We start from the raw sequence: 230,686 nt of genomic DNA on the forward strand, positions 1-230,686 counted from the left end.
CAGTGTGGAGGATTACTGGGCAGACTCGTCAGTTCTCCACAAACTGTGGAAAACTATGTGGAAGTCATACACAGGTGTGGACCGTGCCAAGAACAAACGACGAAAACGGAGGAAGATTGACGGTGTCGAATTCCAAGAATGAGCTCATCAGCCAATGGCGGACGGTGGTCTCGACCCTGGATCAGGACCCCAGTCTGACCGCCCACCAAAGGGGCTTCCTCTCTCTTGCATTGCCCAAGGCTCTCGTCGACAATGCACTGGTCCTTCTGGCCGTCCGTGACGAACACACGCGCAGAACCATTGAGACTCGCCTCCTCGGTCCTCTGACCAGAGAGTTCTCCCATGTTCTCGGCTTTGAGGTGACTTTCGGGTTCGTCGTCGACCCGGAACTCGATGTACCGATCCGGTTCGAAGATCTCATCGGAGAACCCACACCGGGATCACCGATCGAGATCGATCCGGAGACATCCACCTCGGCGATGGAATCCACGGGATCTCCTCACTATGCGCCGACGCAGGCCCCGGCGCCCGAGCCTCAGATCCCTTCTCCCTATAACCGCGCACCTCACCCGCAGCCGCAGTCACCCAGGTACGAAGACGCCGGGCCGGCGCCCAGCAATGGGGCACCTGTGGAAAGAACGACGCGAGAGATGAAGATCGCCGAGGCGACCGCCGCCCAGTCGACTCCGCCGGTCGAGGTTCCCGGAGTCGCCCAGCTCAACCCGAAGTACACCTTCGACACCTTCGTCATCGGCGCATCCAACCGCTTCGCGCATGCCGCTGCCTTCGCTGTGGCCGAGGCACCGGCCAAGGCCTACAACCCACTATTCATCTACGGCGATTCGGGCTTGGGAAAAACGCACCTCCTGCACGCGATCGGCTACTACGCAACACAGCTGTTCCCCGAGATCCGCGTGAAATACGTCTCGAGCGAAGAATTCGTCAACGACTTCATCAACACCATCGGTTCGTCGAAGACTTCGAACTCGCTGCGTCCCGCGTTCCAGCGTCGCTACCGCGAGGTCGACATTCTGATGATCGATGACATCCAGTTTCTGCAGGGCAAGGATGCAACGGTCGAAGAGTTCTTCCACACATTCAATGCGCTGCACAATGAGGTCAAACAGGTAGTCATCACCTCGGACCAGCCGCCGAAGATGCTCAAGGGATTCGAGGAGCGGCTGCGCTCACGCTTCGAATGGGGTCTCCTCACCGACGTGCAGCCTCCGGACATGGAGACGCGCTTCGCCATTCTGCGTCGCAAGGCCGCCGGCGAGCAGCTCGACGTTCCCAACGACGTCTTGGAATACATCGCTTCACGGATCTCGTCGAACATCCGGGAGCTCGAGGGCGCACTCATCCGCGTGACTGCCTTCGCCAATCTCAATGACCAGCAGGTCGATGTCAGCCTGGCCGAGACGGTGCTCAAGGACTTCATCACCCAGGATGACACCCCGGCCATCACCGCCGCCGACATCATGGGACAGACTGCTGCCTACTTCAGCCTCACCCTCGACGACCTCTGCGGCACCTCCCGGTCACGAACACTGACCACTGCCCGACAGATCGCCATGTACCTGTGCCGTGAACTCACGGAGCTGTCGCTGCCCAAGATCGGTCAGGCCTTCGGCGGCCGCGACCACACCACCGTGATGCATGCGAACAAGAAGATTCGAACTCAGATGGCCGAACGACGAGCGGTCTACACTCAGGTCACCGAGTTAACAAACCGCATTAAACAGCAACATCGCCTATAGATCGCGGTATACACATCTGTGGATAACCATGGGGACAAACGACGTATCCTGGGGATAGAATGGTGGATAACTTCACGAAGTGAGTGGACGGATGTGAACTACATGGATGTGCTTACCCAAGCGCCCACCGAAGCATGCGTGAGCGTACACAGGGGATCCACACCCTCGGAGATCGCTCAGCCCTTGATTACTAGGGCGTAACTGCCAGTTATCCACAAACTCCACAGGTGCTAATACTTCTACTCATTGAATGGAAGTAATAAGAGGGTGACCGCCACCGACTGCATCGGCTTGGTTGGGGAGCTCTCGAATGAGAGCTCGGAACCGATTCTCAGCACTGCCAGTTATTCGAACACACTGTCACAGTCGATTCTCGAATACGAGATCACCTGCTTCCCGGTCGCCTCGGTGTCTGTGGTCGTTCATGATGTTGGCTGCCCAATGCCGGGACGCTGATATTTCCGATAGGCTGTGTAAAGTTTTCCGAGCAACGTCAAGCCAGTGTCTTGAGTACGTCGGGTGGCCACCCCGAAGGAGTAAAGTGAACGCCGAAGCATCTCCCCTGAAGTTCAAAGTCAACCGCGATGTCCTTGCCGATGCGGTGACTTGGGCTACCAAGACCCTCCCCAGTCGTCCCTCCGCACCAGTTCTCACCGGCATCCTCATCACCGCCGAGGCTGGTGGAACAGTCCGTCTCTCGGTCTTCGACTACGAAGTCTCATCCCGAGTGGAGATCGCGGCCGACGTGGTCACAGCCGGTACGGTCCTCGTCTCCGGTCGACTCCTCGCAGACATCTCCAAAGCCCTTCCCAACCAGGAAGTCACCCTGGAGCAGATCGATTCGAAGGTTGACGTCACCTGCAGCTCGTCTCGCTTCTCGCTGATGACGATGCCGGTCGGCGAATACCCCTCGCTGCCGCAGGTCCCCGATGCTTCGGGAACGGTCTCTGCCGGGGAATTCCAGAACGCCGTCTCGCAGGTCACGATCGCAACATCGAAAGATGACACTCTGCCGATCCTGACCAGTGTTCGCGTTGAGATCGAGGGCGAGAAGGTCACACTCCTGGCCACCGACCGCTACCGACTCGCTGTTCGTGAGTTCACCTGGAATCCTGGCCGCCCAGATGTCTCCGCCGTTGCTCTTCTGCGTGGACGGACACTGTCCGATGTGTCGAAGTCCCTGGGCGGAGATGTCACGATCGGCCTGAGCAACGATGCGGGCAAGGATCTCATCTCCTTCACCTCGGCGGGCCGAGTCACAACCTCGCTGCTCGTCGAAGGCGAATATCCCAAAGTACGGTCGCTGTTCCCTGACTCTGTGCCGATCCACGCGATCGTCGAGACTGGCGTTCTGCGTGAGGCAGTTCGTCGTGTCTCCCTCGTTGCCGAGAGAAATACTCCGCTGCGCTTCGAGGTCAGCGACGGAATGCTCACACTCCACGCCGGTACCGGTGACGATGCCCAGGCATCGGAAGCCCTCGAAGCGGTGCTGCAGGGTGACCCGATCACCGTGGGCTTCAACCCGCACTACATCGCCGAGGGACTGGCCGCGATCGAGAGCCCGTACGTGAACTTTTCGTTCACTCAGCCGATGAAACCTGTCATCATCTCGGGACAGAGAGATCTGGAGTCGTCGGCCGACGAATCGTATCGATACTTGCTCATGCCAACTCGTATCTGAATGTGGATATCCCGACTTTCGCTGCGTAACTACCGGTCCTATCCGGAACTCGATCTCGAGTTCGAGCCCGGGGTCACCACTTTCGTGGCCGACAACGGTACGGGCAAGACCAATATCGTCGAAGCTATCGGGTATCTGGCCCATCTGCGTTCTCATCGAGTTGCCTTCGATGCACCTTTGGTCAACGAGTATGCGCAGACGGCAACCGTGTCTGCTCTCGTCAACCGTGATCAGCGTCATGCGACCGTAGAAGTCTCGATACAGTCGAAGGGCGCCAACCGGGCACGAGTCAACCGATCTCCAGTGAAGATGAAGGAGATCCTGGGACTCGTGTCCTGTGTGGTCTTCGCGCCGGAGGATCTCAGCCTGGTGCGTGGCGAACCAGCTGAACGACGTTCGTGGATGGATACCCTGGTCGTCTCGCGCAACCCTCGTTACTCCTCGGTGATCACAGACTTCGAACGCGCCCTCAAACAGCGCAATGCCCTGCTCAAACGTCTGCGTGAGGATCGTGACCCCGGGCTCGAAGCGACTTTGGACATCTGGAACATGGCCTATGCCGACTCTGCCTCGGAACTGGTCTACGGCAGGCAGCGGATCCTCGCCGACATCGTCGAGCCTCTGCAGAGGAACTTTGCGTATATCGCCGCCGATGCTCGTCTGGAACGTCAGGGAATCCAAGCTCGCTATGATTCGCGCATCGACTATTCGCAAGCCGAGTCGGCCGCCGAATGCCGCGAGCTGCTGTTGGCCGCCCTCGAACGTCGGCGCACCACGGAGATCGAACGCGGTCTGACCCTGCACGGTCCCGGCCGTGACGATCTGGCGCTGACGATCGGAGACCACCCGGCTAAGGGCTACGCCTCTCATGGAGAAACCTGGTCCCTGGCCTTGGCCATGCAGCTGGCTGGATGGGATCTGCTCAGCTCTGATGCCGGATCCGCTGCCGAACAGCCGGTCCTCGTCCTCGACGATGTCTTCGCTGAACTCGACACCGGGCGCCGCAATCGACTTGCATCGCGCATCACCGAGGCTGAGCAGGTCTTCATCACCGCGGCCGTGGACGGAGATCTGCCCGAAGGGCTGGAAGGCCGCAGGATCGGGCAGGATCGTCTGGTGTCATGAGCGGCATCGAGAAGGACACCTCAACTCCGGTGGCGTCGCTTGAGGCTCTCGACCGGGTTCGACGGATGGAGGCGACCGAGGCGAAGTTCGTGCGCAGCCGACGCCGCTCGCGTCTGCGCGGTGAAGCCGTCTACAGCGGGGCAGGCAAGGACAAACGAGATCCAGCAGCGATCTCATCGGCCCTGGGGAAGCTGATATCCGCCCGAGGCTGGTCTTCGTCGATCGACATCGGCAAGGTGCTGGGCCGGTGGCCGGACCTGGTGGGTGAGCAGGTGGCGATGCACTGCAAACCCGTCGACTTCTCCCCTCCTCTGCTGATCATCGCCGCGGACTCAACGACCTGGGCGACTCAGCTGCGAGTGCTCAAACCGACGATTTTGAGGGCGCTCGAGGCAGGCCTCGGCTCGCAGACGATCACAGAGATCGAGATCCGCGGACCACGAGGGCGCAGCTTCAAGAAGGGACGGCGCAGCGTATCCGGCCGGGGACCTCGGGACACCTTCGGCTGAGGATTTTCTGAGCTTGCACAGCGGCAGATCCGTAAAACCATAGAGAGCCTTAAACGGCGATAGCCGGTCCCGTTCGTGCCCGGGGGTACATCCGAGGCTTAGAAAATCCGGAAATGCACCTTAAAGGGCCGCTTACGGGCATTTCCGGTCGTGGCGCGGTAGAATAGGAAGCTGATAGCGCCCACCCTTACAAGGAGTCATATGACGACCGAGGATCTGCCCCATTACGATGCCGGGGATATTACGGTACTCGAGGGTCTCGAAGCAGTTCGCAAACGACCTGGCATGTATATCGGTTCGACCTCGGAACGCGGTCTCCACCACCTGGTACAGGAAATCGTCGACAACTCCGTCGATGAGGCGATGGCCGGATACTGCTCCCACATCGAGGTGACGATCCTCGCCGACGGCGGCGTGAGAGTCGTCGATGACGGGCGCGGAATGCCGGTGGCGATGCACCCCACCGAGGGCAAGCCCACCGTCGAAGTGATCCTGACGATTCTGCACGCCGGCGGTAAGTTCGGCGGAGGCGGCTACGCAGTGGCCGGCGGTCTCCACGGTGTGGGTTCGACAGTGGTCAATGCGCTCTCCGAGCGTCTTGAGGTCGAGGTTCGCCGTGACGGCTACTTCTGGAACATGAACTTCGAGAAGGGTGTTCCCACAGGTGAGCTCACCCGTGGCGCTGAAACCTCCGAGACCGGAACGATGGTGACCTTCTGGCCGGACTCGACGATCTTCGAGACCACCGACTTCTCGTACGAGTACCTGCGCGCCCGTTTCCAGCAGATGGCGTTCCTCAACAAGGGCATGAAGATCAGCCTCACGGACGAACGCCACGTCCAGGTGGATGACGACAATGTTCAGATCGACGAAGACGAAGAGAACGACGCCAAACCGCGTGAGGCCACCTACCACTACGAACACGGTCTGCTCGACTACGTGCAGTACCTGAATTCGACGAAGAAGGCCGATCTCGTCCACCCTGACGTCATCGTCTTCGAAGCCGAGGAAGCCGAAGAGACGCTGTCGCTCGAAATCGCCATGCAGTGGACGACTTCCTACAGTGAGTCGGTCCACACCTATGCCAACGTCATCAACACCCATGAGGGAGGCACCCACGAAGAGGGCTTCCGCACTGCGCTGACGTCGCTGATCAATAACTACGCTCGTGAACAGAAGCTCCTGCGGGAGAAGGATGCGAACCTCACCGGTGATGACATCCGTGAAGGACTGACCGCAGTTATCTCGGTCAAACTCGGCGATCCCCAGTTCGAAGGTCAGACTAAGACGAAGCTGGGCAACTCCGAGGTCAAGGGCTTCGTCCAGCGCGTTGTCCGCGATGAACTCGGACACTGGATGGAGTCCAACCCGGCTCAGGCCAAGGACGTCGTCCGCAAGGGACTCCAGGCATCCCAGGCCAGGTTGGCGGCCCGCAAGGCCCGCGAAGCCACGAGGCGTAAGGGACTGCTCGAGTCCTCGGGTATGCCCGGTAAGCTCAAGGACTGCCAGTCCAAGGACCCGACGATCTCCGAAGTCTTCATCGTCGAGGGTGACTCGGCAGGCGGTTCCGCGACTCAGGGCCGCAACCCGAACACTCAGGCGATCCTGCCGCTGCGCGGCAAGATCCTCAATGTGGAGAAGGCGCGACTCGACCGGGCACTGGGCAACAATGAAGTCCAGGCCATGATCACCGCCTTCGGTACCGGTATCGGTGAAGAATTCGACATCGAGAAGCTGCGTTACCACAAGATCGTTCTCATGGCGGACGCCGACGTCGACGGTCAGCACATCACGACGCTGCTGCTGACCCTGATCTTCCGCTACATGAAGCCGCTCATCGAACATGGTTACGTGTATCTGGCCACTCCTCCGCTGTATCGGATCAAATGGTCGAATGCTCCTCACGAGTTCGCCTACACCGAGAAGGAGAGCGACGGTCTGCTGGAAGCTGGCCGTGCGGCGGGCAAACGCCTGCCCAAGGACATGGCGATTCAGCGCTACAAGGGTCTGGGCGAGATGAACTACTCGGAACTGTGGGAGACCACGATGGATCCCGACCACCGGCTGCTCAAGCAGGTGTCGCTCGACGACGGGATCGTCGCGGATGAGATCTTCACGGTCCTCATGGGTGACGACGTGGATTCGCGTCGACGTTTCATCCAGGAGAACGCGAAAGACGTTCGCTTCCTCGATATCTGATTCTCACCGTCGGTTCCCGGCCTGTACCGGGAGCGGACGGTCACACAGACTTTCATGAACTCAAGCACCGCCCTCATGCGCGGGTTAAGACACAAGGGAAGAGCCCACATTGGCTGACGAAAACGATATCGGAACCGACATCAACCGTGTCGAACAGGTTGATCTCAATCTCGAGATGCAGAGGTCGTACCTCGATTATGCGATGAGCGTGATCGTCGGTCGTGCTCTGCCCGACGTCCGTGACGGACTCAAACCCGTTCACCGGCGCGTGCTGTACGCGATGTTCGACGGCGGTTACCGTCCGGACCGCAACTTCTCCAAGTGCTCACGCGTTGTCGGCGACGTCATGGGCCAGTACCACCCGCACGGTGACTCGGCGATCTACGACGCCATGGTCCGCCTCGTCCAGCCGTGGACCATGCGCTACCCATTGGTTGCAGGACAGGGAAACTTCGGGTCACCGGGTGACGATGGTGCGGCTGCGCCACGTTATACCGAGTGCAAAATGGCTCCCCTGGCCCTCGAGATGGTCAGGGACATCGAAGAGGGCACCGTCGATTTCCAGGACAACTACGACGGTCGCAACCAGGAACCAGTGGTTCTGCCGTCACGGTTCCCGAACCTGCTGGTCAACGGTTCGTCCGGCATCGCCGTGGGTATGGCGACCAACATTCCACCGCACAACCTCCGCGAGGTTGCTGCTGGAGCGCAGTGGCTGCTGTCGCATCCCGAGGCCAGCAAGGAAGAGGCTCTCGAAGCGCTGCTCGGCATCGTCAAGGGCCCGGACTTCCCGATGGGTGCAACCATCCTGGGTCGCAAGGGCATCGAAGACACCTATCGCACCGGTCGCGGGTCGATCACACAACGCGCCGTCGTCGAGGTCGAAGAGATCCAGGGACGCACCTGCCTGGTCGTGACTCAGCTGCCCTACATGGTCAACCCCGACACCCTGGCCGCGAAGATCGCCTCCTATGTCAAGGATGGAAAGGTCGCAGGCATCGCGGATCTCCGCGACGAGTCCTCGGGACGAACCGGACAGCGTCTGGTCATCGTGCTCAAACGCGATGCGGTAGCCAAGGTCGTCCTCAACAACCTCTACAAGCACACCTCGCTGCAGGAGAACTTCTCCGCGAACATGCTGGCGATCGTCGACAGCGTCCCGCGCACCCTCAGCTTGGACTCCTTCCTGCGTCTGTGGGTCAAGCACCAGGTCGAAGTCATCGTGCGTCGCACCGAGTTCCGTCTGCGCAAGGCCGAGGAGCGCGCTCACATCCTGCGCGGCTACCTCAAGGCACTCGACGCCCTCGACGAGGTCATCGCACTGATCCGTCGCTCGCCGTCTTCCGATGAGGCTCGGACTGGGCTGATGGACCTCCTCAAGGTCGACGAAGTTCAGGCCAATGCGATTCTTGACCTGCAGCTGCGCCGTCTGGCCGCCCTGGAACGTCTGAAGATCCAGGAAGAGGCCGAGAAGATCGAGCAGCAGATCGCCGAGTACAAATACATCCTTGCGACTCCCGCCCGGCAGCGCGAGATCGTGTCGGAAGAACTCGAAGAGATCGTTGATCGCTACGGCGACGATCGTCGGACCAAGATCCTGGCCGGATTCGACGGCGATGTATCGATGGAAGACCTGATTCCGGAAGAAGAGGTCGTCGTCACCATCACCCGCGGCGGCTATGCCAAGCGCACCCAGAATCACCTGTATCGCGCTCAGCACCGTGGCGGCAAGGGCATCAAGGGCGCAAACCTGCGCGGCGACGATGTCGTCGAGCAGTTCTTCGTCACCTCCACACACAACTGGCTGCTGTTCTTCACCAACACCGGTCGCGTGTACCGTGCAAAGGCCTATGAGCTGCCCGAGGGTTCACGGGATGCCAAGGGTCAGCACGTGGCGAACCTGCTTGCCCTGCAGCCGGGCGAGACGATCGCCAAGGTACTCTCAATCCGCGACTACGAGGAAGCAGAGTTCCTCATCCTGGCCACGCAGTCCGGTGTCGTGAAGAAGACTCGTCTGAGCGAGTACGACTCGAATCGCACGGGCGGGGTCATTGCGATCAACCTCCGTGAGTACAAGGGTCAGCCGGATGAACTGGTCTCGGCGCGGATCGTGAGCTCCGAAGACCACCTCCTCATGATCTCCCGCAAGGGAATGTCGATCCGGTTCGCAGCCGACGACGATTCGATTCGTCCCCTGGGCCGCGTCACCGGCGGTGTGACCGGAATGAAGTTCAAGGGTGACGACGAGCTGCTGACCATGGATGTCATCCAGCCCGACACATACGTCTTCGTCGTGACTGAGGGCGGCTACGCGAAGCGGACCCCGGTCGACGAATACCGCCTGCAGGGTCGTGGCGGCCTGGGAATCCGGGTTGCCAAGATCACGGAACAGCGCGGAGACTTGGTGGGAGGACTCATCGTCGACGAGGGAGAAGAAGTCCTCGTCGTCATGGAGCGCGGTAAGATCGTACGGTCGAATATCGATGAAGTTCCGGCAAAGGGACGCAACACCATGGGTGTGGTGTTCGCGAAACCGGGCAAGAATGACCGTATTATCGCAGTAACGCGTGGACCCGAGACTGTGGTCGAAGAGCTAGACGAAGAAGCTGACGAACCAGAGGGCGAGGACGTGGAGCCTCAGACCGGCAGCGAGGATGTGGAAGAGTGAGCGACAACAAACAGCCAGGCTCAGGCAAGATCATACGCACGTCCAGTGGATCCACCCGCTTGACAGCAGGATCGGCGAAGAACGAAGACAAGGCTGGTGCTGCCGGCTCGGGCAATTCCGCCGGCTCCGGCAATTCGGGCAAGACACCCGATACGACCCGGGTGGTGACCCCTCCGGCTCCCAAAGCCTCACCGAAGCCCAACAGAGCCCCTTCAGCCGGGCAGTCCTCGCCCGGACAGACCTCGGGCGGACCTGGTGGGTCGTCCTCGGCAGGGACCGCCACTGGCGGATCGGCACCTTCCAGCCAAGCTACAGGCTCACAGAAGCAGTCCTCGGGTGGCGGACAGTCCACCTCGGCGATGGGAGCCGCAGCCAACACCATTCGCGCCAGCTCCGGCAGCGTGAAAATGGGTGTCAAGAACATGGTCGACAGCGGCAAGGGCAACAAAAAGAAGAAGGGCCCGCGAACGGTCCGTCTCACCGTCTCGGCTGTCGACCCGTGGTCGGTCATGAAGATGTCGTTCCTCATGTCCGTGGCCATCGGCATCGCCACCATCGTGGCCTTCGTCGTACTCTGGATCGTCCTCCAAGCCACCGGCGTCATGAGCGGTTTGGAAACGACGATCGCCGAGGTTGCCGGCGCAGAGTCGGCAGAGAAGATCGTCGGGATCTTCGGCTTCGGCCGAGTCGTGGCGGCCGGCTTCATCATCGCGGTCATCAACATCGTCCTCATGACAGCCCTGTCCACCTTGGCTGCGTTCATCTACAACATCGGCTCCCTCATCGCTGGTGGATTCCACCTGACGCTGACTGACGACTGACTCGTGCTGACCAACGCCTGAGACCTGTGACCGCCTGTTTCGGCGCTCACGAGCTTCTCATCGGTTTCGCTGCCTGACCGGCGGCTCGGATGCCCTCCACAGGAATTCCGGGTCGCCGGCAGACGTTTGGGAGCCCGTTCGGTGCGTATGATGAGGGCATGTGAGGCGAGTCACTGTCAGCCGATTTGTGTTGGAATGACCCGTTGGGTATCGTTTTACTTCGGGTTCACCCCCTGAAAAGGGCCTATAGCTCAGGCGGTTAGAGCGCTTCGCTGATAACGAAGAGGTCCCTGGTTCAAGTCCAGGTAGGCCCACATCCTTTCGAGGAGGATCATGAAGAAATGGATTCTCAGTGGTCTCACACTTGTGGGACTCGGAGTTTTCTTCCGGTGGCGGCACGGTAATCAGAGTGCCCAGGCCGAATGGTCCGAACACACCGACTCGGTGTGAAGGTGAATCCCTTCTGGGGGTATGGCGCAATTGGTAGCGCACCTGCTTTGCAAGCAGGGGGTTAGGGGTTCGAGTCCCCTTACCTCCACCAGATGATGAAGGCTCCGAACCGATATGGTTCGGAGCCTTCATAGTTTCTCCCGGATGAGAGTGGCATCTTTGGGGTGTGTGGTCACAGTGGAGACGGATGCCATTTCCATTCCGTTCTGCGGCCGGCCCCGCCTGATTCGATCCGTCCGTTCGCCCAGAGCAGCGACAGCCAAGGATCGGTGCCGAGCTCGACTTCAGGGAACAGACGCCGCAGCACTGTGGCGGCAATTGTCGCATCCGGCCGAAAACCCACCCCCAGACCATCAGTCGCGTCCCAGGTCTTCGGACCAGGGCAGAGTTGGTGGAGCCCGCCCGAACCCCGACCTCGAAGGCGGCGTCGTCACCGCGACCTGACCACAGATCCAGCGCGTACCACAACGGACCCGTTGCCGAGTGAGCCACGACCTCCGAGACACTGATGCTCATCTGAGGCGCTGTGACAGACCAGTCACGGGAGATCTGCGCCGTCAGTGCAGTCGCGCATATGGACCCGGCGTGAAATACGTCCGAACAATTCATGGTCGAATGCTGTTCCTCGCCGGCAACCCAGATATGCGTCGCTCTCAGCGTCGTAAGCAGGGAGGGTCCGGTCGCCGTTTCAGTTCTGCAGACGGGCAACGAGGACCACAAGAGAGTTGAATCACGATACCGTCAGATTGAGGTTTTCCCCACCGACAATTCCACGCCGACGGAATAAGCTGAAGTGTATTCTCGTTGACCCCTTTGTCTGCACGCACAGTTGGCTGCTGTGAGCAGTTTCCCGCCCAGTCCGGGCGATGACAGACCTTTTCGATCGGAGCACCTCTTTGTCCAGCGACACCTCCCACTCACGTGCGAACGACTCACAGGCTGACTCGATCGATCCCGCCGGAATGCGGGTGATCTGGCTGCTCCTGGTGGCCGCCTTCGTCGCGATCCTCAACGAAACGACGATGGCCATTGCAATCCCAGAACTCAACGCTTCGCTGGGGATTCCTCCAGAGCTCGGCCAGTGGCTGACCAGTGCATTCATGCTCACCATGGCCGTCGTCATCCCGACGACCGGATTCCTCCTGCAGCGTTTCAGCACCCGCCAGATCTTCCTGGCGGCGATGATCCTGTTCTCCGCAGGCACCCTGATCTGCCTCGTGGCTCCCGGATTCGCCGTCCTGCTCGTCGGACGCGTCGTCCAGGCGGCCGGCACCGGCATCATGATGCCCCTGCTGATGACGACGATGATGAATGTCGTCCCTGCCCACTCGCGCGGTCGCATGATGGGTCGAGTCGGCCTCGTCATCTCCCTCGCACCGGCAATCGGTCCGACGATGTCGGGCATCGTGCTCGACTCCCTCGGGTGGCGCTGGCTCTTCGCCATCGTCCTGCCGATCGCCCTGATTGCACTCGGCCTCGGCGCGAAGTGGATGACCAACCTCGGTGAGAGCACCCACGCACCGATCGACTACGTCTCCATCGTGCTCTCCGTCTTCGCCTTCGGCGGCATCGTCTTCGGCCTCAGTCAGTTCGGCGGAGGACATGGCGGCGACGCCGGAGGAAGCTCCTCAACCGGCTTCGCATGGACTGCGATCGCCGCCGGACTGGTCTTCCTCGCCCTCTTCGCCTGGCGACAGCTGGTGCTGCAGAAGGAGGATCGGGCACTGCTCGACCTGCGAGTCTTCTCCGCGAAGAACTACGTCATCGCCGTCATCATCATGGCCGTCGTCTCACTGGCCATGTTCGGCACCTTCTCCCTGCTCCCGCTGTACCTGCAGAACGTCGCCGGACTCAACGCCACCCAGTCGGGTCTCGTCCTGCTGCCGGGATCCATCCTCATGGGCGTCCTTGCTCCCGTCATGGGCCGCATCTACGACGCACGAGGACCCAAGACTCTCCTGGTCCCAGGGTCGATCATGATCGCCGCGTCGATGTTCTCCTACTCCATGGTCGGCATCGGCACACCCACGTGGGTGCTCGTCGTCATCCAGACCGTCATGTCGCTGGGACTGGCCGCGTCGTTCACACCTCTGTTCTCAGCCTCGCTGGGTTCGTTGGAGCGCAAGCTGTACTCGCATGGTTCCGCGGCCCTCAACACCATGCAGCAGGTAGCCGGAGCGGCCGGAACAGCGCTGCTCATCTCCATCTACTCCTCTGCCCTGCATTCGGGTGAGGCGGCAGGCCGTTCCGTGGCGGAGTCCGGTCAGCCTGGAGCACACAACGCGTTCCTCCTGGCAGCAATCATCGCTCTCGTGCCCGTGGTGCTCTCGTTCTTCATCAAGAAGCCCGAAGACCAGGAAGATGCCCCCGCCGAGGTGGTCGACCTGGCCCCGAAGTCACCCGCCGAGTGATCTGAGGGACAGTGGGCCCCGGGTGTGCACCGTGAACTGGTGCACCCCGGGGCTTTCTGCAACTCTGGACCTCGAGTACATCGGGTCTTGGGATGGCTCAGGGTCTTGATGACTCAGCCCGTGACCGTGCTGTGGCGAACCGGTTTCAGACCGAGTGTCCGGTCGGTGCCGTCAGCGTCCCCGAGATGCCGTCATCTGCATCGTCGGAGTTCCCCTGCGTCTGCGAAGCGCGCCGCAGTTCTCCACCGCGTGCCAAGGCGCCGATGAGGAAGACGATGAGGCCGGCGACGGTGACCAGGGAACCGGCCCACAGCGGAGACGAGTAGCCGAGGCCGGCGGCGATGGTGAGCCCGCCGATCCACGCGCCGAAGGCATTGCCCACGTTGAACGCTGCGATGTTCGCTCCTGAGCCCAAGGTCGGGGTGGCCTGAGAATGGCGCATGATGCGCATCTGCATCGCGGGCACCGTGGCGAACCCGAACCCGCCCATGAAGATCAGAGCGATGATCGTGGCGACCTTGCTGTCGGCGAGCTGCGAGAACACCGCGAGGATGATCACGAGCCCGCTGAGCAGAACGAGCAGTGTCCGCCCGAGGTTCCTGTCAGCAGCTTTGCCGCCGAGGATGTTGCCGATGAAGAGTCCGACTCCGAACAGGACCAGCAGCCATGGCACGGTGGAACTGGCGAACCCGGTCACCCCGGTGAGAGTGAATGCCATGTAGCTGAAGGCGCCGAACATGCCGCCATAGCCGAGGATTGTGATGAGTATCGAAGCCCAGACCTGTCCGGATGTGAAGATGCGGAACTCGCTGAGGATGTTTCCGGTCGACTTCGCCTGTGCAGCTGCGGCTGGGATGAGGGCAACGATCCCGATGAGGGCGATGACGCCGATGATGCTGATGGCCCAGAAGGTCGAGCGCCATCCCGCGGCCTGGCCGAGGAACGTTCCCAGGGGAACGCCGAGGACGTTGGCCGTGGTGAGGCCCGCGAACATCATCGAGATGGCCGCCGCCTGACGGTTGGGCGCGACAAGTCCGGCCGCGACGACAGAGCCGATGCCGAAGAAGGCACCGTGACAGAGTGCAGCGATGATCCGCCCGAGCATCATGAGTTCGTAGCTGGGTGCGAGGGCGGAGAGCGCATTGCCGATGATGAAGAGGACCATGAGTCCGATGAGGGCGGTCTTGCGGTTGACCCGGGTCAGCGCCACCGTGATGAGGATGGCACCGACGGCGACAGCGAGGGCATATCCCGAGATCAGATAGCCGGCGACGGTCTCGGTGACGCCGAAGTCAGCTGCAACTTCGGGCAGCAGGCCCATGATGACGAACTCTGTGAGTCCGATTCCGAACCCGCCGATGGCGAGAGCGAGAAGTGCGAGTGGCATGGTGTGTATCTCCTTTTGCGTCAGGACGGCGGACCACCTCGGCGCGTGTGCAATAGAAGGCGTATGCAGTAGTTGCAAACGCAACGATATAAATACTTGCACACGCGGTCTATCGGCGCAAGTGGTGTATTCTGTGATGAAGACGATTGTGAGGGAGAGACACATGGGCATCAGGGATGACGCAGTCGAGATCCGGTCTCGTGGCTGGCGCACTCTTGCGGCTCTGCACGCATTGATCGAGACTGAATTGGAGCGTTCACTCCAGCGCGAGCATCAGCTTTCGGTCGTTGAATTCACCGTCCTGGATGCACTCAGCCGGCAAGACGGCTGGCACATGCGCATGCGGCAGCTGGCCCGAGCAGCCGCACTGTCGAGCAGTGCCACGACGCGTCTTGTCACCCGTCTGGAGGACCGCGGACTGCTGACGAGGATCCTCTGCGATGACGACCGTCGGGGCATCTACACTGAACTCACCGATGCTGGATGGAAGCTGTTCGAAGCTGCCCGACCAACACATGATCAAGTCCTGGAAGCTGCGCTTTCCGAGGCCGGCGAAGTCCCGGAACTCGGGCCCCTGGTCAACGCTCTGCATTCCGAGGTGGTCCAGGCTTAGGTTTCGCGTGTGGATCCTGGGGTCGACGCGACACGGCGCTGTAGTCAGGGTGGGCGTGCGGGAGTAATGTGTCTGCCACAGTTCGGACTGAGGAAGGACTCATGGACACTCAGATCCTCCCCGCCACAGCAGAGCGCTTCGCTGACGTCGAGACGATGCTCGGGCCCAAGCGCGGCCCCGATGCCATCGCCTGCTGGTGTCTGACTTATCGGCTCGGCAGCAGAGCATCAGGCAAGCTCGATGCCGCCGCGAGGAAGGCTGCCGTTCACGATCTGTGCTCCCATTCGCCGTCACCGGGGATTCTTGCCTATCTCGAGGATGAGGTCGTCGGCTGGTCTTCGGTGGCTCCCCGCTCACAGGTTGCGGAACTGGCCGATGCTGCGACGTATCCGAGAGTCGATGATGTCGAACCGTGGTCGATCTTCTGTCTGCGCACCCGCGGAGGGAAGCGACGGCAAGGAATCGGGCAGCAGGTTCTGCGGGGAGCCATCGATTTCGCTTGGGACAACGGCGCCGAGGTGATCGAGGCATATCCCTTGGATACGACGGAGAAGACAGCGCCGATCTTCACCTACCCCGGGCTGCGTTCGATGTTCGAGAAGGAGGGTTTCACGAAGGTCGCGGACACCGAGTCCGTGATCGGCGGTGCCAGGCGTGTGGTGATGCGCTTGGAGTCCGCGTGAGCAGCGGATCCCTCACTCACCCCTGCGATTGCGCAGTCAGTGTATGAGCGGGTAATATCGGCCTGTACTCCGGGGGTATGGCGCAATTGGTAGCGCACCTGCTTTGCAAGCAGGGGGTTAGGGGTTCGAGTCCCCTTACCTCCACTCGAGAAGCTATTGAGACAGCACTCGTAAAAGAAGATCCCGCCGACAGCGATATGGACGCTGTCGGCGGGATCTTTGTTTCTCTATGCGTGTCTCAGGTTCAGGCGTGAACGCGGATGAGGTGTTCGTTGGTGAACGCCTGGAAGGCCCACTGGGCGTTCTCGCGGCCGTAGCCCGAGCGGTTGATGCCGCCGAACGGGTACTCCGGTCCCGACTCCATGTGTCCGTTGATGAGAGTCATTCCGGCGTTGATCTTGGCACCGAATTCCTCTCCCTTTTCGAGGTCATCGGTCCACACCGAGCTCATGAGACCGTATTCGGTGTCATTGGCCAGACGCAGAGCATCCTCTTCGTCCTTGGCCCGGTAGATCATGACTGCGGGTCCGAAGAGCTCATTGCAGCCGAGGTCCGACTTCGGGTCGATGTCGGAGATCACTGCAGGCGACATGAACCAACCCGGACGGTCGAGCTTCTTGCCGCCGGTGTGCAGAGTGGCACCATCGGAGACAGCCTTGTCGATCATGGCGACGACCTCATCGAGTGCGCCCTCGGAGGAGACCGGTCCCATGCCGACATCCGGGTCGTCGAAGGTCGAGACCTTCGTCGCCTCGGCGGCCTTGACGGCCTCGGCGAGGAACTCGTCGTAGAGATCATCGACGACGATCATGCGCTTCGGCGAGGTGCAGACCTGACCGGCGTTCGCCAGGCGCAGTCCGACGAGCTTCTGGGCCAGTGCCGGCACGTCCTTCGAGTCGAGGACGACGGCGGGGTCATTGCCGCCGAGTTCGAGGACGGCACGCTTGTAGTACTTGGCGGCGATTGAGGCCACGGAGGCACCGGCACCCTCGGACCCGGTGAGCGAGAAGCCCTTGACGCGGAAGTCCTTGAGGACCTCCTCGGCGTGGGAGCTGTCGAGGTAGATGTTCTGGTACACGCCCTTGGGCAGACCCGCCTCGGTGAGGAGATCTTCGAAGTACTGTGAGGACTTCGGGCAGATGGAGGCCTGCTTCATGATGATCGAGTTGCCGACCATGAGGTTGGGCAGCACGAAGCGAGCGATCTGGTTGTAGGGGAAGTTCCAGGGCATGATGCCCAGCAGCACGCCCAGCGGCTGGTGGCGCACGTAGCTGCTGGCCGCACCTGCGGCAGCCAGATGTGTGGGAGCCAGGTGGGTGGCGGCGTTGTCGGCCATCCAGCGGGCTGTGCGGGCGACCTTGTCGACCTCGCCGAGTCCCTGCTTCTTGATCTTGCCCATCTCACGGCCGATGATGTCGGTCATCTCGTCGGCATTGGCATCGACGAGGTCGGCGAACTTCCGCAGGATCGTCGCGCGCTCATGCAGCGGAGTCTCTTTCCACGACAGGTGGGCTTCGTGGGCGCGATCGATGTAACCGGGAATCTCTTCCTTGGGAACGGAGGCGAACTCCTCCTCGATCTCACCGGTATTGGCATTTGTCACTGCGAACTTGCTCATGAACGTCCTCTCGAGCATAGGAAACGGCGATACAGGGTCAACAAGAAGAATGACGTGCGCATTCCGCTGGGGCAAGTCGGTCTCACGCCTTGCCCACCGCTGATCCGAATCTCGGGCCTCAGTTCTCGGCGCGAGATGCGGAACTGGGGGCCGCCTCGGCGATGATGGTGGTCCGGGAAGAGGATTGCCTGCTGCGTTTCACGGCAAACGACAGCCCGGCAGCGACGAGGCACATGGCGGCACCGCCCCACCAGGCGTAGGTGTACTCACCGAAGGTGTCGCGGATGAGTCCGGCGCCCAAGGCCGCAGCTGCGGCACCGAGCTGATGTGCGGCGAAGACCCAGCCGAAGACGATCGTCCCCTGCTCGCCGAAGACCTCACGACACAGCGCCGAGGTGGGCGGAACCGTCGCCACCCAGTCGAGCCCGTAGATGACGATGAAGACCACCATCGACGGGTGCACGACATCGGAGAGCAGCCAGGGCAGGAGCAGAAGGCCGACGCCTCTGAACGTGTAGTAGGCCAGGAGGAGGATGCGGGGGTCGAACTTGTCGGTGAGCCAGCCGGAGAATACGGTGCCGAGGATGTCGAAGACGCCGACGACGGCGAGCAGGCCCGCAGCTGTTGTCGACGGCATTCCGTGGTCATGGGCAGACGGAATGAAGTGGATGCCGATGAGCCCGTTGGTCGTTGCCCCGCAGATGGCGAAGGCGATGGCCAGAGCCCAGAATGACCGGTGGCGTGCTGCGAAGAACAACCCGTGGATGGCACGTCGGGTGGCACCGCCGGTGAGCCGGTCGGCCGCAGCACGAGTCTCGAATGAGGACTCGGCGTCGGCCCCGTAGGGCAGCACTCCCCGATCCTCTGGGTAGTCGCGGATGACGAACCAGACGACCGGAACTGCCACGAGAGCCGCGGCGGCGATGAGCAGCGAAGCCGGTCGCCACCCGGTGGACTCGGCGATTGCGGCCACCGGAGGTAGGAAGATGAGCTGCCCGGTGGCCGACCCGGCCGTGAGCATCCCCATGACCAATCCGCGCCGGTGCACGAACCAACGATTGGCAATGGTTGCGGCGAAGACGAGGGCCATCGAACCGGTGCCGAGGCCGATGAGCAGACCCCAGAAGACGAGAAGCTGCCAGGACGCGGTCATGATCACGCTGCCGCCGGCGCCGGCGGCGACGAGAACAAGTGCCGCGGCCACGACATGGCGGATGCCGAAGCGGTCCATCAGTGCGGCTGCGAAGGGGGCGGTGAGACCGTAGAGCACGAGATTGATGCTCACTGCCAGCGACATCACGCTCGTCGACCACCCGAAGTCCTCGTGCAGCGGCACCATGAGCGCCCCCGGAGCCGCCCGGAATCCCGCCGCGGCGAGCAGGGCGAGGAAGGCGACGGCCGCCACCCACCAGGCCGGGTGAATGCGGCGGCGCTTGGAAACCTGTGGTCCGGTGGTGCCTCGAGGAGTGGTCGACATCGATCCCTCACACTTTCTTGAAAGAAGTTATGCTTGAAGAAGTATAGACAGACTTCGCTGAAGAAAGGAAAGGGCTCATGCCGTTGAGATCAGACTGGTCCGAGGCGCTGTGCCCCATCGGGAGATCGCTTGATGTGCTCGGCGACCCCTGGGTGCTGCTCATCGTTCGTGACGTCCTCCATGGACGCGGTCGCTTTGAGGCGCTGCGTGAGGGACTGCAGATCTCAGAAGCGGTGCTCAGCAGGCGTCTGCATGCGATGGTCGAGGCCGGTCTGCTCGAGCGGGTCGACTACCAGGACGGTGCACGCACCCGCCAGAAATACGCTGCCACCGAAGCCGCGGCCGATCTCCTGCCGATCCTCCAGCAGCTTGCGCTCTGGGGAGAGAAGCACACAGCGATGCCCGCTGCAGGCGGACATATGGCGATGATCCACGAAGTCTGCGGTGAGGAGACCACACACGGTGAAGTGTGCAGCTCGTGTGGTCAGACGCTCGTGGCCGAAGCGATGACCTGGGTGAAGCCGTGGAAGAACGTTCGCGTCACCCTCGGACCGGCGGGTTCGCTGGTTTAGACTGCGAAGATGCCCGTTCAACGAAGACTGAGCTATTTCGTGGCCTCCTCCCTCGACGGCTTCATCGCAGGACCCGATGGGAGCGATCCGAGTTCCTGGTGGCCCATGACCGATGACTACCTCGACTTCATCCGCACCGAATACCCCGAGACTCTGCCCGGTCCCGCCCGTCAGGCTTTGGGCGTCACCGACCCCGGTCATCACTTCGACACCGTGGTCGAGGGGCGTCGTTCCTTCGAAATCGGCCTGGCCGCTGGATTGCCGGATGCCTACCCTCATCTGCGCCACCTCGTGTTCTCATCGACCTTGGAGTCTCCCTCCGATTCAGACGTCGAAATCGTCAGCGGCGATCCGATCGAGCGGATCAGGCAGCTCAAGGACGAACCGGGCAAGGGCATCTGGCTTGTCGGTGGAGGCAGACTTGCTGCGAGCCTGCGATCGGAGATCGACGAAATGATCATCAAACTCGGGCCCGTGACCCTGGGCTCGGGAATTCCACTCTGGGGTCATGATGCGGGATTCAACCAAGAGGTCTGGTCTCGGACCGAGGCCACAAGCTACCCCGGTGGAATGACCCTGCTGCGCTTCGAACGCAACCTCAACGACTGAGAACGTCTGAGAGACGGTCGTCGGCTGAGCTGACTTAAGATCCGTCCGGGGCGATGTGCACCGTGAATGGTCGCGTAGCTGAGTCATAGGCAGCCGTCGTTCCGGTGGCTCCCATGCCGCTGGCTCGGGCCGGCTCATAGGTCCGCACGCCGCTACCGCCCTGCCACTGATTGACCCAAACGACACCGGCGGGGATGCTGGCAGCCAGATCGATGTGATCGGCATTGCGCGAGTACACCGTGGCAGCCAGTCCGAATGATGACTCTGACGCCCGTTCGAGCCCCTGAGCGAATGACGACACGACCGAGACCGGAGCGATAGGACCAAAGGTCTCCTCAGTCATGACCGACATCGAAGAGTCGACATCGGTGATGACAGTTGCTGGATAGAAGAACCCGTGACCATCGGGGACTTCACCTCCTGTTTGCACCGTGGCACCTTTCGCTACGGCATCGCTGACCTGGTGACCGACGATGTGCCGCTGTCTCTCGTCGACCAGGGGTCCCATCATCACATCCGGCTGCAGGCCATCGCCGAAGGCGTACGCTTCGGCAGCCTTGACCAGCTCGACGACGAATTCCTCAGAAATGGCCTGATGCACGAAGATGCGTTCCATTGATGTGCAGATCTGCCCCGTATTGACGAACGAGCCGAAGGCCACCGCCTCAGCGGTCGCCCGAACATCGACGTCTTCGTCGACGATGACCGGATCCTTTCCGCCAAGTTCGAGAACTGCACGGTGCAGTGCCTCTCCTGATGCGGCACCGACCTTCCGCCCGGCGGACACGGAACCGGTGAAGTGAACCAGGTCGATGTCATCGTGACCGACCAAGGGTTCACCGGCGTGGACGTCGCCGAGCACGAGGTTTAGGACGCCGTCGGGGAGGTCGAGCAGCTCGAACAGTCGCACTGTCGACAGCGGTGAGCGTTCGGAGGGCTTGATCACTACGGTGTTTCCGGCCGCAAGCAGGGGGCCGAGAGCACCTAAAACCATCGTGACGGGGAAGTTCCATGGTGTCACGACGGCGGCCACGCCCACCGGCTGGCGGATGATTCGAGTGCGACCTCCGTCGGGATCGTCGGCAGAGGTTTCGAATGCGTATGTCAGCGCTTCCCGTGCGGAGGCCTTCAGCCCTCCAACTCCGGCCGCGATGAAGTTGCGGCCGATGCCCACGGGTTTGCCCATCTCGCGGCATTCGAGTTCGGCCAGTTCGTCGTTGTGTTCCTCGATCCGATCCGCCCAGCGGATGATCCGGGCCACGCGGTCCTCGACCGTCAGTGCCCTCCACGCGGATTGGGCTGTCCGCGCCGAGATGACTGCCAGGTCGACGTCGGCTTCCGCCCCTTGCGGGAACTCGGCGACTGGCTCCTCGGTCGATGGATTTATCACCGTCAATCGGTTCGGGTCCTGGGAGTCGGTCCAGGTGCCGTCGATGTAGTTCTGCAGTGTCTTCACAATTGTCGCGTCTCCTCTGAAGATGGGAAATGGTCGGTGGCTGTGCCGGAGTCGGCCTGTGCCCTGGTCAGTTGATGCGGTCGGCCATCAGCTCGCCGACCATGATCGATGCCAGGTTCGTGTTGGCGCGGGGCACCGATGGGAAGATCGATGCGTCGACGATGTAGAGGTTCTCGGTCCCGTGCACTCGGCAGTCGGAATCGACGACGGTGGTTGGATCATCGGCTCGTCCCATACGGCAGGTGCTTGTTCCGTGCTGAGCATCGGCGACAGTAGCCAACAGGTGGGCATCCAGGGCGTCATCGTCATCCAAAACAGCGAAGAGCTCCTGATTGCAGTCCTTCACGGATCCGCCGAGGATGGCCTGCGTCGCGTCCTGGTCGAGCAGTTTCACTGCGGCTCGGATGCCGGCACGCAGCCGGGCACGGTCGCCAATCTCGGAGAGCATCCGTTCTGCGACTGCAGGTTGCGCGTGGGGGTCAGTCGAGGTCAGAGTGACCGTGCCGCGGGAGTCAGCCTGGTTGAGCCAGACCCCGAAGGCGCCGTATTCGGCACCTGTGTTCGCCGTCGCCATGGAGATCACGCTCTGGTTCATCGAGACGAACATCAGATCGTTGTATCTAACTATCTCGGTTCCCTCTTCGGGGCCGCTGGACCAGCGCACGCACACATTCGTGTGGCGATCGTCCGGTGACGAGATGCCCGAGGAGTCATTGAGCGGAAGGGTGATAGACGCCATCGCATGGTCCTGCAGACCCTGTCCCACAGGAAGGTCGGCGAGGACGTCGATGCCCAGAGACTCGAGCTGGTGGTGTGGGCCAATGCCAGATCGTAGGAGGATCGTCGGTGAGTGGATAACCCCGGCGCTGAGGACGACGGTGTCCGCGTACCGGGACTCGGAGTTCGTGCCGGTGAGTAGGCTGACACCGACCGCGCGTGAGTCCTGGAAGAGGACACGGTCGACGGTCGCTTCACCGAGGATTGTGAGAGTCGGCAGCCCTCGTGCGCCTTCGAGGTAGGCATCGTTGACGCTGACTCGGCGCGATTCATGAGAGTTGATGGGGTAGGGAGAGACTCCTGTCGCCTGCGGTGCGTTGACATCGGCGGCCCAGGGGTGGCCGGCGGCCAACGCTGAGTCGGCCAGTGCCGTGTCCACTGCGCCCCACCTGTTGCGCGGCGCGCGGTAGATGGGAGTGGGCCCGGAGTCGCCGTGAAATTCGGCGGCGCCGAAGTCTTCGTCGTTCTCGAGTTTTGAGAAGTAGGGCAGGACCTCCGCACCCGACCAGCCTTCGCACCCGGATGTCGACCATTCGTCGAAATCCTCCAGTGGCGGTCGGATCGCAATCTGCCCGTTGACCGATGAGCTTCCTCCTACGCCCTTTCCTCTCCAGTAGATTGCTTCGGGCTGAGTATCGGTGCGAGTTGCGTTGAGATCGGTCCACATCATTCCTGCTGTGGCGTCGGGCTCCATGATTGCGACTGCAGGGTTCGGTGATCTCCACGCTTCGTGCATCTCTGCTGAACGATAGTCACGCCCGGCTTCGATGAGGAGGACACGCTTGCCCTTCTCCGCCGATCGAACCGCGAATGCCGCCCCGGCGGAGCCGGCACCGATGACGATGATGTCCCAGTTGTCTTCTTTCACGTCACATCTTCCTTGAGAACGGGTAGCTTGGGAGTGGGTGGCGGACTATTCCGCTCTTCCAATACAATGACGTAGGTCACAACATTCAGTCAATAGTGAATGTTCATTGGAAAATGAATTGTTATGAAGGAGTTCGACGTGGCGGCGCTCGCAGACACAGACGATCGGGAAGCGAAGGCGTCGCTGATCGAGAGTTTCAGTCGTCGGATCGGCGAGGCCATGAACTGGCCCCCGATGGCAGGTCGTGCAGCGGGAGTTCTCATGCTCAGCGACTCACCGCTGAGTACGGCCCAGCTTCAAGATGCCCTCGATGCGAGCAAAGGCTCTGTCTCAGAGACCACGAGGCTGCTCATCGACAACGGCGTGATCGAACGGTTCAAGGAACCGGGACAGCGGCAATTCGTCTATCGCTGGAGGTCAGACGCGTGGATCGGGTGTCTTGGCCATCAGTATCGAGCAACGACTCAACTGCTCGATTTCGCAGAGTCGGTGCAGGATCAAGGTAGAACATTGCCATCTGTCCAGCGTCGGCGAGTCGAACAGATGGAAGAGTACTACCGCTTCATGACCAATCGGCTTCAGGAGCTGCTCAGGGAATACTCCGAATCGGCGACGTCAGGCGACAGCGTCTGAGGCCTCTTCGGGCGTTGCGACGCCGATACGAGTACTCCAGACCCGTTCGACCCGGATCGCAACTGCGACGACGACCAGGGAAGCTAGTGCGAGGACGATGGCAACAACGACCGGTGCCGTAAATCCCCAGCCCAAAGCGATGACCGCCGCACCCAACGCCGGTCCGATGGCATTGCCGACGTTGAACGCCGAGGTGTTCACGCTGGCTGCCAGGGTCGGTGCCTGGGTGGCGATCTGGAAGACGCGGGCATTGAGCGCCCCGGCGATGGAGAAGCCGCTGGCGCCGACGAGGACGATCATCACGATCGCCGCCCAGCCGTTTCCGGCCACGAGCCACAAGGCGAACAGGCTGATCGCCAGGGCAATGAGGCTGCCGACGATATTGCCGAAGATATTGCGATCGGCGAATCGCCCGCCCACGACGACGCCGATGAATGCGCCGATGCCGAAGGCGGCAAGGACTCCGGGCACAAGGTCGTGGGAGATCCCCGCCACCTGAGTGAGCAGGGGCGAGAAGTAGGAGAAGGCCGCAAAGACAGAAGCCTGGAAGAGTGCGGTGGTGGCCAGGGCCAACCAGATTCGTGGGCCTTTGAATGCTTGGATCTCGGCCTTGAAGAGAGTGGGCAGATGCTGACTCGACCCGCTGTTCTCGCCGGACGCGCTGCGAACAGTGAGCGCAATGAGGACGGCGGCGAGAGCCGTGACGATCGCGACGGCCCAAAATGTCGCTCGCCAACCGAACTGGGTGCCCACCCACGTGCCCACGGGCACACCGATAAGGTTTGCAACGGTCAGGCCACCGACGAGGCTGGCCAGGGCACGACCATGCACCTCGGCGGGGGCGATGCGGGTCGTGTGGACGGCGGCGACGGCCCAGAACCCGCCGCAGGCGATGGCCGCCAGGACACGGGTGACCATGAGGATCGAATAGTTCGGCGACAGAGCGGCCACAATGTGCAGTGCGGAGAAGGCCACGATCGAGATGATCATCGTCGCCTTCCGTGGCAGCTTGAGGGTCAGCAGCGCCATCGCCGGTGCCCCGACGATCATTCCCACGGCGAACCCGGTGATGAGCAGACCAGCCTGGGGGATGCTGACCTGCAGGTCAGCGCTGATGGGTTCGAGGATCCCGGCGATCATGAACTCGCTGGTGCCCAGGCAGAAGATCACCGCTGCCAGGAGGTAGACCTGGGCCGGGACACGGACTCTCGCGTGAGTCGAAGTCGTCACTGGGGGCTGCTTTCGGTTGAGACGGGAAGTCCGGGTGAGCGGGTGTCTGTGTGGGCCGCCGTGTGGTCGTGAAGTGCCGCAAGCCCCGCAGGAGTGCACAGCCCTTCGATGAACGCGGTCGCCTGCGCTTGGACGTTGTCGGCGGGCATAACCCGAGCGGCGACTCTCAATCCCGCGAGCACACTGTGGATGAGCTCCGCATGCACCCCTGCATCGAGATCGGAGCGAAGATGGCCCTCGACCTGGCCGCGTTCTAAGACGATGCTATAGGTCTCCAACCAGGCCTGACGATCGGGATCGAGGATCGTGCACACCGCGTCGACCTCACGTCCGAGTTCGGCCGCGGTATTGGCAGACAGGCACCCGATGCGCTGATCGTCCTCACACTGCTTGGCCAGTTCTCCGCCGAGGCGGTGCATGATGAGTGCTGGTGCCGGTGCTGTCCCTGTCTCCAGTTCCTCCCGGAGCGGGATTCCGGACGCGGTGTATTCGCGCAGTGCGCGCAGGAAGAGTGCATCGAGGCTGTCGAAGGTGTTGTAGAAGCTGGAGCGGCCGATGTTCGCGCGTTCGCACACGAGGCCGACGTCGGTGCCGGTGTAGCCATGCTCGCTGAAGACGGCGATCGCGGCGTTGATCACCGTCTGCTCGTCGAAGCTCTTCTTCCTGCCCATGGAACGAGAGTAGGTTATTTTGGACACTTCTGTCCAATACCGGCTGAGGACTGATCAGATCTTGGGTGGCGCCAGATCGTAGCTCGCGCCAAGTCATGGATCGTGGGGTGAGAGGACGCAGAACTCGTTGCCCTCCGGGTCGGCGAGGACCACCCAGGGCTCCTCACCGGTCTGGCCGACGTCGACGCGGACGGCGCCGAGACGCAGCAGTCGCTCCACCTCGGCGTCGCGATCCTGGGGTCGGAAGTCGAAGTGGAGCCGGTTCTTCACGGACTTCGTCTCATCGTCGCGTCCGAAGAGGATGCCCGGAAGTCTGTCCTTAGTCTCGCGGATCTCGAATTCGTCCGGATCATTGCCCACGACGACCCAATCGAGGGCGTCGGCCCACCACCGGCCGAGGACCTGCGGGTCGTGGGCATCAACGACGGTCTGCTCCCATTCCAGTGCCATGAGTCAACGATAGTTTTCGCGCGAGCACTTGTGAACAGGGCCGAGGTGCTCAGGGCTTCACGCGCTGACATCGTGGAGATGATGCCTGAGTTCGTGCAGTCCGTACCGGGTCAGTGAGGTGACCGTGAATTCGCGACCGTCGGCGCGGTAGCCGACCCGATCCCACTGGTCCCCGGAGACCTGAGACAGGTCGGCAGCGTAGGCCAGGGCTGCCGCTCGCAGGTCCGCGGCCACCTCGGCGGGGTCCTGGTTCCGGTAGTCGGATTCGATGGCGACAGCATCACCGTCGAAGTTCGGCAGGGTCGGTGACTCCTGCGTGACGATCAGGTGCGTGCGCTCGCGGAACAGGTCGAGGATGTCACGCACATGAGCGGCGTATTCGACGTCGGACCAGCGATCCGCTTGAGTACGCTCGCGCGCATTCGGCCTGGTCAGCACCTCGTCCCACGCCTTCGCCGAGGCTGTCGCGAAGTCAGGGACGCTCGTGACGTCCTCGTTTCCGGTGAACCCGCATTCGCGGCATCCGGCCTCGATCACATCTGCCCAATCGCGTGTGTCCGGTTTGATCTCGTTCATGGTCCGCCCTTGACCCCTCAGTTCGACTTCTTGCCGTCGAGCACGTGCTTGAGCACCGTCGCGTCACTGATGTCGTCGCGCTTCGAGGCCGTGATGAGGGTCAGTTTGCCCTTCTTCGCGTACTCCTTGAGCTGCTTGAACGCTTCGGCATGGTCATCGTCCTTGAGCTCATCACGGTAGCGCCGCGAGAACTCCTCGAACTTATCGGGGTCGTGGGAGTACCACTTGCGCAGGTCGCTGGAGGGGGCGAGCTCCTTGAGCCAGTCGTCGAGCTCGGCCTTGTCCTTGCTCACCCCGCGCGGCCACATCCGATCGACGAGGATCCGAGTGCCGTTGTTCTGAGCCGGGTCGTCATAGGCCCGCCGAACCTGAACCTGATGCTTCTGCGTCATGCTCGACCTCCATGCTGTCGTCCTGACCCCAGTGTAGGACAGACGAAGCGGGTGGCAAGGGGGACCGTTCGCGGTTGTCGAAAACGGCTGTTTCCCGTTGTCAGAGGGGGCGTATACTGACCAGCCAAGCACCATTGCGATGATGCTGTGCACCTCGATGATCATTCGTGCGAACGAGGAGATGATGGCGTGACGGTACAGAACGTGGCACTTCCGAACGGGAGGACTCCGCAGCACGTCCTGGGTCCGCCTGCCCCCTCGGCGATCTTCCTCGTCGTCACCGTCCACCCGGGTGCAGAAGGAGAGGTCAAGAACTTCCTCGGCGATGTCAGCGGACTCGTGCGCACCGTTGGATTCCGCTCCCGCGAAGACCACCTGAGCTGTGTCACGGGCATCGGCGCCTCACTGTGGGACCGCATGTACTCGATACCGCGACCCGCTCAGCTGCACCCCTTCATCGAACAGCGCGGCGACACCCACACAGCCCCCTCGACCCCAGGCGACATCCTCTTCCACATCCGCGCGCGACGCATCGACCTGTGCTTCGAACTCGCTCGGCTCATCATCGGAGAGCTCGGCTCGTCTGTCGATGTCGTCGACGAGGTGCACGGATTCCGCTACTTCGATGAACGCGACATCTTGGGCTTCGTCGACGGGACCGAGAATCCCGAAGATCAGGAGGCCATCGACTCGGCCTACGTCGGTCCCGAAGACCCCGATTGTGAGGGCGGCAGCTACGTCATCGTGCAGAAGTACACGCACGACATGAAGGAGTGGGAGTCGCTGGGCGTCGAGGCCCAGGAGGCGGCATTCGGGCGCCACAAGCTCTCCGACATGGAGTTCGACGACGATGACAAGGCCGCGAACTCCCATCTCATCCTCAACACCATCGAGGATGAGGACGGGACCGAACACAAGATCGTGCGCGACAACATGGTCTTCGGGTCCGTCGAGTCAGGCGAATACGGAACGTACTTCATCGGCTACGCCGGCGATCCTTCGGTGACCGAGCAGATGCTGGAGAATATGTTCATCGGAGACCCTCCCGGGACCTATGACCGCATCCTCGACTTCTCGACCGCGGAGACCGGCAATCTGTTCTACGTCCCGACTCAGGACTTCCTCGAGGATCCGGGCGATGACGAGGATGCAGCCGCGGACGAGGATGCAGCTGCTGAGACCGATGACACGGGTGGTCCCGCCGACGATTCGGCGAGGAATTCCACCGAACCCGCAGATCAGACAGCCGTGGATGCCGCTCGGGATACGTCCGACGGCAGCCTCGGAATAGGAAGTCTCAAAAGGAGTAGACAGTGAACAATCTCTATCGCGACCTCGCCCCAGTCACGGACTCCGCCTGGGCCGAGATCGAAGAGGAAGCCCGCCGTACCTTCAAGCGCAATATCGCCGGCCGCCGTATCGTCGACGTCGAGGGCCCCACCGGCTTCGAGACCTCGTCCGTAGGCACCGGCCACATCCGCACACTCGGGAGCACCGGCCACGGCATCTCGATCAAGCAGCGCATCTCGCAGGAATTCATCGAGCTGCGAGTGCCGTTCACAGTCACCCGGCAGGCCATCGACGATGTCGAACGCGGGTCCGGCGATTCGGATTGGCAACCCGTCAAAGATGCCGCCACCACGATCGCGATGGCTGAGGACAGTGCAATCCTCCACGGCCTCGACTCGGCCGGCATCGGCGGAATCATGCCCGGCAGCTCGAATACCCCGGTGGCGATCCCCGATGCCGTCGAGGACTTCGCCGACTCCCTGGCCCAAGCGCTCGGCGGTCTGCGCAAGGCCGGCGTCGACGGCCCCTACAGCCTGCTGCTGTCCTCCGAGGAGTATACGAAGGTCTCGGAATCGACCGACCACGGCTACCCGGTCCGCGATCACTTCTCCCGCCTGCTCGGCGACGGAGAGATCATCTGGGCCCCGGCGCTCGAAGGGGCGCTCCTTGTCTCGGTGCGTGGCGGAGACTACGAGCTGCACCTCGGCCAGGACCTCTCGATCGGTTATCACAGCCATGACGGCGACAGCGTCGAGCTCTACCTTCAGGAGACCTTCGGATTCCTTGCTCTGACGGACGAATCCAGTGTTCCCCTGCATCGCTGACCAGACTCTCATCGGCGATAGGGACGGTCGATGAGCAGTGCCCCGAGTGATGCCTCGAATGGTGGCCCGCGTGTGAACAGGCTCGTGCCCGCACCGCAGCAGACGGTGACTCTTCCTGAGGCCTTTGCCTTCCCCGAGGGTGTCGAGCGGTGGGTGCGGGCCGTGTTCGTGGCGTCGGTCGATGGCGCTGCGACCATCGCCGGTCGCGCCGGTGGATTGGGCAACGACACGGACAAGGGACTATTCGCGCTCAACCGGGCCTTGGCCGACGTCATCCTCGTGGGCGCGGGTACGGCTCGAGTCGAGGGCTACGGCTCGGCCGAAGATGATCGGCAGTGGCGTCACCTGCGTCAGGGGCGAACCCCGACTGCGCCCATGGCCGTGGTCTCACACAGTCTGGACTTCGACTTCTCGTCCCCACTGTTCACCGAGGCCCCGGACGCGGCCCGAACCATCGTCATCACGTGTGCCGATGCACCCGCGCAGGCCCGTGCGCAGGCGGCTGAGGTCGCCGAGGTGGTCGTGGCCGGGCGCTCAATGGTGGACCTGAGCGTGGCGATCGCTGAGCTTGCTTCCCGTGGTCTGTCCCGCATCGTCTGCGAAGGCGGACCTCGCCTGTTCACCGATCTGCTGAGGACCGGGGACGTCGACGAACTCAGCCTGACGAGGAGCCCCATGCTGGTGGCAGGGAATGGGACCAGCATTCTCCGCGGTACGCAGTTCGACCCGCCGGCCGAACTCTCCTTGGCGTCCCTGTACGGCACCGACGACGGCTATCTTTACCTGCTCTATCACCGCGAAGGCTGATTCGCCGCGCTCACCCGACTGCCGACTTATCCACTCGCTTCCGCGCGCTCTCGCTGAGGTTGTTCATCACAACCGTGCGGACCTGCTGGGCGATGTACTCCTCGAGACTGACCTCCCGCTGCTGGAAGTACCAATGCTTGAGTGCCCACATGTGCGCCATCGTCATGAGGTCGTGGCCGAGGGTATTCGCATCGACGTTATGGAGATCGCCCTGTGCCCCCGCCTCGGCGACGACATCGATGAGCGGCTGCAGGGTTGCGAGCTCCTGAGTCTGGATAGACTCGAGGCCGTCACGCGAGAGTGACCGTGAGACCTGGTAGGTCAGCACGACCGCCTGCCGATGCTCGTCGACGACCTGGCAGAACTCCGTGAAGGCCGCGATGATGCGGTCGACGGGGTCGTCGGTCTTCTCAATGGCCGCCGGCACGCGGATGCGGAAGTCCTCGAGCACCCGCGTGATCGCGGCGAGGACGATCTGCTCCTTGTCCGAGAAGTACTTGTAGAGCAGACCGACGCTGACCCCGGTCGACTTCGCGATCGCCTGCATGGACACGGAGTGCGCGCCCTTCTTCTGCATCAGGCCGATCGCGGCGTCGACGATCTGCCGTTCACGGAACTCGGCTCGAGCACCGCGAACGATGGCATTGAGATCTTCGGTCTCACTTGTCATGCTTCACGACCACTTCCTCGCGCAGTTTGAACTTCTGAATCTTACCGCTCGGTGTGCGCGGGAACTCGTCGAGGATCTGGAGAACCTCGGGCCAGTAGTGCTTCGTGACCCCCTTCGAGGCGAAGAATTCACGCAGATCGTCCATTGTGAAGGTCTCTCCTTCGCGCAGGGAGACCACGGCGCAGGCGATCTCCTGCAGGCGCGGATGAGGAACGGCGACGAGAGCGACCTGGGTGATCGCCGGGTGCTCGTAGAGGATGTTTTCGACGTAGGCGACGGGAATATTCTCCCCACCACGGATGATGATGTCTTTGGAGCGTCCGCCGATCTTGATGAAGCCCTCGGCGTCCATCTCGGCGATATCGCCGGTGTCCAGCCAATCCCCGTCGAAGGCGTCTTCGGTGAGCTTCGGCTCCAAGAGGTAACCGACGAACAGGAATGGGCCTTTGACCTGGACCTTTCCTTCACTTCCTGCAGGTACCGGCTCGCCGAGAGGATCGACGACCCGCAGCTGCATGTCGCCGAGGGCACGTCCGTCCGTGCTGGCGACCTTCTCCTCGGAATCACCGGGAGCGGTCATGGTGACGAGACCGCACTCGGTCTGACCCCAGCCGCCGAAGACGTTGAGCTCGGGCAGCAGCTCCTTCGACTCGCGGATCATGACACGGGGGATCGGTGCACCCATGCAGCAGAAATGCCGGAGGCTGGATAGGTCATGGCTCGTCGTCTTCGCCACCTCGATGAGGTCGTGGAGGAACGGTGTGGCGCCCGAGGTGTGTTCGACCTTGTATTCGTCGATGAGACGGGCGAACTCCTCACCGTTCCAGACATCTTGGAAGACCCCGGTTCCGCCGATGAGCAGGGGCAGGCACACTCCGTACATGAACCCGGTGAGATGGCCGAACGTCGAGGCCATGTGGATGACCGATCCTGCTCCGAGTCCCAGGTGGTCCGGCCAGGGCAGGGCAGCCGCCAGCACGGAGTTGTGGGTGTGCATGACGCCCTTCGGGTCGCCCGTCGTTCCCGAAGTGAAGAGGATGAGACCGACGTCGTTGGGGTCGGGTCGACGCGCTTCCCAGTCGACGTCGGCAGCGGGGGCGCTGTCGCCGCGGCCGAGGAAGTCCGTCCACTCTTCGAATCCCTCACGTGGGGTGAAGTCGGATTCCCCGGGCGTGTTGAGCACGACCGTGTGGCGCAGATCCGGCAGCTGCGTCCGCAGGCGGTCGACCATCTCCGTGTAGTCGAACTTCCGAAACGTGTGCGGGACGAAGAGCACGGACACTCCCGATTTCTTCGCCATGTAGCCGATTTCGCGGTCACGGTAGATCGGGATGAGGCCGTTGCTCACGGCCCCTGCCCGGATCGCGCCGAGGTGGATGACCAGCCACTCGTACCAATTGGGCAGTTGGATGCCGACGACGTCGCCGGGCTCCACTCCGAGGTCGACCAGGGCGCGGGCGCACCGCTGAGAGTCCTCGGCCAGCTGCCGATAGGTGTGGGACCCGTAGGGGTCGCGTGAGGCGATCGCATCGGGAGTCTCCGCTGTCCAATGATCGAGGTGGTCGAGCAGTGTTCTGTTCTTCCACGCACCGGTCGAGGTGTGGTCCGCGATGAGGGACTCGGTGAGGATCGTGTCGAATCGAGTGGGCATGTCAGGGCTCCTTTGCGCTGTGTGCGTGCCATTGATTGCTGATCGTGCGGGTGGACTGTTCGGTTGATCGGGGTGGGGACTGAACGGGGTGGGTGGGTCAGGCCATGGTGAGCCCACCGGAGACGGACAGGGTCTGACCGGTGACGTAGGCCGATTCGGGCTGGGCGAAGAAGGCGACCGCGTTGGCCAGATCGTCGGGGTGGGCGAGGCGACGCATCGGAATCGCCTTCTCCAGCGCGGTGCGCAGCTTCGGGTTGTCAGCCGAGATCTCCGCGAACAGCGGGGTGTCGGCAGGGCCGGGGCACACGCAGTTTGCGGTGATGTTGTGTCGGGCGACCTCTCGGGCGAAGGTCTTCGTGAACGAGATGATGCCGCCCTTGGCCGCGGAGTACACGGCTTCACCGCTGGAACCGACGCGACCGGCGTCGGAGCCGATGCTGATGATTGCACCGGATTCAGCGGCGATCATGTGCGCGGCGACCGACTGGGTGCAGTTGAGGGTCCCGATCAAGTTGATCGCGATGACGCGGTCCCAGGTGTCGGCAGTCGATTCCATGAAGGGTTCGACCTTGTCCCAGCCGGCGTTGTTGACGAGGACGTCGATGCGCCCGAATTCTTCGATGGTCCGCGCGGTCATGGCATCGACCTTGGCCCGGTCGGTGACATCGACGGCGATGCCGATCGATCCGTTGCCCAGCGCCGAGGCGGTCTCCTGGGACTTCTTCTCGTCGAGATCGGCCACGACCACGGTGGCGCCCTCGGAGGCCAGTCGGGTCGCGATGCCCTTGCCGATCCCTGAGGCGGCGCCGGTGACGATGATGATGCGGTTGTCGAGTGCAGACATGGTGTGTGATCCCTTCGGAAGGTGTCTTGGTCGGATGAGTGGCTGTGTGTTTCAGGGGGCGTAGGCGCGTCCGGCCGATTCCCGGGCGATGACGAGCTTCATGATCTGCGCGGTTCCGTCCCCGATCTGCATCCCGAGGACGTCACGGAGGCGCTTCTCCACGTCCCGATCCTGTTTGTAGCCGTTCTGGCCGTGCAGAAGGAGGCATTGGTGGATGGCGTGGTAGGCCTCGAGCGGGGCCCACCATTTGCACATCGCCGCCTGCGAAGTATGAGGGAGACCCTCGTCGCCGAGCCACAGCGTATTCAGACACAGCAGCCTTGCGGCAGCCATCTTTGTCTCCGCCTCGGCGAGTGGGAACGATACTCCTTGGAACTTCGACAGCGGCTGGTCGAAAGCCTCGCGTTCCCGCACGTATCCCCACGTGTCTTCGATCGCTCGGGTGGCGCTGCCTGTGCACTGGAGTCCGATGAGGGCACGGGAGAAGTCGAATCCCTGCATGACCTGGGAGAATGCTGCTCCTTCGGCGCCGAGGAGGTGATCGCCCGGGACCCTGACATCGGTGAAGTCGACGGAACCGCGAGCCACCGCGTCCTGCCCCATATCGGTGATCGCAGCGCGGGTCACTCCGAGGGCATCGAGGTCGACGAGGAAGGCGGAGATGCCTTTGCCTCGCTTCGCATCAGGATCGGTGCGTGCGAAGATGACCGTGGCCGTCGAGGTCATGGCCAGTGACATGGACTTTGTGCCGTTGATGATCCAATCGGCGCCATCGCGCGTGGCGGTGGTCTGGGGGTTGCCTGCATCGGAGCCGGCGTCGGGTTCGGAGAGCCCGATTGCCACTGTCTCGGCACCCGAGGTGATGAGCCGGCAATAGTGCTCGGCCACCTCGGCGCTGGCGTTGCGGGCGATGACCTGACCCATCAGCGAGCCCACCACCTGCAGATATGCCACGTTGAGATCGCCCCGAGCGATCGCCTCGGTGACCAGTCCTGCGCTCACCTTCGTTTGGCCCTGCCCGCCGAGGTGGGTCGAGAGTTCGGGTGCGATGAGCCCGGCGCGACCCATCTCCTGGGTCAGCTCGGCTCCGATCTGCCCGACGGCCTCCCGGTCACGCGCCTCGGAGATGAGGCGATCCTCGAACGTCGCTGCCGTGTCGAGCAGTCCCTGTGTCTCTGGGGTGATTGCGAAGTCCACTGTGATCCTCTGTTCTGGTGGGCTGGTTCAGTACGCGTTGTCGAAGCTGCTGAAATCCGGATCGCGCTTCTCGGCGAAGGCGGCCGCGCCCTCATGCGATTCCGGTGAGTGCGCGTAGAGGTCGAGCGCGCTCATGGCCAGGTTGGTGAACCCGGTCTGCATCTCGCTGTCGGCATTGAACGACTGCTTGAGGAAGCGCAGCGCTGTGGGTGCCTTGAGTCCCAGCGCTCGGGCCCGTTCCTTGGCCCGTGGCATGAGTTCCTCGGCCTCGACGACTTCATTGGCCAATCCCCAGCTCTCGGCCTTCTGGGCGTCGATGAGCTCGCAGAAGTACCACATCTCGCGAGCCCGCTTCTCGCCGACGACCCGGGCAAGGAAGGCCGTCCCGTATCCGGCGTCGAAGGATCCGACCTTCGGCCCGGCCTGCCCGAAGCGAGCATGCGTGGCCGCGATCGTGATGTCGCAGAGGGTGTTGAGGACGTTGCCTCCACCGATGGCGACACCGTTGACGGCGGCGATGATGGGCTTCGGCACCGATCGCATGGTCTTGTGCAGTTCGGAGATGCGGAACATGCCATATCGGCTGGGACCGTAGTCTCCGGTCTTCGCCTTCTGCTTGACGTCGCCACCGGCGCAGAACGCCTTCTGTCCCGAACCGGTGAGGATGATCGAGCGGACGCGATTGTCACCCCAGGCCAGAGTCAGTGCCTCGATGAGTTCGTCGACGGTCTGCGAGCGGAAGGAATTGAACGAGCCGGGACGGTCGATGGTGATGACCGCAAAGGACTCCTCGACCTCATAGAGAATGTCGTCGAACTCCTGCGCAGCGGTCGCAGATTCGTGTGTATCTGGCATCTTTGCCTCCTCGATCGGCTTCTCTCTAGGGCGAAAGCTCTTCGCTCAAAGGAAAATGAATCAATGTTCACCACTAGTGAACATCAATTCATTCACGGGGTCAAGACCTTAGACGACCGGAAGTTTCGCGCGTAGACGGTGAGAGGCGGCAGGAAAGTTCCGGGCATTCACGGCAAGGGGCGGCCTCAGATGTGGGAATGAGATGGTCTCAGGTGTAAGAATGTGAGCACAGACCCGAGTCCGGCGCCCCGGCGGCAGGTTCAGGGTCCACCGAGTCACCACCGAAGAGGTGGTGGTGCCCATGCACTCCCGACAGGACGATGATGACCCACGCAGTGCACACCAGTCCGCAGCCCGCCGCGGGCGCGGAGATCGGCTCGCTCATAGGCGGAGCCTTCGGGCTCGTCTTCCTCATCGTCAACAGCACAGACTTCTCAACCCTGGGCCGGACGCTGGTGCTCATCGTGGGCATAGCCGCCTTCGCCGCCATCGCGTTTCTCGCGCTTCGCGGGTTAGGGCGGATGAAGCGTGCTCAGGTTCGTACTGCAGACTCGCAGGTGCACGCGGCTGGCACCGTCGGGCGCAGCTACTGGATCATTGTCGCCATCGAGGCGGTCGCGCTCTTCGGAGGCATTCGCCTGCTCAGCGGGATGGGTCATCCCGAACTCGGTGTGGCCTGGGTGTCATTCGTCGTCGGAACGCACTTCTTCGCCCTCGGCTCTGTCTTCAAGCTCGGTCGCTTCCACATTCTCGCCACGGTCGTCACGCTGTGCGGCATCGCCGGCTTCATCGCCTTCTTCGCCGGTGCCCCCGACTTCATCCCCGTCTTAGGCGGAATCATCCCCGGTTTCGTGCTCCTCGCCTTCGGCCTGTGGGCGCTCGTGCCGCTCGAAGGCCGCTGAGGAACTTTTGGTGTGCTCTCGGACCTGAGAAGCACACCAAAAGTTTCTCAATACGCCGGTCCCAAGTTCGAACTCGGCTGGTTAGGTGTCCCGATGGCTGAGACCTCCCGAAGGCTGAGGCCCCGGGACTGTCGTCCGCGGGAGCCGTCGCTCCGAGCGCTTACTCCGACGGAGCTCCCGGAGCCTGGGCCTTCGGCGGCGCCTGCACCCGCGGGGCCGGGAATTCCGGAGGCGTGGCCGCAGGGGTCTTCTCCAGACCGGACAGGACCTCGGCGATGGCCCGATCTAGCTGCAGATCGTCTTCGCTGAACAGCTGCGAGGGATCATGTTCAACCTCGATATCAGGCTCGACACCGTAGTTCTCCACACCCCAGCCCTTGCCTTCAAGCCAGAAGGCGTAGCGCGGCTGGGTCACACCGGTGCCGTCGACCAGGTCGTAGCGGCCGTCGATGCCGACGACTCCGCCCCAGGTGCGTACGCCGATGACGGGGCCCAAGCCCTTTGCCTGAGCACGGGCATTGATGATGTCACCGTCGGAGCCCGAGAACTCGTTCGCGACGAAGGCCACCGGTCCACGGCGTGCGTCTTCGGGGTCGGCGATCATGGCATCGTAGTTGCGCACGGCGTTCCAGGCGATGACGCGATCGGCGAAGCGTTCGGCCACCAGGGCACTGGTATGACCGCCGCGGTTGAACCGGACATCGACGATGACGCCGTCGGCCGACATCGCCTGTCTGAGGTCGCGATGCAGCTGTGCCCAACCGTTGGGCATCATATCCGGGACGTGCACATAGCCGACGCGTCCCTCGGTCTTCGCCCTCACATACTCTCGCCTCGAGCGCACCCAGTCCTGGTACCGCAGCTTCTCCTCGCTGGTCAGCGGAACGATTGCCACCACACGGTCCTTGCGGCCGCGGCGCAGGGTGAGCTCGACGATCCTGTTGCCGGCCCCCTGCAGGTGAGCTGCGGGACCGCGCACCTCATCGACTCGTTGACCATCGACAGCCAGGATGATGTCGCCCTCCTGAGCTCCGACACCCGCCTGGCGCAATGGTGACCTGGCCGCGGGTTCACTGCTCTCACCAGGCAGAATCCGTGCGATCTGCCATCCGCTCGGTGTCCGTTCCAGGTCGGCTCCGAGGAAGCCGAGCCGTTTCGAGGGGTTGCCCAAGGCAGTCGAGGGAGTGACATAGGCATGAGAGGTGTTGAGTTCCCCGACCGTCTCCCACAGCACGTCGACGAGATCGTCATGGGTCAGTGCCTTCGCGGCGACTCGGCGCCACCGCAGGGTGACTCCCTCCCAGTTCACGCCGTTCATGTCTGCACGCCAATAGTGATCGCGCATGATGCGTGAGTTCTCTTCGAACATCTGCAGCCACTCGGCCCGGAGGTCTAGTTCGAAGCGCAGCCGGGAGAGATCCACCGAGACGCACTCATCGTCGTCGTCTTCGACCTTGCGGTTGCTCGGGCGTACGGTCACATCGCCGTCATCGTAGACAACCATGAGCTTGCCGTCCCCGCTCACCCAATAGGCATCCGCCTTATCGACGATGGTGACGAGTTTGCGTTTGGCGAAGTCGAAGTACTGGATCGACTCTGTCGGAGGGGCATCAAGGTCGGTGCCGAGCACACCGTCCTCCGATTCCCCGGCACGGATCCACAGAACACCGCCGACAGCGGACTCAAGCTTGCGGAAGACACCGGCAGAGACGGGGAACGCGAGGATCCGCTCTTCGGCTCCCTCGACATCCAGCTCGACGGTAGTGACCTTGGACTTCTCCGCCTTGGTCTTCTCTGCCTTTGAAGCCTCATCTGTCAGTTCGCTGATCGCCCAACCACTCGAGGTCGGTCCGAACGGAGCCGGCTCAGTGGCGCTCAAGGGCAACAGCCACGGCCTGGTCACACCGTTGAATGACAGATCGAAGGAGTGCTGATTGTAGGCAGGATCAAAGGTCCGGTCAGACAGAAACACAATGTACTTGCCGTCGGAGGAAAATGTGGGGGAGTAGTCGTTGTACTTCCCACTGGTCAGCTCCAGCGCCTCACGGTCTGATTTGGTGTCGACGAGCATGAGCTGCGCGAGCTGCTCCTCACCCTGAGTGGGCTGTGACCAGATGAGGTAGCGCCCGTCGGGCGAGAACTCAGGCGACCTGGCCTCACCGAAGCCCGAATGCCCCACCAATCGGGTCCTGCCGTTTCCGACCTCGACAAGTCGGACGCTTCCGTCGTGGGAGATCGTGGCCAAGGTCTTTCCGGACGGATCCGAGGTCATGTGCAGAACCCGTCCGAGAGCGCCCGCCCCGATCCGCCGTTCCGACGCCGTCGCCGAGGTGGCACGCACTTCGATGGCATCCTCACCTTCGACATCGGTGATGTAGGCCGCCTGCCCGGTCTGTCCCAGCACCACCGGGAGACGTGTGCGGATCGACGAGTCCGCGCACAATGCTCGTGCGGGACCTTCACGATGAGCCAACCAGAAGGTCTTTCCCCGCCATTCGATGAGGGAGGCGTTGCCCTCCTGATCTGGGGCGATAGCGCCGATCCTGGACTTCGAGTCGAGGTTGAGCGGCTGCACCTGGGTGCCGGGAAGCTGGACTGCCAGGGTCCGGATGCCGGCATCGAGGCTGTCGAGGATGCGGATCTCGCCGCGGCTGTGCCACACGATGCGCGTCCCGTCGGTCGTGGCATTGCGCACGTACCCTTCGGCCTCCGTCTGGAATGTCAGCTGTCGAGGCTCACCCGGACCTCCACCGCTGCGTGTGGCCAGACCGTCCCAGATCCAGAGGTTGGCCTGTTCATGGGCATGGTGGGGGAAGCTTGCGGCCCTGTCAGAGGTGATGACCAGGGAGTCGCCCACCCACAGCGGGTCGGTCAGCGACGCCTCTTCTTCGCGCAGCAGCCGCTGCCACTGGACTCCGCTGCCTGTGGCGTCTGCGCTGCGATCAAGCCAGAGTCGGGGCGCGGTTCCTCCTCGGTAGCGCTTCCAGTGCGCGGGTTCACGGCTGTAGGGAGTGGCCAGTGCCGTCACCGATGAGTGATGGCGGGCCATTCCCGAGGCACGACCCCAGGACAGGCGTTCGACGCTGCCGTCGATTCCCACAGACCTCACGACGTGATTGCGTGACTCGAACTCGCCGGCATTGGAACCGATGAGGACGTGCTCATCGTCGGCCCAGCCGAGCATCGTCATCGCCGTCGACCCTTGCCAGGTGAGCCGGTGCAGAGAACCGGAGGCCACCTCGGCGAGCATGAGCTCTGGGTGGCCGTCGCGGTGTGAGACATAGGCGATTCGGGACCCATCAGGGGAGAACCTGGGGCTGCGTGCGGGTGCATGATCCGAGGTCAGGCGCCAAGCACGACCTCCCTCGGCGGCGACGAGCCACACGTCATCGTCGGCGACGAAGGTGATGAGATCACCGTGGATGTGCGGATACCGGAGATAAGTGTTGGAATTCACGTGACCCACATTACAAGCATGCACGGACGCGGTGCCGTGAAGGACGAGGATGCCCAGCCAATTTGCACGCTCTGCGAGATCTCATCGGCGCAGGCGCCTGAGCTTGGTGCGGCGAGGTGACGCGGCCCATGCGGCGCGGTCGGCCCCTGACCAATAGAATGGTGTCATGCCATCTCTGACTTCGCTTCTCAACGATCGTTTCGCACTCGCCCTCGAACAGTCCTTCGGCGAGGACTTCAAGCGACGCGACCCCGTGATCCGGAGCAGCCAGTTCGCCGATTTTCAGGCGAATGTGGCGCTGCCCCTGGCCAAGGAGCTGAAGTCCAAGCCGCGTGACATCGCAAACACGATCGTGAGCAACCTGGACCTCGTCGACATCTGCGAGACCCCGGAGATCTCGGGCCCCGGCTTTATCAACCTCACCTTCACCTCCGACTTCCTGGCCTCGACCCTCAACCAGGGCACCGCCGCCGAGGCTGTTGCGCAGTCGCCTGCGACATCCGAGGGTGCGGCAACCGAGGGTACGACCGCTGCCGGTCAGCGCATCGTCATCGACTACTCGGCGCCCAACGTCGCCAAGGAGATGCACGTCGGTCACCTGCGGACCACCGTCGTCGGCGATGCGCTCGCCCGCACGCACGAATTCCTCGGCAACACCGTCGTGCGCCAGAACCACATCGGCGACTGGGGCACTCCGTTCGGCATGCTCATCGAACACCTCCTCGACGTCGGCATCGAATCCGAGACGGCCCAGGACATCTCGGCCAACCCGAATGCCTTCTACCAGGCAGCGCGCGCGAAGTTCGACAGCGACGAGGCCTTCGCCACCCGCGCTCGGGCCCGCGTGGTCGAACTGCAGGGCGGTGACCAGCAGACCCTTGAGCTGTGGGAGCGGCTCGTCGGTTTCTCCAAGACCTACTTCAACCACATCTACTCCCTCCTCGACGTCACCCTGACTGATGACGACCTCGCAGGTGAGAGCATCTACAACGATGATCTCGCCGCGGTCTGCCAGGAACTCGAGGACGCGGGTCTGGCGCGCATCAGCGACGGTGCCCTGTGCGTCTTCCCCGAAGGCTTCACCGGTCGTGAGGGCGAACCGCTGCCACTCATCATCCGCAAATCCGACGGCGGCTACGGCTACGCCACGACGGACCTCGCAGCTGTTCGCCACCGCGTGCGCAACCTCAACGCCGACCGTGTCCTCTACGTCGTCGGCACCCCGCAGGCCATGCACTTCGAGATGGTCTTCTCCATCGCTCGGGCCGCCGGTTGGCTGCCTGAGGGCGTCGAATTCGAGCACGTGAAGATCGGAAATGTCCTCGGCGATGACGGCAAGATCCTGCGTACGCGCAGCGGAGCCCCGGTGCGTCTGGCTGAGCTCCTCGACGAGGCTGTCACCCGTGCGAAGGCCACACTCCAGGAGTCGAACGTCGAGTTCGGTGCTGCAGAGGAGGCCCTCGTGGCTAAGACCGTGGGCATCGGAGCCGTGAAGTACGCCGACCTCTCCGTCGCCCACGACACCAGCTACACCTTCGACCTTGACCGTATGCTCGCCCCCATCGGCAACACCGCCCCCTATCTGCAGTACGCCGGTGCACGGATCCGTTCGATCCTGCGTAAGGCGGACGGGGATGCGTTCACGGCCGCGCCGATCCACCTCGGCGAGGCTGCCGAACGTGACCTGGGCCTGGCGCTCCTCGGGTTCTCCGATGTCGTCGCCGAGGTGGTTGCCGGGTCCGCGCCGCACCGAATGTGCACGTACCTCTTCGACCTCGCCCAGTCCTTCACGTCGTTCTACGAGCAGTGCCCGGTTCTCATCGCAGAAACCGCCGAGGTGCGCGATTCTCGGCTGCGCCTGAGCCAGACCGTCCTCGAGGTGCTCGAAGCCGGACTCGGAGTACTGGGCATCCGCGTACCCGAGCGCATGTGAACCAGTCGGACCCCTCCGTCGCCCGGCGGATGCTGCCGTGGATGGTCGTGGGCATCGTCGTCCTGGCGATCAACCTGCGGGCACCGATCATCGCACCGACGGCCGTCCTCGGCGACATCCAGGACGACACGGGTCTGAGCGCGGCCGGGGTGGGCCTCCTCACGGGCCTGCCGGTGCTGCTGTTCGCCCTCGTCACGCCTGTGGCGGGCAAAGCCATCGGCCGGTTCGGCGCCGAGGCGGCCGTGCTGTCCTGCCTCACCGGTGTGCTGCTGGGAACGGTGCTGCGCTCGCTCGGGCCGCCCTGGCTCGTGCTCGTGGGCACCGGAATCATCGGCTTCGCCATCACTCTGGGCAATATCGCGGTCCCGGTGATCATCCGGCGCGAGGTCCCCTGGAGCCAGGTGTCGATGGTGACCGGCCTGTATTCGGCCACGATGAATGTCGGGTCCATGATCACCCTCCTCGGCACAGGTCCCTTGGCTGCGGCCGTCGGATGGCGGTGGGCCGTGGCTATCTGGGGTGGCATGGCCGTGCTCGGACTCGTCTACTGGCTGTTTGCGATCCGGCTGCGGATCCGACGCAATGCGATCGTCGCAGCCGCGGCCGAGACGCCGCCGATGCCCGCACCCACACAGGAACGTCGCCCGTGGCGTGAGGCACCGCCCGAATTCCGCGCCATCATCGCACTGCTCGTGGTCACCTTCAGCGGACAGTCGATCGCCTACTACACGACCACGACGTGGCTGCCGTCGATCCTGGCAGACACCGGAGGACTGAGCGCGACAGCCTCGGGCGGCACTGCCTCGCTGTTCCAGATCGCGGCCATCCTCGGCGCATTCGGAGTGCCGCTGCTGGCGGCCCGCACCAAACCGTGGGTGCCGGTGGCGATCATCGCCGCACTGTGGCTCTCGCTGCCTGTCGGACTGCTGCTGGCTCCCAGCTCGTTCGTACTGTGGTCGATCACCGGTGGAATCGCCCAGGGCGGCGGATTCACCGCGATCTTCTCCATCATCGCCCGCACCGCAGGGAGTGACCGGGAGACAGCTTCGGCCTCGGCCCGGGTGCAGGGAGGCGGCTACCTTGCAGCCACCCTGGCTCCGCCGTTCGCGGGCTGGTTGGGCAATGTCACCGACGGGTGGACGGCCCCGATCCTGCTCATCCTCGCCGCGACTCTGGCGTTCACGATCACCGGTCTGCTGGCGGTTCGGATCTCCGGGCGTTTCCGGGGTGGTGGACCGGCCACGAGGCGTGAGGTTCTGGATGAATGACGAACGGCCCCCGTCGCTGAGGTTCGCTCACTTCAATCAGTGAGCACCTCGACGACGGGGGCCGTTCGATCTGTCTGCCCCGGTCAGCTGACCGGCGGGTCAGAACAGATCAGTGCTTGGCGTTCTTGTCCTCGGCCGTTTCGGCGGCCGAGTTCGAACCCTCTGCAGGCTTGACGACGCTGGCCGGCGTTGCCTGAGTTCCCTTGGCTTCGGTTGCAGGCTTTGGGGTCGGTGCTGTCGTGGTGGCCGCCTCGGCGGTCTTCGACTCTGGCACTGCCGTCTGCGAGACCTCGGGTGCTGTTCCCTGGCGTGAAGCCGGGGTCGAGCCCACCGGACGGGCATCCTGCGGACGGTTGTTGGGCAGCGGTGTCGACCATGGGTCCTCGACCGGCTGCGCCTTCTTCCACACGTAGTAGCCGATTCCGGCTGCCGAACCGATGACCAGGGTCCACACGACGGCGGCCTTGCCACCACCAGACTTGCGAGTGGTGTCCTTCTGAATCCGCTTGCCGGCATTCGTCAGGGCCTTGCGGGCCTTCTTCACGGCCTTCTTGTCACCGGTCAGGCGCACAGCGAGATCGTCGACAAGCTGAGGGGTTTCGACGGCGGCCAGTGAGTTGGCGGCATTGGACGCGAACTTGCCGGCACGTTCTGTGGCCTCGGGGCGGTAGGCGTCGAGCTTGTCTGCCCAGGCGTGAACCTGCTCATTCGCCTTGTCAGCGAATGCTTCGACCTGTGGGCGAGCCTTGACGGCAAGACCTTCGGCCCGATCGGCAAGTGCTTCAACCTGAGGGCGTGCCTTCTCTGCAAGGGCTTCGACCTGAGGGCGTGCCTTGTCAGCGGCTTCACGGAGCTTCGGACTTGCGGCCCCGCTGGCATCGGCCAGGACTCGGAGTGACGTCTTCTTCGCGGAATCGAGCTTCGAAGTGAACGGATCTCGAGCTGACTTCTTCGACATGAACATTCCCAATCCTCTTTGTCGGGGTCAATTGATCAGTCTCAGTCTACGGCCTAGGCGCAAGCCGCTGGTCACCAGGTCGTCATGAAATTGTCTGCAGAAACGCTGACAGAGTCCACAATCCGAGCCACGGGAATCTGCATTAGCAGTGAGGGCGTGGAAGAATGGAGCTATGACTACAGCTTCTACGCATACAGCAGTCCTGCACACCAACCACGGTGACATCACCATCGGCCTCTTCGGCAATCACGCGCCGAAGACTGTTGCCAACTTCGTGGAACTGGCCAAAGGTGAGCGTGAGTTCACCGATCCCGCCACCGGCGAACCCACCAAGCGTCCCTTCTACGATGGTCTCAACTTCCACCGCATCATCGCGGACTTCATGATCCAGGGCGGCTGCCCGCTGGGCACCGGTACCGGCGGACCCGGCTACACCTTCGACGACGAGATCCACCCGGAGCTCCAGTTCGACCGCAAGTACCTGTTGGCTATGGCCAACGCCGGCAAGCAGATGGGACGCGGCACCAACGGTTCGCAGTTCTTCATCACCACCGCCGAGACCCCATGGCTCAACGGCAAGCACACCATCTTCGGCGTGGTGGCCGACGAAGCCTCACAGAAGGTTGTCGACGAGATCAACAGCGTTCGCACCGCAGCTATGGACAAGCCAGTGGAACCAGTCGTTCTCGAATCGGTCGAGATCAGCGCCTGAGACCGCTTCATCGGTGAGCAGCAGACTTCCAGTGCGGATTACTGAGACTCACTGAACTGAGTACCATGGTGTGATGGACACACCGCAGGAGGGCTCGGCCCGGGAGACCGGCCGAGCCCCTTCTGTGTCTCCACCCCTCGTTACGAGCATCATCATGGTCCTCACCACCGTGGTCTTCCTGGCTCAGCTGCTGCCCAGCCTGGACCTGGTCCATCGACTCAGCTTCGTTCCTGCACTCGTGCTCGAACAGCCCTGGCGGGTTCTGAGCGTGGCGCTGGTGCACGAGCAGCCGTCACCGTTCCATCTCCTGGCCAACATGATCGGCCTGTTCTTCTTCGGATCCTTTATCGAGCGTGCCTTGGGCCGCTGGCGATTCCTCGCCATCTATCTGCTCGGCACGGTGGGCGGTTCAGTCATGGTCCTCGTCCTCGCCAAGCCGTTCACGGTGGATTGGGTGACGAACAACATCGGCGCCTCCGGTGCGGTCTTCGCCATCGTCGGCGTCCTGCTGGTGCCGACGCAGAAGCTGGATCGCAACATCGCCGGAGTCGTGCTGTTCGTGGCTCTCAACTTCGGATACGGATTCCTCGTCGCAGGAGTGTCCTGGCAGGCCCACCTCGGCGGGCTCATAGCGGGCTTCGTGCTCGGGTGCGGTGCTCTTCTCGTACCGAGGAAGCAGTCGACGCTGGTGTTTGTGCTGACAGCCCTCGGTCTGCTGCTGGCCATGCTTGTCGCCGGGGCCTGGAGGATCAACGACGCTTGGCAGATTGCCGCGATGTGATGGACTCCGAGCGACGCTGTATTCAGGGTGTCGACCACGGGTGATAGGTGGTTCTCAGGCTTATATCAGACTTCCGTGGAAAATTGGCACCCGCGGGCCTCGAATTTACTTGTCCACAACCTTTATCCACATGGTGGATAACTTACATAGGTGTATTTCGCCTGGTCACAGGCCCAAAATAAGTTATACACAAGCGACGCACCCGGCTTGGGTATAACTTCGCCCCTGTGGACAACGGCATTGGCGAGGCAATGGATAGACGGTTGAAACGTCAATATCGGGTCCTCGGCGCAACCGCAGATGAGCCGCTTGCTAGCTTGGTCCGCGGTCGTCGAACAGCAGCGAAGAACGGGCGCTGCGTCGACTACCGGGCTTTCACCCTCTGTGTCGACACAACGCCCGTTTCTCGAAACGCGGCTTGCTGACTACCGCCAGCGCGTGGACATGATCAGACCCGCGACGAAGAAGGCGAAGCCGATGAGGATGTTCCAATTGCCCCACGCCTCGACCGGGAATGCTCCCTGCGAGACATAGAAGGTCACGAGCCAGATCAGGCCGATGATCAGGAGGCCGATGAGCACCGGCAGGAACCAGCGCGGGTTCGGCTTGATCGTCTGCTGACCGGACTGCGAAGTGTACGAGGCGGTCTTGCGGCCCTGGGGGCGCTTGGCCGGGTTGCCCGAACGTGAAGTGCGCTTGGCCGAGGAGCCCTTGGCTGACGAACCCTTGGTCGCAGCCTTGGAGGACTCGCTCTTATTCGCGGACTTGCTGTCTTTGCCGTCCTTGTCGGACTTGGTCGCCTTGGCGGCCTTCTCAGGCTTCGTGGCCGTCTTCGAGTCCTCGACCGAGTCCTCGGCATCGTCGGAGTCATCGACGTCATCAGCGTCGTCCTCAACGGCTGCGTCAGCGTCCTTTGCGTCAGCCTTCTTGTCCACGGAGCTCTTCGCCGCGGACTTCTTGTCGGCTGCAGCCGTGGCGGCGGAGGACTTCTCGGTTGCATCAGCGTCGTCGGCGACCACATCGGAGGTGTCCGAGGAATCATCCAGGTCGAGGAGATCGCCGTCGAGACGCTCGTCCTTCGGATCCTCGGCCTGCACGGTCTGCGGATCCTCGACTACCTCGACATCGTCATTCGACTGGGCCTTAGTTTCGACCTTGGCCTTCGACGAGTTGCGAGAAGTGCGCTGGGGGCGCTGGGTCCGTCCGTTGGACTTGGCCACGAGTACTCCTTTTACGGCCGACCATTGCTGGGGTCACCGATTGATGAATAGGGACAATCGCACATCAGTCTACTCGTGACATCCGGCAGTTTTAAAAACTCCAACTACCCTGAGAACGACCTGTTTGTGCAGTTTCATACGATAAAGTGCAATACGGTGTCCCCGCTTGTCCTTTGGGCAAGCCCCGGATTCGAAACATTAGGCACGGTGCAGCAGTGGTGAATAGTCCCTCCTCGGGTAACGAATCAGACGCGGATGCGTCATCGCGACCCACTATTCGTCCTGCTCAGAGGCAGAATTCAGCGCATCACCCGGCTCTCGACCAGTACCCCGCTCAGGGCGGGTACGGCGGACGCGAAGCCAGCCCGGCCACCGAACCCATGAACACCGCACCCGAGCTTGGCGGAGGGCAGAACTCCGGAGCAGGTTCGCATCCCGGCACCGGCTCACAGCCAGGGACCGATCAGCCACTTCCCAGTCGGCGTGAACTTCGGCGCCGCGAAGCCGAAGCAGCCGCGGCCAACGGTGCCCCGACTGCCGTCTACTCCGACGCCCCGCCCGCGTACCCGGACTCCACCCAGGTGCAGCAGCCGGTCAGCAGCGAAACGAACCCCAACCTCGGCGCCCATGCGGGTGCAGGAGCGGCCGCTGCGGGCTACGGCGCACAGAACCACAGCGCACCCAATGACGGAAGTCGACGTACCAATCGGCGGAGGCAGAAGCCGGAACGTGAGCCCTTGGGCCCCGTTCGCGGCACCATCCGCACCTTCGGCGAACTCTGCATCACGGCCGGAATGGTCCTCATCCTGTTCGTGGTCTGGCAGCTGTGGTGGACCGATATCGAGGCCAACCGCGATAACGAGCAGCTCGCCGACAAACTGGCCCAGGACTGGCAGAACCAGGATCCCAACGAGCTTCCCGATGACCCGGACGAACCTGTCGTGGCTGATCCGGTGGAGAAGAACAACGCCTTCGGCATTTTCTACATTCCGCGTTTCGGCGATGACTACTACCGCACCGTCGCCGAGGGCGTCGATCTCGAACCCGTCCTCAACCGGATGGGCGTGGGCCGATACCCGAACTCGGCGATGCCGGGCGAAGTCGGCAACTTCTCGATCGCCGGCCACCGCGTCACCTACGGCAAGCCGCTCAACCAGATCGCGCAGCTGCGTCCCGGCGACGAGATCATCGTCCAGACCAAGGACGGCTTCTACACCTACACGTTCCGCAACTTCGACATCATCCTCCCCGACGCCGTCGAGGTTCTCGCCCCGGTTCCCAGCGAACCCAAATTCAAGGGCAAGGACCGGATTCTCACGATGACGGCCTGCAACCCGATGTTCTCGGCCAGGGAGCGCTACGTCGCCTACGCCGAGCTCACCGACTGGACCCCGGCTGGCGATGGCGCGCCGGACAACATCAAGGACTCGAAGGCCTACGACAAGGTCAGCAAGAACGGTGGTGCCTGAGAATGTACGGTCTGATCTGGCGACTGCTCCCGGGAAACTGGTTCGTCAAACTCATCTTCGCCCTCATCCTCATCGCGGCCGTGGTGCTGCTGCTCATGCAGTACGTCTTCCCGGTCGTCGCCCCCTACATGCCCTTCAACAACGCAACAGTGACTGACGGAAGCGGTGGCCAATGACAAAGATCCTCGTCGTCGACAACTACGACAGCTTCGTCTATACGCTCGTGTCCTACGTCCGTGAGCTCGGCGCCGATACTCATGTCATCCGCAATGACGATATGACCGCCGAGGCTGTCGTGGCCCTGGCAGCCGAATACGACGGAGTCCTCCTGTCCCCAGGACCGGGTGTGCCTGCCGAGTCAGGTGTCTGCCCGGCTCTCATCGCGTGGGCGGAGACCTCGGGCACTCCGGTGTTCGGAGTCTGCCTGGGCCATCAGGCCCTGGGCGAGGTCTTCGGCGCCACGGTGACCCACTCCCCAGTCCTCATGCACGGCAAGACCTCCGTCATCACCCACGACAGCCAGGGCATCTTCTTCGGCTGCAAGAATCCTCTGACCGTGACCAGGTACCACTCGCTGGCAATCGTCGATGAGACGATCGACCTTGAGAAGTTCATGGTCACGGCCCGCACCGAAGACGGCGTCGTCATGGCCATCGAACACCGTGAACAGCCCCTGTTCGGGGTGCAGTTCCATCCGGAATCGGTGCTCACCGAATGCGGCTACCTGATGCTGGGCAACTGGCTCGAGGTCTGCGGCATCGAGGGCGCGGCCTCACAGGCCGCAACGATGTCGCCCATGGCTTCGGCGATTGCAGCGAAGTCCGTGCCGGCCGGCACCACCGCCTAAGCCACCTCCGAATAGGCCGTCGCGACAGGGCATCTGCGTTCAAGTACTTCCTGTGGCCGCCTCGCCCCATTAGGATCGTGAGTCACTAAGCGATCCAGCACCGCTGGCCATACCCGGGAGACCCGTCAGATTCGCCGAGGTGGGCCTGGGCCGGCAGGCGGAACCGAGAGGACCACTGATGTCAGAGTCGAGTTTCAACCGCACCGAGCCATTCTCAGAACTCACCGTGTTCGAGGCGACCGAGATCCCCACGGCCGTCGTGGAGGCCAGGAACGTCGCCATGGAGGATCTTCCGGCACTCTTCGATGCCACGTTCACCGGGCTGATTCCAGCCCTGCAGGAGGCCGAGATGGAAATCGCCGGTCCCGCGTTCGCGCTGTACACGCGTCAGCCCAGCGACACGGTGGACCTGGAGATCGGGCTCCCGCTGACCTCGGGACTGACCCAGGCCCTGCCTCTGAGCAGGGACCTCATCGCGATCCCCTCCCAGCTGCCCGGAGGGTCGATCGCCGCCATGAGTCACACCGGGGGATACGACGGCCTCGGTGAGGCCTGGGCGGTATTCACGAAGGCTGCCGTCGATGCGGGTCATCACCCCGGGCTGCCGTTCTTCGAGGTCTATGTGACCGAACCGAACCCCGAGATGGATCCCGCAGACCTGCGTACGGACCTGTTCATCACCCTGTCCTGAGGGTGAGTGCTCAGAACGCAGACGGATACGTTGGTTCTCAGCTCAGCTGACGGTTCAGCTGGCAGCTCAGCTGGCGTCTGAGAAACCGTCGAACAGGCCACCGACCTCGCCGGGACCCATGGAGCTGTCGTCGTCCTTGCCGTCGTCGCTGCCGCCATTGTCGTTGCCACCATTGCCGCCGTTGCCGTCGGTGTCGCTGCCGCCGTCATCAGTCGGGGCGGTGGGGATTCCACCGGGGATCGACGGGATGCTCGGCGACGAGGGCTCCTCCGGCGGCTTCTTGGCAACCTTGACGGTGATCTCGGTGCCCTGCTTGACTTCGCTGCCGCCGCTGGACGACTGCTCGAAGACCTTCTTGGCCGCCTCGTCGGCGGTCTCGACCTCCTCGGTCTTGCACCCGAGCTGGTAGTCATCGCCCTCAAGGATCTCGCAGGCTTCCTTCGCGGACTTGCCTGTCACGTCGGGGACCTCGACCATTCCCGAGGACACGACGAGGTCGACGTTGGAGTCCACATCCACCTCGGAGCCGGTGCCGGGCTTCGTCTCGATGACGACGCCCTTCTCGACGTCCGGGGAGTTCTGGGAGATGTGTGTGCCGGCCTGAAGCTTGGCGTCATTGAGGACCTTGCGGGCGCTTTCCTCAGACTTGCCGGAGACATCGGGGACCTTGACGCTCTCAGGTCCGGAGGAGATGATCAGCTTCACGACGCTGTCCTGCTCCACACGCTGACCGCCGGCGGGGTCCGTCTTGATGGCCTTGCCCTCGTCGACGTCTTCGCTGTACGCCTCATCACGGTCGACTCTCAGACCCTGTTCGATCAGGGCGGATTCGGCCTCATCGGCGTTCATATCGGCCACGTTCGTGACTTCGACCTGGATGATGTCCGGTGGTTTGTTGATCTCGTAGACCCACAGTGCAATCGCGGCCAGAGCCAACAGCACGAAGATGCTGCCGATCCAGATCCAGGCGCGCGACCGCCTCGGCGGTGGTGCTTCGTCCTGCTTGGCCATGATCGTCGACACGGCACCCGTCTCCGGGTCAACCTCGGAGTCCTGGGCGTACTGCGGGGGACCCATCATGGCCCCGGCCATGGGGAACGCCTGGGTGCGGTCCATATCGTCGTCAAAGCTCAGAGGACGGCCGTCACGGGCCGCGAGAACATCTTCACGGAAGATGTAGGCGTCCTGGTAGCGCTCGTCGCGGTCCTTGAGCAGGGCATGCATGAGGAGGCGGTCGACCTCGGGAGGAACATTGGGATTGTAGAAGCTCGGAGGCTTCGGCGTCTCACCCACGTGCTGGTAGGCGACCGCGAGCTGCGAATCACCGACGAACGGGGGACGGCCGACGAGGAGCTCATAGAGCAGACACGCCGTCGAATACAGGTCGGAGCGGGCGTCGACGACCTCACCGCGGGCCTGTTCGGGGGACAGGTACTGGGCGGTGCCCACGACCGACTGCGTCTGGGTCAGGCCGCTGTTGTCCTTGAGCGCGCGGGCGATGCCGAAGTCCATCACCTTGATGTCACCCTCGGGGGTGAGCATGACGTTGGCGGGTTTGATGTCGCGGTGGACGATGCCGTTGCGGTGAGAGTACTCGAGCGGAGCGAGCACGCCGGCGACGACGTTGAGCGCCTCGTCGATGGTCAGGGTGCCGTGCTCGTTGAGGACCTCGCGCAGGGTCTGACCCTCGACGTATTCCATGACGATGAACGGCACGGAGACCGAGGAGCCGCCGGTTTCGACGAAGTCCTCTTCGCCGGAGTCATAGACGGCGACGATACCCGGATGGTTCAGCCCTGCAGCGGACTGAGCCTCGCGCTTGAGACGAGTGTGGAACGAAGGATCGCGGGCGAGATCGGACCGCAGAAGTTTGATCGCGACGCGTCGGCCGAGCCGGTTGTCGACGCCCTCGTGCACTTCTGCCATGCCCCCACGGCCGAGGAGCGCACGAACTTCGTATCGCCCCGACAGCACCTTGGGTTCATTCATTCTGGTCCTCCGCTTGGTTCACCCACGTCGTGGGAAAGTACTCCGCATGTCATGTAGATTACTCGTCTTCTCAGCGCATGGTGTCAACCAAAGATCGACTCGTCCAGGTTCGCTCCGGCGCTCGAATTCCCGTTGTTGCCGTCGGACGGGTTCGATCCGCCGTTGCCAGTGGCGTCTGATCCGTTGCTCGAATCGCTGTCCGAACCGTTCGGATCACTGCCCTGATCAGAGCCGCTCTGGTTGCCGCTGTCCTGATCTGAGTCATTCTGGTTGCCGCTGTCCTGGTCCGAGCCGTTGCTGGAATCGCTGTTCGACCCGTTGTCGGAGTTCGAAGAGCCGCTGTCGTTGGAGCTGCTGTTCTCTTCGCCGTTGTCAGAGCTGGAACCATTGTCGGACCTCGAACCGTTGTCACCACTGGTCTCCGACGGTGTGGGAGTGCTGCTTGGTTCAGGCTCCTCTGTCTCCACCGGCTCCTCGGCCGGGCCTGAGGAGATGTAGAGGGTGACGGTATCGCCCTCTTCGAAGGTGTAGCCGTTCTCGCCCTCACCCACATCGGCGACCGTGCCCGCAGCGCGGGAGGACTCGATGGTCTGGGTCTCGGCTTCCAGCCCCTGCTGTTCGAGGTTCTGCGTCGCCGAGGATTCTGTGAGTCCGATGTAATCGCTCTTGTCGATCTCGATCTTCTTCGCCGCCTGCGAGGTCGTGGGCGCGCTGGTGCTGGGGTTCGGCTCGGGCTCGGCATTGCCCCCGCCGAGGAAGAACCACAGCAGCGAACCGACGGCGATGAGTGCGATGATCGCGAGGATCCAGATGAGAGCGCGGCCCTTCTTCGACTGCTTCTCGTCGAGTTCCTTGTCCTCTGCGTTCTCCGCATCGAGTTCGCTGCCGTTCGCAGCGGCGCCAGCGGCTCCCGCCGCACCGGCACCGGCCACTCCAGCGGCAGCGGCGCCCGGGTAGACACGAGTCTCCTCGTTGGACGCCGTGACCGGCATCGCCTTGGTCGTCGGTACCGGTTCGGGGTTGTTGAAGACCTGGGTCAATGCCTCGGAGGCGGCGCTGCCGAGTCGCATCTGCGGCAGAATCTCCTCGGCGCCGGCGACATCGCCGGCAGCCAGCGCATCGGCGGCTCGGGACACGGCCATGGCATCGGAGGGCCTGCGTTCGGGCTTCTTCTCCAGGAGGCAGTCGACGAAGCGACGCAGGGGTTCGGACACAGTGTCCGGCAGCGGCGGATGCTGCTGATTGACCTGGGCGATGGCGATCGCGACCTGCGAATCACCGGTGAACGGACGCTGTCCGGCCAGTGCCTCATAGGCGATGATGCCCAGGGCATAGAGGTCGGAACCGGAACCCGAACCCTTGCCCGTGGCCTGTTCCGGTGCCAAGTACTGGGCCGTGCCCATGACCTGACCGGTCTTCGTCAGCGGAGCCTGGTCCGTGACTCGGGCGATGCCGAAGTCGGTGATTTTGACCCTGAAGTCCGGGGTCATGAGGATGTTGCCGGGCTTGATGTCGCGGTGGATGACGCCGACCTTGTGGGCCGCACCCAGCGCCTGCGCGGACTGGGAGACGATGCTCAGAGTGTCCGTCTCCGACAGGGGTGCGCTGCGTTCGATGATCGCCGACAGTGCCTCGCCGGGTACGTACTCCATGACGAGATAGGGGGATCCCTGCTCGTCGCCGTAGTCGAAGACGCCGGCGATTCCGGGGTCGGATGCGCGGCCCATGTTCTGTGCCTCGGCGCGGAATCGCGCGAGGAAGGTGGTATCCGAGAGGTATTCGTCCTTGAGGATCTTCGCCGCGATCTCACGACCGAGAACGGAGTCGACGCCCTTCCAGACCTCACCCATACCGCCCACGGCGATGCGAGAGGTGAGTTTGTATCGGTTTCCCAACAGGGTGCCTTCGACGGGTCTCATTTTTCGACCACCGCTTCCATCATGTTCTTGGCGATCGGTCCTGCGACCGTCGCTCCATAAGCTTCGTTGCCCGCGTTTCCGCCGTTCTCCACGACGACCGCCACTGCGATCTTCGGATCATCGGCTGGGGCGAATGAGATGAACCAGGCGTGCGGGGCCGCACCGGGTCCGTGCTGTGCGGTACCGGTCTTCGCCGCGACCTTCGTTCCGTCCATCTTGGCCACCGAGGCGGTTCCGTCCTCGACAACGCCTTCCATCATGGTGGTCAGCTGATCGGCGGTCTTGCCTGAGACAGGCCGAGACTTCTGCGCCGGACGCATCTCCTTGATGGGTTCGAGGGTGTTCGCGTTGAGCACCCGGTCGACAAGCTGAGGCTTCATCATCTTGCCGCCGTTGGCGATCCCCGCGGTCATCATCGCCATCTGCATCGGCGTGGACCTGACCTCGTACTGACCCAGCGAGGACTGCGCCAGCTGGGGCGGATTGAGGTTGTCGGGGAACGTGGAGGGGCTGACCTTGAGCGGAATCTCCATGTCCTGGCCGAAGCCGAACTTCTCCGCCTGCTCCTTGATCGCGTCCTCGCCCAGATCCATGCCGAGTGAGGCGAAGGAGGTGTTGCAGGATTCGGCGAGGGAATCGGCCAGCGTCGGCTGCCCTCCGTTGCGGCAGGCTCCTGGATGGGAGTTGCCGATGGTGGAGGTGGTCTGGGGCAGGTCGAGTTCTGCCGGACCGTTCAGGGTCGAATCCGGCTTGTAGTCGCCTGATTCCAGTGCGGCCGCGGCCACGAGGACCTTGAAAGTCGAGCCCGGTGGGTACAGGTTGCCGCCGATGGCGCGGTTGTAGGCAGGCTTGCCCTCAGCGTTGTTGAGCTCTTCGAAGGCGGACTGCGCCGTCTCCGAGTCATGGCTGGCAATAGGGTTGGGATCCCAGCCCGGCGTCGAGGCCATGGCGAGGATCTTGCCGGTCTTCGGGTCCAATGCCACGGCGGCACCATTCTGGTTGCCCAGACCGTCCCACGCGGCCTGCTGCACCTTTGGGTCGATCGTGAGCTCCACGGCCGCTCCGCGCGGCTGCTCGCCGGTGAACAGGCTGCCGACCTTGTCGTAGAACAGGGCGTCGGAATCGCCGGAGAGGTAGTCCCCCGACGCGCGTTCCATGCCCGAGGCTCCCGAGACGATGGAGTAGTACCCGGTCATTGAGGCGTACGCGCGGGGATTGAGGCCCTCCGCGCCGTACTTGCGCTGGAACTTGTACTTGTCATCGACCGGTTCGGAGTAGGCGATCGGCTTGCCGTCGACGAGGATCGGACCCCGGTCGCGGGCCAGCTGATCGAGGACCTTGCGGTTATTCAGCGCATTGTTGTTCAGCGAGTCGGCGGTGACGAACTGCACCCAGCTCGTGGAACCGAACAGGAGCGCGAACATGACGAACCCGACGATGCTGATGTGTGTCAGTGGTCTCTTCATCGTTCACCTCCGGTTGTGCCCAGATTCGTCGTCGGGTCCTCATCGGACCCGGTTGTCTTAAGATCGGCGGCGCCGAGGTTGGTCGTCGGTGCGTCGTCACTGGTGGTCCGGTCGGTCGCGAGGTTGCCCGCCGCGTGTTCGCGCGCCCCCTCGACACGTTTCGTGTCGTTGCGGTTCCCGGCTCCCCGCGCCGAGGCGGTGGGTTCGTCGGGATCCTCCGTGATCTTGAGGACGCCGGTGTGGAATTCCTCCACTGGGCGTCTGGCATTGTCGGAGATGCGCAGGAGCAGGGCGATGATCATCCAGTTCGCGATCAGAGACGACCCGCCTTGGGCAAGGAACGGCGTGGTCAGACCCGTGAGCGGGATGAGGCGGGTGACGCCGCCGACGACGACGAAGACCTGCAGGGCGATCGTGAAGCTCAAGCCCGTGGCCAACAGGGTGCCGAAGCCGTCGCGCAGCTGCTGGGCGGTCTTGATGCCGCGCTGGAAGATGAAGAGGTAGCAGAGCAGGATGACGAAGAGTCCGGCCATGCCCAACTCTTCGCCGAGGCTGGCGTAGATGAAGTCGGATTCCGCATAGGGGACCATATTGGGTCGACCCTCGCCGAGGCCGGTGCCGGTCAGACCGCCGTTGGACATCCCGAACAGGCCTTGGACCAACTGATATGACCCGCCAGGAGTCTTGTTGTACTCCTCAGCGGTCAGGGCATTGAGCCACCCGTCGACGCGCTGCCCGACGTGGTCGAAGAGGAAGGTCGCGGCGACTGCGCCGGCGGCGAAGAAGCCGAGTCCGAGGATGATCCAGGAGACCTTGCTTGTCGCCACATAGAGCATGGCCACGAACAGGCCGAAGAACAGCAGCGAGGTTCCCAGGTCTCTTTCGAAGACGAGGATGCCGACGCTGGCGACCCAGGCGATGACGATGGGGCCGAAGTCTCGCAGGCGCGGGAAGCGGATGCCGAGGATCTTCGGACCGGCCAAAACCAGCTGGTCACGGTAGGACACGAGGTAGCCGGCGAAGAAGATGGCCAGCAGGATCTTCGCGATCTCACCGGGCTGGAATGACATCGGGCCGATGCCGATCCAGATGCGTGCGCCGTTGACCGTCTTGCCCAGGCCGGGAATCAGCGGGAGCAGGAGGAAGATCAGCGCAGCGAAGCCCGAGACGAAGGTGTAGCGGCGCAGCCACCGGTGGTCACCTAAGAAGATGATGATGCCGACGGCCAGGGCGACACCCAAGGTCATCCAGATCAGCTGAGTGACTCCGCTGTTCTGATATTCATCCCGGCCCAGGTCGACGCGGTAGATCATGGCCAGGCCCAAGCCGTTGAGCAGGACGGCGATCGGGACGAGGACGGGGTCGGCGTACTTGGCCTTCCACCACACGACGACGTGGATGATGAGGCCCAGCGCGGCCAACCACGCCGCGTACTGATAGACGTTGGAGGGAATCGTGTCCTCGGTGCCGAGCCCTACAAGTGCATAGGCGCTCGTGGAGACCGCGATCGCGAGGATGAGGAGGCCGAGTTCAGCAAAGCGATAAGGCCGTGGCCGTGCGCCCTGGTTGGGGTTCTCGGACATTACTGTGACTCCTCAGTGATGGCATCACTGGGATCGACCGCTTGGGAACTCGGCGGTGAGGGCGCGGGATCGCTGGGACTCGCGGCGTCCTCGACATTGCCTGAGACGGTGCCGGATTTATCGGCTTCCTGTCGCAGGTTCTCAATGATGCGATTGGCCTCATCACGGGAATCGGCCTGGATGGAGCCGCGCAGACGGTCCTGCGAAAAGCTGTTGAGGGTCCCGACCTCGATGTCGGTCGTGTCTTCGAGCTGACTGAGTTCGATGGGTCCCAGAGTTGTGTCGAGGCCCCGGTAGAGGGTGACCTTTCCATCTTGGTTCGTCAGGTAGTAGTGGTTGGTCACGTAGTTATAGGCGAAGAACCCGCCCACCGCGATCGCGACGATGACGATCGCTGCGATGATCCAGCCCAGGTAGGACCGCTTTTCCACCTCGTCGTCGTCAGCGTCGAGGTCATCCTCCTCGGCGGGTGCGTCCCTGTCGGACGACTCCGTGTCGGTGCGCTGGGAAGGGGGAACCACCTCGGCGGTGGGCTCCTGCTTATCGGAACCGGACACTGCCTGCAGGGGCACGGTGTCGGTGGGAATGTCGCCATTGCCGTAGTGAGGTTGAGTCTCAGCGGTGGCCTCGTCGACTTCGGCGTTCATGCCGATGGCGGCGTACTTCGGGTTGAGGTGGACGGAGCCCACGGAGCTGCCCTGCACGGTGTCGAGGGAGCCCTCGAGCACATCGCCGATGACGACGGTGACATTGTCGGCGCCGCCGCCGGCCAGGGCCAGATCGATGAGCTGACGGCAGCATTCGTCGGGGTCGGAGACCTCGGTGAGGACGCGGGCGATGTCGTCGATGTCCGCGAAGCCGGTGAGACCGTCGGAGCAGAGCATCCACCGGTCGCCGACGTGAGCCTCGCGCAGAGTGAGGTCGAGGTCGGGGGAGGCCCCGACATCGCCGAGGACCTTCATGACAACGGAACGCTGCGGGTGGGTCTCGGCCTCATCTGGAGTGATGCGGCCTTCGTCGACGAGCATCTGGACGAAGGTGTGGTCATGGGTGACGGTCTGCAGTTCGCCGTCGCGCAGCACGTAGCCGCGGGAATCGCCGATATGGGCTAAGGCGAAGCGGTTGCCGGGAGCACGCAGCAGTGCGGTGACCGTGGTGCCCATGCCGGCGAGCTCGGGCTGTTCGGCGACGCCGCGGCAGATGCGGTCGTTGGCCTCCAGGATCGAGGTGCGCAGGATCTCCAAGGCGTCCTCGCCGCTGGGTTCACGATCGAGGTCGGCCAGCCGAGACACGGTGATCGCCGAGGCGACGTCACCGCCTGCGTGACCGCCCATTCCATCCGCGATGAGCAAGAAGTTCGGACCCGCATAGCCGGAGTCCTGGTTGTTCTTACGCACCAGCCCGGTGTGAGACCGGGCTGCTGAGCGGAGGGTGATCGTACCGTCGGTCGTCACGATTGGGTCTCCAACGTCGTATGGCCGATGGTGATCTGGGTGCCGATCCGCAGACTGATGGGCGAATGCATGGGCGAGCCGTCGACGATCGTGCCGTTGGTCGAACCGAGGTCCTCGAGGACCCAGGAGCCGTTCGATGCCACGATTCGCGCATGATGGCTGGACGCGAAGTCGTCACTGATGACGATCGTATTGTCCGGAGCCCGCCCGAAGGTCACTGGTGCCCCGGAGAGCGTGACCAAGGTTCCGGCCAAGGGCCCACCGGTGACCCGGATGGAGCCCGGATGCGCCTGTTGTCGTGCCGGAGCAGGGGCAGGAACAGGAGCCGGTGCCGGTCTGCTCGGGGCAGGAGTCGGCGCTGCATTCCGGGAGGCCTTGCTGCCTCGGCGAGATTTCCTCGGGCCCTTCCTGGGCCCGAAGATGTCGCGACGCAGGACGCCGGCAACACCGAGCACGAAGAGCCAGAGGATGATGAAGAAGGCGAACCGGAAGACGGTGACGGTGAACTCGCTCACTGGGCGTCCTGTTCGTTCTCGTGGTAGCGCACCTCTGCGTCTCCGGCCATGAGGACATCACCGTCGGAGAGGTTCGCCGAGGTGAGCTTGCGTCCGCGCAGAAGGGTGCCGTTGGTCGATCCGAGGTCGTTGGCGACCGCATGGTCACGTTCGACGGTGATTTCGAAGTGTCGGCGGGAGACGCCGGGATCATCGATGACGTAGTCGGAGCTGGAGGAGGACCGTCCGAAGACGTTCGTGCCCTGGCGCAGCTCATAGTCCTGACCGTGGATGGTCACGCTGGGACTGATCGTGCGCGACCGTGCCGGTGCTGCCTGGCGCACCGGAGCCGATGCCGGTTCGGGTGTGCGTCTGGGCGGGACAGGACGCGATCCGGAGTTGGCCTGTCCTTCGCCCACGATGTTGTGCGAGCGCGACACGGGGTCATAGCCTCCGCGGTTGGCCGGTTGTGCTGCGGGAGACCCATCGGGACGCTGAGTGCTGGAGACGACACGGTACATTCCCGTGTCGAGGTCGTCTGCCTCGACGAATTCGACGGAGACGGGACCGACGAAGCTGTAGGCCTGTTCGACCGCGTGATCGCCGATGACCTGTCGCAGGTCGGAGCGGAGTTCGTTCTCGAGACCGGAGAGACGGTCGTAATCAGTGGGAGACAGTTCGATGCTGTAGTGGTTCGCCGTCAGTGTTCGTCCGCGTGAGACGACGGCGGCCTTGTTGTCGGCCTCGCGTCGCAGTGCGCCGGCCAATTCGACCGGTTCCACCTGTGAGCGGAACGCTTTGGCGAAGGCGCCGTTGACGACATTCTCCAATCCCTTCTCGAAACGATCGAGAATCCCCATGGCACCTCCTCTTCCAGGTGTCGTGCGCGTGACGAACCGTTCGCCACCAGCCCGGACGCGTGCGTCCGAACGAGTCTGTCCTGGTGAATCCGAGTTCGGAAAAGAACACCGAAACGGAGACACCAACACCCAATCCTAACGCGGTGAGGCTCTCAACTCACGTCACTAGGTATTTCGGGGCCGAGGTCTGTTCGGATTCCCGGCAGTCGCCCAGCTTAGGGATTGTCGCTGAGTACTCCATGAGCCTGTGACGAGCGCCGATGCCATGGGAAATGAGTGCTGGGTCACGAAAGGCAGGTGGTTCAGGGGGTGGTCGGTGTGAGCGTCGACACGTTTCGGGTGTTTCGGCCGAGCTCGGTTTCATTCTTCCCGGCCGCGATGCTAGAGTTTTCTCTTGTTCGCGCGAGTGGCGGAATTGGTAGACGCGCTGGCTTCAGGTGCCAGTGATCGCAAGGTCGTGGGGGTTCAAGTCCCCCCTCGCGCACAGTGAACAACAGCCCTTCACCGGGACCCTTCGAGGCCTAGGTGGAGGGCTGTTTCGTGTCTGGGTGCTGGGTCGTGCCCGCGCCGGTGCGGGGGCGTACGGCCTCGGAGTTAAGGGATCGATCGAAGTTATATAGCCCCACTTCAAAGCAGGGCTATATAACTTCGATCGATCCCTTTCGCACAACCCCGTCTGTACGCGGGGACTGATGCACCACGAGGTCTCTACGCCCTCATCTGCAGTCGAAATCACGTTGAGTACGTTGGAACCAGGGGAGTTTGACTTCGAGTGTGGATTTCCACCCTCTCGCCGGTCGCCGTGGCTGAGTTCCGCGGGGCCGTCGGTAGGTTTTGCAACAGTGGGCAGGTTCTGTCCGATCCATCAGGAATCGAGAAGCGGTCGGGCCTCGGACATCAGCACTGTGGGGGGTACGGATAGCCCACACCAAGTCGAAGCGAGGACTGCGCAATGTCTCCCAACCCCACAAACGACCCCAAGGCGGCAGACACCAGCACCGCAGACGGCGGATTGTCTGAGCAGGAGCGCGCAGCGATCAAAGACCGGGCCAAGGAGCTCAAGACACAGGCGAAGCGAAGCAAGTCTGGGGAGAAGGCCGCAGCCAAGGCCGCGGCAGATGAGGCCGACCTGCTGGCGAAGATCGAGCAGATGCCAGCCGGCGATCGCGAAATGGCCGAACGCCTCCATTCGATCGTCGCCTCCGTCGCACCGGATCTGGCGCCGAAGCTCTACTACGGACAGCCCGGATATGCGCAGAAGGGAAAGGTCATCTGCTTCTTCCGCAGCGGGGAGATGGACAAGGCACGCTACTCGACTTTCGGGTTCAGCCCGCAGGCCGCACTCGACAACCCCGATGGATTCTGGCCCACCTCCTACGCTTTGCAGAACCCGAGTGAGGCTGCCTGGGAGGCCATCGCCGAGCTCATCAGGTCAGCGACCGCTGACTGAGATAGACGTTTGCGATCGCGGGCCCGAGCTCGCGGCGTGCTGCCTTCGCACATGAGATACGCATGAGATACTGCGATCGACTGGTCTCTTTCACATCGATCATCGGGTGGATGTCATGCTCCCAAGCGTTCTCACGATCTGTCTTCTCATCACGATCGTCCTCAACGGACTCTTGGCCGGACTGTTCTTCGCCTTCAGCATCGCGATCATCCCGGGCTTCCGGCGTGTCGATGACGGTACCTATGTCCGATCCTTTCGGGCGATCAACACGGCGATCCTCAATCCAGTGTTCCTCCTCGTCTTCTGTCTGGCACCGTTGTCGGCCGTGGCCACTGCGGTTGTTCGGCTCTAGGCCGGAGGCGCGGAGCCAGTGCCGTGGCTGGTGGTCGCGGCTCTCTGCTCGGTGCTGACCTTCGCCATCACGGCCGGAGTGAATGTTCCCCTCAACAACGCCTTGGACAGGTCAACGGTCGGCGCCGCGACGCCGAACTTTGAGACGCAGAGTCGCGATACGCAGAACTTTGACGCGCAGAGCCAGGACGCGCAGAACTTTGACGCGCAGAGCCACGACGCGCAGAGCCACGAGGTACGTCAGCGTTTCGAGGCCCGCTGGAATCGGTGGAACCATGTTCGGACTCTCACCAGCCTCGGTGCGCTCGCCTGCTTCACTGCGGGAATGGCTCTCGGGTAGATGCCCCGGATGCCCCGATGATCGAGAGCAGCTGAAGTTTCTCAGCTGACTCGCTGCCTGGCTCGGCTGTGTAGACGAGGAGCGAGAGCGACTGGTTCGGGTCGAGCAGCGACTGGCAGTTGAGTTCGAGTTCGCCCACTGCAGGGTGGACGAAGTGTTTGACCGTGTGCGGTCGCAGCCCTACTTCGTGGACGCTCCACAGTCGGCGGAACTCCTCGCTCTCGTCTAAGAGCAGATCCTTGAGATGAGCCGCACGGGACTTGGTGCCTCGCAGCGTCGCCACCTCCCGCAGACCTGAGACCCACAGGCGCGAGAGGAATTCGTGTTCCTCGGGAGCATAGAGCATCCGTGTCGAAGGATCGGCGAACCACCTGTAGCTGATGCTGCGCTCAGGTCCGCGAAGCGAAGTCAGGTCACCGGTGAGGGCGACGCCGAGGGTGGTCTGGCGCAGTGTCTCACCGAGTTCGGTGACGATCTCCGCCGGAGTGTCGTGCAGACGGTCGAAGATGCGCAGCAGACCGGGACTGATGTGCTCGCTTGCGGCGCCCCTCTCGGGAACCGGGTGGCCGGCGAGGCGGAACACGTGGTTGCGCTGATCGAGGGTGAGATGAAGTCCCTGGGCGATGGACGCGATCATCTGCTCAGAGGGTCGTGGCCCGCGCTGCTGCTCGAGTCTGGAGTAGTAGTCCGAGGACATGTGGCACAGGGTGGCGACCTCCTCGCGGCGCAGGCCGGATGTGCGACGGCGACTGCCGCGAGGGAGCCCCACATCCTCAGGTTGCAGTGACTCTCGGCGACGGCGCAGGAACTGCGCCAAGCCGGTTCGATCGAGGTCCATGGGTGTCTCCTTCTCCCTTGTTGTCCTTTCTAGCACCTGCGGTCATTCGCAGCCACGGACTGATAGTCCCTGAATAGATCGGCGTCGAACCGCGAGACTGGGCGAGACGAGGAACATCAACACAGCGCAGCCGTTTCGACAGCGTATTCACGAGGAGCCGAGCACATGGCACGAAAGCCCATCGACATCACCGTCCCCGATCTGAGCGGCAAGCGCGCGGTGATCACCGGAGGAAGCGACGGCATCGGCCTCGGCATTGCCGCACGGTTGGTCAGAGCCGGCGCCGAGGTGGTCCTTCCGGTGCGTAATCGAGGCAAGGGTGAGAGGGCGGTGGCGAGGATCAAGGAGCAGGTTCCCGGGGCGCTCATCTCTCTGCGGGACCTCGACCTGTCCTCTCTCGCGTCGGTGGCTGCCCTCGGTGAGGCCCTTGCAGCCGAGGGGTTGCCGATCAACATTCTCATCAACAATGCCGGGGTGATGACGCCACCCGAGCGGCAGACGACCGAGGACGGCTTCGAACTCCAGTTCGGGTCCAACCACCTCGGCCACTTCGCACTCGTCGGATATCTGCTCCCGCTGCTCAGAGAGGGGCGGGCGCGAGTGACTTCGCAGGTCAGCATCGCGGCCAACAGCGGAGCCATCAACTGGGACGACCTCAACTGGGAGACGTCCTATGACGGAATGAGGGCTTACAGCCAGTCGAAGATCGCGCTCGGGTTCTTCGGTCTCGAGCTCGATCGTCGCAGTCAGGCCGAATGCTGGGGCATCAGCAGCAATCTGTCCCATCCCGGCGTCGCCCCTACCAACCTTCTCAGTGCCCGCGCCGAAATAGGCCGCTCCGAGGCCACGGGAGCCCGGAAGCTCATCGGTGCACTCTCGAGGCGAGGCATCCTCTTAGGTACATCTGAAAGCGCAGGTCTCCCTGCTCTGCATGCCTCTACTTCGCCGGATGCGGAGGGCAGGCGGCTGTACGGGCCGCGCGGCCCCGGCCATCTCGGCGGCGCCCCCGGGGAGCAGAGCCTGTATTCTCGGCTCCGCCTTCCAGAGGAGGCCGGCCAGATTTGGTCCATCTCTGAGGAGCTGACCGGGGTAGCGCTGTCGGTGAATTGAGAAGCAGCCCTGAGTCCTGGGAACACAGTCTGCCGAGGTTAATCCTGACAGTGGTCGTCGGCGCAAGAACCAGCATCGCGCTCGCCGGTGAGCACAGACACGGGTGCGGCGCAGCAGGCATCGCCGCGCCATGCCTCGACTCCCTCTCGGACGGCGAATACGGCGATCACGAGCGCGGCCATGGAGTCCGCCCATGCCCACCCGAGAATGCTGTTGAGCAGCAACCCTGCCAGTAGAGCGGCAGAGAGATACGTGCAGATCAGGGTCTGTTTGGAGTCTGCAATTGCCGAAGCAGAGCCGAGTTCGCGACCCGTGCGACGTTCGAACCAACTGAGGAACGGCATGACGAGGAGACTCAGGGCAGCGATGACGATGCCGACGGTGGAATGCTCTGGATCGCGCAGACCGGTCAGGGAGGCGATCGCATCGACGCTGACGTAGATCGCCAGGGCGAAGAAGGACACCGCGATCACGCGCAGAGCGGTCTTTTCCCTCCGCTCTGGGTCGGGCGCTGCGAATTGCCAAGCCACGGCTGCCGCAGAGAGGACTTCGACGATCGAGTCGAGTCCGAACCCGACGAGAGCCGCCGACGAGGCTGCCCCACCTGCGATCAGAGCCACAAAGGCTTCGATGACATTCCAAGTGATGGTGATGGCCACAACGATCCTGATGCGTCGACGCAGAACCTGCACGCGCGATGAAGCTGTGACGCTCATGCCGTGCTCCCGCTGCCCTGGTCATTGGCAGCTCTTTGATCGCAGCAGCCAGGCACGGTGCATGAGGGGTTGAGGCAGGGGGCGCTGCTGTCGACTGCGAGAGTGACGTCGAGCAGGCTGTTGAGGGCCGAGCTGATGTGGGGATCGGCAATCTCGTATCTGGTCTGTCGCCCCTCTGCTGCGGCCACAACTATCCCGCATCCGCGCAGGCAGGAAAGATGATTTGAGACGTTCGTCCTTGTCAGACCCAGTTCGCGCGCGAGCTGTGCGGGATACCCGGGAGAGTCCAACAGCGAGAGCAGGATTCGTGATCGGGTTGAATCGGCCATGGCGCGACCCAGACGGTTCATCACGTCGACGCGCGAAGCAATGGTCAGCATACGCTGACTATACAGTACATGCTGACCTTTTCTGATGAAGTCGAACAGGCACGGTTGCCTGATGGTCGCGGGGTCTGTCACGTTGCAGGACTTTTGGATCACTTGTCTGAGCGGGTGCTGTCTGAGCGCGTCCCATCTGCTCGGGCCTCGAGTGATCTCTCCTCGAGATGGGCGCGTTCGGCAGGGTCGGTGGTCAGCTCGATGGCGCGGCGATAGGCACGTTGGGCTTCCTGCTCCCGTCCGGCACGGGCGAGCAGATGTGCGCGCAGTGCCCACGTCGGCTGGAACGAATCGACGCGTTCGGAGGAGAACGCATTCTCTCCGACAGGGGGCTGACCATGACTTGCGCCGTCCAGAGCATCGAGTTCAGCCAGACCAGCCTCCGGACCGTCGATCTCAGCAAGCACCGCGGCCCTCGCCACAGCTCCGCCGAGGCTGGGCGCCATCCGCTCCACATCGTCGTGCAGGCGCAGCAGCATCGGCCAATCGGTGCTTCCGCTGCGCACACCGGACATGTGGAGGATCTGGATCGCAGCCTGCAGACCGAAACGACCGATCGCTCCGCTGCGCTGCACTGCCCGCAAATGATCTTCGCCCCTGGCGATGAGCACGGAATCCCAACTGCTCGGGTCCTGATCGCCGAGGGGCACGAACTCTCCGTCCTGGCTGCGGCGGGCCGGGAACCTGGCGGCAGAGAGGTGGATGAGGGCGGCGAGGCCGTGTGACTCCCCATCGGAGGGACACAGCTCGGCGAGCAGTCGGGAGAGATAGAGAGTCTCGCCGATGATGCCATCGCGTGGTTCGCTCGCCGCATGCACCCAGTCGATGGCGAAGGCACCGTAGATCGCCTCATGGATGTCGGGCAGGCGGGCCTCGAGCTCGGTGCGATCCGGCAGTCCGAAACCGATGCCCAGGGCGGCGATGCGCTTCTTCGCCCGAGTCAGCCGAGCAGCGACCGTCGCGGCAGGCAGGGTCATTCCCGCCGCGATCTGCTTCCCGGTCATGCCCATGACCGCAGAGAGCATGAGCAGCGGCCGGACTCCCGGCTCGATGTCCGGATGAGCGCAGGCGCCCAGCAGTTCGAGACGACGATCGGGAAGGGCATCGGGATCCGCTGGGGTGACCAAGTGGGCTGCGGCCGGCTGTCCTGCGCCGTGAGACGCGGCCGTGTCGTGGCCACCGGGATCGGCGGCACCATCATGGACCTCAGGATCCAAGACCGCCGAGGTGCGGGCCGCGGCCGATTTCCACACGTCGCGTCGTGCATTGAGGGCAACCCGGTAGAGCCACCCCTCGGGGTTGTCCGGCACTCCTCGTTCCCGCCACACGCGAACTGCGCGTTCGAGAGCCGAGCTCAGGGCATCCTCGGCGCCGGCTAAGTCCCCGTCGGCGGCAGCGATGAGGGCGATGATCCGCCCCCAGCCGTCCTGGGAGAGGATCATCGCCCGATCGATCGGGTCCCGACTTTCGTTCAGGGCTGCACCCAACGTCCGTCTATATAGGAGACTGCCGCCGCTCTGACCTCGATGACCCCGTAGCTCGTGCCGGGGAACTTCTCTGCCCAGGCCAGAGCCGCGTCGCGGCTCTCGACGTCGATGACGAAGACTCCGGCCAGGGCCTCCTTCGCCGCTGCGAAGGGACCGTCCTCGATGACGACAGAGCCACCTCGGCGGGTGACGGTGGTTGTCGCCTGCTGCGGTTCGAGCATCTCCGCGGCGATGAATACTCCCGCGGAATAGAGGGCATCGGCGTAGTCGGACATCAGCTTCTGCATCTCGGCCATCACCTCGGCCGAGGGCTGGGGTCCGCCTTCTTGAGGTTCGGGTGCGTGGAAGACCAGTGAGTAGCGCATGATTGAACTCCGTTCATCTCAGGTGCGATCGCGTTTCGATCGCTCATCATTGAGACGACCGAGCTCACGTCGATTCGACACGTCTGAGAACAATTATTGCCGGAATTCGTCGAAGTGGGTGAGATTCGTGCTGCCGAGGGGTGGAATTCATCCGGTGGGTGAGGGCCTCAGTGCTTCGCAATCGTGCGGCGCAGCAGCGGAGTCACTCGATATTCCACCATCTGCTTCATCGACACGAGTGTGCGTGTGCGTTTGACGCCGGGGATCGACAGGATCCGTCCGGCGATGCGATACAGATCATCAGTGTCCCGGGCGACGACCTGGATGAGGGTGTCGGCAGTGCCCGAGACTCCGATGACCTCGAGGACCTCCGGGATTCGGGCGAGCTCGGCGCCGACCTGATCGAGTTTGCGCTGCTTGAGGTTCGCCAGGACGTGTGCCCGGAGGGGATAGCCGAGCCCAGCAGTGTCGACTCGGTGGTCGAACGAGTGCAGGCCCTCGTCCTCGAGGCGCGTGAGTCTGGCCTGGGCGGTGTTTCTGGCTACCTGCAGCCGTTGGGCGAGGCCGGCGACCGTTGATCGCGGCTGTCGCACGAGTTCGAGGAGGACGCGCGCATCGAGGGCGTCGGCGATCCTGCGTGATTTCTCCGCCATCGTCTGTGACCCCCATTACATGCTCGAAACGTTCAGCCCACTCTACCGGCGAATCAAAGAATCTGAGCAATCTGCGCAATCTCAAAACTCACTATTGAGCATTTCTGTCAACTGAGTTGGAATGGGTTCACCGTCGATCATCAACCTGACTGGCGTCACGTTCGACATATCCCGTCGGCGACCCACAGGGCGATCCCGCCCTGCGGCGGTAGGTCTCCTGTTCCAACCGGTTCAGGGCACCTGCCGCGAATTCGGATCTGCGGGCATATTCCATGCGCGCACACCTCGGGAGGACTACCGTGAGCATCGATACAGACACAGACATAGAAGCCTCGACGTTCGAGACCCTCGATGAGATCCACGATCGGATTCTGTGGCTGTCGACCTCGATCATCCACCATGCCAATCGCGTGCGTCCCAACCGCAGCGGGCTCAAGGTCGGCGGACACCAGGCCTCATGCGCCTCGATCGCCACGATCATGACCGCACTGTGGTTCCACGAACTGCGAGCCGAAGACCGCGTGAGCATCAAACCGCATGCCAGCCCCGTCTGGCACGCCATTAACTACCTCTTCGGTGAACTCGATGAATCGGACATGACCTCCCTGCGGGCCTTCGGCGGGCTGCAGAGCTACCCGAGCCGCACCAAGGACCCGGTTCCAGCCGACTACTCCACCGGCTCCGTCGGCATCGGAGCCACGGCACCCATCTGGGGCTCGATCGCCCGACGCTACGTCGACTCGACGCTGAAACCCATCGGCCTCGGGCGACAGTACTCCCTGGTCGGAGACGCGGAACTCGACGAGGGCGCCGTGTGGGAGGCCGTCATCGACCCCGATGTCAAACACCTCGGCGAAATCGTCTGGATCGTCGACCTCAACCGCCAGTCACTGGACCGCGTGATCCCCGACATCGCCGCCGGGCGCATCGAAGCGATGTTCGACGCCGCCGGCTGGCAGGTGATCACCGTGAAGTTCGGACGCCTGCTCGATGAGCTCTTCGTCCGACCCGGCGGACCTGAGCTGAGACAGCGGATCCTGACGATGTCGAACCCCGAATACCAGCGTCTGCTGCGCTGCACGGCCGCCGAGCTGCGCGAGCGGCTGCCCGGTGAGGGGGAGGACGCCCAGGTCCTGCGGGATCTGGTGGGCAGCCTCGATGACGCCACATTGACGGATGCGATCAGAAACCTCGGCGGGCATGACATTCCCGCACTCCTCGACGCCTTCGCGCGGATCGACGATTCGAAGCCGACGGCCATCATCGCGTACACGATCAAGGGGTTCGGGCTGCCGAGCTCCGGACATCCGCAGAACCACTCCGCGCTCATCAGCGATGAGGAATACACGGCTTTGGCCCGGCGCAGCGGCCAGGACACACAGGCACCCTGGGCCCGGTTCGACCACGATTCTGCCGCCGGACAGATCATCGAGGCGAGTGCGAAGCGACTGGCGCGACCGGAATTCCCTCGCGCTGCCGAGAGCGATCTGCCGCGGGATCTCGAGCGGGCACACAAGGGCACCTCCTCATCGCAGGCCGCGCTGGGCCGCGTGCTCATGGACCTCAGTCGGCAGTCACCGGAGACAGCCCGCCGGGTGGTCACGGTCAGTCCCGATGTGTCATCGACGACCAACCTCGGCGGTTGGGTCAACAAGGTCGGGGTGTGGAGTTCGGAAGCCGGCCGCAACTGGTTCGCCGATGACGCCGAGACAATCCTGCAGTGGAACGAATCGGCCAAGGGCCAGCACATGGAGCTGGGCATCGCCGAGACGAATCTGGTCGGTCTGCTCGGGGAGCTCGGAGCGACATGGAGCAGGTGGGGAGAGCCGCTCTTCCCGATCGGCGTCATGTACGACCCATTCGTCAACCGTGCCCTCGAGCCGTGGACCTTCGGCATGTATGCGGGTGGACAGTCGATCCTCGTCGGCACTCCGTCCGGGGTCACGCTGGCACCCGAAGGCGGTGCGCATCAGTCGATCACGACTCCCTCGACCGGCATGGAGGTGCCGGGTCTGGTGACCTATGAGCCTGCGTTCGCCCAGGACGTCGAGTGGACCCTGCTTCATTCCCTCACCCGGCTGGGCAGGCCCGATGGCGAATCAGCCTACCTGCGGCTGTCGACTCGGGCGATCGACCAGTCCCTGGCCGAGGTGCCGAGCGACCCGGTGGCGCGTCGGCGTCGTCGGGAGCAGGTCATCGCCGGAGGATTCCGGCTGCGGGCGACGCAGCGACCCCGAGTCCAGCTCGTGGGCATGGGCGCCATGATGACGGAGACCCTGGCTGCTGCGGACCGCCTCGATGCCATGGGCATCGACGCCGATGTCGTGTGCGTGACCAGCCCCGGTCTGCTCTACCGGGCGCTGCGGGCCGCCCAGGGAAATCGATCGCCCGCTGCTGCAGGAGCTGGTGCCTCTGCGGGGTCTGCTGCCGGTCCGGGATCCGAGTGGATCCTGGACCAGGTGTTCCCCTCCGAGCGCGGGGTGCCGATGGTCACCGTCCTCGACGGGCACCCGCACACGCTGTCGTTCCTCGCCACGATCAACAAGGTCGACCATGTCGCGCTCGGGGTGAGCAGCTTCGGGCAGTCCGGCGATATCGACGACGTCTATCGCTATCACGGGATCGATGTCGACTCGATCGTGCGAGCGGCCCTCGACGCGAGCCGGAGCTAGGTCTCGGTCTAGGTCCCGGTCTCGGGAGAGCGCGGCCACGTCCGCCCCTCGCAGTAGTGTTGAGGTATGACCAACCCAAGCGCTGCCGTGCCTGCGTGGTGCGTGATCGGGCGTGCTCCCGACAGTGCCCTCGGCGGCGTTCGGGGCATGGGTTCGATGATCGCCGTCGTCGACCTCGACGACGCCACACAGCGGATCGGCAGCCACCACCTCGGCGCGGATGAGCTGCCCGATTTCGTCCGCGAACGGGAAGCACAGGGCCGGCCGAGGTGGGTCTTCAGTGACACACCCAACTGGTACCCGGCCCTGCTGGCTGCTGGTGTGGCGATCGAGCGCTGCTATGACCTGCGTCTGACCCATGCGATCCTCATGCGCTCGGAACTCGTGGCTGACCGGAATGCCGTCGCGAGCGCCGAAGAATGGGATGCGGGCCCGGTGAGCGCACCGACAGCACCCGAGGCGGAGGCGCTCTTCGAGGTCACCGAACGACGCAGCCACATCAAAACGGTCCCGCACGACATCGAGTCCGCGCTCGCCGAATTCGCACGCCAGTCCACCGCCCTGCAGACAGCCACTGACCCCGGCCGGCTGCGGCTGCTGCTGGCGGCAGAGTCAGCCGGTGGACTCGTGGCCGCAGAGATGCAGGCGGCCGGGGTGCCCTGGGACATCGCCGAGCACGATCGGATCCTCGCCGAGGAGCTCGGACCCCGTCCGGCGCGGGACGCGAAGCCTGCCAAGATGCTCGCCGTAGCCGAGCAGGTGCGGGCCGCCCTCGGCGACCCACGAGCCAATCTCGACTCCCACGTCAAACTCCTCCACTCCCTGCACGCGGCCGGAATCAACGTCGCCTCGACCTCGAAATGGGAGCTGCAGGAGAGCAAACACCCGGCGATCGCGCCCCTGCTGGAGTACAAGAAGCAGTCCCGTCTGCTCTCCGCCAACGGGTGGGCGTGGCTCGACGAATGGGTCAGCGAGGGCCGCTACCGTCCCGTCTACGTCCCCGGGGGAGTCGTCACCGGGCGCTGGGCGGCCAGCGGCGGAGGTGCACTTCAGATTCCGCGCCAACTGCGACCCGCCCTGCGCGCCGACCCCGGATGGCGGCTGATCTCAGCCGATGTCGCCCAGCTGGAGCCGCGGGCGCTCGCCGCCATGTCGGGGGATCGAGCCATGGCCGAAGCCGGACGAGGCCGCGACCTGTACTCGGGTCTTGTCGACGAAGGCATCGTCGCCACCAGGCAGGAGGCGAAGATCGCCGTGCTCGGCGCCATGTACGGGTCCACGACCGGTGACAGCGGTCGACTCGTGCCGCGCCTGCGCACGAGCTTTCCCGCCGCCATGGGCCTCGTCGACTCCGCCGCCGAGGTGGGGGCCGCCGGAGAGGTCGTGTCCACCTGGCTGGGTCGAACCTCACCGGTGCCAGGTGAGGGGTGGCGCCGCGTTCAGTCGGCGGCGAACCAGTTCGATGCCACGCCTGCCGATGAGAACCGGGCCCGCCGCGCCGCCGGGGATCAGGGACGCTTCACCCGCAACTTCGTCGTCCAGGGCACTGCGGCCGAATGGGCTCTGGCCTGGCTGGCCGACCTGAGACTGCGGTTGTCACAACTGCCGGCAATCGACGACGGAAACCCGGGGACCACCTCGGCGGTTGATGGTGATGGGAGAACCGCCTCGGCGGGGGAGACGATGGGGCACGTGGCCGATGCCTCGGGTCCGGTGTTCTCCCGACGCGCTCACCTGGTGTTCTTCCTCCACGATGAGGTCATCGTGCACGCGCCCGCCCAGCATGCTGAAGCCGCGGCGGAGGCGATCAGGGGAGCGGCCGCCTCGGCGGGGACACTCCTGTTCGGCAATGCGCCCGTGGACTTTCCCCTCGACCTCACGATCTCCGAGCGGGCGGCCAAGGACTAGGGGACGGCGACGGGGCTGCGGCCGGTCTTAGAAGAGCGGCTGTTGCAGAGATCACGGGAGGTCCCGGAATAAGCGACAGATAACCGGTGCTGCATGTAAAGTGTCGGCGGCACCGAAGCGGAGCCGCCGCAGCATCCGGAGTCGTCACCGCACAGAGGAGTTTTCATGACTTTCACCGTCAAGGCACTGCAGAAGACCGGCCCCGACCAGCCGTTCAAGGTTGCCAACATCGAACGCCGCGACCCCAGGCCCGATGACGTGGTCATCGACATCAAGGCCGCCGGAATCTGCCACAGCGACATCCACACCATCCGCAACGAATGGGGCGAGGCGCACTTCCCCCTGACCGTCGGCCACGAGATCGCCGGCGTCGTCGAGGCCGTCGGTTCCGATGTCACCGACTGGAAGGTCGGCGACCGCGTGGGCGTGGGCTGCATGGTCAACTCGTGTGGAGAGTGCGAGGAATGCCGGGCTGGGCAGGAGCAGAACTGCCTCAACGGCCAGGTCGGCACCTACAACTCCACCGACGTCGACGACACCATCACACAGGGCGGCTACGCCGAGAAAGTCGTCGTCAACGAACGCTTTGTCTGCCGTATCCCCGACGCTCTCGACTTCGATGTCGCGGCCCCGCTGCTCTGCGCCGGCATCACCACCTACGCACCACTCAACCGCTGGGGCGCAGGCGAGACCAAGGACGGCGCACCCAAGAAGGTCGCCATTCTGGGGCTCGGTGGACTCGGCCACATGGGCGTCCAGATCGCCGTCGCCATGGGCGCCGACGTCACCGTCCTCTCCCGCACCCTGAATAAGGAGAAGGCAGCACTCGAGCTCGGCGCGAAGCAGATGCTCGCGACGACTGAGGATGACTTCTTCAGTGACCACCGCGGAGAGTTCGACCTCATCCTCAACACGATCAGCGCCGACATTCCCGTCGACAAGTACCTGAGCCTGCTCAAGCCTCGCGGGGTCATGACCGTCGTCGGTATGCCTCCGGAGAAGCAGCAGCTGTCCTTCGCCTCCGTGATCGGCGGCGCCAAAGTGCTGGCCGGATCGATGATCGGCGGCATCGCCGAGACCCAGGAGATGCTCGACTTCTGCGCGAAGCACGACATCGCCGCCAAGATCGAGACCGTGAGCATCGACAAGGCGGACGAGACCTACGATCGCGTCGTCGCCGGTGACGTGTACTTCCGTGCCGTCATCGACACCGCCACATTCGAAGGCGCCGAGGTGACCGCTCTCGTTTGTGAGTCGGACTGACCGACAGCCGGACTGACCGACGATCTATGTGACCGTCTGGTGAGGTTCAGGGGCCGTTTCGCTGAAGCAGCGAGGCGGCCCCTCGTCATGGGTTCGATCGGCAGTCGTGTGCTCGATTTGCGAGCTGAGCGGTCTGTGAGCCGGGTTGCGGGATACCGCAATCCAGGCGCTGTTATGGGGTATCGGCGGTAGTCTGAAACGCATGACGAGTGGGCAGAGACGAATGGGCGATATGCTCCTGGTGCTGCTGATCCTCTACACCGTCTTCATCGGCTTCATGACGCTGACCCCCTACCAGCTCGACGTCAGCCCAGAAGGTCCGATTGGCAGGATGCTCCAGTTCTTCGCCGACCATCAGGTGACGTCATGGCTGACCTATACGCTCGTCGAGAAGCTGGCGAACGTCGCCATGTTCGTCCCGTTCGGGTTCCTGCTCGCCCTGCATATGGGGCGTAGGCGCTGGTGGGTCGGCTGGGCGGCGGGCGCGGCCTTCACCTGCCTGATCGAGGGAGCCCAGGTGACCCTGCTGTCGCCGACCCGCTACGGCACGATCAGCGACCTCATCACGAACACGCTCGGAGCCGGGATCGGTGCCGTCCTCGCCCTTCTCGTCATGCTTCTGCTGCCCGCGCGCGACGAACCGGAAGAAGTCGATCGCGTCGTACGGTAGGTGCCGATCACCTCGGCGACCTCAGCCCTCTTCCGTGCCCCTCGTGTCCTCGCTCTCGAGGGCACCGACGCACAGATCGAGAGCCTCGCCGAGGTGGCTCTTCAGTTCCTCATCGAGCGAGGAGACCATGAGTGCTGAGATCCGTTCAACTCGTTCGACCGCCTGATCGAGGGCCTTGCCTCCCTCCTCGGTCAGGGTCGTCGGCAGGGCCCTGCCGGTTTCGGCCTTCGTTGCTCTTGTCACCAGGCCACGATCCTGCAGGCCCTTCAGCAGCGTATTCATCGTCTGTCGCGTGACGAAGGCGCCGCGGGCGAGTTCCGAGTTCGATGCACCCGGGGCTCGGCGCAGCAGTTCGAGGCAGGCGTACTGCGGCGTTGAGAGGCCCAAGGGTCGCAGCGACTCGTCCATGCGTGAGCGCAGCACCGACTGCAGGTGCTTGAGCTGATATCCGATCATCGCCTCCAGCGCCTGGGGTGACCGGGACTGCTGCGACTGCATCTCTTGACTCATGTAAGTATTCTGACATACATTGTTTATGTCAGAACACTGACATATAAATCAGCAGCTAGAGATGGGAACGACCATGAGCGTGACAGGACCGGATTTCCTCGCATTGCAGGTGCGAGACCTGGAGAAGGCGGCCGAATTCTACGAGCAGACGATCGGGCTGACGCGGGCGCCGGCGGGGCCACCCGGAGCGGTGGTCTTCGCGACATCGCCGATACCGTTCGCCGTGCGTGAGCCGCTGCCCGACGTCGACCTCGACTCCATCGATCGTCCCGGCACCGGGGTGGCGCTGTGGTTCAACTGCGATGACTCACAGGCGCTGCACGACAGCCTCGTCGCGGCCGGTGTGGAGATTCTGCGGGGACCAGCACCGAGCCCCTTCGGCCTGACATTCACCTTCGTGGATCCCGATGGCTATGCGGTGACCATGCACGACGCGGGCTGAGTCTTCGAGGCCGGACATTTCGAGGCCGGACAGACTCAGGAACGTCGATCGGTCAGCGTCGGATATTCTCTCAGGTCGGGGTGTTCACTCGCCTCAGGCTGTTCACCCCAGGGAGCCGACGATCTTCGCGATCCGACGCTCCCGTGTGGCCTCGGCCTTGGACGATTCGACCTGCCGCACATGTTCCTTGCGCTTCGACGGAGCCAGCCCATCGAAGACCTCACGGACACCGGCACTGCCGAGCGCCTCGGCGAGGTCATCGGGAACCGGGGTCTCGCGGGACGAGGTGTCGTGGGTCAGCGTGACTTCATGAGTCTCGCCGCCGGAGACGCCGCTCGCCTCGCGATGCTCCTTGGCCAACGGCAGCAGGAACTTCCCACCCATCACCGCCGTGGTCGAGGGGTAGGAGTACCCGGCGATCGTGACGACGACCGGGACCCTCTTGCCGACTCCGAAGCCGAGCACAATGTCCTCGGGCACCTCGATGCCGACGTTGTTGCCCAGCTGCAGGAGAGTCGTGCTGAAGGTGACCATGGCCGAATCCTACTCCGGTCCTGGCCGGGCCGAGCAGGAGCTCTAGGAGTTGTCGCGCTTGGCGCGGGCTCCGTCGGCGTTGGCATCGTCAGCGCGACCCTCAGCGACCGCGGCCTCATCCTCGTTCTCGTCGCGGTCCTCATCGTCATAGTCCTCGTCGGACTGTGAGAACGTCGGAATCCAGCAGGAGACTCGAGCGGCGTACTCGTCGTACTCGGCGCCGAAGCGCTGACGAAGGTCGGCCTCCTCGTGCGGACGGATCAGCCAGTTCCACAGCAGCGAACCGACGATGGCGTAGACGATGACCAACCACGAACCGATGAAGAGTCCGATCGCCACACCCTGGACGATGCCGGCGATGGCCATCGGATTGCGCACGAAGGCGTAGGGTCCCCTCTGGACGAAATGGTGGGCCATCGCGGAAGGCAGCGGAGTACCGGAACCGAAGTTCGCGATCGCCCGTGCGGACCACACGCCGAGGACGGTGCCGAAGGCGAGAAGGGCGAAGCCGGCGACGATCACGAGGATCGGGAACTTCACGGACAGGTTCCAGCGTTCCTCGAACGCATTGATGATCGCCGGAATGACGATGAGGAAGACTCCCCAGAAGACCACGATCTGGATCGTGGTTCTGATCAGAAGCTGCGACCTCACGCGTGTGTGAGAACTGCGGAAGGCGAACGGGCCGGTGACGAGACGCTCGGACGGGATCCTGCCGAGGATCATGAGTGTCCCGGCGATGAGGCTGCCGACCGTGGCCAACACCATGAGGACGGCGCCCAGCCCACCCTCGGTGGTGACGGTGGCGTAGATGACCATGAAGACGGCGACGAGGGTGGTCCAGGCGACGGCTCCCCACACGGCCCACCGGAAGTTCAGCGCCGCCAGGGCGGAGCCGATGACGAAGAGCGGGATGTGGATGGCGGAGACGAGCAGCGGATTGAGGCCGCCGAGCGTCGCATCGCGCAGTCCCGGAAGATTGATGATCCCGAGCCACCAGGCGGCCCCGGCGAGAGCCTGCAGGGCGAAGTAGATGCGGCCGTGGAAGATCCGCAGGGGCTTGTCCGGGGCATTGCGCTTGTTGTGCCTGATCCCGGTGACCGGCTTCTTCTCTGTTCGGCTCATGCGAATGCCGTCCCTTTGAAGCATACGGTCGTGGGTCCGCCGACCCAGACCTCATCGTCCTCGTGGGAGATCGAGATGACTCCGGCTCGTCGCAGCGCCGTGCCCTGGGTGGCGGTGTACTTTTCCGGGGCCAGGCCGGATTTGATGAGCCACTGCGCGACCGAGGCATTGAGGCTGCCCGTCACAGGATCCTCGCCGATGGCCGTGCCGGGGACGAACGCCCGGATCTCATACTCGTGGGCGCTGTCGTCGGGGTGTGGGCCGAGGACGCCGAGCTTGGTGTCGGGGATCTGCGAGAAGTCGGGCTCGAGGTCGAGGACCTGCTGCGCGCTCGCGAGTCTGACTGCGGCCCAGCCGGGGCCGTTGTCGACCCATTGGTGACCGAGGATCTCGGTGCGCTCGACGTGGAGGGCGGCGGCGATCTGCTCGACGAAGTCTTCGTCGAGGTCACCGGAGCGGATCGGTTCGGGAGCGGCGAAGGACAGGGTCTGGCCGCCTCGGCGAAGGGTGACGAGTCCGAGGCCGCACTCCTGGACGATCGTCCCCTCGCTGCGCGGGACGCCTCCGGCTTCCAGCCAGGCCGCCGCCGATCCGAGGGTGGGGTGTCCGGCGAAGGGGAGTTCGCGGGCGGGGGTGAAGATCCGCAGGCGGTAGTCGGCGTCGGGATTCGTCGGAGGGAGGACGAAGGTCGTCTCGGACAGGTTCGTCCAGTTTGCGATCCGGGCCATATCGGTCTCGCTCAGTCCCTCGGCGTCGAGGATGACCGCGACGGGGTTGCCGCGGTAGGGATCCGCGGAGAAGACGTCGACTTGGGCGAATGCTCGATTATGGGGCAAGTGGGGGACTCCTTCGTAGAAAGGGCGCCGCCGTTTGGGGGTGCGCACTTCCTATGATAATGGTGCGAGCTCGCAGATCAGTCACCTGGGACGCTAAGGGCGTGTGGGACGTTCCTCACTGCCGGGACAGGGCGGCGGCGATGCGTTCGGGTGAGAGTGCCGCGTCGATGGCCAGATGGGCAGCCCCCAGGATGGCGGCATTGCCCGCTGCATTGGAGGGAGCGATCGTGAGATGTTCGGTCGAGAGTGGGATCGACCGTGCGTAGACGACTTCCCGGACGCCTGCCACGAGGTGCTCGGCCGCCTGGGCCATGGCGCCGCCGATGAGGATGAGCGAAGGATTCATGAGGCTCACGCACGTGGTCAGCACCTCGCCGAGGTCCCGGCCGGCCTGGCGGACAGCCTGTATCGCCTGCAGGTCACCGGCCTTGACGAGCCGGATCACATCGCCGGGCGTTCTCGCTTCGAGTCCGGCCCGGGAGAGTTCGCGGGCGATCGATCTGCCGGAGGCCACGGCTTCCAGGCACCCGCGATTGCCGCAGGCGCAGGGAATGTCCGCGGCCCGCGGCAGGGCGACGTGGCCGATGTCGCCTGCGGCGCCATGCGAGCCGCGACGAAGCGAGCCGCCGGAGATGATGCCGGCGCCGATTCCCGTGGCAACCTTGACGAAGATGAGATCCGTGGTCTCCGGCCAGGCAGAGGTCTGCTCGCCGAGGGCCATGATGTTGACGTCGTTGTCGACGAGAACCGGGGCGGAGAAGGTCTGCTTGAGGGCACCGGGCAGATCGAAGCGATCCCAGCCGGGCATGATCGGCGGATTGATCGGGCGCCCGGTGGAGAACTCGACCGGTCCGGGCAGGCCGATGCCCACCCCGACCACGTCGTCGGCACTGCGATCGGCTTCGGTGAGCAGGGACAGGGCCGAAGATCTCAGCCACTCGATGGCACTGACTGGGCCGTCGGAGATCTCGCGTTCCTCGCCGAGCTCCGCCAGGACGGTGCCGGTCAGGTCCGTCACGGCCAGGCGGGCGTGAGAGGCGCCGAAGTCCGCGGCGACGACGACCCTGGCCTGGGGATTGAACGCGAACTGCGAGCTGGGCCGACCACCGGTCGAGGCGGCGTCACTGACGGGAGTGATGAGTCCGAGGCCCAGGAGCTGGTCGATCCTCTGCGCGATGGTGGGACGTGAGAGGCCGGTCGACTTCGCCAGATCGGCCCGAGTTCGCGGCAGTCCGTCGCGCAGCAGCTGGAACAGCCCGCCGGCATGCGACAGATCGAGGGCGTGCGAAACGGTCACCTGGCTCATTCCCTCAGTAAAGCACATTCGGTAAAGGGGATTATCAGAAGGTGACGATTGACTACAGACTTCTAAAAAGTACTTGACAAAAGTGGTGAAGCCGACATCAGAATGGGTCATGGACACCGTTGCCCAGACCTTCGCCCCTCCACCTCGAATCGGGATGGTGGGTGGTGGCTTCATGGCCCGCACGCACACTCGGGCCGCCCGCGCCGCCGGAGCTCAGCTTCGCGTGATCGCGACCTCGAGCGCAGCCGGCAGTCGAAGAGCCGCAGCTGAACTCGGTTACGAGGCGGCCGCGAACGGCGAGGATCTCTTCGACCACGATCTCGATGTCGTCCACGTCTGCACCCCGAACAGCACCCACGCCGAACACTCGCTGCGCGCCCTGGACGCGGGCTCGAACATCATCTGCGAGAAGCCCCTGGCCACCGATGCCTCCGCTGCGGCCGCCATCCGCGACCGGGCGAAATCACTCGGATTGGGCGGAACCGTTCCGTTCGTCTACCGCTATCATCCGATGGTCCGCGAGGCCCGCGCCCGAATTCGCCGAGGAGACGCCGGAACACTGCTGACCGTCGACGCCAGCTACCTCCAGGACTGGCTGCTGAGCGCCGAGGACGAGAACTGGCGCGTCGATGCCAGCTCCGGAGGACCCTCCCGAGCCTTCGCCGACATCGGCTCCCACCTCGTCGACCTCATCGAATTCATCACCGGCGAACACATCATGTCCGTGGTCGCGACGACGAGAACCGTTCACCCTCGCCGAGGCGGTGCCGAGGTGACCACCGAGGACACAGTTGCGATGACGGTCGAGCTCAGTGGTGGCGGCATCGGTTCGATTCTGGTCTCCCAGCTGGCACCGGGACGCAAGAATCGACTCGTCGTCGAGGTCGGCGGTTCGAAGGAGAGCCTGCGGTTCGCTCAGGAGCAGCCAGAGCAGCTGTGGGTCGGTCGTCGCGCCGGCAGTCTGCTTCTCGATCGTGACCCGGACGCGCTGTCTCCCGACGCCGCTCGTCTGTGCACGGTCCCGCCCGGTCATCCGCAGGGCTATCAGGACGCGTTCAACGCGTTCATCGACGACTCCTATGCTGTCTTCGCCGGTGAGGTGCGCGAAGGCGTGCCGACTCTCGACGACGGTGTGCGCGCGGCGCTCGTGACAGAGGCCGTGCTCAGATCGGCGGCCGATCGTTCATGGGTCGAGGTCGAAGCGCGATGACCGAGGCAGCGGTGCTCAGCGCCACAGGGATCCGCAAGCAGTTCTTCGGAGTCGAAGTCCTGCACGACATTTCGCTTGAGGTGTACGCCGGCACGGTCCACGGCCTCGTCGGAGAGAACGGGGCCGGAAAGTCCACCCTGATGAAGATCATCGCCGGCGTCCACCGCAGAGATGGGGGCGAGGTGCGAATCGATGGGCAGGTCGTCGACTTCTCCCATCCGGTCGAGGCCGGGAGGGCAGGGGTGGCCACGGTCTTCCAGGAATTCAATCTGCTGCCCGACCGCACCGTGGCACAGAACGTCTTCTTAGGCAGGGAACCCCGACGCCGTGGTCTCGTCGATGTGGCCACGATGCGAGCCAAGACACAGACCCTGCTCGATGACCTCGACGTGGAGGGCATCACGCCCGATGCGAAGGTCGGCTGGCTGACCGTGGCCGAACAGCAGATCGTCGAGATCATCAAGGCACTCTCCGTCGATGCCCGGGTGATCTCCATGGACGAACCCACCGCGGCGCTGTCGGACAATGAGGTCGCTGTTCTTTACCGGGTCATCGCGACCCTGAAGTCCAAGGGCGTGGCGATCATCTACGTCTCACACAGGCTGCAGGAGGTCTTCGATCTCTGCGACACGATCACCGTGATGAAGGACGGCGCCCTCGTCACCAGTCAGCCGACGGCAGAGATGGATCAGGCAGGCCTCGTGCGCGCCATGGTCGGCAGGCCCATCAGCACGTTCTTCCCCGAACGGGAACCGGAGACGCAGATCGGTGACACCGTGCTTTCGGTGAGCGGGGGAGGAAACGAGCAGCTCGATGACATCACCCTCGACCTCCGTGCCGGCGAGATCCTCGGACTCGCGGGACTGCAGGGATCCGGCCGGTCGGAGCTGCTGTCCGCGATCTTCGGTGCCGAGCCCTTCACTCGTGGTCAGGTGCGCCTCGACGGTGAGGCAGTGCGCATCGCCACCGCCAGGCACGGAGTCCGGCGCGGCCTGGCACTGGTCACAGAGGACCGCAAAGGCACCGGTCTCGTGCTCTCCCAATCCATTCTCGACAATGCGCTGCTGGCGATCCGCGCGGTCTTCCCCTCCCGCACGTCTGGGATGCGGGCCAAGATTCCCGGGATCCTCGAATCCCTCGAGGTGATCAGCCGCGGCGCGGATCAGGAAGTCAGGGCTCTGTCGGGAGGCAACCAGCAGAAGGTCGTGCTGGCCAAGTGGCTGGCCACCTCACCACGCGTGGTGCTGCTCGATGAGCCGACTCGAGGAATCGACGTCGGCGCCAAGGTCGCCGTCTACCGTCTGATCCGCAGTCTCGCTCGCCGAGGTGTCGCGATCCTTCTCGTCTCCAGTGAGCTTCCCGAGGTGCTGGGCATGTCTGATCGGGTTCTTGTCATGGCAGATGGTCGCATCGCCGGGGAGCTTCCCCCGAGTTCGACCGAGGAAGAGGTGCTGGCCCTGGCCACGGGAACCGAGGCCCAGGTGGTCAGTGACGATGGGCTGGTTGATGACGATGGGCGGAAGGTGGGGGAGCGATGAGGACACAGTTGCGTCGCCTCGATACGACGGCCCTTGTCTACCTCGCGCTCGTCGGCGTGCTCATCATCGGTGCCGTGCTCGTCGCCACGACCGGTCGCAACTTCTTCAGCCCCGGCAACATCCGCGACATTCTCACCGGGATGAGCGTGTTGGGATTCGTCGCCATCGGACAGACCCTGGTGATCCTCGGCGCCTCCCTGGATCTCTCGGTTCCCTATGTGATGAGCCTGGCCAGTCTGATCGCGGCGCAGACGATGAACGGCAGCGATGCGATGGTGCTGCCCGCGGTGCTGCTGACGCTCGTGGTCACGGCCTGCATCGGTCTGGCCAACGGTCTCATCGTCACCGTCCTCGGAGTTCACGGATTCGTTGCGACCCTTGGGGTCGGACTCATGCTCAAGGGATATCTGGATACGAACTACCAGGGCACCGAAGGCAGCGTTCCCTGGTCCTTCCAACTCTTCGGCGCCACCGGCGTGGGCCCCGTGCCGATCTCGACGATCGTCATGCTCGCCTTGGCCGGGCTGGTGGCATTCATCCTGGTCAGAACCAGTTTCGGGCATCATCTCTTCGCTGTGGGCGGCAACTCGGAGGTCGCTCGACTCTCCGGTGTCCGGCAGCGTCTGCCTCTCATCGGCGCCCATATCGGCAGCTCCGTATTCGCGGGACTGGCGGGTCTGCTGCTGGCCAGCCGCCTGGGTGTGGGCAGCCCGACCGTCGGCTCACAGGGCAGCTACGACCTGCTCTCGATCGCGGCAGTCGTCCTCGGCGGAACGGTTCTCATGGGCGGACGCGGCTCGATCTGGGGCACCATCGGCGGCGTCGCCATCTTCGCCGTCCTCGATAATCTCATGAGCGTCATGCAGTTCAACCCCTTCCTCAAGGACGTCATCCGCGGACTCGTCATCATCATCGCCGTGGCGCTCTATGCTCGCCGCAGAGTCATCGCCCGCAGAATCCGCTTCGCTGATGTGCCCACGGGGCCCAATATCGCGGCAGGGTCCGAACCCGCTCCGGAGTCCGCTTCGGCGGCGATCGGCGGTCCACGGGAAACCGGCGCGCGAAGCGACCAGGAAGGGAGCCTGGGATGAATTCGAGAACTCCCGAGACCCACCTCGGCGATGGAGGACTTCGTCGACTGATCGAGCGAATCGCGGATCCGCGCGGCGCCGTGGTCGTCCTCCTCATCGTCATTCTCATCGCCATCGTCGTCCTCAATCCGAGCTTCGCAGAGCCCGGGGCGCTCATGCGCTTCATCCAGAGGGTCTCGCCGGTCGCGATCGTCGCCATCGGCCAGTACTTTGTCATCGTCAGCGGTGAGTTCGACCTGTCGATGGGCGCAGTGGTCACGGCACAGGTGATGACCGCGGGCCATCTCATCGGCGAGGACGACTCGAAGACGGTGCCGGTGCTCATCATCATGCTCGTCATCGGCGTCGTGGTCGGCATCGTCAACGGGTTGGCCACGACGCTGCTCAAAGTCCCCTCATTCATCGTCACCCTCGGCACGATGCTCGTCATCCACGGGGCGGTCATGTGGTGGACGGGAGGAGCGGCGACGGGCAACCCCGCCGAATCCTTCCGACAGCTGGGCCGCGGAGGAATCGAAGGGATACCGGTCCTGGGCCTCCTGCCCTACGCCGTCCTCATCCTGATCGCGGCGATCGTGTTCGCCGTCTGGATCTCACGGAGGCCATTCGGCAGGACCGTGGTCGCCATCGGCGACAACGCGCAGGCGGTGTCCTTCGCCGGCGCGAACGTGTGGAGGACGAAGACTCTCGCCTTCGTCCTGTCCTCCCTTGCCGCCACGGTGGCCGGGGTGCTCCTCGCCGGTTATGCCGGCGTCCATCCCTCCGTCGGTCAGGGCTACGAATTCACCGCGATCACGGCAGTGGTCCTGGGCGGAGTCGTCCTCGGCGGCGGTCGGGGGACCGTCATCGGGGCACTTATCGGAGCTTTCACCCTCGAGTCCCTGTTCACGCTGCTCAACTTCACCTCGGTGCCGGCGACGATGCGTGATGCGATCCAGGGAGCCATCATCATCGCGGCAGTCGCGTACTCCGGTGTCGTGTTCGCGAAGAAGCGCAAACGACCGACCACCTCGGCGATCGACCCAACCGATCCGACCGGCTCGACTGAGCCGCGGGACCCAAGCACAACCTCGGCGGGGGCATCTTCGCCGATCCAACTCACCGGCGGCGACGATGCCGCACGGAAATGACAAGGGAGATTACATCATGAAACGAGGACTGAGGAGCGCGCTCGGCATTGCCAGTGCCGCCGCTCTCATCGCATTGGCGGGGTGCACCACCGACCCGTCCGTGGAACCGGCGGACGAAGGTGACGGGGCGCAGGAGGAAGCGCCGGCCGAGGAATGGTTCGACCAGAAGGTCTATGACCAGCAGTTCAAGCAGCGTGAAGTCGTCCCGGACGGTCCGGAGGATAAGCCCTACCTGCAGATGATCAACCCGAAGATGGGGGACACCTCGGAGTTCAAATCCGATGGCGGGAACAAGATGTGCTTCGCCAACGCCTCGATCTCGAACCCCTGGCGCCAGACCGGGTGGATTTCGATGAACGAGCAGCTCAAGGAGCTGAAGAAGGACGGCGTCATCACCGAGATGGAGACCCGTGACGCCCAGGACAACGATGATACGCAGATCGCGGACATCGACTACTTCATCTCCGAGGGCGACTGCGACGGCTTCATCATCTCCCCGAACTCGACGGCCGCGATCACACCGGCGGTCGAGCGGGCGTGCAAGACCGACAAACCCGTCATCGTCTTCGACCGCGGAGTCGAAACCGACTGCGCCGTGACGTTCATCCATCCCATCGGCGGCTTCGCCTGGGGCATCGACACCTCGCAGTTCCTCATCGACAACCTCAATGAAGGCGACAAGGTCGTGGCCCTGCGGATCCTGCCCGGCGTCGACGTGCTCGAACAGCGGTGGGCAGCAGCGGACAAACTCTTCGGCGAGGCCGGAATCGAGGTTGTTGACTACTTCACCGAGGGCGATCCGGCAGAGATCAAGAAGGTCGTCTCCGATGAGCTTGCCAAGGGCGACGTCCAGGGCATCTGGATGGATGCGGGCGACGGTGCCGTGTCCGCCATCGAAGCGTTCGAAGACGCAGGAAAGGACTATCCGGTGATGACCGGAGAGGACGAGCTGAGCTTCCTGCGGAAGTGGAAGGACACCGAGATGACCGCACTGGCTCCCGTCTACTCGAACTTCCAGTGGCGGACCCCGCTGCTGGCCGCGGAGAAGATCTTCAAGGGCGAGGAAGTCCCGACCGAATGGGTGCTGCCGCAGAGCCCGATCACGGCCGAGGACCTTGATGACTACCTTGACCGCAACAAGGGCATGCCCGATGGCCACTATGCGAAGTTCGGCGGTGAGGACATGGCCGGATTCCCGCAGGTGTGGCAGGACCGAGTCATCCCCTGATCGGGGAGTGAAGTCATGACCGACGGTAGCGGAAGCACGGGCATCGTTCGCGAGATCGGGGTCAACACCTGGGTGTGGACCTCGCCGCTGACGACGCAGCACCTCGGTGATCTGGCGGACCGAGCCCGAGGGTTCGGGTTCGGTCTGCTGGAGCTGCCCGTGGAGAACCCGGGTGACTGGGACCCGGCCACCGCCGCCGAGGTGCTGGCTGGGTATGGCATGGGTGCCCGGATCGTCGGAGCGATGGGTCCCGGTCGTGACCTCATCGACCCGCTGTACCGTGCCGATACCCAGGACTATCTCCGGCACTGCGTGGATGTGGCGCTCGCCGTGGGTTCACCCACCGTGGCCGGTCCGTTCACGGCCGCGACCGGGCGGGTGTGGCGGATGGATGCGGGCGAGCGGAGCCGGGTCGTGGAGACACTTCGGGAGGCGCTGCGCCCCGTTGCCGACTACGCCGCCGAACGCGGCGTGACCCTGGCGGTGGAACCTCTCACCCGGTACGAGACCAGCATCATCAATACGGTCGACCAAGCACTTGAGGCACTCGACCCCTTGTTGGATCGAGGCATCGGACTGGCGCTGGACAGCTATCACCTGAATATTGAGGAGCGCTCGCCTGCGGCCGCGATCAGAGCCGCCGGAGACCACTGCAAGGTCGTCCAAGTCTGCGGCAACGATCGGGGCCCGGTGGGCGGGGACCACACAGATTGGGACGCCTTCTTCGATGCCCTAGACGACATCGCCTACGCGGGACCTCTGACAGTGGAGAGCTTCACCGCCGACAACGACACCATCGCCGTGGCCGCCTCAATCTGGCGTCCGCTGGCACCGAGCCAAGACGAGCTCGCCCGGGCCAGTGCCGAATTCCTCACCGACCACCAACGACGCCGGGCTTCAGGTGCGGACGGGGACTCCGGCAAGGGTGGGGACTCCGTTGCGGACGGGGCTTTCGGTACGGACGGGGACTCGGCGGATTGGGCGGCGAAACGAACTGCGAAGGAGAAGCAATGACAGACTCATCTCATCCGGTCACCCTGTTTACGGGTCAGTGGGCCGATCTGCCGTTCGAGGAGGTCGCTCGACTGGCGGCCTCCTGGGGCTATGACGGGCTGGAGATCGCGTGTTCCGGTGACCACCTGGACCTCGCCAGAGCGGACGAGGACCCCGCCTACCTGCAGTCACGTCTCGATGTGCTCGATCGACACGGTCTCAAGGTCTGGGCGATCTCGAACCACCTCGCTGGCCAGGCGGTGTGCGATGATCCGATCGACTTCCGCCATCAGGCGATCGTGCGCGACTATGTCTGGGGCGACGGTGAGGCCGAAGGCGTGCGGCAGCGCGCCGCCGAGGACATGAAGCGGGCTGCTCGGGTGGCCCGAAAGCTCGGTGTGGATACGGTCGTCGGGTTCACAGGGTCCAAGGTCTGGCCGTATGTGGCGATGTTCCCACCAGTTCCGGCCGAGGTCATCGATGCCGGCTACGAGGACTTCGCCGATCGGTGGAATCCCATCCTCGATGTCTTCGACGGTGAAGGCGTGCGCTTCGCTCACGAGGTTCATCCCTCCGAGATCGCCTACGACTACTGGACGACCGTGCGGGCCCTGGAATCCATCGACCACCGGGAAGCCTTCGGTCTCAACTGGGACCCGAGCCACCTGCTGTGGCAGGGCCTGGACACGATCGGCTTCATCACCGACTTCGCCGACCGCATCTACCACGTCGACTGCAAAGACACACGACTTCGGCCTGCAAGCGGACGAAGCGGCATCCTCGGTTCACATCTTCCCTGGGGCGAACCTCGGCGAGGGTGGGACTTCGTGTCGACAGGGCACGGGGACATGCACTGGGAGGATGCCTTCCGAGCGCTGAGCTCGATCGGCTACACCGGGCCGATCTCGATCGAATGGGAAGATGCCGGGATGGATCGTCTCCACGGAGCCGCCGAGGCGGTTGTGCGGATCCGTGAACTGCTGTGGAAGCGGCCCGAGACGTCCTTTGACGCCGCGTTCTCCAATCAGTGAGCACGGATTCTCGGGCTGGTGGGTCCGATTTCTCGGCCGGAGCGTCGAGCGATCTCGGATTACCGGCTGGCGAGCTACTGGCTGGCGAAGGCCAGCGTTCCGCCCAAGCCGATGAGCATGCCGCCGCCGATTCCACGGATGCGTGACATCCGCCTCGGCGAGCGAGCGAACCAGCTGCGCGCAGTGCCGGCGATGAAGGCCCACGATCCGTCCGAGAACAGGGCGAGAGCTTGGAAGAGGAGGCCGAGGACGATCATCTGCAGCGGCACATGCCCGGCCTCGATCGAGACGAACTGGGGGAGGGCGGCGACGAAGAAGATGATCGTCTTCGGGTTCGAGATGCCGACGATGAAGCCCTGCATGAACATCGACCGGTAGCTGAGTTCGCGTCCGGCAGGAACGAACGATTCCACCTCGGCGTCGGCGTCTCGTGACAGGGCTGGGTCCTCGGGCACCTCATTGCCGATCTTGCGATGCCGGATGCCCTGGACGCCTAAGTAGACGAGGTAGCCGGCGCCGAGGATCTTGACGATCGTGAAGATGACGAGCGATTGGGCGACGATGGTGCCCACACCGAAGGCCACGGCCACGATGATCGGGATGATGCCGACGCTGCCGCCGAGCACGCTCGTCAGGCCCGAACGTCGACCGTGTGAGAGTGATTGGCCGACGACGAAGAGCACCGTCGGCCCGGGAATCACGATGATGACGAGGGCGGCGGCGAGAAAGGCGAGAAGAGCGTCGGTGGTCGGCACAGAAGAATTCTATGAGCGCGGCTGAGGCGCGGGTAAGAGACTGACGCGGAGACTTCGATCACATGGCGTGGTCTGGGCGGCTTGGTAGAGGGGTGGTTACTTGTCGGGGTGACTGCTTATAGGGGTGACTTCCTGGACCCTGAAGATGCCACTCAGGGTCGGTTCATAGACTGGGCCGCTATGAACGAGCAAGTGTCGGCGGCGAGTGAACAGGTGTCGGCAGCGGGAGAGGAATCGGCGGAGGTGCGTGCATGGACCTGAAGCAGGGCGTATCAACCTGGTGGGAAGCCATCACGGCCGGATTCGGACGTCAGGACGGACTCGAACCCGATGCCGTGCAGCTGCTCCTCGTCATCGGAATCCCGCTGGTCGTCACATTAACGCCCGGGATCTGGCGATTCTTCGGCATGTTCGTCACCTTCGTCCACGAGCTCGGCCACGCCTTCGCGGCATTGATGACCGGTCGGGTCGTCAAGGGGATTTCGCTGAACTTCGACCATTCGGGGCAGATGAATTCCTTCGGCAAGGTCGGATTCTCGGCGACGTGGTCGGGTTTCTGGGGATATCCGGCACCCGGCGTCCTCGGGGTGGTCCTCATCACCTCGGCGACTCAGGGGTGGGCGCCGCTGGCCCTCTCGGTCGGTGCGCTCATTCTGCTGGTCGCGCTCATCTTCATTCGGAACCTCGCTGGGGCCATGATTGCGGTGGTCGCTGCTGTGGCCGCGCAGCTCGTCGTCGTGTTCCTGCCGGCCGAATCGATCTCCATCTTCGTCGCCGGCCTGGGAACAGCCTTGGCCATCGGCTCGCTCAAGGACCTCGTCAAGGTCATCCGCGTGCACACTCGCAGGCGCCACATCCAGCAGTCTGACGCCTACATCCTCGCCCAGGGTTCCAGCCTGCCAGCTGGTGCCTGGCTGAGCCTGTTCGCGCTGGTCATCATCGGCTGCGCGCTCTTCTCCGCCTACATCCTGTACTCGGCATCCACGATCTCGGTCGGCTGACCTGCGGCTGGTTGGCCGGGGATCATCTCGGGCTATTCCGGCAGCACTGGGCCGGCGTGGATCTCCTCGGGCAGATCTGCGCTGACTTCGGGCGGCGTGCGGCCTAGGGTGAACGCTGCTGCGTCTGTACCGGGTGGCAGAATCAGAGTATGGATTCGAGCCCGAAATATGCTGCTGTGCTGTTCGACTGCGACGGAGTGCTCGTCGACTCTGAGCGCCTCACGAATACGGTCCTGTGGGAGATGCTCAATGAGCTGGGGTGGCAGATCTCGCGGGAGGAATGCATATCCCGGTTCGTGGGGAAGATGCTCCGCGACGAGGTAGACGTCATCGAGAAGCACGCCGGTGTGCGCATCGACGCCGAATGGCTGAGCGGTTTTCGCGAGCGTCGCAACGAAGCGCTCGAGGCATCGCTGGAAGCAATCCCGGGAATCGCCGAGGCGGTCCGTGACCTGGACGCTGTCTACCCCGGCCTGCTTGCGTGCGCATCGAGCGCTGACCGTCCCAAGATCAACCTGCAGCTGCGGAAGATCGGCCTCTTCGACGTCTTCGATGGCCGGATCTTCTCCGGCATGGAGCTGCCGCATTCGAAGCCGGCTCCGGACGTGTACTTGGCGGCGGCTGCCGCCCTGGGCGTCGACCCGAACGAGACCGCAGTGATCGAGGACTCGCCGACCGGTGTGACAGCAGGCGTGGCCGCGGGTGCACACGTCCTTGGATTCTGTCCTGACTCGCCAGTGCACCAGCGGCCGGAGGCGTTGGAAGTCGTGGGTGCCCATGAGATCTTCACCGCGATGGATCAGCTGCCGGGACTGTTGATTCGGTGAACTGTGACTGACCAGCCGTCGAGCACCGGTCTGGAGTCGAGAACAGACCTGGAGTCGAGAACAGACCTGGAGTCGAGCGCCCGTCAGCAGTTGAGCGTGGGTCAGCAGTCGAGTGTGGGGCGGAGTGCCGATATCCCTCGTCCCCCTCCTCCTGCTGCCGTTTTCATGATCTCATTCATTTCATACTAATTGTTTGATCGATTGGAGATCGAACAAGAATGGCGTTTGTTATCCAATCGTGATGTTGAAATTTAGGGTTTGCGGCTAGAATTGAGGTAGGCACTCACAGCGACGTGAAGAGCAGGTGACCACCAGTGAAGTTTCCCTCCGATTCCGACAGCACTGGGCCCGAGCCTGGTCGCGATTCCGCTGGTCGCACGGAGTCCGACAAGACCGCGCAAGGCGTCGCGACCGGACAGCCGCGCGATGCTGATGTCGGAGGAGCTGATGCCGAGACTGGCGGAGCAGATACAGGGACTGGCAGGGCGGAAGCGGGGCCGACACACTCCGCTCGCCGCCTTCGCATCGATGCAGATTCTCCATTCGCTGAGGCGGCACAGGTTTTCGCCGCCAGCGATCAGGCGCAACTGTCGGCGTTGGACGTCTCTGCAGAACTGTTCTTCAATGAGACCGTCGAGAATCTGCGGCTCTACAATCCCCACCCCGGTCAGCCTTATGCCCACGCGACGATCGCCGAAACCGTCCGCAGATACCACCGTGAGCGCCGTTCTTCCACAGCCGCTAAGCGCAAGAAGCGCAAGAGCAAGCTTCCGTCCTTTCCCCGTTTCAGGTTGGATCAGACCTTCTACGGTTGGGTGCATGAACTTTCGCAGGCCGAAGACATCGCGGAATTCACCACAGTTCTAGGGGCGACAACTGCACGAGCATATGTGCAGATAACTTCGGCGATGACCCTCGTACATGGGTTGCCCAAATTCTTTGCCCGCTGCGTTGCCGGCGAGTTCACCATCGAGCACGTCCATGCCACTGCTCATGCTTGCCGCGACGTGAAGTTCGAAAACCTTCCACTCGTCGATGACTACCTTGCGCAACGTCGCGCAGACATCACGATTGAAACTTTCAAGAAGTCCTTGGGCATGAAGATCGCAGTCCTCGAACCCCTCGAAGAACGTGTGGAAGAGGCCAGCAAACGTCGACGTGTCGACATCACGACCACTCCCGACGGGACCGCGTACCTCACTCTGGCCGGACCCGCTCCCGAACTGCAGGCCTGCTACCTGCGGATCGCGGCATTTGCCCGGGCGATCCGCTCGGGAAACATCGCAGCCTTCAGCGACCAGTTGGAGCCGGGCACCGCGATCGACGATGACCGTGGAATCGATGCTCTCATGTTCGACATCCTCACGCGGACCATCCCGCAACTGAGCATTCAGGTCACTTCGACCGATACGACGACAGGGGTGACTTCGACGCGTGACATTCCGCTCAATGTGCCCGCTGAACAGACTATGACCCCAGCTGCTGTCGTCAATGCCGTGCAGGAAGGCGTTATTGGGGCTCGCGTTGGCAGCGCCGGCGTGGGTGGAACGGACACCGACGAGGACGCGAGTGAGCCGGAAGTCGTTCTCACGATGCCCACTCATGAGCAGTGGTTGGACTCGCAGGCGAAAATGATCACCACAGTCCCTTTCCTTACGTTGACGGGCTCCGCAGAACTCTCCGGCACTTTCTCCGACGGTTCTCCAATCCCGGCGGAGACCGCGAGGCGCGTTGCCAGGCATGCAAAGTCTTGGACGCGGATTCTCACGGATCCAGCAACGGGCACACCGGTCGACGCTAAGGCGGCGACCTACCAGATACCCGAGAACGTCCGGCAGACATTGATCGCGAAATGGCAGGCCTGCACGATTCCCGGATGCACACGCAGAGCGGAGACCACGGAGATCGACCATGTCGTGCCCTTCGACCATGATCATCCGGCGGACGGTGGATTGACGCGATTCGGCAATCTCCACCCGCTCTGCAAAATGCACCATCAAGCAAAGACGGATCGCAAATACTCGGTGCGAATGAACCGCGCGGGATTCGTCCAATACGTCTTCCGACACGGACTGAGCGCCGAGGTGGCGGCAGGCGACCATCCGATCAACGCTGCCCACGCGAAGGTATTCGAAGAACTGCAACGACAGGCGGGCCCAACATCTGACCCGCCGAAGTCGACCACCCGCCCAGCAGGCGAGAGATGGCACGGCGACAAGCAGACTTCTGAAGAGTGCCCCGGACCAGCCGCTGCCGATGGGCAAGCCGGTTGGGTGAAGAACACCCCCATGCTCGGCGGGCGCTCAACTGAGAATGAGAACGAGTGGATCTGGGACTCCGGCGGCCCACCGCCGTTCTGAGGCCCCGGCCACAGCCATCAGCTTCGGAGCCCACCAGCTAGCCGCCGATTCGAGCAGGCAGCTTCAGACCACAGGAGCCAAATTGCTGACTCAAACAGCCAGCCGCCGGTGATGTGTGCGTGTGCACCACCACCGGCGGCTGGAACTGACTGCTTCGCCCGAGAAGGTCCGACCGTCTTCAGTGGCCGTCAACCGATGAAGGTCAGTCTTCGGTCTCTTTGATCACTCGACGCACATCGTCTTGAGTCTGCGCCTCGCCGTTCTTGATCGCCTCCACGACCTTGTCGTGCTGGTGCTCCGAGACAACTGGAACTTCCTCACCGTTGCAGTCCACGATCTTCCCGTCCTTGACGGTGTCGCCCTCGGCCAGCAGTGCCTCATGGTTGATGAGGCGCTCGAGCTCGTCCCTGCGGATGACTCGACCGGTGCCTGCGACGAATACCGAGCGTTCGGTGCGGTCCTTGCTTCGCACGCCGATGTGGTTGAAGACCAGGTTGAGCAGCACGGCCATGAGGGTTGCCGAGGAGATTCCCGAGTGGAGGATGATTCCGACCCACGAGGGGAAGGAGTTGTAGAAGTCGGGCTGGACGACCGGGATGATGCCGAACGCCAAAGACACTGCCACCAGGATCATATTGAGGTTGCCCTCGTACTCAACCTTGGACAGGGTGCGGATGCCCGAGGCTGCGACGGTGCCGAAGAGGACGATGCCCGCGCCGCCGAGGACGGGGGAAGGAATCGCGGCAACGACGCCGCCCATGACGGGCAGCAGGCCGAGGACGACGAGGATGACACCGCCGGCGGTGACCACGAAACGGGACTTCACTCCGGTGATCGCCACAAGTCCGACGTTCTGGGCGAAGGCCGACTGAGTGAAGGAGTTGAAGATCGGTGACACTGCCGAGGACAGCATGTCCGCACGCAGACCATTCGAGATCCGCTTGGAGTCGACCTTGGTCTTGACGATCTCACCCACCGCGATGATGTCCGCAGTGGTCTCTGCGAAGGTGACGATGATGACGATGAACATCGAGATGATCGCCGCCGCAGAGAAGGTCGGCATTCCGAAGGCGAACGGTTCAGGGAATGCGAACACGCCGCGATCGAGGACGTGAGAGAAGTCCGCCCAGCCGAAGATGAGGCAGATGACAGTTCCGACGACGATGGCCAGAAGAATGGACAGGCGGGAGATCGCGGCCACCGGAATCCGGCTGAGAATGAGGACGACGGCCAAGGTGCCGACGGCGATGAGGATATTGCGACCGCTGCCGTAATCGGGGGCCTCGGCATTTCCGCCCATGGCCCATCCTGCGGCCACCGGCATGAGGGACAGACCGATCGTCGTGATGACGGTGCCTGTGACAACAGGTGGGAAGAACTTCACAATGAGCGCGAAGCCCGGGGCGACTATGAGCCCGATCGCCGAAGCGACAAGGACTGCGCCGAAGACCTCCGGAAGTCCTTCACCTCCTGCGAGGATCGACGTCATGGTGGCAACGCCGGCGAAGGATACGCCCTGGACGAGCGGCAGCTGGGAGCCGAAGAACGGAACGCCGAACGACTGCAGAATCGTGGCCAGTCCTCCCACGAACAGACATGATGCGATGAGTATGCTGACTCCCGCACCATCGAGTCCGGCGGCTTTGCCGATGATGAGGGGCACGGCGATGATGCCGCCGTACATGGTCAGAACGTGTTGAAGACCGTAGGCGAATGAGGTGCCGACCGGGAGTCGTTCATCCTCCGGGCGAGCTGAATTCGCCTGCTTGCTCTTGGGCGACTGCTTTGATGTCGACATCTATCTCTCCGTTGAGTTCTTCCCTGAGTGACAGCCTCGGGCCCCGTGCCCGGGTGGGCGATATGGGTGGTCGACTGTATGTGAGGGGGCGGTTTAATACTTCCGGTATGTGAAAGTATCTTTCCTTATCGCAAAATGCTAGGTGAATCAATTGAGGATGGCAAACCCGTTTCGTGATCTCACACACATGCTAGAGTGCAGTCTTGCCGGTACATTCTTCGGGGGCAAATCGGTGCCTCCTGAAGTGTCTGACGTGTAGTCGCAGCGCTGTTGGCACGGGGTCGGAAAGACGCCTTGCCGATACATCCGCTTCGTGACTTGCTCGTCATCGCATACGCCGGACGGCGGAGCAGCAGACGCCGATAAACCTGAGCTGGTGGCGCTTCGCCCCCAGTGATGTCGCCACAGAGCAGTCGATCGGATGATTCGATCGATACCAGCACTGAAAGGCGACAAGAATGACCACAGGCACCCGGTTCACAGGCACCAGGTCCCCAGGCACCAGGTCCACAGCGGCGACGACCAATTCGACCGGCTCCACGCTGTGGCTGCGCAATCCCATGGCTGTCCATCTTGGGCGCAACGTCGATCCGACGCAGGCTTCCGGCGGCATCGTCATCGACAAACAGTCCGGAACGATCGTTGAGCTCGTCCCTGGAGGTGGTGAGCCCACCGGTGGGGCGCAGTCCGTCGCCGAGGTGGTCGATGCAAGCGCGCACGTGATCACTCCGGGGCTCATCAACACCCACCACCACTTCTACCAAACCCTGACCCGAGCGTGGGCTCCCGTAGCGGACCTGCCGCTCTTCGGATGGCTGACGAACCTCTATCCGGTCTGGGCCCGACTGACGCCGAAGGCCCTCGAACTGGCCACCACTGTGGCCATGGCCGAACTCCTCGAATCCGGGTGCACCACAGCCGCCGACCACCACTACCTCTTCCCGACGGGCATGGACGACGCAATCGACATCCAGGTCGAGGTGACCAGAAAACTCGGTATGCGCGCCATGCTCACCCGCGGATCCATGTCCCTGGGGGAGAAGGACGGCGGATTGCCGCCGCAGCAGACCGTGCAGGATGCCGACGTCATCCTCGCCGACTCCCGCCGCTTGGTCGAGGCCTACCACGAGCGCGGAGAGGGAGCGCAGGTCCAGATCGGCTTCGCCCCCTGCTCACCCTTCTCCGTGACCACCGAACTTATGCGCGACAGCGCGATCCTCGCCGAGGAGCTCGACGTCCGACTCCACACCCACCTCGCGGAGACCTTGGATGAAGAGGAGTTCTGCCGGGAACGATTCGGGCTGCGCACCGTCGACTATCTCGAGTCCGTGGGGTGGTTGAGTGATCGGTCCTGGCTGGCCCACGGTGTCCACTTCGATACGGATGAGATCATCCGCCTCGGGGAGGCCGGTGCCTCCGTGGCGCACTGCCCGACGTCGAACATGCGCCTGGCTTCGGGCATCGCCCGGGCCGTCGAACTTGAGGAAGCCGGCGTCAACGTGGGTCTCGGCGTCGACGGGTCGGCGTCGAACGATGCCTCGAACCTCATCCGCGAGGTCCGGCAGGCACTCTATATTCAGCGTCTGCGCTACGGTTCTGAGGATGTCACCTGCGCTCGCGTCCTCGACTGGGCCACCAGCGGCTCGGCTGCGGCCTTGGGTCGCGGAGACATCGGACGCATTGAGGTCGGCAAGCAGGCCGATCTGGCGATGTTCCGCCTCGACGGCCTCGCCTTCTCCGGCTCACACGATCCGATTCCTGCCCTTGTTCTCTGCGGAGCGGAGAAGGCGGACAAGGTCATGGTCGCCGGTCAGTGGCGCGTTCTCGACGGCAATGCGATCGGCAGCAACGGTGGACAGTTGGACAAGGAGGCGCTCATCGCGGCTCACCAGGAGGAGGCCCGCAAGCTCGTGGCCGGCTGAGATTCAGTCCCCGAGCCGAACCCGACCGGCACTTCCCAGCCGAGACCTGACCCCAGGCACGTCCTGACCCCAGGCACGTCCTGACCACGGCCACGTCCTGACCACGGCCCCAACCTCAGGCCTCGGGCTTCCGGAACACCTCGCGCATGTGATCGCTGGTGAGGAAGTCGCCGACGCCGATCATGATGAGGCTGAAGACGATCTGCTCGGTGATCATCCAGATCGGGTAGAGGCCGGGGATGGCCGCCATGACGAGGGTGATGACTGGGAATATCTGGGCGAAGAGGCGCAGCCGCTGGTAGCCCCAGTAGTAGCCCTTCGTCGAGCGCCAGAAGAAGTAGAACAGTGTGGCGGTCATGGCGAGGACGACGACGGTGCGCATCCAGACCGCGAACGGCACGGGTTCGCCGTTGCCGGCGATGATGACAGCGACGACGACCGCACCGACGCCGAGGACCAGTTCGAAGGCGAGCAGCCCAGTGATCCACGCGAACGCGCGTTTCGTCTTCGGGTGGGCGAGCCCCTCGGCGGGAACGATGAGTCCTGCTTTGCTGCCACCGGCGACGCGATCGATCTTTGCGAACAGATTCTCCATGGACATGCCTTCAGGCTAACCGTCCTCGACCCGGAATCCCTGCGAAATAGGGAGGTTTGAGGGTGTGAGGACGAACATCAATCAAAAGTTGGGAAAAGAGTTCAATCCTCTGGGTCAGGATTCGAATGCCGGATCTTGATGAAGTAGAAGCATGAAGAAAATATTCAACGCGGCATTCGCATACATGATCATCGGCGTCCTTTCCGGCCTGTTCTACCGGGAGTTCACCAAGGCCAACGACTTCCCAGAAGGAGGCTTCACCCAGCTCAGCGTCGTCCACACCCACCTGCTCACGCTCGGTTTCATCGTCCTGCTCATCGTCCTCGTCCTCGACAAGGTCTTCGGCCTCTCGGGCACGAAGATGTTCTCCTGGTTCTTCTGGACCTACAACGCCGGCATCATCCTCACCGCCGGCACTATGGTCTGGCACGGCATGCTCACCGTCCTCGGCCAGGAGTCCAGCGCCATGATCTCCGGAATCGCCGGACTCGGCCACATCGCGCTCTCCGTCGGGATGGTCCTGCTCTTCCTGTCGCTGCGCAAAGCCATCGTCGCCGACAAGGCCGTCACCACGGCCACAGCTTCGTCAATCGCCAGCTGACCGCTCCTTATATCTCAGTTCAGAACAACCATTCAGACGCCGCCGCCGAGGTGGTGCCGGGGTCCGTGTTCAACGACGTCATCGTTGAATACGGGCCCCGTTTCGTGTTCCTACCCGTCACGTCGTCAGACTCACGGTTCCGCCAGTTCACGGCTCCTCCTGCATCAGCCCAGAGCCGGATTCGAGACTACGTCGACGGAAACGATTCGCATCGGTGACAATGACTCCATGAGCGAATTGAGAATCCTGGTCATCGAGCACGAAGACGGCGCGGGCCCGAAGCGATTCGGCGACTGGTTGAGTGAAGCCGGCGCCGAGGTTGATGTCCTTCGCCCCTACCTCGGCGACGAGGTCCCTGCAGTGCTTCAGAGCCCTGCAGCACTCCAGAGTTCTGCCGCGCTTCACGGCTCAGCTGCCGATGACGGCTCAGCTGCCGATGACGGCTACGCCGCACTTCTCGTCCTGGGCGGATCCGCAGGGCCTCTTGAGGACACGGTCAATCCGTGGCTGCCCAAGGTCAGGAGCCTGTTGCGAGACTCGGCGGCGGGGGAGTTCCCCAGTTTCAACATCTGCCTCGGCGGGGAGCTGTTGGCGGCGGCCACCTCGGCGCGGATCTTCCGACGGGATCGCCCGCAGATCGGGATCTACGATCTGCACACCACCTCGGCGGGGGAGAAGGATCCCGTGTTCGCGGCCATCGCCGGCGAACCGGGGGAGACGATTCCCGCGGTCCTCTTCCACCAGGAGGAGATGGAGCTGCCCGAGGGCGCCGAACTTCTGCTCACCGGCTCCGACGCACCGGTGCAGGGCTACCGGGTCGGCGAATTCGCGTGGGGCACCCAGTTCCACCCCGAGTCCGATGCCGCGCAGGTCGCACAGTGGCTGAGCTCGGACCCGCTCCAGTTGCCCGAGGGTAAGACCAACGAGTCGATCAGGGCCGAGGTCGCCGAGGCGGACGCCGAGCTGGTGAGAATCAATCGGGCACTCGCGCACAGTTTCGTCGACTTCCTGCGCCGTCGCCAGTGACCTCTGGAAAAGCCCGGTGACTTCGGGAAAGCCCGGTGACTTCGGGAAAGCCCGGTGACTACTGGATGAACTCGGCGATTCCGGGGTTTGTTGAAAACTGAATGTTAGCTGACAGCTCGCAGTGTTCTTGCTAGGTTGTCTTCAGGCGCCGGTGCCGGACCGATCCTCCGGACGAATCGCAACCTAGCGCCCGTGAGAATGAACTCCATAATTGAAAATTCTGGCCAGATCCACGACATCGCCGTCCTGGATACCATCCCGATCAATGCCGACCGGATGACCACCGCTTCCCACGCCGTGGCCGAAAGCCCGGCGGCCGCAGACATCACGGCCGCTTCGGGCATCGACCAGGCGATCGAATCGTTCGTCGGTCCGATAGCCCAAGCCTTCAGCAACGTCGTGTTCTTCGAGCTCTCCATCGGCGGAGTCGGCATCCCCCTCATCGTCGTCTGGCTCATGGCGGCCGCAGTATTCCTCACCGTCTACCTGCGCTTTCAGCCCATCAGAGGATTGAAGTACTCGGTCGGCATCATTCGCGGGCGCTTCACCCGCAAAACGGACCCGGGCCAGGTATCGAGCTTCCAGGCCCTCGCGACCGAACTCTCTGGGACGGTGGGGCTGGGCAACATTGCCGGCGTCGCTGTCGCGATCACCGTCGGTGGACCCGGTGCCGCCCTGTGGATCATCATCTTCGGCTTCTTCGCCATGACCGTGAAGATGGCCGAGGCAACACTCGGCGTGAAGTATCGGAAGATCCAGCCGGACGGCACCGTCTCCGGCGGGCCGATGTACTACCTGCGCGACGGTTTGGCCGAAATCGGGCGACCCAAGCTCGGCAAGTTCCTCGCGGTCTTCTACGCGATCGCCACCGTCATCGGAGTCATCGGTGCGGGCAATCTGTTCCAGGCCAACCAGGCCGCGGCGATCCTAGTCAAAGCCACGGGTGGGGACAGCAGCTTCCTCGCCGACAAGCTGTGGCTCATCGGAGCCGTCGTCGCGGCGCTGACGGCCCTGGTCATCCTCGGCGGGATCAAGAAGATCGGCCAGTGGACGTCGAAGCTGACTCCGATGATGGCGATTCTCTACTTCCTCAGCATCATCGTCATCCTCATCATGAATATCGGTGAGATCCCGCATGCCTTCGCCCTCATGTTCACCGGTGCCTTCACCCCCGATGGTCTCACCGGCGGAGTCATCGGTGTGGCCATCGTCGGTATTCAGCGGGCACTGTTCTCGAACGCCGCAGGTATCGGTTCGGCGGCCATGGCCCATGCGGCATCGAAGACGACGAAGCCTGCCACCGAGGGTTTCGTGGCGATGTGGGAGCCGCTCATCGACTCCGTCATCATCTGCACCCTGACCTCCTTGGCGATCATCACCACCGGTCTCTACGGGTCGAGCTCGGAGGATGGAATCGGTCTGACCTCCGAGGCGTTCGCGACGGTGGCCGGATGGTTCCCGATCCTGCTCACCATCTGCGTGGTGCTCTTCGCCTTCTCGACGATCCTCGCGTACGGATACTACGGCCAACAGGCCCTGGGATACCTGACGGGGAATTCGAAGAAGGCCGATAAGGCGTATCAGATCTTCTGGATCCTGGCTGTCATCGTCGGTGCTTCCATGTCATTGGAATCCGTCATCGCGTTCTCCGATGCCATCTTCTTCCTCATGGCCTTCCCCAACCTCCTAGGCCTGTACTTCCTGTCCCGGATTCTGCGCCTTGAAATTCTGCGGCTACGCAAGCGCATCGACGTCGGCGTGATGCGTGAGATCACACCGGCCGAGCTGCAGGTCGGCATGGGTGATCATGAACCGACCGCCGAACAGATCAGAGCCGCCGAGGCGGGCCGTCGTCGTAAGCGCGACAAGCTGCGTGAGGTGCGGGATTCGCTCAAAGCCAAGAAGCTGGAGCGTGCGAAGAGGGGCGACTGAAGAAGGGCGACCGAAGAGGCCCGCCGTTTCCCAGCAGTACGCAATGCTGGGAAACGACGGGCCTCTTGTGGGTGAAGCGTGTGCGACGAACGAGTCGACGCGGTTGTGATCAGGCCTTCTTGAGCTCCTGGTCGGTGTTCGAGTAGTTGATCGAATCGGCTGTGGAACCGACCAATCCCATCGTGACGCGCAGGAGTCCTGGTTCGACATCGTCCATGGTCGGCGGCGTTTCGGGACCCAGGGTCAGCGAATCGCCGTTCTTCGTGGTGGCGGTGATCGAACCGATGTACACCGTGACATCGCCCTTGAGCGTCATCGTGTCAGCGGTGGTCAACAGCCCTTCCTTCTCCTCCGGCGGACGCACCGTGAGTGAGAACCCGGAGATCGAGATCTCCTCGGCCTGGATCTTCAATGTGGTGATCTTCCCGCCGTCGGCGGTCGGAACAGCTGCGAACGAGATCCCGCTGAGCCCCTTGAAGGACAGAGACTCAGAGCCCATTGCCGCCGGAGTCTTCGTGAAGATCGGAGCGTTCTCATCGAGCTGAGCATCCTTCGGGAAATCGCCGTTCAGCTCCTCATCCGGCTTCTCATCAGGATCCTTGACCCCCAACCCACCTGGGTCGGTGGGATCGTCTGACGGTTCGTCTGTAGGCGACTCGGAGGGTTCATCCGTCGGCGTCTCAGTCGGTTCGTCGGTGGGACCGTCGGTTGGTCCAGGCGATGTCGGGACCGTCGGCTTCACCGGAACCTCCGGAGAGATCGGTGCTGTGGGCTTCGTGGCCGGACTCGGCTCAGTCGAATCCGAATCCTCACATCCGAACAGCGGATTGCACAGCGGAGAAGAGTGAGCCGGTGCTGCCGCAGTCACTCCCACAGCAGACGGGACGATGAGGGCAGCTGCCGCCAAGAGCGACGCCGTGCGGCGGCTGGGCGCCCTCATGCAACGCCCTCTTCACCTGCGGATTGAGTGTCTTCCCTCCGCCCGGCAACTGGTGCCTGAGCGTCCGAGCTTGGAGCGTCGGACTTCGGCTTCCGAGGTCCCATCCAGGCGACAATGAGAATCGATCCAATGGAGGACAGCAGCATTCCGAGGATGAACCCGCCGAGGTTGACCCCGATGAGCGAGTAGACCGAAAGAACGAGAGCGATGATCCCGTAGAACACGTGATGCGTGGGCTTGAACATCGCCAAGAGTCCGAGTACCACGAGAGCGATCGGGATGACCGTGGCCTGCAATCCTTCGATGCCGAACTGGATCTGCAGGTTGCCGGTGTCGAGCTGCCCGGAGAAGAAGAGCTCGACACCGCCGAGTGCGGCCAGGACTCCGCCGATGAAGGGACGCTGGCGACGCCAGTTCCGGAAGCGGTGACGCTTCGGGGCATCCTCGCGACCGGCTCCCTTGCGACGGGCAGCTTCGTCAGCGGCTTCTTCGTGACCGGCAGCTTTGTTGGTGGCATCCTCACGATTGGCATCGTCATGACCGGATGTCGCAGCGGCGAATTCGGCCGTCTCAACGGTCGATTCGGGCTGGGCCTCCACGCGCTCACTGCTGCGGCGCGATCGGCGGGACAACGCGAGCAGATTCGTACGCTGCTCGGAGTCCTCCTGCCTGTCGGTCTGCTGGTCGTTGATTGCGGCCTCCTTCATCAGAAGCACTTCTCGGATCCGTCAGTGAGCTTCAGCTCCATGTCCTTCAGGGTGAACACCGAGGCCGTGGTGCTCCACGAGTCCTGTTTCAAGTCCTTGATCGAGACCGTGTCGGCGTCCTGGGCGAAGTCACCCTTGGTCCCTTTTTCCTTGGTGTTGACGTCGGAAGCATCCACGCCGATGCGGATGTTCTTGAACTCGGCGTCGCCCTTGAGTCCCGTCATGCCGATCTGAAGGTTCTTGGCCGATGCAGGCTCGCCTTTTCCGCCAGCCTTGATGAGAACGCCCACCTTGCCCATCGGGGTGTCCGCGACTGCAGACTGGCAGAGATTTTCGAGCGTGGCGTTGCCGATGTTGGCGGTCACGACGGAGTGCTTTGCACCCTCTGCGTCCTTGGCGAACCCGCTGTACTGGGAGAAATCTGTTCCCTCGAGCTGTGTGGAGCTGATCTTGAACTGGCTTCCCGATATGGCGAATGAAACAGGTACTGCACCCTGAGCAACCCCACCCATCAGGATGGCGGAAACAACGCCGGTAGGAATCGCTACCAAAGCGATCCGGCCTGCGTGGGATTTGCCGACCGCGCTAATGCTGCTTGCGAGCTTTGGGAACTTCATTGATCCTCCTCCGGATGCCGACAGCTATGTCAGCATCGCATCGTGACGTATCTCGTCGCGTTGTGATGTATGTTACTGCGGGGTATTACCGACGAGTATATCGGTCAATTGTGTCGAGTCAATAACTTTTTCTTCACATAGTTTCACGGAGATCTGTTGAAAGGACCTTGAACTCTAGCTGATCGCCCAGGATGCAGAACATGTGACGAGGTCATGGACCCGTGACGAGCGAGGTGAGTACATCACAGCCTGGGCGAAGTTCACCGTACCGGAGCATCTGGGCCCAGCGGGATGCCCAGGCCCCACCAGAGGAAGAAGAGCAGGCTCCACATGATCGTCATGCACACCGCCAGCGGCAGGGTGTGGGAGGCGAGGGTGCCGATGCCGGCCGACTTCTGATAGCGCTGCATGAAGCCGAGCGCGAGGATGAAGTAGGGGCTCATCGGGGTGATCGAAGTCGAGCCCGAGTCGGCGATGCGGAAGAGTGCCTGCGAGGTCTCGGGTGGGACGTCGAGGAGCATGAGCATCGGCACGATGACCGGGGCCATGATCGCCCACATCGCCGAGCCTGAGGTGATGAGGACATTGACGATCGAGAGAACGATCAGCACGAGGATGAAGATCACCCATGTCGGCAGGCCGAGGCCGGTGAACAGTTCCGAGCTCGACACGGACACCAGCATGCCGATGTTCGTCCACGCGAAGTACTCGAGGAACTGGGCTATCGCGAAGAACAGGACGAGGACCGGGGCCATGGACACGATGCCCTGGCTCATGAGTTTGGGGACGTCGGCGAACTTCTCGATCGTGCCTTCACGGAACCCGTAGACCATTCCGCCGACGCCGAAGATCATGGCGATGATGAACGCGATGCCGGTGAGGAACGGGGATTCGCCGATGGGGCCGTCCCCGCGCAGGGGAGCGTTGTCCGGGACGACGAGGACGACGACGAAGAGGAGCATCGCGATCACTGCGAACATCGAGTACCGCAGGGCCGACCTCTCCTTGGCGGTGATGACGAGATCTTCGTATTCGGCGTCCTCGTCAGCTTCGAGATTCTGCCGCTTGGTGAGGACGAGTTCGGTGACGATGGTGATGACGATGGCCAGCAGGATGGAGCTGGCGATGTTGAAGTACCAGTTGCCGATCGGGGTGACGATGTAGTCCGGATCGATGATGTTCGCCGCCGCCGAGGTGATTCCTGCGAAGATCGCATCATTGGGAGTCGGGATGGGGCTGGCGTCGTATCCCGAGGCGATCGAGGTGTAGGCGACGATGACGCCGAGGACAGGGGAGCGCCCGACCGCCTTGAACACCATGCCGCCCAAGGGGACGAGGATGACGTAGGCCGCGGCCGAGGCCACGTGGGAGACCGTGCCCATGAAGGCGACGGTGAAGACGATGAGGGACGCGGGAACCTTCGCGATCGAGACCTTCATCGCTGTGGACAGGAGCCCGGTGCGCTCGGCCAGGGCCACGCCCATGATGACGACCATGATCGTGATCAGCGGCGGGAAGGACTGGTAGGCGTCGAGCGAGGTGCTCACGGCCATCGCGATCCCGTCGCCGCTGAGCAGATTGTTCACCGGCGTCCACTCCCCGGTGCCGGGGTCGTTGACCCCGACTCCCAAGGACGAGAGAACGAGGCTGAGAACGGCGAGGATTCCGGCCAGCATCCAGAACAGCCAGAAGGGGTGCGGGAGTCTGTTGCCGACGTTCTCGATGACGTTGAGGAAGCGGATGACTGCCGGGAGGCGTTCCTGAGTGGGCTTATCCGTGGTGGTCGTTTCCATGTCTGGCTCCTGTGTGTCCAGGTGATGAAGGAGCATTTGGGCACGACTCGGCGCGACCCGTGAACTCCATTGGTCAGAGAGATGAGACTGTGGTGGGGAAGGTGTGGCGGAAGGGAGGGTGTGGTTGAGCTGAAAGGTGGGATCAGGTGCGGGCGGCTGTCATAGACGCAGCATCTCCTTGGAGTAGGAGACGAGCTTCGCAATTATCTCGCCGAGGATGTCCTCCCCGGCCGCGGCCGTGGCCGTGCGAGGGTCTCCCAGAACACCGTTGTCGGCGTATTGGTCGAAGGTGACCGCGCTGGACGGTGATTTCGTCCGGGTCAGGCGTGCCCGTGGAGACAGCTCGTCGAGTGCCGTGGCACCGGCAGTGAGCCGAGGCGAGTCGACGAGGCTGCCGTCGATGGCCAGCATCTGCGAGGTCTCCGATTCACCCGAATGCCCGCTGACCTCGGTGCGTGGCAGTTGGGCGGTCGTGTCGGTGGCCAGGCCGCTGACGGGCGAGTAGGCGAAGGTGAGATCCGGGTGGGAGCTCAGCAGCACCTGTTGGGCGACCCCGAGGGCGGCGATATTGCCCCCGTGGCCGGTGATCACGAGGATGCGGGTGAAACCGGAGTCGCAGAGCTGACCGACGACGGTGGTCACGATGTCGACGAAGGTACGAGGGTCGAGGCTGACCGTGCCGGGCAGGTTCCCGTGATGAGGAGACACCCCGTAGTCGATGCTGGGGAGCACGAAGGCCCTGCCCGGCACGGTGCTGTCACTGTCGGCCAGATCTTCGGCCACCGCCAGTTCTTCGGCCACGGCCATGGCCACGTGGTCGGCTCGGATGCTGTCGGTGCTCAGTGGCAGCCCGTCGCCGTGCTGCTCGCAGGCGCCGACCGGCAGGATGAGGAGGGCGTCGTTCGCCTTGGCGACCTCGACCTCGAGCGAGGTCAGCTCTCCGTACTTGCGGACCTGTGGTCGGATCTCGGCCACGCTCTGCCGGGTCACTGCTCGGTTCCATCGGTGGTGGGCTCCGACCGATCGGCGGCGGACCGTTCCGACCAGTCGGCGAGGACCGCGGCTTTGATGCTCTCGAGGTGTTTGCGAGTCCGGTGCGATGCTTCGAGGCCGTCGCCGCGCTTGATCGCATCGAGGATGTCGGCGTGCTCGTCGTGGTCGCGGAGGCGGTCGTAGGTGAAACGGGCCGCCTGTTGAGTGCGGGAGTGGATGGCCAGGAGGGAGACGAGCATTTCGTGCAGCGCCCGATTCCCTGAGGCCTTGGCCAACTCGACGTGGAAGTGACCCGCGGGCACCTCGGTGTGCAGCTGCAGGGCGTTGTCGACCGCGGTCTCCATCGTCTCAACAGCGCTGTCACCTTGGACGCTGGCCGCGAGTTCCGCGATGCCGGGTTCGATGGCGATGCGTGCATCGAGCAGCTCGATGGCTGCGGCGAGGTCCACCGGTACGTAGTGCGGATTGTCGAGGATGCGACGGTTGATCGCCTCTCGCACATAGGTGCCGGAACCGTGCTTGAGCTCGACCGAGCCTGTGGCCTCGAGTCGGCGCAGGGCCTCGCGGACGGTAGGGACGGTGACCTCGAAGCGCTCAGCCAGGGCTTTTGCCGAGGGCAGAGTCTGACCGGGCTGCAGGTTCTGGGTGCGAATCGTGTCGACGATCTCGCGAGTGAGTCGTTCGACGAGTCCGATGGGTGCTGTCATGGCACTCTCCTTCAAGTGTTTAAGTCATCTAATCACTTAGTGAATCGTGTGTCAAGAGTCACTCGTGGGCAGGTTCGGCCCTCGGGTGGTCCTTGAAAAACTCCCACAGGGTCTCCGTGGCGGAGAAGTCCTGCGTGACATATCCGCCACCGCTGTACATGGTCTCACCTGGCCAGACGTGACCGCCGTCGGCAACAGAATAGAGTTCGACATCGACTCCGTTCTGGCAGTTCTGCCACTGGGTGCGCACGACTTTCTCACCCTTCTTGCCGACCTTCCGATCCTTCGAGCTCGTGCAGTCTGCAGCCTCTGCCCAGGGCTCCAGCCAGGTGCGCACCGATGGGTAGGTTTCGCCCTGGCGCTCGCCTCCCTCGTAGTGCATGGTGGCGTCGCCCGTGCCGTGGATGGCGAGCATCGGCGTCGGTTCGGAGTAGTCGCAGCCGTCGAAGGACTGCGGGTAGTAGGCGCCGGCGACCGTGGCGAAGGCGGAGAATCGGTCCCGCAGCTGGCAGGCGAGAACCGAGACCATGCCGCCGCCATTGGATTTTCCGGTTGCGAAGACGCGGTTGAGGTCGATGCAGAGGTCGTCCTCTATCGAGTCGAGGAGGTCGGCGACGAAGCGGACGTCATCGGCGCCGCTGGCGTAGGGCGCGCCCTGCCAGGAGCGTTTTCCGTCCTCGGCGATGCCGTCGGGGAAGACCGTGATGGCAGGCAGCCCGGGAAGTCCTGTGTAGTTCTGAAGCTCCGCCCCGTCGGAGCCGCGGCCGTGAAAGCCGAGGATGAGCGGCATCGGCGAGGTGATGCCGTAGTCGCGGGGGATGTTGATCCGGTAGGTGCGATCCTCTCCCGCCGAGGTGATTGTTCCCTGGTCGTTTCCGGGCTTCTGCTCGACTCCGCACCCGGGTGAGGGGCGGGGATCTGCTTGGTTCGGCGGGGAAGCGGCCGCGGTTACTCGCGGAGTGAGAGCGAGGGCCAGGCTGAGCAGGAGCGCCAGAGTCAGGCCGATGGACAGTATGCGTGTCGTCGTCGAATGCATTGATCTTCCTTTGATCGTCGGTGATCGTGGGCGCCACTCTACACGAGACATCTAATCACTTGATGACTTATTGTGGGCGCGATTGACCCAGGGACGTCATCGGGCTGTGTTGCAGGCGGAAGTGGCGGGGGTGTCAGCAGGCTCGGTCAGTCAGTGCTGCGGCTGGTCAGTGTCGACCAGTTCTCGCAGGTCAGGGCCGTTGCTCGATCGGCCTCGCCCGCGCGGACGGCGGCAATGATCTGGTCATGCTGTTCGGGGGAGGCTGAGCCCTTGATGGAGTCGAAGTGCAGATATTCGGCTCGTCGGAGCGTTGCGGTGACGACTTCGAGGTGATCGGGAATGAGGGGGTTGCCGCTGCGAATCAGGGCCACCTCGTGGAACGCGTCATCGGCGGCGATAGCCGCGTCGATGTCGGAGTCTCTCAGCGCCGATCTCAGGTCGTCGTTGGCGGCTTCCATGGCGGAGACATCTGATGCGTTGAGGTTCGGGAAGGCCAGGCTCATGGCCAGGGCGTGCAGCTGAGCCGCGACCTGTCGGGCGTGGACGACTGCCTCGGGGTTCTCCAGTGCCACGCGGGTCATGCGCCCGGGCTCTGCCACGACCAGCCCAGCCTGTGCCAGTCGTTGAAGCGCCTCGCGGACCGGAGTGCGCGAAACCTGCAGCCATGACCCCAGCTCCTGATCTCGCAGCTGTTCCCCGGGTGCCAGCTGTCCTCGGACGATGGCGTCGCGGATCGAACGGTAGACGTCGTCGCGCAGCAGTCTGCGCTGGGGAATCGGTGCATTCGTGGGAATCGGCACTCTCGACCTCTCTCGATGCTTGCGTCGGGGTGATCCGCTCGGCGGTCCTGGCATGTGGGATATCGTGCTCGACCTATTGTAGTCCTTCGCAGAATGCAATATATTGCATATCGCTGGAATTCATCACCGGCTTCACCAGACGACACTGGCTTCACCAGACGACACTGGCTTCACCAGACGACACTGGCTTCACCAGACGACACCAGCTTCACCAAACGACACCGGCTTCACCAGACGAAGAGGGCACCATGGCAATCACCGATTTCGAACGTTACCCACTGACCTTCGGGCCCAGCCCGGTCCACGAACTCAAGCGACTCAGCGACCACCTCGGCGGGGCCCGGGTATGGGCCAAGCGTGAGGACGTGAACTCTGGGCTCGCGTTCGGTGGAAACAAGACCCGCAAGCTCGAATACATCGTCCCCGACATCCTCGCTTCCGGCGCGGACACACTCGTCTCGATCGGCGGCTACCAGTCGAACCACACCCGGCAGGTCGCGGCCGTCGCGGCACATCTGGGGTTGAAGTCGCGGCTGGTGCAGGAACGCTGGGTCGACTGGGATGACCCGGTCAACGACAAGGTCGGCAACATCGAACTCTCCCGCATCATGGGCGCCGATGTGCACCTCGATTCCGCTGGATTCGACATCGGCATCCGCTCTAGCTGGGAGAACGCCATCGCCGAGGTGGAGGCTGCAGGCGGCAAGCCGTACCCCATCCCAGCCGGTGCCTCGGAGCACAAGTTCGGTGCACTCGGCTTCGTCAACTGGGCCTACGAGGTCGCCGAGCAGGAGAAGGAGCTCGGCGTCTTCTTCGACACGATCATCGTCTGCACGGTCACCGGCTCCACCCATGCGGGAATGATCGCAGGCTTCGCCGCGCTCGAGGCAGCAGGAGGCCCGAAGCGCCAGGTCATCGGCATCGACGCATCTGCGACCCTGGACAAGACCCGTGAACAGGTCAAACGCATCGCGAACAATGCCGCTGAGCTCATCGGTCTTGGTCGGGAGATCACCGACGCTGACGTCGACATCCGCGCCGGCTGGGAAGGCCCTGCCTACGGCATCCCCGACGACTCGACCGTCAACGCGATCCGCACCACCGCCGAACTCGAAGGCGTCATCCTCGACCCCGTCTACGAGGGCAAATCGATGGCAGGACTGCTCGACCTCTTCGGCAGCGGCACGGTGGCGAAGGATTCGACGGTCCTCTACGCCCACCTCGGCGGACAGCTGGCGCTCAACGCCTACAGCTCGATCTTCTGAGGCGCTTGGTCACGCCGCGGCGGTGAACGAGCGCCGTGGTGCGTTGCAGAAACCGTGAGCACTGCAGGCCGAGGGTGCGGATTTCGTGACATTGTCCACGAAATCCGCACAACCTCGGCGGGGGCGGTCCAGGTCTTCGAGCACTGATGATTCCCCCAGGTTCCGGCACTTGTTGCACACGTCACGTGTTGATAGCGTGAGAGGCAGGCATACGTGATCCGTCGATTTCGACGGCAACAGCGATGCAAACGCCTTATCCGGCGCTACAAGGGCGCCGCTAGTCAAAGGAGTCTGGAATGAGCAATGTAGGCAGTGCTGCAGGCGGCTACCGTGTCGAGAACCCGGCCACGGGCGAGGTCGTCGAATCGTTCGACAACGCCACCGATGCGCAGATCGAGGAGGTCCTCGACGCGGCTCACAAGGGCTACCTGGCCTGGCGCGAGAAGACGATCGAAGAGCGCGGCGCGATCGTGAACAAGGTCGCCGCCCTGTTCGGTGAGCGCAAGGAAGAACTCGCAACGGTCATCGCCTTGGAGATGGGCAAGCCCGTCGCCGAAGGCATCGAAGAGGCCGAGTTCTGCGAGGCCATCTTCAACTACTACGCGGACAACGGACCCAAGTTTGCCGCGGACGAGCCCATCGAATCGATGTCGGGCGGCAAGGCCTTCATTCAGCGCCGTCCCGTCGGGGCACTCTTGGGCATCATGCCCTGGAACTTCCCCTACTACCAGGTCGCGCGCTTCGCCGCGCCGAACCTGGTTCTGGGCAACACGATCATCCTCAAGCATGCGGAGATCTGCCCCCGGTCATCGGCGATCATCGCCGACATGATGAAGGAAGCCGGCATCCCCGAAGGCGTGTACAACAACATCTACGCCACGCATGAGCAGATCGAAACCATCATCGGTGATGACCGCGTCGAGGGTGTGTCGCTGACAGGCTCCGAGCGGGCAGGCTCGGCCGTGGCCGCGACTGCAGGCAAGAACCTCAAGAAGGCAGTCCTCGAACTCGGCGGATCCGATCCCTATATCGTCCTCGACACGGACAACATGGACGAGGCCGTCGACACCGCATGGGGCACCCGCCTCTACAACACCGGCCAGGTCTGCAACGCGAACAAGCGCATGATCGTCATGGACGACATCTACGAGGACTTCGTGTCCGGGCTGACCAAGCGCGCCCAGGATTGGACGAAGGGCACCCCCGACGAGGCGGGCGACGGCAAGTACTCGCCGATGTCCTCGCGCGGTGCCGCGGAGAACCTGCGCAAGCAGCTCGACCGTGCAGTCGAGCAGGGTGCGACCCTCGTCGGCGGCGAACTCGCCACCGACGGTTCGGCCTATGTCTCGCCTGCCGTGCTGACCGGAGTCACCTCGGACATGGACGCCTACCGCGAGGAGCTCTTCGGCCCCGTGGCCACCGTGTACAAGGTGGGCAGCGACGATGACGCTTTGAAGCTGGCCAATGACACCCGCTTCGGCCTCGGCGGCGCCGTGTTCGCGAAGGACCCCGAGCGTGCGGCGAAGTTGGCTCAGCGTCTCGACGTGGGCATGACGAACGTCAACACCCCAGGTGGCGAAGGTGCGGAGATTCCGTTCGGCGGCACCAAGCGCTCGGGCTTCGGCCGCGAGCTGGGCCCCTACGGTATGGACGAGTTCGTCAACAAGCGCATGTACTACGTCGCTGACTGATATTCGGGCGGTTGCCGGTGGACTGAACCGGACTCAGCTGTATTGAGCCGGATTGAGCCGAGCTGAGTCGGACTCAGCAGGACTGACGGCGACATCGAGACGCGGGCGTTGCGTCGAGGATGACGGGTAGACCCCGATTTCTCCGCGCAGCGCCCGCGTTTCTCTGTGTTGCTGCTCCGTGCTGTTTCGCTTCGCAGGTTCGCGGGCAATTGGTGTGAGTCACGTCCGACCCTCGACTCCCGACCAGCGGGTGGATACCGTCGTTGGATGCCGAAATTGCTTGTCCTCGGCCTCTGCGCCGGGTACTTCCTCGTCCTCCTCGACGTGACGGTCGTCAACGTTGCGCTGCCGCAGATCAACGCTGATCTGCAGGCAGGGCAGGCCGGGATGGCCGGGGTCATCAACGCCTATACCTTCGTCCTCGCCGCCCTGCTGCTGGCCTTCGGCGCGATCGGGGACCGTTGGGGCCATCGCCGGATCGTGATCCTCGGATTCCTCTGCTTCTTCGCCGGATCATTGGCCTGCTCGCTGTCGCCGACGATCGAGGCACTCGTGGCCTCACGTGGTCTGCAGGGTGTTGGCGCCGCCGCAACGATGACCGGCACCCTGGCGATGCTTTCGGAGTCGGCCGCCGACGACCGCGAGCGGAACAAGCTCGTCGGACTGTGGGCGGCACTGGGCGGGGTCGCGCTGCCGATCGGGCCCCTGCTGGGCGGGCTGCTCGTCGAGCTGGACAGCTGGCGGGCCGTGTTCTGGCTGAACCTGCCCATCATCCTCGTAGCCCTTATCCCCATCGTCGCGTTCTCCTCGCCGAGGCGGGACCCGGGTGCCGCCGGAACCTCGGATTCCGATACACGGCCAGATCACGCTGCCGACTCGGGGTCATCGCGAGCGAGACTCCTGCTCGCCTGCATCGTCGCCGCACTGATGAACGTCTGTGTCCTCGGCTCCCTGTTCCTGCTCACCCAGTTCTTCCAGGACGATCGCGGACTGAGCCCCCTCCAAGCGGGGCTGGCCACTCTTCCCGCACTGCTGCCGATGCCGATATTCGGGGCATTGTCGGGGAAGATCAGCAACCGCCTCGGCGTATGGAGGACGAGCGCACTCGGGCTCATCATCGCCGGCGTGGGGCTCGGGCTGATGGGGCTGACTGTGTCGGGACCGAGCCTGTGGGGGCTGTGGCTTGCGCTGGTTGTGTGGGCCATCGGGGTCGGGATCCTCACCCCGGCGATCGTGGCGGCGGCGATGCATGCCCTGCCACAGCGACCGGGATTTGCCTCGGGGGCGGGAAGCACCGCCCGCAACGTCGGAGGAGCCGTGGGCGTGACGGTCTTCGCCGCTCTCTACACGGTCGACACAGGAATCCTCATGGCAGGCGCCGGTGTCGTGATGCTCGCCGCCTCGTTCATCTGCTTGGGAGTGCAGCGCTGGTCGCGGAGGAGCAGACCGGCTTTGTCGAGTGGCGATGTCGAAGCTGAGGTCAGAGGCCGCGTCTAGGTTTCGAATGTCCACGGAGATCGGGCACCTGCGATATCAACAAGTGCCCGACCCCTTGATCTGTCGCGTGTTCAGACTTTCGAGCTACCTACGGCGGCCTTCGCCGCGGCACGCTCCTCGGCTGTCGGAATCTGGACGATCGGGCCCAGCACGACTGTGTAGAAGAAGATGCCGATGGCCAAGATGACCCCGCAGACGATGAACGCGGCGCCGAAGCCGCCGGTGGCCTGCACGACGAAGCCGGTGACGATCGGAGCTGAGACGCCGATGAGGTTGTTGACCGAGTTCATGATCGAGCCGGTCGCTCCAACTCCGCCTTCAGGGGCGATGAGCGCCGGCAGCGAGTTGGTGACGCAGAAGGAGATTGTGATGCCGCTGGTACCCAAGGTGATCCAGAACAGAGCCCACGTGGGATTGTCGGTGAATGCCGCACCCATGACCGTCATGGCCAGGAGCATTCCGGAGACGATGAAGGCTTTGCGAACAGCGGTGCCCGACTTGCCCAAGCGCATCAGATGGTCGAGCATCCAGCCGGGGAAGATGAACTCGACGGCCACGGCCACCAGCCAGGGCAGAGCGGTGAAGATGCCCGAGGACATCACGCTCATTCCCATCTCCGACTGCAGGTAGCCGGGCAGCCACGTCAGCAGCATCCACTGCGTATAGCCGGCGCATCCGAGTCCGATGGACATTCCCCACACCTTGCGCTGTTTGAGGATGTAGCCGAGGTTGGCCAGGGGGTTGGGGCGAGGTGCGTCCTCGTCCTGCGCTCCGCCTTCACGGATGTACTCAAGCTCTGAGTCCTTGAGCTTGCCGAGGCGGTTCATCTCCTTGGGGTCGCGGTACTTCCAGAAGAAGACGAAGACATAGGCGAGGCTGAGGATGCCCATGGCCACGAAGGCACCGCGCCAACCGAAAGACACCACAGCCATGGCCACAAGGGGGAAGCCGATGACATTGGACAGGCGCTGCCCGGAGTCGAAGATCGCCGTTGCCGTTCCGCGCTCGGAACGCGGGAACCAATAACCCGTGGCCTTCATCGCCCCGGGGAAAATCGGCGACTCGGCCATGCCGAGGACGATGCGGGCCAGAATCAGCAGGCCCGTACCGCTGATGATCGCCGTGATGAAGCAGGAGACGCTCCACATGATTGTTGCGACGCGGAAGATCCACTTGATCCCGATCTTGTCGAGCAGCAGGCCCGCAGGAATCTGCATGAGCACATACGACCAACCGAAACTGGACAGGACGATACCCATCTCACCAGCCGTCAGTCCGAAGTCTTCCCGGATGTGGCCTTCTGCCACGGCGATCGAACTGCGATCGATATAGTTGATGAGCACACCGAAGAACAGCAGAATGGCGATCGCCCACCGCATCTTGCCGATGCCCGATCGGTTGGGTTTCACTCCTGGAGTGTGGGTTTCCTGGGGGGTGAACTTGAGCTCGTCCGGATCGGCACCGCTCGGCTGGGGTTGAGGCTCCACGCTGAGTCCCTTCATTGGTATCTCGGTATTGGTGACTCGGTCAGCGATGATCGAGCAGCTCGGTGATGGAATCCGGGGCAATATCTGCATAGATTCCACGATATGGAAACTCTATTTCAATCGAGCGAGGACAACGTATAACGGCGATTAGTGAAAAGTCAATTTGCCGACTTGGGCGGGTCGTGTTCCGGTCTTATCGAGGCCAAGGCAGGTTGAGTATCTCAAGCCATCGTTGCAGGTGAGATGTATGTTGGAAATCGTGTCCGAAATATCAGATTTACGATACCTGATTAAGCGATCGCGTATTTTCACGCCAGCTAAGCTTGGTCAATAGTTGAATGATTACAGATTAGGAATTGAATCATTACGGATTAGCGGAGATGAGATAGGTCAAGGTGTGAAGCCGCATCGCCTCCTCAATACGTCACTCTCCTATACTGGGAAAGCAGCTCAGACCGGGCGCGCAGTCCGACTGAGGACACCCACCACAGACCCAGCCGGACCTTGAATATCTGGAGGTCACACGTGCCGATCACCTCGACGATCCTCGATGTCGCAGGCAGCCACCCCAAGCAGCTTGCCCTCGTCGGCTCCGGCGAGGCGCTGACGTACTCCGAGCTCCTCGAGGACTCCCGATCGATGTTCGCCGTCGTCGATGAACTGCATCGGGCACAGTCCGACCCGCCGACTCCCGCACCGGAGACCGAGGGCATTCCCATCACCGCGATCAGTGCCACCTCGGCGTTCGACACTTCGCGCATCATCGCAGGCCTTGCCGGCTACCGCGCCGTGTCCGCGACCATCGATCCGCGCTGGCCCATGGCCCACCAGCTCGGCATCATCCGGACCACTGGAATCGGCCTCGTCATCAGCGACTCAACCGCCCTCGCCGAGGCGCTCGCCGCCTCCACCTGGACCGGCACAGTCATCAGCCTCGCCGACTTCCGAACCCGCGAAGCCGCCGTCGCAGCGGACGCGGCTGCACCTCCCGCCCCAGCACCCACCGTCCGCGATGCGTCCGAGCCCTTCCTCATGCTCTTCTCCTCGGGGACGACGAGCAACCCGAAGGCCTTCATCAAGACCCGCCAGCAGTACCGCGACAACGTCGCCGTCTCCGCGGCGCACCTCGAACCGCTGCCCGGCGTCGCGACCCTGGCGCCCGGTCCGGTGTCCTACAGTCTCACGCTCTACGCCGTCATCGAGAGCCTCGCGACCGGGGGCAGCGTGCACGTCGCCGACGAGTTCGACCCGATCACGATGGGCCGACGCATTGCAGCTGAGTCCATCACCCGCGTCGTCGCCGTCCCCGCAGTCGTCCGTGCCCTCGCCGAGGCAGCCCGCCGTGACCCCGAACGTTTCACCGGGTTGGACCTCGTCGTCACAGGCGGAGCCAACCTGCCCGCGAGAATTCGCAACCGCCTCGGCGAGATCCTTCCTAACACTCGCCTGATCAGCTACTACGGTGCCGCGGAGATCGGATTCATCGGTGACAGCCGCGACGGCGACGGCACCTGGATCACCATCTATCCGAGCATCGGCGCCCAGATCCGCAGCGAGTCCGGCGGCGAGGTCCCCGAGGGGGAAATCGGCACCCTGTGGATCCACGCCGCGGCCTGCTCCTATGGCTACGTCACCGGCACCACCGACGCGGTGCTGCGCGGCAAGGACGGCTGGGCCACCGTCGATGACCAGGGGCGCATGGTGGACGGCATGCTGCAGTTGGCGGGGCGGGCCGGGGACATTGCGATCACCGGTGGGCACAAGGTCTCACTGCCGGAGGTCGAGCGGGCGTTCGAGACCTATGACAACCTCGGCGAGGTCTGCGCGATCGCTCTCGACGACCCCGCATTGGGCAGCATCATCGTCCTCGTGATCGAAACCGGCACCGACACAGCGGGGCTAGTTGCCGGCGCAGCGCGACCAATTATCGACAAGGCTGCGCTGTTCAAGCATGCGCGCACTCACCTGGCACCCCAGTTCGTTCCGCGTCGCATCTATCGGCTCGAGCAGCTGCCCAGAACCGTGGGCGGGAAGATTCGGCGCTCCGAGACCGTTGACCTCATCATGGACGGACAGGGACAGCGACTGTGAGCGCATCGAAACCCGAGGCCAGGCACGCGCAGAGCACGGCAAGCCGTCGCGTCGTCGTCACCGGTCTGGGCGCAATCACGCCCAGCGGCAATGACGTCGAGTCCCTCTGGAAATCCGTTGTCAATGGTCACAGCGCGATCAGTGTGCTCGAGGGTGAAGAATTCGCGGATCTGACCGTGCGCATCGGCGGTCAGGTGAGGGACTTCGACGCCGAGGCGGTGCTGCCCCGAGCGCTCGCCCGCCGACTCAACCCGGTGCAGCACTGGGCCATCGCCGCCGCCGACCAAGCACTGGGGCAGGCCGGGATCGCGCGGCCGGAGGCAGGGGCAACACGGACGGAGGCCGCGGCGGAACCGGATGAGGCAGACGACATCCCATGGGACCGATCCCGAGTCGCCGTCATCGCCGCCACCGGCTCCGGACCGGTCGACTCCATGCAGAACGCCACACGTTCACTCCTCGACGGTGGACCCCGCTCGGTGCCTCTGACCTTGGCGATCCACGGTGCACCCGACTCCGCCGCGGCACTGCTGAGCCAGCGCTTCGACTTCCGCGGACCGGGTCAGGGAGTCTCGGCCACCTGCGCCAGCGGGGCGATCGGGCTCGGCGAAGGGCTGCGGCGCATCCGCCACGGCTACGCCGACGCGGTGCTCGTCGTCGGGATGGAGGACTGCCTCAACCCGGTCAACCTGGCCTCGAATGCGAACATGCGGGCCCTCGCCGCCGGCTTCGAAGACGATCCGACCCATGCCAGCAGACCCTTCGACAAGGACCGAAACGGATTCGTCATGAGCCAAGGTGCCGCGGCGATCCTCCTCGAGTCCGAGGACAGCGCCGCTGCTCGCGGGGCGAGCGTGCTCGCCGAGCTTACGGGATTCGGCGCCGCCGGCGACGCCCACCATCCGACGAACCCGCACCCCGAGGGCCGAGGTGCCGCCTCGGCGATGATCCAGGCCCTGGCTGATGCCGGCCTCGGAGCCGACGACATCGATCACATCAATGCCCACGCCACCGGCACTCCTGCCGGGGACGCCGCCGAGCTCAAGGCCTTCGAAGCCGCACTGGGGGAGACCGCGCGCTCGATTCCGATCAGTGCCACGAAGTCCTCCACTGGCCACCTCCTCGGCGCCTCCGGAGTCGTCGAAGCCATCATCGCGATCCGCACGATGGCGGAGCAGAGACTGCCGCCGACGCTCAACCTCGGCGATCCGGAATTCGCCGGTTGGAATATCGTTGCAGGTCAAGCCCGTGACGCTGGGGACTCGATCAACTCTGTGCTGTCGACTTCCTTCGGCTTCGGCGGGCACAACGGCGCCATCATTCTGCGCAGACCCCACTGAACCACCCGACCCTGTGAACGAGGAGACATGATGACGGACCGTGAGACCCACCTCGGCGAATTGGCCGAGAAATACCTCCCCGCCGAGGTGCTCGAGCGCTTCCGCGAACGCGCCGGCGTCTACGACAGGGAGAACCGGTTCTTCGACGAAGACCTCGAGGAACTGAAGTCCCTTGGCTACCTCACCCTGTTCGTTCCCGACGCCTACGGGGGGCCAGGACTGAGCCTGCACGAGGTCTCCCGACTCCAGCAGCGCCTGGCCTCGGCAGCACCTGCGACCGCGCTGGCCATCAACATGCACCTCATGTGCACCGGTGTCGTCAAGGCTCTCAACGACCGCGGCGACGCCTCTCTGAACTGGGTGTTCGAAGAGGCGATGGCCGGGGAGATCTTCGCCTTCGGCATCTCCGAGCCCTCCAACGACTGGGTCATGCAGGGCTCGAACACGGTCGCCGAACCGACCGCGGACGGCGGCTTCCTGCTCACTGGCGTGAAGATCTTCACCTCACTCTCACCTGTGTGGACGCGACTCATCGTCCATGGGGCGATCGAGCATGATGATGGGAACTTCGCCGGCCCCGACGCGGATGAACCCGCTGAGGGACAGCTGGTCTACGGCTTCGTCGAACGCAGTGCCGAAGGCATCACGATCTCCGACCACTGGGACGTCATGGGCATGCGGGCCTCGCAGTCGCGAGCGACGATCCTCGACCAGGTCCCCATGCGCCCCGAACGCGTCGCCCGCACCATCCCGGCAGGCAAGCACCCCGACCTACTGACCTTCGCGATCACCAGCAACTTCCAGCTGCTCATCGCCTCCGTCTACGCAGGTGTGGCCGCTCGCGCCCTGGAACTCGGGGCCGCGGGACTGAAGAAGCGCACCTCGGCGAAGGCCGAAACCACCTTCGCCGAGGTGCCCGAGACTCGCGCACGCCTCGCCGACGCGCACCTCGACTACCTGTCCGTTCCCGCCATGCTCGATGCCTACACCAGGGACTTCGATGCCCTGATCGACCATGGTTCCGGTTGGCCACTGCGCCTGGTGGGAGCGCGGATCAAAGCCTCCGACGCGGCCCGTCACGCGGCCGAGACCGCGCTCATGTGCTCCGGTGGCAGCGGCTTCGACAACAGCCACGAACTCTCACGCCTCTACCGAGATGCGACCGCCGGGCTGTTCCACCCACCCAGCGCCGATGCCGCCCGCCCCATGTATGCAGCGGCCCTGCTCGACGACTGAGGAGCGTTCGGCCGGGAATCTCGGCGGTCGGTGTCCACCAGCGTCGTGTGCGGTGGCGTGACACGATGGTGGATAACCCACACCAGCTGCAGAGACGGAGCATCCCATGGAGGAGAGAACACCGACGATCGTGCGCGCGAAGGCGATCGTGGCACAGGCGAAGACCCCGGGAGCTCAGAACTCCACGTCTGGAACACCTGGAGTATCGTGCCCCGAACCGGAAGCCCTGGCCATCACCGGTGAGACCATCACCGCCACCGGCGCAGTGTCAGACCTGCGAGACAGGTTCCCCGGCGCCGAGGTGCTCGACTTCGGTGACTCGACCATTATCCCCGGTCTCAACGACGCCCACATCCACCTGGCGATGACCGCGGGCGATGCCCTCCACCTCGACCTATCGCATGCGGCGGTGGGGACGGTCCCCGTACTTTTGGACACGATCGCCGCCGAGGTGAGCGCCACCTCGGCGGGGGTGTGGGTCAAGGGCAGCCGCTATGACGATGAGAAGACCGGGATCGTCCTCCGCGATGACCTCGATCGGATCGCGCCGGAGACCCCGGTGGTCGTCAGCCATGTCGCCGGACACTGGGGTGTGGTCAACTCCGCGGGACTGCGGTTCCTCGGCATCGAAGAGTCAACGCCCGACCCGGACGGCGGGCGCTACGACCGGTATTCCGATGGTCGGCTCAACGGGAAGCTCATCGAACGGGCGCTGATGAATGTGCTCATGCCTGCCACTGCCCGCGGGGATCGGTTCATTCCCGGCGACACGATCTCGGACCTGCAGCTCGGAGCCGCACGGACCATCGCGCAGTGGAACGCCGCGGGCCTGACCTCGATCTGCGACGCACTCATCAGCCCCCAGGACATCGCGATCCTCTCGGCCGTGCGCGATGCCGGTGATCTGAGCATGCGCATCGGCATGCTCTTGTCCATCGACCACTACGACAAGGCCGTCGACCTCGGCGTGGGCAGCGGATTCGGTGATGATCGGCTCAAGCTCATCGGCGTCAAGGCATTCCTCGACGGAGCCATCGGCGGGCGAACCTGCCTGCTCTCCGAACCCTTCACCGACCCGAACTGCCAAGGCGTGCAGACCACCTCGACCGAGGAGCTGCGGGCCAACGTCGAACGTGTCCATGCCGACGGCAACCGCATCGGCGTCCACGCCAACGGCGATGCCGCGATCCGTCTCGTCCTCGACGCCCTCGAAGACGTCGCTGCCCGGAACCCGCGCCCGGGACTGCGCCACCGGATCGAACACTGCAGCCTCATCGACGACGACATCCTGAAGCGGATGCACCGCCTCGGTGCTATTGCTGTCCCCTTCGCCGGATACCCCGGCTATCACGGCGGGGCGCTGAACTCCTGGTACGGCGAGGAGCGGATGGGTCGGATGTTCGCCCACCGAGCATTCCTCGACGCCGGTGTCACAGTCGCCGGGTCCTCGGACTATCCCTGCGGGCCCTACCAGCCGCTGTTCGGAGTGCAGTCCCTGGTCACCCGCACTGGAGTCGACGACGGGATCACTGTCGGAGCCTCACAGAAGGTCACGGCCGCCGAGGCCCTGTCGATCTTCACCCTCGGATCAGCCGAAGCCTCAGGCGAGGAGTCATACAAGGGTCGGCTGGCGCCGGGATACCTTGCCGATTTCACCGTTCTCGGCGACAACCCACTGACCATCGACCCACATGGGATCGCAGGCATCGACGTGCGCGCAACATATGTCGGCGGGGACGCGGTGTATTCTGCCTGAGGCTTCCGTCGACCTGCGTGCCGGTGCCACAGTCCAGCCTCAAGCTGCCACCTTCTCCCGCTCGGCGGCGGGAATCCAGCGCGGGTCCGGCTTGGCCAGGGTGACGAGGACGACGATGATGAGGTTGACCGCGACCGCCCACAGGCCGCCGTTGATGCCGAAGAGCGGATCGTGACCCGTGTAGTGCAGGGCCACCATGGTCACCGAGCCGACGATGAGACCGGCGGCAGCGGCCTGCTTGCTCATCCGCGGCCAGTAGAGGGCGAGCAGAGCGGCGGGAACAACCTGCGCGAGGCCCTCGTAGCTCAGCACCGAGAGCTCGACGAGAGCATCGGGCATGAGCAGACTCATGACCAGGGCGATCACGCCGACGATGAGGCACACCCACTGGGACAGAGTCTTCTGCCGCAAGCCCCGAGCGGTCAGCTGTTCGGCAGTCATCGACGCGGAGTTCTCCGGGCCAGACAGCCCTCCGCCGAGAACCGTGCGTCCCCACATCGAACCGATCGAGAGCATGTACACGCTCATCGGGACGATGGCCGACAGGGCACCAGCGACACCGATGAGCGCGACCAGGGGCGCGGGCAGTGAGTCGATGACCACGGAGAACAGCGCCAGATCCGCGTCCCTGAGAGCCGGTATGACGAAGAGCGCGGCCACGCCGACCATCATCGGCACGAGGAGCAGCAGCTGATACCAGGGCAGGATGATGGAATTGCGGCGCAGGGTGTTCGCCGAGGTGCCCGACAGGTATCCGGCGATCGACGTGGGGAAGACGGTGATCGTGATCCCGTTGAGGATGATCGTCGAGATGAACCAGGCACTTCCATATGTTCCCTCGCCGGCACCGGGGAACGTCAGCCATTGAGACTTCTCACTCACGAGCCGGTCGAGGAGTTCGCCCAACCCGTCGAAGTAGTGCAGCGGCACGTAGACGGCGAGGAAGGCGACGGCGAGGATGACGAGGCCGTCCTTGAGGGCGCTGACCCACGCGGAACCGCGCAGACCGGAGAAGAGGATGAACGCCTCGGCGACGATGAAGGAGATGACGGCGGCGACCTTGAGGTCGATCGCCCCATAGCTCATGGCGTTGACGACGGCACCCATACCCTGGATCTGCAACTGGATGTAGGGAACGATGAAGACGGTCGCGAGCACCGCGACGAGGATCGCCAGACCGCGCGAGCGGAAGCGGTGCTCGACGATGTCGGAGAGGCTGACGAGCTTGTGCCTGGCCGCATAGGTCCAGAACAGGGGTCCGACGAGGTAGGCGACGACGAGCCCGACGCTGAGGTAGCCGATGAGGTAGAGGATCGGCACACCGTAGGAATACGACCAGCCGGCGGTGCCTAAGAACGAGAAGCTCGTATAGGTCTCGCCGGCCATGAGCAGCAGGATGAAGACGAAGCCCAGGCCACGGCCGGAGACCGACCATTCGTCGAGTGACTTCTCCCGACCGCGGCCCGACCAGATTCCGATGCCGATGGTCGCGAGCATGGCAATGCCGAAGATGATGCAGGCGATGATGGCGGAGGTGCTCACTTGTCGGCCTCCTGTCCATCGGCCCCAGAGGCCTCCTCGATCGGGTAGTCCTCACCGAAGGCGACATCGGCAGGAACGTATTCGGCCTTGTCGCGGCGGTAGTAGTGGTCACCGCGGGCGGCCATCCACACGAAGAACCAAGTGAGGATCGTGACGACGATCGTGTAGGTGAGGATGAACGGCAGCCCGAAGATGCGCGGCTCGATCGAGTTCGCGACGAACGGGGTGAGCAGGTAGAGAACCACCGGAACGATGAGGAGCAGCAAAGAGTATCGCCGCCGAGGTGGCCTCGACGGCGATGGTGAATCGTGGACTTCCGACATGCGCGACCTCTTCCCCATCGAATGGATACCGCAGGTGAGCGGCCTGCGCCACGTTAATGGTGTGTGTCACGGGAGGTGGAGGTCATTCCGAAATGTGGAATCTGTGGTCCGTCACAACTCCGGCAGCAGGGAGATCGGGTTCTCGATGCAGTCGGCGATGAAGGTGAGGAACTGGCTCGGTTCGGCTCCGTCGCAGGCGCGGTGGTCGAAGACGAATGACAGGAACATGACCTTGCGGACGGTGAGTTCGCCGTCGACGACCCACGGGCGTTCCTTGATCCGCCCCAGGCCGAGCATCGCGACCTCTGGCAGGTTGATGATCGGTGCCGAGCCGTCGACTCCGAACACGCCGTAGTTGTTGAGCGTGAACGTGCCGCCGGTGAGTTCCTGAGTGCTGAACTTGCCGGTCGACGCTTTGCCGACGGTCTCGGACACGGAGTCGCGCAGCTGCCGCAGGCTCATCTGATCGGCGCTGTGGACGACCGGGACCATGAGGCCCCGGGGTGTCTGCGCAGCCAGGCCGAGGTTGATGTCGGCGTGGGTGACGATCTCGTTGTTCTCGGTGTCGATCGAGGAGTTGATGATCGGGTGCTTCTTCAGCCCCGCGACGACGAAGCGGGACACGAGCGAGAGCAGAGAGTACTTCTCCCCGGTCCGCGCCTCGAGGGCTCGCTTCGTGTTCAGCAGCTCCGTGGCGTCGACGTCGAGCCAGATCGTGGCCTCGGGAACCTCCTGCCGCGACTTCGACAGACGTTCGGACACGACCTTGCGCAGCCCCGTGATCGGAGTCCGGGTATCGCGGCTGGTTGAATCGGCACTCGCCGAGGTGGTGGTGGAGGCATGCGCCCGACTGACCTGAGCGGCAGTGTCCGACACCGAGGCTGTCGCCGACGAGGCTGTCGCGCCCGACTCGAGGGCCTTGAGGACATCTGCCCTGGTGACGATGCCTCCAGGCCCGGTGCCCGGGAGATGTTTGGCGCTGAGTCCGTTGTCCTTCGCCAGTTTGCGCACGATGGGCGAGGACACAGGGGAGACCGAAGGTTCGGCAGCGGAAGCCGGGGGAGTGGCCGCCGCCTCTGCAACGGGAGCAGCCGTCGAGTCGCTGGTCTTCGGACCGAAGGACCGCTTCTTCGTCGACCGTGCCTTGGGCTCGGAGGTGCCGTACCCGATGAGGTTGGCACCACCGCTGTCGGAATCGGAACCCTCGTTCGCACCCGACTCAGCACCCACCTCGGCGACGGAAAGCAGGGCCTGACCTGCGGATACGGTGTCACCGGCGTTTGCATGCAGCGCTTCGATCCGACCGGCGAACGGGCAGGGCAGCTCGACGACGGACTTGGCGGACTCGACCTCAACGACCATCTGGTCGACGTGGACCTCGTCACCGACATTGACCATCCAGCTGATGAGCTCGGCCTCGGTCAGGCCCTCGCCCAGATCGGGGAGGATGAAATCACGGGCGCTCGTCGTCTTCGCGGAACTCGTCTCGGCACTCATCACAGCTCCCAATCCCAGGATTCGAGCGCGTCGAGAATGCGTTCGGCGGTCGGCAAGAAGTACTCCTCGAGCTTCGGGGACGGGTAGGGGACATCGAACCCGGTGATCCGCAGGATCGGGGCCGACAGATGAGTGAAGTTGTCCTCGGTGACCCGGGCAGCCACCTCGGCGCCGTAGCCGCCGAACTGGGCGGCCTCATGGATGATCACGGCACGCGAGGTCTTGCGCACCGATGCCGACACGGTCTCATCATCGAAAGGAGACAGGGATCGCAGGTCGATGACCTCGATCGACAGTCCGTGGTCCGCGCCCTCTTCGGCCGCGGCCAGGGCCGTGCGCACGGTGGGCCCGTAGGCCAGCAGGGTCACATCCGATCCAACGCGGACAACCTGCGCCCGATCCATCGGCGCGGTCTGCACGGGCAGGGCAAGCTCGTCCTTCATCCAGTACCGTGACTTCGGCTCCATGAAGATGACCGGATCCTCGGAAGCGATGGACTCACGCAGCAGCGAATAGGCATCGGCCGGATTCGAGGGAGTGACGACGGTCAGGCCCGGGGTCGAACACCAGTAGGCCTCGGAGGAATCCGAGTGGTGCTCGACGCCGCCGATATCGCCCGCATAAGGAATCCGGATCGTCAACGGCAGGCTGACCTTGCCCTTCGTGCGGTTGCGCATCTTCGCCACGTGGGACACGATCTGCTCGAACGCAGGGTAGGCGTAGGCATCGAATTGCATCTCGACGACCGGACGCATCCCGGCCATCGCCATACCGATCGCGGTGCCGACGATCCCCGACTCTGCAAGCGGGGAATCCCAGACCCGTTCGGGTCCGAATTCCTTCCGCAGGCCTTCAGTGACACGGAATACCCCGCCGAGGCGACCGACGTCCTCACCGAAGACAAGGACGTTCTGATCGTCGCTCAGACTGTCGCGCAGGGCCTGGTTGAGTGCCTTCGTCATCGTCACCGAGACCGGTGTCGGAGCGCCTTCTGCCGTGGTGGCAGCGGTGACGGTCATGACTGTGCCGCCGTTGCCAGCTCGGCCTCAAGCTTCTCCTGCTGAGAGATGAGGTTCGCACGCGGATTCGCATAGACGTAGGCGAAGAGCTCGCTCGGATCGACCTCGGCATCGGTGTTCATGGCGTCACGGACCGAGGTGGCAAGCTCTTCCGCGCTCGCCGTGATCTCAGCGGCGACGTCGTCATCGAGGACTCCGGCTGTGCGCAGGTGCTTCTCAAGGCGATCGATGGGATCGAACTGCTTCCAATGCTCGACCTCCTCGGCGTCACGGTACTTCGTGGGATCGTCGGAGTTCGTGTGCGACTCCATCCGGTAGGTCAGGCACTCGATGAGGGTCGGGCCCTCACCGTTGCGGGCACGTTCGAGAGCGGCGGTGACGGCGGCGAACACGGCCGCGATGTCGTTGCCGTCGACGCGCAGGCCGGGCATTCCGTAGCCGGCGGCACGATCGGCGAGCATCGTGGCATTGGCCTGCTCGCGCAGCGGGGTCGAGATCGCATACTGGTTGTTCGCCAGCACGAAGACGGTTGGGGTCTGCCATACCGAGGCGAAGTTGAAGGCCTCATGGGTGTCGCCCTCGCTGCTGGCGCCGTCGCCGAGGAAGGTCAGGGTGCAGGCGTCTTCGCCCTTGAGCTTGGCGGCCATGGCGAAGCCGGTGGCGTGCAGGGTCTGCGTTGCCAGCGGTGTCGCCGCAGGTGAGGTGTGATATTCGTTCGGGTCGAACCCGCAGTGCCAGTCGCCGCGGAAGGCGGAGAGGATCTCGGTCACAGGAACCCCGCGGGTGAGCAGAGACGCGGAATCGCGGTAGGTGGGGAACAGCCAGTCGTTGGGTGCCAGTGCGGTGGTGGCACCGACCTCGATGGCTTCCTGGCCGGCGGCGGACGGATAGGTCGCGAGCCGTCCCTGCCTGGTCAGGTGGGTGACCTGAGCTTCGAACCGACGGACCTGCACCATCTTCTGATACAGACCCAGAAGGGTGCGATCGCTCGGGATCGTCAGCCCATCGGTGGGGACATCGGTGGGCTGACCGTCTGCACCGATGAAGCTGACTGGCTGCAGCTGGGGCAGTGCGCGGCGAGAGGTGGGAACGTCAATGGTCATGGCCCCATAGTGGCGTGAGCCGCGTCACCGATCCAGGGTCTGCGAGCAGGTCCGGACGCGGCGCGCATTTGTGTCGCGAAGCATGGACGAAGTGCTCGGTTACAGCGTGGGCGGAGGGACGTTTGGCCCGGTCTCAGATCTCGCCCCACCGGTAGCCGCGTGAGGTGAACGCCTCGGCGACCTTGTCCTTCTTGCCTTCGACGTCGCCCTTGTACGCCTGATGCCCGCCCGCGGTGAGGATCGTCAGTTTGCCTCCGTCGTAATAGGCGGTGGAGAACGAGGACCTGGAGATCCTCAGCGGTTGGTCGTCGTCTCGGCCGATGAGGATCTCGTCATCGCCGACGCGCAGGGGTGTGGTCGAGACAGTGATGACAACGGCGGCGATTGCGCCGAGGACCGCGCCGATGAACGGGCGAGCGATGACCACCCATGCCTGGTCGAATTGGCTGAGTTTCTCAACGACGTCTCCGAAGGGGATCGGGAATCTCGCGGCGAATGAACCCAGAGCGGGAAGGAAGAACCCGAGTGCGACGCCGATTGCCACGCAGACGGCGCCGATGACAGCGACGTCGGCCCGGCCAAGGGTGAACACTGCGGCAGTACCGTTGGCTGAGGAGCTCGCCCCCGAGATGCCGTTCGGATGGGCGGTGCTGTGTTCCCTGTCTGCCATGGTGTCTCCAAACTTGGCTGCGGCGACGGTCGTTGGGGAATCGTCGGGTGTTCGTGCCGATGTCAATGGCCTGCGTGGAGTTTCGATGATCCCTCTGGAATGAAAGTGTATCAAAGTGGAACAGCTATGTACCACCATGTATGTGATCGGGCATGATTGACTGCAGGAATGACGTATCGAAGAAGCGGGAGGCTCTGGTGAGCGAGGTGAGCAGCGGTATGCGGCGCCTGGGGAAGAGCACCCTGATCGTAGAGGCGATGACCGTGCTCGCCGAGAATTCGAGGGCGTCGATGGCCGACATCGCCAGTGCGATCGGCGTCGGGCGGACGACTCTCTATCGGTACTTCGGTGACCGTGAGGCCCTGATCGCCGAGGTGGCCCGTCAAGGGGCGCGCATGTTCACCGATGCTCTGCTGGGCGCTCGCCCACATGCGGGTCTCGGGCTCGAGGCCGTCGAGCGGATCTGCGCGCAGCTGTTCACCGTTCCCGATGTCCTCACTCTCATGTTCGCCGACAATCCGATCATCACCGACGACTCATTCGCCGAGGTGGAGCGCGAGCGGCGCATTGAGGCGGCAGGCGCCGACGTCTCTGCTGGCGGCGACCGGTCGGGTGTAGATCCGGGGGGCGACGCGAAGGACGAAGGCGACCCGGTCGAAGTGATCATCCGCAGGGGGCAGGGTGACGGCTCCATAGCCCAGGACGTGCCCGTTGAGTGGGCCGCGATGTACGTCTTCCTGACCATCGGCTCGGGGCACCTGTACGACGTGAGCTCTCGTTCGGGCAGTCGCGACCCAGGCAATCGTGCGGCAGCTCTTGACCTGACGATCCGGGCGATCACGAAGACGCTGAGACCAACGTAGAGCCGCCTCGGGCAGTTGTGGGTCCTTTGAACTTAGGTTAGGCTGACCTATGAGACAAAAAGGTATTCGTGTGCCTGAAGGTGGTTGACACGCCTGCTTGACGTTGCGAACCCCTGGTCTCGACGTTTCATCCGTCAAGAGACCCTCGGAGCTGAATTCATGCCTCGTTCTTCCAGGCCCATGCAGGTCTTGCCGATCGTCCTGCGCGAGGTGGAAGTCACTGGCATCACGGATATCACGCCGAACATGCGGCGCCTGACAGTAGCGGGCGATCAATTGTCGGCAGGTGTGGTGAACGGGATGCCACGGCCGCAATTCCGCTCCGAGGGATTCGACGATCACGTGAAACTCGTCATCCCGACGCCCGAAACTGCAGCGCTCGACATTGGTGAACAGGGAGAATTCCGCTTCAACTGGAATCGAGAAGCCCTCAACCTCACTCGCGACTACACGGTGCGCAGTGTCGACACTGACACCAATTCCTTCACCTTCGACGTCGTCCGTCACGACTCTGGACTTGCTTCTGACTGGGCCTTCGACGCCACCATCGGTGACACGCTGAATTTTGCCGGACCCAAGACCTGTGCAGGCATCAGCGAAGGCATCGACTTCCACCTGCTCATCGCCGACGAAACCGGTCTGCCCGCAGTGGGACGCTGGCTCGAGACCGCTCCCGCGGGCACCAGGGGACACGTCATCGTCGAAGTGCAGAGTGCCGACGACATTCAAGAGATCGCCACGGGTGCCGAGGTCGAAATCGACTGGCTGATCCGGGGATCCACTCCGCCGGGGGAGTCTGTCTTGTTGTACGAGGCAGTGAAGAACATCGATCGTCCTGCAGGCCGAACCTACGCGTGGTGCGCGGGCGAGGCGCTGACCATTGCCCCCATCCGGCGGCACCTGCGACACGATCTCGGTCTACCCAAGGAGGATGTCGAAGTCATCGGTTACTGGCGCAGGGCATCCGCTGCGAAGAAGCCCGAGACCGCGACTGCCGAATCTGCTCGGACTGCCGTGAGCGAAATCGTCGACGCCGCGGGCGCCGTGGAGCCTGCGGACGAGTCCCCGGGTGCCTCCGACGACGGCCGGAATATTGTCAAAGACGTCCACGAGATGACCGAGATCCTGCCCCCGATCATCACCCGCATCGCAGTCACCCTCGGCATCGGCAACCTAGTGGCAGGAGGAATCACCACCGCCGAGGCGATCGCCACGGAGGCCGGCATCGATGCCGAAGGTACACGCGTCGTCCTCACCGCCATGTGCGCCCTCGGCCTCCTCGAGCGCGAGGGTGCGAACTACAGCAACACCCAGGCCGGCGCCGTGCTCATCGGCGACCGCGCGGGCGACGGACTCAATCTCGACGATCCAGCAATTCGAGATCTCTTCTCGATCGTCAGTCTGCTCGACGTTCTCAGGAACGGACATGACGCCAAGCCCGCACCCGCCTCGGACAAGGCTCTGACCCCGGCGGGCAAGGCTCTGACCTCGGCGGGCAAGGCTCTGACCTCGGCGGGCAAGGCTCCCACTTGGTGGACCCAGCGTGGGGTCTATGCCGCCCTCGACGCCGCCCACCGATCTCACACCCTCGAGCACCTGCAGTACGTCCTCGATATCATCCTCGAGCTGGAGCCCATTGCCATAGCTGCAAGCGTTGCCCTGACAGGTGATGCCGAAGCCGAGGTGTCGGCCGCCCTCACGCGCAAGGCACCGGAGTCCGGCCGGAGCGTCCACATTCCCGGCGGTGCGAGCGTTGCCGGCGATCAACCTTGGCCAGTCGTCGACTGCACCCTGATGCTCGCGGGGCTGACCGGACGCTCGCGCACAGAAGCAAATGCTCTCCTGGCGCGCATCCTCGAGTCCAGCTCCAGCCTCGTGATCGTCGAACCCCTCACCGACGAGGCCGAGCTCGACGATCATCAGGCAGAAGAGCTCGTCGCAACGTACGCCATGACAGGCAATGCGTCATGGACGAGCGAGGAGCTGTGCGAATGTCTCAGCGATCTCGGCGTCGCGGCGGTCGAGGTCGTCGACATCGGGTGGGGGTTCGGACGCTTCCGCAGCGCCGTCATCGCCCACAGAGTCTGAATCTTCCCTCTGCCCTAGAGGGTTCATCAGTCGCGAGCCGCAGGCTCGGCGTTGAAAGGAACACATGAAACTCAATCGCATCATCACAGCTGTGATCGCCTCAGTGGCGAGCGTCGGCCTCCTCGCCGGGTGCTCAGTCGAAGGAAAAGGTGACTCCGAGGCCTCTGGCGGCGCCGAGACCCGCACTGTCACTGATTCCAGCGGCGCCGACGTCGAAGTCCCTGCCGACCCGAAGAATGTGGCGACCCTGCACTACGCTGCGACCGAGACCCTCATGGACCTCGAAATGCCTCCCGTGGGGCAGGGCAGCTACCAAGAGCCCACCGTTCCCAAGGACTGGGCGGATGGACTCAGTGACATCCCTGTCGTAGCCCAGGAGGAGCCCGACCTGGAGAAGCTCGCCGAGGTGTCACCCGACCTCATCCTCGCCCCCAACATCTACGAGCCGGACATGATCAAGCAGTTGGAGGAGATCGCGCCGGTCTACCAGTTCACACTGCGCGGAGGTGACCGGGCGAACTGGCAGCAGCGGGTCGAGGAGGTCGCCGAGGCGATCAACCAGACCGATGAACTCAAGGAACTCGACGCCGACTTCCAGGCGGAGCAGAAGGAGATCGCCGAAGAGTACGGTGACGTCACCAGGGGCACGAAGCTTGGAGTCGTCTCCTCCTACGAAGACAACTCCGCCTACCTCTGGGGCAGTGAGAACATGGTCGGCTCCCTGTTCACTCCGCTCGGCCTCGACTGGTCAGCTGACGAGGACGCCACTATCAAGAAGTACGCGAAGGCAAGCCAGGGCGGCAACAAGTCGGGCATCAAGGAGCCCGAGGCCCAGATCTCAATGGAGGTCCTCGATAAGAGCCTCTCCGATGCCGACATCATCTTCGTGACCTCGAACATGCGCGGCGAGTACGACGAGCTGACGAAGACGATGATGGATTCGGCGGTCTTCAAGGACCTGCCCGCGGTCAAGGCCGGGCATGTCTACCCGCACGGCAAAGCCACGATCGCCGGATACTCCGACGCCAAGTACGGGATCGAGATGGCCGAGAAGGCGATCAGGGAATACCAGAAGGGTTGAGCGAGTTGCTCAGTGCCCGGAGCCGGGCCGGTGACCTTCGGCCTCGTCGAGGATGAGCAGCGAGCGGGAAGAGACCACACCCGGAACCTCATGGATTCTGCGCAGGATGACTTGAGACAGGGCCGTGTTGTCAGGGGCATTCACGGTCACCAGGGCATCGATGTCACCGCTGACGGCTTGGACCTTCTCGACGAACGGCAGCTCGGCGAGCTCATCGCGGACCTCTGGCCAGGGACGATCGCCGATCTTGACGACGACTACCGCAGTCACGGTCATGCCGAGGGCACTGCGGTCCACCTCGGCGGTGAATTTCCTGATCGCACCGGACTCGATGAGAACGGAGAAGCGCTTATGGGCGGCCGAGCGGGAGATGTGCACGCGCTCGGCCAGTTGGCGCACGCTCAGGCGGGAGTCGTCGACGAGGGCGGCGATGATGCTGCGGTCGATGTCGTCGAGGTCAAATGCCACGAAGCGCTCCTTCACCGTTGATGCGGGCGTCTGACGCGTGAGCTCAGGATCAGCGCCTGGTCACGGTCGGTGTCTCTATTCTAGGGCTCGTTCCGACGCCGTGCTCCTCACCGCTTTCGCACTCGAACTCGTGCCCGACCTCGTCCACGACGATGAGGTCACCACGACTCCCAGCAGGTAGAATCTGTTCGAACGTTCGTACAATAGATATGTTAGCTAGGGCACACAGGAAGTAAGATGTCTGACTGAGTACTTTTCCGGGCTTCCTCGCGGACCCGGGTGTCGGATGAGAACGTGCTGACTGTAGATTATGAGGCAGAAGTCTCATTTGCAGATGAATTGCCTCACGGAATAGGAGTCATCGTTGAAGATCGCGGTGTTGGTCAAAGAGGTCCCGGACACATACGGAGACCGGAAACTGAATTTGGAGACCGGTTTGGCGGATCGTTCCGCTTCGGAGGCGGTCCTCGACGAAATCGGCGAGCGTGCTCTCGAGGTTGCTCTCTCCTATAAGGACAGCAGCGACGGAACCGAGGTGACCGTCATCTCGATGGCACCCGACACCGCGACCGCGACGATCCGCAAGGGCCTGGCCATGGGCGCGGACGACGCCGTGCACGTCTCCGACGAAGAGCTCCTCGGCGCCGACCTCGGCCTCACCGCAGAAGTTCTCGCAGCGGCTGTTCGCCGTGGCGGCTTCGACCTCGTCGTCACCGGCAACGTCTCCACCGACGGCAACGGCGGCATGATTCCAGCGATGCTCGGCGAGCACCTTGAGTTCCCTCACGTGACCGGTCTGACCTCCGTCGAGATCAGCGACGGCAAGGTCGCAGGCACCCGCGGAGTCGAGGGCGGCAAGCAGGAAGTCAGTGCAGAGCTTCCCGCCGTCATCTCCATCACCGAGGCGCTTCCCGAGGCCCGCTTCCCGAACTTCAAGGGCATCATGGCCGCGAAGAAGAAGCCCTTCGAGGTCATCGCGCTCTCCGACCTCGAGGTCGACGCCAACGACCACTCCACAGCACGATCGATCATGGTCACGGTGGCCGAGAAGCCCCCACGTGAGGCCGGAGAGAAGATCGTCGACGAAGGAAACGGCGGAGCAGAGCTCGCCGAATACCTCATCAAGAACCGCCTGGCCTAAGGAGAATCGATATGTCCGAATTCCCACAAGACTCCATTCTCGCTGTCCTCACCGTCGATGCCGAAGGTCAGCTCGAGAAGCCCTCGGCCGAGCTGCTCGGCGGCGCCGGTGAGATCGGTTCGCCCATCGCGCTGGTCCTCGCTCCTGCCTGTCAGGGTGACGCGGCTGCGCAGCAGGCCGCATCATTCGGTGCAGTTCAAGTTCTCACCGCCGAGGTGCCCGAGGGCAACTCTGCGCTCGGAACCTTCGCCGTCGACGCCCTGAATGCGGCGAGCGATCTCGTTGCCCCTGACGCCGTTCTCATCTCGCACTCCATCGACGGGCGTGACATCGCCGGACGCTTCGCAGTGCGCAGCGGTTCGGCTCTCTCCGTCGATGCCCTCGGCGTCGAGCGTGACAGCGAAGGCATCGTGGCCAACCACTCCGTCTACGGCGGCGGCTACACCGCTTCGTCGGCACCGACCTTCGGCGCCCCCGTCATCACCGTCCGCCAGGGCTCCATCGAGACCCGCGGGGAAGCCCAGTCGGCGAACGCCCAGGCCCTCGAGGTTGCCGATTCCGGTAAGCGCTCGGCTCAGATCGACTCCTTCGAAGCCGTTGTCGAGACCTCCTCGCGTCCCGAACTGCGCGGTGCCTCGAAGGTCGTCTCCGGTGGTCGCGGTGTCGGCTCCGAAGAGTCCTTCGAGCTCGTCGGCGAAATGGCCGATGTCCTCGGTGCTGCCGTCGGTGCTTCACGTGCGGCCGTCGACGCCGGATACATCGCCCAGTCCCACCAGGTCGGACAGACCGGTGTCTCCGTGTCGCCGCAGCTCTACGTCGCACTCGGCATCTCCGGCGCGATCCAGCACAAGGCCGGCATGCAGACATCGAAGACCATCGTGGCTGTGAACAAGGACGGCGAAGCTCCGATCTTCGACATCGCCGATTACGGCGTCGTCGGCGACCTGTTCAAGGTCGTCCCGCAGTCGATCGAGGCCCTGAAAGCGAAACAGTCCTGATATGGCCACGTACTCCAGTTCGCTGCGCTCGGGCCTGCCCAGAGTTCCGGGCGGTGAGCCATGGCCCCCGGAGGGTGTCATCGGTGAGCCGGTCGAGCCGGGTGCTTCCGCCGCGCCGGAAGAGTCGGTGGAGCCCGAGGTTTCCCTCGAGCAGGAATCCACCGAGGCTGAATCCGGTTCTGTCGGAACCGGTGCGGCAATCGGCGCGGCCGGTGTTGCCGGGGGTGCCGCAGTTGGTGCAGCCGCTGTTGCCTCCGATTCGGAATCTGATGCGGACCTAAGGCCCGATGAGGGCTCGGAATCCGTTGAAGATTCGGAGTCCGTCGAGGACCAGGCGTCCGTTGAGACGCCGGAGCAGCCGAGCGAATCATCCGAGCCCGTCGCCGAGGCGAGCAGCGAAGTTCCGCTGCGCCGGGGTCTGCCCCGCGTCGAAGGCGGCGAAGCCTGGCCACCCGAGGGGCTCGCACCCGCCGGTGTGAAGGCCGCCTCGAGTTCATCGGGCGCCTCAGGTTCTGCCCCTGTCACCAGCGCGCAAGCCGCACCGGAGCCTTCCGAGGAGGCCTCGGAATCAGACTCCTCGTCTGCTGCCCCGGCCGCCGCCGCTGCGACCGCTGGTGTAGGTGCAGGAGCCGCTGTCGGCGCTGCCGCAGTGGCATCAGGCTCAGATACTCAGGATGAAGCCGCTTCGGAAGAACCAGTTGCGGCAGGGTCTGCGCCAGCTGAGCCCGCAGCGGCTGAGTCCGCGGCGACCGAGTCCGCCGGGGCTGGGTCTGCACCTGCCGGCGACGTTCCTCTGCGCCGAGGACTGCCTCGCGTTGCCGGGGGAGATCCGTGGCCACCAGAAGGGCTGGCTCCGGCTGGCGCGAAAGCCGCCTCGGCGACTTCTGCATCTTCGTCGGCACCGGCAGCAGCTGCTGCTCCGACCGTCGAAGCCTCAAGCGCATCGACAGATCAAGAAGCTCCAGCAACAGGTGAGCAGCCTGCCGAGACGGAACAGTCATCAGAAGCTCCAGCCGCTGCGGCAGCTGCCGGCGCCGCCGGTGCAGCTGTCGGCGCTGGTGCGGCGGTTGCCGCGTCCGGGAAGAAGTCCTCCGGCGAACTCAGCGACACACCGCTTCGCCGTGGACTGCCTCGCATTGCCGGCGGCGATCCATGGCCGCCAGAAGGCTTCGCTCCAGCATCGGCCAGCACCGCTTCAGGTTCGACCGATGCAGGCTCGGCCGACAGCACGTCGACCGGAGCGGCTTCGACGCCCGCTGCCACGGACGCGGATACTGCTGCCTCGGCTGAGAAGCCGGCAGCGGACACGTCTGCACAGTCGGATTCCGACTCCTCTTCGGCAGCTCCGGCTGCCGCAGCGGGAGCAGCTGCCGTTGGCGCCGGTGCAGCCGGTGCCGCGGTTGCAGCCTCGGGCTCGGACGATAAGACCAAGACGGCCGACTCGGCAGATCAGTCCGCGCAGGACGAGAAGCCAGCGGCCACCTCGGCGAGCGATAAGCCTTCCCGATCCGGACTGCCGAAGTCCACGGGACCGGCGCAGCGCAAGCCTATGGCCAAGCCTGCGGCGAAGGCCACGGACAAGCCGACCGCGAAGCCTGTAGCCAAGCAGGCCGATAAGCCTGCCGCGAAGTCGAGCTCCGCAGCCGCGAAGTCGAGCTCCGCAGCCGCGAAGTCGAGCTCCGCAGCCGCGAAGTCGAGTTCAGCCTCCAGCTCGGCTGCGGCGAAGCCTGCTGCAACGAAGAAGAAGGAACCGACGATGATCGGTTCGAAGTCTGTGGGGCAGTGGGCGAAGCTTGGTGGCCTCGGACTCGGCGGACTCATCGTTATCGCGGGAATCATCATCCTCGCGGCTCGCGGAGTCACGACTCTGCCGGGCGTACCGGAATTCCTCGAGCGCTACCCGGGCGAATACCACCAGCCCGAGTTCGTCGATCCAGGGTTCCCCGGCTGGGTCCGTTGGACGCACTTCCTCAACATCTTCTTCATGGTGCTCATCATCCGCTCCGGCTTGCAGGTGCGCCACCAGCAGAAGCCGCCGGCCTTCTACACCCCGAAGAAGGGTGGCAAGAAGGTCAGCATCAATCTGTGGTTGCACACGAGCCTTGACCTGCTGTGGCTGGCCAACGGTGTTGTCTTCGTCGTCCTGCTGTTCATCTCAGGACATTGGGCACGCATCGTTCCGACGAGCTGGGAGGTCTTCCCGAACGCAGTCTCGGCGATGCTGCAGTACATGACCATGGAATGGCCGATGGAAGACGCGTGGGTCAACTACAACGCGCTCCAGCAGCTGATGTACTTCATCGTCGTGTTCATCGCCGCTCCTCTGGCTGCGATCACGGGCGTGCGGATGAGCGAGTGGTGGCCGAAGGATGCCGCGACGCTCAACAAGTTCTACCCGGCACCGCTGGCTCGGGCGATCCACTTCCCGACGATGCTGTTCTTCGTCTTCTTCATCCTCGTCCACGTGTTCCTCGTGTTCACGACCGGACTGCGGCAGAACCTCGGTTACATGTTCGCCGGGACGAATACGCTGGGCTGGGCCGGCCTCATCTGGTTCCTCGTGGCACTGGTCGTGGTCATCGGCGGCTGGTTCGCCGCCAGACCGATGCTCCTGGCACCGATCGCGAACGCATTCGGACGAGTGTCGAGCCGCTAGATCGAAACCAGCGCCAGAGCGCGCGAATGCCCCTGTTCGACGAGACCGCCCCGTCGTACAGGGGCATTCGCTATGCCGCGAGCTTCTTGGAGGATGCGCCCCGGTTGGTGTGGGTGCCGTTCAGGTGTGGGAGGTGGCTAGGTGTGGGGAAGAGGGCAGTCATGCAAGAACCGAGCTCAGGATTTCTTGCGTGACGTGAGGTGACGGATGGTCTTGACGAGCATCAGTGCGAGGAGCACAATCCCGACGTAACCGTTGATGACGTAGACGACGTTGACCATCTGAGAGAACGGAAGGACGAGTCCGATGATCGTACCCAGGGCGGCGAGGGCGATCGTGAGGTATTTGAACTTCTTCGTCTTGTCGTCGAAGAACCTGGCCGAGACTGTCCATAGCAGGGGAATGGCCGTGGTGTAGATGCCTGCGAGGATCATCACTGAGATCACAGCGGCAACCCATGGGCCGAGGTCCCCGGCGAGCACGAGCATGGGGATCTCTGAGTCGAAGACACGGGACATATTCGCCAGAAGGCCGAGGCCGACGACCATGCAGGCGACCGAGAACAGAACTCCTCCGAGGAGGCCTCCAGCGGTGGCTTCACGACGATTCTTCACAGTTTTGCCGAGGGCGGCGAGGAAGGCTGCCAGCCACAGCATGCAGAATCCGACATAGGACAACCCTGAGAGGAACCAGTTCGACGAAGCTTGGGTCACGTCGAGGTTCGGCAGGATTGTGTTTCCGGTCGAGATTCCATCGGGGTCGCGGAGGATGCCGAAGATCCCCAGCGCAATGGCGATGACGACGATCACCGGTCCGATCTTTCCGATGACATCGACAAGGCTCGACAACCCGAACCACACGGTGAGGCTGACGACTACGGCCAGGGCGATTCCGCCGATGAATTTCGAAAGCCCGTAGTGCTCTTCGAACACTGCTCCGGCGCCAGCGATCATCACCGTGAAACTGAGGAAGACGAAGAGAATCGAGAAGAAGTCGAAGAATGTGCCGAGGTACTTGCCGCAGTAGTAGTAGAAGACGCCGGAGGGTTTCTCGAACTGTTCCCTGCGACCGGTGAGGAAGAATTCGACCGCGACATAGGAGATGAGTACCAGCACGATGAGTCCGGTACCGAAGACGCCCCAGTATCCGTACGAGGCGTAGTACTGGAGGATTTCCTGACCGGTGGCGAACCCTGATCCGATGAGGAAGGCGATGATCGCTCCCGCATAGGTTATGACGCGCAGAACGCTCGTCTTCTCGGCCGATTTCAGATCGGTGGACGGTGCGCTTGTAGAAGTGTCGTCTGCCATGTATTCCTTCTTCGTTGAGGGGCGTGGCTGCGGGTGGTGAGACCGCGTGAGTGGCCTAAATCAATACAGATCAACAACTGATACATCAGTCAGTCGGCAACAATATAGTCGAAATGTGATCACGTCAACATTGTGCGAATCCGCTGGTGGTCCTCATGCCGTGAGGCGGCGAGGGGTTGAGGGGCGGTTCAGTGCAAGGGCTGGTGAGGTGTGTGCGCACGTCGAGTGAGGAGCTCGATGAAGGGGTCAGCGCAGGGCCGCGCGGAGGGTTGTGTCGAAGTCGCGGACGTGTTCTGCAGCGAGCTCGCCCACGGCGTCCTCGTCTCCGTCGAGGACTGCTTCGAGCAGGTCGATGTGCTCTCGGATGTGTCCGATGAGATCCGGGATTCGAGGGATGACGAGGCACCAGATCCGGGTTGCCAGGTCATCGAGGCGGACGAGGGTCTCCATCAGATGTGGATTGTCGACTGAGCTGTAGATGAGCCGGTGGACCTCAAGGTCGCGCTCGATGAGCGCGCGCTGCTCGTCGGTGGCGTCGAGTGCGCGCAGATCGGCGATCGTGGCCTCGAACTCCCGGCGTCGATCAGATGAGATGTTCCGGGCGGCTTTCCGTGCGGCAATCGGTTCAAGGACCTCGCGCATCTCCGAGATCGTCGACAGGTCTGTGAGGTCGACATTGCTCGCGAATGTTCCGCGTCGAGGGTAGGAGACGACGAGGTGATCGCTCTCCAGGCGTTTGAGGGCTTCCCGGATCGGCGTCCGGCCGACTTCGAGCTCCTGACTCAGGGCTGCCTCATTGATCGCATCGCCGGGTGCGATGTCGAGCATGATGAGGCGGTGGCGCAGGGTTTCGTATGCGCGATCGGCAAGTGACATCTTCTGTGACGTCTCGCCGGCCGAACTGCGCATGTGCTGACTCCTGTAAGAAATTCATTGCAATCTTCTGATTCCTGGGCCTAGACTACAGGAACACGTCTGATATATTAGTTGACGATCAATAGGTCGAAGGAGATCACATGACAGAGCAGCTCGTCGAGCGCACGGGCTCGGATTCGGAATCCGCCGCGCAGGAGAGTGACACCCGGCAGACTGACGCACCGACACCTGGGGCAGCTTTCGGTGCCGAATTCGCCAGCAGGGAACCGGTCGAACTGGGCACCCCCATCGCCGAGCTCGACCCGGAGATCGCTGGCTTCATTGATGCCGAACTCGCCCGCCAGCGTGATGGCCTGGAGATGATCGCCTCCGAGAACCACACCGCCGCTGCCGTTATGCAGGCGCAAGGTTCGGTGCTGACGAACAAATACGCAGAGGGCTATCCAGGCCGGCGCTACTACGGTGGCTGCGAGCACGTCGACGAGATCGAACTCCTCGCCATCGCCCGTGTCAAGGCCCTCTTCGGCGCCGAGTTCGCGAATGTCCAGCCCCATTCCGGAGCCCAGGCCAATGCCTCAGTCATGCACGCACTCATCCGTCCGGGAGACACCGTCCTCGGCCTCGACCTCGCAGCTGGCGGGCACCTCACCCACGGCATGAAGATCAACTTCTCCGGACGCCTCTACAGTATCGCCGCCTACGGAGTCAGTGACGACACCCACCGTGTCGACATGGCCGAAGTGGAGCGCCTTGCGCAGGAGAGCCAGCCCAAGCTCATCGTCGCTGGCTGGTCCGCCTACTCCCGGCAGCTCGACTTCGCGGAGTTCCGGCGCATCGCCGACTCGGTCGGCGCCTACCTCATGGTTGACATGGCTCATTTCGCCGGACTCGTCGCAGCCGGTCTCCACCCCTCGCCCGTTCCGTACGCGGACGTGGTCACCTCCACCACGCACAAGACCCTCGGCGGTCCTCGCGGCGGCATTATCCTCACCAATGACGCGGCGATTGCGAAGAAGATCAACTCCGCGGTCTTCCCAGGGCAGCAGGGAGGACCCCTCGAACACGTCATCGCAGGCAAGGCCGTCGCCTTCGGCCTCGCAGCCACTGACACCTTCGTCGACAAGCAGACTCGGACACTGGCCGGGGCCGCGGAACTCGCGCGCCGCCTCGGCGAATCCGATGTCGCGGAACAGGGAATCACCGTCCTCACCGGTGGAACCGACGTCCACCTCGTCCTCGTCGACCTGCGCAACTCCGTGCTCGACGGCGGACAGGCTGAAGATCTGCTTGCCGCGATCGGGATCACGGTCAACCGCAATGCCGTCCCGAACGATCCGCGTCCGCCGATGGTCACCTCGGGACTGCGCATCGGCACCCCTGCCCTGGCCAGCCGTGGATTCGGCTCCGCCGCATTCGCCGAGGTGGCCGACATCATCGCCCGTGTCCTCGTCGCCGGAACCGCAGAAGGCGGAGCCGACCCCGAGACCATCAGGGAACTCGGCGCCCGCGTGTCCGCGCTGGCTGCCGACCACCCGCTGTACCCCACCATGACAGAGATCGGAGCACGCTGATGGCTGACCAACTCCCCGAACACCCCGACTTCCTCTGGCGCAATCCGGAGCCGAAGAAGTCATACGAAGCCGTCATCATCGGGGGTGGCGGACACGGTCTCGCGACTGCCTACTATCTCGCGAAGAACCACGGCATGACGAACATCGCGATCCTCGAACGCGGTTGGCTGGCCGGTGGCAACATGGCCCGGAACACGACGATCATCCGCTCGAACTACCTCTGGGACGAATCCGCGGCGATGTACGAGCACTCCCTCAAGCTCTGGGAGCAGCTGCCCGAGGAACTGGACTACGACTTCCTGTTCTCCCAGCGCGGAGTCCTCAACCTCGCCCACACCCTGCAGGACGTCCGCGAGTCCCAGCGCCGAGTCAACGCCAATGCGCTCAACGGCATCGATGCCGAATGGCTCGACCCCAAGCAGGTCAAGGAAGTCTGCCCGATCATCAACATCGGCGACGACCTGCGTTACCCGGTCATGGGCGGTACTTACCAGCCGCGTGCCGGCATCGCCAAGCACGACCACGTCGCCTGGGCCTTCGCCCGCAAATGCGATGAAATGGGCGTCGACATCATCCAGAACTGCGAAGTCACCGGCATCGAGCGCATCGGCGACAAGGTTGTCGGCGTCGAGACCAACCGCGGCCGCATCGCCACCGAACGCGTGGCTATGTGCGTGGCTGGTGATTCCTCAGTTTTGGCCGACATGGCAGGAATCCGCCTGCCGATCCAGTCCCACCCGCTGCAGGCACTGGTCTCCGAACTCTTCGAACCCGTCCACCCCACGGTCGTCATGTCCAACCACGTCCACGTCTACGTCTCCCAGGCACACAAGGGTGAACTCGTCATGGGCGCCGGCGTCGACTCCTACAACGGATACGGCCAACGAGGCGGCTTCCACGTCATCGAAGAGCAGCTGGCGGCCGCTGTCGAACTCTTCCCGATCTTCGCCCGCGCCCATGTGCTGCGCACCTGGGGCGGCATCGTCGACGTCACCCTCGACGCCTCACCGATCGTGTCGAAGACCGAGGTTCAGGGCCTCTACGCCAACTGCGGATGGGGCACCGGCGGCTTCAAGGGAACTCCGGCAGCCGGATTCACCTTCGCCCACACCATCGCCAACGACGAACCCCACCCCCTCAACGCACCTTATGCGCTCGACCGCTTCGAAACCGGTCACCTCATCGACGAGCACGGCGCAGCCGCCGTGGCCCACTGAGCCGGATCGACAAGGAAGGACGACCATGCTTCTCATCGACTGCCCGAACTGCGGGCCGCGCGACGAAACCGAATTTGCCTACGGCGGACAGGCTCATGTGCCCTACCCCGAGGATCCGCACACCCTGTCCGACAAGGAATGGGCCCACTACCTCTTCTACCGCGACAACGACCGCGGTCTCTACGCAGAACGGTGGAGCCACAGCCTCGGCTGCCGTAAATGGTTCAACGCCATCCGCGACACCGTGACCTATGACTTCACATCCGTTTACCCGATGGGCGATCCGCGCCCCAACACACTCGAAGGCGAGGGCGGACAATGAGCTCCACACACATCGGCGATGATCGCCCAAGCGGCGACAACCACTCGGCCTACGAAGCTCGCAGCCAGGAACGCCTGAGTGGCGCCACCGGTATCGACGGCAATCGCCCCATCAGTTTCACCGTCGACGGACAGACCTACTCCGGGTTCGCCGGAGACACGATTGCCAGCGCGCTCATCGCGGCCGGTCGCATCGACTGCGGCAACTCGACTTACCTGGGACGCCCGCGTGGCATCCTCAGCGCGGGAATCGAAGAGTCCAACGCGCTCGTGCGGATCAAGCCTCGCCTGTCCGGCGACGTCTGCGAATCCATGCTGCCCGCAACACGCGTGCCCATCACCGAGGGTCTCGAAGCCGACTACCTCGATGGACTCGGCATCCTCGACCCGGCGCAGGACGAACTCGTCTACGAACACAAGCACGTCCACACCGATGTCCTCATCGTCGGCGCGGGCCCCGCCGGGCTGGCCGCCGCACGAGAGGCCGGCAAGTCCGGTGCCCGGACGCTGCTGCTCGACGACCGCAGCCTCGCCGGCGGATCCCTGCGGTCCCTGCCCGCTCACAGCACAGAGACGATCGACGGATCCAGCGCTGCGGACTGGATCCGCACCACCGTCAACGGCCTCGCCGAGGTGGAGGAACTCACCTTCGTTCCCAACACCACGGTCTTCGGCAGCTACGACTCCAACTACTTCGTCGCCCTCGAGGACCGCACCACGACCCTCGTCGACAACGATGGTCGCGGCCACGACGAGGATGGCAACCACACCGGTTCGAACCGTTCCGGGACCCGCCAGCGGGTGTGGCACATCCGAGCCAGACAGGTCGTCCTCGCCACCGGCGCCCATGAGCGTCCCATCGTGTTTGCGAACAACGACCGCCCGGGCATCATTCTCGCCTCTGCGGTGCGCACCTACCTCAACCAGTTCGGCGTCGCCACCGGTCAGTCCATCGCGGTCGCCACGACGAATGACTCGGCCTACGAACTCGTCTCCGATCTGCATGCGGCAGGCATCGACGTCCCTGTCGTCATCGATTCCCGTACGACCGCCTCGGCGGTGGCGAATGAAGTCCGGCAGCGCACGGGAGTCCGCGTCGTCCTCGGGTCCGCGGTCACCGACACGGCCGGCGACGGCCCGGCGGGACGGGTCAGCGCGATCACGGTCGCCGCCCTCGACGAGGACGGCGTGGCAGCAGAGACGGGCGAGGTCATCGACGCCGACGTGCTCGCCGTCGCAGGAGGCCACTCACCGGTCATCCATCTGCACGGGCAGCGCAAGGGCGCCATCGAATGGCGCGAGGACATCGCCGCCTTCGTCCCGAAGACACCGGTCCGCAACCAGTTCACCGTCGGTGCGATCACCGGCGACTACTCCCTTGCGGCGGCACTCAGGCAGGGCGCGGAAGCAGGAAACTCCGCGGCCAACCGTTCGGGCTTCCCCGCGCAGGTGACTGTCCCGCAGGCGACGGCGATGTCCTTCGCTCCGGCGCGTCCGCTGTGGCTGGTGACGACTCCGACAGATAACGAGGACTCGTACTCGACGCACTTCATCGACTTCCAGCGCGACCAGACGGTCGCCGATGTCAGGCGGGCGATGAACGCGGGCATGCGCTCTGTCGAACACATCAAGCGCTACACCTCGATCTCGACGGCCAACGACCAGGGCAAAACCAGTGCGGTCAATGCCATCGGCGCGATCGCGAAGGTGCTGGGGGAGAACAATCTCAGCACGGTCGGGCACACGACATTCCGCGCACCTTTCGCTCCCGTGCCCTTCGCCGCCTTGGCCGGACGCCGCAAAGGCGTGCTCTTCGACCCCGCCCGCATCACCTCGATCCACCCCTGGCATGTGGCTCACAACGCTGAGTTCGAAGATGTCGGTCAGTGGAAACGCCCCTGGTACTACCCACACGACGGTGAAGACATGGACGCGGCGGTGCTGCGCGAATGCCGCGCCGTGCGTGAATCGGTCGGCTTCCAGGACGCCTCGACACTGGGCAAGATCGAGATCCGCGGCACCGATGCAGGAGAGTTCCTGGGCCGCATCTACACCAACGGCTTCAAGAAGCTCAAGCCCGGCAAGGGCCGCTACGGTCTCATGTGCACCCCCGACGGCATGATCTTCGATGACGGCGTGACCCTGCGTGTGGCCGAGGACCGCTACTACATGACCACGACCACCGGCGGTGCGGCCAAAGTGCTCGAATGGCTCGAGGAATGGCACCAGACCGAATGGCCCCACCTCGACGTCGTCTTCACCTCGGTGACCGAAGAATGGTCGACGGTGGCAGTGGCCGGGCCGAAGTCCCGCGACGTGATTGAGAAAGTCGCCCCGCACCTCGACGTCTCCAATGAGGCGTTCGAGTTCATGGGCTTCCGTGAGACGACCTTGGCCAACGGGATTCCCGCCCGCATCGCCCGCATCTCCTTCTCCGGAGAGCTCGCCTTTGAGATCAATGTTGAGACCTTCTACGGACTGACCGTGTGGGAGGTCGTCGCCGAGGCGGGGGCCGAGTTCGACATCACCCCCTACGGCACCGAGACGATGCACGTTCTCCGCGCGGAGAAGGGCTTCATCATCGTCGGTCAGGACACCGACGGAACCGTTACCCCGGCCGACGCGGGCATGGACTGGATCGTGTCGAAGCTCAAGGACTTCATCGGCAAACGCTCCTACACCCGCGAGGACACGGTCCGTGAGGACAGGAAGCACCTCGTCGGAGTCCTGCCCGTAAACGGCACCACGCGCCTGGCCGAGGGAGCGCAGCTCATCACCTCGGGTACCCCGGTGACCCCAGAGGCCGGACCGGTCCCGATGATCGGCCACGTCACCTCCTCGTACATGTCCTCGAGCCTCGAGCGTCCGTTCGGACTCGCGATGATCGAGAACGGCCGCAATCGGATCGGTGGGATCATCCAGTCTCCGCTCGGCGACACCCTCGTCGACGTCGAGATCACCTCGCCTGTCTTCTATGATCCAGAAGGGAACCGTCGTGATGGCTGAAACCACACAGACAATGCCGAAACAGACCACCGTTGAAGAACTCGACGAACTGCGCATCTCACCCGCTGCTCACTTAGCCGATGAGATGGCTGCCGCCAGCGAGGCCGGCGGCCGTGCGGTCGGACTGCGCGAACATCGCTTCGCCGTGCAGCTCGGTCTCCGCTGCCGACCTGCCTCCGCCTCCGGGCAGGCACTCGAAGACGCTCTGGGCATCGACCTGCCCCGTGCCGTCGGTGAAGTCACCGGAGATGCTGCCGGATTGCACGCCCTTTGGCTGGGGCCGGACGAATTCCTCGCCGTCGACGTCTCACGCGCCCAGCAGCCGGGAGACTCCCTCGTCGCCGAGGCGGCCCTGGAGGGACTGCCGGGACAGGCCGTCGATCTCTCGGCGAACCGCACGATCCTCGAACTCACCGGTTCGAAGGCCCGTGAGGTCCTCGAGAAGAGTTGCCGCGCCGACCTGCACCCGCGGGCCTTCGGCGTCGGCTCGGCGATCGTGACGCAGCTGGGTCCCGTGCCGGTCATCCTCCAGCACTCCGCGGATCTCGAGTACCGGGTGTTCCCGCGCGCCAGCTTCGCGGACTTCACGGTCCGCTGGCTGCTCGACGGAATGGCCGAGTTCATCACCGAGAGCAGCGGCTGATGGCGCTGGGCGTGCTCGACCTCTTCTCCATCGGCATCGGCCCGTCCTCCTCCCACACGGTCGGGCCGATGCGGGCGGCGCTGAGGTTCGTCGCCGAACTCGATGCCGATGATCTCCTTGAGAAGGTGGCCCGGGTCAAGGTCGGTCTGTACGGGTCCCTGGGCGCCACCGGAATCGGACACGGTTCGGACTCCGCGGTCCTCGCCGGCCTCAGCGGACACGCACCGGAGAGTCTGGACCCCGACGAACTGGCGCCGCTGGTTGCGAAGGTGCGCACGGACCGTAAGCTCAACCTCGGCGGCCTGCGGTCCATCGATTTCGATCCGGACACCGACCTCACACTCCATGTGCGGCAATCCCTGCCCGGACATCCGAACGGGATGCGGCTGAGCGCCGAGGTGGACGGGGCGGTCATCGAACGCGAGTACTACTCGGTCGGGGGCGGGTTCGTCGTCACCGAGGACGAGATGGGAGAGAAGGCCGACGTCTCACACGACCGCTTCCATTTCGACAGCGCAGATGAGCTCCTTGACCTCTGCCGCGAGAATAGGCTGAGCATCGCCGAACTCATGGCCGCCAACGAGGCGGTTCGGCAGTCCGATGTCGAACTGCGCAGGCAGCTGCTCGAGATCTGGGCGGTGATGCAGGAATGCGTCGACAATGGCTGCTCCCGAACTCAGACGCAGCTGCCCGGCGGTCTGAAGGTCCGCAGGCGTGCCCCCGAGCTGCGTGCCACTCTCGAAGCGGCAGAGTATCGGGCAACCGGTTCGCTCGATGCCCTCGAGTGGGTCAACCTGTTCGCCCTTGCAGTCAATGAGGAGAACGCCTCCGGAGGTCGCATCGTCACGGCTCCGACGAATGGTGCTGCGGGGATCATTCCGGCAGTCCTGCACTATATGGTGAAGTTCGTGGAAGGAGCGGACGACGATGCAATCGTGAAGTTCCTGCTCACCGCAGGTGCGATCGGCATTCTGTTCAAACGCAATGCCTCGATCTCCGGGGCCGAGGTCGGCTGTCAGGGCGAAGTCGGCTCCGCCTGTGCGATGGCCGCCGCCGGACTGTGCGCCATCCTCGGCGGGAGTCCCGAACAGGTGGAGAACGCGGCCGAGATCGGTCTCGAACACAACCTGGGTCTGACTTGTGACCCGGTGGGAGGGCTCGTGCAGGTTCCGTGTATCGAACGCAATGCCATCGCCTCGGTGAAGGCGATCAACGCGGCCAGGCTGTCGATGCACGGCGACGGCAGCCACCGGGTCAGCCTCGACCAGGCGATCGAGACGATGCGCCAAACCGGGGCCGACATGAAGTCGAAGTATAAAGAGACCTCGCGCGGCGGGCTCGCCGTCAACGTCATCGAATGTTGACGAGGCGAGGGTGAAGTTGACCGTCAGCGCCGCTACAGCCAATGATTAGGTACACCCCATCGAGCAAGGAAGCAGTGGATATGCAGGATTACGTCTTCACCTTGGAATGTGACGAACGGCCGGGAATTCTCCATGCCGTCACCGGAGCCCTCCTCACTCATGGGGGCGACATCAAGGAGCTCAAGCAGTTCGACGACCAATTCGCCGAGCGCCTGTTCCTCAGGATCGACTTCAGTCTCCAGGACGAGTCGCAAGGCTCGATCGATGCACTGCGCACGGACTTCGAAGGCATCGGCTCCGAGTTCGAGGCGTCGTGGAAGCTGTGGCCGCAGGGGGAGAAGCGTCGGGTCCTCATCATGGTCTCGAAGTTCGAGCACTGCCTCAACGATCTGCTCTTCCGCGCCCAGATCGGTGAGCTGCCCATCGAGATCGCGGCTGTTGTGTCCAACCACCCTGACCACCGCGAGCTCGTCGAATGGCACCACATCCCGTTCTTCCGCATCCCGGTGACCAAGGAGACGAAGCCGGAGGCAGAGGCGAAGCTGCTCGAGCTCGTCGACCGCTTCGAAGTCGACCTCGTCGTCCTCGCCCGCTACATGCAGGTCCTCTCTGATGACCTGGCACGGGAGCTGACGGGCAAGGCCATCAACATCCACCACTCATTCCTGCCCTCGTTCAAGGGCGCCAAGCCCTACCATCAGGCATGGGAGCGTGGAGTCAAGACCGTCGGTGCTACCGCACATTTCGTCGACAGCGAACTCGACGAGGGACCGATCATCGCCCAGCAGCTCGTCGAGGTCGACCACTCCTTCGGTCCCAAGGACCTCGTGGCCGCGGGCCGTGATGCCGAGTGCAAGGCTCTGTCCAATGCCGTGAAGTGGCACTGCGACGGCCGCGTGTTCCTCTCCGGAAAGAGGACTGTCGTCCTGCGGTGAGGGAGTTGCCTCTTTTGAGGGGCGGGCGGCTGAGGAGTGTTGGGCCCCATTTGTGAGGTTTCGGGTCGCTGTGCGATGTCGCTTCATTTCATCGCGGGGCGACTCTAGCTTCGAGGGGAGACTGTAGGGAGTGCGCTCTCGAAGCCAGCCTCGACTCTCGGCGACCGGGCGACTACACGGCGCCGCTGGCCTGCTCCCTCGGGCGCCGTGTAGCGCAGGCTCAGCGGGCGTGGTTGATCTGGACGTGCTTGGTGCGGGAGAAGTCGTTGAGGGCGTAGATCGAGAGGTCGCGACCATAGCCCGAGCCCTTGAACCCGCCCCAGGGAACCTCGGCGGCGAGCACGAGGTGCGAATTCACCCACACTGTGCCGAAGTCGAGCTGGCGCGGAATGTCGAGGCTGCGCGCCGAGTCCTTCGTCCACACCGATGCAGCCAGACCATAGGGCACTTCGTTGGCGCGTTCGAGTGCTTCGTCTTCCGTCTCGAAGGTCTCAATCGTCACGACCGGACCGAAGATCTCGTGCTGTGAGGCCTCAGACCCGGGGGCGACATCGGCGAGCACCGTCGGGGCGACGAAGAAGCCGGGCCCCTCGAGCGCCCTCCCACCGACGACTGGGGTTGCGCCTTCGGCGATCGCGCGCTCGAGGAAACTCGTGACGCGCTCGAAGTGGGCCTGCGAGATCATCGGTCCCAGCTCCACCTGGTCTCCACCACGAGGATCGCCGACGACATACGTACTCACCTGTTCGGCCAGGAGCTTCGTGAACTCCTCGGCCACAGACGAATGGACGAGCACCCGGGTGCCGGCCCCGCACTCCTGCCCGGCGTTCCAGTACCCGGCGTTGCGGATTCCCTCGGCGGCCGCCTGCAGGTCGGCATCGTCGAAGATGATGACCGGGGCCTTGCCGCCCAGCTCGAGGTGAACGCGCTTGAGCGTGTCGCCGGCGCTGGTGGCCACTGCCTTGCCGCTGCCCACGCTGCCGGTCAGCGCCACGAGATCGATGTCGGGGTGGCTCGACAGCCTCGCCCCGACCTCGGGGCCCAGACCGGTGACGATGTTGAGCACGCCGGCAGGGAGGAGATCGGCGATGAGCTCAACGAGCTTGAGCGTCGTCAGCGGAGTCTGCTCCGAGGGTTTGAGCACGAGGGTGTTCCCGGTCGCGAGGATCGGGCCGATCTTCCATGCAGCCATGAGCAGCGGGTAGTTCCAGGGCACGACGACGCCGACGACACCGACCGGTTCACGCAGAACGATCGAGGTGTGGTCCTCGACGTAGTCGCCCGAGCCCATCTCGGTGAAGGCACGGCCGGCTCCGGCGGAGAAGCGGAAGGTGTCGGCGGCCATGGAGATGTCGTCCTCGGACACGACGGTCGGCTTGCCCGCGTTGAGCGACTCGAGCCGGATGAGGACATCCGCGTTGTCTTCGATGCGATCGGCGATCTTGTAGAGGATGTCGGCGCGGTCCTTCGGTGTCGACTCGCGCCAGGCGGTCAGGGCGCGCCTGGCCGCGACCACAGCGGAATCGACGTCGGCGACGGTTCCCTCGACCACCTCGGCGATGGTGGTGCCGTCGGCAGGATTGATCAGGGTCGTCGACGCGGATCCTGCGGCTGGGGCCGAGCTGGTTGTGCTGTCGGCGAATGCGCCGTCGATGAAGTGAGTCAGTGGTGGAAACTCACCCTCGGCAACCAGAGAGGTCGACGAATCGCCGCGGACGACTTCGGTGGTCGGATTGGTGGTCATGGGGCCTTCGCTTCCTTGGGACGGCAGACGATCATCCGATCACAAGCCGTGACGGATGTGATCACATTATCCCGAAATTCATGTAGCATGCAATGGAATTGCTCGAAGGAACTGCCCGAGATCCCTCGCCGCGACGCTTGCGGGGACTGACCACGACCACGAGGAAGTGCTCATGGACATCACAACTCAGCTGCAGGAAATCGCCAACGCCATGTGGCTGCCGACCATCGTGCTGGCCATCATCATGGGTCTGTACTTCACCGTGCGGACCAAGGTGCTGCAGATCAGACTCTTCCCGCAGATGCTGCGGGAGCTCAAGGGCGACGGCAGTGTCGCACCTGGTGGCCTCACTCCCTTCCAGGCGCTGGCGCTGACGATCGGCAACCGAGTCGGCGTCGGCAACATCGCCGGCGTCGCCACGGCGATCGGCTGGGGCGGACCGGGTGCCCTGTTCTGGATGGGCGCTATGGCGTTCTGCGGCGGAGCCACTGCCTTCATCGAGTCCACACTCGCCCAGATCTACAAGGAGCGTGTCGGCAACGAGCTCAAGGGCGGCGTCCCCTACTATCTCCACAAGGTGTTCCAGAAGCGCTGGCTGGGCATGATCGCCGCGGTCATCGCACTCATCCTCTACACCTTCCTCGCCCCCGGCATCCAGGCCAACAGCATCGCCGTCAGCGCCGAATACGCCTTCGGCATCCCCGGCTGGGTCTCCGGCATCGTCGTGACCGTGCTGTTGGGAGCCATCATCTGGGGCGGCCGCGAACGCATCATCAAGGTCGTCAACATCGTCGTCCCGATCATGGCGGTCGGCTACATCGGCGCGGCCATCATCGTCCTGTGCGTGAACATCACGGCCCTGCCCGGGGCCATCGGGCTCATCTTCTCCTCAGCGTTCGGCGCGGACCAGATGTTCGGTGGAATCGTCGGCGCAGCCATCTCCTGGGGCGTGCGCCGTGCCTTGTTCTCCAACGTCGCCGGCGTCGGCGAAGGCACCTACGCGGCTGGCGCCGCCGAGGTCAGCCACCCCGCCAAGCAGGGTCTCGTGCAGACCTTCTCGATCTACATCGACACGCTCACGGTGTGCATGCTCACCGGGCTGATGATGGTCGTGACCGGCCAGTACAACGTCATCACAGAGGACGGGAAGGAGATCATGGTCAACCTGCCCGGTGTCGAGGCCGGGACGAACTTCACCCAAGCCGCCGTCGACACCGTGGCAGTGGGCTTCGGCTCCCCCTTCGTGGCCATATCGGTCGTGTTGTTCGCGATCACAACGATCGTCGCCTTCTACTTCATCGCTGACACGAACCTCTCGTTCATCGTCGGCGAGGGCAATAAGATCTATCTCCGTCTGCTCGAGATCTCGATTCTCGTCGTCTGCTTCGTCAGCTGTGTTGTCGACGCCGGAGCCGTGTGGGCCGTGGGCGACATGGGATATGCGACCCTGGGCGTCATCAACTTCCTCGCCCTCATCTTCCTCTCCCGAATCGCGCTGAAAGCACTTAAGGACTTCGATCAGCAGCGCAAGCTCGGACTCAATCCGGTCTTCGACCCCAGGAGGCTGGGGATCAAGCACGCAGACTTCTGGGAAGAGCTGCGCGATGCGGAGGAACTTTCGCCCGTCAACGGATCAGAACACAGAGATGAACAGGAAGGTCAGAGATGACGATCATTGCCGCATTCCCATATGGAAAGAAGGATCGCTCCGCACTTCATCTCGCCGGGCTGTTCGCTCGGTCGAGTGGTGAGGATGTGCGCATCGTCAGCATCGTCCCTGAGCAGGGGAGGTCGATGATTCCCAGCGGCAGCGACCTCCAGTTCGCTGCCTGGTCGCGCGAACGCGGACGCAAGGCCGTTGCCGAGGCGCAGCGCGCCGCCGCCGAGATCTGCCCCGATATTGAGACCGAATCCGTGGCCGTGCCGCACCGATCCCGGGCCAAAGGCCTCATCGCCGAGGTAGTCGCTAAGAATGCGTCGATGCTCGTCGTCGGGTCCGGCACCGAGGGGACGCGTGGTCGGATCCGCGTGAGTGGAACCTCGGACCGTCTGCTCCATTCGTCGCCCGTGCCGGTGGCGCTCGCCCCGAAGGGACTCGTCACCGAACCGGGCGCGCAGATCGCGCGCGTGACCTGCTCGTTCCGAGGCGACAGCGGGTCCGATCGAGTGCTGGCGAAGACGGCGGAGATCTCCCAGTCCGTCGACGCGGCGTTGAGGGTCGCGACCTTCGGCGTCGGCGGACGCACCGTCGAGCCGTCCTCGCTCGAGGAGGACTCTCGCCGAAGAGAATACGCGGCACACCTCAAAGCAATACAGGCCCGGGCGGTCGACAAGGTTGATGAGGACATACCGGTCGAGGAGGCTGTGGGCATCGGCAAGGACTGGAAGGCCGCGCTGGGTGCGATCGACTGGATGTCCGGTGAGGTCCTCGTGATCGGGTCTTCGTCCGAGGGTCGGCGATCCAAGGTGTTCCTGGGATCGAACGCTGCGAGGATCATCCGGCACACCCCGGCTCCGGTCGTGGTCGTGGTCGTGCCATGATGCCGGTGACGAGGTCCGCGAGCCGACCGCCTCGGCGAGGTCGAGTGCATCGCTGGGCACCACCTCGGCGACGATAGACTGACGAGCATGAGTGAGAGCCAGACCGAGACCGGCATGCGCATCGTAGACCAGGTGTTCGAGGCCATGCAGGCGAGTATCCTCAACGGCGAGTACCGGAGCGGCCAGCGGCTGCGGATTCGGCAGCTTGCGTCCTCGCTGGGGACGAGCGTAATGCCCGTGCGGGAGGCGATCGCCCGCCTCGAAGAGGTCGGGCTGGTCGAGACCAGCCCCCACAGGGGAGCCGCAGTAAAGGTCTTCACCGCCGAGGAGCTGCTCCAGATCTACTCCGTGCGCCTCATGCTCGAGGTCGAAGCCACAGTCCAGGGAGTGACGACACTCGACGCGGACTCGCGTGCGCGACTCGAAGATGAGTTCGCGGCCATGGAAGCTGCGCTGGCCGCCGGTGACGCCGCGGACTACCTTGATCACGACGAAGAGCTCCTCGCGATCATCTACGGTGCGGCGGGCAATCCCGTGCTCGTCGAGACGATTCGCGTGCTGTGGCTGCGCTGCCGGGCGTACAAGTTCGTCGGCGCTCGCCGAGTGCTCGCCTCCGACGATGTCTCGCCGCTGCTCAAGCACCAACGGCAGCTGATGAGAGCCATCGATGACGGCGATCCGGAAGCCGCCGGTCGGGTCACCGAGGAGTCGCTGAACGAAGCGATCCTTCGGATTCGCAGCGCGCTCGAGGAGTAGCCGGACCTCGGCCACGGAGCTGATTCCGCCCGGTCGAGCCACCGCCGTTCTGGGGCTGAAAAATAGCCAGAAGAAAAGTGGCCGAATCGCTTGCAATCAAATGTGATCACATCTTACGCTTCTTGCAGAAGCCTGCGCGAAGACGCGTCGGCACTCGTAGGAGAGAGGGGGTATCACCCCATGAAAGATGCCGTGATCGTCGGTGGAGGACTGGCCGGACTGTCTGCAGCGTGGCGACTGCGCAATTGGGATATTGCCCTGCTCGAGTCGACCTCGCGCGTCGGCGGACGAATCCGGTCGGAGAACCGAGGGCGCTACTTCCTCAACTGGGGCGGCCACATGTTCGCCGGCGGAAAGACCGCGACGAACGACCTCATCACCGAGACCCAGACCCGGTCCACGGAGATCCCCGGCTCGCTGTCGGCGATCTCGATGAACGGAAAGCTGCTTATGGGCGGCCCCGTCCAGTCCTACCCGTTCCGGATTCCGTTGGCGATGAAGGATCGGACGTCTATGATCAAGGCTGGAGCCAAGGTCAGCGCCGATGTGCTCCGCTATGCCAAGGCCGTGCGACTGCGACCCAACGAAAGCGCGGAGATGCGCCAGCAGCGGATCTACGACTTCGAAAACGACCGCTCCTTCGCCGACTACATCGGGGAGCTCTCTGAGGACGCCGAGGCGATGTTCCGCCCGACGATCACCCGCTCGGCGGCCGATCCCGACGAACTCTCCGCCGGTGCCGGCATCGGCTACTTCAGCCTCGTGTGGAACATCGGTCAGGGACTCAATCGGAGCATCGGCGGTGGGCCCTCCAACCTCGTCGAATCGATCGCCGCACCGTTGCAGGAGAGCATTCAGCTCGACGCCAAGGTCTACGAGATCGTGCACAAGAAGGATCACGTCGTCGTCCGCTACCGTCAGGATGACGTCGACCACGAGATCGAAGCGCGGACAGTCGTCCTCGCGACACCGGCCACTGTGGCGCACAAGATCGCAGTCGATCTGCCGGCCGATAAGCGCGAGGCCCTGTCCCAGATCGTCTACGGTCCCTACGTCTCCGCCGCCTTCCTGACGAACGAGACCGAACGTCAGCCGTGGGACAACGCCTATGGCATTGCGACGCCGAAGCGCTCGTTCAACGTCGTGATGAACCAGGGCAACATCGTCCGCGGTGCGGAGGCCGAACGCCAACCCGGCGGCAGCATCATGACCTTCTCCCCGGCGAGCCTGGCTCGGAAGCTGCTCGACCTCGACGACGAGGACATCCTCGACACCTACATCAAGGACCTCGACCAGGTGCTGCCCGGATTCGCCGGCATCATCGAAGAGGCCCAGGTCCAACGCTGGCGCACCGGCGCACCGTACTGCTTCCCGGGCCGCGGAAAGCTCCAACCGACATTCAACCAACTCTCCGGTCGTGTATTCCTGGCAGGGGACTACCTGGGGACGCTGTACACGGAGACGGCGATCAGCTCCGGATTCACCGCAGCGCAGGAGGCGGCGAACATCCTCGCCACCGCCCGCCAGACCCGCAGGCACCATCCCGTGCAGCACCCGAACGAGGACGCACCTCCGCAGCACGGCTGAGTTCCATCAACACAGACTTTCAACCAGCACCACTGATTTCACAGGAGAAACCATGACCAACAGCCTCCGCGGTGTCCTCACCGCACTGACCACCCCCTTCGACGCAGAAGAGAACATCGACTTCGATGCTCTAGGACGGGTCGTCGACCGTTCCATCGATGGCGGAGTCGATGGCCTCGTCGTCGGCGGATCCACCGCCGAGTTCGCCACCATGAGCGCCGAGGAGCGCCAGAGCATGGTCGATTTCGTCGTCGATCGTGCCGCCGGTGGCGTCCCCGTCGTCGCCCAGACCGGGGCCACGACGACCAGGGAGGCCATTCGCCATTCTCTCGCTGCGCAGCGTTCGGGAGCCGATGTGCTCATGCTCGTGACACCGTACTACGAGCCGCTGACACTGGCCGAGACCGTCGACTACATCAAGACGGTCGCTGCAGCTGTCGATATCGACGTCATGCTCTACAACATTCCCGGAGCGACAGGCATCAACCTCGACCCGGACACCGTCCGTTCCCTCGCCGAGGATGTGGCCAATATCCGCTACATCAAGGACTCGAGCGCGGACTGGGAACAGGCCCTCAAACTCATCCACCACCACAGTGATGTCATCGGCACCTTCATCGGCTGGGACAGCTACATCTACTCCGGCCTCGTCGAAGGTGCGGCCGGCATGGTCGCAGGCGCGGCGAACGTAGTCCCGGCCGAGATCGTGTCCGTGTCGAAGAAGATCGCCGATGGTGACCTGCACGGAGCCAGGGACGAATGGAACCTGCTCTACCCGGTCATCGACGCGATGATCTCCGAACCCTTCATCCAGTCGGTCAAGGCCGGACTCGAGCTGCAGGGCGAACCTGTCGGTTCACCTCGGCGACCGATGGCCGACACCGACCCCGATGCGGTTGAACGGATCAAGGCCGCACTGGCCGCACTGAACGGCTGAACTGGTGTGAGGTGAGCTCGGCGCTGAATCGCCTGTCCGGTGGTTCAGCGCCGAGCGCGTTCGAGCAGTGCTGTGTGGAGGTGCCGGGGCAGGTCGATTGTCTCGGCATCGCGTTTGCGTCCGAAGTCGATGCCGAAGTCGCGATCGAGCCTGGCCAGGTGCTCTTCGACCCGGTGCGTGTACTCCGGGTCGAAGGCATCAGCGCTGATGGCGACGACGAAGAGACCGGTCCCGGGAGTCGACGTTCCCTCATCGATAGGTGGTGCATCCACCGAGAAGTTCGCGCCCCCGTGGGCCGCGAGAAGTTCGATCATGAGGGCGAGGTTGCTGCCCTTGACCCCACCGAAGGGGAGCAGCGCGCCGGCAAGGCCCGCCTCGGAGTCCGTCGTCACCGTCCCATCCGGAGCCTGCGCCCACCCCTCGGGGATCGACTCGCCACGGTCGGCCGCATCACGGATGTTGACCCAGGCCGTCGCGCTGCTGGCCTGATCGAACATGCGCGGCCCCTGCGGGTGGGGGAGCGCGAAGGACAGCGGGTTCGTCCCGGTGACCGTGTCGCGGCTGCCGAAGAGTGACATCAGCGCCGGTGAGTTTCCTCCGGCCAGAGCGATGAGTCCACGATGGGCCAGGCGCATCGTGTAGTAGCCGAGCTCACCGGCGGGAAACGCGTTCATGATATTGAGGATCGAGATGCCCAGATCCGTCGCCGACTGCGCGAAGCGCTCAAATACCTCGTCGAAGGCGAGCTGGGTGATGCCGCCGTCGGCGTCGACGAGGTGGGCCGCCGGCAGCCTGTTGACCGAGTGCGGAACGGCGGCACCGTTGATCCGCCCGGCCTCGAGTCCGTCGAGGTAGTCGAAGAGGTGCGCCGTGCCGACCTGGATCTTGCCGCGCCGATCGGCCGCCACCGTGGCAGCTGCCAGCGATGCCGCCAACTTTGAGGAGCCTCCCGCGGCAAGAATCGCCGAGGTGCAGAGGCGCTCCAGCTCGGTCGCGGGCAGGGACACGGTGGGCGAATCGTCGGAGGCGGGCATGGTCTCCACGGTACCGCAGTGCCACACGCGTATTCGCTGGTGGGACTGCCGCCCAAGGTGTCGGCTCAGCTCAGCTCAGCTCAGTTCAGCTTGTCTCAGCCTCGACAGTGTCGGCCACGACGGCGAATGTGTCCATCCGCGAATCTTGGGCCCCTCGGACATAGCCCGAGGGCGCTGCCGCGGTCGCTCGGAGGAAGTCGACGACCTCGGCGCTGAGCACCTCACCAGGGAGGACATTGGGCACACCGGGTGGGTACGCGGCCAGGGAATCCGCGGAGACTCGGCCGACCGCCTCGGCGAAGGGAACCGTCTGGGACTCGGCGAAGTAGGCGTCGCTGATGTCCTGGCGCTTCTGACAGCTGCCGGGCAGAACGATGGGACGCTCCGGTTCGGCCTCCGAGCGCGGCAGTTCCTGAATCGCCGACCAGAAGCGATCCACGTCGACCGGTGAGGTCGCCCCGATGAGCAGCAGCAGTGCCGAGGGCGTGGCGAGCTCACAGTAGATCCGATGGTCCCGGATCAGCTGATACTGGGCCTCGGACCCGGTGATCCCGGCACCGCGGGTGTCGATGACGACCTTGAACGGATCGTTGTCGATCGCATCATGACCGCCGAGGATGTCGGGAGTCGCATCGCGGAACCGGGTGTCGTCTTTGACCCGGGTGCGGATCTCCTCGGCCGTGTCCAGGGCCGCCTCGATGGCCTCCGGGTGGGTGACGAGATGGCGACGTGCCTCGTCGAGGGAGGACAGCAGGATCGCACTCGAGGAGGTCGACTGATAGGACTTCACGACCCGATCGACGAGGGTCTCGATGCGCTTGGCCTGTGGTCCGTGACCGAGATGGACCATCGCCGACTGAGCGAGGGAGCCCGCACCCTTGTGAGTGCTGGAGATGACGAGATCGGCGCCCAGGCGCACTGCGTTGACGGGCAGCTTCGGGTGCATGCCGAAGTGGGAGCCCCAGGCCTCATCGACGATGAGGGGAACATCGTGGCGGTGGGCCACCTCGGCGATGGCGGCGATGTCGGCAACAGCACCGAAATAGCTGGGGGAGACGAGGTAGACGGCGGCGGAGTTCGGGTGCTCGTGCAGGGCGAAATCGACCTCTGCCGGGGTGACGCCGTGGGAGGAGCCGAGCCCGGGATCGACGCGGCCGTGGACGAAATGCGGGCGCAGTTCGGCATGGGTGACGCCGTCGATGACGGAGGAGTGGACGCTGCGCTGGAGGACGAACTCGCGGCCCAGGCCCCGCACGACGGTCGTGGCGATGTGATTGCCGCCTGATGCTCCGTTGGTGATGAACCAGGTCCGCGAAGCACCCCAGGCCTCTGCGGCGAGCTGCTGGGCGGCCATGATCGGCGTAACGCGATCGTGGTTGATCATGCGCCAGTTGTCCTGGTCGACGCCGCTGAAGAGCATGGGGAAGTCGATGCTCATGCCGGCCTCTCCGACGACCTCGGCCAGGCCCGGAGCATGGTCACGGCTGCCCTGATGAGCGGGCACGTGCAGACGCTGCCAGTCCTCGGCAGCCAGGGAGCGCAGGGCTTCGGCATAGGGTGCGGTGCGCTGGCGGGGGTCGGTGGACGTGTTCGCTTGCGTGGGCGCGGGGGTTGTCGCGGTGCGGGTCGCGGAGTCTGGGTGCAGATGTGTGTCAGCGAGCATGTGTCCCACACTAGGGATCATTGGCCGCCTAGGATATAGCAAGAAATCGTCCACAGTGTCATAGTGTCTATATCATGATGAATTTGCAGCAGTTCCGGGTTCTCCTGGCCATCCGAGACGAGGGAAGCCTCAATCGGGCCGCCGAGGTGCTCGACCACGGGGTGCCGACCGTGACCCATCATCTGCGCACCCTCGAATCCCATCTGCGGATCAAGCTCGTCGACCGTTCCCGCAACGGGACGAGGCTGACACCGCTCGGGGAGTCCTTCGCCGAGGAGATCGAACCCGTCCTTGCCCGCATCGACCGCGCCGAACAGCTTGTCACGGCCCAGCGTGATGCCGGTGTCGTGACCCTGCGCGTCGGCTCCTTCTCTTCGATCGGCTCACGGCTGCTGCCCGCTGCGATCGCCGAACTCCAGCAGCGCACGTCCGTGCGCGTCGAGGTCGTCGAGGCTGAGCCCAGCGAGGTGGTGCGGATGCTCCACAGTGGTGAGGTCCACGCCGGGCTCATCTACGACATCCCCGAACTGCCCGAATTCGCGGGCCCGGAGCTGCGGTTGCGGACCCTGCTCGACGAGCCCTACCGGGTGATGGTCGCCCGCGACGGGGAACTCGCCGCCCACGAGGTCCTCGACTTCGCAACGATGAGCGACATCGACTGGGTGCTCAGCCACAACGAAGCGGAGGCCTCGGTGCGAGTGCTTCGGCGCATCTCCCGGGGACTGGGATACGAACTGCGCGAACTCATGCGCAGCGATGACCTCTACATGATCCACGGGCTCGTGGCCGAAGGACTCGGCTGCGCCCTGACCACCGAGGTGGCAGTGGACACCGACTTCGACGTCGTCCTCCGTCCGGCCAAGCAGGACCTGGGCCAGCGTCGGGTCTCCTTCGTGACCAGGCCCGGACCGAACCCGGCCGCGGTGGGGTGGCTGGGCGAGATCCTCGGTGCGGTGGCCGCGCGAGTGGGGGCCGCCCCGGCGGAGTGATGTGCTGGGGTGGCCTTGTCGGCTTCATCGAGCGGCCTACTTGGCGTCGACGGGGTCAGTCGCGACCTGCGCGCTCGACGCTAAGTGGTCCGCTCGATGGCTAGGGGAAGGCTCAGGGATCCGCGTGGTCGCTGAGGGCCTCGGTGATGGTCTTAGCCTCGCGGCGAAGCAGGGCGACGAGCCGTTCGACGCGGGCGCCGGTGACGCGGTCGGGGACGCTGGCGATCGACAGGGCTGCTCGAGGTCGGCTGCCGCGGACCTTCAGCGGCACACCCACGGCCCATGACCCTTGGGCGAAGAGGCCGGGATTGTGGACGAAGCCGTCGACGCGGGCGCGGTCGATGATGTCGCACAGTGCTGCGATGGAGACCTTGGGGTACCGCTCGGCGAAGATCTGCGCATTGGCCTCAAACTGGGCGTCCACCTCGGCGGGGGAGAGCTCGGAGAGGATCGCGAGGCTGCCGGCGCCGATGCCCAGTGGATGGCGATCACCCACGGACAAGGCATTGTTGAGTATCTCGCCGAAACCCTCCTCGCGGCGGGCGCAGATCGAGTAGCTGCCGGTGCGCAGGGTCAGAAAGGCCGTGTCCTGGCTCAGTTCTGCCAGGCGCAGCAGGCTCGACTCCGACTCTGTGACCAGGGGGTCGACCGACTTCTGGGCGAGCTGACCGAGGATCTGCGACTGCACGCCGAGGCGGTACCCACCCTCCTCGAGGCGTTCGACGTAGCCCATGGCGATGAGCGCCTGGAGCATGCGGTGGACGCTGGCCTTGGGACGGCCGCTGATGGAGGCCACCTCGGACAGGCTGGCACCGTTGCTGCGCTCGCCGGCGATGAGGCCGACGAGGTTGAGCAGCGTCAGCGCTCGCTGAATGCTCTGGGCGCCGGTGCCGGGTTCGAGGTCGTCGACGGCGTGGGCGACGTTGAACGATGCGGAGCGGCGCAGGATCTTCCCACGCATCTTCATCCGGTGTTCGTCTTGAGGGTCGCCGCCGTTGTGCATGCCTCCATTATGGTCCCACTCGGCCTCGTCTGTTGGAGGTGGGTCTGGCCATCGCCGACTGCGGAGCGCACACTGAACTTACTGCCTACGCTCTGTGAGGAGCAATCATGAGTGCCACCTACACATTCGACGTGTTCTCGAGCCTCGATGGGTTCGCCTCGATCAGTCCCGACGGCGACTGGGGAGGGTACTGGGGCAAACAGGGGCCTGAACTCCTCGACCACCGACTCGAACTCTACAGCGAACCCAACCGGCTCGTCCTCGGCGCGAATACCTTCCGCGAGTTCACCGCCATGCTCGCAAATGCCGAGGACTTCCCCGATGTGCTCGACCCATGGGTCACCGCGATGCGCAGCTGCCCGACCACCGTCGTCTCGAACTCGCTGAGTGAACCGCTCGATTGGCCGGGAGCGACCCTGGCCGCCGGTGACGCTCTCGAGGTGGTCGAGCGGATGAAAGAAGAGTCCGAGGTCCCGATTCGTTCGCATGGCAGCCTGTCGATGAACCGGGCGCTCATGGAGGCAGGGCTCGTCGACCGAGTGCAGGTCACGATCTACCCCGTCATCACCGGTCGCACGGGCGCCCAGCCCATCTTCGCAGGGACGCAGGACTTCGACCTCGAACTTCTCGAATCCACAGTGCTCGACGGAAGAACCCACGAACTCGTCTACCGGCCGACCCTGCACTGAGCTCTCGTCATGCTGGGTCGCGACTCAGCGATCCAGGATGTGGAACATGGTTGTGCCCGGGGAGGACCACCTCGGCGAGGCCCGGATCTAGAATCGACAACGGCTCCCTGACGGAGCCGGCTCCTGAGCGGAGCCGAGCGATCTTGATGTGGGAAGAGAGTGTGGACGACGTGGCAAAGACGGTCCTGAAGTTGGACGATGTGACGTTCCGGCGTGGGGAGACGAAGATCCTCCACGGCATCGATCTGGCGATCGGGCAGGGCGAGCACTGGGTCCTCATCGGGCCGAACGGAGCCGGGAAGTCAACCATCCTCAGCTTCGCCTCCGCGCAGGTCTTCCCGACCTCGGGGATCGTGGACATCCTCGGCGAGCGGATGGGCCGCGTCGAACTTCAGGCTCTGCGTCGCCACATCGGCCACGTGAATCCGCGCCATCCGCTGCGCTCGAACCTATCCGTGCGCGACGTCGTCCTCACCGGACTGACCGGCACGGTCGAGCGCCCCTTCCGCTGGGGGGCGAGTGCCGAGCAGATTGCGAAGGCCGATGATCTCATCGCCGAGGTGGGGCTGACCTCCCGTGCGGACGCGGGCTGGAAGATCCTGTCACAAGGGGAACGAGGCCGAGCCCTGGTGGCCCGGGCGCTCATCGCCGATCCCCAGCTGCTCCTCTTCGACGAACCGACCACCGGCCTCGACGTAGCCGCCCGCGAGCAGCTGCTCGAGACCATCGACTCGCTCTCCGTGACCTCGCCACAGCTGACAACGCTGCTGGTCACCCACCATCTCGAGGAGATCCCGGAGTCCACGTCGCACGCGATGCTGATCTCCCATGGTCGCCTCTCTGCCTCCGGCGAAATCGCCGAGGTGCTCACAACGGACCAGGTCAGTGCGGCCTTCGAACATCCGATCGACGTCGGCTACGCCGACGGACGCTGGTCGGCCCGCGCAATTCGGCAGCGCGCCGTGGCTGTGTGAGCTGCTCCGTGTCTCGCGTCATTGCGCGCTCAGACCACGCGGCTTAGTCTTGAAGCATGAAGATGAGTACCGTATGGAGCATCGTTGGCGCGATCCTCGCCATCATCATCGCGTGGTGGGTCGTCAACGTCGCGTTCTCGATCGCCTGGTTCCTCGTCAAGGCGATCATCGCCCTCGTTGTCGCGGTCGCCATCTTCGCCCTGATCAAGCAGGCCTTCCGGTCGAAGGACAAACAGCGCAGCTAGCGCCGAACTCTGCGTTCTTCAGAGATCGCCGAGGCTGGTGTTCGCCCCGCACAGGACGACGCAGACCTTTTCATCCGGCCCCGGCACGTAGACGCCTGAGTCCTCAGATCCGTGGATTCCCGCCAGCGCCGTCGCCGCCGCATGCTCAAGCGCCAGACGATGTTCACCCCACAGGTGACGCCTGGCGCTGACGATCTGCTCATCGTCGACGAGCACCGAGGTGACCAGCTCACTCTGCGCGGCAGCCACCGCCAGGGGAGTGGCTCGCCGGGCACCCAAAGAGTCCGCGGCCACCGAATCGACCGACACGTCCACGGGTTCGCCCGCCTCCAATGCGGCATTGAACGCCCGACAGTTCCGCGGTTCGACGGCGACCGTGCGCACCCCATGGAACGTCGCAGCCGTGGCCACTCCCGCGAACAGACCCCCACCGCCCACGGAGACGACCACCGTATCGAGGTCAGGAATCTGAGAGAGGATCTCGGTCATCATCGTCCCGGCACCGGCGGCGATGAGCGGATTGTCGTAGGCATGTGAAGCCAGCGCCCCTGAAGACTTGACGAACTCTTCGCAGGCCAGGGCCGCCTCGGCGAACTCGGAACCGCTCAGACGCACCTCGGCGCCATAGCCGCGCAGCCGCTCGACCTTGACGGCGGGCGCATTCTCGGGCAGGAACACTGTCGCCGGAACACCGGCATCGCGGGCAGCCCACGCGCACGCCAGACCCGCGTTTCCACCCGAGGCGATCGTGACACCGGCCTCGGGGAGGGTGCCTTCAGCCAAGTGGGTCTGGATGAAGTTCTGTGCCCCGCGGGCCTTGAACGATCCCGTGTACTGCATGAACTCGAGCGCGAAATGAACCCCGGACCCCGCCGGGTCATTGGCTGGTGGGGCAGACCAGGTCGCGGCCGTCGGAGTCGGTGCTGCGGGCGCCTGGCCAGGCTGAGCGGAGGCCACCGTGACCGGTCGCACCCTTCCGGAGATTCTGGCTGCGGCCGCTTCGATATCGGGATAGGCCAACTGCGTCATCGGAGCCTCCTCAAATTGTGCACTCTCATTGTTGAGAATGGACAGGCTGGTTGAGAACGGACAGGCTGATCACGTTTGATGCAAGAAGCCAGTCTGCAGACTGGCCTGCTGCACCAAAAGTGATCGGTTTCGACTCCACCCTACGGGCATGCGCGTTCAGCTCGTGTGCTTGACGATGCCCAGGGACGCGCCCTTGGTCTCCTTGACCAGGCTGACGGCGATGAGCGAGATGATGCAGACGACGATCATGTAGGCCGCGATCGACAGCGAGGAGCCGGTCCGAGCCAGTAGGGTCTCGGCGATCGTCGGAGCGAACGCACCACCGAGGATCGCGCCCAGGGCATAGCCGATCGAGACGCCGGAGTAGCGGACCTGGGGTGGGAACATCTCCGCGTACATCGCAGACATCGGGCCATAGGACAGGCCCATGCCGACGGTGAGGATGAAGATGCCGATGCCGTACATCCAGATATTGGCCATATCGATCATGAGGAACGTCGGGACCAGCCACAGGATGAGGAGGATGTAGCCGACCTGGAAGGTGCGCACGCGACCCAACTTGTCCGACAGGGCACCGCCCCACATGGTGAAGACCAGCCAGCCGAAGCTCGCCAGAGTCGTGGCCAGGAGCACGGGTGCCCGGTCGAGGCCGACGGTGCCGCCCTGGTCGATGGGCCGCGAGGCATAGGCGGCGAAGAACGCGATGATCATGTAGCCCACGGCATTGTTGCCGATGAAGATCAGGGCGGAGAGGATGACTTCCTTGGTGTTCTTCTTGAACAGCGTCGACAGCGGAGCCGAGGACTCGGCACGGCGCTCGGCGAGCTCGGCGAAGACAGGGGATTCCTCGACCTGGCGGCGAATGTAGTAGCCGACGATGACGAGGGCGACGGAGAACAGGAACGGAATCCTCCAGCCGAAGCTCGCGAACTGCTCGGTGGTGAGAACGGTGGTCAGGATCCAGATCACGCCGGTGGCGAGGATCATGCCCACGGGCACGCCGATCTGCGGATAGGCGCCGAAGAGTCCGCGTTTGTTCACCGGTGCGTGTTCGACCGAGAGCAGTGCGGCACCGCCCCATTCTCCACCAGCGGAGAAGCCCTGCAGGATCCGCAGCAGCGTGAGCAGGATGGGTGCGCCGATTCCGATGGCCGCATAGTTGGGCAGGAGCCCGATGAGTGAGGTGGCCAGGCCCATGAGGATGAGCGTGAGGACGAGCATCTTCTTGCGTCCGATGCGGTCGCCGAGGTGGCCGGCGATGATCGCGCCCAGTGGCCTGAACAGGAAGGAGATCCCCAGCGAGGCCCAGGCCATGATCTGTCCGAGGGCCGGGTTGTCCGAGGCCAGCGGGCCGAAGTACTGGACCGAGAGGATGAGGCCGGCGGCCTGTGCGTAGATGAAGAAGTCGTACCACTCGATGGTGGTGCCGACGAGGGTTCCGGCCAGGACCCGGCGTTCCTCGCGGGTGATCGAGGAGGGGGCTGCCGCTGCGGGCGAAGCTGTGGACATGAGAGATCTCTCCCGGGGGTGATGTGGTGCGACACGGTGCGGCGTACGCGGTGGTCCTCGACTCTGAGTGATCGCCGGCGCGTTCGGGCAGGTGACTGAATGGTCAGTAATTGTCTTCGAGCATAGTGCACATGGTGATCGGTGTCACCTGCCAGGCCGGGCAATGACAATAACCGACCGATTGGTTAGTATTGCTGTGAGGAAGCGGCAGCGGGGCCGATGATGGCCGCCGTGCACCGGGAGACCCAGTTCGACCAGGGAGAGACGATATGACCGAGATTCTCAGTTCGTATGTGGCAGGCGACTGGCACACCCCCAGCGGGAGCCCCGAAGGCGCCCGAGCCGTCCACGACGCGACGAACGGGCAGCTGACCCATCACGTCTCCTCGTCGGGCATCGACTTCGCCGCCGTCGACGAATTTGCCCGGACCACCGGCGTCGCCGAACTGCAGAAGCTGACCTTCCACCAGCGCGGCGTGATCTTGAAGAAGCTCGGCGCCTACCTCATGGAACGCGCGAAGAACTACCACGAGATCTCCTTTTCCACCGGCACCACGAAGCGTGACGGGTTCGTCGACATCGAAGGCGGAATCGGCACCCTCTTCACCTATTCCGGAGTCGCCCGTAGGCAGATGCCCAACTCCACCGTCCACCTTGACGGAGGAATCGAGCGCCTGTCGAAGAACGGCACCTTCGTCGGCCGTCACATCCTGACCTCCCGGCAGGGTCTGGCACTCCAGATCAACGCCTTCAACTTCCCCGTCTGGGGCATGCTCGAGAAGTTCGGCCCCATGTTCGTCGCCGGTGTCCCCGTCGTCGTCAAACCCGCCACCGACACCGCCCACCTGACCCGCGCCGTCGTGGCCGACATGGTCGAATCCGGCCTCCTGCCTGATGGTGCCATCCAGCTCATCGCCGGTGACGTCACCCCGCTCTTCGATCATCTGGCCGAACAGGACGCCATCGCGTTCACCGGGTCTGCGAATACGGCCAAGCACCTCGGCGGCCTGGACTGCGTGCGCGATCGCGGCACTCGCTTCTTCGCCGAGGCGGACTCACTGAACTTCTCTCTGCTCGGACCCGATGCCGCCCCCGGCACCGAGGAATTCGACCTCTTCATCTCCGGCGTCGTCGCCGAGATGACGATCAAGGCCGGCCAGAAGTGCACCGCGATCCGCCGTACCTTCGTGCCCGAACAGCACAAAGAAGCCGTCGCCGAGGCACTCCTTGCCAAGCTGGAGACCCAAAGTGTCGGCGATCCTCGCGAGAAGTCCACCCGGCTGGGACCGGTCGTGTCCGACAAGCAGCGCAACGACGTTCTCGATGCCATCGATGAGATCACCTCGGCGGGGGCCCACGTCCTCACCGGCGGTCGCGAGGCCTCCGACGAACTGGCGCAGAACCTCGGCGGGGCCTATGTCGCCGCCACTGTGCTCCAGGCCGACGACCCCTGGGCCGATGCCGTCCACGACGTCGAGGCCTTCGGGCCGGTGACCTCGCTCATCACCTATTCCTCCACCGCCGAGGCTGTCGAACTCGCCGCTCGCGGGCGCGGTTCCCTGGTCGGCTCGGTCGTCACCCACGATGCCGAGTTCGCCACCGAATTCGTCCGCCAGGTCGCCCCCTGGCACGGACGCATCCTCGTCCTCGACCGCGACGATGCTGGCGAGTCGACCGGGCACGGTTCACCCCTGCCCAACCTCATCCACGGCGGCCCCGGGCGCGCCGGCGGCGGCGAGGAGATGGGCGGACTGCGCGGCGTCGAGCACTTCATGCAGCGCACCGCGATCCAGGCCTCGCCCGACATGCTCACCGCCATCGGTGGCGAATGGGTCGCCGGAGCGCAGCGCCGCACCGGTCAGCATCCGTTCACGAAGACCCTGGCCGATCTACGAGTCGGCGATGCCCTCGAATCCGAGCGGCGCACCGTCACGCTCGAGGACATCTCGCATTTCGCGGAGTTCACGGGAGATACCTTCTACGCCCACACCGACGAGGAGGCTGCGGCCGCGAACCCGTTCTTCCCCGGACGCGTGGCGCACGGCTACCTCATCGTGTCCTTCGCCGCTGGCCTCTTCGTCCAGCCGGACCCCGGCCCGGTCCTCGCGAACTACGGCCTCGAGGGACTGACCTTCATCACACCGGTCTCACCAGGAGATTCGCTCAAGGTCACGCTGACTGCCAAGCGCATCACCCCACGTGAGACCGATGAGTACGGCGAGGTCCGCTGGGATGCCGAAGTCGTCAATCAGAACGACGAACCTGTCGCGAAGTACGACGTGCTCACCCTGGTTGCGAAGGAGTAGGAGCGACACGCACCCGCAGGGTGGCCGCGGGCGCCCGGTTTCGCGCTCAGAGGCCAACGGTTGGTAAATTCGTCTCGAAATTTTGCAAGCGGTCGAGGCGAACTTACCAACCGTTTGCGCTGTGAGTGCGTGAAACAGGGCGAACATGGCCGATGAGTTCAATGTGACATCGAGCGGCTGGGTGGTGTGCTCATCGTGCACGCTATGCCATGTCTAATAGTCGGGCCTCGCGGGCGCCAATCAACTCACGTCGGTTCGCCTCTTCGACCAGCGACCGCCAGCGTTCGGGCGGCATCTCTGTGCGCAGGTCCTCCAGCGCACGGTGGGCAGTCGTTGCCGGGATGCCTTCGTACTGCGTCAGATCGGTCGTTGGGATGTCACGGTGTAGGTACACGCCATTGCCATAGGCTCTCAGCGCGCCACGGTGCGCAAGCTTGCGCACTTCCTCGGCAGGCACACCCGCATTCTCGGCGTCGGCGATCGTGACGACACCGTGCTGTTCTGCGGCGATCTCCCAAAGATCGTGTCGATAGCTCATGACCCCATCTCTCCCTGTGAGTCAAGAGAGCACCAATATCAGTACTCATTTGCCAAGATCTTGAGGACCATTTGGGATGCGGAAGTCGTCAATCAGAATGACGAACCCGTCGCGAAGTACGACGTGCTCACCCTCGTCGCGAAGGAGCAGGAGCGACGCGCACCCGCAGCGCCGCTGGTCGGATGGACAGCGTGGCGGGGGTGTGGGTGACGGCATCACCGTCGGCGATGATCTCGACCGGCGCGGCTCCCTCGCGTGCCGCAATGGTCACCTCGCGTGCATGGCGGAAGGTGATGTGCGGGTGGAGGGCGCGCTGTCCCAGTGTGAACGCCACGAGCTCGACGGCCAGCCGAGGCAGCCACACGTCCCGCAGCAGCACGACATCGATGAGGCCGTCATCGAGCTTCGCCTTCGGGGAGAGCTTCAGTCCGCCTCCATAGCGGCCGGAGTTGGCGAATCCCGCCGTGTACCCACGGAATTCGACCTCTTCTCCGTCGATGGTCAGTGCCAGATCGATGCGCTGCGGCTGCAGGATTGCGCGAATGATGCCGTACAGGTAGACCCAGTGCCCCTTGATTCGTTTCACCGAATCGGCATAGATCTGGACCGCGGAGTCCAGACCGAGGCAGATATTGCCCACGGAGATCCGTCCGTCGAAGTCGATGACATCGATGGACCGGTCGCGTCCCTCGGCGATGATGGCGACAGCGGCTTCGATTTCTTTCGGAATGCCGAGTTTGCCGATGAGGTCGTTTCCTCGTCCTCCGGCGACGATGCCCAGAGCGGTCTGTGTGCCGATGAGTCCGGCAGCGACCGCGCGCACCATTCCGTCCCCTCCCAAGGAGACGACGATCGGTGCATTCTGTTCCGCGTATTGGGCGGCCAGCTCTCCGGCGTGCTGTTCGCTCGTGCTCTCGACCAGCAGCGCCGTCATCCCGTGGGCGGCGAAGGCTGCTCTGACCGGTTCGATCCTCTCCCGGACCGCACCATGGCGGGCGGCGGGGTTGAGGATGACGGGCACCGACAGCGGCGGCGGTGCGCTGCTCACAGTGCCTCCGGACCGTTCATGAGCTTGCCGGGGTTCATGATGCCTTCCGGGTCCACTTCGGCTTTGGCGGCGCGCAGCATCCGCACCCACAGCTCGCCGGTCTCCTGAGGGAGCCAGGGAGCGTGGTCCGCTCCGGTTGCGTGGTGGTGGGTGATCGTTCCGCCGTTGCTGACCATGGCGTTGCCGGCCGCGGTCTTCACCGCCTTCCACTGCTCCATCTCCTGGCCTTGCTGCCGCTTGGCGAAAACGGTGTAGTAGAGCGAGCATCCGGCGGAGTAGAGGTGCGAAATGTGGCACAGGACTAGGGCAGGCGTGCCGCGGTCGGCCAGAGACTTCTCGATGTCCTGTTTGATTGTGTCGTGCAGGGACTCGATCTTGCTCCACGGCGCGGCCGTCTCCATCGTTTCGACCATGACACCGTCGGTCAGCAGCTGGTCGCGCAGGTACGGGGTCGAGAAGCGATGCTTCTCCCAGGCTGTCTCGGGCGAGCCTCCCATGGTGACACCCTTATTCTTCCTGGCGATCGCCCGTCCCGCAGCCCGGCGCGATCTCGCATCCGACTTGCGGCCGTCGTAGCGCAGCACCAGCATGCACGGCGTCGTGACGCCGCGTGCGCGAAGATAGGCGAGAAGGCCCTTACGCTGAACGTCGCTGCCCAGCTGAGCCAGACCGAACTCTGTCTCATTGAGGTCAGAGAGTCTTGCGATGTCGGGGCGTACGGCACTCTGCTCAATCTCGCGCAGTGCCGTCGCGCCCGAATGGAAGTCGGGGAAGAACCAGGCATCCGGCAGGGTCGCCGCGGGTACGCGCTTGATGCGCAGCGTTGCCTGGGTGATGATGCCCAGCGTGCCCTCGGAGCCGACGAGGAGCTGACGTGGGTTGGGTCCCGCCGCGGTGGCGGGAGTCGAGCGCAGTGTGATCGGGCCGCTGGGAGTCGAGGCGCGCAGGCCGAACACGTTCTCGTCGATCCGACCGTAGCCGGTGGACTGCTGACCAGCTGAACGTGTGGCGACCCAACCGCCGATGGTGCTGAACTCAAATGACTGCGGGAAGTGGCCGAGTGTGAAGCCCTTGGCTTGCAGCTTCTGCTCGAGATCCGGACCGAATACGCCCGCCTGAACGGTCGCCGTCAGCGACTCCTCATCGATGTCGAGGATCTCATCGAGGCGGGCCAGGCTGATGCAGACGCAGCTGCTGAAATCCTTGCGAAACGCGTCGACACCGGCGACGACGCTTGTCCCGCCGCCGAAGGGCACGACCGCAATGCGCTCGTCCTGACAGATGGTGAGCAGCTCGTCGACCTCCATCTCGGAGGCCGGGTAGAGCACGACATCCGGAGCGAACGGCACCTCGCCGCTGCGCAGACGCAGCAGGTCGGGGACGCTGCGTCCGGCGGAGTGCGAGACACGGGTCGCGTGATCATCGCGAACGTATTCAGCGCCCAGAAGTGCTTCGAAGCGAACACGAGCGCCGGCGGAGAGTTCAGCTTCGGGAAGCTGGACATCAGCGAGTTCGACTGGAGGGAGGTTGACGCCTGCGGGCCAGCCACATGTCGCGGCCAGCATCTTCTTGGCGCCGGGCTTGACCGGGCCGTCATGCCCGTCCTCGCCCCAGCCCCACCAGCGCATCCTCGGTTTGATGTTGTCCATAGGTGTCATCCTTCGTCCTGGTTGTGATGAGTGTTCTCGGGTGAGGCAGTGCTCGCGGGTGAGTCTGAGTTCTCAACGAGCTCTGGGGCGTGCTTGCGCACGGCGGCGGCAAGGTCCTCGCGATCGGCGTCGACGAGGCCCCAGCGTGTTCTGCGGTCGATCACATCCTCAACGGTGAGGGCGAGTTCGTGTTCGACGGCAAACCTGATCTCCGCGCCGCTGAATGGAATGCCGTCTCTGACAGGCTCATTCAGTGCAGAGTTGTCGGCACCGTATGCTGCAACCGTTTCGGCGTCGGTGCCATAGCGGCGGATCAGGTGTTCGGGAAGACGTGGTCTCGGTGCACCGGCTCCGACGAGGCTGAGCGTCTTGGTGCGGCAGGGCTTTGCGTTGAGCCCACCGTCTTCGACAGCAGCATCGACTGCGTCTTCGGCCATGCGTCGATAGGCCGTGAGCTTTCCGCCGACGATGGTGAGGAGGTCGGTCTGCGGGTCGCGCAGCAGCGCGTGTTTGCGTGAGAGGTCAGCGCCGGAGTCGGCCTTGCCTTTGAGCAGCGGCCGAAACCCGGCGTAGCTGCCCACGACATCCTCGGGTGAGAGCGGATCATCCAGGACGGCGTTGATGATGTCGAGCAGGAATGTGCGCTCATCAGCGTCCGGTCGGGCCCGCTGAGGAATCTGCCCGTCATGGGGATCATCGGTCAGACCGATCATGACCAGTCCGTCGTCCCAGGGCACGGCGAAGACGAACCTGCCGAAGTGGCCGGGAACCGGTGCGGTGATGGCAGCAGTCGGGTTGCCCATGCTTTCGGCCCGAACCAGCAGATGCGAGCCCTTGCTCGGAGCGAGCTCGACGTCGTCGGAAAGGGCGTCGGCCCAGACGCCCGCGGCGTTGATGATCTGCTTCGCACGGATGGTGTGAGGCTCACCCGTGAGCTGATCGGTGACGTGGACGCGTCCGGATTCGATGCCGGTGGCAGAGGCGTAGGTGATGATGCGCGCCCCGTGGGCCGCGGCGGTGCGGGCCATGGTCACCACGAGCCGGGCATCGTCGACGATCTGGCCGTCCCAGCTGAGCAGCCCACCGCGCAGCCCGGTGGCGGTCGTGGCCGGCGCGAGTCGACGGACCTCGGCGGAGGATATTCGGTGGGGGCGAGGGAGCAGTGATTTCGGTGTGCGCGCCAGCATTCTCAGCGCATCCCCCGCGAGGAAGCCGGTGCCGATCAGCGTGGCATCCAGATGGCCGACGTGGGTGTGCAGCGGGAGGAGCATCTGGACAGGGTGAACCAGGTGCGGCGCGATGCGGCTCATCAGGTGGCCGCGTTCGACGGCGGACTCCCACGCAATCGGGACGTCGAGCTTCGCCAGGTAGCGCAGGCCACCGTGGGCCAGTTTCGAACTCCAGCCGCTGGTGCCAGAGGCGAGGTCTCCGCGCTCAAGGAGCACGACGCTGAGACCTCGGGAGGCTGCGTCGAGTGCGACGCCGACGCCGGTGATTCCGCCACCGATCACCACAAGGTCGAAGGCCTCTGCGTCCGATGCCTCTGCCTCGGCGAGTTCTGCGATGTCCCGCGCACGCCGTTCGGCGTTGAGTGCGGTGTTGCCTGACGTGCTGGATGTCATGCCCGACCTTTCTGGTACGAAGTCGTACCAGTTTGCATTCGCTGGGCTTTGTTGTCAAGATCACAGTGTGAATGATCAGGGACGTCCGTATGCCGGGGCCAGCCGCGAACAGCGCGAAAGTGCTCGTCGCGAGCAGCTCGTCACGGCAGGAATCTCGCTGTTCGGCACTCAGGGCTATCGGTCGGCAACGGTCGGCGCGGTGTGTACGGAGGCTGGTCTCAACAAACGCTACTTCTACGAATCGTTCGCCACCTTGGAAGACCTCCTCTGCGAGGTCTACGGGCGAGTGGTCGCCGATCTGCGTGTCTCGGTCCTCGCTGGCGGCGGCGAGGATGCCGCAGCGGTGCTGCGTGGATTCATGTCAGGTTTCCTCACCTGGGCACAGGCGAACCCGGTGCAGGCACGAGTCCACCTCTTCGAGGTGCTGGGAGTCAGTGCGCGCGTCGACGAACTGTATCGCTGGCAGGGGCGAAGGATCGGCGACGAACTTTCTGGTCGTCTGTCTGCGACGGTGGATGGTCCCCAACTCACAGTAAGCCAGCAGCAGGTCCTTGGCGACGTGCTCGTCGGAGCCGGTGTGCAGATGGTCGTCAATTGGGTCATCAGCGACTATCAGCCCCCACGCGATGAGCTCCTCGATGAGATGGATGCGACCCTGGGGTGGGTCCTGGCCGCCGGGCTGGCGGCTCTGGGCTGAAGAGACTGCAGCGAGGACAGGGGCGCGCCTCGGCGGGTATCGTCGAGAGAAGCCCGTCGACAGGAGAGCACAGTGAACGCCAACCTCATCATCTGCGGAGCCACCGGTGATCTTGCTGGGCGGTTTCTGTTGCCGGCGCTGGCGGAGCTTGCCGCGCTCGATGCGCTGCCGCGGAGCTTCTCGCTCATGGCTTCGGGCACTCGGGACCTAAGCGACGAAGACTACCGTGACCACGCCGAGGCGAAGCTGACCGAACACGGCGCCGACAACCCGGAGACTGCTCGCAACTGGATCCTCGACCGAACCCGGTACAGGCGCGCGGACGTCACCGACCCTGCCGATATGGCCGAACTCATCGCGGCGACCGGCCACGCACAGGATTCCCCGGTGACCGTCTATCTCGCACTGCCCACTGGTCTCATGCCCGATGCGCTGAGAGCCCTGGCGGCAGCGGACCTTCCGGCGGGCAGTCGGATTGCGATGGAGAAGCCCTTCGGTGATGACCTCAGCGGAGCCGAGGAACTGGACGACCTCCTCGGCGAGCTCTTCGGGGATGAGGCCGCCACGATCGTCTTCAACGTCGACCATGCACTCGGGATGGCTCCGCTGCAGGCGATGCTGGCACTGCGATTCGCCAATCCCCTGCCCGAGGCGGTCTGGAACGGCGAACACATCGAGGAGTTCCGGCTGCTGTGGGATGAAGCCATCGCGCTCGAGGGGCGAGCCCGGTTCTACGACAGCACGGGCGCCCTCAAGGACGTTCTGCAGAACCACCTGATGCAGGTGCTGACGATGAGCGCCATGGAGCGGCCCGAGGGGATCGAATCGGGGTGGCCGAGCGCGGCAGAACTGCAGGCCCGCACAATCGAACTCCTATCCGCCGTTCGACCGTTGTCGCCCGCTGACGTTCTGACCTCCACCCGTCGCGCCCGCTACACCGCCGGGACGCTCGCCGACGAACCGGAGGCCGCGGGGAAGACGGTGCCTGACTACATCGACGAAGACGGTGTCGATGGGAAACGCGACACCGAGACCTTCGCCGAGGTTGTCCTGCAGATCGATTCTCCCCGCTGGGCAGGTACCCGGTTCCGTCTGCGCACGGGAAAGGCGATCGACCGAACACGCAAGGGCGTCGAGATCCTCTTCCGCCCCGTCGGTGCTGCACAGCAGGGTTCGCGCCTGTGGATCGGCCTCGACGGACCCTTCGACGTCGAACTCGATCTCACTACAAGCAGCTCTCGAGACAGATTGACCCCGATGAGTCTGACCGGTGAGCAGCCGAAGCCAGCGTTCTCCCCATACGGCCATGTGCTCAAGAACGTCCTCGAGGGTGAGGCGGATCTGGCGGCAGGGCCGGAGGAGTCGACACTGGCCTGGCAGATCCTCACCCCGGTCCTCGAGGCCTGGGCGGATGGGTCCGTGCCAATGGAGGACTATCCCGCGGGCAGCTCTGGCCCGGATTCGGAACCGCCGCCTGGACCGCAGCCAGGTTCAGGGCAGCGGTCGTCAGACGAAGACCAGTCGTCAGATGCAGGGCAGCAGCCATGAGGGCCGAGCAGATCACCGATCCGATCGCCTATCACGGCGAAGGCCCCGCATGGTCGCCGACCTGGGGCGGTCTGCGCTGGGTCGACATGCTCGCCGGCGACATCCTGACGCTGCGTGATGACCGGATCGAACGCAGACACGTCGCCGAGGTCGCCGCAGCAGTCCGCCCTCGCCGAGGCGGTGGCGCGGTCATCGGAATCGAGCGCGGTTTCGCCCTCGAAAATCCCGACGGGCAGATTGATCCCCTGCCCGAGGCCTGGACTTCGCCGAGCATTCGCATGAACGAGGGCGGCTGCGATCCGCGGGGGAACTTCTGGTGCGGATCGATAGCCTACGACCAGAGCCCCGGCGCGGCATCGCTCTATCGTCTCAGTCCCGAAGGCCGAGTCGACATCATGCTCGAGGGCGTGACCGTATCCAACGGCCTCGAATGGAGTCCCGACAGTTCACTCGCTTACTACAACGACACGCCTACGGGCCAGGTTGCCGTCTTCGACTTCGACCCCGAAGAGGGACTGCGCAACCGTCGGATCCTCGTCGAACTCCCCGACGGAGGTCGTCCCGATGGACTCACCGTCGACAGCGAAGGCTGTGTGTGGACAGCCGTGGTCAACAGAGGCGCAGTTCACCGCTACCGACCCGATGGAACCCTGGACGGAATCATCGAAGTCGGCGCCGGCAAGGTCACTGCTTGCACGTTCGGTGGGGAGAACCTCGATCGGCTCTTCATCACCACCTCGCAGGAGAATGTGGACACCGCGGCAGATCCACTGGCGGGTGCCCTGTTCGTCGCCGAGGTGGGTGTGACCGGGCTGCCGCTGCGCGAGTTCGCGGGTTAGGAGACACGGTCGCTCCCAACTGACCATCTGTCAGCTGGCCGATTCTCAGTCGGCTGACCCTCAGACCTCGAGGCCGTTGAACGCCATCGAAGTCACGGCGTCGGCGATCCTCTCGGGGTCGACTGGGTAGCTGGGGCGATACCACTCGGTGATGGAGTTGACCATGCCGAAGAGTAGGCGTGTGACCAGGCCTGGGGTGAAGTCCGAACGCAGCCCGCCCTCCTCGATTGCTGCGGCGACGAGGACGCGGATCTTGTCGTCGATCTTGCGTCGCTGCTCGAGAGCTTCGACCTCGACGGCCGAGTTTCCGCGCACCCGCAGCAGCAGAGTCACGGAGTGGTGATACTCGATGAGGATGACAACGCTGGCATGGACGGCGGCACGCAGACGCTCGAGGGCGTCCAGCCCTGGGCGCTGACTTTCAGCCTCGACCGCGGAGTCAAGGGCGCGAATGCCACGGTTGATCGCCAGATGCAGCAGTTCTTCCTTCGACTTCACGTGATGGTAGATCGCGGACTTCGTGATGCCGAGCTCGCGGGCCACGGTATCCATGGACGTGCCGTCATAGCCGCGCGTGACGAAGACCTCGGTGGCCTTGTTGATCAGCGTCTCCCGGTCGTAGCCGGGCCGTCCGCGACGGGTGCGCTTGGGTGCTGCGGCCTCGGACTCAGCGCCCGAATCGGGGTCGACACCGGTCTCGAGGTCCGGTGTCTGCGCAGGTGAGGTTGTTTCAGGCATGCGCATCAGTCTAGTCAGCCTTTACCGGACTGCTCACCGCAGGCCTTCGCGGCGATCGATGATGCGCTTGAGCTTGCCGACCGAGCGGGGCAGCTCGCCGGGTTGGAGCACCGATACGGTCGACGAGACGCCGAGGCGCTCCTTGATCCGAGCGGCGACCAATCCGCCCAAGCCGTCGAGTTCGGCGGCGCCGACGCCTTCGCGGCACTCGACCTCGACGGTGACCTCGTCCATCCGGCCGGGGCGGGTGAGGACGAGCTGGAAGTGGGGGCTGAGGTGGGCGAACTCGAAGAGCACGGACTCGACGTTGGCCGGGTAGACGTTGACTCCGCGGATGATGATGAGGTCATCGGAGCGGCCGGTGATGCGTGAGATGCGTCGGAAGTTCGGGTTCGCGGTGCCCGGCAGCAGACTCGCCAGATCGTGGGTGCGGTAGCGGATGATCGGCAGAGCTTCCTTCGTCAGCGAGGTGAAGACGAGTTCGCCCTCTTCGCCGTCGGGCAGGACCTCACCGGTGTAGGGGTCGACGATCTCCGGGTAGAAGTGGTCCTCCCAGATGGTCGGTCCGTCCTTCGTCACGGCGGATTCGCAGGCCACGCCGGGCCCCATGACCTCGGAGAGGCCGTAGATGTCGACGGCGTTGATGTTGAAGGACTTCTCGATCTCCTTGCGCATCTCATCGGTCCACGGTTCGGCGCCGCAGATCGCGGTCTTCAGGCTCGTCGTGGTCGGGTCGATGCCCTGCTTGTGGAACTCGTCGAGGATCGTGAGCAGGTAGGTCGGCGTGGCTGTGATGATGTCGGGTTTGAAGTCCTGGATCAGCTGCACCTGGCGCTGCGTCTGGCCGCCGGAGATCGGGATGACGGTGAAGCCGTGGCGCTCGGCGCCGTGGACGCCCAGGCCGCCGGTGAACAGGCCGTAGCCGTAGGCATTGTGCATCATCTGGCCTCGCTTGCCGCCGGCGCCGAGGATCGAACGGGCGATCAGGCTGCCCCATTTGTCGAGGTCGCCGAGTGTGTAGCCGACGACGGTCGGCAGTCCCGTCGTGCCCGAGGATGCGTGGACGCGGGCGACCTCTTCGCGCGGAACGGCGAACATCCCGAACGGGTAGTTGTCGCGCAGGTCCTGCTTGTTCGTGAATGGCAGTTTGGAGATGTCGTCGAGGCTGGTGATGTCCGCAGGAGTCACGCCGAGGTCGTCGAAGGCCTTTTTGTAGAACGGAACCTTCTCGTAGACCTTCGTGACCGTGGATTTGAGGTTCGCGAGCTGGTCGGCACGCAGCTCGTCGAGGCTCATGCGCTGTCCGGCGTCGAGTTCGGTGTCAGTCATCGTTGTCTCCTTGGTCAATCCTGTTGTGCTTCGCAATTCGTGGGGCGCCGAGGTGGGGCGCCGTTTCGGGGGAGTGCCGGGTGAGGGGGTTCTGGGGTGGGTCAGGTTGATGGTGTCGCAGGCTTCGGTGGGGGCAGGGTGCGGGAGCGTCCGCGATAGGTTGCAACGATCTCTTCTCCGCGAGTGACTTCGATGTCGTAGATGCCGGAACGGCCCTGTTTGACGATCTCTTTGCCGCGGGCGATGAGTTTGTCGCCGACGTAGGTGGGTTTGAGGAAGTCGATGTCTCCGCCCGAGGCGACCGTGATCGAACCGGGGTAGTTGCAGGCCATCGCGAAGGTGGTGTCGGCGAAGAGGAAGATGTAGCCGCCGTGGGTGATCTCGTGCCCATTGGCCATGATGTCGGTGATCGTCATAGAACACTGCGCCCAGCCAGGGCCGTGATCATCGACGGTGATGCCCAGGTGCTGAGAGGCACGGTCGTTGGCGAACATCGCCGCGGCGCCGGTCAGCTGCTCGCTGTCCGTGCCCGGTTCGGCGCTCGTGCTGTCGACAGACGTCGCCGTGCGAGCTGTTGTCGTTGCCTCGGGACTGGGCTCTCCCATGTCAGGCTCCCCTTCGAGTCGCTGATTGCTGTGGTGATCACTGGCTGGGCAGTGGTGACCTTATGTGGACGATGGCTGTCAGCAGTCCGAAGTTCCCGGTCGCGGCACCTTCGAAGAATAAACGACCATCTGGTCAATAAATATGGTTGTGATCGGCGTCTCTGTCAAGTCGGAGGTCGAATGCGGGTGGTGTTTCGAGGAATTCAGCCGTTGATGACGGTGAGTGTTCCATCGTCGGTCCAAACGACCGTCTGGCCTTCGGGCAGAACGGTGAGGTCGGCGATCCGTGACGTGAAGACTGTTGACGAGCGCTCTTCGCCGGTACTGGCATCGACGACAGTGACGAGCTGGGGGTAGATCGGGTCGTTGGCGTCGGGCGCAATGGAGGACAGAGTTTCCGAGCGATCTGCGCCGGGCAGGCGAGAGACCAGGTAGGGATTGTGCACCACCGCCGGGTACGAGGTGCTCCTGCCGGTTCTCGAGACGACCGACAGCACATCTCCGTTGGCGGCAGCAGGGGCGTTGATTGATCCTGGGACCTCGAATTCGACGGGCGGAGAATCGGACGTCGAATCCCGTACGGTGACGTGCCCGTCGCGGGTTGCGAGAACGAAGCGACCAGCCGTGGCCTCCTCCACGAGGCTCCGCGCCCCCGAATCGAAGAGGTCACTGTGCCGCGGTGCTGCATCGGGAAACGGCGTCAGCTCCCCGGTTGTCGGGTCGAGTGCCTGGAGGGTGCTGGCCTCGCCGGATTCGTCGATTCCGAGGTAGATCGGGCCAGCCCCTTCGATGTTCTCCCAGAGCAGCATCCATGTATCGGACGTGCACGGCACGGCAATAGACCAGGCCTGGTCTCCGTCGTCGAGGGATGTGGACACCACCCGGCACCGCCGATCACTGAGCTGCTCAGCGGTGACGAGCAGGTCGCGAGTCAGCTGCGAAGTGTGCTGATCAGTGCCCTTTTTGATTGGCAGTTCGGCGATCGGGCCGATGCTCGTCGGTGAATACATATCGGTCCCGCCAAGACCGTCGGCGACCAGAGTCACCCGAAGCAGCCCCGCGCCGGGCAGCTCGGTCCAGATCTTATTGTTGGTCAAGTGCTGTTCGCCGTCGACTCTGCGCTCGTCGATGACCTCACCGGAGTCGTCGATGGTGTTGATGCGGCACGACTTTCGGTCATCTGTCGACCCCGTCTCCTCCTCCGGTTCTTCGCACGTGACCACGTGAGCAGATCCGCCCGAGGCAGCCGTGATGTGGGGCTCGGAATCTGGCCCGCTGCTGATGGTGGTCTGCCACAATCGGTCGCCCTGAGAATCGAGCATCGTGATGGTCAGCCAGTCGCCGTGCGTTGCTGGGGTCGTCGACGCGAACACGATGCCGCCGTCGGCGGTGACTGATGGGCGGCTGCGCGCATCGGTGTTCCATGTCTGCTCCACGGATCCGTCGTCCGCGTTGAGGCGACGGATCGTGCGCCGACTCTCCCCGTCGGACTGGTCGAGAGAGAACTTGTAGATCTGGCCGTCGATGACCGCAGAATCCTCGGTGCTGACCTCTGCCGTCCAGGCCACGGAGCTCGCGGTCAGCCCCGCCCTGACCAGTGCCGGAGTGGCAATGAGGATGGTAGCCACGGCGAGTGCGATGAGCGCCGAGGCGGTCCGGAGTCGGGTGGAGAGTCTGAGGATCAGCATCACGGCACCGGCGAGGAGGATTGCGCCGGCGACGAAGAGGAAAGGGTTCGGAAATATCACTCCGGTGACGAGGCCCGCGACTCCAAGCGCTCCGATGAAGACGCCGAAGATGAGCCATTCCCGGGTGGAGAATGAACTGACCAGAACATCAGCTTCCTTGCCGTTCATGTGCCGAGCCTATCCCACGTCCGGCGGAGTGCACCCGGGTGAGCGGGGCCGTCGCCCACCATCCTGTGCGTTGCACCTCGGCGTGCGGTGTGCCACACTGATAGTGAACAATACAGAACAAATGGTCAGTAAATGGTTTCGCCGGTGCGTCGGACATACGATGGGCGGACCGAACGCAGAAGCCGGAAGGGCACATCCAAGGGTGGAGTGGTCATGACAACGCAGATCAATGAGAACCAGTTCGACGCGGAAGAGCTCGAGGCTCAGTTCGCGGCGACGATCAAAGCCAAGGACAGGATCGAACCGCGCGATTGGATGCCGGAGAAGTACCGCAAGACTCTCGTGCGGCAGGTGGCCCAGCACGCTCACTCGGAGATCATCGGCATGCAACCCGAAGGCAACTGGATCTCCCGTGCACCCTCGCTGCGCCGCAAGGCGATCCTGCTGGCCAAGGTCCAGGACGAGGCCGGTCACGGCCTCTACCTCTACTCCGCCGCCGAGACCCTCGGCGCAACCCGCAACGAGCTCACCGAGAAGCTCATTGCCGGCAAGCAGAAGTACTCCTCGATCTTCAACTACCCGACGCTGTCCTACACCGACGTCGGCACGATCGGCTGGCTCGTCGACGGTGCGGCCATCTGCAACCAGGTGCCCCTGTGTCGGACCTCCTTCGGCCCCTACGGGCGCGCCATGATCCGCGTCTGCAAGGAAGAGTCCTTCCACCAGCGCCAGGGCTACGAACTGCTGATGACCATGATGCGCGGCACCGAAGAGCAGCGCGCCTCGGTGCAGGAATCGGTCAACCGCTTCTGGTGGCCCTCGCTGATGATGTTCGGCCCACCCGATGACGACTCACCGAACACCGAGCAGTCGATGGAGTGGGGCATCAAGACCCACACCAATGACGAGCTGCGCCAGAAGTTCGTCGACATGTCCGTCCCGCAGGCCGAGGCCCTGGGCGTGACCTTCCCCGACGAGGGCCTGAAGTGGAACGAAGAGCGCGGCCACTACGACTTCTCGACCCCTGACTGGGACGAGTTCTGGGCCGTCGTCAAGGGCAACGGCCCCTGCAACGAACAGCGAGTGGCCCACCGCAAGCGCGCCTGGGACGAAGGAGCATGGGTCCGTGAAGCCGCGCTCGCCTTCGCCGAGAACTCCGCGGCCGACGCCGAAAGCGCCGCCGCTGACACCACAAACACCACCTCCGAGGAGGCCGCCAAATGAGCGCAGACACCAACTCCGGCACCGCAGGGACCCCGAGCGTCCGCGGCGAATGGCCCCTCTATGAGGTCTTCGTGCGCGGCAAGCGCGGACTCAACCACGTCCACGTCGGATCGCTGCACGCTCCCGATGACCAGATGGCCCTGCGCCACGCCCGCGACGTCTACACCCGCCGCAACGAAGGCGTGAGCCTGTGGGTCGTGCGCTCCTCGTCGATCACGGCCTCGAGCCCCGATGAGAAGGACCCCATGTTCGCTCCCGCGGGCGACAAGGTCTACCGCCACCCGACTTTCTACGACATCCCCGACGATGTCCCCCACATGTGAGGAGGGTCTGACGATGAGCAAGGAACCTTCCATCAACGTCGACCACGACGAGGCCGGCGCCAACATCGAGCACGGTGACCACGAGAACGCCTACTCGGGCCTGCTCGTCAACGACGCACACTGGGCCTTCGGCACCGACTTCGAAGACCCCCTGGCCGGAGTCGACACCACCGTGCCCTCCGGCGTCGACCCGAAGGACCTCGCCGCCTACTGCCTCATGCTCGGCGACGACGCCCTCGTCTTCTCCCAGCGGATCTCCGAATGGTGCTCCAACGCGCCCGACCTCGAAGAGGACATCGCGTTGGCCAACATTGCCCTCGACCTGCTCGGCCAGTCCCGGCTCCTGCTCGCCCGCACGGCGGCCGCCGATCCGAGTCTCGTGCCCGAGCTGCCCGAAGACTCACCGGTTCCCGATGAGGACCGCCTCGCGTACTTCCGCGAGGACCTGGCGTTCCGCAACGTTCGCCTCGCCGAGGTGCCCAACGGTGATTTCGCCGAGGCGGTCGCGAAGATCCTCATCTACTCCACCTGGCGCCTGGCGATCTTCGAACGCCTCCAGTCCAGCCGCGACTCCGTGCTCTCAGCCATCGCGGTCAAAGGTGTCAAAGAGATGTCCTACCACCGCGACTTCGCCGGCCGCTGGGTCCTCACTCTGGCCCGCGGGACGGAAGAGTCGAAGACCCGCCTCCTGAAGGCACTTGATGGGCTCTGGCCCCTGTGGAACGAACTCTTCGAGACCCACCCGATCGAAGCCTCGGTGGCCGCCGCCGGAATCGGTGTCGATCCCGCCGAGGTGGCCGATGAGGCCGGAGTCATCCTCGACCAGGTCTTCGCCGCAGCCGGCATCGACCGCCCCGAACGGGGCGCGCTGGCCGGAGTGCGAGGACAGAAGGGCCGCGACGGACTGCACACCGAAGCACTGTCGAAGATGCTCGCCGACATGCAGGTCGTCGCCCGCCAGTACCCGAAAGGACAATGGTGACCGCAACACTCGAGACCCGGATGTCCGCCACCCAGGACAGCGGGTCAGCCCAGAACGCCACCGACGCCGAGGCGCTCGATCGTGCCCGCGTCGCCGCGGCTCGCGTGACCGATCCGGAGATGCCGATGCTCACGCTCGTCGACCTCGGCGTGCTTCGTGATGTCACGATCGAGAACGGACACGTCGTCACGACGATCACCCCCACCTACTCGGGGTGCCCGGCGATGGCGACGATGCGCGATGACCTGCAGCGTGAACTCCAGGACGCGGGCTTCCCCGACGCCGAGGTGCGGGTGTCCCTGACTCCGGCCTGGACCAGTGACTGGATCACCGAGGAAGGGCGGAAAGCACTCAAGGGCGCCGGCATCTCCCCACCCGGGCAGGCGCCCAGGAATCAGGGGCCCGTGGCACTGACCCTGATGCCCACGAAGCGAGCCCTGGTCTGCACCCTGTGCGGATCGGCGAATGTGAAGCTGTCCTCCGAGTTCGGGCCGACCGCGTGCAAGGCGATGTACCAATGCAACGACTGCCTCGAACCGTTCGAACACGTGAAGGAGATCTGAGATGACCGAGACGATCAATCAGAGCGCCGAGGCGGCTTCCACGACCCAGCCGACCAACGGAACCCAGCCGAGCGACCCGGCCGTCAAGGGTGAGGGCGCCTCCCGGTCGAGCTTCTACCCGTTGACCGTGAAGTCCGTCGACCACCTCACCGAAGATTCGGCAGCCGTGACCTTCGACGTTCCGGATGAGTACGCGGAACTCTTCGACTTCGCCGCAGGCCAGTCCCTGACCCTGCGCCGGATGATCGACGGGGCCGAGCACCGCCGCTCCTATTCCATCTGCGCTCCGGCCGGAACGAATCCGCGCATCGGCGTTCGCGAGATCCCCGACGGACTCTTCTCCCAATGGCTCGTCCGTGATGTCCGCCCTGGTGAGACCATCGAAGTGCAGCCGCCCAGCGGCAGTTTTCAGGCCGACGCCGAACTCGGCGGACGGCACCTGTGCATCGCTGCGGGTTCCGGGATCACCCCGATGCTCTCGATCGCCACGACCGTGCTGTCCAACCCAGAGGCCTCGGTCACGATGCTCTACGGCAACCGGAACACGAACACCGTGATGTTCGCCGAAGAGCTCGCCGACCTCAAGGACTCCCGCAACCAGCAGCTCGACCTCATCCACATCCTCTCCCGCGAACCCAGGGAGGTCGACCTGTTCTCCGGTCGCCTCGACGAGGAGAAGCTTCGCGCGCTGCTGACGAACCTGGTGCCCATCGGCGACATGGACCATGTGTGGCTGTGCGGACCCTTCGGCATGCTCAGCGACGCCCGCAAGGTCCTCGCGGAATTCGGCGTGCCCAAGGACAAGGTCCACTTCGAACTCTTCTACGTCGACGAACCGCCACCGGAAGTCGTCCACGCGGACAAGGTCGTCGAGGGCGCCACCAGCAACGTTACGATCGTCCTCGACGGACGACGGACCACCTCGGCGATGTCGCAGGGTCAGACGATCCTCGACTCCGCACAGGAATCGCGTTCGGATCTGCCCTTTGCCTGCAAAGGCGGGGTCTGCGGGACCTGCCGCGCCAAGATCTGCGGCGGCGAGGTCGACATGGTGCGCAACTACGCACTCGAAGACGCCGAGGTGGAGGCGAACTTCGTCCTCACCTGCCAGACCTTCCCCGTCAGCGACGAGGTCACGGTCGACTACGACTCATAGTCACGGTCGACTGCGACTCGTAGTCACGGTCGACTGCGACTCGTGACCGTCGAGACTTCCAAGCGTCTGGCGCTTTCGGTCGCTAGGCTTGAGAAGCGCCGACGCTGCACCACACATCACACCTGAGGAGACCCATGCCCGAGGCTTTCATCCTGGACGGACTGCGCACACCCATCGGCCGCTACGGGGGAGTCCTCGCAGATCAGCGACCCGATGACCTGGTTGCGACCACGCTCAAGGCCGTCGTCGAACGGTCGGGAATCGACCCGACCGACATCGACGAGGTGATCCTCGGCTCGGCGAACCAGGCCGGTGAGGACAACCGCAACGTCGCCCGCATGGCCGTGCTGCTGGCCGGTCTGCCCGAGTCCGTTCCCGGCTTCACCGTCAACCGCCTCTGCGCCTCCGGGCTGACCGCGATCACGACGGCCCGGCAGATGATCGCGGCCGGTGACGCCGATGTGGTTGTCGCCGGTGGAGTCGAGTCGATGACCCGCGCACCCTGGGTGACCGAGAAGCCCCAGCGTCCGTGGGCGAAACCAGGCAAGTCCTGGGACACCTCGATCGGCTGGCGCTTCACCAACCCCGCATTCGGCGAGGACACGACCCTGTCGATGCCCCAGACCGCCGAGCGTGTGGCCGAGCAGTGGAAGCTGGGCCGCGAAGAGCTCGACGCCTTCGCCTACGCCTCACACCAGAAGGCACTCGCAGCGCAGGAAGCCGGCAAGTTCGATCCCGAGATCCTGCCCATCGGCGACGTCAGCGCCGATGAGGGACCACGGGCGGACACCACCGTGGAGAAGCTCGCCAAGCTGCGCGCGATCCACGGTCCCGGCGGCGTCATCACCGCCGGCAACTCCTCCTCCCTCAACGACGGTGCCGCCGTGACGATCCTCGTCAGCGAACGCTACGCCGAGAAGCACGGACTGAGCCCCCGTGCACGCGTCGTCACCGGCGCCAGTGCCGGCGTCTCTCCGGAGATCATGGGCATCGGCCCGGTCCCGGCCACCCGCAAGGTCCTCGATCGTGTCGGCTGGTCCGTCGACCAGCTCGAGGCCGTGGAACTCAACGAGGCCTTCGCCTCCCAGTCCCTGGCCTGCATCGGCGACCTGGGCCTGGACCCGGAGACCGTCAACGGCTTCGGCGGTGCGATTGCGCTGGGCCACCCTCTGGGCTGCTCGGGAGCACGCATCACCCTGACCCTGCTCAACCGCCTCGAACAGGCCGATGCCAAACGCGGACTGGCGACGATGTGCGTCGGCGTCGGCCAGGGATCTGCCCTCCTGCTGGAGCGGGCATGAGCGCCGGCGGTGCCGAGGGCGCAGCGAACAGCGCCGAGACCGCAGCGTCGAACTCCCCGCTCGTCATCGAACGCCACACCGATCGGGTCATCATCCGCCTGAATCGGCCCGAGGTTCGCAATGCCATCGACCAGAACATGGCCGATGCCCTCCACGAGGTGTGTGCCGAACTCGAAGCCGATCCGAAGGTTGCCATCCTCGCCGGTTCGAACGGCGTCTTCGCCGCCGGAGCTGATATCGGGCAGCTGCGCAATCGCGGCCGCGAGGAAGCCCTGGCCGGCATCAACTCGAAGGTCTTCACCCGCATCCAAGAACTGCCGATGCCCACCATCGCCCTGGTCGAAGGCTTTGCCCTGGGTGGGGGAGCCGAACTCGCCTTCGCCTGTGACTTCCGCATCGGGACACCGACGACGAAGATCGGCAACCCAGAGGCCGGACTCGGCATCCTCGCCGCTGCCGGAGCGGCATGGCGTCTGCGCGAACTCGTCGGAGAACCACGAGCCAAGGAGATCATCCTCGCTGGTCGGACGCTTCAGGCCGATGAAGCCAAATCGATCGGACTGCTCAACGACGTCGTCGACCCCGAGGACCTCGAACTCGCCGGTGAGGCACTTGCCGACCGGATCGCAAGCTTCGCCCCATTGGCCGTGCGACTGAGCAAGTCGGCATTCCACGCACCTCGTGAGGCCCACCCGCTCATCGACAATCTCGCTCAGGCCGTGCTGTTCGAGACCGAGGAGAAGTACACCCGCATGGATGCGTTCCTGGCCAAACGGGAAGCGAAGAAGCGGAAGAAGGCTGAACAGGAAGGCACCGCAGAATGAGCGCGCAGACACCGCACGAACCCGACGCCGTGCACACCCCAGCATCGGCAACGGACGCAAGCAGCAACGCCAAGGTCCCGGAGACCGTCGGCGTCTACGGCGGCGGTCGTATGGGTGCCGGCATCGCCCACGCCTTCGCCAGTGCCGGAGCCCACGTCATCATCATCGAGAACACCGATGAGACCGTGGCAGCAGCCAAGGAACGCGTCGACGCATCGATCGAGAAGTCGAAGTCGAAGGGCCTCGACGTCAAGGGCAGCGTCGAGGTCGTGCGCGACCCCACGCTGCTCGATCAGGCACTGCTCGTCGTCGAAGCAGTCCCGGAGATCGTCGAACTCAAGCAGGAGATCCTGGCCGCCATCGCGAAGTACGCGCCGGCCGCGAGCATCGCCACGAACACCTCGGCCCTGTCGATCGATGAGCTCGCGGCCGCACTGCCCAGGCCCCAGGCCCTCATCGGACTCCACTTCTTCAACCCTGTCCCGGTCTCCGACCTCGTCGAGGTCGTCGTCGGCACCCACACGCAGCCCGCGCTCGTCGAGGTCGCGAAGTCCTGGGTCGCGGGTCTGGGGAAGACGGCGATCACGGTCAAGGACTCACCAGGATTCGCCTCCAGCCGCCTCGGCGTGGCACTGGCCCTGGAAGCCATGCGGATGGTCGAGGAAGAGGTCGCCAGCGCCGAGGACATCGACAACGCGATGACCCTGGGCTACCGCCACCCGGCCGGGCCGCTGAAGACCACGGACATCGTCGGCCTCGACGTCCGCCTCGGCATCGCCGAACATCTGGAGGCGGAGCTGGGACCCAGATTCGCGCCTCCTCAGCTGCTCAAAGACAAGGTCTCCGCAGGTGAGCTGGGTCGAAAGTCCGGACAGGGCTTCTATACTTGGTGACCAAGTAGGCCCCAAGCCAACTTGCTGTAATGTCAGCTGCAACACCGTCATCTGCGAAGGAGCACACGTGACCGAGATCCGACTGTCCAACCGGGGAAACATCGCCGAGATCGTCCTCGACGGCCCCGATTCCCGCAACGCCCTCGACGCGGACAACCTCCGTGACCTAGCGGCAGCGGTGGCCAAAGTCGCCGAGGCGGTCCCAAGCGTCCGTGCCCTCCTGATCAGGGGAGAGGGCAAGGTCTTCAGCTCCGGTCGCGACATCTCGGCCGTCGACGTCGAGACCGATGACGCGCATGCGTTCCTCGCCGAGGTCTTCACGCCTGTCTTCCAGGCCATCCGCGCCCTGCCGATCCCCGTGATCTCGCAGGTTCAGGGGGCGGCCTTGGGCTTGGGCTTCGGAGTCGCGGCAGCCGCGGACATCATCATCGCAGCCGACAACGCGAAGTTCGGCTCTCCCTTCGCCGCGATCGGGGCGATGCTCGATTCCGGTGCCCACCACGTCTTCCTCGACCGGGTCGGCTACCACCGGACGATGGACCTCATCATCACCGGTGACTTCATGACCGGCGCCGAGGCGGCAGCGGCGGGCATCGTGTCCCGTGCGGTCCCGGCCGAGGAGCTGTCCGAATTCGTCGAGTCGAAGCTGGCGAAGATCGTGACTGGCCCGGCCGAGGCCTTCGCGATGGAGAAGGGCTTCGTGCAGAAACTCGCCGACGACCGCCCGACCCTGGCGCAGGTGCTTGCCGAGGAGGCCAATCTTCAGGAGACCGCGCGTCAGACCCCGGACTATGCTGAAGGGTTCACAGCCTTCCAGGAGCGACGAGCACCGAACTTCGGCTGATCCGGCGTTGGGGCAGATCCGGCGTTTGGGCTCTGCACCGAACGCTGTGATCACTCGGCAGACTGGACCTCGTCCTCGGTGACCCATTTGTGGTTCGTCATCGTCATGCCATCCATGTCGAGATCGACCATGTAGACGGTGTCCTCGGTCGAGCTGTCGATCGTTGCCTCGGCTCCCTTCATTCCGGGCATGTGGTCTGCGTTGAGAGTCGCCTTCGTTCCGTCCTTGAGGGGAGCCGTGCCGGGGCTCTTCAGTTCTTCGTGGACGACCCACTTGTGGTCCTTGACCGGATCGCTGCCATCGGTGGGCGTGTAGCTGACCGAATACGTGGTGGTCTCGAAGGCGCCAGAGATCGTCGCCTTCGCCCCTTTCATTCCGGGCATATGGTCAGCGGAGAGAGTGACCTCGTCTCCGACGGCGTACTTCGGGTCAGAGGCCTCTTTGATGCCTTCTGGGGGCTGACCGCCATCTGCGGCGTGCTCATGGCTTTCGCCATGGTCCTCACTCGATGCCGTCTCGGACGGTGTCTCATGTTGTGAATGTTGAGCAGCTTTGTCGCTTTCAGAGCTGGCGCATCCCGACAGCAGCAGTGCGGATGAGGTGGCAACTGCGGCGATGGTCGTCAATGATTTGGATGTCTTCATTTCTCTCCCGGGGTATCCGTGGCAATGGCGGTTCGAACACGGGCTGCACGAAGGCACCCGATGTCGACGCTATACCTAGAGGGGGTATAGTTGTCAACGTGATTGAGACGGGTACGAAGCGTGTAGTGAACCTGAGGCGAGGGGTCGCCATAGCGGCTCTGACCTTGGTGTTGGCGGGCTGTGGAGCAGCGGAATCGAGCTCCGGGTCGGGGAGTGATCCGATGTCGACGGAGGAGTTCCTCTCCGAGCACGGATTGGGTGGCATGGACGCCGTTGAAGCCATCGACCATCTCGACCAGCAGGCGGTGGATGATCGACCGAGTGATCTCATGGCATCGGTCTACCCCGACGAGCTGGTGCTGGCCGGTGAAGCGCAAGAAGTGACTTTAGATCTGCCGGAGGAGAAGTCGTACGTGTCGATTGCTCCGTACGTGAAAACCACCCACGACTGCTTCTATCACAGTCTGACAACCTGTCGTGGTGAGCTCGCCAACGAGAAGCTTGACGTGCAGATCACTGACAGCGCCACCGGTGATCGTGTCATCGACGACCAGGTGTTCACGTTCGACAATGGATTCGCTGGCTTCTGGGTTCCAAGCGGCATCGAAGGAACCATCGACATCACTCACGAGGGGAAGTCCGGTTCTGTTGACTTCTCGACTGCAGAAGACGCCGCGACCTGCATCACCGACCTGCGGCTCTCCTGATCTGAAGCCTTGGGCAACAGGGCCTGATCAGCTCTCGGGCTTCTCCTCAGGCTTGCTCTCGATCTCGGGTTGCTGTTCGACCTCAGTCTTCTGAGCGTCGACCTCGTGTCCGTCTTCGGTCTCTGGTGTCGCCGAGTCCTTCTGCTCTGACTTCCAGCGGCGAAAGGTGAGGATCGTCAGCACGATGACCAGGGCCCACGAGATGCCGACGGCGGTGCCCGTGATGATGCCGGGGTTGCCGATGAAGGCGCCGACCGCGACTAGGGACAGCTGACCCGGCAGGGCTGAGATCACAGTGGCGATGAGGAACGTGCGGCTCTTGATCCCCATTGCCCCGCTGCCGTAGTTCACCGGCCAGTAGGGAAAGCCCGGCATGAGGCGAAGGATGCACACCGCATAGAACCCGCCGTTGGTCAGTCGTGATTCGATCGCCGCTGCGTGATTGCCCAACAGCTTCATCACGGTGTCGCGACCCAGGCCGCGTGCGACCCAGTAGCCGCCGACGCAGCCGGCCACGACTCCGATCATCGACAGGATCGTGCCGAAGATGAGGCCGAAGGCGAGACCACCGGCCACGGCCATGATGGTCACCGGGATCGGCGTGGCCGCGACGAGTGCATAGAGGATGATGAAGATGCCGAATCCCCAGAAACCGGCATCGGCGATCTGCTTTTGGATGCCGTCGAGCGAGGGCAGGTGCACGTTGAATACCAGCCACAATCCGGCGAGCACCGCCAGTGCCAATGCCACATTGCGCAGGATCGAACCCCAGGGCACCCGTGATCCCTCGTGTGTTCTCGAGTGGTTCGGGGAGGATTCGGCGTTCGACATGCTCCCGATCCTACGTGTCACTCTCGGTGGGTGGTGAATCGAAGAGGCCCGCCGACACGGAGTCGACGGGCCACCTCGGCGAGGGTGTTCTGCTGAGCTGGTCTCAGCCGGTGAAGATCGCGACAGCCTTGATCACGGTCAGCGACAGTCCCCAGAGGAGGCCGCCGACTACGACGACCGTCAGGGTTGAGCCGACCGCCTTGTAGGTGCCGCCGACAGGGGACTGAGGTGAACCCTCGGGCGGGACGTGTGCTGTGGGTGTGGAGTTGCTCATGATGTCCTTCCCTGCTTTCAGTTGTCGCCTTCGAGGGCGGCGGCCTGTTTGGCCTTGACGTCCTCTTCCCGTTCGAAGAATTTCTCCTTGACGGGCCGGACGAGGATGTTGGCGATGAAGCCGATGGCGAGTGCGCCGACCATGATGTACATGCCCGGCGTGTAGAGCTCGGGGCCTGTCTTTCCGGCCTTCTCTCCTGCCTCGACGACAGAGTTGACGATGAGGGGGCCAGCCACACCCGCGGCAGACCATGCAGTGAGCAGAGCACCATGGATCGCGCCGACCTGGTAGACGCCGAAGAGATCCTTGAGGTAGGCAGGAACGGTCGAGAATCCGCCGCCGTAGAACGAGATGATGACCAGCGTCGCGAGGATGAACAGGACGATGGAGTTGCCCCCGAAGAGTGCCACGACCAAGTAGAGCAGCAGTCCGACACCGAGGTACATCATGTAGTTGTTCTTCCGGCCCAGGTAGTCCGAGGTTGTCGACCAGATGAATCGGCCGCCCATATTGCCGATCGACAGCAGCCCCACGAAGCCGGCGGCAGCTGCCGCCGTGATGCCGAAGTAGGACTGGATCATCGGAGCGGCGTTCTCGAGGATGCCGATGCCGGCAGTGACGTTGAGGAAGAGGACCACCCACAGCAGCCAGAACTGCGGTGTGCGGATCGCATTGCGCACGGAGACATTGCCCGTGGTCTGCATGGGCTTGGTCGTCGCTTTGGCGGGGTCGAAGTTCTTCGGAGTCCACTCGGGGTGGGGGACGCGGATGACGAAGGCGCCGGCGGCGATGACCACGGCGTAGACGATGCCGAGGGTGACGAAGGTCGGAGTCAGTCCGGCAACGAGATTCTCCGGTTCTGGGCCGCCTCCGTAGAGGCTCATCAGCTGGTTCGACATCGGGCTGGCGATGAGTGCGCCGCCGCCGAAGCCCATGATGGCCAGGCCGGTGGCCAGGCCAGGACGATCCGGGAACCACTTCATCAGGGTCGAGACCGGGGAGATGTAGCCGATGCCCAGGCCGATGCCGCCGATGACGCCGTAGCCGAGATAGACCAGCCAGAGCTGACCGGTCATGATTCCCAGTGATGCGATGAAGAAGCCGACCACCCAGCAGGTGCCCGCTGCGACCATTGATGCGCGCGGGCCGTTCTTCTCCACCCAGGGGCCGAAGACGGCCGAGGAGATGCCGAGCATGAGGATCGCGATAGAGAAGATCCAGCCGATCGAGACTTCACCGGCATCGAAATGTGACATGAAGGGGATCTTGAACACGCTGAACGCGTAGACCTGCCCGATGCACAGGTGGATGGCAAGCGCGGCCGGCGGGATCAGCCACCGGTTGAAGTTTTTCGGCGCGACGATCGCCGATCGCGTGAGGACGGAGGCCATGGATGGATCCTTCGATTGGTGTGCTCTGCGTGCGGCCATCAATGGCCGGACGTGCTGTGAGGACGAGCGTGTCAGGACAACACGCTTTTGTTCTCCTACAGATTAGGGCGCACGCAAGGATTTCGCGAGGTATTCTCAGAAATTCCCCAAGTTTGGGACTTGGGGTGGACCGTCACCACTCAGAGGTTGATGGTCAGCACTCAGAGGTTGATCGTGACGTCGCCCTGCTTGCGAAGCTTCTTGGCGAACTTCTGGGTCGCCTCGGTCGACTTCTGACTCTTCACCTGCTCCTCGAGCTGCGGGCGCATCTCCTCAAGTGACGGGACCTCCTGGGCCTGCTGACCACTCTGCTGGGCCATCTGCTCCTGCTGAGTCTTCGCCTGCTGGTAGGCCTGCCCGATGTCTTCGCCGCTGACCTTGAACTCGCCGTACTCGTCCTTGATGAGGCCTTCGATCGCCAGCTGGGTCTTCAACTCGGCATGGACCTTCTTCTCGTCCATGCCCTGCTTCTTCATGGCGGCGAGGAAGTCCTTCTTGCTCATCTGGCTGGACTTCGCAGATTCTTCGAGACCCTTGTCGACGTCCTTGTTCGAGACCTTGATGTCGCGCTTCTCGGCTTCCTGACTGAGGAGCTCGGTGCTCACCAGGTTCTCAGCGGTCTGCGTCCTGAGCTGCTTCTCATCGACCTGCTGGCCCGACTGCTGCGACTGCATCTGCATCTGCTGATACTGGGTCTCGTAGAGGGGGACGAAGTCATCCTTGGTGATCTTCTCGCCATTGACCTCGGCGACGACATCAGGGATGCCGTCGGTGTTCGGCTTTCCGCTCTGGTCCTGGCCCTGGCCGGACGCGTCGCTTCCAGCCTCCTGCTTCGCCGAGGCGGATGTCTCCTGGGCCTTCGGCTCTTCTTCGGCTGAGCCGCAGGCTGCCAGTGATCCCACTGCTGTCGCGACGACGAGGCCCAATAGCCATTTGCTCTTCTGCACACTCACTCCTGCTTTCGGCATCAGCCCGTCAGGCTAACAGGTTGACGTCCTCGGAGCCTGAGTGGACCTTGACCGTCGCTTGGCAACACGGGGACACTGAGAAGACTCGAGCGGCGAAGGAGCCCGATCATGACTGCACGATTCAGAGGAGTCTTCCTGACATGTCAGGACAGCGTGAGAACCGCGGCGTTCTACCGAGATCTGGCCGGTGTGCCGCTTGAAGAGGCAGGCAACGATGAGTACACCTACTATGTGCTCGAGGTTGACGGGATCCAGATCGCCCTCCACGATGCTCACGCCTTCGCCGACTACAGCTTTCCCCCGAACAGCGAGTCGAACCTCACTCATCTGTACTTCCGCATTGAGGATCAGCAGGCCTTCCTCGAAGATGTCAGAAGTGTCGGCGCACCGCTGATCGACGTCGATGACGTTGTCGTCACCGTTCAAGACCCCGACGGTCGAAAGGTCATGTTCGGCACCGCTTGAACGGTGCCCGAGGGTCGAGGAAGCTGGGCTCAGCCCTTCGGCGCGTAGGCCGAGTAGACGACTCCGCTGGGGAACGGTTTCGAGTCAAGGAGCTGCAGTCGCGGCCGAGCGTCATCAGGGAAGAAGGGCCGTCCGCGACCCTGCCACACGGGATAGGTGAACATCCGGAACTCATCGACCACCTCGGCGGTGATGAGCGCATGTGCCAAGGTGATGCTGCCGGTGACGATGACGTCGCGCCCGGGCTCCTCGCGCAGAGCGACGACGGCATCGATGGGATCGCCGCTGATGATGCTCGTGTTCTCCCACCCCGGGTCGCCGGTCAGCGTGGTTGAGACGACGCGCTTGTCGACCTGATTGAGATGATCGGCGACCCCGGTGACGTCATCGGTCTGCAACGGCCAATAGCCGCGGAAGTCCTCGAAGGTCTGCCGCCCGAGCAGCAGCACATCCTCATTGGCAGACTGCCGCATCAGCTCGGCGGACAGCTCCTCGTCCTGAGCCTGCGGGTCGAACCAGTCATCGAGCATCTCGGCTCGGCCGTCAAGAGTCATGTTCTGGGTGATGATGATGCGCACGGCGGGCTCCTCGTCGAGTGGTGGCGTCACTGACCACGGTACGCACGACGAGACCCGCCGTCCATGGTCAGGCTGTGGCTCGGGTCAACAGTGCGGATGCCACCTCGGTGCCTCATATACTTCTGCCCGCGAAATGGTGGACCCTCGGAAGCTATGGGAGTGAACCGTCGATGACTTCCTCTCACGGATTTCCTCACGCACGACCGCGGCTTTCTCAGTAGAGTTCGACACATAGCTCATCCGGCCCGAAGGAGTTCCATGTCCGCCTCATCATCTGCCTCGTCGTCTGCCCCTGTCCCAGATTTCCGCACCGAGACTCAGAGTCTGCACGACGATCTTGTGAGACTGCGTCGCACCCTGCACGCCAATCCCGAGCTCGGCTACCAGCTGCCGTTCACTCAGAAGACCGTCCTCGATGAACTCGCCGATCTGGGCCTCGAAATCACCACCGGAGAATCGCTGACCTCGATCGTCGCCGTGCTCAAGGGCGGACGCCCCGGACCCGCAGTGCTGCTGCGTGGGGACATGGATGCCCTGCCCGTCGCCGAGGACACCGGCCTCGACTACGCCTCGACGAACGGCAATATGCACGCCTGCGGCCATGACATGCATACCGCTGGTCTCGTCGGCGCCGCTCGTCTGCTTGCCGCGCACCGGGAGGAGTTGCCCGGGTCCATCGTGTTCATGTTCCAGCCCGCCGAGGAAGTCGAAGGAGGCGCTGAGCCGATGATCGCCGAGGGCCTCCTTGAGGCAGCAGGCGTGCCCCTTGTCGCCGCATACGGAATCCACGTCGAAGCCGATGTGCGCGGACGGTTCACCACAAAGGGCGGGCCGCTCATGGCTGGGTTCGCCGACCTCAACCTGAAGGTCCACGGCGCTGGCGGTCACAGCTCCCAGCCGCAGGCCACCCGCGACCCCGTGCCCGCCGTCGCCGAGATCGCGCTCGCCCTCAACACGATGGTGTCCCGGTCCTTCGACATCTTCGACCCGGTCGTCGTCTCCGTGACTCAGCTGGAAGGATCGCAGGCCAGCAACATCATCCCTGACACCGCGAAGCTCACCGCCTCGGTCCGCTATCTCTCGGCCGACTCGATCGCTCTGCTGCAGGAACGTGTGCCCGAGATCGCCGAGAACATCGCCCGGGCACACCGGTGCACCGCCGAGGTGGACTTCCGGATCGGCTTCCCTGTTACCGTGAATAACCCCGCCGAGACAAGCACGGTCATCGACCGCCTCGGCGAGGTCTTTGGAACCGAGCACGTCGAGGAGATGGCCGCCCCGCGGATGGGGTCCGAGGACTTCTCCTATGTGCTTCAGAATGTGCCGGGCACCTTCGTGTTCCTCGGAGCCACTCCAAAGGGTGTGGACCCGAATGCGGAGACGAACCATTCGCCCCGAGTTGTCTTCGACGACGGGTTGTTGGGGGATCAGGCTGCAGCCCTGGCCCACCTGGCGTTCGCGCGGCTGGTGGATGAGCTGGGCTGAAGATGACGTTGGGCCCGCTGCTGATGCAGCGGGCCCAACGTCGGTACTTTCCTTGGTCAGATCTCCTTCTTGATGGTGGCCCCGGCACGGGACTCCAGCTCTTCCAGATCCTTCCGCCTGACTTTGCGGTAGGCATCGAAGTCGTGATCCTCATGCAGCGTCTTCACGATGCAGTAGCCGAGGATGCCGACGATGACCGCGAACGGCAGGGCTGAGAGCATTGCCGCCTGTTGAAGCGCTGGGAGCCCCCCGGCGAAGAAGAGCACCATGGCCGTTGTGCCTGTCAGTGCTCCCCACACCGTGAGTACCCAGCGGCTTGGTTCGAGGGTTCCGCGGGAGGTGAGCATGCTGAGCACGAAAGTGTTCGCGTCAGCGCCTGAAACGAAGTAGAGGACAACAAGGATGATCGCAATCACCGAGGTAAGACCGGCCATCGGAAGATGTTCCAGAGTTTCAAAGAACGCTGAATTCACATCCGCGGCCGCGGCTTTGCCGATGCCGCCGTTACCCTCCATGTCGATCTTGATCGCCGTTCCGCCGAAGATCGTGAACCAGACGAAGAAGACAAGGCTGGGGATGCCCATGACGCCGAGGACGAATCCGCGGATCGTTCGACCTTTGGATATCTTGGCAAGGAATACGCCGACGAAGGCACCCCAGCTCAGCCACCATGCCATCATGAAGTACGTCCAGTACTGATACCACTCGACGTCGCCGGCCATAAGTGGGGTCAGGAGACTGGTCTTGAAGAAGTCATTGAGGTATTCGCCCGTAGAGCGGAAGAAGAGATTTCCGATGAAGCCTGTGGGGCCGACGATGAGGACGAAGAGACCGAGGAAGATCGACAGTACTGCCGTCGTCTGGCTGAGGAACTTGATGCCCCGGTTGACTCCCGACAGCGCAGACAGGGTGAACACGACCGTGATGCCCAAGATGATGATGATCTGAACGAACAATTCGTTCGGGATCCCGAAGACCCGGTTGAGGCCCTCGGTGATCTGTGATGCACCCAGTCCCAGCGAGGTGGTCGTCCCGAACAGCGTGGCGATGACCGCCAGAATGTCGATGAGGTTGCCCAACCATCCGTCCATGGCTTTGCCGAAGACCGGCTTGAGCATGGGCGAGATCAGTCCGGTGTTTCCTCGCCTGTGGGTCGAATAGGCGATGGCGAGGCCGAACACTCCGAAGACCGCCCAGGCGTGCGGTCCCCAGTCGAAGTAGGAGAACTGGAGTGCGCGTACCGCGGCCTCGGTGGTGCCAGGGTCGGCGAGTCCGTGCGGTGGAGTCGTGAAATGGCTGATCGGTTCAGCCACACCGTAGCTGATGAGTCCGATGCCCATCACGGCGGAGAGGATCATGGTCAGCCACGCCCAGGTGCTGAATTCCGGGCGATCGTCATCGGCGCCGAGGCGGACCCGCCCGAACCGACTGAACCCGAGATAGAGGAGGAGTCCGATGCAACCGAGAGTGAGGACCAGGTAGACCCAGCCGACCTTCGCCGCGACAACGTCCATCGCGGCGGTCATAGCCGTTGCCATGCCGTCGGGCGACAGGGCTCCCCACAGAGTGAATGCGGCGACTCCGACGATGGAGATCCAAAGGACACGACCGGGGCGATGTCTCATTGCGACGGCGTAGGCGACCTCCGGTGTCGGACCGGATTCGGACTCCATGCCGTGGCCGGGCAGCTGTGCTCGGGCACTTGCGGAGTGGCGGGGGCCATCCCGATCCGCATCGGGGTATTGCTCGGAATCGTCGTTCATGGGAACTCCACTTCGTTGTGAATCGGGCTTGTGCGCATCGCTCAGTTGAGCGGGGAGAGATCCTGGCTGTCGAAGAACTTGCCGGCCTTGTAGATCATCGGCTCGTCCTCGGAGGCCTCCGCGCTGCGCACCCGTCCGACGAATATCGTATGGGTCAGGGCCTGGAAGCGTTCCTTGATCTCGACTTCGATTGAGGCTGCCGAACCGTCGATAAGTGGTGATCCATGGGATCCGGAATGCCAGTCGAGCTCAGCGAACTTGTCTGTCGCCTTCGATGCGAAGGTACCGATGGTCCCTCGCTGATTGCGGCTCATGATGTTGATTCCCATGTGGGTGGAGCGGAAAAGTGCGGGGTAGGTCGAGGATGTCTTCTGCACGCATACGAGAACCAGCGGCGGGTCGAGTGAGATCGAATTGTAGGAATTCACCGCCAGGCCACGAGGCTTTCCGTCTTCGTCCGTAGTCGTCACGACTGTCACCCCGGTGATGAACTGTCGGTTGAAGGCCTTGAGATTCTCGGAGGAGGGCTGGCCCGACAGATCGTCGGTGACGACGTCTCCTGCGTACGACTCGAATGCCGACGACAGGGACTTGAGTCCAAGGTCGGCCAGCAGTGCGTGTGCATCCCAGGTGACCTCTTCTCGGCTGATGACTCCCTGATCGAAGGTGATGAGGTTCGAACCGTGTGTCGTCACCTGCTGCCCGGTGGGAGGGACATCATTGAGGGGCTGGGTGAAAGTGCCGGTGGAGTGCCAGTAGATGGCTCCCTGCTCGCCTTCGATGAGGATGCGGTCGATCGTGGTGGTGAGATCTGGGAAAGCTGCGCGGATCTCACTGATCTCTGCTTTGGTCTCCTCAACGCTTCTCTCCCTGCCGGAGTTCGCGGAGACGCGCACGTAGTCGTCGGTGAAGAGTGAATCGAGAGCATCGGTGTTTCCGATGTCCCATGCTTCGCGCCAGGTTCCGATGATGGTCGTCTTAACGTCGTCGTAAGGACGTGCTTCTTTGCTCTGTTGCATACTAGAGATCGTAGAATCACTGTGATGTATTAGTCAATAGGTTTTTGAAACCGTGATTTATCGGGAGTTTCCTGGGCTATTGACATTCATCTTTGCATGCAAGTAGATTTCTTGCATGCAACAGACTGGAGTTTTGACACGATGAGCACGATGACTACACGCGAGCAGGATGAGAGCATCGGCCGCCTCGGCGAGCACGATGAGCTTCCGGCGAATTTCGATGAACTGGCACAGCGACTTGGTGTCCGTTCGATCACCATTCAGCGAGAAGAGATCCTCGCAGAGGCCGGTATCGGCCTCAGTGAACCGCTGCAGCAGGCGGCCGCGGTGGCCGTGCTGAGGAACCCGTGGATCGACAGTATCGATCCACACAGTGATCTGGGTCCGGCGACCGAGAGGATCGCTCCGGTGCTGGCGAAGGTGCTGACCGATCGACTTCTGTCGATTCTCGGATCCGCCGAGAACGTCGAAGCCTTCGGCAAAGGCGCGGTGGTCGGGGTCGACGGCGAGATCGAACATGCCGGTGCACTCATCCACACTCCTTACTTCGGCAATATCCTGCGGGAAATGCTCGAAGGCACCTCGGTCATCTGCTTCGCGGACGGCCGATCGGGCCCATCGTCGTCGATTCGGGTGCCGATGTGGCACAAGACCCACGCCACCTCACGTGACCACTACCAGACAATCGACATCCACCTCTCGGACTCACCACGAGCCGATGAGATCTGCGTGATCGCCGCCGCGTCGACCGGCCCCCGGCCGTTCGCCCGCATCGGCGATCGCAGAACCGATGGCACAGTCACCACAGAGATCCTGAAAGGACTCGTCAAATGAAGATTCGCAAACTCACCACCGTCGTCGAAGAGATCCTCACCGAAGGCGGCCGCGAGACCAGCCCCGTCATCACCGTGGCTGCAGTTGCCGCAGTGATCGAGAACCCCTGGGCCGGCCAGGGATTCGTCGAGGACCTCAACCCCGGCATCGACGCCACCGCCAGCGCCCTCGGTGCCGAACTTGCTCCCCGTGTCATGGAAGCACTCGGCGGTAGCCTCGAAGCCTACGGCAAGGCCGCAATCATCGGCCTCAACGGTGAGATCGAGCACGGCTCCGCACTCATCCACACACTGAAGTTCGGCAACCACTTCCGTGATGCTGCTCAGGCGTCCACCCTGCTTCCGGCCGTCGAGAAGCGCGGCGAGGCGGGAGCGGTCTTCGACATTCCGCTCAAGCACTTCACCGACGCGACGATCCGCTCGCACCACCAGACCTTCGAATGGAGAGTTGCGGACGCACCTCATGCCGATGAGATCCTGATTGCGCTCGCGGGATCGACGGGCGGACGCCCGCAGCAGCGGCTCGCGCCGCTATCGGCTGACAAGTAGGGCGCCGAATCATGCGGGATGACAATGACGTCCCCGTCGTCCTGCTCCACGGAGTCGGACTCGACAGGACCGTTTGGCAACGGGTGGAACGACTGCTGAGGCCTCCGAGCGTTGCGCTCGATCTGCCAGGACATGGAACTCGGCCACCGCTGCATGAGCCGACCTCGGTGACGGAGATGGCTGCGGATGTGGCGGCCCGGATGCCATCCGGGCCGGTCCACCTCGTTGGTTTCTCCCTCGGATCGCTCATCGCCCAGCAGATCGCGCTCGACCACCCCGAACGAGTGCGCACCCTCACCTGTGTGAGTTCGGTGTGCGCTCGGACTGAGGACGAATCGGCCGCTGTAGCCACACGGCTGCAGAACGCGCACCGGGATCTGCCCGCCAGCATGGAAACCGCACTGCGACGCTGGTTCCCCGACGATGACGGAACCGACTGGCAAGCCCAGCGAGGGGAGACGCGCCCAGTTCTCATGGCCAACGATCCGGCTTCCTATGCGCATGCCTACGCCGTCTTCGCCACAGCCGACAGAGAACTCGCCGACAGACTGCCTGCGATTACAGCCCCGACCCTGGCGATCACCGGAGAATTCGACCCCGGTTCCACGCCGGAGATGAGCCACCGGATCGCGGCACGGATTCCCGACACCGAAGTCGTCATCGTCCCGGGGGCCCGGCACATGCTGCCCGTGACCCATCCCGAGGTGCTCGCCGGCCATCTCGACCACCTCCTCCACCAGCCAGAAAGGAATCAGCCGTGACTCTCAGACTCGATCACTTCATCGGAGGCACCCACAGTGCTCCTGCCGATGGAGGTTACCTGGACAGCACCAACCCGGCCACGCTCGAAACACTCTACGAGTTCGCCCGCGGGACCGCCGCTGACGTCGATCACGCCGTCGAGGCCGCGCGCCGGACATTCGAATCGGCGGCGTGGCAGAGAACGACACCGACACAGCGAGGTCACCTGCTGCGCAGGTTCGGCGATCTCATCGGGCAGAACGCCGACGACCTCGCTCGCTTCGAGAGCGAAGACAACGGCAAACTTCTGCGCGAGATGAAGGGACAGCTCAAAGGTCTCCCCGAATACCTCTACTACTATGGCGGCCTGGCCGACAAGGTCCAGGGTTCGCAGATTCCGACGAACTCCCCTGAGGTCATCAACTTCACCCAGCGAGAGGCTCTCGGCGTCGTCGGGCTCATCACCCCGTGGAACTCGCCCATGACTCTGACGATCTCCAAGTTGGCACCAGCCCTGGCTGCCGGCAACACTGCCGTCATCAAGCCGAGTGAGTACACATCACGGACGCTCCTGCGTTTAGCCGAACTCGCTCATGAGGCAGGCTTCCCCGACGGCGCGGTCAACGTCGTCACCGGGATCGGCGCCGAGGCGGGTCAGGCTCTCGTGGATTCGCCGAAGCTCTCGAAGATCTCCTTCACCGGATCGACTGGAACGGGCTCCGCGATCGCCGGTGCGGCGGCCTCACGATTCATCGGCTGCACCCTCGAGTTGGGAGGCAAGAGCCCGAACATCGTCTTTGACGACGCGAATGTGTCGAATGCCGCCATGGGCGTCATCGCAGGCATCTTTGCAGCGGGTGGCCAGACCTGCATCGCCGGCAGCAGGGTCTTCGTTCAGCGCGGCGTCTACGACGAACTGCTCGAGAAGGTCACCCAGCGGGCCTCGTCGATCATCATCGGCGATCCGATGGATCCGAAAACCGAACTCGGCCCATTGGCATTCGAAAGCCAACTGAACAAGGTCGCAGAGTACGTCGACATCGGAGTGTCCGAAGGAGGCAGCATCGCCTACGGCGGGCAGCGCCCCGAGGTCGACCTCCCCGGCTACTTCTTCCAGCCGACGGTGCTCACGGATACGACAAACGATATGCGGATCTGCCGTGAGGAGATCTTCGGGCCCGTTGCCGCGATTATGCCCTTCGACACCGAAGACGAAGTACTGGGCCTGGCCAACGACACAGACTACGGTTTGGCTGCGGGCGTCTGGACTTCGAACCTTCAGCGGGCGATGCGGATGTCGCAGAGCATCGACGCTGGCACCGTATGGATCAACATGTACCGGGCGATGTCTCCGATGTCACCGCGACAGGGATTCAAGAACTCCGGAGTCGGCATCGAACACGGAATCGAGTCGATGCACGAGTACACGAGGCTCAAAAGCATCTGGATCAATACTGACGAAGATGCCATGGCCGACCCGTTCGTTCTGGGGCGGTGACCGGCTGACATGCCTCTCATCGACATCTCAATCGCCAAAGGCCGAGATTCGCAGCAGCTGCGCGACCTCATCGCAGGAGTGCACCGGGTGGCCGAAGAGACCACCGGAGCCGCAGCAGAGAACATCACGGTGATCGTGCGCGAAGTGGAGAAGGACCTCTGGTCGCGCACAAATACGACGATCGCCGAACGCGAAACCACGAAATAGAGAACACACATCAAGAACGCTTGAGATCAAAGGAGCACATCATGCGCTTTTCACTCTTCCTGCACATGGAACGCTGGGACGACTCGATCAGTCCGGAACAGCATTGGAAGAACCTTGTCGAGTTGGTGAAACTGGCTGAAGCCGGCGGATTCGGCACGGTGTGGATCGGCGAGCACCACTCGATGGAGTTCGTCTCCTCTCCGAGTCCGATGCCGCAGCTGGCATACCTGGCCTCTCAGACCTCGACGATCAGGCTCGGATCCGGAACGATCATCGCGCCGTTCTGGCATCCGCTCCGCGCCGCCGGAGAAATCGCACTGCTCGATGTCATCAGCGGCGGACGCGCCGAGGTGGGAATCGCTCGCGGTGCCTACCAGTTCGAGTTCAACCGACTGGCCGATGGCATGGCCGCAGCCGACGGCGGGGAGTACTTGCGAGAGCTGGTTCCGGCCGTTCAGAAGCTGCTGCAGGGCGACTACGCTCATGAGGGCAAGCACTGGCAGTTCCCGCTCTCGACGGCTGTACCCAAGCCGATCCAGCAGCCTACTCCGCCGATCTGGTTGGCGGCGCGGAGTCCGGAGACTCATGATTTCGCCGTCGCGAACGGGTGCAACGTCCAGGTCACACCGCTGATGAAGGACGACCGTGAGGTCGAGGACCTGATGGAGAAGTTCAACACTGCGATCGCCGCGCACCCGGAGGTCGAGAAACGTCCCGAGATTATGGTCCTGCGACACACCTACCTTCACTCGCCTCAGGATCCGGAAGGCTGGAAGGTCGGCGCGGCCGGCGTCAACAAGTACTACCGCACCTTCTCCTCTTGGGCATTCGGGAAGAAGGATCACGAGAACGGCTTCCTCGATCCGACTCCGGAGGAGAACTTCGCTGATCGCCCCGAATTCGAGCTCGAAGCGCTGCATAAGTCTGCGATGATCGGTACCCCTGACGAGGTCACCAAGCGGATCCGCCACTACGCGGACCTCGGCTACGACGAATACAGCTTCTGGTCCGACAATGCACTGACTCACGAAGAGAAGAAGGCCTCACTGCAGCTCTTCATCGACGAGGTCGTCCCCAACTTCCGCTGATACGTCATCGAGGTGCCCGGTCCCGGAGGCGAGGAACCTCGAGCCGTCGATCAGCCGGATTGCGTCAGACCAGCCGGGATGTGAAAGAAGGCGGGTCTCGGATTCAACCGGAGTCTGAGGCCCGCCTTCAGCTGCGACTAATTGCTTTCAGCGGTGATTGAATATCGTGGTTGTTCTCAGGGTTCCCGGTCGATGGATAGTGTCGTGCGAGTGCGAGGGACCAGCAGTTCTTGAGTAGAGGCGAACACGTGAGATCTCATCGTAGTCTCCGCGCCGAAGGGGTCCTTGTTCTGGATCATGGTGAGCACTTGGCGGTGTTCCCTGCTTGAGTTGACTGCGCGACCGGGGTGATCCAAGGTCTTGCGCACCAGCGTGTAAAACGACAACTGGTTCATCAGCCGGCCGTATTGTTCGACGAGCTTGTTGTTGTCGGCCCCATCGACGAGCGTCTGATGAAATCCCTGTACCTGGCTGGCATAAGTGTCCGTGTCCCCGGCCTGCGATGTCACCTCTGAAGCAGCGACATTGTCTTCGAGCACATCGAGCTGGTGACAGGGCCCCCGTCGAGCCATAAGGGCCGCGGCCAATCCTTCAAGAACTTCTTTGAGCTGGAACATCTCGACGATCTCCCGGCGAGTCGGCTCTCGGATGAACGTGCCGACTTTCGGGCGAATCTCAATGAGGCCCTCAAGCTGCAGTTGCTTGAGAACTTCTCGAATGGGGGTTCGGGAGACGTCGAACTCATGAGCAAGTGAGACCTCGGAGAGCGGACTCCCGGGCTCGAGGTCACCGCGTGTGATCTTCGCGCGAAGCCGTTCCAGGAGTGTCGTCGCTGGACCAGTAGGGTCTGTATGCATGCTCCAGATCGTATGTTGCATACATGTTAGAGGTCAAGGGTAGCTGTGGCGAGCATGATCTGCAGCCTTCGTCTCTTCCGGTTCGCTGTTCAGTCATGGGAATAGGTAGAAATTATTGGTTCGCGCCTCACCAGTATCTGCCATGCAACAAAGGTGAGGTAAATGGGTGAGGGGCGCTCGGCACCGAAATGCGGGAGCTGCGTCGCCGCGCGGGTGCACCCACGTGTCTCGACGTAGAGCCCGAGACTCGATGGAATAACGACGAACGGTTGGTAACTCCTGGTCGAAATATTCCATTTCTTCGACCAGGAGTTACCAACCGTTGTTGGGCGGAGGGCTGTGTCCTGCCTCAGGCGCTGATCATGTTGTGGGGGTCGAGGACGAACTTCTTGGCCACACCTGAATCGAACTCGGCGTAGCCCTTCGGAGCATCCTCGAGGGCGATCGGGGTGGCGTTGACGTTCTTGGCGATCGTGACCTTGTCGTTGAGGATCGCGTGCATCAGACCGCGGTTGTACTTCATGACCGGGCACTGGCCGGTGACGAAGACGTGAGACTTCGCGAAGCCGAGCCCGAAGCGCATCGACAGTGATCCTTCCTGGGCCGCCTTGTCGGCTGCACCCGGATCGCCTGTGACGTAGAGGCCCGGGATGCCCAGGCTGCCACCTGCACGGGTGATGTCCATGAGTGAGTTGAGCACGGTCGCCGGAGCCTCGGTGGCTGCATCCTTGCCGTGGCCGCGGGCCTCGAAGCCCACCGCGTCGATGCCGCAGTCGACCTCTGGGGTGCCGAGGATCTGCTCGATCTGATCCTTGGGGTCACCCTTGGACACATCGACGGTCTCGCAGCCGAAGGCGCGCGCCTGAGCCAGGCGGTCCTCATTGAGATCGCCGACGATGACGACCGATGCACCGAGGAGCTGCGCCGAGGTGGCCGCCGCGATTCCGACCGGACCTGCGCCGGCGACGTAGACCGTCGAGCCGATCGTGACTCCGGCCCCGACAGCACCGTGGAAGCCGGTGGGGAAGATGTCGGAGAGCATCGCCAGATCGAGGATCTTCTCCATCGCCTGGTCCTTGTCCGGGAACTTCAGGACGTTCCAGTCGGCGTAGGGCACGAGGACGTATTCAGCCTGTCCGCCGACCCAGCCGCCCATGTCGACATATCCGTAGGCTGAACCTGGGCGGTCGGGATTGACGTTGAGGCAGATGCCGGTCTGGCGTTCGATGCAGTTCCGGCAGCGACCGCAGGAGATGTTGAACGGCACGGACACGAGGTCGCCGACCTTGACGAACTCGACATCACGCCCGACCTCGACGACCTCGCCGGTGATCTCGTGGCCGAGGACGAGTCCTTCAGGAGCGGTGGTGCGGCCGCGGACCATGTGCTGGTCGGAGCCGCAGATGTTCGTGGCCACGGTTTTGAGGATGACGCCGTGGTTGACCTTGCGGCCGATATTGGCTGGGTGGACGCCAGGTCCGTCCTTGAGGACGAACTCGGGATACTCGGTGTCGACGACCTCGACCTTGCCGGGGCCTGCGTAGCTGATTGCCTTATTGCTCATCGTTGAGTCTCCATTCGAAAGAATGTGGAAGTGGCGAACCTCAGGAGGGCCGGGAGGACTCCTGAAATATCAGTCTTTCATCAGACATGCCTGCAGTCTCGCCCTTCGATGGCGGGTGTGTCAATAGGCCGTTGCTAGTCCGGTGATCGTACGATCATTCGCCGAGGCGGGTCGCGAGAATGTGCTGGGAGGTTGCCCGCAGATGCCACAGGGATTCCTTGATCAACGGCGAATTGCGGCTCCCGGTGCGGACCGCGGTGACGATCTTCCGGCTGAGTCTGCCTGGCCCGCTCAGGCGGACTCTGGTGACATTGTCCTCCCCTGCCAGGCTGACCAGCCTGGGCAGCAGACTGACGCCCACTCCGACTCCGACAAGCGCCGCCTGCGTCTCCCATTCGACAGATTCGTGGGAGATCCGCGGGGTCACTCCGGCCGCGGTGAAGGCGGCGATGAACAGTGCGTGATAGGGCGACCCGGGTGCGGCGGTGATCCAATCTTCGGCGGCCAGATCGGCCAGTGTCACGGACTCGAACGCGGCGACCGGGTGGTCGGAGGGCACCATGACGTCGAGCGGATCGTCGAGGAGATCGACCTTCTCGAATCGCGGATCGTCTTCGACCTGGACATCTCCCTGCATGGAGACGACGACGGCGAGATCGATGCGTTCGGCCACGAGGAGTTCGAAACACCTCGTGGGACTTGCTTCGGTGACGTGGACCGTGGACGTGGGGTGAGACTTCTGCAGGTGGGCTGCAAGTGGAGCGAGCAGATTCGCCGAGGCGGTCGAGAATCCTCCGATGCCGAAATGCGTTGGCGTCTGGTCCCCGGCGCTTAAGGAGGAGGCACGGATGTCTTCCCATTCGGCGATGAGCCTGTCGGATCGGCGCACGAGATTTTGGCCGGTCGCCGTCAGGCGCAGCCCGCGTCCGTCCTTGACGAGCAGCGTCATTCCCAGTGAATGCTGGAGCTCGCGCAGCTGCCCGGACACGGCCGACGGGGAATAGCCGGTGAGCTCGGCGGTGGCAGCAACAGTGCCGCAGGCGGCGAACGTGCGCAGTGTGATGAGTCGAGGATCGATCATGGCACTATTGTGCCTCGGGTCATGCAGGGAATCCGCACGGAATCCGCCAGAATCTCGCGCTTTTTCTGCAGTGTTTCGGTGGATAGTGTCTTCTGTGACAGCGTCGGCCAACTCACGTACTCAGGCGAAGAGTCGAGGTTGTCATGGGTTGCAATGCACCAGCAGCAGACATCAAGGGAGATGGAATTGACCGCAGTGAATCTGGCGCCGACATTGAAGGGCTTCCCTGCCGGCTTCAGCGAGGAGAGGCTCGACGAGGTTCGACGCCTTCTCGACGCCCGCCGCACCGGCTTCTCGCTTGAGGCGCCGTTCTACACCGATGATCATCTCTTCAACCTCGATATGCAGGCGATCTTCGGGCAGAACTGGGTCTTCGCCTGCAGCGTCGCGGAGATTCCCGAGCCCGGTGACTACGTCACGCTCGACTACGGCCCCTACTCACTCATCGTTCTGCGCACCGACGACGGCGGAGTCAATGTCCTCCACAACGTGTGCCGCCACCGTGGCGCTCGTGTCCTCACCGAGGACACCGGAACTACAGGCAACCTGGTCTGCGGCTACCATTCGTGGACCTATTCGCCCGAGGGCGACCTCATCCACGCCTCGGCGCCGGGCGAGATGGAATTCGACAAGGCCTGCTATTCGCTCAAGCGTGCCCACGGCACGATCGCCGCGGGCCTCGTCTTCCTCTGCCTGGCAGAAGAGCCACCGGCCGATTTCGCTGACACTGCCGCGATCTTCGAGCCCTATGTCGCACCCCACGAGCTGACGAAGACGAAGGTCGCCTACCAGCAGAACATCGTCGAAGAGGCCAACTGGAAGCTCGTGATGGAGAACAACCGCGAGTGTTACCACTGCGATGGCCACCCCGAGCTCGCCTGCGCCCTGTTCCCGACCTGGGGACTGACCGATGAGACGATCCCACCCCATCTCGAGGACGTCTGGGACCGCAACCAGCAGGCCCAGGCCGCGCTGGAATACCGGTGCCGACGTTACGGACTGCCCTACGAGGTCGTCGAGGAACTCGACACCCGCATCGCCGGAATCCGGATCTCGCGCGAATCACTCGATGGGCAGGGGGAGTCGTTCTCAGCCGACGGCCGACGGCTGTCGAAGAAGCTCCTCGGCGATCTTCCCGATTTCCGTCTGGGACGCTGTTCCATGCACCTGCAGCCCAACAGCTGGTTCCACCTCCTCGGCGACCATGTGGTGACCTTCACGGTGCTCCCGATCAATGCGCATCAGACGCTTGTGCGCACCACCTGGCTCGTCGCCGACGATGCGGTCGAGGGCGTCGACTACGATCTCGAGACGCTGACGCACACGTGGAAGCAGACGAATCTGCAGGATAGGAACTTCGTCGAACTCTGCCAGCAGGGGGCGACGAGTCCGTTCTATGAGCAGGGCCCATATATGAAGAGCGAATACCAGGTCGAGGCCTTCATCAACTGGTACGTGCAGCGGATGCGGGAGCACGTGGGATGAAGCGCCTCGCCGACCCCATGACTCCGCTGGCGCAGCGGATCCGGGGCCTCGAGATGCCGTGGAACCGGGTGCTCTCCAGCACGACGGGACCCGCCGGTGCCGCCACGGCACTCGGACCGTGGCACCCACAGGAGTTCTCCGCCGAGTGTGTGGAGACCATCCCCGAGGCGGGCGACATGATGGTCTTCGTCTTCCGTCGGATGGACGGTGCCCCACTGGCATTCCGGTCCGGTCAGTACATCAACATCGACTTCCCGGTGCATGGGCCCGACGCCGAACCGGTGTCTCGCAGCTACTCGATCTCGAGCGCGCCGACCGAGCCGTGGACGTTCTCCATCACGATCAAACGCGACCCGAAAGGGCTCGTCTCGTCCTGGGCACACGAGTCCCTTCGGGTCGGCACCGTCCTGGAGATGCTGGGTCCGGTGGGAGCGTTCCACCTGGCCGATTACGATCGGCGAGCCCGTTACCTCCTGCTGGCGGCCGGAGCCGGCATCACCCCGCTGATGTCGATGGTGCGCACGATCCACTCTCTGCCTGGCCAGGCCGACGTCGTCCTGCTCTATCACGGCTCGGCACCGGATCGCTTTGCGTTTGCCGAGGAGCTCAACTTCCTGCAGAGGGCCGACTTCCGCATCGAGGTCATCTACACCCTCGGCGATCGGACACAGGCAGACGACTCGGCCGGCGCTGGAAGTGTGTGGGGTGGAAAGACCGGCCGCCTCTCGACTGCGCTCATCGAGGAAGTCGTCCCCGACGCCAATGGGCGACAGGTTTTCGCATGTGGACCCGAGGGGTATCTCAACACTGCGACGGACTGCTTGCGCGAGGTCGGTGTGGATGACACCTCGGTGTTCATGGAGTTCTTCTCCGGCGACCGAGAGACACGTGCCGAATACGCCGAGGAAGTTGCGATCGCAGGCGAGATTGCCGAAGAGATCGCATCGGCCAGCGAAGAATACTACGAAGCGCAGCCCGCCGCCTTGGAGATGTACGAACCCGAATACACTGCTGACGGGCCAGTCGAGGCTACCGCTTCGCCGCTTGAAGCCGTCGACGCCTTGGCCGAAGTCCCGGTCGAACCGGAGGCCGAGTTGGTCGTGGCTGGTGTTGAGCCGGTGGCGGACACTGCGTCCGACTCGGCTTCCGAGACCGTCCCGGCGACCGCCTCGGCGACGGACGTAGAGGCACGAGGTGACGAAGTCACGGTTGTCGATCCGACGACTTTCGCTACCGTGGGCGACGGCGAGCACCTGATGTCCTTTGTGCGCACCGGACTCAATGTTCGCGTGAACTCGGAGGAATTCGTCCTCGACGCCGCACGTCGTGCCGGTGTGAAGATCGGCGCGAACTGCCAAGAGGGCATGTGCGGATCGTGCAAGGTCGTCAAGCTCGACGGGGAGGTCGACATGAACCATCAGGGCGGCATCCGCGCACGCGAGATCGATGCGGGGAAGTTCCTTCCTTGCTGTTCGACGGCGACGAGCGACCTGGTCATCGACGCCTGAGCCGAGGGGAGGGTTCGCCGCCCGCTCCGACCGCACCATTCGCGCCAGCACAACTGAAGCACCCAACACTGATTTTCACTGCAACACAAAGGAGTACACAGTGCCGATTTCCTCACCTCGGGTCGTCATCATCGGAGCCGGCATCGTCGGAGCCAACCTCGCGGACGAACTCGCCCAGCTCGGCTGGACCAACACCCTCGTCCTCGAACAGGGACCCTTGAATATCCCCGGTGGATCGACCTCGCACGCACCCGGCCTGGTCTTCTCCTCGAACGGGTCGAAGTCGATGACCGAGTTCGCGCAGTACACGATTGAGAAGCTCACCTCGCTGACTGGCCCCGATGGTCGCGGTTCGTTCCTGCCCGTCGGTGGACTTGAGATCGCCACCCAGGACGACCGGCTCCAGGACCTGCACCGCCGTGCCGGTTGGAATCGGTCCTGGGGTGTCGATGCCGAGGTGGTCGATGCGCAGGAATGCCTGCGATTGTTCCCCATGCTCAATCCGGACAAGGTCCTCGGCGGACTGCTGACTCCGGGCGATGGGCTGGCGCTCGCCGCTCGCGGCACCCAGCTGGTCATGGACCGCGCTCGGGCCGCTGGTGTTGAGTTCCGTGATCGCACCACCGTGACCGGCATCGAGCAGTCCGGTGGCACGGTCACAGCAGTGCTGGCCGGCGAGGACCGGTTCCCGGCGGACATCGTCGTCTCCTGCGCCGGATTCTGGGGTCCGAAGATCGGTGAGATGGTCGGGACCACGATCCCGTTGCTGCCGCTGGGGCACCAGTTCGCCTGGACGACCGAGGTGCCCAGCCTCGTCGGCAAGAACGAGCAGCCGGCAGGAGCCTCGGCGCCCATTCTTCGCTACCAGGACAAGGACCTCTACTACCGCGAATGGGGTGAGCGGATCGGGATCGGCTCCTATGCTCACCGACCGATGCCAGTCGACCTGGACACGCTGCGCACCTATTCGCCCGATGAGATCACCGACGAGGTCATGCCCTCGAGCCTCGAGTTCACTCCCGAGGACTTCGCCCGAGAGTGGGAGGCCACCAAGGAGCTGCTGCCCGAACTGCGCCAGACTCAGGTCCAGCGCGGCTTCAACGGCATCTTCTCCTTCACCCCCGACGGCGGATCGCTCGTGGGGCAGTCCCGAGAGGTCGACGGATTCTTCGTCGCCGAGGCGGTCTGGGTCACCCACGGAGCCGGCATCGCGAAGGCAGTCGCCGAACTCATCTCACTTGGCCGCTCGAACACAGATCTGTCCGGCATCGACCTCAACCGTTTCGAGGACGCACTGACGACCCCCGAATACGTCAGCGAGACCTCCCAGCAGAACTTCGTCGAGATCTACGACGTCATCCACCCGCTGCAGCCACGCGTCTCACCCCGGGACGTACGGCTCAGCCCCTTCAACGACCGACAGAAGGAGCTCGGGGCATTCTTCCTCGAGACGAACGGGTGGGAGCGTCCGCACTGGTACGAAGCCAACGCTGCGTTGCTCAATGAACTGCCTGCGGAATGGAAGGCTCCTGAGCGTGAGGGCTGGGCGGACATGTTCCACTCACCGATCGCGGCGGTCGAAGCGTGGAAGACGCGGACGAATGTGGCCATGTATGACATGACCGCTCTCAAGCGTTTCGAGGTCAAGGGGCCAGGAGCTGGCGAGCTGCTGCACGGGCTGACCACCTCGTCGATGCTGCGCAAGCCGGGAGCAGTCAGCTACACCCTGCTGCTTGATCACGAAGGCGGCATCACCAGCGACATCACCGTCGCGATCCTCGACGAGCAGACCTACCAGGTGGGTGCGAACTCGAACATCGACTTCGCCACCATCACCCGCGCGGCACGGGAACAGTCGGCGGCAGATCCGAGCAAGTGGGCTACCGTTCGTGAGACGACGCAGGGAACCTGCTGCATCGGCCTCTGGGGTCCGCTCGCCCGGGAGGTCATCGGCCAGGTCAGCACCGACGACCTCAGCAACGATGGTCTCAAATATTTCCGTACCAAGCAGATCACCATCGGCGGCGTCCCTGTCACGGCGATGCGCCTGTCCTATGTCGGTGAGCTCGGCTGGGAACTCTACACCTCGATGGATCTGGGACACCGGCTCTGGGACGTGCTGTGGGAGGCCGGTCGGGAATTCGGGCTGATCGCCGGAGGTCGTGAAGCCTTCAATTCGATGCGCCTGGAGAAGGGGTTCCGCTCCTTCGGCTCCGATATGACCAGCGAGCACGAGCCCGTCCAGGCGGGACTCGGCTTCGCAGTCAAGGCCTCGAAGACGGACGACTTCCGGGGCAAGTCGGCGCTCGAGGCGCGGGCCGCCGCCGCCACGAAGAAGCTGACGTGCCTGACTCTGGACCGGCGCGAAGATGTCGTCCTGGGCAGCGAGCCGGTGTATGTGGCTGGGAGAGCTGGGGTCGGAGTGAGTGCCGAGGACGCGGCAAACTCAGCAGGCAAAGCTGACGGCTATGTCACCTCGGCGGCCTATGGGTACTCGATCGGGCAGACCATCGCATACGCCTGGCTGCCGAACACCCTTGGTGTCGGAGACGGCGTCGAGATCGAGTACCTGGGGACGAGGCTGCCGGCGACTGTCACCGCGGAGCCGATCTTCGATCCGGAGATGACCCGGCTGAAGGGCTAGGAGCGGCGACTCCAGTGCCGTTACATTGGTCGAGGTGAGAGCGGGTGCGACGGGAACTAGTCGGTGCTCGACTCCTCCATCGAAGCGATCGCGGCAATAGCGGCGGCGATGGGCCGATCGAGCCAGTCGGGGATCTGGCCGCCGATGTGGCCGCGCACCATGCCGTAGGGGGTCTCTCGGCACGCCAGGGCGATCAGTTCGAGCCTGCGCGGAGTGACCTCGCCGAATCGCCGGCGGGTGAGGTCGGTGATGTGTGCGGCGACGGCATCGTTGAGTCCTGTCAGGTCGTCCTGGAGTCCCTTCGGCGGGTTCGCGAGAAGCTCGGCGTGCCGGTAGAGGGTGAGGGTCCGCGCCTCTGCGGGATGTCTGCGACAGAAGCGCGGGATCAGCAGACCCGTTTCGACGATCGCCTCGAGGGGGTCTTCGATCTCCGCGACTGTGGCAAGGGAGTCCTGGAACTGATGAACGCACCGGATCCAAGCTGAGGCGAACAGCGCCTCGCGGGTCGGGAACCGGTGATAGATCGACCCCGACGGTGCGCCGAGGATGGTGGTCACGTCCGAAACGGTGGCCGCGTGGCCGCGATTCGCGACTGCGCTGACGGCGGCAGCCAGAATGTCTTCGCTGGAGTAGAGAGCGCGTTTCGCCATGTCGGTCAGCCTACCGTCGTCGTGGAGCTGCGATGCACGCACCCCCAGGCGGTTGTCTGCGTGCACTGAAGGGGAAGATGATGGTCGATTCTGGATCGCGGGGTTGACCGTCTATCCTCTCTGAATCATACTAGAGAGAGTTCTCTAGATAAAGATGTCTAATTAGGAGTCGACATGGCCGTCGTGCACAGTCCCGAGCACGTCCTGACCGTTCAACGATTCGCGCTGGTGGCTGCCATCGCCGCCGTGCTGCCCTATTCGATTCTCAAGCTTCTGTGGCTGAGCGGCTCGACGGTGGGTCTCTCATCGACCGCGGGCGCCGAAGAGATGGTCGGAGCTCGGCATGTGATCGGCAATGCCCTGACGCTTGGGATGGTGGCAGTCGCCATCACGTTCATGGTGTTCCTGACCAGGCGGTGGGCCCTGCGGATTCCGGGTGCGGTGGTGTTCGTGCTCGGTGCTGGCGCTGCCGGGCTGCTCGCACCGATTCTGTTCGGTCTTCCGGTCGGTCTGCTCGTCGAGGCGATCGCCGTCGGGAGCGTGCGGCCGGCCGATCAGGACATGGCTCCATGGGTGTTCGGGGCCGTCTATACCGGGTTCTGTGTTCTGGCGGTTGCGCTGGCGGTGGTCGTCGGCGCTTATGTGGTTCATCGCTGGGGTGATCTGCTGACGACTCCTCCGCCGGCTCCTTCTCGGTGGGTCGTCGCGATCGGTGCCATCGGCATGCTTCCGTTCTCCTGCGCCATGGCCTATTGGGCGGTCGTCGGTCCGGGGGAGGCGGGCCCGCAGGGCATGGAGCAGCTGTCCCAGCGGGCGGTGCTGCTGGCGACAGCTGTGGTCGCACTGGCAGGGCTCATCGCTCCGCTGGTCCCGCGACTGTGCCGGTTCATGCCTCGGACGGCTTGGCTGCTGGCGTGGACGGGGTGCTGCGTGGCCGCGATCCAGGGGCCGACTCAGATTCTGCTCGCCCAGGGTGGAGTCGCCGAACCGCTGGTGGTCGCGATCGCCATTGCGGCGACTCCTGGAGCGAGCGTCTACGGTGTGGCCGTGCTGCGCAGACATCTGCGCAATGCCGTGCAGAACCGAGCGCACACGTGACTGAGGCCGCGGTGCACAGCGGTGATTGGTCAGCCGTGAGCGCAAGCGTCCCGAGGAAAGGAGGTCGAACGATGCCGAGCTGGCTGATTGCGCTGCTGGCTGCCGCCTTCGTCCTCTACACCGATGACTATGTGATCGCTGGAATTCTGCCGGAGATCTCCAGGGATCTGCAGGTGTCCGAGGGGCAGGCGGGGCAGCTGGTGACGGTGTTCTCTCTGACCGTCGCCGTCGTTGCCCCTGTCGCGGCGGTCGTGCTGGCTCGTCTTCCACGACACAGGCTCATCACAGGCGCTCTCCTGGTCTTCATTGCGGCGAATGGCCTGGCGGCAGTCGCGCCGTCCTTCGGCGTGCTCATGGCGGTGCGTGTGCTGGCCGCTGTTGCGGCGGCAGCTGCGACTCCCGCGATCTTCGCCTTCGCCGCCCGCCATGCACCGGCCGGGAAGGCGGGACGCTATCTTGCCGTCGTCTCCTTCGGGGTGACGGGCTCAATCGCGGCCGGAGTGCCCATCGGCGCCTGGATCGGCGGCACTTTCGGCTGGCGGGCGACGTTCGCGCTCATGGCGCTGAGCGGCGTGCTGGTGGTGCTTGCGATCGTCGTCGCTGTTCCGCGCGGAGAGGGGCACGGCGGGATGCTCGGGCTGCGTGAACAGCTGAGCGTCCTCCTGCAGCGGCCGATCAGCCTGTGTCTGATCGCCAATTGTTCGCTGATGACCGGATCGATGATGATGCTCACCTATCTGGCTCCCTATCTGTCGACAGTATCCGGCGCGGATGTCGAGGAGCGTGCGCTCGCATTCGGTCTCGCCGGTGCAGCAGGATTCATCGGCATCTGGCTCGGGGGGACGGCCGCCGATCGATGGGGAGCCGACCGTGCGCTGCTGTTCGGAATCAGCACGATAGCCGTCGCGATGATCGTGCTGTGGCTGATCTGGTTCGGTCGGCCCGTGCCTCTGCCCATCGTTCTGGTAGCGACGACCGTCTGGGGAGGCATGGCGTTCTGGAATGCCCCGGCGATCCAAGTGCGGCTGACGTCGTTCGCCGGACCCCTGGCGGGCCAGGCACTTGGGCTCAACACTTCTGGAACCTATCTGGGAGTCTCCTGCGGCGCAGCACTCGGTGGGCTGGCACTTGCCGAGCTCGGTGTCGGTGCCTTGCCCCTCATCTCGGCCGCTTTCGCCTGCGGGGCGGTCCTCCTCCTCGCGTGTGCACGACACGATTCGATGAAGGGAAATCACGCACCTTGACTGCCTATGCGATCGCGCATCTCCAAGAAGCCGAACTACATCCGGACATCGCCGAATACATCGAGCGAATCCCCGAAACATTCTTGCCTTTCGGCGGTCAGTTCCTCGTCCATGCCGCTGCGCACGAAGTCAAAGAGGGCAGCTGGCCGGGGCACGTGGTGATCATCGGGTTTCCGAGCATCGACGATGCGCGGAGGTGGTGGGACTCACCGGCCTACCGACGGATCGCGCCGTTGCGCTCACGCCATATCGCCAGCGACATCATCCTCGTCGAAGGCGTACCTGAAGGCTACGACCCATCCGGGACCGCGCAGGCGATGCGCGGCTCGCTGGAGTGAGGCCACGAATCTGTCGTCAGGCAATGCGAAGTCTGAATAAGTCGTCGCCGGTGACGACTTATTCAGACTTCGCATTGATCGAGTCGAGCGGGGGTCGCGGCGCGCTCGTCTGCACCCGACGTTCCATATGGTGGATCTGCGTTGACCGCTGACTGGGACTGACGAAAGTATGTCAGCAGGAGTTACTGTCGACTGCCCCACCTCGGTGGAGGACTCAAAGGAGTGTCCATGCCCAAGCCTGCGATCATCGGTTGGTCTCACGGAAAGTTCGGTCGCGCGGAATCGTCTCTTCCCGAGATGATGGGTGAGGTCGCACGGGACGCCATCGCCGATGCGGGTCTCGAGCCGGCTGACATCGACGTCATTCACGTCGGTGTCTACAACAACGGTTTGTCCACGCAGGGTTTCGAAGCAGCGCTTCCCGGAGTCGTCTTCCCCGAACTGGCTCTCACCCCAGCCCATCGGCATGAGAATGCCTGTGCCACGGGCTCGACCGCAGTCTTTTCCGCCCACGACTCCATTGCGGCCGGCCGGCACAAGACAGCCCTGGTCATCGGGGCCGAACGCATGACGCAGGCCTCGGGCCACGACGTCAACCAAGTCCTCCTCAGTGCCAGCTACCGGGAAGAGGAAGAGCACTTCAAGTCTTTCGCCGGAGTCTTCGGTGAGATCGCCCGCCAATACTTCGAACGCTACGGCGACCACTCGGAAACGCTGGCGAGGATCGCTGCGAAGAATCACGCCAACGGCTCCCAGAATCCGCTGGCCCACATGCAGAAGGACCTCGGCTTCGACTTCTGCAACGCGGTCTCGGAGAAGAACCCCTACGTCGCCGAGCCGCTGCGTCGCACCGACTGCTCGATGGTCTCCGACGGAGCCGTCGCCGTGGTCATGGCCGCTGAGGATGTCGCGGCCTCGGCCCCGCAAGCTGTGACCTGGCGCGGTATGGGCAACGCCAATGACGTCCTTCCTCTGTCCCAGCGTGACCCACTGGAGATGGCCGGCGCCCGCCGAGCCATGGCCCAGGCGCTTGACGCCGCTGGAATCGGCATCTACGACCTCGACCTGCTCGAGACCCACGACTGCTTCACCATCGCCGAACTCCTCGAATACGAGGCCTTCGGACTTGCCGAACCCGGGCAGGGGAATCGTCTCCTGACCGAGGGCACCACCGCCGTCGGCGGACGCCTGCCGGTCAACGCCTCGGGCGGACTCAAGGCCAAGGGCCACCCGATCGGCGCCACCGGCGTCTCCATGCACGCGCTCGCCGCAGCCCAGCTCACGGGTCGCTCACCAGGCATCCAGATCCAGGATCCGGAACTGGCCGGGGTCTTCAACATGGGCGGAGCCGCCGTGTCCAACTTCGCCTCGATCCTTGAGCGCGCGCACTGATGCGGGCCATCTCCCAGGCCTCTCCGGCCAAGGACTTCACACCGACACCTCGGCGCGGGGTCAATGTCTCCCGTTTCCTCACCCAGACGGCCCGTCGGATCCCGGACCACACCGCCGTCATCGACGACGATCATTCGGTGCGTTGGACCTGGAGCGAATTGGAGACCCGGGCCGAGGCGCTGGCGCTGGCCCTCCAATCCGGGGGAGTGGGCAGGCGCGACAGTGTGCTTCTCGTCTCGGCCAACCACGCCGAGGTGATCCAGTCCTTCTGGGGCATCATCCGTGCCGGTGCGGTCATCGCCCCACCCAATGCCGCACTCTCGACCGAGGAACTGCTGAGCATCTGCGCCGATGTCGTCCCGGCAGCGATCATCGTCGACCGTGCCCACGCCGACTTCGTCGAGGCCCTCCAACAGACAGGGTTCGCCGGGCCCGTCCTGTGGATCGGGGAGCTGCCAGACGGGACACCCTCATCGAGCGGACCACTTGGTGTCGAGGGGACAGGCTATAGAGGGTCCGCTCGAGGCGAAGTGGTCCGCTCGAGCGCAGCTGCGGAGAGTGCCGCAGAGATCGGAGACTTCGCGGTCGAGGAAGACGACCCGTGCTGGTACTTCTTCACCTCCGGGTCCACGGGCAAACCGAAGGCGGCGACGTTCACACATCGCCACCTCGGCGCGGTGCTGATGAATCATCGTTGCGATCTCTTCCCCGTCGAGGACGAGAACGGAGCCTCACTCGTGCTCGCGCCGCTCTCACACGGGGCGGGGATCCATATGCTCGCCCAGGTCTTCGGCGGAACTCCTTCGGTCATCCATCCTGGTGGCAAAGTTGATCCGAGCACTCTGTGGGACTCGATCGATGGCTACCGGATCACCAACGCCTTCACCGTGCCGACCATTCTCAACCGCATCGTCGCAGGTTACCCGGCCGATCGCGGGCCCGCCGATCACAGCCTCGACCGCGTCGTCTACGCCGGTGCTCCGATGCTCGCGACCGACCAGTCCCGAGCCCTGGAACGCCTCGGACCCTGCCTTGTGCAGTACTTCGGCCTCGCCGAGGTGACCGGTGCGATCACCGTCCTCCGCCCCGAAGAGCACGGAACTATTCCCGTCGATTCCGCCGGCATCGGCACCTGCGGGAGAGCCCGCACCGGCGTCGACATCGTCATCCTCGACGAAACCGGCAACGAGATGGCTCCCGGTGAGCAGGGTGAGGTCTGCGTGGCCGGACCCACCGTCTGCGCCGGCTACCTCGGCCGCGCCGATGCCAATGCCGAGTCCTTCGCCCACGGCGTCTTCCACACCGGCGACGTCGGCTACCTCAACGATCGCGGGTTCCTGTTCCTCACCGGGCGGAAGTCCGATATGTACATCTCCGGTGGGTCGAACGTGTACCCGCGTGAGATCGAGGAACTCCTCCTCACCGACGCCGAGGTGACCCAAGCCGTCGTCGTCGGTGTGCCCGATCCGCAGTGGGGAGAGATCGGAATCGCGATCATCGAACCGGCGACCGGCCATGCCGAGGTAGGCAGCGAGGCGTCGACCACCGGTGATAGCGGGACAGCAAGTGAGCGACTGCGTGCGCTGTGCAAGTCCACGCTCGCGGCGTACAAGGTGCCCAAAGAGATTCACTTCGTCGACGCGATGCCCGTCACCGCCTACGGGAAGCTGGCGCGCAAGGAACTCAAGGCCGAATACTCGGCAGGGCGGGGGAGCGCACGATGAGCGATCTCACGGACACAATCATCATGGCCATCGGCTGCGGCACCCCCGATGGTCAAGTCAACAATGGTTTCGCCGCGGCCAAGGCCTTCCTCGCCGCGGGTGCAAAGGTCTGCATCGTCGACCGGGACGCGGCGGCTCTCGAGCACGCGCGTGCGGCGCTCGGGTCCACACATGTAGCATCGGACAACCTCGGCGAGGCCGATCCTGTCGCTGACCTGGACTCACGGGTGACGACGGTCGTCGCCGACGTCGGGGACGAGGACTCCCTGTCCGCGGCGTTCGACCACTGCGCGAGCAGCCTCGGCGAGCCCACGGTGCTGCACTACAACGTCGGCATCGTCGTCAACGGCGGACTCGACTCCCTGGAGACCGCGGCGTTTTCGAAGGCCCTCGACATCAACCTCACCGGGGCATTCGCGGCGATGAAGCAGGCGCTGCCCTATATGCGCAGGGCCGGTGGCGGGTCGATCATCACGGTCTCCTCGGTGGGCGGAATGCGCTACATGGGCTATGACTACCCGGCCTATGCGGCGTCGAAGGCCGGGCTCATCGAACTCACGAAGGTCGTCGGCGCCCAGTACGCATCCGAGGGGATACGCGCGAACTCCATCGCTCCGGGACTCATCGAGACACCTCTCATCCACAACTCGATCAGCGGCCACTACGACTCGGTCGAGGACATGCTCTCTGCCCGCCACGCACTCTCTCCGACAGGGAAGATGGGCCACCCCGAGGACATCGCGAAACTCGCGGTGTTCCTCGCCTCGGAGGACTCGAGCTACATCAACTCCACGCTCATCCCGGTCGACGGCGGACTCGTCCACTTCGCCGGAACCCCGAAGACCTGAACTCGCAGGACTGACACGGAACAACCAGCGACAAACACGGAACAACCAGCGACAGAGCACGATAAGACAGGAACAACTCAATGATGGAGGCAAGGGTGCCGACAACACCGACGAAGAGGACCATGCTTGCGTGGTTCGCCGTGCTGGTCACGCTCGTCCTGCTCGTCAGCGGATGCGGAACGAACTTCGGCACGACCGACGACGGGAAGCAGAAGTACCGGTGGAAGATGACTGTCACGACCGGCTCGACGAGCACCTGGTACATCGCGGCCGAGAAGTTTGCGAAGGACCTTGAAGAGGAGACCGATGGGCGCATCACGCTCAAGGTCTTCGGCAACGAACGGCTCTCGGCTGGTGAGGCCACCGCGGGCGTCGAGCAGCTCATGGACGGGGCGAAGGACTTCTCCTACAACTCGCCGATCATCTACTCGGCCGTCGACCCGCGCTTCGGCACCGTCACCGCCCCCTTCATCTTCGACTCCGTCGAAGACGGACAGAAGGCACTGGCAGGCAAGGGCGGCGACGTCTACGCCGACTACCTGTCCGAACACGGCGTCCACCTCCTGGGCTTCGGCGAATCGGGGATGCGTCAGCTCACGAACACCCACCATCCGATCCATACCCCGGAGGACCTGCACGGACTCAAGTTCCGCATCCCCGGATTCGGCCTCTACACCGACCTCTACCGGTCACTGGGCTCCAACCCGACGACGATGCCCTTCGGCGAGGTGTTCACCGCACTGCAGCAGGGGGCTATCGATGGCCAGGAGAACCCGATCGACGTCATCTACTCCTCGAACCTGCAGGAGGTCCAGCCCTACCTGACCCTGTGGAACTACTCCTATGACCCGCTTGTCTTCGGCGTCAACGAGGACCTCTTCGACTCACTCGACACCGAGGATCAGGAACTTGTAAGCCGCCTGGCCAAGGAGACCAACGAGTTCCAGATCAAGCAGAACCGCGATGGCGAGGAGAAGCTGATCAAGGAGCTCAAGGACAGCGGCATGGAGGTCAACGAACTCACCGAGGCCGAGAAGGACGAGTTCCGCACCACCCTGGAACCGCTGTACGCCGAGTACCGCAAGATCTGGGGCCAGGACATGTCCGAAGCGTTCATTCCGGAAGGACTCTGAGATGAAAATCGTCAAATGGTTCGAAGACTGGGTGGTCATCGCCTCGTTCATGGTGATCGTGCTCGTCACCTTCGTCAATGTCGTCTCTCGCTACACCTTCCAAGCCTCGCTGGCTTTCAGTGAGGAGATTACGATCAACCTCCTCGTCGTGCTCACGATGATGGGCGCGGTTGTGGGAATCCGCCTCGGCGCGCACCTGGGGTTCAGTTACCTGGTCGAGAACGCGAAGCCGACAATTCGCAGAACCCTCATCATCATCGGCGCGGCTCTGATGATCGTCTTCCTCGCTGTCCTCCTCTTCTGGGGCAGCGAGATGATGATCCATCAGGCCGTCCGCGGTCGTGCGACCCCGTCGCTGGGCATCCCGCAGTGGCTGTTCACTCTGTCAATTCCGCTGGCCGGGCTGCTCGGAATCGTCCGCACTCTGCAGGCCGCCCGGGTTTCGCTGAACGAGGACACCTCCGCCGAGGCGGTCGCTGAGCGCATGGCGCAGGAAGCCGCCCCCGTCATCGACGATGCAGAGCTGAGCGGATCCACCCACTCCACAAGCACCACCGACCGTCAGGGAGGCCGCAAATGATCACGCTGCTGCTGTTCGGAAGCTTCTTCCTGTTCCTCGCCCTGGGCATCCCCGTGGCGTTCGCCCTCGGTCTCTCCGCCGTCACCGTCCTCATCACCACCGACGGACTCCAGGTCCTCGACGTGGTGCCCTCGGTGATGTTCCCGTCGATGAGTTCGGGCACGCTGCTGGCGATCCCGTTCTTCGTCCTCGCCGGCATCGTCATGCAGTACACTGGCATCTCCCAGCGCCTCGTCGACCTCGCGTTCTTAGTCTTCGGTCGCTTCAGCCACGGCCTGGCCGCGGTCACGATCATCTCCGCGTTCTTCTTCTCCGCGATCTCCGGATCCGGACCGGCCACAGTGGCCGCGATCGGTGCGATCCTCATCCCCGCCCTGATCCGCAACGGGTACCAGAAGAAGCACGCCGTCTCCCTCGTCGCGGCCTCAGGCTCGATGGGCATCGTGGTTCCGCCCTCGATCGCGTTCATCATCTTCGCCGTCGTCGCCTCGGAGTTCGGATCGATCTCTATCACGCGGCTCTTCATCGCCGGCATCGTGCCCGGCGTGATCATGGCCGTGGCGTTCTTCATTGCCGCACTCTTCGTCCCCCGCGTCCGCGAGCTCGCGGGCCTGTCCGTGAAATCGGGCAAGGGACTGCTGGCAGCCGGCAATGAGCCCGGAACCACCACCGGCACCGAGGCGGCCGTGACCTCGAACTCGACCGCTGGCTCCTCGACGGCATCGTCGACGACAACAGGAAACGGTGCGACGAAGACCCGTCTGTTGAAAGCGGACAGGGCTGGGACGTCGGTCTCGACGAGCGGCCCGGCCACCTCGGCGGGGGCACCTGCAGATGGCACACCTGCCGAGGGCAGCTTCGGCGAGTTCCTCGCAGCCCTCGTCAAGGCCATTCCGGGTCTGCTCATTCCTGTCATCATCCTCGGCGGCATCTACGGCGGAATCTTCACCCCCACCGAGGCGGGTGCTGTGGCCTCCGTGTTCGCTCTCCTGGTGGGGCTCTTCGTCTACCGCGAACTCAAACTGCCCGACCTGCCGAAGGTGTTCCTCGAATCGGGAGTCTCGACTGCCGTCATCATGTTCATCGTCGGTGTGGCCAGCCTCTTCTCCTACGTCATCACCGTCGAAGGCATCGCAGACACGGTGTCGGCAGCGGTGCTCGGGGTCACGGACAACAAGTTCGTCATTCTCGCGGTGATCACGATCATCCTGCTCATCGTCGGCGCCTTCGTCGACGCGATCAGCGCGTTCTACCTGTTCATCCCGATCCTCGTGCCCATCCTGCTCGAAGTCGGCGTGGACATGACGACGATCGGCGTGTTCATGACCGTCAACCTCGCAATCGGCCTGTTCACCCCGCCCGTGGGACTCAACCTCTACGTCGGAGCCGGCATCGGCAAGGTCAGGCTCGAAGAGGTGGTGCGCGGCATCATGCCGTTCCTCATCTGCGCAATCATCGCCCTGCTGCTCATCACCTACATCCCGGCGATCTCGAACTGGCTGCCCGACCTCCTCGGCGTCGGCTAGATCCTCTGTCCACGACACCACCCGATCTGTCTCTCGACTCTTCAAGGAGAACCATGGAACCCTATCTGCTGACGAACAAATCGGCCCTGGTCACAGGCGCCGCCCAGGGTATCGGGCTGGCCATTGCGACCTCACTGGCCAGACGCGGAGCCTCGATCGGCATCGTTGATCTCAAGGGTGCCGAAGCGGCTGCCGAGAGTCTGGCGCAGCAGTTTCCCGAACAGACATTCACCGGGTACGAACTCGATGTCCGCGACGCCGAGGCGGTCACTGCTGCGCTCGGGTCATTCGCTCAGTCCTCCGGTGGGATCGACATCCTCGTCAACAATGCGGGGACGGCGGCACGCATCGGAATCGACGAGATCACGGCCGAACAGTGGCAACGTGATCTGGACACCAATCTCGGCGGGACGTTCAACTTCATCAAGGCCGCCGTTCATCCGCACATGATCAACGCCGGGAGTGGGTCGATCATCAACATCTCCTCGATCTCGGGCATCAACGGCGGTGCAGTCTCCGCTGGTGAGGCTGGGGCGCGTTCGGGTCCGGCGTATGCGGCGAGCAAGGGCGGGATCATCGCTCTCACGAAGTGGGTGGCCAAGGAGTACGGGCGGCAGGGAATTCGCTGCAACTCGGTGGCACCGGGCCCAGTGGAGTCCGCACTCACCGCAGGTCAGGACTACGACACCTCGAACCAGGCCCTGGACCGCATGGGCACCCCCGCTGAGATCGCCGAGGCGGTCGCCTACCTCGCCAGCGATGGCGCGGCCTTCACCACCGGCCAGATCCTGCGTATCGACGGCGGGGCTGTGATGTCATGAGCTCATCGGCTTCGCCCTCGCCCTTGGACGAGGTACTCGATGTCCGCTCCATCGGGTTCACCCCGATCAAGGGGACCAGGCACCAGTCGCAGCCGGCGGCTTCGTTCGATGAGCACGGGCCCGTGGGGGACCGGCGCTACTGCCTCGTCGACACCGAGACACGTCGGGTTCTGCGAACCGTGCAGAACCCGACGCTGGTGGCGGTCGTGGCGCAGTTTCACGGTGCCCAGCTGGAGGTCACGCTGCCCGATCGACGCTCGGTCTGCGCGGTACCGGAACCTTCAGGTGAGGTGCTGACCTGTGACTATTGGGGCAGGCCGGTCGCAGCGGAACTGATGCAGGGGCCCCACGATGGGCTGCTGTCCTCGTGGTTGGGAATGCCCGTCCGTCTGGCTCATGTTCCCCGCGGGGACGTGGTCTTCGGGGAGCCGATCACGATCGTGACCACGGCCTCCATCCGCGATCTCGGCGAGAGAGCTGGGCATCCTGATCTGCTTGCCGAAGCGGCGAGATTCAGGGCGACACTGCTCGTCGAGACGGACGTCCCCTTTATGGAGGACACGTGGAACGGCCGCGAGATGACATTCGGCAAGACTCGCATTCGGGTCGGAGGACCGATCCCACGCTGCGCGGTCATGGATCTGCATCCCGTCACCGGCGCGCGGGGTTCGCGGCTGCTGAAGTCACTTGCCGCCTACCGACCCAGAAACGATGCCGGCGAACCCCATTTCGGGATCTATGGACAGGTCATCGGCGGACCCGGCAACTGACCGCAGAACGCGTGCGCCTGCCGAATGCGTGGGGCCGGCCTCTCACATTGACAGGACCCTCTCATGTTGGCAGGACGAGGAGCTCGAAGGTCACGGCCACAGGGTTCGCGCCGAGGACCAACTGTCCTGCGTGCACCTCACCGGCGACATCGACGACTTCCGCGTCGAGCCTGAGCCGCGGGTCGTCACCCAGGGCACCACGGACAGAACCTGTCAGGTGAGTGAACTCCACGGCCGGCCACGGTGCGGTTCCATCAAAGAACACGGCTCCGGTGGTGCTGCCGAGACTGGCCCGCACCTCGGCGGAATCGAAGCCGGCCTCACGGCAGATGGCCACGATCGCGTCATCGATGAGCTCGCCAGGACGGACACGGGAGATGACCGCATTGCTCGACCCCTGAGCAGACTCCGACATTGATACCGAACCTTGAGCTGACTCGGCGGCAGGGGTGTGCAGCGCAGTCGGTGCGAACGCGAAGAACCCGGTCTCCGGATCGGCCTCGCTGAGCTGCTGCGCATCGGCGAGGGCAAAGACGCGCAGGCGCATGCCGTTTGGCCCGACGAGCGTGCCGGGCAGCAGATGACCGCCCTCGGCCAGACCCTCCTCGGTCAACCAAGAAGCATGGATATGAGCGAATGGTTCCCCGCCCTTCGCACCCACCGTCGCCGAGGCATGACACAGCACAGCTGGCCCCGCGTGGTGGAACTCGGTGGTGAAGGACATGGGGCGTTCGGCGTCGGGGCCATAAGCCGGGTAGACATAGTCGATCCGACCGAACTCGCCGGCAACGAACTCCACCATCAGCCCGGAGACGTCGAGTGTCTTAAGAAGGCCGGTCACGGAATCGAAGAGATCATCACCGGCGACGAGATCGATGAGATGCTCCGAATGACGAGTCGGTACCGAGACGAGTCGCGGACTCAATCGGGGCCCGGCATGGATGACGACATCACCGGGGTCGCCGAGGCGGAAGCCGGGAGTTGTGTGTGCACTGGTGGTCTCGTGTGGCTGCGCCTCGTTGGTCATGCCTGGTCCTCCATGCTGCTGACTGCCTCGGCGATCTGGCGCGCTTCGTGTTGGAGCAGCTCGGCGAGTTCGAACACGCGAGCCCCGGTCATGCGCTCCTCGATGCTGGCGATCGACAATGCCGCGCGCGGTTTCCTGCCCTTGACCCTGACCGGGACACCGATCGCCCAGGATCCCTGGGCGAAGAGTCCGGGATTTTGGACGAACCCGTCACGACGGCCCCGGCCGATGATCTCTTTGAGTCTGGGCACGGAGACTTCGGGGTAGCGGTCCGCGAAGATTCTTGAGTTGGCATCGAAGGCGGCGTCCACCTCGGCGTCGGTGAACTGGGTCATGATGGCAAGACTTCCGGCGCCGATGCCCAAGGGGTGGCGATCACCCACGGCCAAGGCATTGTTGAAGATCGGGCCGAAGCCGTCCTCGCGGCGAGCGCAGATCGAGTAGCTGCCGGTGCGCATCGTGAGGAAAGCAGTGTCCTGGGTGAGCTCGGCGAGCCTGAGCAGACTCGACTCGGACTCCTCAAGTGCGGGGTCTGCCGACTTCTGGGCCAGCTGTCCCATGATCTGGGACTGCACGCCGAGGCGGTAGCCGCCGTCCTCGCATCGTTCGACGTATCCCATGGCGATGAGGGCGTTGAGCATACGATGCACGCTGGCCTTGGGGCGTCCGCTGATGGCCACGATCTCGCTGAGAAGCGCGCCGCCCGGGTTCTCGCTGCTGATGATGCCGACGAGGCCCAGCAGGGATAACGCTCGCTGGATGCTTTGGGCTCCAGTGCCAGGTCCCAGGTCGTCGACGGCGTGAGCGACGTTGAATGATGCGGAACGGCGCATGATCCGCCCGCGCATCTTCATTCGGTCGAGATCGTGTGTCTGCGCTTCATTGCCCATGCTGACGATTATCGGCTGTTGCCGGTGGAAGCCAGAAGCTGGATCCACGATGTGGACCGTCGATAGGTGTGGACTACTGCAGTGCCAGGCTTCTGCGCAGGGATTCGATCATCAGGTCGAGACCGTCTGACTCCCGCAGCGGATCGGCGGAAAGAATCTGGATGGAACGGTCGTCGAGGCCCGGGTCGTCGAGTTCCACGGCAGTGCAGCCCGCCTCGGCGAGGTTGTCCGGGATCGTCCGTTCGGCCATCATCGCGACCATCGTCGTTCCGGCGATGGCTCTCATCGTAAGCACAGGGCAGGTGGCTTCGATCGTCGGTGAGAACACCTGACCCTGAGCGCGGACAGCCTGCTCGACCCTGATCCGGGCACTGTTGCCTGAGGGCAGCGTGGCGATCGGGAAATCGATCAGGTCACGGACGCGGACGGTGGCTCTCTGTGAAAGCGGATGCTTCTTGTCGAAGACCGCAAAATTCCGAGCTGGGGTCTGACCGATCCGCCGGACACCTGGAACCGAGACGAGATCATGACCGGGTACCGAGAAGTTCACGCACAGGTCAGCCTGCCGGTTCTTGAGGACCTGAACAGCCTCGAGCGACGTGGTGTCGATGATCGAGACCTGCACTCTGTCAGTGGTGGTCATGACATCGTTGATGGCATCGGCGACAAGGGTCTGGCCGAGGCCGGTGCTGGTGACGATTGTGATGGTCTCGGTCGCGCGGGAATGGCTGCCGAATGAGTCGGAGAGAAGCTCGGATTCGGCGATCATCCGCCGTGCGAAATCTGCGAGAGCCAGGCCCTGACCAGTGGGAACGACGCCGCTCGCCGAGCGATCGAACAGCGTCGTACCGTAATGTTCCTCAAAGGTTTTGATCTGGCGACTGGCGGTCGAATGGGAGACAAACAGAGCTCGCGCGGCGAGGTGGATGGAGCCGTATTCCACAACTGCCAGCAGGGTCTTGAGGCTGCGCAGGTCGGTCATGCCATCATGCTACTAAAGGTGGTGCATATTATGCACAGTCACCTTGCGAGAATCGCACCGGCATGTGGACGGATCGGTCTTCCAATCTGAGCCGGACTGCGACAGTCTTCATGTATGACCTCAGATCACAGCCCCGTCCGCCGCGACACGGCACCGAACCGAGCAGTACTCAATGAAATTCGTGATGATGTCACTCGGGCGGTGAGGACTCGTGAGTCCGCGACACGTGAGACCGTCACTCGTGAGGCCGTCACCCGGGCTGCGGGGGAGTTCGTCCGCAGTCAGGCCTTCTTCGATCTGTTGGCTGCCCGAGTTGCCCGCCGCACCGAGAGCCAGGCACCGGGCAATGGCGCAGCCGCACATGCCTACCTCGCCGAGGAGGTCGCCCCCGAGCTCGCGACCCTGGGCTTTGCGACGACGATCCACGACAACCCGAAATCCGATGAGCACCCGCTGCTCATCGCGGCACGTATCGAGGACCCGGATCTGCCGGCCGTCCTTCTCTACGGTCACGGCGACGTTCAGTTCGCCCACGACTCGCAATGGTCTGAGGGCCTTGAGCCCTGGGTTCTCACCCGCGACGGCGACCGCCTCTACGGGCGCGGCAGTGCTGACAACAAAGGTCAGCACACCGTGAACTCCCTGGCGCTGAAGACCGTTCTCGAGACGCTGGGCGGCGAAGTCGGCAACGGGGACGGCAACGGGGTTGGCGACGGGGGCGGCGACGTCAGCGACGCTGGGTCCGGAACGCTGGGTTATAACGTGAAGATCCTCATGGAGACCGCCGAAGAGGCGGGATCTCTGGGACTCAAGGCATTCGCTGCCGCGCACGCGGCAGAACTCGACGCCGATCTTTTCCTCGCCTCCGACGGTCCCCGGATCGCCGCCGACTGCCCGACGCTCTTTCTCGGTTCCCGCGGGGCGTTGGGATTCACGCTCGTCGTCCACGATCGTGACGGTGACCATCACTCGGGCAATTGGGGCGGGAAGCTGCGCAACTCTGCGACCGTCCTCGCAGCGGCCATCAACGCCCTCGTCGATGGCAATGGTGTCATCAGGATTCCCGCGCTGCGCCCCGCAGATCCACCCGCTTCGGTGCTCGAAGCCATTGCGAAGCTGCCCGAGGTGGTCGAGGCCGGGTCCCCCGAGGTTGATCCCGATTGGGGTGAGCCCGAACTCACCTCGGCGGAGAAGGTTTTCGCCTTCAACGTCATCGAGGTCCTCGCTCTCGACGCCGGCAACCCCTCCCAGGTAGTCAATGCGATCCCGGGGAAGGCTGATGCGCACATGCAGCTTCGGTACGTCGTCGGCACCGACGTCGGCGACTTCGAGGACAAGGTGCGGGCCCATCTGGACGATCAGGGGATCCACGGGGTCGATGTCCTCGTTGGACACTGCATGCCGGCGACTCGGCTCGACCCGAACGCCCGCGTCGTCGCAGCCGCTGCTGAGTCGATCAAGCAGACGACCGGGCTCGAGGCCGCGATTGAACCGAACTTGGGCGGCACCATCCCCAATGATGTCTTCGCCGAGGTGCTGGGCCTGCCGACTGTGTGGGTGCCGCATTCATACCCCGGTTGCAATCAGCATGCCCCCGATGAGCACGCCCTGACCTCGATCCTTGAACAGGGTGCGGAGATCATGGCCGGAATGTTCTGGGACATGAAGCAGAACCCCGACGACTGGTTCACCTCGAAGAGCACCTCTCCTCAGGCTGGCGAACGCTCGACTGACACTGCCCCAGGCGACGTGAGGTAACCCCCTGAGCGTGATGAGGCTCATCCGAAAACCCATCGATCCCAATATACTTAACTGGTAAAGTATATTGATGTCGGCAATCACGCCGACCACCAAACAGAACGTGCGACGAGGAAACGGGGGCGAGGCAGGCATGAGTGACGATGCGGCGGACTCCCCGAACGATTACATCGCCGATGTGCGCGGCCAGTGGGAGACGATCTTCCCCGACCTCGACACCTCGATGGTCGCCGTCATGGGCCGGATTGCCCGCATTGCACAGGTCGTCCAGGTCCGAAGCGACGAAGTCCTCGCCGCCCAAGGCGTGACCCGCGGTGAGTTCGACGTCATCTCCCTGCTGGCACGACACGGGGGCACTCTGTCCCCGACGCGAGTGTCAACGGAGCTGATCATCTCCGGCGCCGGCGTGACCAAGCGCCTCAAACGCCTCGGCAGTGCCGGTCTGGTCTCCAGGATTCCCGACCCTGCCGATGGGCGTGGCTCGCTCGTGCAGCTGACCGACACGGCATGGGACCTGCTGCGTCCGATTCTCGAGTCCGTGCTCGGCTTCGAAAACCGGCTGCTGGCCGACCTCGACCCCAAGTCTCAGGACCAGCTTGCAGGCGGCCTGCGCGAACTTCTCATCAGCATCGAATCAGACTCCGCGAACACCTAGACGCCCACGCGCTCGCCTCAGCACCATTAGCACCCAATACCGCCGGGACCCAGCAGGATCCGCACCGGCGCGACCAGCACTTCAGCCCAGGAGGCACCCGAACACTGTGAAGACCTATGCCCGCGACTTCTTCCGCATCCCATCCCCACGCGGACACCGCACACCTGCCCTGAGGGTCGCGGCCGGCATAGGCATCCCACTCATCATCCTCGTCCTCATGGGGCGAACCGACCTCACCATCTTCGCGGTCTTCGGTGCCCTGACCGGTGTCTTCGGTCGCGTCGAACCCCACTGGCTGCGGCTCAAGCACCAGACGTTCGCAGGAATCCTCATGAGCCTGAGCATCGTCGGCGGCGTCATCAGCGGCGGCCTCGGCATCAACGGCTGGGCGCTCGTGGGAATCGGCACCCTCGTCGCCGGCGTCCTTTCGATCGTCGCCGATGTCCTCAGGCTGCGCCCCTCGGGACCGCTCTTCTACATCTTCGCCTTCATGGCCACCGCCTCGGTGCCCTTCGACGGGCAGCTCTGGGAGGCCGCACTGACCGGCGTCGCCAGCGTCGGTGTCGCCCTCGTGCTCGGCTTCATGGGCCGCCTCTGGGCGCGCCGGACCGAACCAGATCGCCAGCTGACCGAAGCGCCGCTTCCAGCCTGGTCACGGATCTACGCGCAAGCCGGTCGCTACGTTGTGGCTCTGGGGTTGGCCGGGTCCATCGGAGTGATGTCCGGCCTGGGGCACCACTACTGGGCCATGGTCGCTGCCGCGGCCCCGATCTCTGCCGTCGGAGCTTCGGGCGGATTGGTCCGAGCCGTCTATCGCATCATCGGCACCTACGCCGGTGTCCTGCTCACCGCTGCCCTGCTCACCATCCAGTGGCCGCCGCTGGGGCTCGCGTTCCTGATCGCCGCCCTCCAGTTCGCCGGTGAGGTCTTCGTCATCAGCCACTACAGCATCGCGCTCGTCTTCATGACCCCAGTCGCTCTGATGATGACCGAATTCGTTGCCCCAGGGCCTACCGGAACTCTCGTCGCCGACCGCGCACTCGAGACGACGATCGGCGCGGTCATCGCCTTCTTCGTCATTCTGCTCACCACGCGCAAGCAGCGCGCGCAGGAGCGGAGTCTGAGGAACACCGCGACGAACTGAGTGTCCCGGGCGCGGCTGGAATCGTCAGGCGTGCACGGGGGAGGCGGTCGCCTCGGCGAGGGTCCGCTTCTTTGCCCCACGATGGCCGATGACGGTCACGACGGCGATCGCTGCAGCGACGAAGGCGATGCCGATCCACTGATTGATCATCAGCGTGGCAGCACCGGCGATGGCACCGATGAGGATGAGAAGAACAGCCAGCGCGCGGCGGATCCAGCGGACGCTGTCGCCGCCGGCCAGCCGCGAATCCGATGCCAAGCCGACGATCGTCGAGGTGACCACGACGGTGGTGACGTCGGCGATCTTCATCCTGCGTGCCGCAGAGGCCTGTGCACCCATGAGGGCCGAGAGCACCGAGGTGAAGATGGTGCCGGCCAGCCCCACCTCGGGGTTGGGCACGAGCGCGACATAGACGGCCAGACCCGCACAGCCGATGGCCACTCCGGCGAAGATGATCGTGGTGCGCATGTGCCATTCCTCGCCGATCCGGCCGAGGATGCGCCCGCCGAGAGCCGCTCCCACCATGAAGAAGACGAGAGCCAGAGCGGGTCGCAGAACGGGAGTGTCCTCGGCCCCTGCCAGGCCCATGCCGAGGATGACGACGTTGCCCGTCATGTTTCCGGTGAAGACCTTGTCAAAGCCCAGGTAGCCGATCGCGTCGACCATTCCGGTTGAGAAAGTCAGTACGAGCAGCATGGCCAGATCGAGTCGACGTGTCATTGCGTCCCTTTCATCGAGCTCGCCTGCGAACCCTGTTGGTCTCAGAACCCGAATAGATACAAGGCATCGGGCAGCCGCGGCCACTCGCGATCCCAGGATTCGAAATTTCCTGACAGTTTGTATACAAAACCATATGCACCGGATAGATTGTATGCAAATAATCAAGCTGAATGTAATGCTCACACAGGAGTGCGCGTGAAAAAACGGATAACGGCGGTGCTTGCCAGCGTCGTCTTGATGGCGGGGTGCACGCCGGTCCAGCCGCTTGGCGAACCACCCGAGCGACCCGACGTGAAGTCTGTCAATGCCGACCCAGGAGCTTTCGAAGATGGCGGAGATCTGGTGATGGCGCTGTCGTCGGAACCGGACCGCCTCGACCCGACGACATCCTCCTCTCTCTATACCCGCTACGTGATGCAGACGATGTGCCAGAAGCTCTACGACATCGATGCGAACGGTGACATCACACCGATGCTCGCAACCGCACTGCCAGACATTTCAGAAGACGGAAAGACTGTGCGCATCCCGGTCAAGGACGGGGTGCGATTCGCCGACGGCACCGACTTCGATGCCGAGGCGGTCAAGACGACCATCGAACGCGGGCTCAACCTCGAAGAGTCCTCCCGGTCTGCCGAACTCGGTCCGATCAACGACGTGACCGCCGTCGACGATCACACCCTCGAAGTCACCTTCGACGAACCATTCGCACCCTTCACGGCGGCCCTGGCCGATCGCGCCGGAATGATCATGTCGCCGACAGCCCTCGACAAAGCGGGCGAGAACTTCGGGGACCATCCAGTGTGCGTCGGGCCGTTCAAGTTTGAGAAGCGCATCGCGCAGACCTCAATCAAAGTCGTCAAAGATGCCAACTACTATGATGCCGACAAAGTTCACCTCGACTCGATCACCTACCAGATCATGTCGGATGCGAACATTCGTGCTGCGAACATCCGCTCCGGCGATGTGCAGGTCGCGGACACGATCTCCCCGCAGGACGTCGACGCCCTCAAGGAAGAATCGGGCATCGGAATCCTGCAGTCGAACTCGCTGGGATATCAGGGACTGACTGTGAACCTGGGTTTCGGCGACAACCCGGAGAACTTCGAGACGCCGCTGGGTCAGGACCCGAAGGTGCGCAAGGCATTGTCGATGGCCATCGATCGCAA

General features: G+C 63.8%; 204 protein-coding genes and 4 tRNA genes (1 of these 208 cut by a window edge). 121 read left to right on the forward strand and 87 right to left on the reverse strand.

Annotated features, from left to right (window positions below; translation table 11 throughout):
* Positions 1-122 precede the first annotated feature (122 nt).
* The 10 genes from dnaA (at position 123) to LQ788_RS00050 (ending at position 13,621) form a co-directional block, all read left to right on the forward strand.
* On the forward strand, positions 123-1,757 hold the full coding sequence (dnaA, locus tag LQ788_RS00005) for a chromosomal replication initiator protein DnaA (protein ID WP_231444027.1): 1,635 nt from the start codon (positions 123-125) through the stop codon (positions 1,755-1,757).
* A gap of 541 nt (positions 1,758-2,298) precedes the next feature.
* Complete coding sequence (dnaN, locus tag LQ788_RS00010; protein ID WP_231444028.1) at positions 2,299-3,438, forward strand: DNA polymerase III subunit beta; 1,140 nt, start codon at positions 2,299-2,301, stop codon at positions 3,436-3,438.
* Positions 3,439-4,563 (forward strand): DNA replication/repair protein RecF, encoded by a 1,125-nt coding sequence (gene recF / locus LQ788_RS00015; protein WP_231444030.1) that lies wholly within the window; start codon positions 3,439-3,441, stop codon positions 4,561-4,563.
* On the forward strand, positions 4,560-5,072 hold the full coding sequence (locus LQ788_RS00020) for a DUF721 domain-containing protein (protein WP_231444032.1): 513 nt from the start codon (positions 4,560-4,562) through the stop codon (positions 5,070-5,072). Before recF ends, LQ788_RS00020 begins: the two co-directional genes overlap by 4 nt.
* A 201-nt stretch (positions 5,073-5,273) precedes the next feature.
* Complete coding sequence (gyrB, locus tag LQ788_RS00025; RefSeq protein ID WP_231444034.1) at positions 5,274-7,271, forward strand: DNA topoisomerase (ATP-hydrolyzing) subunit B; 1,998 nt, start codon at positions 5,274-5,276, stop codon at positions 7,269-7,271.
* Positions 7,272-7,380: 109 nt separating this feature from the next.
* Positions 7,381-9,939: a DNA gyrase subunit A gene (gene gyrA, locus LQ788_RS00030; protein ID WP_231444036.1), complete on the forward strand. Its 2,559-nt coding sequence runs from the start codon at positions 7,381-7,383 to the stop codon at positions 9,937-9,939.
* Entirely contained in the window at positions 9,936-10,760 is an 825-nt protein-coding gene (locus LQ788_RS00035) for a DUF3566 domain-containing protein (protein WP_231444038.1), read from the forward strand. Before gyrA ends, LQ788_RS00035 begins: the two co-directional genes overlap by 4 nt.
* A 240-nt stretch (positions 10,761-11,000) precedes the next feature.
* Positions 11,001-11,074 (forward strand) — tRNA-Ile (locus tag LQ788_RS00040).
* A 151-nt stretch (positions 11,075-11,225) separates the two neighbouring features.
* Positions 11,226-11,301: transfer RNA gene (locus tag LQ788_RS00045), tRNA-Ala, on the forward strand.
* Between the two features lie 775 nt (positions 11,302-12,076).
* Positions 12,077-13,621, forward strand: coding sequence for an MDR family MFS transporter (locus LQ788_RS00050; RefSeq protein ID WP_394801321.1), 1,545 nt, complete (start codon positions 12,077-12,079; stop codon positions 13,619-13,621).
* A 145-nt stretch (positions 13,622-13,766) separates the two neighbouring features.
* On the opposite strand, the gene LQ788_RS00055 is transcribed toward LQ788_RS00050, so the two are convergent.
* Positions 13,767-15,008 (reverse strand): MFS transporter, encoded by a 1,242-nt coding sequence (locus tag LQ788_RS00055; protein ID WP_231444040.1) that lies wholly within the window; start codon positions 15,006-15,008, stop codon positions 13,767-13,769.
* A gap of 163 nt (positions 15,009-15,171) precedes the next feature.
* On the opposite strand from LQ788_RS00055, the gene LQ788_RS00060 reads away from it, so the two are divergent.
* The 3 genes from LQ788_RS00060 (at position 15,172) to LQ788_RS00070 (ending at position 16,448) form a co-directional block, all read left to right on the forward strand.
* Positions 15,172-15,621 carry a MarR family winged helix-turn-helix transcriptional regulator gene (locus LQ788_RS00060; protein ID WP_231444042.1) on the forward strand — a complete coding sequence of 150 codons (450 nt, stop codon included), beginning with the start codon at positions 15,172-15,174 and terminating at the stop codon, positions 15,619-15,621.
* A 101-nt stretch (positions 15,622-15,722) separates the two neighbouring features.
* Positions 15,723-16,304, forward strand: a complete 582-nt coding sequence (locus LQ788_RS00065) for a GNAT family N-acetyltransferase (RefSeq protein ID WP_231444044.1) — start codon at positions 15,723-15,725, stop codon at positions 16,302-16,304.
* A 71-nt stretch (positions 16,305-16,375) separates the two neighbouring features.
* Positions 16,376-16,448, forward strand: a tRNA-Ala gene (locus LQ788_RS00070).
* Between the two features lie 100 nt (positions 16,449-16,548).
* Here LQ788_RS00070 and LQ788_RS00075 read toward each other — a convergent pair.
* Both LQ788_RS00075 and LQ788_RS00080 read right to left on the reverse strand, forming a co-directional pair.
* On the reverse strand, positions 16,549-17,922 hold the full coding sequence (locus LQ788_RS00075; RefSeq protein WP_231444046.1) for an NAD-dependent succinate-semialdehyde dehydrogenase: 1,374 nt from the start codon (positions 17,920-17,922) through the stop codon (positions 16,549-16,551).
* A 118-nt stretch (positions 17,923-18,040) separates the two neighbouring features.
* Positions 18,041-19,399 (reverse strand): MFS transporter, encoded by a 1,359-nt coding sequence (locus LQ788_RS00080; RefSeq protein WP_231444048.1) that lies wholly within the window; start codon positions 19,397-19,399, stop codon positions 18,041-18,043.
* 77 nt (positions 19,400-19,476) lie between these two features.
* On the opposite strand from LQ788_RS00080, the gene LQ788_RS00085 reads away from it, so the two are divergent.
* On the forward strand, positions 19,477-19,971 hold the full coding sequence (locus LQ788_RS00085; RefSeq protein ID WP_231444050.1) for a winged helix-turn-helix transcriptional regulator: 495 nt from the start codon (positions 19,477-19,479) through the stop codon (positions 19,969-19,971).
* 9 nt (positions 19,972-19,980) lie between these two features.
* Positions 19,981-20,580 (forward strand): dihydrofolate reductase family protein, encoded by a 600-nt coding sequence (locus tag LQ788_RS00090; protein ID WP_231444052.1) that lies wholly within the window; start codon positions 19,981-19,983, stop codon positions 20,578-20,580.
* A gap of 34 nt (positions 20,581-20,614) precedes the next feature.
* Here LQ788_RS00090 and LQ788_RS00095 read toward each other — a convergent pair whose 3' ends face one another.
* Entirely contained in the window at positions 20,615-22,036 is a 1,422-nt protein-coding gene (locus tag LQ788_RS00095) for an aldehyde dehydrogenase family protein (protein WP_231444054.1), read from the reverse strand.
* A 67-nt stretch (positions 22,037-22,103) separates the two neighbouring features.
* On the reverse strand, positions 22,104-23,681 hold the full coding sequence (locus LQ788_RS00100) for a GMC family oxidoreductase (protein ID WP_231444056.1): 1,578 nt from the start codon (positions 23,679-23,681) through the stop codon (positions 22,104-22,106).
* Between the two features lie 123 nt (positions 23,682-23,804).
* Here LQ788_RS00100 and LQ788_RS00105 point away from each other — a divergent pair, with 123 nt between their 5' ends.
* A complete protein-coding gene (locus LQ788_RS00105) occupies positions 23,805-24,314 on the forward strand; it encodes a GbsR/MarR family transcriptional regulator (protein ID WP_231444058.1) in 510 nt (169 codons plus the stop codon).
* Here the strand turns inward: LQ788_RS00105 and LQ788_RS00110 are convergent.
* From LQ788_RS00110 to LQ788_RS00130, 5 genes are all read right to left on the reverse strand, one after another.
* Positions 24,297-25,544, reverse strand: coding sequence for a Cmx/CmrA family chloramphenicol efflux MFS transporter (locus LQ788_RS00110; protein WP_231444060.1), 1,248 nt, complete (start codon positions 25,542-25,544; stop codon positions 24,297-24,299). The genes LQ788_RS00105 and LQ788_RS00110 overlap by 18 nt on opposite strands.
* Positions 25,541-26,215 (reverse strand): TetR/AcrR family transcriptional regulator, encoded by a 675-nt coding sequence (locus tag LQ788_RS00115; RefSeq protein WP_231444062.1) that lies wholly within the window; start codon positions 26,213-26,215, stop codon positions 25,541-25,543. Before LQ788_RS00115 ends, LQ788_RS00110 begins: the two co-directional genes overlap by 4 nt.
* Before the next feature lie 93 nt (positions 26,216-26,308).
* A complete protein-coding gene (locus tag LQ788_RS00120) occupies positions 26,309-26,665 on the reverse strand; it encodes a VOC family protein (RefSeq protein WP_231444064.1) in 357 nt (118 codons plus the stop codon).
* Between the two features lie 57 nt (positions 26,666-26,722).
* Entirely contained in the window at positions 26,723-27,241 is a 519-nt protein-coding gene (locus LQ788_RS00125; RefSeq protein ID WP_231444066.1) for a DinB family protein, read from the reverse strand.
* A 17-nt stretch (positions 27,242-27,258) separates the two neighbouring features.
* Positions 27,259-27,633 (reverse strand): DUF488 domain-containing protein, encoded by a 375-nt coding sequence (locus LQ788_RS00130; protein ID WP_231444068.1) that lies wholly within the window; start codon positions 27,631-27,633, stop codon positions 27,259-27,261.
* A 189-nt stretch (positions 27,634-27,822) separates the two neighbouring features.
* Here LQ788_RS00130 and LQ788_RS00135 point away from each other — a divergent pair, with 189 nt between their 5' ends.
* Genes LQ788_RS00135 through LQ788_RS00145 form a run of 3 tightly spaced genes read left to right on the forward strand, consistent with a single transcriptional unit; the run spans position 27,823 to position 30,554 of the window.
* Positions 27,823-28,950: a Dyp-type peroxidase gene (locus LQ788_RS00135; protein ID WP_231444070.1), complete on the forward strand. Its 1,128-nt coding sequence runs from the start codon at positions 27,823-27,825 to the stop codon at positions 28,948-28,950.
* Entirely contained in the window at positions 28,947-29,747 is an 801-nt protein-coding gene (locus tag LQ788_RS00140) for a family 1 encapsulin nanocompartment shell protein (RefSeq protein WP_231444072.1), read from the forward strand. Before LQ788_RS00135 ends, LQ788_RS00140 begins: the two co-directional genes overlap by 4 nt.
* A gap of 30 nt (positions 29,748-29,777) precedes the next feature.
* Positions 29,778-30,554: a dihydrofolate reductase family protein gene (locus tag LQ788_RS00145; RefSeq protein ID WP_231444074.1), complete on the forward strand. Its 777-nt coding sequence runs from the start codon at positions 29,778-29,780 to the stop codon at positions 30,552-30,554.
* 10 nt (positions 30,555-30,564) lie between these two features.
* Here the strand turns inward: LQ788_RS00145 and LQ788_RS00150 are convergent, their stop codons facing one another.
* The 5 genes from LQ788_RS00150 to LQ788_RS00170 all read right to left on the reverse strand — a co-directional run bounded on the left by LQ788_RS00150 (position 30,565) and on the right by LQ788_RS00170 (position 35,771).
* Complete coding sequence (locus tag LQ788_RS00150; protein WP_231444076.1) at positions 30,565-31,224, reverse strand: TetR/AcrR family transcriptional regulator; 660 nt, start codon at positions 31,222-31,224, stop codon at positions 30,565-30,567.
* Entirely contained in the window at positions 31,214-32,875 is a 1,662-nt protein-coding gene (locus tag LQ788_RS00155) for an AMP-binding protein (RefSeq protein WP_231444078.1), read from the reverse strand. The genes LQ788_RS00150 and LQ788_RS00155 overlap by 11 nt, the downstream gene beginning before the upstream one ends.
* A 97-nt stretch (positions 32,876-32,972) precedes the next feature.
* Complete coding sequence (locus LQ788_RS00160) at positions 32,973-33,719, reverse strand: SDR family NAD(P)-dependent oxidoreductase (RefSeq protein WP_231444080.1); 747 nt, start codon at positions 33,717-33,719, stop codon at positions 32,973-32,975.
* 51 nt (positions 33,720-33,770) lie between these two features.
* The gene (locus LQ788_RS00165; RefSeq protein ID WP_231444082.1) at positions 33,771-34,916 is read right to left on the reverse strand and encodes an acyl-CoA dehydrogenase family protein; all 1,146 of its coding nucleotides are present in this window, start codon (positions 34,914-34,916) and stop codon (positions 33,771-33,773) included.
* Between the two features lie 27 nt (positions 34,917-34,943).
* A complete protein-coding gene (locus LQ788_RS00170; RefSeq protein ID WP_231444084.1) occupies positions 34,944-35,771 on the reverse strand; it encodes an enoyl-CoA hydratase-related protein in 828 nt (275 codons plus the stop codon).
* Positions 35,772-36,091: 320 nt separating this feature from the next.
* On the opposite strand from LQ788_RS00170, the gene LQ788_RS00175 reads away from it, so the two are divergent.
* Positions 36,092-36,673 (forward strand): hypothetical protein, encoded by a 582-nt coding sequence (locus LQ788_RS00175; RefSeq protein WP_231444086.1) that lies wholly within the window; start codon positions 36,092-36,094, stop codon positions 36,671-36,673.
* A gap of 160 nt (positions 36,674-36,833) precedes the next feature.
* Here LQ788_RS00175 and LQ788_RS00180 read toward each other — a convergent pair whose 3' ends face one another.
* Positions 36,834-40,130: a S41 family peptidase gene (locus LQ788_RS00180; protein WP_231444088.1), complete on the reverse strand. Its 3,297-nt coding sequence runs from the start codon at positions 40,128-40,130 to the stop codon at positions 36,834-36,836.
* Positions 40,131-40,296: 166 nt separating this feature from the next.
* Here LQ788_RS00180 and argS point away from each other — a divergent pair, with 166 nt between their 5' ends.
* Positions 40,297-42,063: an arginine--tRNA ligase gene (gene argS / locus LQ788_RS00185; RefSeq protein WP_231444090.1), complete on the forward strand. Its 1,767-nt coding sequence runs from the start codon at positions 40,297-40,299 to the stop codon at positions 42,061-42,063.
* Positions 42,060-43,331: an MFS transporter gene (locus tag LQ788_RS00190; RefSeq protein ID WP_231444092.1), complete on the forward strand. Its 1,272-nt coding sequence runs from the start codon at positions 42,060-42,062 to the stop codon at positions 43,329-43,331. Before argS ends, LQ788_RS00190 begins: the two co-directional genes overlap by 4 nt.
* Before the next feature lie 109 nt (positions 43,332-43,440).
* Here LQ788_RS00190 and LQ788_RS00195 read toward each other — a convergent pair whose 3' ends face one another.
* A complete protein-coding gene (locus LQ788_RS00195; protein ID WP_231444094.1) occupies positions 43,441-44,289 on the reverse strand; it encodes a hypothetical protein in 849 nt (282 codons plus the stop codon).
* A 172-nt stretch (positions 44,290-44,461) separates the two neighbouring features.
* Between LQ788_RS00195 and LQ788_RS00200 the strand changes: the two genes are divergently transcribed.
* A complete protein-coding gene (locus tag LQ788_RS00200) occupies positions 44,462-45,001 on the forward strand; it encodes a peptidylprolyl isomerase (protein WP_231444096.1) in 540 nt (179 codons plus the stop codon).
* Positions 45,002-45,074: 73 nt separating this feature from the next.
* A complete protein-coding gene (locus tag LQ788_RS00205; RefSeq protein ID WP_231444098.1) occupies positions 45,075-45,782 on the forward strand; it encodes a rhomboid family intramembrane serine protease in 708 nt (235 codons plus the stop codon).
* A gap of 425 nt (positions 45,783-46,207) precedes the next feature.
* Here LQ788_RS00205 and LQ788_RS00210 read toward each other — a convergent pair whose 3' ends face one another.
* The gene (locus tag LQ788_RS00210) at positions 46,208-47,002 is read right to left on the reverse strand and encodes a cell division protein CrgA (protein WP_231444099.1); all 795 of its coding nucleotides are present in this window, start codon (positions 47,000-47,002) and stop codon (positions 46,208-46,210) included.
* Between the two features lie 215 nt (positions 47,003-47,217).
* Here LQ788_RS00210 and LQ788_RS00215 point away from each other — a divergent pair, with 215 nt between their 5' ends.
* The 4 genes from LQ788_RS00215 (at position 47,218) to LQ788_RS00230 (ending at position 50,009) form a co-directional block, all read left to right on the forward strand.
* The gene (locus LQ788_RS00215) at positions 47,218-48,471 is read left to right on the forward strand and encodes a class E sortase (RefSeq protein ID WP_231444101.1); all 1,254 of its coding nucleotides are present in this window, start codon (positions 47,218-47,220) and stop codon (positions 48,469-48,471) included.
* A 2-nt stretch (positions 48,472-48,473) separates the two neighbouring features.
* The gene (locus LQ788_RS00220) at positions 48,474-48,647 is read left to right on the forward strand and encodes a hypothetical protein (RefSeq protein WP_009884833.1); all 174 of its coding nucleotides are present in this window, start codon (positions 48,474-48,476) and stop codon (positions 48,645-48,647) included.
* Positions 48,644-49,318 carry an anthranilate synthase component II gene (locus LQ788_RS00225; RefSeq protein WP_231444104.1) on the forward strand — a complete coding sequence of 225 codons (675 nt, stop codon included), beginning with the start codon at positions 48,644-48,646 and terminating at the stop codon, positions 49,316-49,318. The genes LQ788_RS00220 and LQ788_RS00225 overlap by 4 nt, the downstream gene beginning before the upstream one ends.
* Positions 49,319-49,496: 178 nt before the next feature.
* A complete protein-coding gene (locus LQ788_RS00230) occupies positions 49,497-50,009 on the forward strand; it encodes a GyrI-like domain-containing protein (RefSeq protein ID WP_231444106.1) in 513 nt (170 codons plus the stop codon).
* A gap of 66 nt (positions 50,010-50,075) precedes the next feature.
* Here the strand turns inward: LQ788_RS00230 and pknB are convergent, their stop codons facing one another.
* The 7 genes from pknB to LQ788_RS00265 form a co-directional block, all read right to left on the reverse strand.
* The gene (gene pknB, locus LQ788_RS00235; protein ID WP_231444108.1) at positions 50,076-51,998 is read right to left on the reverse strand and encodes a Stk1 family PASTA domain-containing Ser/Thr kinase; all 1,923 of its coding nucleotides are present in this window, start codon (positions 51,996-51,998) and stop codon (positions 50,076-50,078) included.
* 83 nt (positions 51,999-52,081) lie between these two features.
* Complete coding sequence (locus tag LQ788_RS00240; protein ID WP_231444110.1) at positions 52,082-53,917, reverse strand: protein kinase domain-containing protein; 1,836 nt, start codon at positions 53,915-53,917, stop codon at positions 52,082-52,084.
* Positions 53,914-55,383 carry a peptidoglycan D,D-transpeptidase FtsI family protein gene (locus LQ788_RS00245; protein ID WP_009884838.1) on the reverse strand — a complete coding sequence of 490 codons (1,470 nt, stop codon included), beginning with the start codon at positions 55,381-55,383 and terminating at the stop codon, positions 53,914-53,916. The genes LQ788_RS00240 and LQ788_RS00245 overlap by 4 nt, the downstream gene beginning before the upstream one ends.
* Positions 55,380-56,966 carry an FtsW/RodA/SpoVE family cell cycle protein gene (locus LQ788_RS00250; RefSeq protein WP_231444112.1) on the reverse strand — a complete coding sequence of 529 codons (1,587 nt, stop codon included), beginning with the start codon at positions 56,964-56,966 and terminating at the stop codon, positions 55,380-55,382. Before LQ788_RS00250 ends, LQ788_RS00245 begins: the two co-directional genes overlap by 4 nt.
* On the reverse strand, positions 56,966-58,420 hold the full coding sequence (locus LQ788_RS00255) for a PP2C family protein-serine/threonine phosphatase (RefSeq protein WP_231444115.1): 1,455 nt from the start codon (positions 58,418-58,420) through the stop codon (positions 56,966-56,968). The genes LQ788_RS00250 and LQ788_RS00255 overlap by 1 nt, the downstream gene beginning before the upstream one ends.
* Positions 58,417-58,935 carry an FHA domain-containing protein FhaB/FipA gene (locus LQ788_RS00260; RefSeq protein ID WP_231444116.1) on the reverse strand — a complete coding sequence of 173 codons (519 nt, stop codon included), beginning with the start codon at positions 58,933-58,935 and terminating at the stop codon, positions 58,417-58,419. Before LQ788_RS00260 ends, LQ788_RS00255 begins: the two co-directional genes overlap by 4 nt.
* Positions 58,932-59,774, reverse strand: a complete 843-nt coding sequence (locus tag LQ788_RS00265; RefSeq protein ID WP_231444118.1) for an FhaA domain-containing protein — start codon at positions 59,772-59,774, stop codon at positions 58,932-58,934. Before LQ788_RS00265 ends, LQ788_RS00260 begins: the two co-directional genes overlap by 4 nt.
* A 400-nt stretch (positions 59,775-60,174) precedes the next feature.
* Between LQ788_RS00265 and LQ788_RS00270 the strand changes: the two genes are divergently transcribed.
* From LQ788_RS00270 to LQ788_RS00285, 4 genes are all read left to right on the forward strand, one after another.
* Positions 60,175-60,258 (forward strand) — tRNA-Leu (locus tag LQ788_RS00270).
* Positions 60,259-60,726: 468 nt separating this feature from the next.
* Positions 60,727-61,224, forward strand: coding sequence for a DUF1801 domain-containing protein (locus tag LQ788_RS00275; RefSeq protein ID WP_231444120.1), 498 nt, complete (start codon positions 60,727-60,729; stop codon positions 61,222-61,224).
* 115 nt (positions 61,225-61,339) lie between these two features.
* Positions 61,340-61,576, forward strand: a complete 237-nt coding sequence (locus LQ788_RS00280; RefSeq protein WP_231444122.1) for a hypothetical protein — start codon at positions 61,340-61,342, stop codon at positions 61,574-61,576.
* 51 nt (positions 61,577-61,627) lie between these two features.
* Entirely contained in the window at positions 61,628-61,915 is a 288-nt protein-coding gene (locus LQ788_RS00285; protein ID WP_394801343.1) for an anthrone oxygenase family protein, read from the forward strand.
* Here LQ788_RS00285 and LQ788_RS00290 read toward each other — a convergent pair.
* Positions 61,890-62,753, reverse strand: a complete 864-nt coding sequence (locus tag LQ788_RS00290) for a helix-turn-helix transcriptional regulator (RefSeq protein WP_231444124.1) — start codon at positions 62,751-62,753, stop codon at positions 61,890-61,892. The genes LQ788_RS00285 and LQ788_RS00290 overlap by 26 nt on opposite strands.
* Before the next feature lie 165 nt (positions 62,754-62,918).
* On the opposite strand from LQ788_RS00290, the gene LQ788_RS00295 reads away from it, so the two are divergent.
* The gene (locus tag LQ788_RS00295; RefSeq protein ID WP_231444126.1) at positions 62,919-63,863 is read left to right on the forward strand and encodes an SDR family oxidoreductase; all 945 of its coding nucleotides are present in this window, start codon (positions 62,919-62,921) and stop codon (positions 63,861-63,863) included.
* A gap of 38 nt (positions 63,864-63,901) precedes the next feature.
* Here the strand turns inward: LQ788_RS00295 and LQ788_RS00300 are convergent, their stop codons facing one another.
* From LQ788_RS00300 to LQ788_RS00320, 5 genes are all read right to left on the reverse strand, one after another.
* Positions 63,902-64,579 carry a cation transporter gene (locus LQ788_RS00300; RefSeq protein ID WP_231444128.1) on the reverse strand — a complete coding sequence of 226 codons (678 nt, stop codon included), beginning with the start codon at positions 64,577-64,579 and terminating at the stop codon, positions 63,902-63,904.
* Positions 64,576-64,959, reverse strand: a complete 384-nt coding sequence (gene cmtR / locus LQ788_RS00305) for a Cd(II)/Pb(II)-sensing metalloregulatory transcriptional regulator CmtR (RefSeq protein WP_231444131.1) — start codon at positions 64,957-64,959, stop codon at positions 64,576-64,578. The genes LQ788_RS00300 and cmtR overlap by 4 nt, the downstream gene beginning before the upstream one ends.
* 98 nt (positions 64,960-65,057) lie before the next feature.
* Positions 65,058-66,446 carry an RNA polymerase sigma factor gene (locus tag LQ788_RS00310; protein ID WP_231444133.1) on the reverse strand — a complete coding sequence of 463 codons (1,389 nt, stop codon included), beginning with the start codon at positions 66,444-66,446 and terminating at the stop codon, positions 65,058-65,060.
* Positions 66,431-66,811 carry a YciI family protein gene (locus LQ788_RS00315; protein WP_009884711.1) on the reverse strand — a complete coding sequence of 127 codons (381 nt, stop codon included), beginning with the start codon at positions 66,809-66,811 and terminating at the stop codon, positions 66,431-66,433. Before LQ788_RS00315 ends, LQ788_RS00310 begins: the two co-directional genes overlap by 16 nt.
* A gap of 167 nt (positions 66,812-66,978) precedes the next feature.
* Positions 66,979-67,464: an Lrp/AsnC family transcriptional regulator gene (locus LQ788_RS00320; protein WP_231444134.1), complete on the reverse strand. Its 486-nt coding sequence runs from the start codon at positions 67,462-67,464 to the stop codon at positions 66,979-66,981.
* Between the two features lie 299 nt (positions 67,465-67,763).
* Between LQ788_RS00320 and LQ788_RS00325 the strand changes: the two genes are divergently transcribed.
* The 4 genes from LQ788_RS00325 (at position 67,764) to LQ788_RS00340 (ending at position 73,977) form a co-directional block, all read left to right on the forward strand.
* The gene (locus LQ788_RS00325) at positions 67,764-70,136 is read left to right on the forward strand and encodes a transketolase-like TK C-terminal-containing protein (protein ID WP_231444136.1); all 2,373 of its coding nucleotides are present in this window, start codon (positions 67,764-67,766) and stop codon (positions 70,134-70,136) included.
* A gap of 66 nt (positions 70,137-70,202) precedes the next feature.
* Positions 70,203-72,044, forward strand: a complete 1,842-nt coding sequence (locus LQ788_RS00330; RefSeq protein WP_231444138.1) for a bifunctional 3'-5' exonuclease/DNA polymerase — start codon at positions 70,203-70,205, stop codon at positions 72,042-72,044.
* 165 nt (positions 72,045-72,209) lie between these two features.
* The gene (locus LQ788_RS00335) at positions 72,210-73,307 is read left to right on the forward strand and encodes an NAD(P)-dependent alcohol dehydrogenase (protein WP_231444140.1); all 1,098 of its coding nucleotides are present in this window, start codon (positions 72,210-72,212) and stop codon (positions 73,305-73,307) included.
* A gap of 202 nt (positions 73,308-73,509) precedes the next feature.
* On the forward strand, positions 73,510-73,977 hold the full coding sequence (locus LQ788_RS00340; RefSeq protein WP_231444141.1) for a VanZ family protein: 468 nt from the start codon (positions 73,510-73,512) through the stop codon (positions 73,975-73,977).
* A 21-nt stretch (positions 73,978-73,998) separates the two neighbouring features.
* Here the strand turns inward: LQ788_RS00340 and LQ788_RS00345 are convergent, their stop codons facing one another.
* On the reverse strand, positions 73,999-74,487 hold the full coding sequence (locus LQ788_RS00345) for a MarR family winged helix-turn-helix transcriptional regulator (RefSeq protein WP_231444143.1): 489 nt from the start codon (positions 74,485-74,487) through the stop codon (positions 73,999-74,001).
* A 73-nt stretch (positions 74,488-74,560) separates the two neighbouring features.
* Between LQ788_RS00345 and LQ788_RS00350 the strand changes: the two genes are divergently transcribed.
* On the forward strand, positions 74,561-74,929 hold the full coding sequence (locus tag LQ788_RS00350) for a VOC family protein (RefSeq protein WP_231444145.1): 369 nt from the start codon (positions 74,561-74,563) through the stop codon (positions 74,927-74,929).
* A gap of 102 nt (positions 74,930-75,031) precedes the next feature.
* Here LQ788_RS00350 and LQ788_RS00355 read toward each other — a convergent pair whose 3' ends face one another.
* The 4 genes from LQ788_RS00355 to LQ788_RS00370 form a co-directional block, all read right to left on the reverse strand.
* Positions 75,032-75,463 carry a YdeI/OmpD-associated family protein gene (locus tag LQ788_RS00355; protein ID WP_231444147.1) on the reverse strand — a complete coding sequence of 144 codons (432 nt, stop codon included), beginning with the start codon at positions 75,461-75,463 and terminating at the stop codon, positions 75,032-75,034.
* Positions 75,464-75,505: 42 nt separating this feature from the next.
* The gene (locus tag LQ788_RS00360) at positions 75,506-76,588 is read right to left on the reverse strand and encodes a methyltransferase family protein (protein ID WP_231444149.1); all 1,083 of its coding nucleotides are present in this window, start codon (positions 76,586-76,588) and stop codon (positions 75,506-75,508) included.
* The gene (locus LQ788_RS00365) at positions 76,585-77,424 is read right to left on the reverse strand and encodes a PhzF family phenazine biosynthesis protein (protein ID WP_231444151.1); all 840 of its coding nucleotides are present in this window, start codon (positions 77,422-77,424) and stop codon (positions 76,585-76,587) included. Before LQ788_RS00365 ends, LQ788_RS00360 begins: the two co-directional genes overlap by 4 nt.
* A gap of 115 nt (positions 77,425-77,539) precedes the next feature.
* A complete protein-coding gene (locus tag LQ788_RS00370) occupies positions 77,540-78,730 on the reverse strand; it encodes an ROK family transcriptional regulator (RefSeq protein WP_231444153.1) in 1,191 nt (396 codons plus the stop codon).
* 109 nt (positions 78,731-78,839) lie between these two features.
* Between LQ788_RS00370 and LQ788_RS00375 the strand changes: the two genes are divergently transcribed.
* From LQ788_RS00375 to LQ788_RS00405, 7 genes are read left to right on the forward strand one after another with little or no spacing between them, the layout of a single operon-like run.
* The gene (locus LQ788_RS00375) at positions 78,840-79,940 is read left to right on the forward strand and encodes a Gfo/Idh/MocA family protein (RefSeq protein ID WP_231447501.1); all 1,101 of its coding nucleotides are present in this window, start codon (positions 78,840-78,842) and stop codon (positions 79,938-79,940) included.
* Positions 79,937-81,478, forward strand: a complete 1,542-nt coding sequence (locus LQ788_RS00380) for a sugar ABC transporter ATP-binding protein (RefSeq protein ID WP_231444155.1) — start codon at positions 79,937-79,939, stop codon at positions 81,476-81,478. The genes LQ788_RS00375 and LQ788_RS00380 overlap by 4 nt, the downstream gene beginning before the upstream one ends.
* The gene (locus LQ788_RS00385; RefSeq protein ID WP_069599143.1) at positions 81,475-82,569 is read left to right on the forward strand and encodes an ABC transporter permease; all 1,095 of its coding nucleotides are present in this window, start codon (positions 81,475-81,477) and stop codon (positions 82,567-82,569) included. The genes LQ788_RS00380 and LQ788_RS00385 overlap by 4 nt, the downstream gene beginning before the upstream one ends.
* The gene (locus LQ788_RS00390; protein ID WP_096160103.1) at positions 82,566-83,699 is read left to right on the forward strand and encodes an ABC transporter permease; all 1,134 of its coding nucleotides are present in this window, start codon (positions 82,566-82,568) and stop codon (positions 83,697-83,699) included. The genes LQ788_RS00385 and LQ788_RS00390 overlap by 4 nt, the downstream gene beginning before the upstream one ends.
* A 16-nt stretch (positions 83,700-83,715) precedes the next feature.
* On the forward strand, positions 83,716-84,927 hold the full coding sequence (locus tag LQ788_RS00395) for a substrate-binding domain-containing protein (RefSeq protein ID WP_009884727.1): 1,212 nt from the start codon (positions 83,716-83,718) through the stop codon (positions 84,925-84,927).
* A gap of 15 nt (positions 84,928-84,942) precedes the next feature.
* Positions 84,943-85,941, forward strand: coding sequence for a sugar phosphate isomerase/epimerase family protein (locus tag LQ788_RS00400; RefSeq protein WP_231444157.1), 999 nt, complete (start codon positions 84,943-84,945; stop codon positions 85,939-85,941).
* On the forward strand, positions 85,938-86,951 hold the full coding sequence (locus LQ788_RS00405) for a sugar phosphate isomerase/epimerase family protein (RefSeq protein WP_231444159.1): 1,014 nt from the start codon (positions 85,938-85,940) through the stop codon (positions 86,949-86,951). Before LQ788_RS00400 ends, LQ788_RS00405 begins: the two co-directional genes overlap by 4 nt.
* A 74-nt stretch (positions 86,952-87,025) precedes the next feature.
* Here LQ788_RS00405 and LQ788_RS00410 read toward each other — a convergent pair whose 3' ends face one another.
* A complete protein-coding gene (locus tag LQ788_RS00410; RefSeq protein ID WP_231444161.1) occupies positions 87,026-87,706 on the reverse strand; it encodes a LysE family translocator in 681 nt (226 codons plus the stop codon).
* Between the two features lie 251 nt (positions 87,707-87,957).
* Between LQ788_RS00410 and LQ788_RS00415 the strand changes: the two genes are divergently transcribed.
* The 3 genes from LQ788_RS00415 (at position 87,958) to LQ788_RS00425 (ending at position 91,894) form a co-directional block, all read left to right on the forward strand.
* Positions 87,958-88,707 carry a M50 family metallopeptidase gene (locus tag LQ788_RS00415; protein WP_231444163.1) on the forward strand — a complete coding sequence of 250 codons (750 nt, stop codon included), beginning with the start codon at positions 87,958-87,960 and terminating at the stop codon, positions 88,705-88,707.
* A 149-nt stretch (positions 88,708-88,856) separates the two neighbouring features.
* Positions 88,857-89,534 (forward strand): HAD family hydrolase, encoded by a 678-nt coding sequence (locus tag LQ788_RS00420; RefSeq protein ID WP_231444165.1) that lies wholly within the window; start codon positions 88,857-88,859, stop codon positions 89,532-89,534.
* Between the two features lie 314 nt (positions 89,535-89,848).
* Positions 89,849-91,894 carry an HNH endonuclease signature motif containing protein gene (locus LQ788_RS00425; RefSeq protein ID WP_231444167.1) on the forward strand — a complete coding sequence of 682 codons (2,046 nt, stop codon included), beginning with the start codon at positions 89,849-89,851 and terminating at the stop codon, positions 91,892-91,894.
* Positions 91,895-92,096: 202 nt separating this feature from the next.
* On the opposite strand, the gene LQ788_RS00430 is transcribed toward LQ788_RS00425, so the two are convergent.
* Entirely contained in the window at positions 92,097-93,692 is a 1,596-nt protein-coding gene (locus LQ788_RS00430) for a nucleobase:cation symporter-2 family protein (protein ID WP_231444175.1), read from the reverse strand.
* A gap of 458 nt (positions 93,693-94,150) precedes the next feature.
* On the opposite strand from LQ788_RS00430, the gene LQ788_RS00435 reads away from it, so the two are divergent.
* A complete protein-coding gene (locus tag LQ788_RS00435) occupies positions 94,151-95,614 on the forward strand; it encodes an 8-oxoguanine deaminase (protein WP_262908288.1) in 1,464 nt (487 codons plus the stop codon).
* 115 nt (positions 95,615-95,729) lie between these two features.
* On the opposite strand, the gene LQ788_RS00440 is transcribed toward LQ788_RS00435, so the two are convergent.
* Positions 95,730-96,215, reverse strand: coding sequence for a hypothetical protein (locus LQ788_RS00440; protein WP_231444181.1), 486 nt, complete (start codon positions 96,213-96,215; stop codon positions 95,730-95,732).
* A gap of 145 nt (positions 96,216-96,360) precedes the next feature.
* On the opposite strand from LQ788_RS00440, the gene LQ788_RS00445 reads away from it, so the two are divergent.
* The 3 genes from LQ788_RS00445 (at position 96,361) to LQ788_RS00455 (ending at position 99,768) form a co-directional block, all read left to right on the forward strand.
* Entirely contained in the window at positions 96,361-96,810 is a 450-nt protein-coding gene (locus LQ788_RS00445; protein ID WP_231444183.1) for a DUF2871 domain-containing protein, read from the forward strand.
* A 228-nt stretch (positions 96,811-97,038) separates the two neighbouring features.
* Positions 97,039-97,836: a type 1 glutamine amidotransferase gene (locus tag LQ788_RS00450; protein ID WP_231444185.1), complete on the forward strand. Its 798-nt coding sequence runs from the start codon at positions 97,039-97,041 to the stop codon at positions 97,834-97,836.
* A 198-nt stretch (positions 97,837-98,034) separates the two neighbouring features.
* Positions 98,035-99,768 carry an alanine/glycine:cation symporter family protein gene (locus tag LQ788_RS00455; protein ID WP_231444187.1) on the forward strand — a complete coding sequence of 578 codons (1,734 nt, stop codon included), beginning with the start codon at positions 98,035-98,037 and terminating at the stop codon, positions 99,766-99,768.
* Positions 99,769-99,877: 109 nt separating this feature from the next.
* Here the strand turns inward: LQ788_RS00455 and LQ788_RS00460 are convergent, their stop codons facing one another.
* The 8 genes from LQ788_RS00460 to LQ788_RS00495 form a co-directional block, all read right to left on the reverse strand.
* A complete protein-coding gene (locus LQ788_RS00460; protein WP_231444189.1) occupies positions 99,878-100,708 on the reverse strand; it encodes a hypothetical protein in 831 nt (276 codons plus the stop codon).
* The gene (locus tag LQ788_RS00465) at positions 100,705-101,415 is read right to left on the reverse strand and encodes a DUF6114 domain-containing protein (protein ID WP_231444191.1); all 711 of its coding nucleotides are present in this window, start codon (positions 101,413-101,415) and stop codon (positions 100,705-100,707) included. Before LQ788_RS00465 ends, LQ788_RS00460 begins: the two co-directional genes overlap by 4 nt.
* Entirely contained in the window at positions 101,415-102,032 is a 618-nt protein-coding gene (locus tag LQ788_RS00470; protein WP_231444193.1) for a DUF6230 family protein, read from the reverse strand. Before LQ788_RS00470 ends, LQ788_RS00465 begins: the two co-directional genes overlap by 1 nt.
* A gap of 260 nt (positions 102,033-102,292) precedes the next feature.
* A complete protein-coding gene (locus LQ788_RS00475; RefSeq protein ID WP_231444195.1) occupies positions 102,293-103,825 on the reverse strand; it encodes an AbgT family transporter in 1,533 nt (510 codons plus the stop codon).
* Positions 103,826-103,984: 159 nt separating this feature from the next.
* Positions 103,985-104,815: a creatininase family protein gene (locus tag LQ788_RS00480; protein ID WP_231444198.1), complete on the reverse strand. Its 831-nt coding sequence runs from the start codon at positions 104,813-104,815 to the stop codon at positions 103,985-103,987.
* Positions 104,812-105,525, reverse strand: coding sequence for a FadR/GntR family transcriptional regulator (locus tag LQ788_RS00485; RefSeq protein ID WP_231444205.1), 714 nt, complete (start codon positions 105,523-105,525; stop codon positions 104,812-104,814). The genes LQ788_RS00480 and LQ788_RS00485 overlap by 4 nt, the downstream gene beginning before the upstream one ends.
* 58 nt (positions 105,526-105,583) lie before the next feature.
* The gene (locus tag LQ788_RS00490) at positions 105,584-106,561 is read right to left on the reverse strand and encodes an alpha/beta hydrolase family esterase (RefSeq protein WP_231444207.1); all 978 of its coding nucleotides are present in this window, start codon (positions 106,559-106,561) and stop codon (positions 105,584-105,586) included.
* 146 nt (positions 106,562-106,707) lie between these two features.
* Positions 106,708-107,361: a GntR family transcriptional regulator gene (locus LQ788_RS00495; protein WP_231444209.1), complete on the reverse strand. Its 654-nt coding sequence runs from the start codon at positions 107,359-107,361 to the stop codon at positions 106,708-106,710.
* Positions 107,362-107,609: 248 nt separating this feature from the next.
* Between LQ788_RS00495 and LQ788_RS00500 the strand changes: the two genes are divergently transcribed.
* The 3 genes from LQ788_RS00500 (at position 107,610) to LQ788_RS00510 (ending at position 111,814) form a co-directional block, all read left to right on the forward strand.
* Positions 107,610-108,626: a 1-aminocyclopropane-1-carboxylate deaminase gene (locus tag LQ788_RS00500; RefSeq protein ID WP_231444211.1), complete on the forward strand. Its 1,017-nt coding sequence runs from the start codon at positions 107,610-107,612 to the stop codon at positions 108,624-108,626.
* A 296-nt stretch (positions 108,627-108,922) separates the two neighbouring features.
* A complete protein-coding gene (locus LQ788_RS00505) occupies positions 108,923-110,317 on the forward strand; it encodes an NAD-dependent succinate-semialdehyde dehydrogenase (protein WP_231444213.1) in 1,395 nt (464 codons plus the stop codon).
* A 267-nt stretch (positions 110,318-110,584) separates the two neighbouring features.
* Positions 110,585-111,814 (forward strand): MFS transporter, encoded by a 1,230-nt coding sequence (locus LQ788_RS00510; RefSeq protein ID WP_231444215.1) that lies wholly within the window; start codon positions 110,585-110,587, stop codon positions 111,812-111,814.
* Between the two features lie 71 nt (positions 111,815-111,885).
* Here the strand turns inward: LQ788_RS00510 and LQ788_RS00515 are convergent, their stop codons facing one another.
* On the reverse strand, positions 111,886-113,223 hold the full coding sequence (locus tag LQ788_RS00515) for an MFS transporter (RefSeq protein WP_231444217.1): 1,338 nt from the start codon (positions 113,221-113,223) through the stop codon (positions 111,886-111,888).
* A gap of 603 nt (positions 113,224-113,826) precedes the next feature.
* On the opposite strand from LQ788_RS00515, the gene LQ788_RS00520 reads away from it, so the two are divergent.
* The 4 genes from LQ788_RS00520 (at position 113,827) to LQ788_RS00535 (ending at position 119,724) form a co-directional block, all read left to right on the forward strand.
* On the forward strand, positions 113,827-115,392 hold the full coding sequence (locus LQ788_RS00520; RefSeq protein ID WP_231444218.1) for a class I adenylate-forming enzyme family protein: 1,566 nt from the start codon (positions 113,827-113,829) through the stop codon (positions 115,390-115,392).
* Positions 115,389-116,732: a beta-ketoacyl-[acyl-carrier-protein] synthase family protein gene (locus LQ788_RS00525; protein ID WP_231444219.1), complete on the forward strand. Its 1,344-nt coding sequence runs from the start codon at positions 115,389-115,391 to the stop codon at positions 116,730-116,732. Before LQ788_RS00520 ends, LQ788_RS00525 begins: the two co-directional genes overlap by 4 nt.
* Before the next feature lie 30 nt (positions 116,733-116,762).
* On the forward strand, positions 116,763-117,968 hold the full coding sequence (locus LQ788_RS00530) for an acyl-CoA dehydrogenase family protein (protein WP_231447505.1): 1,206 nt from the start codon (positions 116,763-116,765) through the stop codon (positions 117,966-117,968).
* A 106-nt stretch (positions 117,969-118,074) separates the two neighbouring features.
* Positions 118,075-119,724 (forward strand): amidohydrolase, encoded by a 1,650-nt coding sequence (locus LQ788_RS00535; protein WP_231444220.1) that lies wholly within the window; start codon positions 118,075-118,077, stop codon positions 119,722-119,724.
* A gap of 39 nt (positions 119,725-119,763) precedes the next feature.
* Here the strand turns inward: LQ788_RS00535 and LQ788_RS00540 are convergent, their stop codons facing one another.
* The 6 genes from LQ788_RS00540 to LQ788_RS00565 all read right to left on the reverse strand — a co-directional run bounded on the left by LQ788_RS00540 (position 119,764) and on the right by LQ788_RS00565 (position 125,878).
* Positions 119,764-121,266, reverse strand: coding sequence for a sodium:solute symporter family protein (locus LQ788_RS00540; RefSeq protein ID WP_231444222.1), 1,503 nt, complete (start codon positions 121,264-121,266; stop codon positions 119,764-119,766).
* A complete protein-coding gene (locus tag LQ788_RS00545) occupies positions 121,263-121,589 on the reverse strand; it encodes a DUF3311 domain-containing protein (protein WP_231444224.1) in 327 nt (108 codons plus the stop codon). The genes LQ788_RS00540 and LQ788_RS00545 overlap by 4 nt, the downstream gene beginning before the upstream one ends.
* A gap of 111 nt (positions 121,590-121,700) precedes the next feature.
* Entirely contained in the window at positions 121,701-123,086 is a 1,386-nt protein-coding gene (locus tag LQ788_RS00550; RefSeq protein WP_231444226.1) for a dihydrolipoamide acetyltransferase family protein, read from the reverse strand.
* Positions 123,086-124,105 (reverse strand): alpha-ketoacid dehydrogenase subunit beta, encoded by a 1,020-nt coding sequence (locus tag LQ788_RS00555; protein ID WP_231444228.1) that lies wholly within the window; start codon positions 124,103-124,105, stop codon positions 123,086-123,088. Before LQ788_RS00555 ends, LQ788_RS00550 begins: the two co-directional genes overlap by 1 nt.
* The gene (gene pdhA, locus LQ788_RS00560; RefSeq protein ID WP_231444230.1) at positions 124,102-125,208 is read right to left on the reverse strand and encodes a pyruvate dehydrogenase (acetyl-transferring) E1 component subunit alpha; all 1,107 of its coding nucleotides are present in this window, start codon (positions 125,206-125,208) and stop codon (positions 124,102-124,104) included. Before pdhA ends, LQ788_RS00555 begins: the two co-directional genes overlap by 4 nt.
* Before the next feature lie 133 nt (positions 125,209-125,341).
* The gene (locus tag LQ788_RS00565; RefSeq protein WP_231444231.1) at positions 125,342-125,878 is read right to left on the reverse strand and encodes a YqeB family protein; all 537 of its coding nucleotides are present in this window, start codon (positions 125,876-125,878) and stop codon (positions 125,342-125,344) included.
* Positions 125,879-126,075: 197 nt separating this feature from the next.
* Between LQ788_RS00565 and LQ788_RS00570 the strand changes: the two genes are divergently transcribed.
* The 3 genes from LQ788_RS00570 to LQ788_RS00580 all read left to right on the forward strand — a co-directional run bounded on the left by LQ788_RS00570 (position 126,076) and on the right by LQ788_RS00580 (position 129,910).
* The gene (locus LQ788_RS00570; RefSeq protein ID WP_231444233.1) at positions 126,076-126,741 is read left to right on the forward strand and encodes a TetR/AcrR family transcriptional regulator; all 666 of its coding nucleotides are present in this window, start codon (positions 126,076-126,078) and stop codon (positions 126,739-126,741) included.
* 180 nt (positions 126,742-126,921) lie between these two features.
* Entirely contained in the window at positions 126,922-128,829 is a 1,908-nt protein-coding gene (locus LQ788_RS00575) for a siderophore-interacting protein (protein ID WP_262908365.1), read from the forward strand.
* A 64-nt stretch (positions 128,830-128,893) separates the two neighbouring features.
* The gene (locus LQ788_RS00580; RefSeq protein ID WP_231444235.1) at positions 128,894-129,910 is read left to right on the forward strand and encodes an ABC transporter substrate-binding protein; all 1,017 of its coding nucleotides are present in this window, start codon (positions 128,894-128,896) and stop codon (positions 129,908-129,910) included.
* A 9-nt stretch (positions 129,911-129,919) separates the two neighbouring features.
* Here LQ788_RS00580 and LQ788_RS00585 read toward each other — a convergent pair whose 3' ends face one another.
* Positions 129,920-130,378 carry an Lrp/AsnC family transcriptional regulator gene (locus tag LQ788_RS00585; RefSeq protein ID WP_231444237.1) on the reverse strand — a complete coding sequence of 153 codons (459 nt, stop codon included), beginning with the start codon at positions 130,376-130,378 and terminating at the stop codon, positions 129,920-129,922.
* A 364-nt stretch (positions 130,379-130,742) separates the two neighbouring features.
* On the opposite strand from LQ788_RS00585, the gene LQ788_RS00590 reads away from it, so the two are divergent.
* From LQ788_RS00590 to LQ788_RS00600, 3 genes are read left to right on the forward strand one after another with little or no spacing between them, the layout of a single operon-like run.
* Positions 130,743-131,519 carry an electron transfer flavoprotein subunit beta/FixA family protein gene (locus LQ788_RS00590; RefSeq protein ID WP_231444239.1) on the forward strand — a complete coding sequence of 259 codons (777 nt, stop codon included), beginning with the start codon at positions 130,743-130,745 and terminating at the stop codon, positions 131,517-131,519.
* Between the two features lie 11 nt (positions 131,520-131,530).
* A complete protein-coding gene (locus LQ788_RS00595; protein ID WP_231444241.1) occupies positions 131,531-132,517 on the forward strand; it encodes an electron transfer flavoprotein subunit alpha/FixB family protein in 987 nt (328 codons plus the stop codon).
* 1 nt (position 132,518) lies between these two features.
* Positions 132,519-135,173 (forward strand): cytochrome b/b6 domain-containing protein, encoded by a 2,655-nt coding sequence (locus LQ788_RS00600; RefSeq protein WP_231444243.1) that lies wholly within the window; start codon positions 132,519-132,521, stop codon positions 135,171-135,173.
* 176 nt (positions 135,174-135,349) lie between these two features.
* Here the strand turns inward: LQ788_RS00600 and LQ788_RS00605 are convergent, their stop codons facing one another.
* On the reverse strand, positions 135,350-136,483 hold the full coding sequence (locus LQ788_RS00605; protein ID WP_231444245.1) for a YkvI family membrane protein: 1,134 nt from the start codon (positions 136,481-136,483) through the stop codon (positions 135,350-135,352).
* A gap of 246 nt (positions 136,484-136,729) precedes the next feature.
* Positions 136,730-137,392, reverse strand: a complete 663-nt coding sequence (locus LQ788_RS00610; protein WP_231444247.1) for a GntR family transcriptional regulator — start codon at positions 137,390-137,392, stop codon at positions 136,730-136,732.
* A 107-nt stretch (positions 137,393-137,499) separates the two neighbouring features.
* Here LQ788_RS00610 and glyA point away from each other — a divergent pair, with 107 nt between their 5' ends.
* From glyA to purU, 7 genes are all read left to right on the forward strand, one after another.
* Complete coding sequence (glyA, locus tag LQ788_RS00615; protein ID WP_275901932.1) at positions 137,500-138,930, forward strand: serine hydroxymethyltransferase; 1,431 nt, start codon at positions 137,500-137,502, stop codon at positions 138,928-138,930.
* Positions 138,930-140,147, forward strand: a complete 1,218-nt coding sequence (locus LQ788_RS00620; protein ID WP_231444249.1) for a sarcosine oxidase subunit beta family protein — start codon at positions 138,930-138,932, stop codon at positions 140,145-140,147. Before glyA ends, LQ788_RS00620 begins: the two co-directional genes overlap by 1 nt.
* 25 nt (positions 140,148-140,172) lie before the next feature.
* Positions 140,173-140,469 carry a sarcosine oxidase subunit delta gene (locus LQ788_RS00625; RefSeq protein WP_231444251.1) on the forward strand — a complete coding sequence of 99 codons (297 nt, stop codon included), beginning with the start codon at positions 140,173-140,175 and terminating at the stop codon, positions 140,467-140,469.
* A complete protein-coding gene (locus LQ788_RS00630; RefSeq protein ID WP_231444253.1) occupies positions 140,466-143,474 on the forward strand; it encodes a 2Fe-2S iron-sulfur cluster-binding protein in 3,009 nt (1,002 codons plus the stop codon). The genes LQ788_RS00625 and LQ788_RS00630 overlap by 4 nt, the downstream gene beginning before the upstream one ends.
* Positions 143,467-144,117 (forward strand): sarcosine oxidase subunit gamma, encoded by a 651-nt coding sequence (locus tag LQ788_RS00635; RefSeq protein ID WP_231444255.1) that lies wholly within the window; start codon positions 143,467-143,469, stop codon positions 144,115-144,117. The genes LQ788_RS00630 and LQ788_RS00635 overlap by 8 nt, the downstream gene beginning before the upstream one ends.
* Complete coding sequence (locus LQ788_RS00640) at positions 144,117-145,481, forward strand: L-serine ammonia-lyase (RefSeq protein ID WP_231444257.1); 1,365 nt, start codon at positions 144,117-144,119, stop codon at positions 145,479-145,481. Before LQ788_RS00635 ends, LQ788_RS00640 begins: the two co-directional genes overlap by 1 nt.
* 80 nt (positions 145,482-145,561) lie before the next feature.
* Positions 145,562-146,416, forward strand: coding sequence for a formyltetrahydrofolate deformylase (gene purU, locus LQ788_RS00645; protein ID WP_231447510.1), 855 nt, complete (start codon positions 145,562-145,564; stop codon positions 146,414-146,416).
* 220 nt (positions 146,417-146,636) lie between these two features.
* Here purU and LQ788_RS00650 read toward each other — a convergent pair whose 3' ends face one another.
* Positions 146,637-148,160 (reverse strand): aldehyde dehydrogenase family protein, encoded by a 1,524-nt coding sequence (locus LQ788_RS00650; protein WP_231444259.1) that lies wholly within the window; start codon positions 148,158-148,160, stop codon positions 146,637-146,639.
* Positions 148,161-148,332: 172 nt separating this feature from the next.
* Here LQ788_RS00650 and LQ788_RS00655 point away from each other — a divergent pair, with 172 nt between their 5' ends.
* The 5 genes from LQ788_RS00655 (at position 148,333) to LQ788_RS00675 (ending at position 153,981) form a co-directional block, all read left to right on the forward strand.
* Positions 148,333-149,829, forward strand: coding sequence for an alanine/glycine:cation symporter family protein (locus tag LQ788_RS00655; protein ID WP_231444261.1), 1,497 nt, complete (start codon positions 148,333-148,335; stop codon positions 149,827-149,829).
* Positions 149,826-150,701 (forward strand): universal stress protein, encoded by an 876-nt coding sequence (locus tag LQ788_RS00660; protein ID WP_231444263.1) that lies wholly within the window; start codon positions 149,826-149,828, stop codon positions 150,699-150,701. Before LQ788_RS00655 ends, LQ788_RS00660 begins: the two co-directional genes overlap by 4 nt.
* Positions 150,702-150,788: 87 nt before the next feature.
* On the forward strand, positions 150,789-151,457 hold the full coding sequence (locus LQ788_RS00665; protein WP_231444265.1) for a GntR family transcriptional regulator: 669 nt from the start codon (positions 150,789-150,791) through the stop codon (positions 151,455-151,457).
* A 180-nt stretch (positions 151,458-151,637) separates the two neighbouring features.
* On the forward strand, positions 151,638-153,044 hold the full coding sequence (locus LQ788_RS00670) for a flavin monoamine oxidase family protein (RefSeq protein ID WP_231444267.1): 1,407 nt from the start codon (positions 151,638-151,640) through the stop codon (positions 153,042-153,044).
* A gap of 52 nt (positions 153,045-153,096) precedes the next feature.
* The gene (locus tag LQ788_RS00675) at positions 153,097-153,981 is read left to right on the forward strand and encodes a dihydrodipicolinate synthase family protein (protein ID WP_231444269.1); all 885 of its coding nucleotides are present in this window, start codon (positions 153,097-153,099) and stop codon (positions 153,979-153,981) included.
* A 44-nt stretch (positions 153,982-154,025) separates the two neighbouring features.
* Here the strand turns inward: LQ788_RS00675 and LQ788_RS00680 are convergent, their stop codons facing one another.
* Positions 154,026-155,015 carry an Ldh family oxidoreductase gene (locus LQ788_RS00680; protein WP_231444271.1) on the reverse strand — a complete coding sequence of 330 codons (990 nt, stop codon included), beginning with the start codon at positions 155,013-155,015 and terminating at the stop codon, positions 154,026-154,028.
* 85 nt (positions 155,016-155,100) lie between these two features.
* On the reverse strand, positions 155,101-156,678 hold the full coding sequence (locus tag LQ788_RS00685; protein ID WP_231444273.1) for an aminotransferase class I/II-fold pyridoxal phosphate-dependent enzyme: 1,578 nt from the start codon (positions 156,676-156,678) through the stop codon (positions 155,101-155,103).
* Positions 156,679-156,752: 74 nt separating this feature from the next.
* On the opposite strand from LQ788_RS00685, the gene LQ788_RS00690 reads away from it, so the two are divergent.
* Positions 156,753-157,667 (forward strand): LysR family transcriptional regulator, encoded by a 915-nt coding sequence (locus LQ788_RS00690; RefSeq protein ID WP_231444276.1) that lies wholly within the window; start codon positions 156,753-156,755, stop codon positions 157,665-157,667.
* Between the two features lie 112 nt (positions 157,668-157,779).
* Here LQ788_RS00690 and LQ788_RS00695 read toward each other — a convergent pair whose 3' ends face one another.
* A complete protein-coding gene (locus tag LQ788_RS00695) occupies positions 157,780-158,670 on the reverse strand; it encodes an IclR family transcriptional regulator (RefSeq protein WP_231444278.1) in 891 nt (296 codons plus the stop codon).
* A gap of 107 nt (positions 158,671-158,777) precedes the next feature.
* Here LQ788_RS00695 and LQ788_RS00700 point away from each other — a divergent pair, with 107 nt between their 5' ends.
* The 3 genes from LQ788_RS00700 (at position 158,778) to LQ788_RS00710 (ending at position 160,578) form a co-directional block, all read left to right on the forward strand.
* Positions 158,778-159,359 (forward strand): dihydrofolate reductase family protein, encoded by a 582-nt coding sequence (locus tag LQ788_RS00700; RefSeq protein ID WP_231444280.1) that lies wholly within the window; start codon positions 158,778-158,780, stop codon positions 159,357-159,359.
* A gap of 170 nt (positions 159,360-159,529) precedes the next feature.
* Positions 159,530-160,333 (forward strand): ABC transporter ATP-binding protein, encoded by an 804-nt coding sequence (locus LQ788_RS00705; RefSeq protein ID WP_231444282.1) that lies wholly within the window; start codon positions 159,530-159,532, stop codon positions 160,331-160,333.
* Positions 160,334-160,389: 56 nt separating this feature from the next.
* Positions 160,390-160,578, forward strand: coding sequence for a hypothetical protein (locus tag LQ788_RS00710; RefSeq protein ID WP_231444283.1), 189 nt, complete (start codon positions 160,390-160,392; stop codon positions 160,576-160,578).
* Between the two features lie 18 nt (positions 160,579-160,596).
* Here the strand turns inward: LQ788_RS00710 and LQ788_RS00715 are convergent, their stop codons facing one another.
* Entirely contained in the window at positions 160,597-161,607 is a 1,011-nt protein-coding gene (locus tag LQ788_RS00715; protein ID WP_231444285.1) for a threonine/serine dehydratase, read from the reverse strand.
* Between the two features lie 156 nt (positions 161,608-161,763).
* Entirely contained in the window at positions 161,764-163,116 is a 1,353-nt protein-coding gene (locus LQ788_RS00720) for an MFS transporter (RefSeq protein WP_231444288.1), read from the reverse strand.
* Between the two features lie 269 nt (positions 163,117-163,385).
* Between LQ788_RS00720 and paaZ the strand changes: the two genes are divergently transcribed.
* Entirely contained in the window at positions 163,386-165,422 is a 2,037-nt protein-coding gene (gene paaZ, locus LQ788_RS00725; protein ID WP_231444289.1) for a phenylacetic acid degradation bifunctional protein PaaZ, read from the forward strand.
* 202 nt (positions 165,423-165,624) lie between these two features.
* On the opposite strand, the gene LQ788_RS00730 is transcribed toward paaZ, so the two are convergent.
* The 4 genes from LQ788_RS00730 to LQ788_RS00745 form a co-directional block, all read right to left on the reverse strand.
* Positions 165,625-165,960 carry a type IV toxin-antitoxin system AbiEi family antitoxin domain-containing protein gene (locus LQ788_RS00730; protein ID WP_231444291.1) on the reverse strand — a complete coding sequence of 112 codons (336 nt, stop codon included), beginning with the start codon at positions 165,958-165,960 and terminating at the stop codon, positions 165,625-165,627.
* A 127-nt stretch (positions 165,961-166,087) separates the two neighbouring features.
* Entirely contained in the window at positions 166,088-167,008 is a 921-nt protein-coding gene (locus LQ788_RS00735; protein WP_231444293.1) for a diacylglycerol/lipid kinase family protein, read from the reverse strand.
* Positions 167,005-168,657 carry an FAD-binding oxidoreductase gene (locus LQ788_RS00740; protein WP_231444295.1) on the reverse strand — a complete coding sequence of 551 codons (1,653 nt, stop codon included), beginning with the start codon at positions 168,655-168,657 and terminating at the stop codon, positions 167,005-167,007. Before LQ788_RS00740 ends, LQ788_RS00735 begins: the two co-directional genes overlap by 4 nt.
* Before the next feature lie 5 nt (positions 168,658-168,662).
* On the reverse strand, positions 168,663-170,279 hold the full coding sequence (locus LQ788_RS00745) for a glycerol-3-phosphate dehydrogenase/oxidase (protein WP_231444297.1): 1,617 nt from the start codon (positions 170,277-170,279) through the stop codon (positions 168,663-168,665).
* Positions 170,280-170,346: 67 nt separating this feature from the next.
* Between LQ788_RS00745 and LQ788_RS00750 the strand changes: the two genes are divergently transcribed.
* The 3 genes from LQ788_RS00750 to LQ788_RS00760 all read left to right on the forward strand — a co-directional run bounded on the left by LQ788_RS00750 (position 170,347) and on the right by LQ788_RS00760 (position 173,363).
* Positions 170,347-170,976 carry a TetR/AcrR family transcriptional regulator gene (locus tag LQ788_RS00750; protein WP_231444299.1) on the forward strand — a complete coding sequence of 210 codons (630 nt, stop codon included), beginning with the start codon at positions 170,347-170,349 and terminating at the stop codon, positions 170,974-170,976.
* A gap of 72 nt (positions 170,977-171,048) precedes the next feature.
* Positions 171,049-172,524: a glucose-6-phosphate dehydrogenase gene (locus tag LQ788_RS00755; RefSeq protein WP_231444301.1), complete on the forward strand. Its 1,476-nt coding sequence runs from the start codon at positions 171,049-171,051 to the stop codon at positions 172,522-172,524.
* Entirely contained in the window at positions 172,521-173,363 is an 843-nt protein-coding gene (locus LQ788_RS00760; RefSeq protein ID WP_231444303.1) for an SMP-30/gluconolactonase/LRE family protein, read from the forward strand. Before LQ788_RS00755 ends, LQ788_RS00760 begins: the two co-directional genes overlap by 4 nt.
* Positions 173,364-173,423: 60 nt before the next feature.
* Here LQ788_RS00760 and LQ788_RS00765 read toward each other — a convergent pair whose 3' ends face one another.
* From LQ788_RS00765 to LQ788_RS00780, 4 genes are all read right to left on the reverse strand, one after another.
* Positions 173,424-174,101, reverse strand: a complete 678-nt coding sequence (locus tag LQ788_RS00765; RefSeq protein ID WP_231444305.1) for a TetR/AcrR family transcriptional regulator — start codon at positions 174,099-174,101, stop codon at positions 173,424-173,426.
* Between the two features lie 33 nt (positions 174,102-174,134).
* Positions 174,135-175,430 (reverse strand): phenylacetate--CoA ligase PaaK, encoded by a 1,296-nt coding sequence (gene paaK / locus LQ788_RS00770; protein WP_069599190.1) that lies wholly within the window; start codon positions 175,428-175,430, stop codon positions 174,135-174,137.
* A gap of 101 nt (positions 175,431-175,531) precedes the next feature.
* On the reverse strand, positions 175,532-176,035 hold the full coding sequence (gene paaI, locus LQ788_RS00775) for a hydroxyphenylacetyl-CoA thioesterase PaaI (RefSeq protein WP_231444307.1): 504 nt from the start codon (positions 176,033-176,035) through the stop codon (positions 175,532-175,534).
* Positions 176,036-176,238: 203 nt separating this feature from the next.
* The gene (locus LQ788_RS00780; RefSeq protein ID WP_231444309.1) at positions 176,239-177,891 is read right to left on the reverse strand and encodes a YccS family putative transporter; all 1,653 of its coding nucleotides are present in this window, start codon (positions 177,889-177,891) and stop codon (positions 176,239-176,241) included.
* A gap of 213 nt (positions 177,892-178,104) precedes the next feature.
* Between LQ788_RS00780 and paaA the strand changes: the two genes are divergently transcribed.
* The 9 genes from paaA to LQ788_RS00825 all read left to right on the forward strand — a co-directional run bounded on the left by paaA (position 178,105) and on the right by LQ788_RS00825 (position 186,001).
* Positions 178,105-179,115 (forward strand): 1,2-phenylacetyl-CoA epoxidase subunit PaaA, encoded by a 1,011-nt coding sequence (paaA, locus tag LQ788_RS00785; protein ID WP_231444311.1) that lies wholly within the window; start codon positions 178,105-178,107, stop codon positions 179,113-179,115.
* Positions 179,112-179,438: a 1,2-phenylacetyl-CoA epoxidase subunit PaaB gene (gene paaB / locus LQ788_RS00790; RefSeq protein ID WP_009882064.1), complete on the forward strand. Its 327-nt coding sequence runs from the start codon at positions 179,112-179,114 to the stop codon at positions 179,436-179,438. The genes paaA and paaB overlap by 4 nt, the downstream gene beginning before the upstream one ends.
* A gap of 13 nt (positions 179,439-179,451) precedes the next feature.
* Positions 179,452-180,420 carry a 1,2-phenylacetyl-CoA epoxidase subunit PaaC gene (gene paaC / locus LQ788_RS00795; protein WP_231444313.1) on the forward strand — a complete coding sequence of 323 codons (969 nt, stop codon included), beginning with the start codon at positions 179,452-179,454 and terminating at the stop codon, positions 180,418-180,420.
* Entirely contained in the window at positions 180,414-180,983 is a 570-nt protein-coding gene (paaD, locus tag LQ788_RS00800; RefSeq protein ID WP_231444315.1) for a 1,2-phenylacetyl-CoA epoxidase subunit PaaD, read from the forward strand. The genes paaC and paaD overlap by 7 nt, the downstream gene beginning before the upstream one ends.
* Position 180,984: 1 nt before the next feature.
* Positions 180,985-182,139 (forward strand): 1,2-phenylacetyl-CoA epoxidase subunit PaaE, encoded by a 1,155-nt coding sequence (gene paaE, locus LQ788_RS00805; RefSeq protein WP_231444317.1) that lies wholly within the window; start codon positions 180,985-180,987, stop codon positions 182,137-182,139.
* A gap of 134 nt (positions 182,140-182,273) precedes the next feature.
* Positions 182,274-183,440 carry a thiolase family protein gene (locus tag LQ788_RS00810; protein ID WP_231444319.1) on the forward strand — a complete coding sequence of 389 codons (1,167 nt, stop codon included), beginning with the start codon at positions 182,274-182,276 and terminating at the stop codon, positions 183,438-183,440.
* A complete protein-coding gene (locus tag LQ788_RS00815) occupies positions 183,437-184,264 on the forward strand; it encodes an enoyl-CoA hydratase/isomerase family protein (protein WP_231444321.1) in 828 nt (275 codons plus the stop codon). The genes LQ788_RS00810 and LQ788_RS00815 overlap by 4 nt, the downstream gene beginning before the upstream one ends.
* On the forward strand, positions 184,261-185,157 hold the full coding sequence (locus LQ788_RS00820) for a 3-hydroxyacyl-CoA dehydrogenase family protein (RefSeq protein WP_231444323.1): 897 nt from the start codon (positions 184,261-184,263) through the stop codon (positions 185,155-185,157). The genes LQ788_RS00815 and LQ788_RS00820 overlap by 4 nt, the downstream gene beginning before the upstream one ends.
* Positions 185,158-185,224: 67 nt before the next feature.
* Positions 185,225-186,001: an enoyl-CoA hydratase/isomerase family protein gene (locus LQ788_RS00825; protein WP_231444325.1), complete on the forward strand. Its 777-nt coding sequence runs from the start codon at positions 185,225-185,227 to the stop codon at positions 185,999-186,001.
* A gap of 50 nt (positions 186,002-186,051) precedes the next feature.
* Here the strand turns inward: LQ788_RS00825 and LQ788_RS00830 are convergent, their stop codons facing one another.
* Positions 186,052-186,645 carry a YdhK family protein gene (locus LQ788_RS00830; RefSeq protein ID WP_231444328.1) on the reverse strand — a complete coding sequence of 198 codons (594 nt, stop codon included), beginning with the start codon at positions 186,643-186,645 and terminating at the stop codon, positions 186,052-186,054.
* Between LQ788_RS00830 and LQ788_RS00835 the strand changes: the two genes are divergently transcribed.
* Positions 186,636-187,352, forward strand: coding sequence for a CueP family metal-binding protein (locus LQ788_RS00835; protein ID WP_231444330.1), 717 nt, complete (start codon positions 186,636-186,638; stop codon positions 187,350-187,352). The two genes, LQ788_RS00830 and LQ788_RS00835, sit on opposite strands and share 10 nt — an antisense overlap.
* 27 nt (positions 187,353-187,379) lie before the next feature.
* On the opposite strand, the gene LQ788_RS00840 is transcribed toward LQ788_RS00835, so the two are convergent.
* From LQ788_RS00840 to LQ788_RS00855, 4 genes are all read right to left on the reverse strand, one after another.
* Entirely contained in the window at positions 187,380-188,183 is an 804-nt protein-coding gene (locus LQ788_RS00840) for a TVP38/TMEM64 family protein (protein ID WP_231444332.1), read from the reverse strand.
* Positions 188,184-188,286: 103 nt separating this feature from the next.
* Positions 188,287-188,457 carry a hypothetical protein gene (locus LQ788_RS00845; protein WP_231444334.1) on the reverse strand — a complete coding sequence of 57 codons (171 nt, stop codon included), beginning with the start codon at positions 188,455-188,457 and terminating at the stop codon, positions 188,287-188,289.
* A gap of 17 nt (positions 188,458-188,474) precedes the next feature.
* Positions 188,475-189,848, reverse strand: coding sequence for an L-lactate MFS transporter (locus LQ788_RS00850; protein WP_231444336.1), 1,374 nt, complete (start codon positions 189,846-189,848; stop codon positions 188,475-188,477).
* Between the two features lie 200 nt (positions 189,849-190,048).
* Positions 190,049-190,834 carry a SurA N-terminal domain-containing protein gene (locus LQ788_RS00855; RefSeq protein ID WP_231444343.1) on the reverse strand — a complete coding sequence of 262 codons (786 nt, stop codon included), beginning with the start codon at positions 190,832-190,834 and terminating at the stop codon, positions 190,049-190,051.
* A 129-nt stretch (positions 190,835-190,963) separates the two neighbouring features.
* Here LQ788_RS00855 and LQ788_RS00860 point away from each other — a divergent pair, with 129 nt between their 5' ends.
* A complete protein-coding gene (locus LQ788_RS00860; RefSeq protein WP_231444345.1) occupies positions 190,964-191,320 on the forward strand; it encodes a VOC family protein in 357 nt (118 codons plus the stop codon).
* 29 nt (positions 191,321-191,349) lie between these two features.
* Here the strand turns inward: LQ788_RS00860 and LQ788_RS00865 are convergent, their stop codons facing one another.
* On the reverse strand, positions 191,350-191,898 hold the full coding sequence (locus LQ788_RS00865; protein WP_231447512.1) for a dihydrofolate reductase family protein: 549 nt from the start codon (positions 191,896-191,898) through the stop codon (positions 191,350-191,352).
* 258 nt (positions 191,899-192,156) lie between these two features.
* On the opposite strand from LQ788_RS00865, the gene LQ788_RS00870 reads away from it, so the two are divergent.
* On the forward strand, positions 192,157-193,383 hold the full coding sequence (locus LQ788_RS00870) for a M20 metallopeptidase family protein (protein ID WP_231444347.1): 1,227 nt from the start codon (positions 192,157-192,159) through the stop codon (positions 193,381-193,383).
* 56 nt (positions 193,384-193,439) lie between these two features.
* Here the strand turns inward: LQ788_RS00870 and LQ788_RS00875 are convergent, their stop codons facing one another.
* Entirely contained in the window at positions 193,440-195,146 is a 1,707-nt protein-coding gene (locus tag LQ788_RS00875; protein ID WP_317207056.1) for a BCCT family transporter, read from the reverse strand.
* 41 nt (positions 195,147-195,187) lie between these two features.
* Positions 195,188-196,165 carry a flavin reductase gene (locus LQ788_RS00880; protein ID WP_231444350.1) on the reverse strand — a complete coding sequence of 326 codons (978 nt, stop codon included), beginning with the start codon at positions 196,163-196,165 and terminating at the stop codon, positions 195,188-195,190.
* 150 nt (positions 196,166-196,315) lie between these two features.
* Between LQ788_RS00880 and LQ788_RS00885 the strand changes: the two genes are divergently transcribed.
* The 6 genes from LQ788_RS00885 to LQ788_RS00910 are packed head-to-tail and all read left to right on the forward strand — an operon-like array spanning position 196,316 to position 201,081.
* Positions 196,316-196,999, forward strand: coding sequence for an amino acid synthesis family protein (locus LQ788_RS00885; protein ID WP_231444352.1), 684 nt, complete (start codon positions 196,316-196,318; stop codon positions 196,997-196,999).
* Entirely contained in the window at positions 196,996-197,547 is a 552-nt protein-coding gene (locus LQ788_RS00890; protein ID WP_231444353.1) for an amino acid synthesis family protein, read from the forward strand. Before LQ788_RS00885 ends, LQ788_RS00890 begins: the two co-directional genes overlap by 4 nt.
* Before the next feature lie 11 nt (positions 197,548-197,558).
* Positions 197,559-198,308 (forward strand): alpha/beta fold hydrolase, encoded by a 750-nt coding sequence (locus LQ788_RS00895; RefSeq protein ID WP_231444355.1) that lies wholly within the window; start codon positions 197,559-197,561, stop codon positions 198,306-198,308.
* Positions 198,305-199,786: an aldehyde dehydrogenase gene (locus LQ788_RS00900; protein ID WP_231444357.1), complete on the forward strand. Its 1,482-nt coding sequence runs from the start codon at positions 198,305-198,307 to the stop codon at positions 199,784-199,786. The genes LQ788_RS00895 and LQ788_RS00900 overlap by 4 nt, the downstream gene beginning before the upstream one ends.
* A 9-nt stretch (positions 199,787-199,795) precedes the next feature.
* The gene (locus tag LQ788_RS00905) at positions 199,796-199,993 is read left to right on the forward strand and encodes a tautomerase family protein (protein ID WP_231444358.1); all 198 of its coding nucleotides are present in this window, start codon (positions 199,796-199,798) and stop codon (positions 199,991-199,993) included.
* Between the two features lie 41 nt (positions 199,994-200,034).
* Positions 200,035-201,081, forward strand: coding sequence for an LLM class flavin-dependent oxidoreductase (locus LQ788_RS00910; RefSeq protein ID WP_231444359.1), 1,047 nt, complete (start codon positions 200,035-200,037; stop codon positions 201,079-201,081).
* Positions 201,082-201,257: 176 nt separating this feature from the next.
* Here LQ788_RS00910 and LQ788_RS00915 read toward each other — a convergent pair whose 3' ends face one another.
* From LQ788_RS00915 to LQ788_RS00925, 3 genes are all read right to left on the reverse strand, one after another.
* The gene (locus LQ788_RS00915; RefSeq protein WP_204235480.1) at positions 201,258-201,938 is read right to left on the reverse strand and encodes a GntR family transcriptional regulator; all 681 of its coding nucleotides are present in this window, start codon (positions 201,936-201,938) and stop codon (positions 201,258-201,260) included.
* A gap of 349 nt (positions 201,939-202,287) precedes the next feature.
* On the reverse strand, positions 202,288-203,502 hold the full coding sequence (fdhA, locus tag LQ788_RS00920; RefSeq protein WP_231444361.1) for a formaldehyde dehydrogenase, glutathione-independent: 1,215 nt from the start codon (positions 203,500-203,502) through the stop codon (positions 202,288-202,290).
* A gap of 154 nt (positions 203,503-203,656) precedes the next feature.
* Positions 203,657-204,583: a LysR family transcriptional regulator gene (locus tag LQ788_RS00925; protein ID WP_231444363.1), complete on the reverse strand. Its 927-nt coding sequence runs from the start codon at positions 204,581-204,583 to the stop codon at positions 203,657-203,659.
* Between the two features lie 180 nt (positions 204,584-204,763).
* Between LQ788_RS00925 and LQ788_RS00930 the strand changes: the two genes are divergently transcribed.
* The 3 genes from LQ788_RS00930 to LQ788_RS00940 all read left to right on the forward strand — a co-directional run bounded on the left by LQ788_RS00930 (position 204,764) and on the right by LQ788_RS00940 (position 210,220).
* Positions 204,764-206,068 carry an aromatic ring-hydroxylating oxygenase subunit alpha gene (locus LQ788_RS00930; RefSeq protein ID WP_231444365.1) on the forward strand — a complete coding sequence of 435 codons (1,305 nt, stop codon included), beginning with the start codon at positions 204,764-204,766 and terminating at the stop codon, positions 206,066-206,068.
* Positions 206,065-207,576: a flavin reductase family protein gene (locus LQ788_RS00935; RefSeq protein ID WP_231444367.1), complete on the forward strand. Its 1,512-nt coding sequence runs from the start codon at positions 206,065-206,067 to the stop codon at positions 207,574-207,576. The genes LQ788_RS00930 and LQ788_RS00935 overlap by 4 nt, the downstream gene beginning before the upstream one ends.
* A gap of 100 nt (positions 207,577-207,676) precedes the next feature.
* On the forward strand, positions 207,677-210,220 hold the full coding sequence (locus LQ788_RS00940) for a GcvT family protein (RefSeq protein ID WP_231444369.1): 2,544 nt from the start codon (positions 207,677-207,679) through the stop codon (positions 210,218-210,220).
* A 56-nt stretch (positions 210,221-210,276) separates the two neighbouring features.
* On the opposite strand, the gene LQ788_RS00945 is transcribed toward LQ788_RS00940, so the two are convergent.
* On the reverse strand, positions 210,277-210,870 hold the full coding sequence (locus LQ788_RS00945; protein WP_231444372.1) for a TetR/AcrR family transcriptional regulator: 594 nt from the start codon (positions 210,868-210,870) through the stop codon (positions 210,277-210,279).
* Between the two features lie 174 nt (positions 210,871-211,044).
* Here LQ788_RS00945 and LQ788_RS00950 point away from each other — a divergent pair, with 174 nt between their 5' ends.
* The 11 genes from LQ788_RS00950 to LQ788_RS01000 all read left to right on the forward strand — a co-directional run bounded on the left by LQ788_RS00950 (position 211,045) and on the right by LQ788_RS01000 (position 222,344).
* Entirely contained in the window at positions 211,045-211,968 is a 924-nt protein-coding gene (locus tag LQ788_RS00950; RefSeq protein ID WP_231444374.1) for a hypothetical protein, read from the forward strand.
* 71 nt (positions 211,969-212,039) lie between these two features.
* Positions 212,040-213,212 (forward strand): MFS transporter, encoded by a 1,173-nt coding sequence (locus LQ788_RS00955; RefSeq protein ID WP_231444376.1) that lies wholly within the window; start codon positions 212,040-212,042, stop codon positions 213,210-213,212.
* On the forward strand, positions 213,209-213,550 hold the full coding sequence (locus LQ788_RS00960) for a DUF1330 domain-containing protein (protein WP_231444378.1): 342 nt from the start codon (positions 213,209-213,211) through the stop codon (positions 213,548-213,550). Before LQ788_RS00955 ends, LQ788_RS00960 begins: the two co-directional genes overlap by 4 nt.
* Before the next feature lie 228 nt (positions 213,551-213,778).
* The gene (locus tag LQ788_RS00965) at positions 213,779-214,942 is read left to right on the forward strand and encodes a thiolase domain-containing protein (RefSeq protein ID WP_231444380.1); all 1,164 of its coding nucleotides are present in this window, start codon (positions 213,779-213,781) and stop codon (positions 214,940-214,942) included.
* Positions 214,942-216,666 (forward strand): AMP-binding protein, encoded by a 1,725-nt coding sequence (locus LQ788_RS00970; RefSeq protein WP_231444382.1) that lies wholly within the window; start codon positions 214,942-214,944, stop codon positions 216,664-216,666. Before LQ788_RS00965 ends, LQ788_RS00970 begins: the two co-directional genes overlap by 1 nt.
* The gene (locus tag LQ788_RS00975; protein ID WP_231444384.1) at positions 216,663-217,514 is read left to right on the forward strand and encodes an SDR family NAD(P)-dependent oxidoreductase; all 852 of its coding nucleotides are present in this window, start codon (positions 216,663-216,665) and stop codon (positions 217,512-217,514) included. The genes LQ788_RS00970 and LQ788_RS00975 overlap by 4 nt, the downstream gene beginning before the upstream one ends.
* Positions 217,515-217,594: 80 nt before the next feature.
* Positions 217,595-218,647, forward strand: a complete 1,053-nt coding sequence (locus tag LQ788_RS00980) for a DctP family TRAP transporter solute-binding subunit (protein ID WP_231444386.1) — start codon at positions 217,595-217,597, stop codon at positions 218,645-218,647.
* Between the two features lies 1 nt (position 218,648).
* Positions 218,649-219,227 carry a TRAP transporter small permease gene (locus LQ788_RS00985; protein WP_231444388.1) on the forward strand — a complete coding sequence of 193 codons (579 nt, stop codon included), beginning with the start codon at positions 218,649-218,651 and terminating at the stop codon, positions 219,225-219,227.
* Positions 219,224-220,753, forward strand: coding sequence for a TRAP transporter large permease (locus LQ788_RS00990; RefSeq protein WP_231444390.1), 1,530 nt, complete (start codon positions 219,224-219,226; stop codon positions 220,751-220,753). The genes LQ788_RS00985 and LQ788_RS00990 overlap by 4 nt, the downstream gene beginning before the upstream one ends.
* A 53-nt stretch (positions 220,754-220,806) precedes the next feature.
* Positions 220,807-221,574: an SDR family NAD(P)-dependent oxidoreductase gene (locus LQ788_RS00995; protein ID WP_231444392.1), complete on the forward strand. Its 768-nt coding sequence runs from the start codon at positions 220,807-220,809 to the stop codon at positions 221,572-221,574.
* On the forward strand, positions 221,571-222,344 hold the full coding sequence (locus LQ788_RS01000) for an MOSC domain-containing protein (protein ID WP_231444394.1): 774 nt from the start codon (positions 221,571-221,573) through the stop codon (positions 222,342-222,344). The genes LQ788_RS00995 and LQ788_RS01000 overlap by 4 nt, the downstream gene beginning before the upstream one ends.
* A gap of 61 nt (positions 222,345-222,405) precedes the next feature.
* On the opposite strand, the gene LQ788_RS01005 is transcribed toward LQ788_RS01000, so the two are convergent.
* The 3 genes from LQ788_RS01005 to LQ788_RS01015 all read right to left on the reverse strand — a co-directional run bounded on the left by LQ788_RS01005 (position 222,406) and on the right by LQ788_RS01015 (position 225,243).
* Positions 222,406-223,371, reverse strand: a complete 966-nt coding sequence (locus tag LQ788_RS01005) for a DNA-binding protein (protein ID WP_231444402.1) — start codon at positions 223,369-223,371, stop codon at positions 222,406-222,408.
* Positions 223,368-224,261, reverse strand: a complete 894-nt coding sequence (locus LQ788_RS01010; RefSeq protein WP_231444404.1) for an IclR family transcriptional regulator — start codon at positions 224,259-224,261, stop codon at positions 223,368-223,370. The genes LQ788_RS01005 and LQ788_RS01010 overlap by 4 nt, the downstream gene beginning before the upstream one ends.
* 73 nt (positions 224,262-224,334) lie before the next feature.
* Positions 224,335-225,243: a LysR family transcriptional regulator gene (locus tag LQ788_RS01015; RefSeq protein ID WP_231444406.1), complete on the reverse strand. Its 909-nt coding sequence runs from the start codon at positions 225,241-225,243 to the stop codon at positions 224,335-224,337.
* A gap of 114 nt (positions 225,244-225,357) precedes the next feature.
* On the opposite strand from LQ788_RS01015, the gene LQ788_RS01020 reads away from it, so the two are divergent.
* From LQ788_RS01020 to LQ788_RS01030, 3 genes are all read left to right on the forward strand, one after another.
* Positions 225,358-227,001 carry a M20/M25/M40 family metallo-hydrolase gene (locus LQ788_RS01020; RefSeq protein WP_231444408.1) on the forward strand — a complete coding sequence of 548 codons (1,644 nt, stop codon included), beginning with the start codon at positions 225,358-225,360 and terminating at the stop codon, positions 226,999-227,001.
* A gap of 70 nt (positions 227,002-227,071) precedes the next feature.
* A complete protein-coding gene (locus LQ788_RS01025; protein ID WP_231444409.1) occupies positions 227,072-227,656 on the forward strand; it encodes a MarR family winged helix-turn-helix transcriptional regulator in 585 nt (194 codons plus the stop codon).
* A gap of 106 nt (positions 227,657-227,762) precedes the next feature.
* Complete coding sequence (locus tag LQ788_RS01030) at positions 227,763-228,800, forward strand: FUSC family protein (RefSeq protein ID WP_231444412.1); 1,038 nt, start codon at positions 227,763-227,765, stop codon at positions 228,798-228,800.
* Between the two features lie 24 nt (positions 228,801-228,824).
* On the opposite strand, the gene LQ788_RS01035 is transcribed toward LQ788_RS01030, so the two are convergent.
* Complete coding sequence (locus LQ788_RS01035; RefSeq protein WP_231444414.1) at positions 228,825-229,520, reverse strand: YoaK family protein; 696 nt, start codon at positions 229,518-229,520, stop codon at positions 228,825-228,827.
* Positions 229,521-229,715: 195 nt separating this feature from the next.
* Here LQ788_RS01035 and LQ788_RS01040 point away from each other — a divergent pair, with 195 nt between their 5' ends.
* Positions 229,716-230,686: the 5' portion of an ABC transporter substrate-binding protein gene (locus LQ788_RS01040; RefSeq protein ID WP_231444416.1), read on the forward strand. The gene runs 640 nt beyond the window's last position; only the first 971 of its 1,611 coding nucleotides appear in the window; it begins with the start codon at positions 229,716-229,718; its stop codon lies beyond the right edge, outside the window.

The organism is Brevibacterium zhoupengii (assembly GCF_021117425.1).
In the GTDB taxonomy this organism is placed as follows: Bacteria; Actinomycetota; Actinomycetes; order Actinomycetales; family Brevibacteriaceae; genus Brevibacterium; species Brevibacterium zhoupengii.

What these genes read in the sequence shown, in the direction of transcription:
- LQ788_RS00880 (WP_231444350.1), bottom strand. Translation starts at nt 196,165, where the DNA reads ATGCAACAGAGCAAAGAAGCACGTCCTTACGACGACGTTAAGACGACC.
- LQ788_RS00220 (WP_009884833.1), top strand. Translation starts at nt 48,474, where the DNA reads ATGTACGGTCTGATCTGGCGACTGCTCCCGGGAAACTGGTTCGTCAAA.
- LQ788_RS00530 (WP_231447505.1), top strand. Translation starts at nt 116,763, where the DNA reads ATGACGGACCGTGAGACCCACCTCGGCGAATTGGCCGAGAAATACCTC.
- LQ788_RS00780 (WP_231444309.1), bottom strand. Translation starts at nt 177,891, where the DNA reads ATGAACGGCAAGGAAGCTGATGTTCTGGTCAGTTCATTCTCCACCCGG.
- LQ788_RS00990 (WP_231444390.1), top strand. Translation starts at nt 219,224, where the DNA reads ATGATCACGCTGCTGCTGTTCGGAAGCTTCTTCCTGTTCCTCGCCCTG.
- LQ788_RS00630 (WP_231444253.1), top strand. Translation starts at nt 140,466, where the DNA reads ATGAGCTCCACACACATCGGCGATGATCGCCCAAGCGGCGACAACCAC.
- LQ788_RS00115 (WP_231444062.1), bottom strand. Translation starts at nt 26,215, where the DNA reads ATGGGCAGGAAGAAGAGCTTCGACGAGCAGACGGTGATCAACGCCGCG.
- LQ788_RS00640 (WP_231444257.1), top strand. Translation starts at nt 144,117, where the DNA reads ATGGCGCTGGGCGTGCTCGACCTCTTCTCCATCGGCATCGGCCCGTCC.
- LQ788_RS00405 (WP_231444159.1), top strand. Translation starts at nt 85,938, where the DNA reads ATGACAGACTCATCTCATCCGGTCACCCTGTTTACGGGTCAGTGGGCC.
- LQ788_RS00810 (WP_231444319.1), top strand. Translation starts at nt 182,274, where the DNA reads ATGCCCGAGGCTTTCATCCTGGACGGACTGCGCACACCCATCGGCCGC.
- LQ788_RS00595 (WP_231444241.1), top strand. Translation starts at nt 131,531, where the DNA reads ATGTCCGAATTCCCACAAGACTCCATTCTCGCTGTCCTCACCGTCGAT.
- LQ788_RS00745 (WP_231444297.1), bottom strand. Translation starts at nt 170,279, where the DNA reads ATGACATCCAGCACGTCAGGCAACACCGCACTCAACGCCGAACGGCGT.
- LQ788_RS00720 (WP_231444288.1), bottom strand. Translation starts at nt 163,116, where the DNA reads ATGTCCACAGCTTCGCCCGCAGCGGCAGCCCCCTCCTCGATCACCCGC.
- paaE (WP_231444317.1), top strand. Translation starts at nt 180,985, where the DNA reads ATGACCGAGACGATCAATCAGAGCGCCGAGGCGGCTTCCACGACCCAG.
- LQ788_RS00765 (WP_231444305.1), bottom strand. Translation starts at nt 174,101, where the DNA reads ATGCCTGAAACAACCTCACCTGCGCAGACACCGGACCTCGAGACCGGT.
- LQ788_RS00160 (WP_231444080.1), bottom strand. Translation starts at nt 33,719, where the DNA reads ATGTCTGCACTCGACAACCGCATCATCATCGTCACCGGCGCCGCCTCA.
- recF (WP_231444030.1), top strand. Translation starts at nt 3,439, where the DNA reads ATGTGGATATCCCGACTTTCGCTGCGTAACTACCGGTCCTATCCGGAA.
- LQ788_RS00150 (WP_231444076.1), bottom strand. Translation starts at nt 31,224, where the DNA reads ATGACAAGTGAGACCGAAGATCTCAATGCCATCGTTCGCGGTGCTCGA.
- LQ788_RS00465 (WP_231444191.1), bottom strand. Translation starts at nt 101,415, where the DNA reads ATGAAGGAGGCCGCAATCAACGACCAGCAGACCGACAGGCAGGAGGAC.
- LQ788_RS00835 (WP_231444330.1), top strand. Translation starts at nt 186,636, where the DNA reads ATGTCTTCATTTCTCTCCCGGGGTATCCGTGGCAATGGCGGTTCGAAC.
- LQ788_RS00910 (WP_231444359.1), top strand. Translation starts at nt 200,035, where the DNA reads ATGCGCTTTTCACTCTTCCTGCACATGGAACGCTGGGACGACTCGATC.
- LQ788_RS00075 (WP_231444046.1), bottom strand. Translation starts at nt 17,922, where the DNA reads ATGAGCAAGTTCGCAGTGACAAATGCCAATACCGGTGAGATCGAGGAG.
- LQ788_RS00450 (WP_231444185.1), top strand. Translation starts at nt 97,039, where the DNA reads ATGAGCGAATTGAGAATCCTGGTCATCGAGCACGAAGACGGCGCGGGC.
- LQ788_RS00660 (WP_231444263.1), top strand. Translation starts at nt 149,826, where the DNA reads ATGACGATCATTGCCGCATTCCCATATGGAAAGAAGGATCGCTCCGCA.
- LQ788_RS00695 (WP_231444278.1), bottom strand. Translation starts at nt 158,670, where the DNA reads ATGCACAACGGCGGCGACCCTCAAGACGAACACCGGATGAAGATGCGT.
- LQ788_RS00730 (WP_231444291.1), bottom strand. Translation starts at nt 165,960, where the DNA reads ATGAGCTATCGACACGATCTTTGGGAGATCGCCGCAGAACAGCACGGT.
- pdhA (WP_231444230.1), bottom strand. Translation starts at nt 125,208, where the DNA reads ATGACCATTGACGTTCCCACCTCTCGCCGCGCACTGCCCCAGCTGCAG.
- LQ788_RS01035 (WP_231444414.1), bottom strand. Translation starts at nt 229,520, where the DNA reads ATGACACGTCGACTCGATCTGGCCATGCTGCTCGTACTGACTTTCTCA.
- LQ788_RS00710 (WP_231444283.1), top strand. Translation starts at nt 160,390, where the DNA reads ATGAAGATGAGTACCGTATGGAGCATCGTTGGCGCGATCCTCGCCATC.
- LQ788_RS00395 (WP_009884727.1), top strand. Translation starts at nt 83,716, where the DNA reads ATGAAACGAGGACTGAGGAGCGCGCTCGGCATTGCCAGTGCCGCCGCT.
- LQ788_RS00840 (WP_231444332.1), bottom strand. Translation starts at nt 188,183, where the DNA reads ATGTCGAACGCCGAATCCTCCCCGAACCACTCGAGAACACACGAGGGA.
- LQ788_RS00125 (WP_231444066.1), bottom strand. Translation starts at nt 27,241, where the DNA reads ATGAACGAGATCAAACCGGACACACGCGATTGGGCAGATGTGATCGAG.
- LQ788_RS00455 (WP_231444187.1), top strand. Translation starts at nt 98,035, where the DNA reads ATGAACTCCATAATTGAAAATTCTGGCCAGATCCACGACATCGCCGTC.
- LQ788_RS00300 (WP_231444128.1), bottom strand. Translation starts at nt 64,579, where the DNA reads ATGAGCGTCACAGCTTCATCGCGCGTGCAGGTTCTGCGTCGACGCATC.
- LQ788_RS00330 (WP_231444138.1), top strand. Translation starts at nt 70,203, where the DNA reads ATGACCAACCCAAGCGCTGCCGTGCCTGCGTGGTGCGTGATCGGGCGT.
- LQ788_RS00170 (WP_231444084.1), bottom strand. Translation starts at nt 35,771, where the DNA reads ATGCCAGATACACACGAATCTGCGACCGCTGCGCAGGAGTTCGACGAC.
- LQ788_RS00670 (WP_231444267.1), top strand. Translation starts at nt 151,638, where the DNA reads ATGAAAGATGCCGTGATCGTCGGTGGAGGACTGGCCGGACTGTCTGCA.
- paaK (WP_069599190.1), bottom strand. Translation starts at nt 175,430, where the DNA reads ATGACTGACACCGAACTCGACGCCGGACAGCGCATGAGCCTCGACGAG.
- LQ788_RS00205 (WP_231444098.1), top strand. Translation starts at nt 45,075, where the DNA reads ATGGACACACCGCAGGAGGGCTCGGCCCGGGAGACCGGCCGAGCCCCT.
- pknB (WP_231444108.1), bottom strand. Translation starts at nt 51,998, where the DNA reads ATGAATGAACCCAAGGTGCTGTCGGGGCGATACGAAGTTCGTGCGCTC.
- LQ788_RS00870 (WP_231444347.1), top strand. Translation starts at nt 192,157, where the DNA reads ATGTCCGCCTCATCATCTGCCTCGTCGTCTGCCCCTGTCCCAGATTTC.
- LQ788_RS00815 (WP_231444321.1), top strand. Translation starts at nt 183,437, where the DNA reads ATGAGCGCCGGCGGTGCCGAGGGCGCAGCGAACAGCGCCGAGACCGCA.
- paaZ (WP_231444289.1), top strand. Translation starts at nt 163,386, where the DNA reads ATGACCGAGATTCTCAGTTCGTATGTGGCAGGCGACTGGCACACCCCC.
- LQ788_RS00375 (WP_231447501.1), top strand. Translation starts at nt 78,840, where the DNA reads ATGGACACCGTTGCCCAGACCTTCGCCCCTCCACCTCGAATCGGGATG.
- paaC (WP_231444313.1), top strand. Translation starts at nt 179,452, where the DNA reads ATGAGCAAGGAACCTTCCATCAACGTCGACCACGACGAGGCCGGCGCC.
- LQ788_RS00120 (WP_231444064.1), bottom strand. Translation starts at nt 26,665, where the DNA reads ATGGCACTGGAATGGGAGCAGACCGTCGTTGATGCCCACGACCCGCAG.
- LQ788_RS00085 (WP_231444050.1), top strand. Translation starts at nt 19,477, where the DNA reads ATGCCGTTGAGATCAGACTGGTCCGAGGCGCTGTGCCCCATCGGGAGA.
- LQ788_RS00230 (WP_231444106.1), top strand. Translation starts at nt 49,497, where the DNA reads ATGTCAGAGTCGAGTTTCAACCGCACCGAGCCATTCTCAGAACTCACC.
- LQ788_RS00245 (WP_009884838.1), bottom strand. Translation starts at nt 55,383, where the DNA reads ATGAAGAGACCACTGACACACATCAGCATCGTCGGGTTCGTCATGTTC.
- LQ788_RS00885 (WP_231444352.1), top strand. Translation starts at nt 196,316, where the DNA reads ATGACTACACGCGAGCAGGATGAGAGCATCGGCCGCCTCGGCGAGCAC.
- LQ788_RS00625 (WP_231444251.1), top strand. Translation starts at nt 140,173, where the DNA reads ATGCTTCTCATCGACTGCCCGAACTGCGGGCCGCGCGACGAAACCGAA.
- LQ788_RS00500 (WP_231444211.1), top strand. Translation starts at nt 107,610, where the DNA reads ATGGCAATCACCGATTTCGAACGTTACCCACTGACCTTCGGGCCCAGC.
- LQ788_RS00050 (WP_394801321.1), top strand. Translation starts at nt 12,077, where the DNA reads ATGACAGACCTTTTCGATCGGAGCACCTCTTTGTCCAGCGACACCTCC.
- LQ788_RS00360 (WP_231444149.1), bottom strand. Translation starts at nt 76,588, where the DNA reads ATGAGCCGAACAGAGAAGAAGCCGGTCACCGGGATCAGGCACAACAAG.
- LQ788_RS00420 (WP_231444165.1), top strand. Translation starts at nt 88,857, where the DNA reads ATGGATTCGAGCCCGAAATATGCTGCTGTGCTGTTCGACTGCGACGGA.
- LQ788_RS00345 (WP_231444143.1), bottom strand. Translation starts at nt 74,487, where the DNA reads ATGAGTCAAGAGATGCAGTCGCAGCAGTCCCGGTCACCCCAGGCGCTG.
- LQ788_RS00740 (WP_231444295.1), bottom strand. Translation starts at nt 168,657, where the DNA reads ATGGACAACATCAAACCGAGGATGCGCTGGTGGGGCTGGGGCGAGGAC.
- argS (WP_231444090.1), top strand. Translation starts at nt 40,297, where the DNA reads ATGCCATCTCTGACTTCGCTTCTCAACGATCGTTTCGCACTCGCCCTC.
- purU (WP_231447510.1), top strand. Translation starts at nt 145,562, where the DNA reads ATGCAGGATTACGTCTTCACCTTGGAATGTGACGAACGGCCGGGAATT.
- LQ788_RS00860 (WP_231444345.1), top strand. Translation starts at nt 190,964, where the DNA reads ATGACTGCACGATTCAGAGGAGTCTTCCTGACATGTCAGGACAGCGTG.
- LQ788_RS00485 (WP_231444205.1), bottom strand. Translation starts at nt 105,525, where the DNA reads ATGACAGCACCCATCGGACTCGTCGAACGACTCACTCGCGAGATCGTC.
- LQ788_RS00225 (WP_231444104.1), top strand. Translation starts at nt 48,644, where the DNA reads ATGACAAAGATCCTCGTCGTCGACAACTACGACAGCTTCGTCTATACG.
- LQ788_RS00475 (WP_231444195.1), bottom strand. Translation starts at nt 103,825, where the DNA reads ATGGAAACGACCACCACGGATAAGCCCACTCAGGAACGCCTCCCGGCA.
- LQ788_RS00275 (WP_231444120.1), top strand. Translation starts at nt 60,727, where the DNA reads ATGTCTCCCAACCCCACAAACGACCCCAAGGCGGCAGACACCAGCACC.
- cmtR (WP_231444131.1), bottom strand. Translation starts at nt 64,959, where the DNA reads ATGCTGACCATTGCTTCGCGCGTCGACGTGATGAACCGTCTGGGTCGC.
- LQ788_RS00935 (WP_231444367.1), top strand. Translation starts at nt 206,065, where the DNA reads ATGAAGCGCCTCGCCGACCCCATGACTCCGCTGGCGCAGCGGATCCGG.
- LQ788_RS00400 (WP_231444157.1), top strand. Translation starts at nt 84,943, where the DNA reads ATGACCGACGGTAGCGGAAGCACGGGCATCGTTCGCGAGATCGGGGTC.
- LQ788_RS00605 (WP_231444245.1), bottom strand. Translation starts at nt 136,483, where the DNA reads ATGGCAGACGACACTTCTACAAGCGCACCGTCCACCGATCTGAAATCG.
- LQ788_RS00265 (WP_231444118.1), bottom strand. Translation starts at nt 59,774, where the DNA reads ATGGGGATTCTCGATCGTTTCGAGAAGGGATTGGAGAATGTCGTCAAC.
- LQ788_RS00020 (WP_231444032.1), top strand. Translation starts at nt 4,560, where the DNA reads ATGAGCGGCATCGAGAAGGACACCTCAACTCCGGTGGCGTCGCTTGAG.
- LQ788_RS00505 (WP_231444213.1), top strand. Translation starts at nt 108,923, where the DNA reads ATGAGCAATGTAGGCAGTGCTGCAGGCGGCTACCGTGTCGAGAACCCG.
- LQ788_RS00195 (WP_231444094.1), bottom strand. Translation starts at nt 44,289, where the DNA reads ATGTCGAAGAAGTCAGCTCGAGATCCGTTCACTTCGAAGCTCGATTCC.
- LQ788_RS00445 (WP_231444183.1), top strand. Translation starts at nt 96,361, where the DNA reads ATGAAGAAAATATTCAACGCGGCATTCGCATACATGATCATCGGCGTC.
- LQ788_RS00320 (WP_231444134.1), bottom strand. Translation starts at nt 67,464, where the DNA reads ATGGCGGAGAAATCACGCAGGATCGCCGACGCCCTCGATGCGCGCGTC.
- LQ788_RS00675 (WP_231444269.1), top strand. Translation starts at nt 153,097, where the DNA reads ATGACCAACAGCCTCCGCGGTGTCCTCACCGCACTGACCACCCCCTTC.
- LQ788_RS00415 (WP_231444163.1), top strand. Translation starts at nt 87,958, where the DNA reads ATGGACCTGAAGCAGGGCGTATCAACCTGGTGGGAAGCCATCACGGCC.
- LQ788_RS00315 (WP_009884711.1), bottom strand. Translation starts at nt 66,811, where the DNA reads ATGCGCTACTCACTGGTCTTCCACGCACCCGAACCTCAAGAAGGCGGA.
- LQ788_RS00980 (WP_231444386.1), top strand. Translation starts at nt 217,595, where the DNA reads ATGATGGAGGCAAGGGTGCCGACAACACCGACGAAGAGGACCATGCTT.
- LQ788_RS00600 (WP_231444243.1), top strand. Translation starts at nt 132,519, where the DNA reads ATGGCCACGTACTCCAGTTCGCTGCGCTCGGGCCTGCCCAGAGTTCCG.
- paaB (WP_009882064.1), top strand. Translation starts at nt 179,112, where the DNA reads ATGAGCGCAGACACCAACTCCGGCACCGCAGGGACCCCGAGCGTCCGC.
- LQ788_RS00970 (WP_231444382.1), top strand. Translation starts at nt 214,942, where the DNA reads ATGCGGGCCATCTCCCAGGCCTCTCCGGCCAAGGACTTCACACCGACA.
- LQ788_RS00430 (WP_231444175.1), bottom strand. Translation starts at nt 93,692, where the DNA reads ATGTCGACATCAAAGCAGTCGCCCAAGAGCAAGCAGGCGAATTCAGCT.
- LQ788_RS00820 (WP_231444323.1), top strand. Translation starts at nt 184,261, where the DNA reads ATGAGCGCGCAGACACCGCACGAACCCGACGCCGTGCACACCCCAGCA.
- LQ788_RS00350 (WP_231444145.1), top strand. Translation starts at nt 74,561, where the DNA reads ATGAGCGTGACAGGACCGGATTTCCTCGCATTGCAGGTGCGAGACCTG.
- LQ788_RS00435 (WP_262908288.1), top strand. Translation starts at nt 94,151, where the DNA reads ATGACCACAGGCACCCGGTTCACAGGCACCAGGTCCCCAGGCACCAGG.
- LQ788_RS00850 (WP_231444336.1), bottom strand. Translation starts at nt 189,848, where the DNA reads ATGGCCTCCGTCCTCACGCGATCGGCGATCGTCGCGCCGAAAAACTTC.
- glyA (WP_275901932.1), top strand. Translation starts at nt 137,500, where the DNA reads ATGACAGAGCAGCTCGTCGAGCGCACGGGCTCGGATTCGGAATCCGCC.
- LQ788_RS00130 (WP_231444068.1), bottom strand. Translation starts at nt 27,633, where the DNA reads ATGACGCAGAAGCATCAGGTTCAGGTTCGGCGGGCCTATGACGACCCG.
- LQ788_RS01010 (WP_231444404.1), bottom strand. Translation starts at nt 224,261, where the DNA reads ATGGGCAATGAAGCGCAGACACACGATCTCGACCGAATGAAGATGCGC.
- LQ788_RS00460 (WP_231444189.1), bottom strand. Translation starts at nt 100,708, where the DNA reads ATGAGGGCGCCCAGCCGCCGCACGGCGTCGCTCTTGGCGGCAGCTGCC.
- paaI (WP_231444307.1), bottom strand. Translation starts at nt 176,035, where the DNA reads ATGGGAGAGCCCAGTCCCGAGGCAACGACAACAGCTCGCACGGCGACG.
- LQ788_RS00875 (WP_317207056.1), bottom strand. Translation starts at nt 195,146, where the DNA reads ATGAACGACGATTCCGAGCAATACCCCGATGCGGATCGGGATGGCCCC.
- LQ788_RS00975 (WP_231444384.1), top strand. Translation starts at nt 216,663, where the DNA reads ATGAGCGATCTCACGGACACAATCATCATGGCCATCGGCTGCGGCACC.
- LQ788_RS00250 (WP_231444112.1), bottom strand. Translation starts at nt 56,966, where the DNA reads ATGTCCGAGAACCCCAACCAGGGCGCACGGCCACGGCCTTATCGCTTT.
- paaD (WP_231444315.1), top strand. Translation starts at nt 180,414, where the DNA reads ATGGTGACCGCAACACTCGAGACCCGGATGTCCGCCACCCAGGACAGC.
- LQ788_RS00905 (WP_231444358.1), top strand. Translation starts at nt 199,796, where the DNA reads ATGCCTCTCATCGACATCTCAATCGCCAAAGGCCGAGATTCGCAGCAG.
- LQ788_RS00565 (WP_231444231.1), bottom strand. Translation starts at nt 125,878, where the DNA reads ATGGCAGACAGGGAACACAGCACCGCCCATCCGAACGGCATCTCGGGG.
- LQ788_RS00550 (WP_231444226.1), bottom strand. Translation starts at nt 123,086, where the DNA reads ATGAGTGCCGAGACGAGTTCCGCGAAGACGACGAGCGCCCGTGATTTC.
- LQ788_RS00080 (WP_231444048.1), bottom strand. Translation starts at nt 19,399, where the DNA reads ATGTCGACCACTCCTCGAGGCACCACCGGACCACAGGTTTCCAAGCGC.
- LQ788_RS00760 (WP_231444303.1), top strand. Translation starts at nt 172,521, where the DNA reads ATGAGGGCCGAGCAGATCACCGATCCGATCGCCTATCACGGCGAAGGC.
- LQ788_RS00930 (WP_231444365.1), top strand. Translation starts at nt 204,764, where the DNA reads ATGGAATTGACCGCAGTGAATCTGGCGCCGACATTGAAGGGCTTCCCT.
- LQ788_RS00845 (WP_231444334.1), bottom strand. Translation starts at nt 188,457, where the DNA reads ATGAGCAACTCCACACCCACAGCACACGTCCCGCCCGAGGGTTCACCT.
- LQ788_RS00065 (WP_231444044.1), top strand. Translation starts at nt 15,723, where the DNA reads ATGGACACTCAGATCCTCCCCGCCACAGCAGAGCGCTTCGCTGACGTC.
- LQ788_RS00335 (WP_231444140.1), top strand. Translation starts at nt 72,210, where the DNA reads ATGACTTTCACCGTCAAGGCACTGCAGAAGACCGGCCCCGACCAGCCG.
- LQ788_RS00390 (WP_096160103.1), top strand. Translation starts at nt 82,566, where the DNA reads ATGAATTCGAGAACTCCCGAGACCCACCTCGGCGATGGAGGACTTCGT.
- LQ788_RS00575 (WP_262908365.1), top strand. Translation starts at nt 126,922, where the DNA reads ATGCAGGTCTTGCCGATCGTCCTGCGCGAGGTGGAAGTCACTGGCATC.
- LQ788_RS00620 (WP_231444249.1), top strand. Translation starts at nt 138,930, where the DNA reads ATGGCTGACCAACTCCCCGAACACCCCGACTTCCTCTGGCGCAATCCG.
- LQ788_RS00385 (WP_069599143.1), top strand. Translation starts at nt 81,475, where the DNA reads ATGAGGACACAGTTGCGTCGCCTCGATACGACGGCCCTTGTCTACCTC.
- LQ788_RS00370 (WP_231444153.1), bottom strand. Translation starts at nt 78,730, where the DNA reads ATGAGCCAGGTGACCGTTTCGCACGCCCTCGATCTGTCGCATGCCGGC.
- LQ788_RS00555 (WP_231444228.1), bottom strand. Translation starts at nt 124,105, where the DNA reads ATGACCGTCACCGCTGCCACCACGGCAGAAGGCGCTCCGACACCGGTC.
- LQ788_RS00060 (WP_231444042.1), top strand. Translation starts at nt 15,172, where the DNA reads ATGGGCATCAGGGATGACGCAGTCGAGATCCGGTCTCGTGGCTGGCGC.
- LQ788_RS00380 (WP_231444155.1), top strand. Translation starts at nt 79,937, where the DNA reads ATGACCGAGGCAGCGGTGCTCAGCGCCACAGGGATCCGCAAGCAGTTC.
- LQ788_RS00340 (WP_231444141.1), top strand. Translation starts at nt 73,510, where the DNA reads ATGACGAGTGGGCAGAGACGAATGGGCGATATGCTCCTGGTGCTGCTG.
- LQ788_RS00985 (WP_231444388.1), top strand. Translation starts at nt 218,649, where the DNA reads ATGAAAATCGTCAAATGGTTCGAAGACTGGGTGGTCATCGCCTCGTTC.
- LQ788_RS00355 (WP_231444147.1), bottom strand. Translation starts at nt 75,463, where the DNA reads ATGGTCACCTTCAGCACGACTCTCCTGCAGCTGGGCAACAACGTCGGC.
- LQ788_RS00925 (WP_231444363.1), bottom strand. Translation starts at nt 204,583, where the DNA reads ATGATCGATCCTCGACTCATCACACTGCGCACGTTCGCCGCCTGCGGC.
- LQ788_RS00175 (WP_231444086.1), top strand. Translation starts at nt 36,092, where the DNA reads ATGATGACCCACGCAGTGCACACCAGTCCGCAGCCCGCCGCGGGCGCG.
- LQ788_RS00470 (WP_231444193.1), bottom strand. Translation starts at nt 102,032, where the DNA reads ATGAAGTTCCCAAAGCTCGCAAGCAGCATTAGCGCGGTCGGCAAATCC.
- LQ788_RS00890 (WP_231444353.1), top strand. Translation starts at nt 196,996, where the DNA reads ATGAAGATTCGCAAACTCACCACCGTCGTCGAAGAGATCCTCACCGAA.
- gyrB (WP_231444034.1), top strand. Translation starts at nt 5,274, where the DNA reads ATGACGACCGAGGATCTGCCCCATTACGATGCCGGGGATATTACGGTA.
- LQ788_RS01000 (WP_231444394.1), top strand. Translation starts at nt 221,571, where the DNA reads ATGAGCTCATCGGCTTCGCCCTCGCCCTTGGACGAGGTACTCGATGTC.
- LQ788_RS00580 (WP_231444235.1), top strand. Translation starts at nt 128,894, where the DNA reads ATGAAACTCAATCGCATCATCACAGCTGTGATCGCCTCAGTGGCGAGC.
- LQ788_RS00915 (WP_204235480.1), bottom strand. Translation starts at nt 201,938, where the DNA reads ATGCATACAGACCCTACTGGTCCAGCGACGACACTCCTGGAACGGCTT.
- LQ788_RS00680 (WP_231444271.1), bottom strand. Translation starts at nt 155,015, where the DNA reads ATGCCCGCCTCCGACGATTCGCCCACCGTGTCCCTGCCCGCGACCGAG.
- LQ788_RS00700 (WP_231444280.1), top strand. Translation starts at nt 158,778, where the DNA reads ATGAGTGCCACCTACACATTCGACGTGTTCTCGAGCCTCGATGGGTTC.
- LQ788_RS00650 (WP_231444259.1), bottom strand. Translation starts at nt 148,160, where the DNA reads ATGACCACCAATCCGACCACCGAAGTCGTCCGCGGCGATTCGTCGACC.
- LQ788_RS00830 (WP_231444328.1), bottom strand. Translation starts at nt 186,645, where the DNA reads ATGAAGACATCCAAATCATTGACGACCATCGCCGCAGTTGCCACCTCA.
- LQ788_RS00715 (WP_231444285.1), bottom strand. Translation starts at nt 161,607, where the DNA reads ATGACGCAGTTGGCCTATCCCGATATCGAAGCGGCCGCAGCCAGAATC.
- LQ788_RS00895 (WP_231444355.1), top strand. Translation starts at nt 197,559, where the DNA reads ATGCGGGATGACAATGACGTCCCCGTCGTCCTGCTCCACGGAGTCGGA.
- LQ788_RS00545 (WP_231444224.1), bottom strand. Translation starts at nt 121,589, where the DNA reads ATGTCGGAAGTCCACGATTCACCATCGCCGTCGAGGCCACCTCGGCGG.
- LQ788_RS00535 (WP_231444220.1), top strand. Translation starts at nt 118,075, where the DNA reads ATGGAGGAGAGAACACCGACGATCGTGCGCGCGAAGGCGATCGTGGCA.
- LQ788_RS00955 (WP_231444376.1), top strand. Translation starts at nt 212,040, where the DNA reads ATGCCGAGCTGGCTGATTGCGCTGCTGGCTGCCGCCTTCGTCCTCTAC.
- LQ788_RS00610 (WP_231444247.1), bottom strand. Translation starts at nt 137,392, where the DNA reads ATGCGCAGTTCGGCCGGCGAGACGTCACAGAAGATGTCACTTGCCGAT.
- LQ788_RS00440 (WP_231444181.1), bottom strand. Translation starts at nt 96,215, where the DNA reads ATGTCCATGGAGAATCTGTTCGCAAAGATCGATCGCGTCGCCGGTGGC.
- LQ788_RS01020 (WP_231444408.1), top strand. Translation starts at nt 225,358, where the DNA reads ATGACCTCAGATCACAGCCCCGTCCGCCGCGACACGGCACCGAACCGA.
- LQ788_RS00290 (WP_231444124.1), bottom strand. Translation starts at nt 62,753, where the DNA reads ATGGACCTCGATCGAACCGGCTTGGCGCAGTTCCTGCGCCGTCGCCGA.
- LQ788_RS00240 (WP_231444110.1), bottom strand. Translation starts at nt 53,917, where the DNA reads ATGAGACCCGTCGAAGGCACCCTGTTGGGAAACCGATACAAACTCACC.
- fdhA (WP_231444361.1), bottom strand. Translation starts at nt 203,502, where the DNA reads ATGAGCAATAAGGCAATCAGCTACGCAGGCCCCGGCAAGGTCGAGGTC.
- LQ788_RS00685 (WP_231444273.1), bottom strand. Translation starts at nt 156,678, where the DNA reads ATGCTCGCTGACACACATCTGCACCCAGACTCCGCGACCCGCACCGCG.
- LQ788_RS00055 (WP_231444040.1), bottom strand. Translation starts at nt 15,008, where the DNA reads ATGCCACTCGCACTTCTCGCTCTCGCCATCGGCGGGTTCGGAATCGGA.
- LQ788_RS00145 (WP_231444074.1), top strand. Translation starts at nt 29,778, where the DNA reads ATGAGCAGTGCCCCGAGTGATGCCTCGAATGGTGGCCCGCGTGTGAAC.
- LQ788_RS01005 (WP_231444402.1), bottom strand. Translation starts at nt 223,371, where the DNA reads ATGACCAACGAGGCGCAGCCACACGAGACCACCAGTGCACACACAACT.
- LQ788_RS00635 (WP_231444255.1), top strand. Translation starts at nt 143,467, where the DNA reads ATGGCTGAAACCACACAGACAATGCCGAAACAGACCACCGTTGAAGAA.
- LQ788_RS00105 (WP_231444058.1), top strand. Translation starts at nt 23,805, where the DNA reads ATGAAGGAGTTCGACGTGGCGGCGCTCGCAGACACAGACGATCGGGAA.
- LQ788_RS00490 (WP_231444207.1), bottom strand. Translation starts at nt 106,561, where the DNA reads ATGCATTCGACGACGACACGCATACTGTCCATCGGCCTGACTCTGGCG.
- LQ788_RS01025 (WP_231444409.1), top strand. Translation starts at nt 227,072, where the DNA reads ATGTCGGCAATCACGCCGACCACCAAACAGAACGTGCGACGAGGAAAC.
- LQ788_RS00280 (WP_231444122.1), top strand. Translation starts at nt 61,340, where the DNA reads ATGCTCCCAAGCGTTCTCACGATCTGTCTTCTCATCACGATCGTCCTC.
- LQ788_RS00665 (WP_231444265.1), top strand. Translation starts at nt 150,789, where the DNA reads ATGAGTGAGAGCCAGACCGAGACCGGCATGCGCATCGTAGACCAGGTG.
- LQ788_RS00295 (WP_231444126.1), top strand. Translation starts at nt 62,919, where the DNA reads ATGGCACGAAAGCCCATCGACATCACCGTCCCCGATCTGAGCGGCAAG.
- LQ788_RS00950 (WP_231444374.1), top strand. Translation starts at nt 211,045, where the DNA reads ATGGCCGTCGTGCACAGTCCCGAGCACGTCCTGACCGTTCAACGATTC.
- LQ788_RS00200 (WP_231444096.1), top strand. Translation starts at nt 44,462, where the DNA reads ATGACTACAGCTTCTACGCATACAGCAGTCCTGCACACCAACCACGGT.
- LQ788_RS00155 (WP_231444078.1), bottom strand. Translation starts at nt 32,875, where the DNA reads ATGCCCACTCGATTCGACACGATCCTCACCGAGTCCCTCATCGCGGAC.
- LQ788_RS00965 (WP_231444380.1), top strand. Translation starts at nt 213,779, where the DNA reads ATGCCCAAGCCTGCGATCATCGGTTGGTCTCACGGAAAGTTCGGTCGC.
- paaA (WP_231444311.1), top strand. Translation starts at nt 178,105, where the DNA reads ATGACAACGCAGATCAATGAGAACCAGTTCGACGCGGAAGAGCTCGAG.
- LQ788_RS01015 (WP_231444406.1), bottom strand. Translation starts at nt 225,243, where the DNA reads ATGACCGACCTGCGCAGCCTCAAGACCCTGCTGGCAGTTGTGGAATAC.
- LQ788_RS00510 (WP_231444215.1), top strand. Translation starts at nt 110,585, where the DNA reads ATGCCGAAATTGCTTGTCCTCGGCCTCTGCGCCGGGTACTTCCTCGTC.
- LQ788_RS00995 (WP_231444392.1), top strand. Translation starts at nt 220,807, where the DNA reads ATGGAACCCTATCTGCTGACGAACAAATCGGCCCTGGTCACAGGCGCC.
- LQ788_RS00090 (WP_231444052.1), top strand. Translation starts at nt 19,981, where the DNA reads ATGCCCGTTCAACGAAGACTGAGCTATTTCGTGGCCTCCTCCCTCGAC.
- LQ788_RS00690 (WP_231444276.1), top strand. Translation starts at nt 156,753, where the DNA reads ATGATGAATTTGCAGCAGTTCCGGGTTCTCCTGGCCATCCGAGACGAG.
- LQ788_RS00945 (WP_231444372.1), bottom strand. Translation starts at nt 210,870, where the DNA reads ATGGCGAAACGCGCTCTCTACTCCAGCGAAGACATTCTGGCTGCCGCC.
- LQ788_RS00655 (WP_231444261.1), top strand. Translation starts at nt 148,333, where the DNA reads ATGGACATCACAACTCAGCTGCAGGAAATCGCCAACGCCATGTGGCTG.